190 protein-coding genes, 1 tRNA gene and 1 riboswitch (1 of these 192 cut by a window edge) are annotated in these 226,419 nt (G+C 52.7%); of the genes, 37 read left to right on the plus strand and 154 right to left on the minus strand.

All coding sequences use genetic code 11. The annotated features are described in order from the left end of the window. The 6 genes from RSX24_RS19785 to RSX24_RS19810 all read right to left on the minus strand — a co-directional run. Positions 1–86: the 5' end (the start) of a class I SAM-dependent methyltransferase gene (locus RSX24_RS19785; protein ID WP_339274307.1), read on the minus strand. The gene continues 691 nt to the left of window position 1, outside the view; the window shows 86 of its 777 coding nt (coding positions 1–86); the start codon lies at positions 84–86; the stop codon falls past the left edge of the window. A 159-nt stretch (positions 87–245) separates the two neighbouring features. Further along, positions 246–755 carry a DUF402 domain-containing protein gene (locus tag RSX24_RS19790; RefSeq protein WP_236414852.1) on the minus strand — a complete coding sequence of 170 codons (510 nt, stop codon included), beginning with the start codon at positions 753–755 and terminating at the stop codon, positions 246–248. A 459-nt stretch (positions 756–1,214) separates the two neighbouring features. Continuing rightward, positions 1,215–1,288, minus strand: a tRNA-Arg gene (locus tag RSX24_RS19795). 196 nt (positions 1,289–1,484) lie between these two features. Next, the gene (locus RSX24_RS19800; RefSeq protein ID WP_290371429.1) at positions 1,485–1,613 is read right to left on the minus strand and encodes a hypothetical protein; all 129 of its coding nucleotides are present in this window, start codon (positions 1,611–1,613) and stop codon (positions 1,485–1,487) included. Positions 1,614–1,712: 99 nt separating this feature from the next. Then, entirely contained in the window at positions 1,713–2,069 is a 357-nt protein-coding gene (locus RSX24_RS19805) for a hypothetical protein (RefSeq protein WP_343261598.1), read from the minus strand. 23 nt (positions 2,070–2,092) lie between these two features. Then, positions 2,093–2,392 carry a hypothetical protein gene (locus tag RSX24_RS19810; RefSeq protein ID WP_343261599.1) on the minus strand — a complete coding sequence of 100 codons (300 nt, stop codon included), beginning with the start codon at positions 2,390–2,392 and terminating at the stop codon, positions 2,093–2,095. 199 nt (positions 2,393–2,591) lie between these two features. Between RSX24_RS19810 and asnB the strand changes: the two genes are divergently transcribed. Further along, positions 2,592–4,436, plus strand: a complete 1,845-nt coding sequence (gene asnB, locus RSX24_RS19815) for an asparagine synthase (glutamine-hydrolyzing) (protein WP_343261600.1) — start codon at positions 2,592–2,594, stop codon at positions 4,434–4,436. 65 nt (positions 4,437–4,501) lie between these two features. On the opposite strand, the gene RSX24_RS19820 is transcribed toward asnB, so the two are convergent. From RSX24_RS19820 to RSX24_RS19855, 8 genes are all read right to left on the minus strand, one after another. Further along, positions 4,502–5,368: an STM4011 family radical SAM protein gene (locus tag RSX24_RS19820; RefSeq protein WP_236414442.1), complete on the minus strand. Its 867-nt coding sequence runs from the start codon at positions 5,366–5,368 to the stop codon at positions 4,502–4,504. Next, entirely contained in the window at positions 5,365–6,774 is a 1,410-nt protein-coding gene (locus RSX24_RS19825; protein WP_343261601.1) for an STM4012 family radical SAM protein, read from the minus strand. The genes RSX24_RS19820 and RSX24_RS19825 overlap by 4 nt, the downstream gene beginning before the upstream one ends. Positions 6,775–6,787: 13 nt before the next feature. Further along, on the minus strand, positions 6,788–7,573 hold the full coding sequence (locus RSX24_RS19830) for an STM4013/SEN3800 family hydrolase (protein WP_343261602.1): 786 nt from the start codon (positions 7,571–7,573) through the stop codon (positions 6,788–6,790). Continuing rightward, entirely contained in the window at positions 7,561–8,784 is a 1,224-nt protein-coding gene (locus RSX24_RS19835) for an STM4014 family protein (RefSeq protein ID WP_343261603.1), read from the minus strand. The genes RSX24_RS19830 and RSX24_RS19835 overlap by 13 nt, the downstream gene beginning before the upstream one ends. A 77-nt stretch (positions 8,785–8,861) precedes the next feature. Then, complete coding sequence (locus RSX24_RS19840) at positions 8,862–9,704, minus strand: STM4015 family protein (RefSeq protein ID WP_236414449.1); 843 nt, start codon at positions 9,702–9,704, stop codon at positions 8,862–8,864. A 395-nt stretch (positions 9,705–10,099) separates the two neighbouring features. After that, the gene (locus tag RSX24_RS19845; protein WP_236414451.1) at positions 10,100–10,723 is read right to left on the minus strand and encodes an XTP/dITP diphosphatase; all 624 of its coding nucleotides are present in this window, start codon (positions 10,721–10,723) and stop codon (positions 10,100–10,102) included. A gap of 1 nt (position 10,724) precedes the next feature. After that, positions 10,725–11,483: a ribonuclease PH gene (gene rph / locus RSX24_RS19850; protein ID WP_290371430.1), complete on the minus strand. Its 759-nt coding sequence runs from the start codon at positions 11,481–11,483 to the stop codon at positions 10,725–10,727. Between the two features lie 113 nt (positions 11,484–11,596). Continuing rightward, positions 11,597–12,652, minus strand: a complete 1,056-nt coding sequence (locus RSX24_RS19855) for a GerMN domain-containing protein (protein WP_343261604.1) — start codon at positions 12,650–12,652, stop codon at positions 11,597–11,599. 216 nt (positions 12,653–12,868) lie between these two features. On the opposite strand from RSX24_RS19855, the gene RSX24_RS19860 reads away from it, so the two are divergent. Beyond that, on the plus strand, positions 12,869–13,435 hold the full coding sequence (locus RSX24_RS19860) for a phosphatidylglycerophosphatase A family protein (RefSeq protein ID WP_236414455.1): 567 nt from the start codon (positions 12,869–12,871) through the stop codon (positions 13,433–13,435). Between the two features lie 124 nt (positions 13,436–13,559). Here RSX24_RS19860 and RSX24_RS19865 read toward each other — a convergent pair whose 3' ends face one another. The 5 genes from RSX24_RS19865 to RSX24_RS19885 form a co-directional block, all read right to left on the minus strand. Beyond that, positions 13,560–14,192 (minus strand): ferric reductase-like transmembrane domain-containing protein, encoded by a 633-nt coding sequence (locus RSX24_RS19865; RefSeq protein WP_339274320.1) that lies wholly within the window; start codon positions 14,190–14,192, stop codon positions 13,560–13,562. A gap of 30 nt (positions 14,193–14,222) precedes the next feature. Next, entirely contained in the window at positions 14,223–15,281 is a 1,059-nt protein-coding gene (locus tag RSX24_RS19870) for an FAD:protein FMN transferase (RefSeq protein WP_343261605.1), read from the minus strand. After that, positions 15,278–15,652: a hypothetical protein gene (locus RSX24_RS19875; protein WP_343261606.1), complete on the minus strand. Its 375-nt coding sequence runs from the start codon at positions 15,650–15,652 to the stop codon at positions 15,278–15,280. The genes RSX24_RS19870 and RSX24_RS19875 overlap by 4 nt, the downstream gene beginning before the upstream one ends. A 212-nt stretch (positions 15,653–15,864) precedes the next feature. Then, positions 15,865–16,860 carry an MBL fold metallo-hydrolase gene (locus RSX24_RS19880; protein WP_343261607.1) on the minus strand — a complete coding sequence of 332 codons (996 nt, stop codon included), beginning with the start codon at positions 16,858–16,860 and terminating at the stop codon, positions 15,865–15,867. A gap of 17 nt (positions 16,861–16,877) precedes the next feature. After that, the gene (locus RSX24_RS19885; RefSeq protein WP_343261608.1) at positions 16,878–17,621 is read right to left on the minus strand and encodes a class I SAM-dependent methyltransferase; all 744 of its coding nucleotides are present in this window, start codon (positions 17,619–17,621) and stop codon (positions 16,878–16,880) included. A 257-nt stretch (positions 17,622–17,878) separates the two neighbouring features. On the opposite strand from RSX24_RS19885, the gene RSX24_RS19890 reads away from it, so the two are divergent. Next, the gene (locus tag RSX24_RS19890) at positions 17,879–18,754 is read left to right on the plus strand and encodes a DUF72 domain-containing protein (protein WP_236414461.1); all 876 of its coding nucleotides are present in this window, start codon (positions 17,879–17,881) and stop codon (positions 18,752–18,754) included. Positions 18,755–19,140: 386 nt separating this feature from the next. On the opposite strand, the gene RSX24_RS19895 is transcribed toward RSX24_RS19890, so the two are convergent. The 7 genes from RSX24_RS19895 to RSX24_RS19925 form a co-directional block, all read right to left on the minus strand. Continuing rightward, positions 19,141–21,201, minus strand: a complete 2,061-nt coding sequence (locus RSX24_RS19895) for a glycoside hydrolase family 88/105 protein (RefSeq protein WP_343261609.1) — start codon at positions 21,199–21,201, stop codon at positions 19,141–19,143. 155 nt (positions 21,202–21,356) lie between these two features. After that, a complete protein-coding gene (locus RSX24_RS19900; protein WP_343261610.1) occupies positions 21,357–22,190 on the minus strand; it encodes a polysaccharide deacetylase family protein in 834 nt (277 codons plus the stop codon). A gap of 99 nt (positions 22,191–22,289) precedes the next feature. Next, positions 22,290–25,646: a glycosyl hydrolase gene (locus RSX24_RS19905; RefSeq protein ID WP_343261611.1), complete on the minus strand. Its 3,357-nt coding sequence runs from the start codon at positions 25,644–25,646 to the stop codon at positions 22,290–22,292. Between the two features lie 231 nt (positions 25,647–25,877). Beyond that, positions 25,878–27,386: an extracellular solute-binding protein gene (locus RSX24_RS19910; RefSeq protein WP_236414466.1), complete on the minus strand. Its 1,509-nt coding sequence runs from the start codon at positions 27,384–27,386 to the stop codon at positions 25,878–25,880. A gap of 18 nt (positions 27,387–27,404) precedes the next feature. Next, the gene (locus RSX24_RS19915; RefSeq protein ID WP_236414467.1) at positions 27,405–28,292 is read right to left on the minus strand and encodes a carbohydrate ABC transporter permease; all 888 of its coding nucleotides are present in this window, start codon (positions 28,290–28,292) and stop codon (positions 27,405–27,407) included. A gap of 95 nt (positions 28,293–28,387) precedes the next feature. Then, positions 28,388–29,362, minus strand: coding sequence for an ABC transporter permease (locus RSX24_RS19920; RefSeq protein ID WP_236414468.1), 975 nt, complete (start codon positions 29,360–29,362; stop codon positions 28,388–28,390). A gap of 267 nt (positions 29,363–29,629) precedes the next feature. Further along, positions 29,630–32,044 (minus strand): helix-turn-helix domain-containing protein, encoded by a 2,415-nt coding sequence (locus RSX24_RS19925; RefSeq protein ID WP_343261612.1) that lies wholly within the window; start codon positions 32,042–32,044, stop codon positions 29,630–29,632. Positions 32,045–32,386: 342 nt separating this feature from the next. On the opposite strand from RSX24_RS19925, the gene RSX24_RS19930 reads away from it, so the two are divergent. Further along, positions 32,387–33,742, plus strand: coding sequence for a dipeptidase (locus RSX24_RS19930; RefSeq protein WP_339274338.1), 1,356 nt, complete (start codon positions 32,387–32,389; stop codon positions 33,740–33,742). A gap of 774 nt (positions 33,743–34,516) precedes the next feature. Here RSX24_RS19930 and RSX24_RS19935 read toward each other — a convergent pair. Then, complete coding sequence (locus RSX24_RS19935; RefSeq protein WP_339274340.1) at positions 34,517–35,032, minus strand: PadR family transcriptional regulator; 516 nt, start codon at positions 35,030–35,032, stop codon at positions 34,517–34,519. A 232-nt stretch (positions 35,033–35,264) separates the two neighbouring features. Here RSX24_RS19935 and RSX24_RS19940 point away from each other — a divergent pair, with 232 nt between their 5' ends. Next, positions 35,265–36,494 carry a cytochrome P450 gene (locus RSX24_RS19940; protein ID WP_343261613.1) on the plus strand — a complete coding sequence of 410 codons (1,230 nt, stop codon included), beginning with the start codon at positions 35,265–35,267 and terminating at the stop codon, positions 36,492–36,494. Positions 36,495–36,707: 213 nt separating this feature from the next. Here RSX24_RS19940 and RSX24_RS19945 read toward each other — a convergent pair whose 3' ends face one another. Together RSX24_RS19945 and RSX24_RS19950 are read right to left on the minus strand one after the other, a co-directional pair. Then, entirely contained in the window at positions 36,708–37,079 is a 372-nt protein-coding gene (locus RSX24_RS19945; protein WP_343261614.1) for a hypothetical protein, read from the minus strand. A 107-nt stretch (positions 37,080–37,186) separates the two neighbouring features. Continuing rightward, positions 37,187–37,729, minus strand: a complete 543-nt coding sequence (locus RSX24_RS19950; protein ID WP_343261615.1) for a hypothetical protein — start codon at positions 37,727–37,729, stop codon at positions 37,187–37,189. 324 nt (positions 37,730–38,053) lie between these two features. Between RSX24_RS19950 and RSX24_RS19955 the strand changes: the two genes are divergently transcribed. Beyond that, positions 38,054–38,866 carry a stalk domain-containing protein gene (locus RSX24_RS19955; protein ID WP_343261616.1) on the plus strand — a complete coding sequence of 271 codons (813 nt, stop codon included), beginning with the start codon at positions 38,054–38,056 and terminating at the stop codon, positions 38,864–38,866. 107 nt (positions 38,867–38,973) lie between these two features. Here the strand turns inward: RSX24_RS19955 and nagA are convergent, their stop codons facing one another. The 3 genes from nagA to RSX24_RS19970 are packed head-to-tail and all read right to left on the minus strand — an operon-like array spanning position 38,974 to position 41,802. Continuing rightward, complete coding sequence (nagA, locus tag RSX24_RS19960) at positions 38,974–40,209, minus strand: N-acetylglucosamine-6-phosphate deacetylase (protein WP_438286865.1); 1,236 nt, start codon at positions 40,207–40,209, stop codon at positions 38,974–38,976. Beyond that, entirely contained in the window at positions 40,206–40,934 is a 729-nt protein-coding gene (gene nagB, locus RSX24_RS19965; protein WP_339274348.1) for a glucosamine-6-phosphate deaminase, read from the minus strand. The genes nagA and nagB overlap by 4 nt, the downstream gene beginning before the upstream one ends. Before the next feature lie 4 nt (positions 40,935–40,938). Continuing rightward, entirely contained in the window at positions 40,939–41,802 is an 864-nt protein-coding gene (locus tag RSX24_RS19970) for a MurR/RpiR family transcriptional regulator (protein WP_343261617.1), read from the minus strand. 242 nt (positions 41,803–42,044) lie between these two features. Here RSX24_RS19970 and RSX24_RS19975 point away from each other — a divergent pair, with 242 nt between their 5' ends. Beyond that, the gene (locus RSX24_RS19975) at positions 42,045–42,395 is read left to right on the plus strand and encodes a hypothetical protein (RefSeq protein WP_343261618.1); all 351 of its coding nucleotides are present in this window, start codon (positions 42,045–42,047) and stop codon (positions 42,393–42,395) included. Between the two features lie 951 nt (positions 42,396–43,346). Here the strand turns inward: RSX24_RS19975 and RSX24_RS19980 are convergent. Then, the gene (locus tag RSX24_RS19980) at positions 43,347–44,015 is read right to left on the minus strand and encodes a hypothetical protein (protein ID WP_343261619.1); all 669 of its coding nucleotides are present in this window, start codon (positions 44,013–44,015) and stop codon (positions 43,347–43,349) included. 277 nt (positions 44,016–44,292) lie between these two features. Continuing rightward, positions 44,293–44,742, minus strand: a complete 450-nt coding sequence (locus RSX24_RS19985) for a VOC family protein (RefSeq protein WP_343261620.1) — start codon at positions 44,740–44,742, stop codon at positions 44,293–44,295. A gap of 190 nt (positions 44,743–44,932) precedes the next feature. On the opposite strand from RSX24_RS19985, the gene RSX24_RS19990 reads away from it, so the two are divergent. Continuing rightward, on the plus strand, positions 44,933–45,880 hold the full coding sequence (locus RSX24_RS19990) for a helix-turn-helix transcriptional regulator (RefSeq protein ID WP_343261621.1): 948 nt from the start codon (positions 44,933–44,935) through the stop codon (positions 45,878–45,880). A 244-nt stretch (positions 45,881–46,124) separates the two neighbouring features. Continuing rightward, positions 46,125–46,349 (plus strand): helix-turn-helix domain-containing protein, encoded by a 225-nt coding sequence (locus RSX24_RS19995; RefSeq protein ID WP_017692532.1) that lies wholly within the window; start codon positions 46,125–46,127, stop codon positions 46,347–46,349. 183 nt (positions 46,350–46,532) lie between these two features. On the opposite strand, the gene RSX24_RS20000 is transcribed toward RSX24_RS19995, so the two are convergent. The 6 genes from RSX24_RS20000 to RSX24_RS20025 all read right to left on the minus strand — a co-directional run bounded on the left by RSX24_RS20000 (position 46,533) and on the right by RSX24_RS20025 (position 53,786). After that, positions 46,533–47,495 (minus strand): YhcN/YlaJ family sporulation lipoprotein, encoded by a 963-nt coding sequence (locus tag RSX24_RS20000; RefSeq protein WP_339274355.1) that lies wholly within the window; start codon positions 47,493–47,495, stop codon positions 46,533–46,535. 144 nt (positions 47,496–47,639) lie between these two features. After that, the gene (locus RSX24_RS20005; RefSeq protein ID WP_343261622.1) at positions 47,640–48,683 is read right to left on the minus strand and encodes a DUF4340 domain-containing protein; all 1,044 of its coding nucleotides are present in this window, start codon (positions 48,681–48,683) and stop codon (positions 47,640–47,642) included. Next, entirely contained in the window at positions 48,680–50,074 is a 1,395-nt protein-coding gene (locus RSX24_RS20010) for a GldG family protein (RefSeq protein ID WP_343261623.1), read from the minus strand. Before RSX24_RS20010 ends, RSX24_RS20005 begins: the two co-directional genes overlap by 4 nt. Positions 50,075–50,078: 4 nt before the next feature. Next, positions 50,079–50,795 (minus strand): ABC transporter permease subunit, encoded by a 717-nt coding sequence (locus RSX24_RS20015; protein ID WP_343261624.1) that lies wholly within the window; start codon positions 50,793–50,795, stop codon positions 50,079–50,081. Beyond that, positions 50,792–51,922, minus strand: a complete 1,131-nt coding sequence (locus tag RSX24_RS20020) for an ABC transporter ATP-binding protein (RefSeq protein WP_236414496.1) — start codon at positions 51,920–51,922, stop codon at positions 50,792–50,794. Before RSX24_RS20020 ends, RSX24_RS20015 begins: the two co-directional genes overlap by 4 nt. 379 nt (positions 51,923–52,301) lie before the next feature. After that, complete coding sequence (locus tag RSX24_RS20025; protein WP_343261625.1) at positions 52,302–53,786, minus strand: DHA2 family efflux MFS transporter permease subunit; 1,485 nt, start codon at positions 53,784–53,786, stop codon at positions 52,302–52,304. A 324-nt stretch (positions 53,787–54,110) separates the two neighbouring features. Between RSX24_RS20025 and RSX24_RS20030 the strand changes: the two genes are divergently transcribed. After that, positions 54,111–54,674, plus strand: a complete 564-nt coding sequence (locus RSX24_RS20030; protein WP_343261626.1) for a GNAT family N-acetyltransferase — start codon at positions 54,111–54,113, stop codon at positions 54,672–54,674. A 237-nt stretch (positions 54,675–54,911) separates the two neighbouring features. Here RSX24_RS20030 and RSX24_RS20035 read toward each other — a convergent pair whose 3' ends face one another. From RSX24_RS20035 to modA, 19 genes are all read right to left on the minus strand, one after another. Then, complete coding sequence (locus RSX24_RS20035; RefSeq protein WP_343261627.1) at positions 54,912–55,628, minus strand: glycosyltransferase family 2 protein; 717 nt, start codon at positions 55,626–55,628, stop codon at positions 54,912–54,914. Beyond that, positions 55,625–56,566 (minus strand): NAD-dependent epimerase/dehydratase family protein, encoded by a 942-nt coding sequence (locus tag RSX24_RS20040; RefSeq protein ID WP_343261628.1) that lies wholly within the window; start codon positions 56,564–56,566, stop codon positions 55,625–55,627. Before RSX24_RS20040 ends, RSX24_RS20035 begins: the two co-directional genes overlap by 4 nt. Further along, positions 56,548–57,375, minus strand: a complete 828-nt coding sequence (locus RSX24_RS20045) for a dTDP-4-dehydrorhamnose reductase family protein (protein WP_343261629.1) — start codon at positions 57,373–57,375, stop codon at positions 56,548–56,550. The genes RSX24_RS20040 and RSX24_RS20045 overlap by 19 nt, the downstream gene beginning before the upstream one ends. Then, positions 57,372–58,358, minus strand: coding sequence for a polysaccharide biosynthesis protein (locus RSX24_RS20050; RefSeq protein WP_236414503.1), 987 nt, complete (start codon positions 58,356–58,358; stop codon positions 57,372–57,374). The genes RSX24_RS20045 and RSX24_RS20050 overlap by 4 nt, the downstream gene beginning before the upstream one ends. Further along, a complete protein-coding gene (gene wecB / locus RSX24_RS20055) occupies positions 58,351–59,442 on the minus strand; it encodes a non-hydrolyzing UDP-N-acetylglucosamine 2-epimerase (protein ID WP_236414505.1) in 1,092 nt (363 codons plus the stop codon). The genes RSX24_RS20050 and wecB overlap by 8 nt, the downstream gene beginning before the upstream one ends. Positions 59,443–59,480: 38 nt before the next feature. Continuing rightward, on the minus strand, positions 59,481–61,049 hold the full coding sequence (locus tag RSX24_RS20060; protein ID WP_343261630.1) for a glycosyltransferase family 4 protein: 1,569 nt from the start codon (positions 61,047–61,049) through the stop codon (positions 59,481–59,483). Between the two features lie 62 nt (positions 61,050–61,111). Beyond that, the gene (locus RSX24_RS20065; RefSeq protein ID WP_236414509.1) at positions 61,112–62,251 is read right to left on the minus strand and encodes a CgeB family protein; all 1,140 of its coding nucleotides are present in this window, start codon (positions 62,249–62,251) and stop codon (positions 61,112–61,114) included. Positions 62,252–62,298: 47 nt separating this feature from the next. Continuing rightward, complete coding sequence (locus tag RSX24_RS20070; protein ID WP_236414511.1) at positions 62,299–63,393, minus strand: CgeB family protein; 1,095 nt, start codon at positions 63,391–63,393, stop codon at positions 62,299–62,301. A gap of 261 nt (positions 63,394–63,654) precedes the next feature. After that, entirely contained in the window at positions 63,655–63,987 is a 333-nt protein-coding gene (locus RSX24_RS20075) for a hypothetical protein (RefSeq protein ID WP_236414513.1), read from the minus strand. A gap of 1 nt (position 63,988) precedes the next feature. Then, the gene (locus tag RSX24_RS20080) at positions 63,989–64,288 is read right to left on the minus strand and encodes a hypothetical protein (RefSeq protein WP_236414515.1); all 300 of its coding nucleotides are present in this window, start codon (positions 64,286–64,288) and stop codon (positions 63,989–63,991) included. Next, positions 64,285–64,626: an alpha-helical endospore appendage domain-containing protein gene (locus RSX24_RS20085; protein ID WP_236414517.1), complete on the minus strand. Its 342-nt coding sequence runs from the start codon at positions 64,624–64,626 to the stop codon at positions 64,285–64,287. Before RSX24_RS20085 ends, RSX24_RS20080 begins: the two co-directional genes overlap by 4 nt. A gap of 24 nt (positions 64,627–64,650) precedes the next feature. Then, positions 64,651–64,941 carry a nucleoside-diphosphate sugar epimerase gene (locus RSX24_RS20090; protein ID WP_236414519.1) on the minus strand — a complete coding sequence of 97 codons (291 nt, stop codon included), beginning with the start codon at positions 64,939–64,941 and terminating at the stop codon, positions 64,651–64,653. 124 nt (positions 64,942–65,065) lie between these two features. Continuing rightward, positions 65,066–65,818, minus strand: coding sequence for an amino acid ABC transporter ATP-binding protein (locus tag RSX24_RS20095; RefSeq protein ID WP_236414521.1), 753 nt, complete (start codon positions 65,816–65,818; stop codon positions 65,066–65,068). Further along, positions 65,815–66,525, minus strand: a complete 711-nt coding sequence (locus RSX24_RS20100) for an amino acid ABC transporter permease (protein ID WP_236414523.1) — start codon at positions 66,523–66,525, stop codon at positions 65,815–65,817. The genes RSX24_RS20095 and RSX24_RS20100 overlap by 4 nt, the downstream gene beginning before the upstream one ends. A gap of 4 nt (positions 66,526–66,529) precedes the next feature. Continuing rightward, positions 66,530–67,273 carry an amino acid ABC transporter permease gene (locus tag RSX24_RS20105; protein WP_343261631.1) on the minus strand — a complete coding sequence of 248 codons (744 nt, stop codon included), beginning with the start codon at positions 67,271–67,273 and terminating at the stop codon, positions 66,530–66,532. A 23-nt stretch (positions 67,274–67,296) separates the two neighbouring features. Further along, positions 67,297–68,136 carry a transporter substrate-binding domain-containing protein gene (locus tag RSX24_RS20110; protein ID WP_343261632.1) on the minus strand — a complete coding sequence of 280 codons (840 nt, stop codon included), beginning with the start codon at positions 68,134–68,136 and terminating at the stop codon, positions 67,297–67,299. A gap of 270 nt (positions 68,137–68,406) precedes the next feature. Next, positions 68,407–68,739 carry a hypothetical protein gene (locus RSX24_RS20115; RefSeq protein ID WP_236414530.1) on the minus strand — a complete coding sequence of 111 codons (333 nt, stop codon included), beginning with the start codon at positions 68,737–68,739 and terminating at the stop codon, positions 68,407–68,409. A gap of 261 nt (positions 68,740–69,000) precedes the next feature. Continuing rightward, positions 69,001–69,684 (minus strand): molybdate ABC transporter permease subunit, encoded by a 684-nt coding sequence (gene modB / locus RSX24_RS20120; protein WP_343261633.1) that lies wholly within the window; start codon positions 69,682–69,684, stop codon positions 69,001–69,003. Then, the gene (gene modA, locus RSX24_RS20125; protein ID WP_343261634.1) at positions 69,681–70,553 is read right to left on the minus strand and encodes a molybdate ABC transporter substrate-binding protein; all 873 of its coding nucleotides are present in this window, start codon (positions 70,551–70,553) and stop codon (positions 69,681–69,683) included. Before modA ends, modB begins: the two co-directional genes overlap by 4 nt. 276 nt (positions 70,554–70,829) lie before the next feature. On the opposite strand from modA, the gene RSX24_RS20130 reads away from it, so the two are divergent. Next, the gene (locus RSX24_RS20130; RefSeq protein WP_343261635.1) at positions 70,830–71,891 is read left to right on the plus strand and encodes a helix-turn-helix transcriptional regulator; all 1,062 of its coding nucleotides are present in this window, start codon (positions 70,830–70,832) and stop codon (positions 71,889–71,891) included. A 34-nt stretch (positions 71,892–71,925) separates the two neighbouring features. Here RSX24_RS20130 and RSX24_RS20135 read toward each other — a convergent pair whose 3' ends face one another. The 28 genes from RSX24_RS20135 to RSX24_RS20270 all read right to left on the minus strand — a co-directional run bounded on the left by RSX24_RS20135 (position 71,926) and on the right by RSX24_RS20270 (position 110,422). After that, a complete protein-coding gene (locus RSX24_RS20135) occupies positions 71,926–72,186 on the minus strand; it encodes a hypothetical protein (RefSeq protein WP_343261689.1) in 261 nt (86 codons plus the stop codon). After that, positions 72,143–72,541: a DUF3024 domain-containing protein gene (locus RSX24_RS20140; RefSeq protein WP_343261636.1), complete on the minus strand. Its 399-nt coding sequence runs from the start codon at positions 72,539–72,541 to the stop codon at positions 72,143–72,145. The genes RSX24_RS20135 and RSX24_RS20140 overlap by 44 nt, the downstream gene beginning before the upstream one ends. A 69-nt stretch (positions 72,542–72,610) precedes the next feature. Further along, on the minus strand, positions 72,611–72,880 hold the full coding sequence (rpsN, locus tag RSX24_RS20145) for a 30S ribosomal protein S14 (protein WP_236414536.1): 270 nt from the start codon (positions 72,878–72,880) through the stop codon (positions 72,611–72,613). Positions 72,881–73,137: 257 nt separating this feature from the next. Continuing rightward, entirely contained in the window at positions 73,138–74,349 is a 1,212-nt protein-coding gene (locus tag RSX24_RS20150; RefSeq protein ID WP_236414537.1) for a GTP-binding protein, read from the minus strand. Between the two features lie 223 nt (positions 74,350–74,572). Beyond that, positions 74,573–77,476: a DUF5704 domain-containing protein gene (locus RSX24_RS20155; protein WP_343261637.1), complete on the minus strand. Its 2,904-nt coding sequence runs from the start codon at positions 77,474–77,476 to the stop codon at positions 74,573–74,575. A 473-nt stretch (positions 77,477–77,949) separates the two neighbouring features. Beyond that, positions 77,950–79,224, minus strand: a complete 1,275-nt coding sequence (locus RSX24_RS20160; protein ID WP_343261638.1) for an S-layer homology domain-containing protein — start codon at positions 79,222–79,224, stop codon at positions 77,950–77,952. 488 nt (positions 79,225–79,712) lie between these two features. Next, on the minus strand, positions 79,713–80,924 hold the full coding sequence (gene cntE / locus RSX24_RS20165; RefSeq protein WP_343261639.1) for a staphylopine family metallophore export MFS transporter CntE: 1,212 nt from the start codon (positions 80,922–80,924) through the stop codon (positions 79,713–79,715). 89 nt (positions 80,925–81,013) lie between these two features. After that, positions 81,014–81,844: an ABC transporter ATP-binding protein gene (locus RSX24_RS20170; RefSeq protein ID WP_343261640.1), complete on the minus strand. Its 831-nt coding sequence runs from the start codon at positions 81,842–81,844 to the stop codon at positions 81,014–81,016. Then, positions 81,837–82,730 carry an ATP-binding cassette domain-containing protein gene (locus tag RSX24_RS20175; RefSeq protein WP_343261641.1) on the minus strand — a complete coding sequence of 298 codons (894 nt, stop codon included), beginning with the start codon at positions 82,728–82,730 and terminating at the stop codon, positions 81,837–81,839. The genes RSX24_RS20170 and RSX24_RS20175 overlap by 8 nt, the downstream gene beginning before the upstream one ends. A 36-nt stretch (positions 82,731–82,766) precedes the next feature. Beyond that, entirely contained in the window at positions 82,767–83,639 is an 873-nt protein-coding gene (gene nikC, locus RSX24_RS20180; protein WP_343261683.1) for a nickel transporter permease, read from the minus strand. A 2-nt stretch (positions 83,640–83,641) separates the two neighbouring features. Continuing rightward, a complete protein-coding gene (nikB, locus tag RSX24_RS20185; protein ID WP_339274393.1) occupies positions 83,642–84,589 on the minus strand; it encodes a nickel ABC transporter permease in 948 nt (315 codons plus the stop codon). A gap of 1 nt (position 84,590) precedes the next feature. After that, the gene (gene nikA, locus RSX24_RS20190) at positions 84,591–86,186 is read right to left on the minus strand and encodes a nickel ABC transporter substrate-binding protein (protein ID WP_343261642.1); all 1,596 of its coding nucleotides are present in this window, start codon (positions 86,184–86,186) and stop codon (positions 84,591–84,593) included. A 182-nt stretch (positions 86,187–86,368) separates the two neighbouring features. Next, positions 86,369–87,544: an amidohydrolase gene (locus tag RSX24_RS20195; RefSeq protein ID WP_343261684.1), complete on the minus strand. Its 1,176-nt coding sequence runs from the start codon at positions 87,542–87,544 to the stop codon at positions 86,369–86,371. 202 nt (positions 87,545–87,746) lie between these two features. Further along, entirely contained in the window at positions 87,747–88,808 is a 1,062-nt protein-coding gene (locus RSX24_RS20200; RefSeq protein WP_343261643.1) for an LLM class flavin-dependent oxidoreductase, read from the minus strand. 39 nt (positions 88,809–88,847) lie between these two features. Next, on the minus strand, positions 88,848–89,720 hold the full coding sequence (locus RSX24_RS20205; protein ID WP_236414550.1) for a LysR family transcriptional regulator: 873 nt from the start codon (positions 89,718–89,720) through the stop codon (positions 88,848–88,850). Positions 89,721–89,789: 69 nt separating this feature from the next. Continuing rightward, positions 89,790–90,338 carry an NADPH-dependent FMN reductase gene (ssuE, locus tag RSX24_RS20210; protein ID WP_343261644.1) on the minus strand — a complete coding sequence of 183 codons (549 nt, stop codon included), beginning with the start codon at positions 90,336–90,338 and terminating at the stop codon, positions 89,790–89,792. Positions 90,339–90,371: 33 nt separating this feature from the next. After that, entirely contained in the window at positions 90,372–91,289 is a 918-nt protein-coding gene (locus RSX24_RS20215; protein ID WP_343261645.1) for an ABC transporter permease, read from the minus strand. A 58-nt stretch (positions 91,290–91,347) separates the two neighbouring features. Continuing rightward, positions 91,348–92,280 (minus strand): ABC transporter permease, encoded by a 933-nt coding sequence (locus tag RSX24_RS20220; RefSeq protein WP_236414556.1) that lies wholly within the window; start codon positions 92,278–92,280, stop codon positions 91,348–91,350. Positions 92,281–92,339: 59 nt separating this feature from the next. Continuing rightward, positions 92,340–93,977: an ABC transporter substrate-binding protein gene (locus RSX24_RS20225; protein ID WP_343261646.1), complete on the minus strand. Its 1,638-nt coding sequence runs from the start codon at positions 93,975–93,977 to the stop codon at positions 92,340–92,342. Between the two features lie 112 nt (positions 93,978–94,089). Beyond that, a complete protein-coding gene (locus RSX24_RS20230; RefSeq protein WP_343261647.1) occupies positions 94,090–95,424 on the minus strand; it encodes an LLM class flavin-dependent oxidoreductase in 1,335 nt (444 codons plus the stop codon). Positions 95,425–95,750: 326 nt separating this feature from the next. Beyond that, the gene (locus tag RSX24_RS20235; RefSeq protein WP_236414561.1) at positions 95,751–96,029 is read right to left on the minus strand and encodes a glutaredoxin family protein; all 279 of its coding nucleotides are present in this window, start codon (positions 96,027–96,029) and stop codon (positions 95,751–95,753) included. A 275-nt stretch (positions 96,030–96,304) separates the two neighbouring features. Then, entirely contained in the window at positions 96,305–97,987 is a 1,683-nt protein-coding gene (locus tag RSX24_RS20240) for a glycosyltransferase family 2 protein (protein WP_343261648.1), read from the minus strand. Positions 97,988–98,049: 62 nt separating this feature from the next. Further along, positions 98,050–99,570 (minus strand): GT-D fold domain-containing protein, encoded by a 1,521-nt coding sequence (locus RSX24_RS20245; RefSeq protein WP_343261649.1) that lies wholly within the window; start codon positions 99,568–99,570, stop codon positions 98,050–98,052. Positions 99,571–99,691: 121 nt separating this feature from the next. After that, positions 99,692–100,423 (minus strand): sugar phosphate nucleotidyltransferase, encoded by a 732-nt coding sequence (locus tag RSX24_RS20250; RefSeq protein ID WP_236414565.1) that lies wholly within the window; start codon positions 100,421–100,423, stop codon positions 99,692–99,694. A gap of 3 nt (positions 100,424–100,426) precedes the next feature. Further along, positions 100,427–101,191: a glycosyltransferase family 2 protein gene (locus tag RSX24_RS20255; RefSeq protein WP_236414567.1), complete on the minus strand. Its 765-nt coding sequence runs from the start codon at positions 101,189–101,191 to the stop codon at positions 100,427–100,429. Further along, positions 101,188–102,183: a glycosyltransferase gene (locus tag RSX24_RS20260; protein ID WP_343261650.1), complete on the minus strand. Its 996-nt coding sequence runs from the start codon at positions 102,181–102,183 to the stop codon at positions 101,188–101,190. The genes RSX24_RS20255 and RSX24_RS20260 overlap by 4 nt, the downstream gene beginning before the upstream one ends. 106 nt (positions 102,184–102,289) lie before the next feature. Beyond that, positions 102,290–103,186 carry a glycosyltransferase family 2 protein gene (locus tag RSX24_RS20265; RefSeq protein WP_438286866.1) on the minus strand — a complete coding sequence of 299 codons (897 nt, stop codon included), beginning with the start codon at positions 103,184–103,186 and terminating at the stop codon, positions 102,290–102,292. 477 nt (positions 103,187–103,663) lie between these two features. Then, the gene (locus RSX24_RS20270) at positions 103,664–110,422 is read right to left on the minus strand and encodes a WIAG-tail domain (protein WP_343261652.1); all 6,759 of its coding nucleotides are present in this window, start codon (positions 110,420–110,422) and stop codon (positions 103,664–103,666) included. A 355-nt stretch (positions 110,423–110,777) separates the two neighbouring features. On the opposite strand from RSX24_RS20270, the gene RSX24_RS20275 reads away from it, so the two are divergent. After that, positions 110,778–111,908 carry a YheC/YheD family endospore coat-associated protein gene (locus RSX24_RS20275; protein ID WP_343261653.1) on the plus strand — a complete coding sequence of 377 codons (1,131 nt, stop codon included), beginning with the start codon at positions 110,778–110,780 and terminating at the stop codon, positions 111,906–111,908. A gap of 85 nt (positions 111,909–111,993) precedes the next feature. Further along, the gene (gene asd, locus RSX24_RS20280) at positions 111,994–112,788 is read left to right on the plus strand and encodes an archaetidylserine decarboxylase (protein WP_343261654.1); all 795 of its coding nucleotides are present in this window, start codon (positions 111,994–111,996) and stop codon (positions 112,786–112,788) included. A gap of 127 nt (positions 112,789–112,915) precedes the next feature. On the opposite strand, the gene RSX24_RS20285 is transcribed toward asd, so the two are convergent. Together RSX24_RS20285 and pdxR are read right to left on the minus strand one after the other, a co-directional pair. Continuing rightward, positions 112,916–113,701 carry a helix-turn-helix domain-containing protein gene (locus RSX24_RS20285; RefSeq protein ID WP_236414579.1) on the minus strand — a complete coding sequence of 262 codons (786 nt, stop codon included), beginning with the start codon at positions 113,699–113,701 and terminating at the stop codon, positions 112,916–112,918. 148 nt (positions 113,702–113,849) lie between these two features. Then, positions 113,850–115,301: a MocR-like pyridoxine biosynthesis transcription factor PdxR gene (gene pdxR, locus RSX24_RS20290; protein ID WP_343261655.1), complete on the minus strand. Its 1,452-nt coding sequence runs from the start codon at positions 115,299–115,301 to the stop codon at positions 113,850–113,852. Positions 115,302–115,447: 146 nt separating this feature from the next. Here pdxR and RSX24_RS20295 point away from each other — a divergent pair, with 146 nt between their 5' ends. The 3 genes from RSX24_RS20295 to RSX24_RS20305 all read left to right on the plus strand — a co-directional run bounded on the left by RSX24_RS20295 (position 115,448) and on the right by RSX24_RS20305 (position 117,919). After that, positions 115,448–116,065: a pyridoxamine 5'-phosphate oxidase family protein gene (locus tag RSX24_RS20295; protein WP_343261656.1), complete on the plus strand. Its 618-nt coding sequence runs from the start codon at positions 115,448–115,450 to the stop codon at positions 116,063–116,065. Positions 116,066–116,242: 177 nt separating this feature from the next. Then, entirely contained in the window at positions 116,243–117,541 is a 1,299-nt protein-coding gene (locus RSX24_RS20300) for an aminotransferase class I/II-fold pyridoxal phosphate-dependent enzyme (RefSeq protein ID WP_236414582.1), read from the plus strand. 252 nt (positions 117,542–117,793) lie between these two features. Then, entirely contained in the window at positions 117,794–117,919 is a 126-nt protein-coding gene (locus RSX24_RS20305) for a YjcZ family sporulation protein (RefSeq protein WP_236414583.1), read from the plus strand. Between the two features lie 138 nt (positions 117,920–118,057). Here the strand turns inward: RSX24_RS20305 and RSX24_RS20310 are convergent, their stop codons facing one another. The 5 genes from RSX24_RS20310 to RSX24_RS20330 form a co-directional block, all read right to left on the minus strand. Further along, positions 118,058–119,275 carry an ABC transporter permease gene (locus RSX24_RS20310; RefSeq protein WP_343261657.1) on the minus strand — a complete coding sequence of 406 codons (1,218 nt, stop codon included), beginning with the start codon at positions 119,273–119,275 and terminating at the stop codon, positions 118,058–118,060. Positions 119,276–119,277: 2 nt separating this feature from the next. Next, positions 119,278–120,027, minus strand: coding sequence for an ABC transporter ATP-binding protein (locus RSX24_RS20315; protein WP_236414585.1), 750 nt, complete (start codon positions 120,025–120,027; stop codon positions 119,278–119,280). A 27-nt stretch (positions 120,028–120,054) separates the two neighbouring features. Beyond that, positions 120,055–121,422 carry a DEAD/DEAH box helicase gene (locus RSX24_RS20320; RefSeq protein ID WP_343261658.1) on the minus strand — a complete coding sequence of 456 codons (1,368 nt, stop codon included), beginning with the start codon at positions 121,420–121,422 and terminating at the stop codon, positions 120,055–120,057. 181 nt (positions 121,423–121,603) lie between these two features. Further along, the gene (locus tag RSX24_RS20325) at positions 121,604–122,377 is read right to left on the minus strand and encodes an SDR family NAD(P)-dependent oxidoreductase (protein ID WP_236414587.1); all 774 of its coding nucleotides are present in this window, start codon (positions 122,375–122,377) and stop codon (positions 121,604–121,606) included. Positions 122,378–122,432: 55 nt separating this feature from the next. Then, positions 122,433–122,891, minus strand: a complete 459-nt coding sequence (locus RSX24_RS20330; RefSeq protein ID WP_236414588.1) for a chemotaxis protein CheX — start codon at positions 122,889–122,891, stop codon at positions 122,433–122,435. A 651-nt stretch (positions 122,892–123,542) separates the two neighbouring features. Between RSX24_RS20330 and RSX24_RS20335 the strand changes: the two genes are divergently transcribed. Both RSX24_RS20335 and RSX24_RS20340 read left to right on the plus strand, forming a co-directional pair. Next, positions 123,543–124,445, plus strand: coding sequence for a LysR family transcriptional regulator (locus RSX24_RS20335; protein ID WP_236414590.1), 903 nt, complete (start codon positions 123,543–123,545; stop codon positions 124,443–124,445). A gap of 29 nt (positions 124,446–124,474) precedes the next feature. Next, on the plus strand, positions 124,475–125,284 hold the full coding sequence (locus RSX24_RS20340; protein WP_236414592.1) for a histidinol-phosphatase: 810 nt from the start codon (positions 124,475–124,477) through the stop codon (positions 125,282–125,284). A gap of 232 nt (positions 125,285–125,516) precedes the next feature. On the opposite strand, the gene RSX24_RS20345 is transcribed toward RSX24_RS20340, so the two are convergent. The 6 genes from RSX24_RS20345 to RSX24_RS20370 all read right to left on the minus strand — a co-directional run bounded on the left by RSX24_RS20345 (position 125,517) and on the right by RSX24_RS20370 (position 131,950). Then, entirely contained in the window at positions 125,517–126,173 is a 657-nt protein-coding gene (locus tag RSX24_RS20345) for a GNAT family N-acetyltransferase (protein ID WP_343261659.1), read from the minus strand. A 140-nt stretch (positions 126,174–126,313) separates the two neighbouring features. Beyond that, positions 126,314–127,048 (minus strand): metallophosphoesterase family protein, encoded by a 735-nt coding sequence (locus RSX24_RS20350; RefSeq protein ID WP_339274430.1) that lies wholly within the window; start codon positions 127,046–127,048, stop codon positions 126,314–126,316. Between the two features lie 30 nt (positions 127,049–127,078). After that, a complete protein-coding gene (locus tag RSX24_RS20355; RefSeq protein WP_339274431.1) occupies positions 127,079–127,855 on the minus strand; it encodes a metallophosphoesterase in 777 nt (258 codons plus the stop codon). A gap of 412 nt (positions 127,856–128,267) precedes the next feature. After that, entirely contained in the window at positions 128,268–129,032 is a 765-nt protein-coding gene (sdhB, locus tag RSX24_RS20360) for a succinate dehydrogenase iron-sulfur subunit (RefSeq protein ID WP_236414600.1), read from the minus strand. 467 nt (positions 129,033–129,499) lie between these two features. Beyond that, positions 129,500–131,242 (minus strand): succinate dehydrogenase flavoprotein subunit, encoded by a 1,743-nt coding sequence (gene sdhA, locus RSX24_RS20365; protein WP_236414602.1) that lies wholly within the window; start codon positions 131,240–131,242, stop codon positions 129,500–129,502. Between the two features lie 39 nt (positions 131,243–131,281). After that, positions 131,282–131,950 carry a succinate dehydrogenase cytochrome b558 subunit gene (locus tag RSX24_RS20370; protein WP_236414604.1) on the minus strand — a complete coding sequence of 223 codons (669 nt, stop codon included), beginning with the start codon at positions 131,948–131,950 and terminating at the stop codon, positions 131,282–131,284. A 296-nt stretch (positions 131,951–132,246) separates the two neighbouring features. Here RSX24_RS20370 and RSX24_RS20375 point away from each other — a divergent pair, with 296 nt between their 5' ends. Next, positions 132,247–133,173: a LysR family transcriptional regulator gene (locus RSX24_RS20375; protein WP_236414606.1), complete on the plus strand. Its 927-nt coding sequence runs from the start codon at positions 132,247–132,249 to the stop codon at positions 133,171–133,173. A gap of 37 nt (positions 133,174–133,210) precedes the next feature. Here the strand turns inward: RSX24_RS20375 and RSX24_RS20380 are convergent, their stop codons facing one another. Both RSX24_RS20380 and RSX24_RS20385 read right to left on the minus strand, forming a co-directional pair. Then, a complete protein-coding gene (locus RSX24_RS20380; protein ID WP_236414608.1) occupies positions 133,211–133,882 on the minus strand; it encodes a potassium channel family protein in 672 nt (223 codons plus the stop codon). A gap of 17 nt (positions 133,883–133,899) precedes the next feature. Then, a complete protein-coding gene (locus tag RSX24_RS20385; RefSeq protein WP_339278476.1) occupies positions 133,900–135,231 on the minus strand; it encodes a TrkH family potassium uptake protein in 1,332 nt (443 codons plus the stop codon). Positions 135,232–135,704: 473 nt separating this feature from the next. Here RSX24_RS20385 and RSX24_RS20390 point away from each other — a divergent pair, with 473 nt between their 5' ends. Further along, a complete protein-coding gene (locus tag RSX24_RS20390) occupies positions 135,705–137,402 on the plus strand; it encodes a CPBP family glutamic-type intramembrane protease (protein ID WP_343261660.1) in 1,698 nt (565 codons plus the stop codon). Here the strand turns inward: RSX24_RS20390 and uvrC are convergent. Further along, positions 137,371–139,461 (minus strand): excinuclease ABC subunit UvrC, encoded by a 2,091-nt coding sequence (uvrC, locus tag RSX24_RS20395; protein WP_339274435.1) that lies wholly within the window; start codon positions 139,459–139,461, stop codon positions 137,371–137,373. The two genes, RSX24_RS20390 and uvrC, sit on opposite strands and share 32 nt — an antisense overlap. Positions 139,462–139,546: 85 nt before the next feature. Next, on the minus strand, positions 139,547–139,864 hold the full coding sequence (gene trxA / locus RSX24_RS20400; protein WP_236414614.1) for a thioredoxin: 318 nt from the start codon (positions 139,862–139,864) through the stop codon (positions 139,547–139,549). A gap of 260 nt (positions 139,865–140,124) precedes the next feature. On the opposite strand from trxA, the gene RSX24_RS20405 reads away from it, so the two are divergent. Further along, positions 140,125–140,280 (plus strand): YqzM family protein, encoded by a 156-nt coding sequence (locus tag RSX24_RS20405; protein ID WP_236414616.1) that lies wholly within the window; start codon positions 140,125–140,127, stop codon positions 140,278–140,280. Between the two features lie 133 nt (positions 140,281–140,413). Here RSX24_RS20405 and dnaI read toward each other — a convergent pair whose 3' ends face one another. Then, entirely contained in the window at positions 140,414–141,367 is a 954-nt protein-coding gene (gene dnaI / locus RSX24_RS20410) for a primosomal protein DnaI (protein WP_236414618.1), read from the minus strand. Between the two features lie 444 nt (positions 141,368–141,811). Here dnaI and RSX24_RS20415 point away from each other — a divergent pair, with 444 nt between their 5' ends. Then, on the plus strand, positions 141,812–142,417 hold the full coding sequence (locus tag RSX24_RS20415) for a TetR/AcrR family transcriptional regulator (protein WP_236414620.1): 606 nt from the start codon (positions 141,812–141,814) through the stop codon (positions 142,415–142,417). 87 nt (positions 142,418–142,504) lie between these two features. Continuing rightward, positions 142,505–142,960 carry a DoxX family protein gene (locus tag RSX24_RS20420; RefSeq protein ID WP_236414622.1) on the plus strand — a complete coding sequence of 152 codons (456 nt, stop codon included), beginning with the start codon at positions 142,505–142,507 and terminating at the stop codon, positions 142,958–142,960. A gap of 130 nt (positions 142,961–143,090) precedes the next feature. Here RSX24_RS20420 and RSX24_RS20425 read toward each other — a convergent pair whose 3' ends face one another. The 12 genes from RSX24_RS20425 to RSX24_RS20480 form a co-directional block, all read right to left on the minus strand. Continuing rightward, positions 143,091–145,907, minus strand: a complete 2,817-nt coding sequence (locus RSX24_RS20425; RefSeq protein ID WP_343261661.1) for an alpha-mannosidase — start codon at positions 145,905–145,907, stop codon at positions 143,091–143,093. Beyond that, on the minus strand, positions 145,904–149,131 hold the full coding sequence (locus RSX24_RS20430; protein ID WP_343261662.1) for a beta-galactosidase: 3,228 nt from the start codon (positions 149,129–149,131) through the stop codon (positions 145,904–145,906). The genes RSX24_RS20425 and RSX24_RS20430 overlap by 4 nt, the downstream gene beginning before the upstream one ends. Continuing rightward, positions 149,128–150,447 (minus strand): glycoside hydrolase family 125 protein, encoded by a 1,320-nt coding sequence (locus RSX24_RS20435; RefSeq protein ID WP_343261663.1) that lies wholly within the window; start codon positions 150,445–150,447, stop codon positions 149,128–149,130. Before RSX24_RS20435 ends, RSX24_RS20430 begins: the two co-directional genes overlap by 4 nt. A gap of 246 nt (positions 150,448–150,693) precedes the next feature. Continuing rightward, complete coding sequence (locus tag RSX24_RS20440; protein ID WP_343261664.1) at positions 150,694–154,002, minus strand: alpha-mannosidase; 3,309 nt, start codon at positions 154,000–154,002, stop codon at positions 150,694–150,696. Positions 154,003–154,006: 4 nt separating this feature from the next. Next, positions 154,007–156,343: a glycoside hydrolase family 3 N-terminal domain-containing protein gene (locus RSX24_RS20445; RefSeq protein ID WP_343261665.1), complete on the minus strand. Its 2,337-nt coding sequence runs from the start codon at positions 156,341–156,343 to the stop codon at positions 154,007–154,009. 60 nt (positions 156,344–156,403) lie between these two features. Next, on the minus strand, positions 156,404–157,318 hold the full coding sequence (locus RSX24_RS20450) for a carbohydrate ABC transporter permease (RefSeq protein WP_236414632.1): 915 nt from the start codon (positions 157,316–157,318) through the stop codon (positions 156,404–156,406). A gap of 24 nt (positions 157,319–157,342) precedes the next feature. After that, positions 157,343–158,272 carry an ABC transporter permease gene (locus RSX24_RS20455; protein WP_236414633.1) on the minus strand — a complete coding sequence of 310 codons (930 nt, stop codon included), beginning with the start codon at positions 158,270–158,272 and terminating at the stop codon, positions 157,343–157,345. A gap of 79 nt (positions 158,273–158,351) precedes the next feature. Continuing rightward, positions 158,352–159,833 (minus strand): ABC transporter substrate-binding protein, encoded by a 1,482-nt coding sequence (locus tag RSX24_RS20460; RefSeq protein WP_339274446.1) that lies wholly within the window; start codon positions 159,831–159,833, stop codon positions 158,352–158,354. A 280-nt stretch (positions 159,834–160,113) separates the two neighbouring features. After that, a complete protein-coding gene (locus tag RSX24_RS20465) occupies positions 160,114–161,643 on the minus strand; it encodes a response regulator (protein WP_343261666.1) in 1,530 nt (509 codons plus the stop codon). A gap of 1 nt (position 161,644) precedes the next feature. Continuing rightward, on the minus strand, positions 161,645–163,474 hold the full coding sequence (locus RSX24_RS20470) for a sensor histidine kinase (protein ID WP_438286867.1): 1,830 nt from the start codon (positions 163,472–163,474) through the stop codon (positions 161,645–161,647). Between the two features lie 948 nt (positions 163,475–164,422). Next, positions 164,423–165,958, minus strand: coding sequence for a replication initiation and membrane attachment family protein (locus RSX24_RS20475; protein WP_236414636.1), 1,536 nt, complete (start codon positions 165,956–165,958; stop codon positions 164,423–164,425). 381 nt (positions 165,959–166,339) lie between these two features. Beyond that, positions 166,340–166,633, minus strand: coding sequence for a YuiB family protein (locus tag RSX24_RS20480; protein WP_236414637.1), 294 nt, complete (start codon positions 166,631–166,633; stop codon positions 166,340–166,342). Positions 166,634–166,862: 229 nt separating this feature from the next. Here RSX24_RS20480 and hemQ point away from each other — a divergent pair, with 229 nt between their 5' ends. Further along, on the plus strand, positions 166,863–167,609 hold the full coding sequence (gene hemQ, locus RSX24_RS20485) for a hydrogen peroxide-dependent heme synthase (protein WP_236414638.1): 747 nt from the start codon (positions 166,863–166,865) through the stop codon (positions 167,607–167,609). A 91-nt stretch (positions 167,610–167,700) separates the two neighbouring features. Here hemQ and RSX24_RS20490 read toward each other — a convergent pair whose 3' ends face one another. Together RSX24_RS20490 and RSX24_RS20495 are read right to left on the minus strand one after the other, a co-directional pair. Continuing rightward, positions 167,701–167,952, minus strand: coding sequence for a hypothetical protein (locus RSX24_RS20490; protein WP_236414639.1), 252 nt, complete (start codon positions 167,950–167,952; stop codon positions 167,701–167,703). Beyond that, positions 167,949–169,142: an NAD(P)/FAD-dependent oxidoreductase gene (locus RSX24_RS20495; protein ID WP_236414640.1), complete on the minus strand. Its 1,194-nt coding sequence runs from the start codon at positions 169,140–169,142 to the stop codon at positions 167,949–167,951. The genes RSX24_RS20490 and RSX24_RS20495 overlap by 4 nt, the downstream gene beginning before the upstream one ends. 642 nt (positions 169,143–169,784) lie before the next feature. On the opposite strand from RSX24_RS20495, the gene RSX24_RS20500 reads away from it, so the two are divergent. Both RSX24_RS20500 and RSX24_RS20505 read left to right on the plus strand, forming a co-directional pair. Continuing rightward, positions 169,785–170,786: an NAD(P)/FAD-dependent oxidoreductase gene (locus RSX24_RS20500; protein ID WP_339274453.1), complete on the plus strand. Its 1,002-nt coding sequence runs from the start codon at positions 169,785–169,787 to the stop codon at positions 170,784–170,786. A gap of 84 nt (positions 170,787–170,870) precedes the next feature. After that, the gene (locus tag RSX24_RS20505; protein ID WP_236414642.1) at positions 170,871–171,125 is read left to right on the plus strand and encodes a hypothetical protein; all 255 of its coding nucleotides are present in this window, start codon (positions 170,871–170,873) and stop codon (positions 171,123–171,125) included. A 23-nt stretch (positions 171,126–171,148) separates the two neighbouring features. On the opposite strand, the gene RSX24_RS20510 is transcribed toward RSX24_RS20505, so the two are convergent. Further along, complete coding sequence (locus RSX24_RS20510; protein WP_236414644.1) at positions 171,149–171,292, minus strand: sporulation histidine kinase inhibitor Sda; 144 nt, start codon at positions 171,290–171,292, stop codon at positions 171,149–171,151. Between the two features lie 351 nt (positions 171,293–171,643). Further along, positions 171,644–172,306, minus strand: coding sequence for a YheC/YheD family protein (locus RSX24_RS20515; protein ID WP_343261686.1), 663 nt, complete (start codon positions 172,304–172,306; stop codon positions 171,644–171,646). Between the two features lie 250 nt (positions 172,307–172,556). Between RSX24_RS20515 and RSX24_RS20520 the strand changes: the two genes are divergently transcribed. Beyond that, positions 172,557–172,808, plus strand: coding sequence for a hypothetical protein (locus RSX24_RS20520; protein WP_236414646.1), 252 nt, complete (start codon positions 172,557–172,559; stop codon positions 172,806–172,808). A 26-nt stretch (positions 172,809–172,834) separates the two neighbouring features. Continuing rightward, positions 172,835–174,361: a Ppx/GppA phosphatase family protein gene (locus tag RSX24_RS20525; RefSeq protein ID WP_343261667.1), complete on the plus strand. Its 1,527-nt coding sequence runs from the start codon at positions 172,835–172,837 to the stop codon at positions 174,359–174,361. On the opposite strand, the gene ppk1 is transcribed toward RSX24_RS20525, so the two are convergent. Beyond that, entirely contained in the window at positions 174,321–176,402 is a 2,082-nt protein-coding gene (gene ppk1 / locus RSX24_RS20530) for a polyphosphate kinase 1 (RefSeq protein ID WP_236414651.1), read from the minus strand. The genes RSX24_RS20525 and ppk1 overlap by 41 nt on opposite strands. A 266-nt stretch (positions 176,403–176,668) precedes the next feature. Here ppk1 and RSX24_RS20535 point away from each other — a divergent pair, with 266 nt between their 5' ends. Next, entirely contained in the window at positions 176,669–176,896 is a 228-nt protein-coding gene (locus tag RSX24_RS20535) for a hypothetical protein (RefSeq protein ID WP_236414653.1), read from the plus strand. Between the two features lie 370 nt (positions 176,897–177,266). Then, positions 177,267–178,316 (plus strand): glycoside hydrolase family 53 protein, encoded by a 1,050-nt coding sequence (locus tag RSX24_RS20540; protein WP_343261668.1) that lies wholly within the window; start codon positions 177,267–177,269, stop codon positions 178,314–178,316. 117 nt (positions 178,317–178,433) lie between these two features. Here the strand turns inward: RSX24_RS20540 and RSX24_RS20545 are convergent, their stop codons facing one another. The 8 genes from RSX24_RS20545 to RSX24_RS20580 all read right to left on the minus strand — a co-directional run bounded on the left by RSX24_RS20545 (position 178,434) and on the right by RSX24_RS20580 (position 192,805). After that, positions 178,434–179,075 carry an NAD(P)-dependent oxidoreductase gene (locus RSX24_RS20545; protein ID WP_343261687.1) on the minus strand — a complete coding sequence of 214 codons (642 nt, stop codon included), beginning with the start codon at positions 179,073–179,075 and terminating at the stop codon, positions 178,434–178,436. A 435-nt stretch (positions 179,076–179,510) separates the two neighbouring features. Further along, on the minus strand, positions 179,511–183,413 hold the full coding sequence (locus tag RSX24_RS20550; RefSeq protein WP_343261669.1) for a carbohydrate binding domain-containing protein: 3,903 nt from the start codon (positions 183,411–183,413) through the stop codon (positions 179,511–179,513). 507 nt (positions 183,414–183,920) lie between these two features. After that, complete coding sequence (locus RSX24_RS20555; protein WP_236414660.1) at positions 183,921–185,162, minus strand: VWA domain-containing protein; 1,242 nt, start codon at positions 185,160–185,162, stop codon at positions 183,921–183,923. 1 nt (position 185,163) lies between these two features. Next, the gene (locus RSX24_RS20560) at positions 185,164–187,560 is read right to left on the minus strand and encodes a DUF5682 family protein (RefSeq protein WP_343261688.1); all 2,397 of its coding nucleotides are present in this window, start codon (positions 187,558–187,560) and stop codon (positions 185,164–185,166) included. Between the two features lie 5 nt (positions 187,561–187,565). Then, positions 187,566–188,669, minus strand: a complete 1,104-nt coding sequence (locus RSX24_RS20565) for an AAA family ATPase (RefSeq protein ID WP_236414662.1) — start codon at positions 188,667–188,669, stop codon at positions 187,566–187,568. 131 nt (positions 188,670–188,800) lie between these two features. Then, complete coding sequence (locus tag RSX24_RS20570) at positions 188,801–190,636, minus strand: HEAT repeat domain-containing protein (RefSeq protein WP_343261670.1); 1,836 nt, start codon at positions 190,634–190,636, stop codon at positions 188,801–188,803. Between the two features lie 50 nt (positions 190,637–190,686). After that, a complete protein-coding gene (locus tag RSX24_RS20575) occupies positions 190,687–192,123 on the minus strand; it encodes an SWIM zinc finger family protein (protein ID WP_339274468.1) in 1,437 nt (478 codons plus the stop codon). Between the two features lie 325 nt (positions 192,124–192,448). Beyond that, entirely contained in the window at positions 192,449–192,805 is a 357-nt protein-coding gene (locus tag RSX24_RS20580) for a HesB/IscA family protein (protein WP_236414666.1), read from the minus strand. A gap of 442 nt (positions 192,806–193,247) precedes the next feature. Here RSX24_RS20580 and mqnE point away from each other — a divergent pair, with 442 nt between their 5' ends. Then, positions 193,248–194,354: an aminofutalosine synthase MqnE gene (mqnE, locus tag RSX24_RS20585; protein WP_236414667.1), complete on the plus strand. Its 1,107-nt coding sequence runs from the start codon at positions 193,248–193,250 to the stop codon at positions 194,352–194,354. Positions 194,355–194,584: 230 nt separating this feature from the next. Continuing rightward, positions 194,585–195,646, plus strand: a complete 1,062-nt coding sequence (locus RSX24_RS20590; RefSeq protein ID WP_236414668.1) for an NAD(P)/FAD-dependent oxidoreductase — start codon at positions 194,585–194,587, stop codon at positions 195,644–195,646. Here the strand turns inward: RSX24_RS20590 and RSX24_RS20595 are convergent. After that, positions 195,643–195,897, minus strand: coding sequence for a YuzB family protein (locus tag RSX24_RS20595; protein WP_236414669.1), 255 nt, complete (start codon positions 195,895–195,897; stop codon positions 195,643–195,645). The genes RSX24_RS20590 and RSX24_RS20595 overlap by 4 nt on opposite strands. Before the next feature lie 80 nt (positions 195,898–195,977). Here RSX24_RS20595 and RSX24_RS20600 point away from each other — a divergent pair, with 80 nt between their 5' ends. Further along, positions 195,978–196,223: a NifU family protein gene (locus tag RSX24_RS20600; protein WP_062324083.1), complete on the plus strand. Its 246-nt coding sequence runs from the start codon at positions 195,978–195,980 to the stop codon at positions 196,221–196,223. Between the two features lie 133 nt (positions 196,224–196,356). Here RSX24_RS20600 and RSX24_RS20605 read toward each other — a convergent pair whose 3' ends face one another. Further along, positions 196,357–197,163, minus strand: coding sequence for an SDR family oxidoreductase (locus tag RSX24_RS20605; protein WP_236414670.1), 807 nt, complete (start codon positions 197,161–197,163; stop codon positions 196,357–196,359). 343 nt (positions 197,164–197,506) lie between these two features. Here RSX24_RS20605 and RSX24_RS20610 point away from each other — a divergent pair, with 343 nt between their 5' ends. Further along, positions 197,507–198,517, plus strand: coding sequence for a DUF2167 domain-containing protein (locus RSX24_RS20610; protein WP_343261671.1), 1,011 nt, complete (start codon positions 197,507–197,509; stop codon positions 198,515–198,517). A 90-nt stretch (positions 198,518–198,607) separates the two neighbouring features. On the opposite strand, the gene RSX24_RS20615 is transcribed toward RSX24_RS20610, so the two are convergent. The 6 genes from RSX24_RS20615 to RSX24_RS20640 form a co-directional block, all read right to left on the minus strand. Further along, on the minus strand, positions 198,608–199,444 hold the full coding sequence (locus tag RSX24_RS20615) for a MetQ/NlpA family ABC transporter substrate-binding protein (RefSeq protein ID WP_236414672.1): 837 nt from the start codon (positions 199,442–199,444) through the stop codon (positions 198,608–198,610). Between the two features lie 37 nt (positions 199,445–199,481). Further along, positions 199,482–200,141: a methionine ABC transporter permease gene (locus RSX24_RS20620; RefSeq protein ID WP_236414673.1), complete on the minus strand. Its 660-nt coding sequence runs from the start codon at positions 200,139–200,141 to the stop codon at positions 199,482–199,484. Then, positions 200,141–201,169, minus strand: coding sequence for a methionine ABC transporter ATP-binding protein (locus RSX24_RS20625; RefSeq protein ID WP_343261672.1), 1,029 nt, complete (start codon positions 201,167–201,169; stop codon positions 200,141–200,143). Before RSX24_RS20625 ends, RSX24_RS20620 begins: the two co-directional genes overlap by 1 nt. 228 nt (positions 201,170–201,397) lie before the next feature. Beyond that, positions 201,398–201,537: riboswitch (SAM riboswitch) on the minus strand. A gap of 81 nt (positions 201,538–201,618) precedes the next feature. Then, on the minus strand, positions 201,619–202,353 hold the full coding sequence (locus RSX24_RS20630; RefSeq protein ID WP_236414675.1) for a Cthe_2314 family HEPN domain-containing protein: 735 nt from the start codon (positions 202,351–202,353) through the stop codon (positions 201,619–201,621). A 182-nt stretch (positions 202,354–202,535) separates the two neighbouring features. Then, positions 202,536–203,474: a COX15/CtaA family protein gene (locus RSX24_RS20635; RefSeq protein WP_343261673.1), complete on the minus strand. Its 939-nt coding sequence runs from the start codon at positions 203,472–203,474 to the stop codon at positions 202,536–202,538. 262 nt (positions 203,475–203,736) lie between these two features. Next, complete coding sequence (locus RSX24_RS20640) at positions 203,737–204,081, minus strand: thioredoxin family protein (RefSeq protein ID WP_236414676.1); 345 nt, start codon at positions 204,079–204,081, stop codon at positions 203,737–203,739. A gap of 124 nt (positions 204,082–204,205) precedes the next feature. On the opposite strand from RSX24_RS20640, the gene RSX24_RS20645 reads away from it, so the two are divergent. Next, entirely contained in the window at positions 204,206–205,492 is a 1,287-nt protein-coding gene (locus tag RSX24_RS20645; protein ID WP_343261674.1) for a DUF2515 family protein, read from the plus strand. Between the two features lie 262 nt (positions 205,493–205,754). Here the strand turns inward: RSX24_RS20645 and RSX24_RS20650 are convergent, their stop codons facing one another. The 16 genes from RSX24_RS20650 to RSX24_RS20725 all read right to left on the minus strand — a co-directional run bounded on the left by RSX24_RS20650 (position 205,755) and on the right by RSX24_RS20725 (position 224,150). After that, a complete protein-coding gene (locus tag RSX24_RS20650) occupies positions 205,755–207,383 on the minus strand; it encodes a putative polysaccharide biosynthesis protein (RefSeq protein ID WP_343261675.1) in 1,629 nt (542 codons plus the stop codon). 59 nt (positions 207,384–207,442) lie between these two features. Next, positions 207,443–207,934 (minus strand): DUF456 domain-containing protein, encoded by a 492-nt coding sequence (locus RSX24_RS20655; protein WP_497198218.1) that lies wholly within the window; start codon positions 207,932–207,934, stop codon positions 207,443–207,445. A 3-nt stretch (positions 207,935–207,937) separates the two neighbouring features. Beyond that, the gene (locus RSX24_RS20660; RefSeq protein WP_236414679.1) at positions 207,938–208,687 is read right to left on the minus strand and encodes a Cof-type HAD-IIB family hydrolase; all 750 of its coding nucleotides are present in this window, start codon (positions 208,685–208,687) and stop codon (positions 207,938–207,940) included. A gap of 210 nt (positions 208,688–208,897) precedes the next feature. After that, a complete protein-coding gene (locus RSX24_RS20665; protein ID WP_236414680.1) occupies positions 208,898–209,770 on the minus strand; it encodes a metal ABC transporter permease in 873 nt (290 codons plus the stop codon). Then, positions 209,770–210,729 carry a metal ABC transporter permease gene (locus RSX24_RS20670; protein WP_236414872.1) on the minus strand — a complete coding sequence of 320 codons (960 nt, stop codon included), beginning with the start codon at positions 210,727–210,729 and terminating at the stop codon, positions 209,770–209,772. Before RSX24_RS20670 ends, RSX24_RS20665 begins: the two co-directional genes overlap by 1 nt. Positions 210,730–210,732: 3 nt before the next feature. Beyond that, positions 210,733–211,554, minus strand: coding sequence for a metal ABC transporter ATP-binding protein (locus tag RSX24_RS20675; RefSeq protein ID WP_236414681.1), 822 nt, complete (start codon positions 211,552–211,554; stop codon positions 210,733–210,735). A 42-nt stretch (positions 211,555–211,596) separates the two neighbouring features. After that, complete coding sequence (locus tag RSX24_RS20680) at positions 211,597–212,502, minus strand: metal ABC transporter solute-binding protein, Zn/Mn family (protein WP_343261676.1); 906 nt, start codon at positions 212,500–212,502, stop codon at positions 211,597–211,599. Positions 212,503–212,776: 274 nt separating this feature from the next. Beyond that, positions 212,777–213,577 carry a nickel import ATP-binding protein NikE gene (gene nikE / locus RSX24_RS20685; RefSeq protein WP_236414876.1) on the minus strand — a complete coding sequence of 267 codons (801 nt, stop codon included), beginning with the start codon at positions 213,575–213,577 and terminating at the stop codon, positions 212,777–212,779. A 1-nt stretch (position 213,578) separates the two neighbouring features. After that, positions 213,579–214,382 (minus strand): nickel import ATP-binding protein NikD, encoded by an 804-nt coding sequence (nikD, locus tag RSX24_RS20690; RefSeq protein ID WP_343261677.1) that lies wholly within the window; start codon positions 214,380–214,382, stop codon positions 213,579–213,581. Positions 214,383–214,418: 36 nt separating this feature from the next. Next, positions 214,419–215,246 carry a nickel ABC transporter permease subunit NikC gene (gene nikC / locus RSX24_RS20695; protein ID WP_236414685.1) on the minus strand — a complete coding sequence of 276 codons (828 nt, stop codon included), beginning with the start codon at positions 215,244–215,246 and terminating at the stop codon, positions 214,419–214,421. After that, positions 215,246–216,190: a nickel ABC transporter permease subunit NikB gene (nikB, locus tag RSX24_RS20700; protein WP_236414687.1), complete on the minus strand. Its 945-nt coding sequence runs from the start codon at positions 216,188–216,190 to the stop codon at positions 215,246–215,248. The genes nikC (RSX24_RS20695) and nikB (RSX24_RS20700) overlap by 1 nt, the downstream gene beginning before the upstream one ends. Before the next feature lie 49 nt (positions 216,191–216,239). Beyond that, positions 216,240–217,877 (minus strand): nickel ABC transporter substrate-binding protein, encoded by a 1,638-nt coding sequence (gene nikA / locus RSX24_RS20705; protein ID WP_343261678.1) that lies wholly within the window; start codon positions 217,875–217,877, stop codon positions 216,240–216,242. A gap of 201 nt (positions 217,878–218,078) precedes the next feature. Then, a complete protein-coding gene (locus tag RSX24_RS20710) occupies positions 218,079–220,052 on the minus strand; it encodes a peptidoglycan D,D-transpeptidase FtsI family protein (protein WP_438286868.1) in 1,974 nt (657 codons plus the stop codon). A 332-nt stretch (positions 220,053–220,384) separates the two neighbouring features. Then, positions 220,385–222,412, minus strand: coding sequence for a peptidoglycan D,D-transpeptidase FtsI family protein (locus RSX24_RS20715; protein WP_343261679.1), 2,028 nt, complete (start codon positions 222,410–222,412; stop codon positions 220,385–220,387). A gap of 112 nt (positions 222,413–222,524) precedes the next feature. Next, positions 222,525–223,682, minus strand: a complete 1,158-nt coding sequence (locus RSX24_RS20720; protein WP_438286869.1) for a transglutaminase domain-containing protein — start codon at positions 223,680–223,682, stop codon at positions 222,525–222,527. A 12-nt stretch (positions 223,683–223,694) separates the two neighbouring features. Further along, complete coding sequence (locus tag RSX24_RS20725) at positions 223,695–224,150, minus strand: ATPase (RefSeq protein WP_236414701.1); 456 nt, start codon at positions 224,148–224,150, stop codon at positions 223,695–223,697. A 216-nt stretch (positions 224,151–224,366) separates the two neighbouring features. Here RSX24_RS20725 and RSX24_RS20730 point away from each other — a divergent pair, with 216 nt between their 5' ends. Continuing rightward, the gene (locus RSX24_RS20730; RefSeq protein WP_236414703.1) at positions 224,367–225,572 is read left to right on the plus strand and encodes an MFS transporter; all 1,206 of its coding nucleotides are present in this window, start codon (positions 224,367–224,369) and stop codon (positions 225,570–225,572) included. 184 nt (positions 225,573–225,756) lie between these two features. After that, positions 225,757–226,104, plus strand: coding sequence for a toprim domain-containing protein (locus RSX24_RS20735; RefSeq protein WP_236414705.1), 348 nt, complete (start codon positions 225,757–225,759; stop codon positions 226,102–226,104). Positions 226,105–226,419 lie beyond the last annotated feature (315 nt).

Genomic DNA, 226,419 nt, shown 5'->3' on the forward strand with positions numbered 1-226,419 from the left:
CATGAGATTAGCGTCTTCCCATATTCCGATACAAAGGCCAGCTTGTCATCATAATCCGCTGCCTTCCATTGGTTGATGGATTGCATAAACACCACCTGCGCTTTCGATAAGATATCTATATTGTGGCACAAATTTATTTATAGATGAAATATATAAAACTAATTTTGTTGATAGGAATTACCTATACAAAAGGCGAATGGCCTCCCTTTGAACAGGAGCACCAAAAGCTTTCTTTCAAAGGCCATTTACTCATACAATGAATCATGAAAAGCGTATTTGCGGATGAAATCGAGGTTAAACGGAAACGTTTTGTGCATGGCTTTGTTTTTCAAGCGTTCAAGCGCATCAATGGCTTCAGACTTTAACTCCACTGGGTATCGGTACATCATGCTGTTAGACTCGAACTCGTCCTCATCCACGACGACCCATTCCTTATCCTTTTCCCGGATCAAATCCAGATCCAAATCCGTAAATTGAAGCCCCTTATCAGTCCAAACAGAAGGCATGGCCACATTGCAATACGTGAACGAAACCTCCCCATCGACAACAGCCATGGCAGCCGTAAACCATTCCTTCAGGGAAAAATATTCGATGGACGCATGTTCCATGGTAAACACCTTGTTTTTGGTATGATGGATCAGCTGCCTGCCTGGTTTGCAAAAGACGATCACATGATCGGGTGTACTTTCAATCAGCTGCCCCTCCCATTCATAGTGCGGAATATCCGGATATTTCAAAGCTCTGATTTGGATCATTTTGTTCAAGATCTGTTCTCCCCCTTATCAACGGATGCCACCAAAGCTTATCTCAGGAAGCTCCTTTTGACAAACGCCCGCAGAAAGTGCTGCTCCCACGAACCTTTGGGGTTCTCATCCCCTAATGGAAGCCTTAACAATAAATCACACTAGGCCACTACGAGTGCAGTACCATCTTCCGATCGCTGTTATCCCCAGATTTTTTCCGATTCCTTTTCCCAAAGGAAAAATCCGGTGATAAACGCGCCCGCTTCGCTTCTTCAGATTGGTTCTGCCTCTCCGTTAACGTGTGAATATTTTTTCGGGTTTATATTAAGAGAGCTTATTTTACGTCCCAGGAGGGATACTCTCCTTCTAGTCGAGACTGCGATGTATTCCTCCCGAAGCTTCGCTCCGACGAACCTTTGGGGTTCTCATCCCCGGACGCAAAAAAAGCTCTTCTCAGAGCTTTTCTTTTTACGTCCCAGGAGGGATTCGAACCCCCGACCGACGGCTTAGAAGGCCGTTGCTCTATCCAGCTGAGCTACTGGGACAAGTATGTATTATTTTTTTCGGAACGTTCTCTATTATACTCCAATTTCTATAATTTTCAATACTTTTTTTAAAAAATTAATAATCCTTCTCCATCATCTTCATGCTTCAGACCGATATGGAGAAATAGGCCAAGACCGTTAAAACATAAAGCAGTAAAACCCGTCGTTACAAAGAACGACGGGCCTTGCATTCCGGTTACTTGTTTCCCTGACGCCACGGATTTTTCTGGGCGGCATGCTTGCTGTTTTTCGCCAGCACTTCCTCGGCAAACTCGGTATGATGCGCGTATTGGTTCCCTTTGTTTTTCTTGTACTTGGAAGCCATTGCAATCACCTCCCCGGAACTGTCTATAGTATGCTCCGGGGGAACAAGCTTACTCTCGAAGCTGGCAGGTAGTTGATGGAGCCATCAACTCGCCCAATCTCAGCGTTGACCAAGCAAATACCGTTGCAAAGTCGGACCAAGCAAACCAAAGCCGAAAAGCTCCTGTTCGAAACGTGCTTTGTCCTCTCCTGAGGTAATGCCCTCACTGTTCTGAAACGCCGTTTCGGTCGCTTCCTCAAAAGCGGTGTGCAGGTTATTGTTGTACCAGTCGAGGGTGGAATCCGAATGATTGCGCACGATCCGAGTGATTTGCAGCGTATTTTGCGGCTGGCTTGCTGCCACATAGACCAGCAACGACGGATCTCCGACATTGGCAGGCTGGACCTCAACTTCGGCGCAAGACAAACCATCCACTTCGGTTAATCTGCGAATTTTGGCATCCTGAATAGCATACATGTTATATCGCGCTCCTTCTCCATTCATGTCGTTTGCTCGATTTCACGTCTCGTTTCGGAAGTCCCCAAACGGTAGATCTCTCCGTATACGTTTTGCAGCGCTATTTCGTAGGCACGATTTACGGATTCCTCCGGTGTATCTGGCCAGGGCAATACCATTCCCGGAAAAGCCTCCTCTTCCTTCTCCTGCATTACATTAAGCAGTCTCTGCAGCTGCAGGGCTTCATCCGGTGTGGCTTGGATGGTCCATTCGTACGATGCAGCATGTTGGTCCGGTAACACGGAACGGCCAGCCACCGAAACGTAGTAAATGGGCTTTCCCATATTTAGAAATTCTCCTTTGCGTGGCATGCTTCGAACCTGGTCCTCAGATATAGTTTCCGAAGCGGACAGACATTTTATGCCTACTTTCGGCATATATTTGTTACACTTCCGACGAAAAAACCGTATTTGCTGGCCGTGATTACAAGATAAGAAAACATCTATACAGATCAACACTCGACTAAGAAAGGATGAACAAACCATGTGCGGTATAACCGGCTTCATACAATGGAATCGGGATTTGACCCAGGAATCGGAGCTGCTTGTCCGAATGACGGACAGTTTGTCGAACCGGGGGCCCGACGCTTCAGGTACATGGATTTCCAACCCATGCGCTTTTGGTCATCGCCGGCTCAGTGTCATGGATCCGGAGAACGGAGCCCAACCGATGCATGCGTTTCAGGGAGATACCTCTTATACCATCGTGTATAACGGAGAATTATACAATGCGCCCGAGTTGAAGAAGGAACTTCTTCAGCGAGGATATCATTTCCGCACGCAATGCGACACCGAAGTGCTGTTGACTGCTTATATCGAGTGGGGACCAGCCTGCGTGGAACGCTTTAACGGCATTTATGCTTTTGCGATATGGGATGGGGCACGGGAGCAGGTATTCATGGCGCGTGACCGCCTCGGTGTCAAACCCCTGTTCTACAGCCACGTAAAGGACACGCTCGTTTTTGGTTCGGAGCCCAAAGCACTTCTTCTGCATCCGGACGTGGATGCAGCCGTAGGCCCTGAAGGATTGGCAGAAGTTTTCATCATCGGTCCGGCACGAACGCCCGGCCATGGCGTATACTCCTCCATGCATGAGCTCAAGCCTGCACATGCGCTCGTTTATAACAGGGATGGTGTTCAGATCTATCCGTATTGGAAGCTTGAAAGTGCGGAGCATGAGCACAATCTGGACGAAACAGCCGCCCAGATTCGTCTGCTTCTGCAAGATACGCTGGAGCGGCAGCTCGCTTCCGACGTTCCCGTATGCTCGCTGTTGTCCGGCGGACTGGACTCCAGCGCCTTATCCGCACTCGCCGTGGACTACTATAACCGGACGGGACAGGGGCAGGTGAGTACCTATTCCGTAGATTACGTGGACAATGCCAAGCATTTTCAGGCCCATTCCTTTCAGCCGGGTGCGGACGGACCATGGATTCAACGCATGGTCGACGAATTGAAGACGGACCATCACTGGATCGAAATCGAGAATGGCGACCTGGTCAAGGCCCTGACACAAGCGATGCTGGTACGCGATCTTCCAGGCATGGCGGATGTAGATTCTTCCTTATACTTGTTTTGCAAGGAAATTAAAAAAGGAGCTACCGTCGCCATTTCGGGCGAAGCAGCCGATGAAGTGTTCGGCGGATACCCATGGTTTCATCGGGAAGAAATGCTGAATTCGGGAACGTTCCCCTGGTCCGTTGCGCCTGACATGCGAGCCAGCTTGTTATCCCCTGACGTCCGGGAATGGATTCGTCCACTGGACTATCTCGCAGACCGATATGCAGACGCTGTAGCTGAAGTACCCGTCCTTCCGGGCGAAAAGGGAAAAACGGCACAAATGAGGGTCATGTCCTACCTGAACATTACACGTTTCATGCCTACTCTGCTGGATCGCAAAGACAGGATGAGCATGGGTGCCGGTTTGGAAGTACGCGTGCCTTATTGCGATCATCGATTGATTCAGTATGTATTCAATATTCCTTGGGAAATGAAAATAACGGGAGGACGGGAAAAAGGCATTCTCCGTAAAGCACTGGAAGGTGTATTGCCGGATGATGTACTGTACCGCAAAAAAACCCCGTATCCCAAAACGCATAACCCACAATACTTGGCCGAGGTCAAAAAACAGGTGCTGGATATACTGGACGACTCGTCCTCTCCAATACTGCCCCTAATCGATAAAGAAAAAATTCGCGATCTGGCCTCCTCACCGGATGCTTCTTCCAATCTTCCGTGGTTTGGCCAGTTAATGTCGGGTCCGCAATTGTTCGCCTATTTATCGCAAATCAATTCGTGGTTGAGCACATATAAAGTGAGCATTCGTTAAGCTCAAAAAAGCACCCTTCTTCAGTAGCGTTTAACTGAAAAGGGTGCTTCCATATGGGCAAATCTTTATCGCTGCATGGCCGTGATCGCATTACGTTCAAGCAAACCTTCGCCGAAAAGCTCTGCAAACGGAGAATCGGCCATATGAATATAACCAATGTAACAACCACATTTGCTCATGCCGCATGGCCGGTCAGCCGCCAGCGATTCCAATCCGTCACGGTACAGATGACCGATGATGCGCCGATCCTTGTAGCAGCGTCTCACATGACCGGAGCCTTGGACATAAAACACCGTCGAACCAGCGGCACAGGCTTTGCCCAAACTCGGATAGTCGCGCAAATTCCCCTCGAACAACGGATCGATCGATTGCAGAAAACGGATCTCTTCAACAGAATAATAATTGGGCTTATCCTTAAATGCATTTACCCACAAATATACGTCCTCCGGCAATGCCTGACGCATCGATTCGATCGCAGGAAAGGCGCTTCGCAGCCCCACAGTTCCCACACTGAAATCAAGTCCCAACTCACGCAAAGTCAGACACTGCCTAACAAAGTTTTCCTCTTTGGTTTCCCGCGGATGATACGTCGCCCAGAAGGCTGCCGTTTCCCGATTCAATTCCCCGGCCCAGTCCAACTTGACAGACAGATTGGTCTGCACGGCCACTTTCTCCACATGCTCCATATGCGAAAGCTCCACCATTGCCTCACGGTACCAGCTTCTTATGAGCGCTTCTCCATACGGATTAAAGAAAAGGGACAACCGGTGACCCGCGGCGGACTGTTCTCTCACCCAATCCACAAACTGGCGCAGCTGTTGTTTATCGAGTTCCAGCGTTTCCTTCGAGTCCACCGTTTTGCTGAAAGGACAATACGGGCAATCGTAATTGCAAGACGACAACTTGCCGCGATAATACAGGGTAGCCTTCATGAGAACACGAATCCTTCCATCCGGGAACGGATCTGTGCCGAGATCAGCCAGTCTCCGATCGCATCCGAATAACCGAGCCCGTCCTCGTTCAGCCTTAAAATCGTTTGGCCGTTCTCCTGCTCCAAACTCGCCATGCCTTCCGTCATGAGCTCGGATAACCATGAATAATCGCTCATAACGTCTGTCCCAAACCTGTTCTTGTAATCGATCAAGGCGAGTCCTTCACGATGCAGGAGAGCCTTCAGCATAAAGCGCCGTTGCTGTTCATCCCGGGTCAGCACGATCCCGTAATCCGCTTCATCATATCGTTCGGCGGCCACATAATCGGCGATGATGCTTTGGGTTTCTTTGTAGCTCACGCCATACTTGGAAGCATAATGCACCTCGCGTGTATAGGAGCGGGCACCGCAACCAAGCCCGACCATGCCTTCCTCCTGACAGCTGTAAGGCAGAAGCCGCTTGTCTGAAACAGATGGCTCTTTGGCAAACCGACGCATGGAATGCTGCACGTACCCCCGGCTTTTCAATACTTCCCGAGCAGCCTTGTATAACTCCATCCGAATGTCAGGCCCCTGCCGCTCAATGTCATCGGGCTTTACGATCGTATTCTCGCGCGTATACAGCGGATAAATGAAAATCTCTCCAGGTTCATAGGAGAGTGCACGCTCCAGGGAGTATAACCATGATTCAACGGTTTGCCCCGGCAGGCCGTAGATCAGATCCAGATTGAGCAGCGGAAACGAATAACGGGCAAGCTTCTCCAACGCGCGCTCAACCTCCATCGGTTTTTGCGGGCGATAGATCGCTGCCGCTTCTGCCTCGATAAAACTCTGGATGCCCATGCTGACACGATCCACCCTGCGCTCCTTCAGTATGGATAACTTTCCGTCGGTCACGGTATCCGGGGATGTCTCGACCGAAATGGAAGCCTGATGCGCATCAAGTCCCATTATGTTTTCCGCGATATCGAACAGTCGGTTCAACTGCCCTTCATTCAAGAGCGTGGGGGTGCCTCCGCCAATCGCAAAACGCGAATACGGCCTGCGCGACGTAAGCGGCGCCCACTGCCTGGCCTGGCGTTCCAGAGCATCCACATAGCGCTCATGGGTATCGTCACGCCGGTCAGGCAGCGTGAACAAATTGCAAAATCCGCAGCGCGCAGCGCAAAACGGAATATGCATGTACAAAAAATACGTCTCCGTCTCTTCCCGCCCCCAGAGCGGCCCAAGCGGAATCGGCGGGTCCAGTTCGCGATATGCCGTCTTGTGAGGATACGAGTACAAATACGAGCGGTAGGGTATAGAAAGGGCTTCCCTAAGTCCGATATGAGGTCCGAACCCGAGTCCGAAACCGGAGTCGGGCTGTACGGAATTGCCCGGCGTCACCTTTTGAATCAAGTCGTCCATCCTGTGCTCCCCTTTACAAAAAAAATTCCCGGTAAGGCACGTTCCAGACTGCTTCATGCGCTAACCGGTGCCCCTGATAACCATCCTCGCCATAACAGGTGCCGTGATCGGAAAAAGCCAGACAGAACGTCGGCCGCGAACGCTTCCTCATCGCATCAAACAACGGTCCGAGCGCCTTGTCCACGTACCTTAGCGCAGCCCGCTGCGTTTCGACGGAATCCTCCCGGGCCCCCTCCACGAAATACCGATTCGGGCCATGTATGGCAGATACGTTCAGAAACAGAAACAACTTTTCGTCCGGCGCTGCCTGTTCAAGTAATTTCAAGGCATGCCGGACCTGATGTTCCGTGGAACGCGGGTTCGTGACGCCAAAGTTCATGCGCCAGTAACTTTGCTGGAAATAGCCGGGCAGCACTTTGGCCAGCGGGTTCTTTTTGGTAAAGAAAATGACGCCGCCGATGCAGATCGTCCGGTACCCTTCCGCCGCAAGGCCGGATACGATGTCGGGGGTGTCAAAAAGCCAAGTATGGGGGTGCGTCTTTAGCCCGGTATTCCGGGAATGGAACAGGCGCACATGAGATGCTTTGTCCGTATTGGCGGGCGTCGGCATGAACCCGCCGAAAAAAGCATGGTGGGCCGCATAAGTAAAGCTGCCAGGCGTATGACGTTTCTCCCACCCGCCAGTGCCGCACAGGTTGGGACAATTCTCTTCCTCCAGCTTGGCTGCGTCGTAACGAAGCGTATCCAGCGTAATCATCAACAAATCATGGGAGCCCACGATGGTGTTCATATCAGGCATTGGTGCAAAGGCTCCTTTCGCAATAGTTCCATTTCCCATTCGTAAGTTCCGAGTCCGTTCCATTCTACCCTGTACAGCAAATCGCCAAAAGGGTTCACGTCAAGCACGTAAGCGCGCGGTTCCGATCCGCTCAGCATGACGTCGATGCCTGCAGACCAGGAATTCGGAAAGGCGGACATCGTCGCCATCGCGGCCGTCCGCACGCGTTCCATCCGCGCTTCGGACAAGCCCGCCGCCTTCGGCAGCATGCGCTCGTTTCGCAGGTGCAAATTTGTGATCGGGGTACGGCTCAGCCGTACGATCGCGTGTCCGGCAAGACCACCGGCCACCAGCTGCCGTACGTCATAGCTGCGACCCTCCAGGGTAGCCTTGGGCATCCAGCGCTCGATCCGCGCCTCCTCCGCACACAGCCAGTCCAACAGCGTTTCGATGTCTTCCCCGGACGTATACCGGCGGAGTCGTCCCTCATTATAGAAAAACGTTTCGCCTGCGCTGCGCTCCATGCCTACAGTCGTCACCGCGATTTCCGCGCCCGTACGCGGGTTCAGCTGATAAGCGACCACGCCCGAAGCACCCGACCCGCTGGCCAATTTCACAAAGACGCGATGCATGCCCGAGTCCAGCATCGCCGCCCGCAAGCCGGCGTAACTCCTTACATGTTCCGATTGCGGCAGCACTGGAGGTACGGATATGCCATGATCGCCCAAATGCCGCTGGCATTTTCTTTTGTCAAACATGATGGCGATATCCTTCGGTTCATTCAGGAAACGAGCACTCGGCCACAACTCCCGCACCTCTTCATCAAGCCGATGCAAACATGCCTTCCAGCCACGAAACCACTGGCGTGGAGCGTAAATGCGTCCCCACACGTACTCCATACTCAGCGCATCTTCGGCAGCAATAAACATCGACCCGGCAGAATCACGATTGGAGTCCTTCTCTTGACCAAGTCCCTCTGCCGCACCAAGCGCGATCAACTCACGTTCCACCATCCAGTCCTCGCCCGGCGCATCAAGCCGGACCAACACGGGGCCGCCCCCCCTCGGCTCCCGCCATTCCTGTCCGGCAGCATCAGCTATCGAACCGCCCAATCGCCAAGTCTGAAGCAAGCGGGCGTAGGGCAGCACGATCGCAGGTTTTAAACCGCATCGGCGCCTGGCCTGCTGCATGTCCTCCGTGCGGCGGTTATCCGGGTTGCCGATGACCATCATGGGCACGTCTCCCCACGTCTTACACCGATGATCCGGCAAGCTTCTGCCGAAACCCGCATTGGCATGATCAAGCATCATTATTCCGTTAAGGCCGGATAACGCCAATCATCCTCATCGCCGTCCTGTTGATCGCTGACGTTTACAGGTAACCCCGAGCGCTTCCAGCGAATCAGCATTTCATCCGTCATGTAGTGGTAATGAAGATCAAGATGCTTCAGCCCCTTGATTTTATCGCTGGCCAGCAGCGCTTCCGCGCCTTCATCGGATAACGTGCCTTCGGAAAGGTCCAGCACCTCAAGCTGATCCATGATCGGTGCCTGCACCACCGCTTTGGCGATTTCGTCCTGAATTTCGCTATCCTTCAATCCGAGGTATACCAGTTTCGGAAAACGTTCTTTATCCATCAAAGGCAGCACATCCTCCAGCGAACCGTCAAATCCGTAATCCTCCACGCCAAGATACACTTCCAGCTTGCGCAGTTCAGGCAATTCCGCTTTGGCGATGGAAGCCAGCACCCCTTTCGGGAGACCTCCGCAGACAATGACGAGTTCCTCCAGTTTGGCATGCCGCAGCGGTTCCAGGCTAAGCTCATTGCTCCCCTGTACCGTGAACGATGTAAGCTCCGGAAATGCTCCGAGCAAAGGCGTCAAATCCGTCTGGACGATCCACGACACCTCGCATTCCTCACTGTCCATTTCTCCTATGTACAATTTCCTCAGTGCCGGAAAATTCGGAGCCAGTCCGACCAGCGTGTCGATGAATTCCTCCGGCGAATTTTCGTAAGCCTGCCCCCAGTCGCCGATGATGAGGCTTTCCAACGTTTTGCTTTCCGGCTTGCCCGCGAGTTCCTTCAACAAACCCTCCATGCGAATGCCTTCCTCATAATCGTCGTAAGAGACCGTAAGCTTAACTTCCTGCATGCGCTATTCCCCTCCATTTGAGTTCATAAAATGGTCCGTCACCCTGAAATGGTACCCCATATCGCCCAAGGCTTGCAACTTCTTCCAACCGCTGCCCTAGACGAATGCAGAAACATGAAACTGCTAATTCAACCCCTGAAAAAACAGGAACATATGTTTCCATTCTAAAATATGGATTACGCTCTTGCCAATAGGTATTTGGGTGGAATTACAATTACGGAAGGCTAATGCCAAAACGAAAAAAAGCGTTAATAACAGGTGGTCCTCCCCGTAAAAACGTAGAAAATGACCATCCTGCAATAAACGCTTTAGTTCCTTCAAGCCGTATTCACACGGGAGCAGCAGCAACTCATCTCTTATAATCCGTCCGTTTTATCGCTTTCGGTCCCCGAATGCTAGGCCTTGATTCTGTCTACGAGCGCTCGAAGCGCATGACCCCGATGGCTGATGGCCTGCTTTTGCTCCAACGAAAGTTCAGCCATCGTTTTTTCGTATTCGGGCACGTAAAACAGCGGATCGTAGCCGAAGCCGCCTTCGCCGGCGGCATCGCTCGTAATCCAGCCTTCCACGGTTCCTTCTGTCTCGTATTTGTCTCCGGTAGCGGGATCGTACAACACCAATGCGCAGACAAACCGTGCCGTGCTGAGCAGCGGCTGCTGCGTGTCCTCGCCGGATTTGAGCGATTCCAGCGCGGCCAGAAGCTTCGTATTGTTACGTTCGTCGGTGGCGCCTTCTCCAGCGTAACGGGCTGAATACACCCCCGGCTCGCCGTCCAGCAGATCGACGCAGAGACCGGAATCGTCCGCGAGCACAGGCATGCCAAGCGCATCCCCTACCGCTTTCGCTTTCTTCCAGGCGTTCTCGGCAAAAGTAGTGCCATCCTCAACGACGTCCGGCAGTTCCGGATAATCGAACATGCTTTTGACCTCTTTGCCAAGCGGCGCGAAGGCATGGGCAAACTCCCTGACCTTTCCCTGATTGCGAGTAGCAACGATGATCGTTGGGCTGTCCAGTCTCATCTCAAGCCTCTCCCAAACCTTTGGCGCCGATCTTGAGCGCAATCGGTCCGAGCACTTCTTTCTGGCGTTCGATCATCTCCAGAATGCCGCGCTCGCCAAGCTCCAGCATCGTGTTCAACTCGCGACGGTCGAATGGGGCTTCTTCGCCCGTGCCTTGGAGCTCAACGTATTTACCGCTGCCGGTCATGACCAGGTTCATGTCCACTTTGGCCTTGGAATCTTCGTCGTAATTCAAATCGAGCACAGGCTGCTCGCCTACAACGCCAACGCTGACCGCTGCGATGAAATCCGTAATCGGGAACACCTGCAATTTGTGCTGCTGGGCAATTTTGTTTACGGCCAGCGCCAGCGCGACGAAGGAACCGGTAATGGACGTGGTGCGTGTCCCGCCATCCGCTTGGATGACGTCGCAATCGAGCGTAATCGTCCGTTCGCCAAGGGCCTGCAAGTTGACGACCGAGCGAAGGGCACGGCCGATCAAACGCTGGATTTCCATCGTGCGCCCGGTCAGCTTGCCTCGGCTCGCTTCCCGCTGGTTGCGCGTATGGGTTGCGCGCGGCAGCATCGAATATTCCGCCGTAACCCAACCCTTGCCTTGTCCTTTCATGAAAGGAGGAACCCTTTCTTCTACCGTTGCGGTACATATGACTTTCGTATCTCCGACTTCAATCAATACAGAGCCCTCGGCGTATTTGTTCGTATTAATTGTCAAATTCATCGGCCGCAGCTGTTCGCTGTTTCGTCCGTTAGATCTCATCATTTCTGCCTCCTACGACTTAAGCATCCTGTAATGTCGAGCATGTATTGCACATTAAGCATCCCTTATATTTTACCAAAGAGTTCTTCCAAAAGCACCCTAAACGGAGTCCTATATTAAATCGGAATTTCGTTGATGTGCTCGGGTTTGGAAACCGGAGCGCTGTAATCCTGATTATCATCGGCCATGACCGCTTTCTCCCCGTTCCATTCAATCTGCACTTTGGCGTCCTTGCCGGATGCGTTTTCCGTCGTCGTCAGCACGACCGATTGCAGCAGTTCGCTCGGCACCGGATCCTCTCCGGTGAACATGTCGTCCTTGAGCGCCACCGTCACGGTGCCGTCTTCCTCCGTTTTGACCGATTGCAATTGCGTGCCGCCCGTCATGACCTCTTGAAGCTCGGTATTCTTCGCAGGTCCTTTAATCAGCTCATTCAGCGCGGCTTGTACCTTGTCCCCGCCCGGAGCGACAAATCTCGTGACGGGAACATAATATTGTATTCCTGACGGAGAGGCTGCGGAAAAGTAGACGGTTACCGGACTGCTGTTTGTTGCAAAACTGTCGCCAAGATCAAGGTTGATGCCCACGGTGCGGTTCAGCCGTTCGGACAAAGGCGTGCCGTTGACCGGCATCTGGGACAGCTTTTTGCCGTCCACCCAAATCTGTACGTTTTCCACGTCCGGCAAACCCGTCAATGTCCAGGTAATGGCCTCCAGGATCTGCCGCTCGTTTTTGGCTTCGTATTTGGCAAAGTTGCCCGAAAACTCCACCACGGCCAGCTTGTCATCCGGATGAACCGTTACGTTCTGCACCACGGTCCCCTGCGGGAGCACGCCCTGAAATCCTTCAGGCAGCATGCCGGCATAAGCCCCGCCCAATACCATCGCATCCAGCGCCGTTTTGGGATTGCTTGCATCCACGCTTGCCGGCAGATTGAAGGATACCGGAGCAAGCAGCCCCTGTTGATCCTGCAGGTAGACGGTCGTGAGCGGAAGAGTCGCCATCTTGCCGTTGCTCTCGGCAGCCTGGATCATGGCCGCCTCCTGGATCGGCGGCGGCGGATCGATGGCCTCGGATGACTGTGCCCCCAACATGCCGCAACCGGACAGAACAATGGGAATTCCCAGCAGCGCTGCTGCCGATGCGGCACGCAAATGACGGATCTTTCTCATGATCACGTTCCCCCTCATCATTTTTACAGTTTGTACTACCATGTATACGAGCCTCTGTTCAAAAAATAACTACTTTTTCAAACAAGCCCTGCTCTGAACAAACTCTACATGGTAATGACGGTACTTGGGCGAAACAGACAAGGAAACCAAATCCGCCGGATGACGTATTAGGAGACTAGGGTAAGGACATTGCTAATCTCAGAGGAGGCATCGCCCATGACACATCCCGAACACGAAAAAATCCCCTACAGCCTGAACAGCCGCAAAGTGGCTGAGGCTACGAGGGAATGGCTTCATAAGCGCGGCGTCACGATCCCCGAGATCGCCGAACTTGTCATGCTTTTGCAAAAGAGATATTATCCGGGTCTAACCATGGAGGAATGCATCGAAAACGTGGAAATGGTGCTTCGCAAACGCGAGGTCCAGAACGCGGTGCTGACCGGCATTCAGTTGGACTTGCTCGCAGAGGAAGGCAAACTGATCAGTCCGCTGCAGGAAATGATCGAGAACGACGAAAGTTTGTACGGCGTGGACGAGATTCTTGCGTTTTCCATCGTGAACGTATACGGCAGCATCGGCTTCACTAACTATGGTTATGTGGACAAGCTGAAACCCGGCATACTTGATCGTCTTAACGATAAAAGCCTCGGACCTGTCAACACCTTCCTCGATGACATCGTTGGTGCCGTTGCGGCAGCGGCCAGCAGCCGGATCGCCCATCGCAAACAGTCTGAACGCGAAGAAGCGATGGGGCAGCAACCCGTCAGGGATGACGGCATCTGATCCATCTCCCTTCAACTATGTCATTTCCACACGATGGGGTAAACTGAAAAAAGCGGCCTTGGGCCGCTTTTTTCGCTTCCGTTTTTTGCGTTTCCGCCGGGTTAAACTTCCCCTGCATGCTCCTTCAGCCGTTCCGTCCCGTCAACTCTCGCAAAGGCATGCCGTCGGCCGATGGCCTTGGCGGTGTATGGTTTGATCCGATGGTGATCTGAGGGCCTTTGCGTTCCCGCATCATTGCGCGCAGCACCGTCATGCCGATGACGCAGAGCCCGGTGAACACATACATCAAGCGAACGATCACGTGATCCGAATCCGTGCCGGTCATTAATCCATGGAACAACAAGCCGATGAACACGGGGTATGATAACAAATGGATCATGAACCACCACTTGCGGCCCAGCTTGTTCCGCAGATCGCTGGATAAAAGTACGACGATCAGGCCGTAAAAAGCCAGCGTGCCCAGTCCGCTGCCAACCGGATGCACCGAAGCCGTGAACGGGATCAGCAATTCCCCCCAGCTGAACGGGCTGTAATAATCGATATACAGCGTTAATGCATGAACCAGGCCGATTCCGAAGGCCAGCCAGGTTGTTTTGGTATGCCATTTGTACATTAGCGCTTTCGGCTTTCCTTTGGCTGCCGGCATTCCCTGGGCAATTCCCAGAAACACGCTTGCAAAGAGCATCAGATAAGCGGCGATGCCCGTTATTCGAATAATGCCCCACGTCGGCAGGTAATTCACGATCCATTGTGCCATATCGGCTCCCCCATATCTAATCATCTTTTCTTACAGCAAATGAAAACGGTGATCGGGATCGATGCCGGGCCAGCGTTTCTCCAGCAGCTCCGTATCTCCCCTGAATATTATGTTTCCTTCCTTGGTAATCCACAGAACATCATGGGGATCATGATGCCGGTTCAGCCAGCGCAAAGCGTCCTCGCTTCCCAAGATGCAGACGGTCTTGGCGATGATTTCGCACTGCGAAGCATGTTTGCCAAGAACGGTGCATTGAAGCACATCCGTCTCTGCCGATGCCATCGTGCGCGGATCAATGAGGTGATGGCTGATGCTTCCGTTCGTCAGCATCCAGCGCCTGCGCCAAATACCGGAGGTCGCCACAGCGCCGCACCGCAATTGGATGCTTCCGGTCAAATTCCGCTTCTCTAGGAAGGGATCGGTCACATAAATCGTCCACGACGGATGATCTGACGTCCCCCATGTCTGCATATCGCCCCCTGCATTGATCATGCCTGCCGGTATGCGCAGCGTCCGCCGCAGCCACTCGGCAATGCGTTCTACGGTCCAGCCCTTGACGATGCCGCCCAGGTCCAGCTGAGTTCCATGGTCAATGTGCACCATGCGGCTGCCCTCGCGCTGTATCCAGCGGGGACGGCTGTAATCGTACGGCTCTGTCGTCGAATGCACGGACCGCTCATGGGTTCGCATTATCTCAGTAATCCGAATCTTATCCGTCATCGACGGCTGCGGTGCAAATCCATTCATTTCTTGCCCAAAGCTTGCCTCATACCCTTGCTCGCGCAAGGCTGGCAGAATGCCGGGTTGAAAAATGCCTTCCGTCTGGCCCATGTATCCGTAAGCCAAGCTCAGCACTTCATCCATGGCAGCGGATACCGGCATCCAGCCTGTTGAGCGATTCAGGCGGCTCAATTCGCTATCGGGCAAAAACCGGCTAAAGCGCCGTTCCTGCGTCTCGAACCAGTCTCTGATCAGCGCTTCGGCCTGCATCGCTTCTTCCAATCCGGTTGCCAGCTGCACCTCCACATCCGTATTCATCGCACGGAAACGGAAACGGACAGGACGTACGCCGTGCTCCGTACGGCTCATGAGGCACCTGTGCGTGACTGGTAGCTGCCACTGTCATAACCGGAGCCCGAACCCGTACCCTGACTGCCTTGCGAGGAAGAGCGATCCGCATCGGAACCGTCCGTATACGAACGTTCGGGAACCGCATTGCGCCCGTCTTGCATCCCGCTTCGTTGCCCCGCTCTAAAATCGTCGTGCCATTCGTCCATCACATCGTCCCGATTCTGGCCAGCGCTGGAAGAAACATCCGTGGCATCCGAGCCATTCGCTGCCGCATAGGCGGCATCAAAGGCATCGGACGATCTTACATATTGAAAGAGCCCAGCGACAGCCAATGTGGCAATCGCCGATATTTTCCATTTTCTCCATGGATCTTGCCTGGTTTTGGTCATCGTGTTCCCCTGCCTTATTCATCAAAGTTTATGGTCCCATGTTATGCCCATTGGCTTAAAACAACATGAATGAACCGTTAAGGCAGGCTAAAGCTTGCGCAAAAGACGGCCATGAACCCAAAAAAGCCCGCAAGCGGGCATAATTCCGCTTGCGGGCCTTTGAACCCGGACAACCGCTTCAACCTTTGCTGAAACGTTTAGTGCAGGCTGCTTCAGGCGGTTCCATTGGCGACAAAAACGAATTCCCCCTCGGAACGCTGCTCCTGCTTGACGATTCCCCGACTTACAAGCTCCTGCAGGTGGGCCAGCGTTTCCCCCATGGCAAATCGAAGCTGCTGCGTACCAAGACGATCGCTAAACATCCAAATGCAAAGGTCATATGCGTGCGTATCCGCCTCACGAATCCGTTCCGCCATCTTATTCAGCCGTTCTTCATGATGCGTCAGCAAATAGGAGACTCGTTCGGCAAAAGCGGCAAACGGATTTCGATGGCCAGGATAGGCAACGGCCACATCCAAGGTGCCGAGACGGTGCAGGCCGGCGATATACGTGGCGAGCGGTTCGGGATCACTCCCTGGCTGCAGGCTGACGTTCGGCGAAATTTGCGGAAGAACGGCATCCCCGCACAACAGCTCTTTGGTTTCCGGCGCGTAAAATGAAAGATGCCCCGGGGCATGTCCCCCCGTCTCAACAGCCGTCCAGCGTTTATTCCCCATGTCCAGCCATTCCCCATCGGCAACATACGTTACTTCAGGCAGCGGGGCAACCTGGGTGTGAAAACTTTTCATATGCAATCCAAGCTGCTCCACTTTGTCCGCAGGCATGCCATGACTTCCGAAATAGGCAGGGAGCACCTCATCTATCGCTGCATCCTCCCCCCACATCGTTTGCGCCTCCTGATAAGATCGCTTGGACATGCGTACAGGCGCACCCGACTTTGCCTGCATCCATCCGGATAGACCCAAGTGATCAGGATGATGATGCGTCAGCACAACCTGACGAATGTCCACAAAGGAAATGCCCAGCCCTTCCAATGCTTCAGCCCACTCTTGCTCCGTTTCGGACGTGCGCGGTCCCGGATCGATAATGGTCGCTCCTCCATCCGCCTCGAGCAGAACATAGCTGTTCACCCAGCGTAACGGATAAGACATGCTGATCTGTATTCGATGCATGCCTTCCGGCAAAGGTATCGTTTCTGATCGTTTCATTGGTTTCTCCTCCCGGCTTACTCCTCTGGCCGATGGCCCACAAAAATCATGCGCGGCGACGACGTGGCATCATAGATTTCTTCATCGTAACCGCCATGGACCTGGTCCACCTCAAGCCCCGCTTGGGCGAGGAGATCTAGCATTTCATCGCGTGTATACAGTTTGACTCGTTCTTCATAGTTTCGGGGATCTCCCCCTGTTTCAACATCGGTAATCCGAATGTGTTTATGTACGTACCCGTCCCGAATAATGCGCTCTTCTTGAATCCGTTGTCCTTCATCCTCGCGTTCGGATCGGGCAACAAGATGCCGCTTTACATAGGCCGGGTTCAGAAAATCGATGATATAACGGCCCCCCGGCTTCAGCACCCGCCGGATTTCGCGCAATACCTTGAGCTGTTCCGCATCTTCACGGAAATAGCCGAATGAAGTAAACAGATTAACCACTGCATCATAATCGTTTTCCTGCGGCAGATTGCGCATGTCCGCCTGAGCCCACCGTACACGCTGCCCGGGATCCATCCTGCGCGCTTCACGAAGCAGCACTTCCGACAGGTCGATTCCCGTGACACGGAATCCGGCCTCAGCAAGCGCAAGCGAATGCCGCCCCATCCCGCAGCAAAGATCAAGCACTTTAGATCCCGGTTTGAGCCGCAGCCACTTAATCATGTCATGCACTTCATGCTCCGCACCTTGCACATCCCGGTGTTTATAGACAAGCAGGTAATCCTCTCCAAAGCTCTCTTCATACCATTCCGTCATTGCAGTTCGCCCTCCAACATGGTCAATAGCTTGTGTCTGTTTGAGTGTGCTTACATTGCATGTGCTGTATGTGGTACAGGCCAGGAGCGTTTCTCCAATGCTCTAGTCATTGTATCTCCTTCACCACCCAAACTCAAAGCATTCCGTATCTTCGTGTTGAACACCTATATAGGCAACAATATAATGGTAAACATGATCGCATGCCTTCAAACGGGTAAAAGATAACATACATATCATGCCGCAGGAGGTGGAAACTCATGATTCGAATCGGACTAACGGGCTGGGGAGATCAAGATGACCTCTATCCGCTTCGTACCAAAGCCAAGGACAAGCTTTCCCTGTACGGGCATTACTTTTCCACCGTCGAAGTGGATAGCACCTTTTATGCCGTTCAGCCCAGGGACCGCATGGCGCGCTGGGCGTCGGAAACGCCGGACGGATTTTCTTTTATCGTCAAAGCCTATCAGGGCATGACCGGCCATTTGCGCGGCAAGCCCTATTTCAACAGCACCGGGGAAATGTACAAAGCATTTCGCGATTCGCTCGAACCCGTCATGGAAGCAGGAAAAATGCAGGCAGCGCTGTTCCAATATCCGCCATGGTTCGACTGCAATAAAGACAGCGTCCGAGAACTGCGCGAGGTCAAGCTGCGCATGGAAGGCATTCCGTGCGCCATCGAATTCCGGCATCGCAGCTGGTACGAGGGAGACATGCGTGAGCGGACGCTCGCTTTCCTGCAAGAGCAAGGCTGGATCCATAGCGTGTGCGACGAGCCGCAAGCCGGGCAAGGCTCCATCCCCATCGTTGCAAGGGCAACTGATCCGGAGATGACGCTGGTGCGCATGCACGGGCGCAACGTTTCCGGCTGGCATCAGAACGGCGCACCGAATTGGCGCGAAACGCGGTATTTGTACCGCTACAGCAAGGAAGAGCTCAGCGAGTGGAAAGTTTATCTGGAGGAGCTTCAGCAGCAGAGCAAGGACGTGTTCGTCATTTTCAACAACAACTCCGGCGGCGATGCCGCAGCCAATGCCCAAATGATGATGGAGCTGCTGGATCAGCCGGTTAAGCCGTTCCCCGACCGGACAGAGCCAGAGGAAGAAGAAGGCCCCGAGCAGCTGGAGCTGTTTTGAGTCAAATCATTCTAACGAACCCAGGAAGTCTTATTCGGCACTTTATCGCAGGTTTGGGTGGCTAACGAACCACAGACACGCTATTGTACGTAAAATCAGCCTTTTTCACCAAATTGGCCTTTCATAAGACCGCTGATGTTCGTAAGCATCCATCTTGCGTTCATACTCCGAAAATAAGGTTCAAGATTCGTTAGTCCTGGCACCGCTGGTTTAAACTTAAGAAAAAAAGGAGCAAATCCCAACCGGATATTCTATTCCGCTGGGTTTTGCTCCTTTACTTTTTGCGTTGGGTTGGCTCTTTCTATGCGTAGTAGCATCGCTTTCGGTTTGCCTATGAATCTTAACGGTCTAGTTCATGGGTTGCATGGGTTGCCGGACGTTCATCCCTATCGTTGCAGCGCGGCATCCGAGTCTGCGGACGATACATGGCCTGCAAGCTCTTGGTTCATTTTATAGGCCTCTACCCCGGCCAGCAGCACGATGCCGATGCCGTGGGTATCGTTCAGGATCCATCCCAGATCATCCCGGTAGTATAAAGCGGTAAACGAATAGCCCGAGCCGCGGCATACACCGTAAACGTTGCCTTTTGTGTCGATGGACAGACGAGTCATGCCTTCCCATCCTTTACGTACGGCCTCCAAGTATGGCTGCGGCTGCTCCAGCCAGCCCTCGCGAATGCCGCGGGCGAAGGCATAAATGAACATGGACGTGCAAGAGGTTTCCTCATAGGAATCCGGACGGTTCAGCACCTGATGCCAAAGCCCGCTGCTGCCTTGAAGCGCAAGATAACCTTCGCATAGATCGCAATAGAAATCGAGCAAGTCCGCACGTTTAGGGTGCTCTTCTGGCAGAATGGACAACAGTTCCGTCAACGAGAACAATACCCAGCCATTCCCGCGTCCCCAAGGAATGCCCGTGGCGCTGCCGCGCACGAAATCGTAGACGTGGGACATGATCTTCAGCTCCGGGATGTACAGGTACTTGCGGAACATGAAAAATTGGTTGACCGCATCGTCCCAATACGACGAATCATCCACCCACCGGCCGTAACGCATCAGAAACGGCGTGCTCATGTACAGATCGTCGCACCACATCGTTTCCTGGCGCATCTCTCCGCTGCCGCGGACCCGGTAAAAGGCCCCGTCTTCCAGACGTTCCTGGTCGTCCTTCATATAACGCGCAATCCGGTGAGCCGTATCGAGCCCTCCCCGTATTTCGCCCAGCTCCATCGCCGCAAGCAGCGTAGAACCGAACGAGCCGCAATCGTCAAGGCTGTCGATCGCGGACAGCTGATTGTTGATCCCGGCTGCCCCGTAATTGGCCCTGTCCCAGAGTGCATAGCGATCAAACGAGGTGCTGAGCCCGATATGGTCGCGCACGTACTGCACGTAATCGCTCCGACCGAGCTCCTGCCCGGTGCGCAGCAGCCCAAGCAGCGTTACGCCGAGCGGGTAGTTCCATTTGCCGTAATGCGTGTTCTCCAAGTACGGCCGCACGCTGGTATCTGGCAGGTCCACTTGCCAGTATACGCCTTTGTCGCCATCGTCGAACACGGTGTCCGTAACCGTGATTTCATCCGGTCCCGGCTCGCTTCCTGCAGCAAAAGTTCCCGTGTACAGCCATGGGTCGGAACATCCGCAGACCGGATGAGGCGGCCTTAACCTCCAACCGCCACCCTGCGGCTCTTCCAAAGTAAATCCCCAGTCGTTCTCGCCCTGCTTCCATTCGCCCCTGGCGACGAGATCTGCCGGGCCGTAACGGCGATCCAGCTCCACCCGATATGTGCCGCTCTCCGATGAGACGTATGCCTGCCTGCCATCAACATACAACGTCAATGCACCGATATGCTGACCTTCCAGCACCACGGGCGACGTTCCAGGCTCTGTGACGTCCAGCTTCGTCCAGGCATAAGCCACTCCCGGCTGGTCCATCCCGAAAATCCGGGCAAATGAACCCGAATTCAGCTCCTCTGCACTCCATTCACGGCGAGGATACCATGTCAAACCGGTATCTTCCTCGCTCATGCCGTCGCGGGGAAGCGAGGAGAGAGGTTCATCCAGCGGCTCGGAGTAAAGCCAGCCCTCTTGTCCGGCACGATCAAGCCCTGGCGTGAGGAAGTGCAGCGGAAAGTTTTTGAACGAACCCGTTCCGTAAATGCCGCCGAAACCGACCTTCGTTTTCACAAAACAAAGCAATACGTCGTTCCATCCAGCATTGACCCCGATCGGAATGGACGTCCTTCTCTCGGGAAACAGCTCCTGCAGCAGCTCTGATCTGAAAATTTCCTCGCCATTCACGTACACCGTGACCGGGCTGTAGCAGTTAAGCCCCGTATTCAGCGTTGTTTCCTGCTGGCTCCACAGCTTGCCCCATACGTACACGTACTGCCCAACCTTCGCATCTGCCCACTTGTCGGCCAAATTCAGATCGTAACGGTAATCGCCCAAACGGCGGAATCCTCCACGATGATAGGCCCTGAATAAAAAGGAATGCTTGGGATGATCGCCAATGTAACGCTGGGCCACCGTCGTCAAAATGTCCGGAATCGAATCATGTACCTTGCCTGCTATCGCTTCAGTTTCATGAAAATAACGAATGATCGTCAGCTCCCTTCCCCGACCAGGATTTGTTCCGCGAACTTGCGCGTCTCCCCTGCCTTCACTTCGACCACTTGCTGGTCCAGCGTAAACCAAACGGACATGGCTGACGGATTATGCACGATCGTGCGGTCTGCCGAGCATTCGAGACGTTTGACGGCTTTCCAGTAAGCAAGCACCTCCCGATTGGTGGCATACCACATGTCGTCCCGTCCGCCGATGGTTTCCGCAAAGGTTTCGATGATTTCCCAATTGTCGTTGTCATTGAATTCGTAACTATGTCCCCACACATACAGCAGCAGCGGCGTGCCTGTCTTCGTATGCCGGATGAAACGATCCGTCTGTGCGGCCAGATCGTGGCTGTGGTGGCAAGTCGGATGCCATTCCAGCGGTCTCTCAGGCAAGGTGAATTGCCCATGGGAGCGAACCGTACGGGCATAATCGATGCCGAGCCACTCCAATTTCGTGCTAAGCACCCGATCATATCCTCCGTTGGGGTACGCCATGCCTCTGACCGGATAACCGACGAGCTGTTCAAGCGCCTTGCGATCCTCCGTAATTTCTTCGACCAACACTTCATCGGGAACATACGTCAGCGTAGGATGCGTCACCGTATGCACGGCAACCTCGTGTCCGGCATATAGCTCTGCCACTTCTTCCTTGGCGACTTTCCCTTCTTTGCCGAGCAAGCCCGAGTTCAGGTTAAACGTGCCCCGCAGCCCATGCCGGTTCAAGATGTCAACCAGCCTGCGGTCGTGAATCACGCCATCGTCATAGCTAAGCGTCACGGCTTTCATCACGCCGCCCGGAAAGCGATCGAACTGAATGCGATGTACCATTGAATAGCCCTCCCCAGAATTGAATTCCACCAAAACTTTTGCAGCAGCCATCTTTCCATTTGCAGCGTACATCTCCCATGCCGATGAAACATCTTTGTGTTACTCGCCCGCTCGTGGAGACCTCGCCGTCTCACGCAAGCTGTGGCTGACGAGATCAAAATATGTGCCTTCAAGCAGGCCGATCAGCGTATTCGTAACGCAAACTTCAATTACGTTCTCCCCTGGTCGAAGCCATTCGGCTGCGCCCGTCCATTGATAAGGGGACCAGCATCTCACGCCAAGACTGTGCCCGTTCACTTTCACTTCGGCGGCATCCTGTACGTTCCAATCGCTAAATTCCAGTTCGAATGAGGATTCTTTCAAGTCGCCGAGGTCCAGTTCGACGCTTTTTCTATAACTCATTTCCCCGGCATAGTGAGGATATAATGCTTGCGGCTCTGGCGTTATGCGATCTGCCGTATCCGGTTCCCGCACCAAAGATGGAATGGGCCTGACCCCATACTCCACCCCGAAACGCCCTTGCAAATAAATCGGATCGACGATGCCATGCTCATCCTTAGTTACCTGTACGGTCACGGTCAATTCGTTCAGGCCATGCCGGATCAGCGTTGAAATATCGCAGGCTACATTATCGTGATCCGTAATTTCAACCTTGCGGAATTGGTCGGGACGTATCTCCTGTCCATTGAGTTCCATGACCCACTGGCCCGTCACTGCAGCCCGGTCCATAAACAACGTGCACTCGGACGATGATACGTCCCATTCGAATGAAGTTTGATAGCGGCACTCTACCGGATAGGACAGGCTTGCTTTTTTCGGGGTACCGAACACCTGCGAGAACCGAAGCGGCAAACGGTGGCGCTCGGACAATCCGGCGGCCTGATCGATAAACGGCTTGACCTCAACCTGCTCCCCGGTGATGAACTCGCCTTGCGCATCCGATGCTGTCAACCGGAAATGTCCAATCCGCAGCATGTTGGACTGCATGGCCTGCACGCTCCAAGGCCCTTCCGCAGACAGCGTGATCCGCGTCGGCTCTTTTCTCTGTTTCTCGTTACCTGCACCGGTTTTCACCAAGGATTCGGACGTATCCGCTTGCACCAACGACAATTTAATGGCATGGGCACCATAAGGGGCGAATTCAAGCGAAATGCACCATTCCGCGCCATGTCTGGAACAAAACAACGCTTCCAAGGCACCTGTCTCCAGATCAAGCCGTTCGGCAACCAGCAACGATTCAGGCACCGACTTTGCATCCTGCCAAAGCCTTTCGGGCACGATATGCAGCTGCCCTTTCAGCCGCTGTCCCTCCTGGTTGGTCAGAAACACCATATGCTCGCCTTCGGATAGCTCCCTCGTTTGCATCAGCATGGAGGAACTTTCTTCCTCCATGCTCCAGCTGACTGCCTCGGGCAGCACCTGGTCAAGCAGCAGGGAGATCAGCTCCAGGGAAGCATCGTCTCCGCTTCCGGTCCCTGCGGGAAGAAAGTAGGAACTCCCTTTGCTGCCGCCGCCCCCGTCACTTTTTCCATCGCCCTGTCCCTGATGCCACATGGCTTCCGTGTCGTAGGCATCTGCTTCGCCGTGCAAGCCCCAATACTCTTCCTGGGCCAGCTCCGTTGCGCCGAAGAAACGGCCTGCCTCATCACCTGCCGGGCTGCCGGGCTGAATCGGAACATGCGGCGGCAAGCCAACCGAAACGACGGTTCCGCCCTGCTCTACGAATCGCTTCAACTGTTCCCAGGCCGCTGCCTCCAGATTCAGCATCGGCGGCAGGATCAGCACCTCATAACGTGCGACCCCGATCCGGATTACGCCGTCAGCAACATCCGCTTCAGCGAGCAGTTCCGGATCCAGATGGTCATAATCCCGCCGATTCTCCAGCAGATGAACGCCGATGCGCATCCAATCGTTCGTAAGCCGTTCCAGCTTGGCGCGTTCGTGCTCGTCCTGACCGCCGTATTCGAAACCGTGCAGCGGATTGCCCATCAGGCTCCAAAACGTGGTTGTCGGATCAAGCAGGGCGATGCGGATATGGGCCGTGCCTGTGCTCATCAGATAACCGAGACGTCCCGCATAATCCGCCAACTGGCGAAAATGCCGCCAATACGGGTTCTGCAGGAACTGCGACGGCGGAGCGTCGTGCTTCGCCAAACCTCCGATCGTATAGAAAAAGGCGTGGAAGTTATAGAAATTCGTGCCCATCGCCGCCATGCGGTCGATCATCCATTTGGCGTCCTGCAGCGTCATTGACCAGCCGACGCTGTGAAAACATTCAATCAGGTTGCGATCCCGTCCGAGCTGTCTTGCGAGCGAGCTGACCATTTTCGGATTCTCGCGCAGCCTTCTGCCGTAACGCTCCAGAATCCAGGAAAGGGAACGCCCGATTTTCTCGTGTGCGGAATCGCCTCCTGGCATATGGCTGAACAATTGGGTCGTCATGCGTACGCCGGGCACTTCTGCCGCATATTGAATGCCTGCCTTTTCGCACCAATCGTGCACTTGCTCATGATATGAGGACCGCAGCAGCAAATGCAGCGTTTGGTAATAGTCGTAGCGAATGCGCTCGGCTCCCGGCACATCGGCGTATAACAGCGCTGGCAACGCCTCTGTAAGACTGTAACCGCAGCGTTCGGCAAAATGTCGGGGGAGCTGCGGCGACCATGGGATGGCACCGAGCGGCGCGATTTCGTCGGTAAACATGCCCTTGATTACGCTTTCAAAGTGCTCTCCCACCGCTTCACGGTAACGGTCATGCGTCAGTTCGATAAATCGGGACATCGCCTCCCGGTGACAGGGGTCGACAAACGTGCCGTAGTACTTGAAATCGTCGATCTCCCGTTCCTGAAAAACGATGACGTCCCACTCTCCCGGCGGAGCATCCCACAGCAGTCGAAAGGCCGTCTGATATGTAAAAAACCGTTTGCGGTTGTAGGACGTCAGGCCGGTCTCCTGGTACACTTGCTCGGTCTGAATGTTGCCGATGAATCCGCGCACGTCAAGGGCATCCTTCCATACCCTCTGCCCCTCGTCATTTTTGGGAATCGCCCGGGCATACAGTATCCGTCCCCATGGCAGTTCCTTGTCCACATGATCTCCGCCTTGGACGGCAATCTGATGGTGAACGAGTTGGCGCTGCTTCGCCTCGGGATAATCAAGCGTCACTTCCCCTCCGGCCATGCCGCTGGGATAAGGATACTCGTCATACAGCCACACCTGCATGCCGCACTCCGCTGCAGCCTCAACCGCGATGCGGACCTTGTCGAACCAGGCTGCCGACAGATAAGGAACCTGCAGGCCCTGACGCGGGCAGATAAAAAATCCGCCGACACCCTGCCTGTGCATTTCGGCGATCTGCCTGCGGATTTGCCCTTCCTCCATGTCCCCGTTCCAAAACCAGAAAGGGTGTATCCGGTACTGCGCCTCGGGATTCAGAAACGTCTCCGAGTTCCACATGTTCGCCTTCCTCCCCGCATGTTCATGAATGATCTCCGCTTGCCTTTTCAGTGCGTTTAAGTTTGAATGCGTTTGTTTTTCTTTGATTATACATCAATCCCCAACGATGGAAACGTGAAATCAGCGTTCATTGCCCTGTTTTTTCAACAATTCTGTCCGATTCGTCCTAGGGAAACGGCCCGGCTGCCCTCGTTAGGGAACGCAAGGCCGCCGGGCTCCGTCATGTCATTTCTACTTCAGTGCTGCATACAGCTCGTTGACTTCCTTCACGTACTCGTCTCCGCCGCTGCTTTTCCACAAGGCAACCGCATCCTGGAAGCCCTTCTCGTCGATTTGGCCGACGATGTATTTGATGCGTGCATCGTTAATGATATTGTCGAGCTGAGGTCCCTTCTGAGCGTACACATCGGAGATCAACGGTTCGCCCGGATTGGGAACGACGATCTCTTCGTTGGCTTTCTGTACTTCAATGACTTTCTCGCGCACTGGCGTCGGCTCGATGCGGAAAGCCCGGTCCTCCGGCACGAACATCAGAATTTGGTTCAAGCCCTGCAGATCGCGCAGCTTGAGCTTATCGGTCGTCGGAACGATATAATCTCCTTTTTTCTCGTACTGCTGGCCTTCCAAGCCGTTGGACAATAGCGCCTGCAGCTCCTGGTCGTTCAATTTATCCAGGAACGTGAGTACTTTTTTCAAATCTTCTTCGGTTTTGACGCTGCTCTTCGACACGGCAATGAGGCCGTTGTATCCCGACGTCGGCATATCGCGAAGCCCCTTCGGCCCCTCCATCGCCTGCAGCACGTCGACGCGTCCGGTCGCCGCCGGGTCCTTCTCCAATATTTTCTGATCCATGCGCTGGGCATTGTCGGCCACGTCGACCATCACTCCGGCTTGCCCGTTCACGAACGGATCGGACAGCTTGGTCGCATCCATGACGGCAAAGTCCTTGTTGACCAAACCTTCGCTGTATATTTTGCGGAAAAAGTTCAATGCGTCCATGTATTCCTGCGTTTCGTGAGCCGGAACGAGCTTGCCGCTCTCGTCCTCGCCCCATTTGTTCGGTGCGCCGAACCAGATCTGCATGTTGTCCCACGGACCGGTGAACTTGCTGGCAACCAGGCCGTACGTATCGTCCTTTCCGTTGCCGTCCGGGTCGTCATGCGTGAACGCTTTGAGCACATTGTAGAACTCGTCGATCGTCTTTGGTTCCTTCAGTCCGAGATTCTCCAGCCAATCCTTGCGGATAGTCACCCCGTTGCGGCCGAGCGGGCGAGCCCGGTAAATGCCGTACGTTTTGCCGTCAATGGAGGCGTTGTTCGTGATGATCTCGTTCATTTGGCTCAGGTTCGGATAATCCTTCAGGTAAGGGCCAAGCTCCCAGAATGCCCCTGTCCGTGCAGCATTGATGAAACTCGGTGTTTTGCCCAGCACGACCATAATGTCCGGCAGCTTGCCCGATGCAAGCGTAATGTTGAATTTGTCGTCATACGAACTGCTCGGCACCCACTGCAGATTGACATCCACGCCCGTCAGCTCCTCTAACTTTTGCACGACAGGGCTGTTCTCCGGCGGATTTTCCGCTTCGAAGTTCGGCAGCATAATGGTCAGCTGCTCCTTGCCCTCAGCGCTTCCCCCGCCTTCGGCCGGTTTATCGGTCGAGCACGCCGCCAGAATCGTTCCCAATAACATGGATGCGCAAATTACAAGCGCCACCTTTTTCAAACCCGTTTTTTGTCCCATACGTTCTCCCCCTTGGCTTTAACCTTTGATTGAACCTAACATGACACCTTTGGCAAAATGCTTCTGCAAAAACGGATACACCAGCAAAATCGGAATGGTGCCGACGACGATGACCGCCATTTTCACCGACTGCTCCGGCGGTTTGACGAAATTGGGATCCATGTTGGCCATATCGCCCACGCTGGCCTGCGATAGCAGCACAATCTGTCTCAGCATGACCTGCAAGGGCCATTTGCTGCTGTCCGAAATGTACAGCAATGCCGAGAAAAAGTTGTTCCAGTGTCCTACCGCGTAAAACAGCGCAAACGTGGCAATGACCGGTTTGGATAGAGGCAGGATGATCCGCCACAATACCCCAAGATCGGAACAGCCGTCGATCCGGGCCGCTTCCTCCAGCCCAGGCGGCATTTGCTGAAAAAAGTTTTTGACCACAATCAAGTTGAAAGCGCTGATCGCGCCAGGAAGCATCAGGGCCCAGTAGGAATCGAGCAGTCCAAGTCCACGAATGACAAGGTAGGTCGGAATCATGCCGCCCCCGAACAGCATGGAGAAAATGACCATGTTCATGATCAAATTGCGTCCCCAGAAATCGCTGCGCGACAGCGGATAAGCCATCGTCATCGTGAAAAACAGGTTCACCAACGTGCCCGCAACGGTAATGAAGATGGAGACGCCGATGCTGCGGAAGATGGTGGATGAAGAAAAAATGTATTCATACGCGCTAAGCGAGAACACCTTGGGGACTAGGAAAAAGCTTCGTTCGGTAATTTCAGCCTCGGTGGCAAACGAATTACCGATAATGTACAGGAACGGCAGGACGGTCAGGATGCCCAGTATGCCGAGCAGGATGTAGTTGAATACGTCGAACACCCTGCCCGCAGGGCTGTTGAACAAACGGCTGTTCATGGGCGGTGCCTCCTTTTGAAGAATGGGTTACATTGCGTGCAGACCAAGCCTGCATGACAAATACCGGGACCGGGACAATACCGTGATGGCTAGTGCTAGTAAATGCCCGGATGGCCGAATTTTTTGGCAAGCTTGTTGCTGCCGAGCACCAGAATGATGCCGACGACCGATTTGAACAGGCCTACCGCGGTACTGTAACTGAATGCTCCTTGCGTGATCCCGACGGTATACACGTAAGTATCGAAGACATCCGCCACATCGCGATTGAGCGAATTGGTCATCAGGTAGATTTGCTCGAACCCGGTGTCCAGAAAGTTGCCCAGCCTCAAGATGAGCAAAATGACGATGGTCGTGCGGATCGCCGGAAGCGTCACATGCCACATGCGCCGCAGCCTGCCTGCACCGTCCACAATAGAAGCTTCATATTGTTCAGTATCCACACCGGCCAGTGCCGCGAGGAAGATGATCGTGCCCCACCCCATCTCCTTCCACATCATCTGAATGATGATGAGCGGACGGAAGGCGTCCGGACTGGAAAGCACATCAATCGGTTTGCCTGTGATCCAGGCGATCAGTTCATACAGAATGCCGCCCTGAGGCGTCAGAAATACATATGTGATGCTGGCGATGATGACCATCGACACAAAGTGGGGCACGTAGACCAGCGTTTGAATTGTTCTTTTGAAAAAGGCCATTCGGATTTCATTCAACAATAAAGCGATGATGATCGGTGCCGGGAAAAAGAAGATCAAATCATAGATGGCAAGGATCAACGTATTGCGAAGCAGCCGGAAAAAATCCGGATTGGAGAAGAAGGTCGTGAAATTCTCGAAGCCTACCCACTCCGAATTGCGAATGCCCAGAAACGGCTGGTAATCCTGAAAAGCAATGACGATCCCCCACATGGGCAAATATTTAAAGATGACGAAGTACAAAAAACCGGGAAGCACAAGCACGTATAACCATTTGTTGCGTCTGATCTGCCTTTTCCAGTTCGCCTCCTGTTTCGTCTGCAGCCCGGAGCCTTCGGTCTGGATCGCGGCGGCGGCATTCCCATTCTTCCCGCTCATAGCTCTCTCCCCTCTCTCAATTGAAAGCGTTACCAACATGCCTGTTAACCACAGTATACATCCGGTATTTTTCCGGCAACCTTCATTTTTTGCAAAGGGACCGCAAGGCCGCACCAAGCCCGCTATAGCGCCATTTCCAAAACGGCTTGCACCTTTTTGGACTTAATGCATTGCACATTTTTGCAACTTGCTACATCTTTGCTTTGAGAGCAGTTCTAGGCTTTGCGGATAAACAAAACCGGAATCCGTGAAGCCGGATTCCGGTGATTATTTGCCACCCCATTGATCGCGATATTGACTCGGCGTGATGCCTTCCTGTTTTTTGAAGATGCGATTGAAATAACTATGCTGGTACCCCACCTCGCCTGCGATATCGTTAATCTTCATCGTGGTCTCGCGCAGCAGTTTCTTGGCGGCATCCATGCGGACACGGGTCAGGTAATCGATAAAATTCATGCCTGATACCTGTTTGAATGCTTTGCTTAACGCATAAGCGGTCATTTGCTCCGCATCCGCACAGCTTTCGAGCGAAAGTTCGCTGCGATAGTTCTCCTCGATATAACGCATCGTACGCTCAACGACCTGCTTCAGCGGTTCTTGGGCGCGCTGTTCGATTTCCACTGCATACGGCCGGATCACCTCGCGAATCATCCACTGCGCCATCTGTTCCGGTTCGCGAATCGCCGATAAACGCTCATACATATTGATGCCTTCGAACAGCCTGTAAGGCGTTACCCCGGTCTGCAGCATCGTATGCTGTATGCTTCCGAGAAGCTGCAGCATCATCTGCTGCAGGCGGAATTCGGTGCTTCCGCTGTGCATAATCTCGGCCATGAAGCGTTCAAGCCCTTGCTGCGCCTCGTCCTGCTTGCCCATGCGAATCGCCTGAATGATCTCCCGCTCCAGACCAAGAGGATATGTTGCCTCGTCCATGCGGCGCCGGAAACATTGCTCGTCCTCCAAATCGAGCACCTGGTTCCCTTCCTCCACGCTTCGGTAAGCGACGGCTTGCTCCATTTCCACATAAATGCCCGGCAGCTCCTTGAGCTCTGCTGCCGCCCGGCCGATCATCAGCGTCACGTTCATTTTAAGCGTGCGGTTCATGACGTCTATAAATTCCTGCGCCCAGGCCATGGCTTGCTGTTTGGCGTCCAGCACGTTTGGCGTGACCACCAGCATCGCTGCCGACAGATCATGGAAATTCATGACGCTGACCTGGGTAAAATGTTCCTTCGCGACCTCTTCGATAATATTGACTGCCGCAAAGGTAACGAGTCCGGTATCCTTCGTTTCGAACCGGCCCTCCAGCCGGGAGTACCCGGTGAAGTACATTTGCATCAGCAAATAGCGATGCGCTTCGACATCAAAGCCCAGATTACGCATCCGTTGTCTCAGATCCTGCTCGTTGTAGGCAAGCAAGTGACCCTGTACCAACTGCAGCACAAAGCTGTCGCGCAAATGCGGAAGCTGTTCCTGCAGTTGGCGGTGAGCAGACAAACTCTGCGAAGTCAGTTCATGCCACTGCTGTTCCAGCAGCTCGAATTCGTCCAGTCCCATGCCGGGAAGCGTTTCGTTTCTGTTCGGCGACAACAAATGAAGCATCCTGGCGACCGGAGAATAGATCCGATGGGAGGCGAACCACGACAGAAGCAGCCCCAGCAGCAAGCTGCCTGCGCTGGCGATCACGATGATTTTGGATACCAGCTTGACCGGAGACGTCACGGACGATAACGGCGCGGCCGATACGTACGTCCAATCCGAATCGATCCGGCTCAGTGATCCATAGGAAACCGAGTAGGTCTCATCCCCATATTTATACAGAAAGGACGGATTGTCTGCATGCTCGGCCAACGCTTCCTTAAGCCGAAGCTCAAAATCCTTCTCCTGTTCGCTTGCTCCCGGGTTTCCGGTGACCAACGTGTTTCCTTCCCCATCCATCAGGAACGTGAAACCTTCGTCATATGGAGTAAGCGTTTTCAGCAAACTGGCGATTTTATCATTATCCACCGTGATGATCAAGGCGCCAAAGGGATTGACGCTCTCCCCCGGTATTTTGTGCACCAGCACCAGCCCTTCCCCTTTCCCCATATTCAGCAGGCTGCTGCCGGAAGGCTTGGATTCGGATTCGGAGCCGAATTGGCCGGCCGTCCAGTCGGTCCAGTAAACATGGTTGCCCATCGAGAGGTAGCGGTCGTACGCCCGGATCTCTGCTTCATTTTTCAATTCGTTGTATTCGTGGTTAAACAAAATCGGCTGCGGTTCCCTCAAATACATCTGCACGGATTGGATCAGCGGATGGGAACCCTGAAGGACGTAAAGCGTCGTCACGATCTCCTGCGTTTCCTTGAAATAATAGACGAAATCCAACGTGCGCAGAGCACTCCCGAACCGAGGTTCGAACGCCCAATGGGACAGGTTCATTTCCAGATAAGCCAATTGGTCGTCCACGTTGCGGGCCCGGTTCTCGATCTGGCTCTGATGCATGCGGTTGAATTCACTCTCCATCTGTCCTACGACCATCCGATACATGACGCCGCCGGTAATCAGTCCCGGAATGCTGGCAATGAGCAAAATCAACATCAAGCTGTTCCGGTAAAAGCGGCCCCGCTGCCGCCCTGATCCCCAACGGTTCGTGCGCAGCCAGCGTCCGGCGGACATGCCTGCTCTTCTAATCGGTTCCATCGAGCCCCACCTGCCTGTCTGCATATGTACTCCATGTCATGGAAGTTCCTCATCTCCCTTGTAACATGATCTGCCCTCCGGCTTTCCGCCTTGCTTTTTTCGTTCATGGAACCGAGGGACGGAAGGGTATGATGCGATCCATGCGCAATCGTATTCCTGTATCTTCGTAGTTTCTTATTTTCCCATCAACCTTGATGGATTGTAAACCCTTTCCTGTATTATAAGCTCATTCCATAGCCGAAAGAAATGGTGCAAAAACAAACATTTTTTAACCGATGTTTTATTACGCGGGCAAAATGGATTACAATGGAGTTAAGCAGACATGAAGGAGGCTCTTGATCGATGAAAGAACAAGCTTATTTTCAGGAAAATAGAGAAAAACACCTGGCAGAGTTGAACGAATGGTTGTCCATTCCGAGCATTTCTGCCATTTCCACGTATAAAGAGGATGTACAACGCGCCGCGAAATGGGCAGCGGATGCGCTCACGCGCGCAGGCATGGAAAACGTGGAAATCATTCAGACCGCTGGACACCCGATCGTGTACGCCGACCATTTGCATGCCCCAGGCAAACCGACGGCCCTGATTTACGGTCACTATGACGTGCAGCCGGTCGATCCGCTGAATCTGTGGGAGACGCCTCCGTTCGAACCGACAGTGCGCGACGGCAAACTGTACGCTCGCGGGGCAACGGACGACAAAGGCCAAATTTTCTTACATATTAAAGCGGTTGAAGCCCTGCTCGCCGAAAACAAAGAGCTGCCCGTCAACGTGAAATTCTGCATCGAGGGCGAGGAGGAAATCTCCAGCCCGAATTTGCCGATTTATTTGAACGACAACACGGAGAAGCTGCGCGCAGACATGGTGCTGATCTCCGATACGTCGTTGCTGGAAAAAGGAAAACCGGCCATCTCCACGGGCCTGCGCGGCTTGTGCTCGCTCGAAGTCGATCTGTACACGGCCAACACGGACCTGCATTCCGGCAGCTTCGGCGGCGGCGTGCCAAATGCGCTGCATGCGCTCGTATCGCTGCTCGCTTCGCTGCATGACGAGCAAGGCCGCGTTAGCGTCGACGGATTCTACGATGGCGTGCTGCCATTGTCTGCCGAGATGAGAGAAGAATTCGTGAAGCAAGGCTTCAACGAAGAACAGCTTCGCCAGGACCTGGGACTGGAACAATTGTACGGTGAAGAAGGCTACTCCTTCGTGGAGCGGGTCGGAGCGCGTCCGACCTTGGAGCTGAACGGCGTTTGGGGCGGCTTCCAGGGAGAAGGCACCAAAACCGTCATTCCAAAGGAAGCCCATGCCAAAATCACGTGCCGCCTCGTGGCCGATCAGGACCCGCAGCATGTGCTGGACCGCATCGAAGCCCACCTGCACGCACATGTGCAGCCTGGCGCAACGATTCAAGTGAAGCAAATCGAACGCGCTTTTGCATTCAATACCGATCCTTCCAATCCGATCCTGCAAAAAGCGGCAGACGCCTACGAGCAAGTCTACGGTGTGCGCGCGTTGTTCACGAAGGACGGCGGCTCCATCCCGATCGTCGAGAAGCTGTCCCGCGTGCTGGGCGTTCCGGCCGTCATGATGGGCTTCGGCTTGCCAGACGAAAACCTGCATGCCCCGAACGAGCACTTCAACCTGGAGAACTTCGATAAAGGGCTGCTCACCATCGTGCAATTCCTGAAAAGCCTGTAAGCAAACGATTTGTCCTTGATATGGTTCGATTGTTATTAATTTGATGGGTTGGTTACTGTTTATGACCGATTCTATGCTTGCATGGCGAGCCTGCACCTCTGTATGAAGAATGGGATTTGACCCTGGGATACGGACGGTGACCCCCGACTTATAGGTTGAATTGAAATGGATAATTGACGAAACACCGCGTGCCTTTGTTGGCGCGCGGTGTTTTTACGGCGTATGGTGATTGGAGAAAAACATTGCGGGTTAAGGCCGAAGGTTTGGCGTGAAGGGATTTGGTGCGATGGCTGCGAGCATGGGCGTGCACGGCCACTCTCTCGCAAGCACACGGTACACCGCTTCACGACAATGGTGGTTAGCCACACAACTATGTTACGTGACTCGCTTGATCCCCAAGTTGCTGTACGTTGCCAAGGGCAGGGCGTGTTGCCCCGTATCGCTTAAACTCTTACGAACCTGACACATCTTATTGGCTCGACAAACGGTGTATTCCAAATGTAACGAACCTCAGACACGTTATTCGTACCAGATCGGCTCGTTCGGGGCCAATTTCGGCAAAATAACGACGCTGAAGTTCGTTAACATTTCTAGACAGCTATTTTCAGCCAAATAAGCGTTCTGATGTTCGTTAGAATTGAATTCCCCGTCTCCTTCCGCTTGCCTCCCTTCTTTTTGTACTCTCCACAGCTCCCCAAGATACGTTATCTTGTATCACTTTTATTGGGCAACCCAGCACGTACTACCACTGTAGCGCACCTGTTGTCCAGTCACCTATTCCCCTTTAACCTGTCCCATCAACTGGTCGATCCACGTTTTCTCGCCCGTGATCTGGGCCAGGGACAAGTTAAGCACTTCTTCGCGAAACGTGTCCGGCTCGCGCTGCTCTTGCCTTTGCAGCAGATCCGCTTCAAGCGTATCGAGCTGCTGCCGCCTCAGAGAAAGGATGCGCAGCCGATTCTCGGCGGTAATGTGGTGGAACAGGGATACCCGGATCAGGAATTCCACCTGGCTTTTGGCCTCCTTTTCGGAAAAGCGATTGACCAGTTCCGTAATCTTTTTTTCGCCCAATTTCGTCAATTCATAGATGGTTTGATTAGGCCTTCCGGCCTGCTCGTTCAATCGTTTGGTCACCAGCCCCTCTTCCGCAAAACGCCGCAGCGTCGGATACAGCATGTTGTGGTTGATGTCCGTCAGGTAACCGATGTCGTGCTGGATTTGTTTTTTGATTTCGTAGCCGTGCCGCGGACCTTTCTCGATCTGAATCAATATTAGCAGCTCTATGTACATAGTTTTCGTACCTCTCGTCGTGTGATTTGCCTTGGAGTACATGTTTAGTATCAGATTATCAATTAGCGCCGTTTCGTTCAATCGATTAATCCCCGGGAAAAGAATGACATTCCAGCAACATGGGTCGCAGGGACGTGTTATTCCATTTATTGATATGTTAAAATAACATATGTTAAACTAACACACAATTACTTATGCTTTTCATTATCCAAAGGATGGGGAGGACTCGTGCATGAATCATGAAATTATCTCCTTGGAAGCCATTACGCAATTTCGTTCGCCTGTGGAAGAATTCAGTCCTTATGAATGGTACAAGCAAAAGCTGGAGCATGAACCGGTCAGCTACCATGAAGTGACCCGAACCTGGAACGTATTTCGCTATGCAGACGTGAAACGGGTGCTGAGCGACTACGAGCACTTCTCCAGCGTCAGGGAACGCACCACGATCAGCGCTGGCGCCGACAACGATGAAGGCAAGCATGCGGGCCGAATCGATTTCATGACCGATCCGCCGGAGCACCGCAAGAGCCGTGCCCTGCTATCTGCCGCGTTTACGCCGCGCAGCCTGAAGCTGTGGGAGCCGCGCATTCGCCAAATCGTAGACGGGCTGCTGAAGGACATGCAGGATGCGCCGACCATCGATGTGGTCAAAGATTTCACCAGCGCGCTGCCAACGATCGTCATTGCCGATCTGCTCGGCGTGCCATCCACTGACCGCTTGCTCTTCCAGCAGTGGGTTTATGACCTGTTCCTGCCTTTGCCGCAAGATCACGCGGAAGACGTCAACGAACGCAAACGCAATGCGGCTACTGCCTATTACAGCTATCTTCTGCCCCATGTCATGCACAAAAGAACCCATCTGACCGACGATATCATTTCCGACCTGATTCAGGCCGAGGTGGACGGCGAACGTCTCACCGATGACGAAATCGTACGCATGACGATGTTCATCCTCGGAGCCGGGATTGAAACGACCAGCCACTTGCTCGCCAATACGTTCTACGCTTTCCTGTACGATAAGCCCGAGATCTATGGCGAGGTACGGGCCCAGCGGGGACTGCTGCCCAATACGGTCGAGGAAATGCTGCGTTACCGCTTCCACATCGCCAAAATGGACCGGACCGTAAAACAGGACAATGAACTGCTCGGCGTGCCCGTCAAAAAGGGCGACGTCGTCGTCACCTGGATGAGCGCAGCGAACATGGATGAAGCCGTATTTGCCAATCCGTTCACGCTGGATATCCACCGGGCCAACAACAAACAGCATCTGACCTTTGGCAACGGTCCTCACTTCTGTCTCGGAGCTCCGCTGGCAAGGCTGGAAGCCAACCTGGGCATCGGACTGTTCATGGACCATTACTCAAAAATCGAGCCTGTTGCAGGTTATAAATTCGAAGATCACCTAAGCCCGTCCGCGGCGGGACAGATGTTGACTTCATTGCCGATTCACGTCACTCGTTAATTTATTTTCGTCAGGGAACACGTCGATTGACGATTCTCCATCTCGAAGTGAGATTATCGCCCGCGGCATAATAAACGCTCCAGAAACTTCACACGTTCCTACACCACGAAAAAACTCCCTTACTGCGGACAGCACACGCATTCCATTCTAGATGGTTTAACTTGCGCTGTTTGTGGTAAGGGAGTTCCGTTTTTTTCTGTAACACATACCGACTTATGTTCGAAAAACCGTAAAATTCAACTGATGGGTCAGCTGTTTCAGATGGTCTATATCCCGCTGCACCTGTTCCGTGCTGTCCCCGTTCATCGCCTGATTGGCCCGCAGCGTCCGGCGGGTGTTCAGCATGCCGTCAATCAGCTTCAATACCGCATTCCGGCCGCGATGGTCCACGATCATGTACTTTTTGCGCGCATCCAGTTCAACCCATACGATATGGCTGAATTTGGAAAACAAATGCCTGCGGTAATGTTCCATGTCCGCTTCCCTGTAATGCTCGCCGTAAAAGGCATAATACCCGTGCACGTGCAGCTTCTCCGTAAGCTTCGCGATGAATGGGTCCGATCCGAGCATCGCGTTTCGTTCCATTGTCGTGCCTCCATATTTTCCGCGATCCAGTTGATCCCGTTTTTTTGCACTTATTGTAGCATAGCAGATGCAGCATGTGAAATATGTTGACCCATACGCTTAGCGCCTCATGTTTCGTCCGAAAGGGGCACTGCTCCGCCATAGACATACCAGACTTTTTTGCCCCAGCCCTCTTTTTTCGTTTTCAAGTGAATCATCATGTAGGTTCCGTCTTTTTTCTCCCAAAATTCGATCACTTCGGTTTGGTCTGGGTTGACCAAAAGGGCCGGCATCCAATCTCCGATTTGCATATGTTGTGCCCGTTCATCGTTGTAGTATGCATCAAGAAATGCAGATTGTTCCTTCATGGAAAACTGCTGAAACAGATCGTTATGCATGTCCATGATGGCCCAATCCTCAAGAGGCTGTTTTGAATTCAACTCAGAAAAGGATGGGATGTCCGAAGCGTGCGCGATAATCTTGTTCTTCCCTGCATTCCACGACTTCTCCAGTTTTTGTTTCAGGACTAATTCCATCTCCTTCTGGTCGGCTGTCATTTCGAGAGCAGACGCCTCGCCGGAAGTTGAATGGTTATAAACAAGCGTGCCTGCGATCACAGTCATCACCAAGATTTGAGCGAGGAAGGTTTTGGTCCGCAATGATATCGTCATCATTTCCTCCTTGTACAAGGAACATGAACCGTTAAAGTCCACTTATTCTTCCCTGATCATTCTACGAAATATTTATTTACCTACATTTAAAGAACACCTCAAACTTCAGATCGTTATGGAAAATCGTCGTTCTTCTTTATATTCACTGACTAATATCGACACCTTAATGATCAAGCTCATTCTCCACACTAAAAAAGCGTTATGCGGCGGATGATCCTTTGCACAACGCTTGTTCATTTCGTCGTTATTATATTTAGGAAGAAACATTTTCTCTATGCATGAAGTCTAATCTAACAAATACCCTGAATTTTAGGAGGCTCACAAATGTTCAAAAAAATATCTCTTACGATGTTGGCAGCATCTATGCTTGTACTACCTAACTTTAGCTCATCTAGCTATGCCGCTGAAGCACCAGTTACAATAGATCGTGGTATTTTAAAAAACAATCGGGTGCTCATACCTCTTAGAGCTGTTTCTGAAAACTTAGGAGCAGACGTTGATTGGAATCAACAACAAAAAACAATTACAATTACTAAAGATGCTACAGAAATGGTTCTTATCCTTAATTCTAACAAAGTTTTGCTCAATCAATCGGAAATTCTTCTCGATGTTCCAGCAGAACTCCATTACAACTCCACTTATGTGCCGGCCCGTTTTGTAAGTCAAACTTTAGGAGCAGATGTAAATTGGAACCAACAAACTGGTCAGGCAACAATCACGTTGGATGGAAAACAACTTCAGGTAACCATGCAAAAACCACAAGTTCAAGTTCCGAATGCAAAGAAAATAACAGATAAGCAAAGACAAGTGTTCGTAAACAAATTAAACGAAGCAACCGACTTATCTTCAATCAAGCAGATCAGAACTTACTTCAGCCCGTACTTTACGGATAAATTTATCAATGAAATCATACGCAGCAAAGGATTGAAATACAACTTTAAGTTTACAACGATTTATCCATCGGCCATCAGTTATACTGATACCAATAGTGCCAAATTGACTCAATCTTCAGGTCCTAACTCTAAATATGCACCTAATGAAACACTCTACAGAACGGCCAAACTGGTTTATACAAGTAAAGGCTGGAAAGTGGATTCGGTAGATTTCTCCTTGGTCAAAGAAGTATTGAATCCGTAATACTAATCCCCGTAGGATGACCCCTGTTCAGTACAGAGATCACCTTCTTCAAGCGGCACAGGTCTATGTCCTTTACATAGGGCAAAGTTTATTACGGAAGTCCCTTTTTAATCGGGAAGGGCTACCGCCTTTTTTCCCTTCACCCAGACGCCCTCGATTTCCAATGCCTCATTCAGCAGCACGATATCTGCCTGTTTGCCCGGCGCGAATGAACCTGTGCGATAATCGATGCCCAGCAGCCGTGCGGGCGTCAGGCTTGCCGCGCGTGAAGCGGCATTCAGGTCAAGGCCGACCTTCTGCACGAGATAGCGGAATCCGCGCACCATGGTCAGGGTGCTGCCGGCCAAGGCCCCGCCTTCTTTCAGGCGGGCCACGCCCTCCTTGACGATGACCGGCAGATCGCCGATTTTGTATTCGCCGTCGTCCAGCCCGGCGGCGGACATCGCATCGGTGATCAGCACGAGCTGATCGGCAGCCTGCTTCAGCTGCGCCAGGACGGAAATCGCCGCCGGGTGCACATGGATGCCGTCGGCGATCACCTCGGCGCTGATGCGCGGATCGCTCAGCACGGCTCCGGCCGCCCCGGGATTGCGGTGATGCAGCGGCGTCATCGCGTTGAAGGTGTGCACCGCATGATGCAGGCCTGCCTGCACGGCGCGCTGCACGTCTTCATACGTGGCGTCCGTGTGCCCCAGAGCCGCCGTAATGTGCCGGCTGCGCAGCCACGAAATGACTTCCAGAGCGCCATCGCGTTCCGGCGCCAAAGTCACCTGGCGAATCAGTCCTGGATATTGCGCTTCCCAGTCCTTCAGCCAGGATACGTTGGGCAGCACGATATGGTCCGGATTTTGCGCGCCCGGCCATTTCGGGCTGAAAAACGGTCCCTCCAGGTGCACGCCTTCCAGCTGTGCGTACGGCATTTCGCCAGAACGATAGCTGTGCACTTCGCTCAGCACCTGATCCAGGCGTTCTTTCGGCGCGGTCATCGTGGTCGCCAGCATCGCCGTCGTGCCTTGTGTCGCATGGAACGACGTGATTTTGTCCAGCACCTTCGGACTGGCGTCCATGAAGTCTTCGCCATTGCCGCCGTGCACGTGAATGTCAATGAACCCGGGCACGATTACGCCCTGCTCCGGCACGGGCAGGGTGACCGCATCGCGGCGGATCGACGCCGGAAGCCCTTCGGGCCGTCCGGCATAAAGGATTGTGCTATCGGTCCAGGCGAGGAGGCCGTCCTCCGCCAGACCGTCTGGCAGCACCATTCTGCCGCGCAGAAGGTAAATGGGGCTGCCGCTCTCTTTTCCGTATGCTGTTCCTTGGGCTTGTGCTCGTGTGTCACTCATTTAACCAACCTCCCCGCTGCGCGATCCAGCAGCACCACCACGTTCGGATGGCATTGCAGCAAAGAAGCCGGGCACGCCGTCGTGATCGGTCCCATGAACGCCTCGTGGATGATGTCCGCCTTTTCCTCGCCGCGCGCGATCAGCAAAATCTGCTTCGCCTTCAAAATGCTGCCCACACCCATCGTAATGGCCTGCCTCGGTACCTCATCGATATGATCGAAGAAGCGGGCGTTGGCTTGGCGCGTTTCTTCTTTCAAATCCACGACATGGGTGCGGCCTGTCAATGCGCTGCCCGGTTCGTTGAAGCCGATGTGCCCGTTATGCCCGATGCCCAGCAACTGCAGATCGACTGGACCGCGCTCTTCGAGCATTTGCTCATACGCCTGGCATTCCTCGTCCAGATCGGCGGCACTGCCGTTCGGCACATGCGTCCGCTCTGCATCGATGTCGATATGATGGAATAACTGCTCGTTCATGAAATGACGGTAACTCTCCGGATGATTTTTCGGGAGCCCGACATATTCGTCCAAATTGAAGGAGGACGCCTGGGCGAAGCTCACCAGCCCTTTCTCGTACAGAGCGATCAAATGTTTATAAATGCCGACCGGTGAGCTACCTGTAGCCAGTCCCAGCACGGCTCGCGGCTTCGTTTGCAGCAGGCTCGCGATCAGTCCGGCCCCGGTAGCGTTCAAATCTTCTTCATGCTCAAAAATGCGAATGTTCATGTCGTCAGGCACCTCCGTTGTGATGAACTCGATAAGACTGCACGTTGTGATACGATTGCTCCAGCTTGGGAATGAAACGGTCGAAATCCGCGCTGACCATGCCGGTGAACAAAATGTCGATGACATGCAGCAGCGCGATGCGGGAAGCCATGTCTCCGCGCCGCATGCCTTCTTCCAGCGATGAAGTGAACAGCGGAATGTCGGCCTCATTGGCCAGCTTGTTGCTCCCGTAGGACGTCAGCGAAATCGTCGCCGCACCCGCCTGCCGTGCGCAATGCAGAGCATCGATCGTCTCCGGCGTTTCGCCCGAATACGATACGGCCATCGCCACATCACCCTCGGTCAGCGAAGACGCGGACGTAATCTGCATATGGGAATCCGAGAAGGCCGTGCAGCTTTTGCCGATACGGACCAGCTTCTGATAAAAGTCCTGCGTCACGATCGACGAGGTGGCCACCCCGTACAGATCGATACGCCGGGCGTTGCAAAGCAGCCGAATGGCCTGCTCCACCCTGCCCAGGTCAAGCAGCCTAGTGGTGTCCGAGATGGAAGCCAAATGGTTCGCCTCGATGGCGGCCACGATTTTGGACAACGGGTTGCCTGCCACGATATCCTGATACGCCGACTCCTGCGCAGGCTGGGACATTTCGGCGGCCAGCTTCATTTTGAAGTCGGGGAAACCTTTGAAGTGAAAGGATTTGCAGAACCGGGTAACGGTCGCCGGACTCGTTCCGCTTTCCTGAGCCAATTGATTAATCGTCCAGCCCGGAACGTCGGAGGGAGAGGCGAGAATAACCTCGGCTATACGCCGCTCTTGCGACGGCAAGCTGTCCAGTTCCTGTCGTAATGCATGCAATATGGCTGCCATATGAATTCCTTCTTTTGAAAATTATTTTTATTATATATTTCGTATGTCGGAAAATCATTTTCATTCGTTAATTTCATTGTAAACATTCACACGAGGCAAATCAAGAAGCTTACGCCGTTTTAGGGATAAAATTTAGAGAGATATGGATTGACCCAAGTTCAGGCCAGCTTGATGGAAAAAGCTGCGTGTTTTATAGTGGAAAACAAAGAGACGGGTTCATTCCCGATATGGAGGAACTGCGTATGAACGGGCGACAACGCCAAAAAATGATTCCGTCCCTATGGATCATTGTGGAGGTACGATCCGGGGAACATCCTTTCTTTTCGCTGTACGCGGTGGATTGGAAACGTGGCGGCCGCTTGAGTTGGGAGGGCTGGGAGCGTCTGGAGGATTTGATCCAGTTCCATGTTCCGATTCGGCGCAAAGTTGGAAGCACACGAACGACGACGGAGCCTTCCGCCAAAATTGCCAAAAAAGCGCGGCATCTTCGGTTAAACGAAGCAAGCCACGCAGAATTGGAGCGGTTGTTTTATCGGAAGTTTTCACGTAAAGCTTGGAAAGCATTTGTGAGAAAGCATCAATTTTTTCATTAAAATCTAACGACGAACAGGATGATTATATTATGCTTTGTTGCTATAAGAACACCATCACGCTCGGCCTGTAGATGCATGTCCCCTTGGAACTTCTGCGGGCTGGGCCTTTCCCAAGGGAGCGTGATGGCAGTGAAGCAATACAGAACAAATTGGAATCAAGCTTACATCCGGCACCAAAGACAACGTGTGATCCAGCGCAAGATGAGGATCGCTCAATTACGAGGCTGGGCCTATAAGTATAAGGGCATGTTTGCCAAAGGCAAAGTCCACTGCTCATGCTGGTGGTGCACCCGCAAAACATCCCGGCTTGGTTACTCCAGGTCAGATCTGGCGAAGATTTGCCGCTGTGAAGAACAGGTACTTGTATGGGCTGATTAACAGACAAAGAAGAGGACATTATCCTTCAACCATGAGCTTCAAGAGTTGGTTAATTTCCATAATAGACAATGAAGGGCATGATCTTATTCTTGTTTTCGCACCTTCCCATGGAGCTCCGGGGGATTCAACCAGCTATATACAAAGGAAGGTGTAAATTTGAACAAAAAGATAATCTGGGGTCTGCTAGTCCTGGTTATTGCTATTGCAGCCTTTATTATTGCCCGTACACAAAGCGAGACATTCCAGACGGTCTATAATATCTCGGCGATCGTGGTTATTATTCTGATTTCCCTTCTATTTTTCAGAAAAAAAACGTAGGAGAGCTTGCGTGAACTACCCTCCACCTACGCTAAACGCTTAGAGGTCGGGGCTTCTAAGTTAAATGTTTCGAGTGCCTCATTGTGAGTTGTACAAACCAGATTATCCCAAATGATGCCTCGGTCATAAAGACCAGGGCATTTTGTATGCCTGCAGTGAAGGAACTATGCGAATGTACATATTCTTCTGTGCACTCTTCTTACCGTTATGGATTAATGAACGAATGGTTTAGTTAATCAAAGCTTTTCCAATGGGTTATGGCTTGTTCCCCGCACCAGCTACAACTGAATAAATCCCCTGTTTGTCATGCTTCAGTATAACGATAAAGGTGCCTGGATTAAATTCAGGATCATCTTGTTGCATATCATAAAAACTCTTTAAACGTTTTGCTAGCAACTTACTCTCGTACTGGATAACATCCCGATCCTCATCGGCCTTATATTCTTTGATTTTTACAGCATCACTTGGAAGTACCGAAGCGGCTTCAAGTAAAGCTTCCTTTTTTGAAAGCCTTGGACTATCCGTTGATTCAAACTGCAAAGTCACATTGAAAGCTGTTTTGTTCTTGGTTACTTCATCTTCCGAATATAAAACCAGAAGCTTATCATTTTGATAAGTGCTGATCGCTGCATCCTCTCCCCTTTCATCTGCTCCGCGAAGTTGTTCAATAGCCTTCTTCGTATCACCAAGCCCTCCATCTTTCGTAATTAAAGGCTCAATTGTTGGACTTTCGCTTACTAAGGTGTTGCTATTTTCTTTATTTATTCTATTTTGTTCCGCAGCCGGTTCAGTCACAGGGCTTGTAGCCTCTTTTACTACCTCATTGGTGTTTACATTTTCATAGACCGATTCACTACAACCTATTAATGCTACAGACAAAGAAATACATCCGGCCATTATAATTAGTCTCTCACTATTACGCACACTCAATCCTCCATGTATGTATATGGTTAATCCTAGCACAAGGGGTTAATTACCGCGATATGGAAAGACCGCCTTTAACTCAGCCGATCTCCTTCCTATGGTTACATCCCTGACTTTAGAAGAAATTGAGGAAATTTTAGCTGGATGGAAAGTAAAAAGCAAACAACTCCCTGAGAGTATCACTTTTGTCCAGAACGACTTATAATTCTTCCTGTTAGTAAATATATTAAAGGGTTTAAGTCGATAAGTCGACAAAAACCCTTATACATCAGTACTTTTATCCCTTCTTCAATCTCCTATCATACATCAACTGCATATACACCCCGAACGGATCGCGCACAATGCCGTATGCCTCGCTAAACACGATCGGACCAAGCGGCGTAATCACTTCGGTTCGCGGGTCCCCGACCAAAGAGTGATATATCCGTTCAATCTCCTGCTTGTCCGCCGATTGGATGCAAAGCGACGTGTTATTGCCCACGATGTAGTCCAGTTTCGGCACCATCGATTCTTCCGCCAGCATGATTTTGTGCACCCCGACTTCCAGGATGGAATGAGATATCCATTGCTCCCGTCCCGGTTCAATCACCATCGCCGGGTCCATTTTCTTCATATCTTCGTACGTGACCTTAAATACAACGTTGGCCTGCAAATGCTCGGTATAAAACGCAATGGCTTCCGCCCCTCTTCCATTCATCGACAAAAACGTAACCACTTCATAACTCATTCCATTCGCCTCCTGATTATTTTGCTGTGTTCCATTGAACAATGTATACTATACAATTCAAAGGTTTCAGAAATGGATACCATTGGCGGGCATCATAGAAATAACTTCAACCAATGCACGTTCCCGGCAAAAATCAAGCGCGACGCAGCCTTCACAATAAACCAACCGCTGCACTGGAGGACCCTTTACAATGATGAAAAAATACGAATCCCTCTATAAAATGATGAACTACGTATACAAAAAGGACCGCTTCACGCTTCAAGAGCTGCGGCAAGAGTTCGGCATTTCCAAAAGCACCGCGCTTCGTTACATCAAAGCGTTGGAAGACATCGGCGTGCCTTTATATTCCGAGATGGGCCGATATGGCGGCTATCGCATACTCGATACGTACAAAGTGCCTCCCGTGACCTTTACGCCTCAGGAAACCTATGCGCTGTTTTTTGCGTTAAAGGGAATTGAACTCTTGGGCTCCATGCCCTTTCGCGCCGAATACGGCACGATCCGCTCCAAATTTCTGGAGACTGTATCGCCGAAAATCCAAAACACGTTAGCGCTTATTCAAACCCGCGTTTCCTTTGGAACGGTCAAAATGACAGACAACGCCCCCTTGCTGGAAGACCTTCTTCAGGCGGTCATGGAGCCAGCCATTATTCGTATCGTTTACCAATCCCCGAACAAGCAAACGGAACGACGTGTTCAGCCGATCGGCATTTATGCCAATCACGGCCATTGGTACTGTCCGTCCTATGATCTGGATCAAGGGGAGTACAGAGTTTTTCGCTGCGACAGGATTGTAAACGTCACAGTACTGGACGACGAACAGCCCTTGGATCTGATCAAAGAAATGGATTTGGACAATCGCTTTCAACTGGTTAACCAAAGCAAACAAGCCATTGAGTATGCAATTGAAATTACCGCTGAGGGTCTAGCCATTTTCGAACGGCACCACTACCCCAACATGTCCCTTTCCGAAAAAGACGGACATTTTTGCATTACCGGTTGGATTGAACCGGCGGAGAGGCATTTCTTGCTGCAGTACTGTCACCGGTTCGGAACGACTTTGCTGGATATACAGCCTCCAACCTTAAAACAGGACTTCGTCAAACAACTGCAAGAATTAGCCTTCCGGCTACATTGAGCGGCATAATAGCAACGCTGTTTTCAAGCCCGAAACAGGCATGAGCACCCGTATGTAATCTGTTGATCCGCCTTCGTTGTACCCTAAAACATGACGTCAATCTTATTAAGAATCTTAGGCGCATATTATGCTGCCCATTTTTAAGTTAAAACTGAACCATCGCGCTTGACCTTACATAATATGAGTTGACTGTATCCCCTTAACCTTGTTACACCAACCAAACCCGAGCAAGGAGGGGTGAACATTGAAGGGTATCGATCATAAAAGCAAATTTCTGTTGACCCACCGTGAACGCGAAGTTTTCGAATTGTTGGTTCAGGACAAAACAACTCGCGACATTGCAGGGCAGTTATTCATCAGCGAAAAAACGGTGCGTAACCATATTTCGAATGTGATGCAGAAACTCAATGTTAAGGGTCGTTCGCAAGCCGTCGTTGAGCTGATCAAGCTTGGAGAACTAAAGATCTGACGCGAGCGTACACAGTTGTTAAAAAAGCATGAAAGTCTTTTCCTATTCTTCAACTACGAAAAGAATGGGGAGAGGCTTTTTTGCTTCTTGGACCTTTTCCATTGCTGCCGCTACAATAAAAATATGCCTTTGCGTCCGATGTATTCATCTGCGCAAAGGCATATTTTCCATACTTGCTGCTTCTTACCGAAGATTGTTCATGCGACCGTTGGAACGTTCTGTTACGCCATGATCAAGTACGCCATCACGATGATGATTCATCGCATTCGTCGGGAAGATACGTTCTACCATGCTTGAGAAGGTATCCAGCATGCCGCTGACAGGTTTGCCGTTGCGAAGATCCGTCGAATATTTCTCGGCATGTTCCACGAATTCCGGGTTAGACGACACATAGACATTCTCTACGTTAGGCGCAAACTGCTTGACTCTGGCTGCGATTTTGCCCTTGATTTCGGCAGGCGTATTGTCGTCCGAGCTGTTTACCCGGTTTTCGCGCTTTACGCCATAATCCCCCGTATTTTCGTTGATGGGAATTCTGTCGCTCCCGGTCAATCCGCGCATCATGCCGTACGAACCGGTGCCCATCGTACCGTAAAGTCCGCGATCATTGCTCAGATGGCTGCGATCCGTTGCGGTTCCCGTGTTTAATCCTGGGGTAACCCGGTCAACGCTGTATGGGGACCTCGCTCCCGCACCGTCATTTACGCGAAGTCCTCCCATGTCAGGGGACAAGGTACGGCTGCGCATCGTATCATCCGCGTAGCCGGAATAACTGCGAGCACGGTATGAATTCGTGTTCAACTTGCCCGCGTGACCATCGGTAAGTCGAACAGCAACATATGCATTGCGATCGGTCAACAAAACATTCGCCGATTTCACTTCTTTCATGTCGGCAATGTGTTTGGCCAGCTCGTCGCTCGTCTTCAGGCTGGTCACGTTATGGGCGCGGTAGTTCCGAGCACGGATCCCATCCAGGCCGTTGGTTTCGACGCCATAACGATTGATCCCTCTTGCTTCGTGACGCACGCTTTTCGTTTGCACATTGCCGGCATCCCGGCTGGTGCCGCAACCCGTTAACCCTGCCATAACAAAAATTGCGGTAGACAAAGATAAAGTAATGGCTTTTGCTTTTTTGGCTGCTGGCATTAGCTCATCCTCCAATGTGGGTATTTTGGTCACGAAAATAGGATGCGCCCTAGGCCTTTGCGATATGCTGAAAGGATATGGAACAGCAGGCTGAAAAATATAAAAGCGGCGCATGCACCGGAGTGCAGCACCGCTTTCTGAATTTTAGTTATTTGAAGTAGAAGTGGAAGAAGTGGAATCCGATTTTTGACTGTCCGCTGACGAATCATTTGCCTGTTTCAGCGTTTCAGGGAAGTTTTCCGCTTCTTTAAGTGCATCTGCTTGCAAAGCATACGCCCACTTGCCATCCGTTGTGATCACCCAGATCGTATCGGGCTGCGATTTCTCGACAAGGCCGCGATACACATCTGTAACCGTTGTTCCATTGACCGTTTGTTCAATGGACAATGTGAAACGCGGCACGGTATTTTTCAGTTCCGATGCCTTGCGCACGTCGTCCGCGGTCGCCAAATTTTTGATTTTGCCCAGCAAAGACACGGCATCATCAGCCTTGGCTTCCTTACCGTTCAAAGTCCACGTTCGGTCCGCTGCCCCTGCTTCCGAATTCGTCTTCAACAGCCATGTCGCTGCCTCGCCTTCCCAATCGGCAGACTGTACATTGGCTTCATCCAGGTTAAACGGCGTTGTATCCAACAATTCCCGGCGGGTAAGATCGATGCCGGTCACCGTATCGGTTTGGACGGCAACGACAGGACCGTCGTTAACACGTACATAACGAGCATTATCCGCCGGAAGCTGGCCACCGATGGTCACCGTCAATTGCTTACCGTCTTTCAAACCGATGCCGATCCGGCTTGCACTTTGTCCAAGTCCGTATTTCTCCAGGTCCTGCGGTTGTTCCTCTACGACCATCTCCTGTTCGGCAGCGCTAAGCGAATCCAGCCAGCTGCTTACCGCGTAGCCGTTCAGGGGATAAGATTCGGGTTCCGTCATGGTCCATACCCCTTCTTTAAGCTCAAGCTTGGAGGCTGGGGATGAACTGCTGCCAGACATAGACGCGGAGGCAGCATCCGCCGCCGTTTCCGTGTTTTCACGTTCAATGGACAGCGACTGAATGTCGCCTGCTGCAATGTCCAGCAGCTTTGCTTTCTGTGCTTCTTCTTCCCGAAAGTAATTCTGGTTCGCGGCATAGATCCAGCCAACGATCAGCACCAAAACGACCAATATCGTAGGCATCCATTTCTTCATACGCGTCTGCGCCTCCACCACAACAGCACACCGATCAATACAAAGAACAGCGGGAATCCGACAATAGCGGCAAAGAAAATGATTCTGGCCTGCTCACCGCTAAGGTAAGCGACTTCGTAACCCGGATTCACCCGGGCCCGGATCGTTACGCCATCCTGCTTTTCGCTCAGATAGTTGGCAATGTTTAAAATAAAATCACGGTTGCCGCCGTTGGCGATCTGCGAATCCTGCATAAAGATGGATGAACCCAGAATGACTGCCTTGGGTTTGCCGTCCGTTGTATCTGCTGCATACCCGATTTCGACCGGCCCTTGCACGTCCTGATCCTTGTCATTGGTCGTTTCGTTTTGCAGCAGGCCCTCGATGTTCGTTTCGCCATAACTTTCCACGCTGGAACGCAGCAGCGGCGACAACGTATATTTGTCCTGCCCCTTGCTTGTCAATGCGATGGACAACGACAGCATAGGGTACAGCTTGCTTTCCGAAAGTTTGTCCGTGATGGCATGACTTCCATACTCCGGCACAACCCACAGCGGACCCATGGTGCTCGCTTGTTGATGATCCACCATCACTGCATGTTTATCCACGACGCCATAATCGGCCATTAACGCATCGATGTTCTTCCATGAGGACTTCATATCTTCGCTGAATCCGAGCGATAGCAGCAGTTTGCCGCCATTCTCCAGATATGCCCGAATTTCCTTAAGCTCAGTATCGCTAATGTCTCGCTGCGGTCCAATGATCGCCAGCACATCCGCGTCATCGGGAACTTTTCCGGCCTGATTCAGCTGCAGTTCCTCCGTGGTCACATTGCTCTGCTCGAGCGAGGAACGCAATGTGGAAAGCTGATCCAGTCCAAGCTCTTCATGACCGGAAAGGAAGACCATCTTGTGTTTTTCCGTAGACGTCAGGTTAATTAGCGCTTGGGTAAATTTCTCTTCACCCGTAAACTGGTATGAACCATCCGCGCCGTCTCCAGCTGCCGTAAACAGGCTTCCAATATCGATAACCTTGTATTGATCGCCCCGCTCAAGCACGATGGAGCTGCCGGTGATGCCGTATTTCGAAGCCAGGGCTGGCTCTTGCGAGAGATTGTACTGTTTCACCTTCAGCTTGCTGTTTCGTTTCGCATATTCCTGTACCATGTCGGTGACTTCCCGGTTCAATACCGTATTGTTGGCATTTTCCACGATGAGCACCAATACGTTGACGTCTTCTTTTACGTTTTGGATCGCGCTAAGGGACTGATCGGATAAGGTATATTGTTTGTTTGAAGTCAGATCCAGCTGAAAGCCGCTGAGTGAATTCAAGAACAGGGTTACCAAAACGAATATGCCGATTACAGCGACAGACAGCACGGTGCTGTTGGTGTGACTCAACCATTTTTTCATGTTCTCACCTCCACCGCTTCCGTTCGACGATTTGAATGCTTAACAGCAGAAATACCCCTGTGAGCGTAACGTAATAGAGAACGTCCGGCCCGTTCAACACGCCTTTGGTAAAGCTCTCGAAGCGGCTGGTCAATGCAAACGGCGCGAGCCATTCCTGCAATGCCGAACCCGTGTTGCCCCCGAATGAATCAAGCATCCACAGAACGAGCAAAATAATGAAGCCGGCTACCGCAGACACCATCTGATGCTGGGACAAGGTCGAGGCAAACAGACCGATGGCCATCATGCTTCCCCCCATGAAAATTAATCCCAATGCAGACAGCCACACCGTCGTCAGGTTCAGCGTGCCGAAAAAGGACATGATGAATGGGTAAACCAGACTGCATAGGATCAGTACGAGCAAAATCGCGAGCGAGGCCAAATATTTCCCGAAAATAATCTCGGTTACCCGCGCCGGCGAGGTAAGCAGCAGTTCGTCCGTTCCCTGCCTGAACTCCTCGGCGACAAGCCGCATGGTTAACAGAGGCACCACGAACAGCAGCATCGATAACGTATCGCCAAGAACCAGGCGGTAGTCCACAATGCTCGGCTGGTAATACACAAAGCTGGAATAGAACAAAAGACTCGTTAACAAAACATAAATGGCAAAAGCAAAATACGATGTGGGCGACAAAAAGTACGCCTGCAGCTCTTTATTGCATACCGCCATCATTCTTCTCATCGGGAACCCTCCCCTGTACCGCCGTCGGATTTGGCACCCGGTGGTTGCTCGGTCTCATCGACCGCTGCCGAGGGGTCATCCTTGATATCAGGCCCAGGCCGTTCGGGGTTTTCATCATTTGCGTATGTAAACGCATTCGCTTCCGTTGTTTCAGACCCCTCCCCACCGCTTTCGGTTGTCGTGAGTTTAAGGAAGACCTGTTCCAGACTGAGATTTTCCTTCTTCATTTCCAGGATGGGCAGTCCCGCACCGGATAAAAGGTAGAACAGTTCTTCCCGGAAATCTTCCGGAGATTGCCCGGTCAGCAGCATTTTTACGGTTTCTCCTTCCGCATGGCCATGGCCGGCTGCCGCTCCTGGCTCCCGCACCGTTTCATGCTGTACCTTTTCCCAAGGCTGAAGCACGTTCTTCAGCTCTTCCTCGGTCGCCTTGACCTCAATGGACACCTTGAACCGGTCCTCCATCGATGAACTGAACTGCTGCGGCGATCCATCCATGACGAGTTGGCCCTGATTGATAATCAGCATCCGATTGCAGAGCGTGCTAACCTCAGGCAAAATGTGCGTGCTGAGAAGCACCGTGTGATTCTCGCCCAATTCCCGGATCAGGTCACGGATTTCGATAATTTGGTTCGGATCCAGCCCTGAGGTTGGCTCATCCAGAACGAGCAGGTCCGGTTTGTGAATGATGGCCCCGGCCAAGCCAAGACGCTGCTTGTACCCTTTGGAGAGTCCTCGTACCAATTGTTTTTCCCGATCCTGCAAACCGAGGCGGCTGACCATTTCGCTAACTCTCAGCTTGACCTCTCGTGCCGGCACATCCCTCAGCTTGGCAACAAATTTGAGATAGGTCTGAACCGTCATGTCTGGATACAGGGGCGGCGTTTCCGGCAAATAGCCGATTTTGGAACGAATGCTTCGTCCGTGATCGTGCACGGATATGCCATCGACCATGATGGAGCCTTCCGTGGGATGCAGATACCCGGTGATCATGCGCATCGTTGTCGTTTTTCCGGCACCGTTCGGGCCAAGAAAACCAACAATCTCTCCGCGCTCCATGGTGAAATTCAGTTGATGCACGCCACGGCGTCCATCATAAACTTTGCTGACCTGCTTCACTTCGAGCACATGCTTCATCCTTTCCCGTTAACCGTTAAAATACCCGTGCGCCATCGATTGCTGCAGACGGTGTGCACGGGAAGTCTCCTGTATCTTACGAATTGTATCCTAAACCCAGCTTAGTGCTACTTAAAAGATTGCTTAAAAAAATGTGTCTAAAACGTGAACAAACATCATTTGCTCACTGATGAACAACCAAAAGCTGCCGGAACGGGTTTGCAAGAATCGCATAAAACCGCATGTCCAAAACCTTCTCGTCAGACCGTTACGCCATATCCTTTCGAGAAATGATGGCGCGCTAAGCATCTTCTCCAGATTCGTTTGCACTTCCCCGCAAAAAAAGGCAGTCCGGAGAAAATACTCCGAACTGCCTTGCTCCGACGATGCCTCAATGGCCCATCATCATGGCTGGATCCACTTGTTCTTCTGTCTGTGTCTCTTCCTTGCGATCCTGTTTTGGCTTACGCAAAATCAGGCTCAGTAGACATCCAAACAGCGCGATGCATGCTGCCAGCAGAAACGTATCGTTGAAGCCGGCAATGATTCCCGACATCATGTCCGAGGGTGCGCTGCCGGTCGTATGAATCTCGGTGCGCGACGTCAGGAACCCCGTTAACCCTGCTACCGCAAACGAAACTACGACTTGCTGGGCTGCCGCCGTAAGCGGAGTCACCCTAGCCACCAAATGACGCGGAGCAGCATTCAGTACATGCGTGTTAAGCGGCATCATCGAGAAGCCCATGCCCAGGCCCATCATAGCCAACGCAACAATAATCAAGGCAAGGCCTGTATCTGCCGTAATCGTCGACAGAATGAAAAGCGCTACCGATATAATTCCGAGACCTGCAAAAGCGAGCGGCCTTGCCCCAACCTTGTCGAACAGTCTTCCGCCAAGCGGCATTCCCACACCGGAAGCCAAAGCTTGCGGCAAGAGGATAAGCCCGGTTTCAAGTGCTGTATACCCTTTGATCTGCTGCAAGTACAACGGAATCAGAAGCATGGACCCGAATAGCGCAACTTGCGCAACCCAAGCCAGAATAATACCGCGCGTGAAGTCCGAGGATCCGAATACCCTGAGCTCCAACAGCGGATTTTGGCGACGAAGCTCCACGATCACGAACAAGATCAAGGCAACGCCGCCAACGATGATGCCCGTTAAGCTGGAAGCGGACGTCCAGTCGGTACCTCCTTCGCTGACACCGTAAGCCAGCATGGAGAACGCGATCGGCGCGAGAATCATGCCGAGCAGGTCTAGACCCGGCGCGCGTCCGCGATCCGTGTCCGGCAAAAATCGAATGCACAGCAGGAAAGCGGCAATGCCGATAGGCAGGTTGATCAGGAAAATCCAGTGCCAGCTCCAGGATTGAATGAACCAACCCGACAATACCGGCCCAAGCGCAGGCGCAAGCAGCATCGGAATGCCGAGCATGCCCATGATTGAACCTCTTTTATCGGGCGGGGCCAGACGAAATACCATCGCCATACCGATCGGTGCAACCATGCCTCCGCCGAGGCCCTGAATCACGCGGAAAACGATCAGTTGTTCGGGCGACTGCGCAATGGAACACAACACCGAGCCCAAGGTAAACATGGCAATCGTGAATAAAAACACCCGCTTGGCTCCGAAACGGTCCGTTAACCACCCCGCCAGCGGAATAACGGCAGACAGGGCCAGCGTATACCCCGTGACGGTCCATTGGATCGTTTGGAGATCCGTTTTGAAGTATTCGACCAGGTTCGGAATGGCAACGTTAACGACTGTGCTATCCAGAATGACCATAATCATGCCGACAATGATGGAGAGAAGCGGCAGGAGGATCGATTTGATCGAAAATGCCTCCGGGTGCTGCCGTGCTTGATTTTGCTGTTCCAATAGTTCACACTCTTTCCGGCCTGCGGGTAAATCCCCCGTTCATTGGCCTATAATTTTAAAACATTTGTTTTAAACCTTCGTTTTAGCACTGGTTTAATTCTAATGAAAATACCTTTGCTGTCAAGGTATTTTTATGTAAAAATTTCAGCACTATTATCGCCGGAGAAATTGCAATTATTTTCCATATTACGGGCCAAGGAATCGGAAAAATGCGTTATAATTCATTTTGAGACCACACGTCTTTCAAGAGCCTGCTTTCTTGTCACGAACCGCGTGAAGTATTTTGCAACAAACGATTGATTGGATGGAAGGTGGAGGATCGATATGGAAGAGATTCAAGCACACCTGCGAACGCGGCTGGCATCGCCGGAGGAAGCGGAGACGGTATTATCCCTTTGGTTGGGCTCTGCCAGGTGGCTGAATGCCAAAGGCATAAATCAGTGGCGACCCGAGTATTTCAATCTGAAACAAGTGTTGGACTTCATGGATGACGGCTCTGATGTTTATCTGGCCGAACTTCAAGGCGAAATTGTGGGCACGTATGTGCTGACTTGGTCCGATCCCGTTATATGGCAAGAGCTCGATACCACGGATGCGGGGTACATTCATCGCTTCGCGGTAGAGAGGAATCACCGGGCCAGAGGAATCGGAAGCAGTCTTTTGCAGTCGGCCGAGGCGCAGATCTATCAAAAAGGAAAACGCTATGCCAGGCTGGATTGCATGGCGGACAATCCGAGACTGAACCAGTATTATAGGAGCCACGGGTTCCAATGGGTCAGAAGAATGGAATTGGACATGAACAACTGGTCCGCCAATTTGTATGAAAAGAGGCCTTCAATGAACTACGATTCCGCTTCTGAACCTGCGCGAAAAGAGGTGCCCTTCTGATCTACCGCCGCAAAACCTGCATCGTTGCGTCGGCTGACGTGGAGGAGTTTAATGCCTTTTAACGAAATCCTTCTTCCTGCTCAACTAAAATATGGGGCTAGACTGATCGGAAGGTGGCATGCGCACGTGACGAAGAAACCAGCGAGATTTTTGCCGTGTGGGAGTAAGCTCAGGAACCGTCGCAATGCGAGAAAACAAAAAAGGGAGGCTGCCTTAAGTCAGCCATCCCCAAGATGCTTAACCTCCCAATACCGCGATACGATGCAGCAGCGCTCCCCGATATCTGTTCCATACCATGGAAGCTTCTCTTCCGATCTTTTCCGCATGCCGCAGCGATCCCATTCCTTCATGCCATCGATAAGCGGTTAGCGGCACGTTCAGATACGAAAAACGATATCCGTTCAGGACGATTCGCAGCCATAAGTCCAGATCATGCGTATAGGGCAAATGCTCATCAAAGAGCCCCACGGCGGAAAATAAATCTTTACGGATCATGACCGTGCACCCATTCACTGGATTGCTTTCCACGAAGCGGCGCAGCAGCCCGATTTCGTCTACCGGTTCGATCCCGCAGTTCATGCGCGTTACCGCCGATTGCCCATTGATATAATGGAAGTTGGTATGTGATATCAACGTCCCCTGTTCGCGCATCAACCCCACCTGAAGGCGGATTTTGTCCGGATATAAGAAATCGTCCGAACTGAGCCAAGCGACGTATTCTCCCGAAGCATGGCGAATGCCGTGATTGAGAGCAGATGCCGTTCCTCCGTTGCTTTTCCCCAGCACATTGATATGCGGCAGATAGGGCTGGAGCCGTTCGGCATGCGCGGTGGAGCCGTCATTCACCACGATAATCTCCACATCGCTGTAGGTTTGGTTCAAAGCACTTTGAATCGCCTGAGGCACATAGGGGCAATTGTAAAAAGGGATGATAATCGAAACCCTGGGATTCACCTGCTCAACCTCCCCAGCCCTGACCGGGCATCCTCTAGAATATCCCGAAGCGACTGCGAAAAAGAAATCATCGGTTTCCAACCAAGGTTCCGGAGCAACGATGCACCTTCCTGGTCCCCCGCTCCATCCGGACCGGAAGAGGCATGATCCCAACGCACGGGAATTTCAGCGTCGGACATTCCTAACAGCGCATCTGCGATCTCTCCCAGGCTTCGTTCCTTGCCGGAAACAACGGGGTATACAACGCCGGACGTTCCTTTAATCAACAAGGTGGCGTAAGCACGTACGGCATCCCGCACATCCAGATAGTCACGGGTGCTTTCCCTGCCGGACAGTCCGAAAGCTTCCGTCTTGCCCGCGATTTCGCAAGCCGCTATATGGCGTGCCAGCAGAGAACATATACCCGTGGAAGGTCCTGCGCCAATGAGGTTTCCCGGTTCGGCAAGCATGATTTGTTGACCGAACAGGGACATCCAGGCCAGGGATACCGTCTCCTCCAGCGCTTTGCTTAGACTGTACGGGTGAGACGGCTGGGGAGGCAAACCCGGCATTGGAACATATTTCAGCCGGGAGCCCACGATCACGATCCTTGCCGCCTTGAAATTGCGAAGAGCATCGAGCAAATACAAGGCGGCCATGACATTGCTTTCTATAGCAAGGATCGGATTGGCCCAGGAGTCCGGAACGGAGTTTTTCCCCGCCAGATGCAATACGTCGTCCGGCTGCACTTTGGTGACAAGCCGGCATACCTGTTCTTTGTCGTTCAAATCGCATACATGCACGGCTACGCCTTCCCCGAACGAGTACGATCCTGCTTTCCTAACCACGGCGGCCACTCTGGCGCCCATGGATTGAAAATAGGCTACGGCGTGCCGACCGGTGAAACCGGTGGCACCCGTAATGAGCACTTTCCTGCCTTTCAGCTCCGTTCCATCCATAACGCTAGCTCCTTCAGCATCGTAGGATAGTCCGGGAAGTTCGTCTGCACGTCCGCACGCGTGCATACCAACGTACGGTCCTGCACCACCCGGTCATCCGGAACGATGTTGACGTCCCGTTTGTCCCAGGTCTTCTGAAACAGTACAAGCAGGTCATGCTTGTTGATCGGCTTGGGGTGTGCGAGATGGATGAGGCCGCTCACCGGCGAAGCCAGGTAATGATCCACCCACTTTGCCAGTTCGAGCGTTGTTACCCCGTTCCAGAAGACACGGGTATACCCCCCGACCTCCCCTTTGGTCGACATGAACCAGTGCATGAGGCCAATGCCGCTCTTTCGGATTTCAGGTCCGATGATGGACGTCCGGATCGTCAGATGTCCGGCATCGTGCACTTCTCCAAGCGCTTTGGTGATTGCGTAGGCGGACGTCCCGTCCGTGGCGTCATCCTCCCGGTAGGCTCCCCGGTCCCCGCTGAATACGCAATCCGTGCTGATGTGGATCAGGCGCGCGCCGATCGTATCCGCGACGCGGCGCAAGCGATGCGGCAGGAAACCGTTGATATGGTATGCCGCGATCTTATCTATATCCGCAAAGCTGTTCAGCACGCCCACCGCATTAATGATGACGTCCGGATGGACCGCTTCGACGATCCGGTCGACCATGAAGCTGTCGTTCACGTCGAGCAGCAAACCACCCGGGTCTGCTGCATCCCGTGTCGTGTAGAACAGATGGTGCCGCCCCTGACGGCGGAAATATTCGACCAGCATATGGCCGGCCATGCCGTTTCCTCCAAGGACAAGCAGCTTCATGATAAGAATCCTCCGCGCTTCAGAATATCGCGAATTTCGTCCTTCGTCATCAACTGATGCTCCGAACTGAAGCTGCTGAAGGATACCGGGCGGCAGTGGCTGTAATGCTCCCGAAGTCCCGGAATGCCGACCGTAGGCAAGATGACCAAGTACTGCTCGTCATAAACAACGGTGGTCATGCTCTCGAACTCGCTCATCAATATTTCGTGGATTTTCTCTCCTGGACGCGTGCCACTTTCCACGATCGATACGTCCGCCACGCCCGAATCCTCGATCAGCACTTCAGCCAGATCCACGATTTTGCATGTCGGCATCGTCATCACGAAAATTTCGCCGCCCACGCTCTCCACGGATGCTTTGAACAGCAGCGAGATGGCATCCTTCAAGGTAAGGAAGAAGCGGGTCATTTTCAAGTCGGTGATGGACACCTCGCCCTTTTGGCGAATCTGGTTTTTGAACAGGTGCACCACGCTGCCGTTGGTACCGAGCACATTGCCGCCGCGGACCGTAACGAATTTGGTATTGCTGTTCAGCAGATTGGCATACACGATCAGCTTCTCGCCGATCGCCTTGGTCATGCCGTAAAAGTTGGACGGATTGGCCGCTTTGTCTGTCGAAATATAGATCACTTTCTTAACATGGTTTTCAATGGCCGCCTCAATGACGTTTTGCGTACCGATCACGTTCGTTTTCAACGCCTCATATGGCTGGTCCTCGCAGACCGGCACGTGTTTGAGGGCTGCGAGGTGGAACACATAATCCACGTTCTGGCACGCCGCGCTGATCGCTTCCTTGTCGCGAATGTCCCCGATCCGGAAATGAAGACGGGAATCCTCGAATTCGCGGCTCATCGCAACCTGGCTTGATTCGTTGCGGGAGTATACGACGATTTGTTTCGGCCGCTGGGGAAGCAGCTGGGCGACCAGCTCATACCCCCACGATCCGGTCCCGCCAGTCACGAGTATACGCTTATTTTCAAACATTCAATTTCCCCCCAAGCAGAAATTTGACCACAATGCCGGATACATTCTTTGCTTTATAGCCGTCGGGACATTCCCAGTCGGCTGGAAGAGCGGTCATGACTTTGACGCAATCGGCAATGCGGTCTGCATCGAGTCCGGATACCACATTGCTGCCGCAATCCACGGTTTCGGGACGCTCCGTCGTGCGGCGCATGGTGACGGTTGGCACGCCCATAATGCAGCATTCTTCCTGCACCGTCCCGCTATCGGTCAGCGCGCACCGGGCGTGCCGTTCCAGCATGACAAAGTCGAAAAACCCGAAAGGCTCATGGAATTCCACCAAGGGATGCATCTCCAATTCCAAATGCTCGGCGATCCGGATGGCCGTGCGAGGGTGAATGCTGCAAATGATGCGCTGCCCTTGTTCTTTGGCTACGCGGTTCAACCCCTTCATGATCTCCAGCAAATGCGGAGGATGGTCCACGTTTTCGGCTCGATGGGCGGTAACCAGAAAGTATTGGCCGGGTTTGAGTTTTAACTTGTTTAGAATATTGCTCGCGCTCACCTGCCGATCATAATGTTGCATCACTTCATATATCGGATTGCCCGTCAGCACGATGCGGCGGCTCGGCACGCCTTCCCTGACGAGATGTTTCTTGCTCTGCTCCGTATAAGGCATGTTGATGGTCGATATGGCATCGATCACCCTGCGATTTTTTTCTTCGGGAACGTCGAGATCGAAGCAGCGGTTGCCTGCTTCCATATGAACGACGGGAATGCCCATGCGTTCTGCCAACACGGCGCAAAGCGCGCTGTTGGTATCGCCGAGGAGCAGCACCTTGTCTGGCTTCTCTTGGCGCAGGATATCCTCCATTTGGGTAAACATTGAGGATAACTGTCTCCCAAGCGAAGCTGCCTCATCCTGAAGCACGTAATCCGGCGCACGCAGACCCAACTCCTTGAAAAACAGGCCGCTCAGGCTTTCCGTGAAATTCTGTCCGGTATGGACCAAAACATGTTCGGCTGCATACTGGTCCAGCTTGGAGATGATGAGGCTGAGACGAATGATCTCCGGTCTTGTGCCCAGCACCGTCATGATTTTCATCGCTATCCCTGCCTTCGTCGTAAAATGGATGTCGGCTGTCAAGCCAGCCTTCGCTTACGGGTTTTAACTTTTACGGCTCGCGACGGCCGCTTCCTTTTGCTCGCCCGCCCTTTTCTGCCTCCGGTCCTTGCTTTGCGGCCCAGCATCCTCCGTTTGGCCAAACGGTTGCCGCTTTCCCTGCGCTTTCTTCTTTTCTTGCCTCGCTTGACGGCCGCGGGATACATGAGCGGGCCATCAACCACCCCGCTCCCTCCCTCAATGGCAAGCGGGGGAAGAGGGGATTTGGGCAGGGCCTCGATGACGGATAGCGGGAACCGCTTTGCATGCACTCCATTCCGGTCCGATGCCAATACGGTACGAAGCCCTCCTTCTCCCCATCCATATACAGGACCCGTGGGCGACTGAATATACGGAAACCATCCGGGAAAACGCAACAACCACTGGATCACCATCGCGTGCAGCGAGGTTCTGTATGCATCGTTTCCATACATCCGTTCGGCCTCCGCCCGGTTTCTCCACCCCGTATCGGAAGCTAATTCCTCATTGTCGATCAGACGGGCGGCCAGCTCCGCGAGCGCCGCGCTGTCCCCTGGCGGCGCAAGAAACTCGCCGCTGCCGACGCCCTCCATCAGTTCAGCCAGCCCGCCCTGCGTGAAAGCGATGACCGGTTTGGCAAAGTGCATGCCCTCCAGCGCGGTCATGCCGAAACCTTCCTTCACCATGCTTGGAATGACCAGAATATCCATGGCAGGATAGGCCATCGAAACGTTTTCCACGAATGGGGTCATCTCGAATCGACGCTGGTAACCCGATTTTTTGACCCGCGATATGCATGCATCGTAATACTTTTTGTCCGCCGGCGTGCCGATGATCCAGAAACGGGCCCGCGGATGCGTTTCGCAGATTCGCAGGCACATATCCACGAAAGGTTTCAGTCCCTTGGCATCATGGATGAAAGAGGATATATAACCTATGCAGACATGCGATGATTTGAAGCCGAGTTCCTTCCGCTTCCGTTCCCTGAAGTACAGCCATCGGTCCGGGGCAGGCAGAGAGGAATCCCACGTAGGAGGCAGAACCGTGAGTTTGTCTTCGATCCCGGCTTCTCGAAAAGGCAAGGCCGCTGCATTGGAGATCGTAATGATCCAATCGGAGTAGCTGGCGATCAAGCGAATGGCGTCCTGCAGATGATCCGTGGACTGCATAATCTCGGTGATCTTCCAGATGACGGGGATTTGCAATGATTTCGCCGCAATTGCAGGCAGGACGTTGACGCAGGTATTGGTCAGGACGAGATCAGGGCCGGTTTCCCTGATCAGGGAAACCACGGCCTGGAATTCAGGTTTATGGCGCAGTTGTTCAGCATCGTCCCCAATGCCCCTATATGGCGTATAAACGCCATATAACAGCGGGAACTCGCAGACCTTGACCCGGATCCCCGATCTTTGGGCAAGCCCGGCAAGCTTTCCTTCACGGGGAACGACCAGCACGCAGTCGAAAATGGTGCCCATCTCCCTCATGAAATGAAGCAGGAGCTTTTCCGCTCCCGTAATGCTGCGGGTATTGCATACATGGGAGAACAACATCAATTTCGGTCTAGTCTCCATGGCCGCACGGGCCCGTGCATGTCGGCATGCAGAGCCCTATGCACACCTCCTCTAACCTGAATTTAAGAGAAGACGACGGACAGCAATTCATTGATCCGTTTGCCGTACGTGTGATCTTTCAAGGTCCGTTCGAGCCCGCGCAGCGCGATCTCTCGGCGCTCCTTCTCGTGGGTCAGATAATATTCGACCTTTTCGATCAATTCCTGCGGAGAGGCATACGTTTCGATCTCCACTCCCGGCTGGTAAAATCTCGTTAAGTCATCGCGTGCATCCGTGAGTTGGAGCGTCGCACACGCCGCAATTTCGAACGTTCTTGGGTTCGGCGAGGCCGGAGGTATCCGCAAATGGTTGTTGTTGACCGAATCGTCTTCATGCGAACGGTGCAGGTTAATGACGAGTTTGGTGCCGTTGTATACGTCGTTGGTTTCCTGGGGATTCATCCAGCGGCCAAGCTCTATTTTTTCGCCGTAAGCCTCGTAGCCGGGCAGGCGATCCCACCAAATCCCGTTGAATACCGTGTTGTGGGACATTAATTGGGCCATGATCGGATTGAAGAAATACACCCGGTTCCAATAGGCCGAGCCAATGAAGCTTACGTCGCGTTTCAGCGGGGACGGGGTAGTAATCGGAAAGTAATGCGACGTATAAGCCGCAAATGGCAGGTAATGCACCGAAGCGCAACCGTTCTGACGGTAAAGCTCCACGCAATTTAGTTCTAATGTAAAGACATGATCGAAATGCTTCGATACTTCCAGCGTCATGTCGGTGTAATAAGGATCGTCGGTCAACCAGATGGCTGTCGGTATGCCTGCCTGACGGATGGCATCGATTTGGTCCAGCGGCAGGTCCATGCCGTCCAGGGCAAGCACAAGGTTCGGACGGGTCGCCAATGCAGTTTCGGCAATGGGTTGACGCGGATCGGATAAAGTGACTTTAGCCACCATACTCTGCAAGGTTGCGGCGATCGCTTCATCCAATGGGGAATACGGGAAGCCTTTGCCCGATGAAATATACATGATATGCACGGGGCGAAAAGGAAGCGGCTCCTTAGCACAATTGACAATATAGTTTGCGCGTCCGCGCAGATAGCCTTCCTCCTTGCCAGCTTCGTATCCGGCACGCTGCCCGTTTTTGCGTGCCTGGTCAGCCAAACCGAGCACCGGGACATGAGACTGTCTGTGTTTACGGTGTTTGATAGGCATATTGCCACTCCTTTGTATGGGGATCATTCCGATCCCTGAATAAGAACCTACAGATGTTCCAGAAGCTGAGACATGCGTCTCGCAAAAGTATGGCGACTCATCGTGGTGATCAGTCCGCGCATCGCTATAGCCAGGCGCTTATCCTCGTTCTCGAGGTAGTATTGGATCTTGTACCGAAGTTCGGACGCGGAAGCGAAAGTTTCGATATCGTATCCTGGCCGGTAATATAGCGGGAGATCGGCGCGCAGGTCCGTAATTTGCATCGTTCCACACGCGCTGATTTCATAGGTGCGCGGGTTGATGGACCGGCCTTCGATCTGGTGCACATTGCGATTGTCCTCCCCGGACTTATCCGTGCGATGAACATTGATAACGATTTTGGCTCCATTGTAATAATCCACCGTCGCGTTGGGATCGATCCAACCTTCATGCAGAAAACGTCCCAACAGATCCGAGCGCTTCAGGCGATTCCACAGACCTCCTGCGATGAATACCTTTTTTCCGGCAAGAAAAGGAGCCAACTCGTCGAACAGTGCGATTCGGTTCCAGAAGCCCGTTCCAATAAAACACACGTCATACTGGTGCTGAGGCTCGGCCCTCCGCGGCTGAAACATTTCCGGATTAACCGCAAGCGGAAGATAGATGACCCGACTGGCTCCGTGTTGATGATAAAAAGCGACCGTCGCTTCCTCATGGGTGAATACCACGTCGTAATGACGGCAAATTTCCAGCGTGTCCTCGGTAAAATAAGGATCATCCACAAACCACACCGCCGTTTTGATCCCCAACCCACGTATGCCGTTTACCTGCTCCAGGTGGTCCGCAGGAAATACATGCAACCCATTCATGACCAACACAACATCCGGCCTATGCTGAGCCGCTTCCTGCAGCATCGCTGCAGGGGAACCGACGATGCATTCGCGTACCGATTGCTTCAATGCTCCAATGACGCCAGCATCGATGGCATCGAACCCCTGAGGAATGTAAAGCACCTTTATATCGCGCAATGGCGGCTTGAACCCCTCCACTCTTGCCATCACGGCCTGACAACCACCGAATCTGCGGCCTTCCGCGTATCCGCAGCGATATGCCGCTTCCGATTCCGTCAATGGCCGGTGCCTTTTTTTTGTCACATCCTTCACCCTGACTTCCTGCAGGAGAACCCGAATTGGATTCTCCCCGAGATTTGATCTTCCCTCTAAAGGATATGCCCTAGGGTCAGATGCATCATGGACGGCTGTCCTGCTAAGCGCAAAATTGGCGCATGCCCGAGCCAATAGCCTGTACGGGCATGTCCGCTCCTGCGGGGACGCAAAAAAACCCGGGGGAAATATCCCGCCGGGCAACATCATGTCGCTGGTCCGGATGAATGAGACGGTCTGGAAAATGACTCCATTAGTCTGCTACTGCGCCTTGTACGCCAGTTGATGTCCGTCCTCGAATCCCTTCGCGAAACCCGCGTTGAATCCCTCGTTGTACGCTTCGTTGTATCCCTGGCCGTACGCATTGTCCGGATTGGGATCGGTGGGCGTAGCCGGCGCGACCGATTGTACGGGATCTTGGCGCCGTACGGCCGTACGTTTCTTTTTTCTAAGCCACGCTTTGCGTCCCCGAAGCGTGCGTTTGCGAAGCACGGGTTTGCTTTTGGCGGCTCGCGGCTTGCGAACTTTGCGCAGACGAGCACCGCGAGCTACGAGCGCTCTTTTTTTCAACCCTACTTTTTTCTTCTTCAACATCTCAACATTCCTCCTGTATGCCCGGAACGATGCGTACTGCATATCCGGGTTCTTTGAGCCACGGCACGCTTGGCTCTCCCTGCTGAATGCGGGCCAGCCTGATTCCCGTCACCATACAGGACATTTCTTCCTGATACCGGCTCAGCAAACGAATATTCTCGGCAATACTGCGAGCGGACAGCTCCGAAATGGCGGATACGCTGGCTACGCTGTCCAGAATACGGGCTAACGCCTCCTGGCTGTGCGCAATGGATTCAATGAGAGCCAGCTTGACTTCCTGTTCACGCCTCAACAGATTCATTTTCCCATGTCCCCCATGTCCATACCGCCAAACATGCCTCCGTCCATGCCGCCTTCTTGCTCATTCTCATCCTTGACCATCAGTGCTTTCAGGTTGTTGCACAGGCCGGTCTCCATCCGTGTTAAGCCTTCCAGCACTTCAATGAGCTGATCATGTACTTTGAGCGGCTCTGCCACCTGATCACCGTGGGTCAGAAACGTGTCGCCGTTCAGATGATTCAACATCCATGTCCTCACCTTTTCGGCCTCGATCGCCTTGGCCTCCAGAATAAGCGCAATATTCCACTGCATCTTCGCTGCCGCATCCAACATCTGAATCAAGCTCTTCTCTTTGCTCATGCCCCTTCACCCGCCTTCCGGGCCCTATTCTTCTTCTTCTTGATCCGCCATTTCACGCATAACCTGGGTCAATGTTTCGGCTACCGCCTCCTCCAGATCCGCCAAGCCTCCCAAGTAGGAGATGATGCTTTTGTTGATGTTTCCCGAGCTGCCCAACAGACCCTCAACGCCATCGAGCTCCGGCTCGATATCCGGCAAATGATTGATGATTTCAGCCATGCGCACAGCGACTTGGCGCTTGGCGTCCAGCACGCGTGCAAGCTGTTGGTGGGATTGTGCAATGTGCGAGAATATTTCATCGATCTTGCTCTGCATGGTTCTCCTCCTAACCGATGCGGCCTGTTCAATCCATACGAAAAACCCGGCCTATCAGCATTTGCCTGCTACAGCATATGCCGGGCCGGGATCGTCAGTTACTCCAGCTTGCGCCTATATATCGTCAAATCACATAACTCCAATCCGGCGAATACCGGCTGAGGAACTGGCGAGTTCGTTCCTGCTTGGGCCTCACAAAAATTTCCTCGGGCGCGCCTTCTTCGACAATGCTGCCTCCATCCATGAAAACGACGTGATTCGCCACCTCGCGGGCAAAACCCATCTCATGCGTAACCACAATCATTGTGATCCCTTCCTGGGCAATGGAGCGGATGACGGACAACACCTCGCCTACCAACTCCGGATCGAGGGCGGATGTCGGCTCGTCGAACAGGATGACTTCCGGATTGAGCGCCAGCGCCCGGGCAATACCCACCCGCTGCTGCTGTCCACCCGAAAGCATGCTGGGATAGGATGCGATTTTGTCCGATAAGCCCACCTGATCCAGGACGCGAAGGGCACGCTGGCGAGCCTCCTCTTTAGGGACCCTTTGGGCCACGATGAGTCCTTCCGTCACGTTCTCCAGCACCGTTTTGTGTTTGAACAGGTTATAATGCTGAAACACCATTGCCGTCTTGCGCCGAAGCTGCAATATATCCTGCTTTTTTGCATGTTTGCAATCGACGGTTAATCCGCTGATATCGACTTGCCCCTCATCTGCCCGTTCCAAAAAATTGACGCACCGCAGCAGCGTGGTTTTGCCTGAACCGCTCGGGCCGAGAATCGCCACGACGTCCCCTTGCTCCACGGTGAGGTCTATGCCTTTCAGTACCTCCTGTTTGGCAAACGATTTGCGTATGTTGGTCAACGTAATCATGAGACCCCTCCTTTGCTGTACCTTGCAACCCTGCGCTCAAGCAGCGCTGTGATCCGCTCGGCAATGATGGTCAATCCCCAGTAAATGAAAGCCGCGGCGATAAAGGCCTCCAGAAACTTCAGGCTGACCGAGGCCACGACGTCCGCCTTGCCCAAAATATCCATCTGGGATACGGTAAAGGCCAGCGTCGAGCCGTGCAAAAAACCGACAAACATGCTGCACAGATTCGGCAGCACTGCCCCGATAGCCTGCGGAATAATGATCCTCCGCAATGCCTGGAGCGTGGTCATTCCTACGGCGCGTGCCGCCTCCATCTGTCCCGGGTCCACCGCAAGAATGCCGGAGCGGATAATTTCGGACATGTAAGCTCCCGCCGTGAGAGAGAAGGCCAGCAGCACGAAAACTAGAATCGGAATCGATGCCGAATGAAACCCCCAGCCGTAACGCTCCGACAATTTGTCGATAATCATCGGGATGCCGTAATAAATGAGAAACAAATGCATCAGCATCGGCGTGCCGCGGAAGAACGATACATAGAACCCGGCCGCCCGATGAATCCATCGCACCCGGTAGATACGGATCAGCGCGGTGGCGAGCCCGATGCCCAAACCGGCGATGAGCGGAACAATCGTAATGACAAGCGTCAGCGGCAATGCCTTCAGGATCTGGAAAAAAGACGTGAATATAAAATGGAAATCAATCGACATAGGTTCACCCCGCAATCCGTTTCAGCCATTTGGCGCTGGCTGGCGGCAGGCCCGCTTCGTTTTTGCGCTCATGGCGCTGCAACCTGCGTTCCGTGCGCGCGAAGCCTTTTTCCAGCACAATGACGATGATGTAATAAATGATCGACAGGCTGATGTAAACCTCCAACGCGTGGGAGGTTGCCGAAATCAGCGTTTGGCCTCTGCCCACCATATCCATGACGCCGATGGAAAAAGCCAGCGATGTATCCTTGAGCGAACCGATCAGCGTATTGGCCATGTTGGGAAAAGCGACGACCAACGCCTGCGGTACTACGATCCGGCGAAAAGATTGAAATGCCGTCATGCCCGCAGCATAGGCTGCCTCGGTCTGTCCTTTGTCCACGCTGCGCACCGCGCCGCGGAAAATCTCCGCAAAGGATGCCGCTTCGCTCAGCGCATAAGTCACGATGACGAACAGCAGCGGATCTGCCCGCGAAAGGTCAATGCCTAGCGGCTTCAACAGTTCCGGCAAGCCATAGTACACCAGAAACAGCTTGATCAGAATCGGCGTGCCCCGCATAAAAGAGACATATAGGGTGGCCAGCTGGCTCAGCACCGGAACCCGATACAGCCTGGGGACAGCCAGCAGCAGTCCACCGATCAATCCTAGCACGATGGAGCCGCCGAGCACGATGAGCGTAATATGCAAATATCGCAGCAGTTCCGGCACAAAGTCCAGAACAAGCGACAGATCGAACGATTTTCCCATGTCTTCCCTACGCTCCTTTAGGTCTACTCCTCAACCGTATAATCCGCGCCAAGCCATTCGGTGCTTAGCTTGCTCAACGTGCCATCCTCTTTAATAGATTTGAGCGCTTCGTCGATTTTGCTCTTCAGTTCTACCTCATCCTTGTTCAGGATGAAATACACCTTGGAATTGGATAGGGTATCCCCCACCGTTTTCAATTGCGCATCCACGGCCTTGTTCTGATAATCGATGGCAAACGGCGTGCTGATCGTTGCGTCCACCCGGCCTGTTTTGATCTGGGTTATTGTGTCTTCACCGGCACCGGAGTAAACGATGTCGATGGCGTTGTCGTGCTCCGCATTCCACTTTTCAGCCAATACCGCCGCATTGCTTGTGGCGCCTACGATCAATTTTTTGCCTTTCAGGTCGTCGATGGATTTGACGTCCTGGTTTTTCTCGCTCACGACCACTTTATTAGGGAAAATGTTATATGCTTCGTCATTGAACAAGAACTTGGCCTGTCTTTCCTCATTCACTTCCATCTGATGGGCGATGACGTCTATTTTTTTCGTTTCGAGACTGAGCAGCAGGTTTTTGAACTCCATCGTGCTGAATTCGAATTCGTATTCCGGCAAACGTTTGTCGATTTCGCGAATCAATTCCACGTCATAACCCGTCAGCTTGCCGTTTTCGTCAATGAAGCAAACGTTGGGAAACTGCGTGCCGGTCCCGACGATAATTTTCTTTACCGTGCCCTGACTGGAATTTGTCCCAGAGCTGGCCTCATCCGCTCCCCCTCCGGCACTGCAGCCTGCAAGCACCGCCAGCATGGTGATGAACAGCATCGCTGTCCGCATCTTTTTGATCCCCTTTTGCTTACCCATTCCCGATCTCCTCCAATGGCTTTGGCGCCAAATATGATGTGTCCTCCCATTCCCCTCTTCCGATTTATATTAACAACCATTCTTACTTGTATAGTCGGAATTAGATTGAACCAAGAATATCATCGCGCCCATGTCCAGGCAATATGCCAGGCAATAGGAGATGTTGATATCGTTATAGAATTTCTCTATTCCTGGCGGTGGCCCCTCGCCAAAAAAGCCGCTCCCCTTGGACTCGTCCGGGAAACGGCTTCTTTCATTCATGATGCTATGCTATCTGCGACTGGCCCATTTGATTTTGCGGGCGATCTCTTCCCGCTGCACCTGCAGCAGTCCGATCCGTTCCTCCCATTTCTCCCGCTCATCATTCGATTGAGCCACTGGGAGCTGGCCCAGCAACCCAGTCAGTCGACTGTTGATTGTCGTAAATCTCGTCCATAATTCATCTTCAGGCGATTCCTGCCGCTCCACCCCGGGCTGAAAAATTTTGAGCTGATGGATAAGGGACTGCTGCCATTCCTGATCCTGAATTTGGATGGCAAAATGCAAAAGATCCAGATAGTCGTCGATTTGCAATGATACGCCGCAATCAGGTTTCGTTCTCATAGTCGTCTCTCCTTAGTTCAGTGCTTTGGTTGGAGTCAGTCTCTTCTATTTTACAGGATGAAGGTTCGTTTAGGCGATAGTTTGCAGAAGAAAAGTTGTAAATTTTTTGTTTAATCAGATGGTGATTTGCCACAATTGGATCGCGGGCTTGCCGGATGCATAGAAGCCTTCAATGAACATATAACCCGCCTCAAGGACATATCCTTGCGCGGGTTATTCTGGATTCGATGCAACGTACCCTTTCAGACCTGTCTGCACAGTTCAAGAGCCGTCTCGATGAGATTGCCTCGTACATAACAGCATCAAAAACGAAATGACGATGACGGCTCCCGTCCAGGCCCAGGCCATGGGCTGATTTCCCGAATCCACAGCTACATAGATCGCGGTAGGCACCGTTTGCGTTTTGCCCGGAATGTTTCCCGCAATCATTAACGTAGCTCCGAACTCCCCAAGCGCCCGGGCAAAGCCCAGGATAAAGGCCGTCATGAGCGCCCTCCCGGCGAGTGGCAACGAGATATATCGAAATACTTGCCACTCGTTCGCACCGATAGATCTCCCGGCATCCTCCAGATCGCGGTCGATGCCCGCAAAACCGGACTTCATCGTCTGATAGACCAAAGGAAAAGCCACCACAACCGAGGCGATGACCGCAGCCCACCAGGTAAAAATGACCGGAGCGGAGAAAATCGCTTCAATCCATCGTCCGAGCAAGCTTTTGCGTCCGAGCAGCACCAGCAGCAAAAATCCGACGACCGTTGGCGGCAGCACCAAAGGGAGCATAAATGCCGTCTCCAGCAACACTTTGCCCCGAAACGAACGGCGGGACATGAACCAGGCTACGGCAACGCCTACAACGGCTGCAACGATGCTGGATAATAACGCGACCTGCAACGATAAGCGAACGGGAGGCCAGAATGCCCCCCAATCGATGGTCGTTCCGCTCATTCCGCGATGGAGAAACCGTATTTGGTGAACACGTCCAGCACCTCGGGCGTTTGCAAATAGGCATAGAATTTTTCGGCTTCCGCACGATGCTTCGTAGCTGTGATAATACCTGCCGGGTAGTTGGCTGGCGTATAGCTGGCCTTGTCCACTTCAAAGGCAATCTTTACCTGGTCGGATGTCAAAGCATCCGTTTTGTACACGAAGCCTGCATCGGCATTGCCTGTCTCCACATATTGCAGCACCTGTCTAACATCCTTGCCCTGCACCAGCTTGCTTTCCAACTGGTCCCACAGTTTGGAGTAAATCAGGGCTTCCTTGGCATATGTACCCGCAGGCACGCTTTCCGGAATGCCGATGGCTACGGTACGGATCGCATCAGATGTCAGATCCTTTTCGCTCGCGATGTTGTTTTGGCTATCTGCGGGCACGATGGCAACGAGTGCGTTTTGCAGCAGGTTTTTCTGGTCTGCCGAAGCGATCAGCTGTTCATCGACCAGTGCGTTCATGTTTTTGGTCGCAGCGGACACGAACACATCGGCCGGCGCTCCTTGTTCAATTTGCTGCTGCAGCGCTCCGGATGCTCCGAAATTAAAGCTTAAATCGATGTTTGGATTTTCGCTCTCAAATCCTTTTTCAATCTCGCCCATGGCATCCGTAAGACTTGCCGCCGCCGAGATGGTCAATGTTACTTTTTCCTGAGGCTCCGTACTGCCTGCAGAAGCGTTATCGCCAGTCGTTGCCGTCGTCGAAGCCGCTTGGTCACCCGTGGTGGCCGATTCTGCAGCATTGCTGTTTGCTCCGCAGCCGCTCAGCACCAACGCCAGTCCCAATGTCATGCTTCCCAGTATGTAACCCAATTTCTTTTTCATTCGGTCTCCCCCAATGTTATGTTTCGTTATAACTAGTTATAATTAATTATAATTCATTATACATAAGATCGATCAAATGAAAAGGTGACATAAAACACACTTGCCCTATTTTTGGCTTTCTTTATGGCTCGCTGCGCCCCTTTTGGTTTATCGCGCCCGGCAGGAATGGTATAGTACAAGAGGCACGGTAAATTGAACACGCCCCAACCGGAAGCGGAATCGCAGCAACGAACCATAGATGACATACATGTACCTTTTTGAAGGAGGCGCTTCACCATGACAGAGGAGCAGTCCTATACCACGGAGGAAATCTCCAAGCTGTTGAAAATATCCAAATTGACCGTATACGATCTGATTAAAAAAGGGGAACTGGTCGCCTACCGCGTCGGCAAACAGATGCGTGTCGATGCCACGGACCTGGAAGCCTATAAACGTCGCGCCAAACAGCTGCAATCTCCGGGGCAACGGGGACAGGACACCGGAGCTGCAGCCCCGTCCGCTTCGAGGCTCATTCACGAACATGCCGAGATTGCTGCCCATCCTGCGGCGGCGGCATCCGGGGACTTAGCGTTTTCGGCGCCACTTGCCCCTTCCCGCCCGGAGCAGGGTCATTTGCCCGGGGCGGGAGCGGCAAGGCATCTTGTCATAACAGGACAGGACGTTAGCTTGGACATTCTCATGCGGCATATGGAGAAACACACCGGAAACCTTCGTCCCTTGCGCTCCTTTATGGGCAGTCTGGACGGTCTCGTCTCGATGTATCGGGGAGAATCCGATCTGGTCAGCACCCATTTGCTCGACGGAGATACGGGGGAGTACAACTTGCCTTATATCCGCAAAATTTTGACCGGCAGGTCTTACGTCGTGGTAAACCTGTTGTCACGGCCTGCCGGCTTGTACGTGCAGCGCGGCAATCCCCGAGGGCTCCGGAACTGGACAGACCTTGAACAGCAGGGGCTCAGGCTCGCTAACCGGGAAAAAGGCTCCGGGGCCAGGGTTCTGCTCGATGAGCAGCTTCGTTTGCACGGCATCCCCGCCTCCAACCTCTGGGGCTACGACCAGGAAGAAACCAGCCATATGGGCGTAGCGGCCAAAGTAAGCTCCGGCGAAGCCGATGTCGGAGTCGGCATCGAGAAGGCTGCGCGGATCGTAAGCGGGGTCGACTTCGTCCCATTGGTGCGGGAACGATACGATCTCGTCATGCTCAACACGAAAGGTAACGAAGCCTGGACGGAATCGGTGCTCCGCATCCTGCAGTCCCCGGAATTCAGGCAGGAACTTCAGGCCTTTGAAGGTTACGACGTCTCCCGGACCGGCGAAATTTTATTTGAAGCATAGGGCGGCGAGGCAAACGGAAGCCACGTGATCTTTCTTATGCTTCATCTCGAACCCATACTATGGCTCGGATGATTGGAGCAAGAACCGTCCGTCTGGAAGTTTGGTCCCCTGCTCGCCTCCAAACATGCAAAAAACGCCGCTGCAGCTTCTCGCTGCGCGGCGTTTTCTTCTTTGCGGGCATCATGATGTCGTAACATTTGTCGCCATCCAGCGTCTTCCCGCCGTCATTGCAAATTCGCAGGGCTCTATTGTTATCGCCAAAACAGGCCTGCTTCATCCCGCTCCACTTGTTCAAGCAAATCCTCGAAGCAGGCTTGGGGTCCAATTCCATCTACCGTATGCCATGTGCACCCGCCTTCCGCAGGCGCATACACCTTCCACTGCTCCGATTCCCAACAAAAGCGTGCAATATGCTGTTTCTCCCAAGGGGTCTGCCTGTCTACGGGACGTTCTTCCGTCAGAATCAATTCGTCATTGTTGAGCTCGTATGTCAGCTTGACCATCGTTCGAAGCGATGCGGGAATTTTGGCGTCAATGTACCCGTTCAATAGTGCCTGGATATTGTAGAGGGTGAAGTCATCCACGTTTGGTCTCATCTCCCGCAGCAGTCCAAATTTTAACGATTCATGATCGTTTTTAGGTTGCAACATATGCTTCATCTCATCGCACGTTCCTCGCTGCCCGTTTCATACATGAACAGGCTTTAACAAAACATGGCCTCACCAGCTCGATTTGGTTACCCCGGGAATTTGCCCTTTGTGGGCAAGCTCGCGAAACGCAATCCGGGATACTTTGAATTTGCGCAGATATCCTCTCGGTCTGCCGGTCAGCTCGCAGCGGTTTTTCAACCGGGTCGGAGAAGCGTTGCGGGGCAATTTTTGCAGTGCTTCATAATCTCCTTTTTCCTTCAGCTCCCGGCGGAGTTCAGCGTATTTGGCAACGGTTGCCTGTCGTTTTTGTTCACGGACGATTTTCGATTTTTTGGCCATGGTTGTACATTCCTTTCTGTTATATTTAAACCGCACTATCAATCACACAAGGCCAATGCAAGTGCAGTACCTTCTTCCGATCGCCTGTTATTCCCAGATTTTTTGTTTCCCCTTTTTAAAGGAGAAAGTCCGGTGATAAGCCTATGCTTCCGATGCAGCTTTCTTTCAGAAAGCTTTTGGCGAACGCTTCGCTTCTCCAGATTGGTTCTGCCTCTCCGTTGACGTGTGTATGTTTTTTGCAGTTTATATGCATGGTTTTATTGCAACAGGGGCTGCGCGGCTTCGATCGGCCATGGCAGCGGATTATCAAACCGTGCCCAGTCCGCCTGCATTTCTTCGTCGTTCAACAAACATTGGTCCAACTCTTCTTCGATCTGCGCACGTTCCATCTCGATGCCGATCATGACCAGTTCGGTTTGGCGGTCTCCCCACTCGGCATGCCACTGCTCCATGATCTCCGGTTCGGTCTGCAAAATGGCTTCCCTGTCCGCTTCGGGCAAAGCCGCCGTCCAGTACCCTGCCGGTCCGAATTGAATGGATGGCCCGGCTTGACTGAGGCTTGCGGCGAGATCTCCCTGTGCGGCGAGCCACACCAACCCTTTGGCTCGTACCACTTCTTCCGGCCAATGGCTCATGAATGCGGCCAAACGAGCCGGATGGAACGGTTTGCGGCGACGGTACACAAAAGAGCTGATGCCGTATTCTTCGGTTTCCGGCGTGTGGGATTCCCGTGCCAGCTCCTGGATCCAACCGGCCGACAGGCTTGCTTTTTCAAAATCGAACAAACCGGTATTCAAAATTTTGGACGGGTCGATCTGCCCCTTCACGGTACGGATCAATTTGGCATTGGGCTGCAATTTTCGGATAACATGTTCCAGCTTCAGCAATTCGGCCTCGTCCACCAGATCACATTTGTTTAGCAGAAGTACATCGCAAGTCTCGATCTGATCGATCAGCAGATCCACCACATCGCGGGTATCGCCTTCATCCGTTGCTTGATCCCGGTCCAGCAAGCTTTCGCCCGAGGCAAAGTCATGCCAGAAACGGTGGGCATCCACTACCGTCACCAGACAGTCCAGTCGCGCCAGCCCTGTCAGGTCGATGCCGGTTTCCTCATCCGCATAAGTGAACGTCTGCGCCACAGGTACCGGTTCGCTAATCCCGGTCGACTCAATCAGGATATAATCGAAATCACCCTCATTGACCAACTTTTCGATCTCCTGCATCAAATCGTTGCGCAGGGTGCAGCAGATGCAGCCGTTCGACAGCTCAACCAGCTTTTCTTCCGTACGGGACAAGGCTGCTTCTCCCTTTACCAGCGCCGCATCGATATTGACCTCGCTCATGTCGTTGACGATGACGGCTACTTTAAGCCCTTGCCGATTATGCAACACATGATTGAGGACCGTTGTTTTGCCTGATCCGAGGTAACCGCTAAGAACCGTTACCGGGACTTGTTTTTGTACCATGAAATTCTTCTCCTTTTGAAACGAGTAATGAATTGTTTTATCTTTTTTTATTTAATAGTAATTATTACGATTAACAACAATGACTATACTCTGCTTGCTTTAAGATGTCAAATCCCTTTTTCATGTAAACGTGCGGGCAACATTCCATAAAAATGTTGTGAGAAGAGCCATGAATCGGCCGATTCATGGCTCTTTGGCTCACTTTTCCTACCACGCTACATCTTTAATGCGGTACCTGTGACTGAAAATCGTCCCGGCTGGATCGACCCGCATCGTAAAAGACCACATCCCCATCCATCAAAGGCCATGTGTTTCCTTGGCCGTTCAAAGGGCGTGTATCAAAACCCTCCAACTTCCACTGATTCATCAGCGGAGCGTGGATATATTGCAAATAAGGCTCGTTCACATTGCCGTTACGCAATGTCTCGATATTAAAATTAACCACGATATACCCGTCTCGCAGAAACACGGGCGACTTTTCATCCAATGACTGCTGTCTCGCAACGGCCTCCAGATCGGTGCCTTTGGGAACGGCATATACATCGGCCGGCAGGCTGTACTCTCCATACCAACGCTGGACAGAGGCTAAGGCCCGGTCGGCATTTACGCTGGCTGGCAGATCTGTCTTGGGCCCGATCAACGTCCGGATGGAGTCAGGCAGTATCATCCAGTCGTAACGGCCGACCCACGTCTTTCGCCGCGATTCTTGTTCGGTTTGCTGGACCATATACTCGACCAACGTCCTCCGCCCTCGTTCCTCGGCCGTGAGTTCGTTGGCATATCGATAGCGGGCCGTATCCCCAAGCTCGCTTCCAGGGACATTGCGCAGCCGTTCGTTAAGCACGACGTACCGTTTCTCCAGGTCCTGTTCGGAACCGATCCGAATTAAACGCTCCTGCCCGCGATGGTAATACAAGTCCACCTCTTGCCTCGACTTGCCGTCCCGGCTCACAACGTAGAAGCTCGGCGTGATTCGGATGCCATCCTGCCCTCCAAACATGTTGCCTTTGGTTTTCAAGTCGAACCGGAAAAGGTAACCCGTTTTTACCGCTACGTTGCCAAAGCCCTGCACCGGATGACTCCCTGGACGGATTGGCAGCATATAAGGCGTCAGGTTCCCACGCGGATCGCCATCAATACCGAAGGGACCCACCCAATAGTTATTTCCCGTTGTTTCAGGACGTCCGATTTGTTTCCGAAATACATTTTCCCAATAATAATCGGCAATATCCGTTATTTTAAAATCATACACTCGACCAATCACTTGCACAGGCACTGTATTCACGGCGACATGGTTAACCAAACCCAAATTTGCCTTGTCCTCGTAAGTAAAGCCTGATTCGGGCGAGTTCTCTGCAAATGAGCGATAAGAAACCGAATAATCCCCCTCATCCACCCAGGTCGGCAAATAAAAGGTGGTCTCCGTCTGTGAAACCGGAATATCGATCCACGTACTTGCCGGATAAAACGTGACTTTATTCGCCGTATACACGTCAAACGGGAATAACACCTGTTTGCGCTTGATATACTTTGCATAATCTCTGTCCCCGTAGCCGGGAATATTGCGATGCTGTCCATTGGTGGGCAGCGATACGGTAAAAGGCCGGTCCAGAATAAAAGCTCTGCGTGCATAATCCGGCGTCGTTCTCTGATTGTGCTCCCGGTCATCGGAAGCATCGGAATACATAACGGTCGGTGTATGCACCGTTACCGTATTAATCCCCTGAATCGGATGCTCTTGATTGGCCCCTCCATTCACATTGCCTGGAAGCAATTCATAAGAAACGTTTCCGGAACTGCCCGTGTTTTCTCTGTTCAGCAGCGTGCTGCTGATCATGTTTCCAGGTTTGTATAGTACATCCCGCCCAACCTTTGTTGGATTCGGAATATTCGATGGGTTCGGTCCATCTTTCGTATATTCGGCCCCATCCATGATCGTCTGGTTGTTAAACTTGACCAGATCATTATTCACTTTGCTTTGCGGTGTATTGGTCTCGGCCATCCCCTTAAGCAGTTCGGTGTCATCACGAACATCAGGTGGAGCGTTGAGTCCCCCGGTTAATTTGGGCGGTGTATACGATATTGCTGCCGTTTGCCCAGGACGCACGTGGCGATCGACGGCTTCTTCATGTCTCGATTCCAGCGTTGGTGCGGTGTACCCCGCTGGCATCATCGTGACCGTGCCGCCAGGCAGCGCATAATTGCTCATCGTTGCTTTGGCGAGTTTGTACACTTCCAGATTGTTGATTTTCCAGTACGAGTAGTCGCGGGTCATTTGAAATTGGTACGATTTCGTAACGGTATCCCGCTCCGGTACAGGGTCTCCATCCGTACAGTTGCCCTCTTCATCACATACTTCCGGACCTGGAACCGTCCATTCTCTCTCATACGTAATGGAACCACTGCAATTGTAGGTCACTTTTCCGCTCATTTTTGCCCAGGCTTGCTTAAACAGGTAATTATCCGTCAACGCATTGGTATAGAGCGATTCCGAGGTCGGGATTCCCTTCGTCACATCGAATTTCTCCGCATCCCGCTGGTCCGCGCGAATGACTCCCGTCGCATTGGGATCGAGATCGCTCATGATCATCGTTGTGCCCGCAGAAGGCGGACCGATGGTGGGAGCACACACCACGTCGCCCCCGCCTGGATTGTCACCTCCGTCATCAGTACCTTGTCCGACCACAATATTTGTTGAGGTTGTCAAATGATAGCCATCTTTTACCCATAATACCGTAATCGTCGTCGTTCCTTCGGTTAAGGCATGAACAACCCCTGAACTGCTAACAGTAGCCACAGTTGGATTGGAGGAAGTCCATGTGATATCTCCATTTCCACTGTTTACATTCGTTTCTGGGCCAAAACTGCCATCGCCGGTTTTGGTCTTTACTGTTGCATTCAGTTGTTTTGTATCATTCTTGTTAAGAGACCCACCATTAGTAAGGTTTATTTCTTTGGTGACCTCAATTAACCCTTTCCAATACAAATCCGTATTAAAGATGTAGTCTGCTGACCATTTTGGAGGATTATATGGCCTAGCATCAGTGGGAAGGATTACTCCACCTATTTTCATGGTGAAAATTGCCCTCCTACCGTTAAATGAATCTACAGATACTAGCTTAGGCATGTTTAAATCAGGATCATAGTAATCGTTATCGTCCATGTAATGTGGTAATAGAGATATGTCGGTTAATTCTGACATGGGGTATGGGTTATTATTTTTATCAAAGTAAGTTGTTGGTTTATACTCTTCTCTATCTAGATCTAAATTGATACAAACTGTTGATGATACCGGAAAATCATTAGAGGCATCATTATTCAGTATCGTATTATTGCATTCACCGTCAACTCTCCATTTCAAATTATCAAGTTGATATATATATATTCCTATATTTGTCTTTTTCTCTCCTTCAACGGGTATGACTTTTTTCTGTAATTTTGCTGGAGTATCGGGGACCATGTATTGAGGTTTTATGTCAGGTTTAATGCCTGGCCCTCCACCAGCTTGTACTGAATACGGTTTAAATAATAAACTAAATATTAAAATCGGAAACAACAGTTTAACCGTGAGGGATTTGAACCTCAATTACAACTCCTCCCTTATCTTGTCTCAATAACACTAAATACGGTTCCTTCTTTGGTTTCTAATGTTACAGCTCTTATCATAGATTGATTGAAATGTAGTAACCCTTGCGCCCAATAAATAGGATTATCAATTGCAAAAACACCCCTATTTTCGGTGTAATCCCCTGTTTTTGGAGCACCATATGACAAGAATGCTTTTGAACTAGGTGAAGTCAAAGGATTGAATGTTGCCGAGCTCAGCAAACTCCCTGCCTGAAGCTGATTCATAGATGAAGATTTAATATTCAGATTAAACTCAACGAAAGAGAGGTATTTACCGTTTTGAAGCTTAACACCTTCATCTACAAAAACAGGATAATAAACACTTCGATTATTGCTAGCAACACTTGTATCAACAATGATCCAATTCAACACTTTAAGATCAGCATAGTTGGTGTCCGTCACAATTATCTTATTTCTTACCTTGGAAAAGTCATCAGTCACAGCAACTTCATACTTCAAATTACTTGGTAAAAGAACTTGGTTCTGAGGTGTTTTTTTAAAAACACTCGTAATAATACTCAAGTTCGTGCCCGTTAAACCTACCTGGCGCAACTCATTCAAACCTTTAAAATCGGACGGCTTCGCCTTTGCCACCGAAGAATAGCGTTCAATGAGGACGGCTACCTCTGCGCGTGTGGTTGTGCGATCAGTTCCGAACATTTTATCATTCGCAACGCTCATCAGCCCCGTGCCCATCGCTACTGCCACCGCATTTTTTTCGGAAGCCGCGAGTTTACCTGTAAAATATTCTTTAGCTGGTACAACGGTATTGGTAACGTCAGACAGCGCTTGCTTGTAATCGGCATCAACAGTTGCCAAACCTTGAGTAAGCCAAACTGCCATTTCCCCTCTTTTAAGGGAAGCACCGGCATCCAGTTTTCCTTTGTAATCGGATGGATCAATGAACCCTTTTTGAATAGCCGAGTCCACCCCGTCTTTCGCCCATGCGGGAATGTCTGTAAATGTATTGGTTTGATGGATTGCCGAGTTCGGCTGGTCCCTCAGCCTTCCCAAAATGCTTGCCATTTCTGCCTTCGTTACAGGCGAACCGGGTTTAAACGTTCCATCGGTGTATCCTTTTAAATATCCCTGTTCCACTGCAGCATTAATGGCTTCCGATGCCCAATGCGTTGCCGGCACATCTTTAAATTTTACCGAGGAAGCAGCCTCCGAAGAGGACCCACCCGTTCCCATAACGCCAGCTAACAAAGATAATGCCATCAATCCGGAAAACAACCTCTTTTTCATGACATGCACTCTCCTTCAATTGAATTTTTCGAATCGATACCCGAAGCGTCTTGACTCATTTTTGCTAACTCCATGCTTTACTTCCTCGTCTGCCCTCAGCCTGTTTCTATATTGCTGCATGTTCCTATGTACCTGAAAGCAGACATATTCCCTTGCTCCACTTACTCCACCAAGCTGTCCTCACCATTCGAAAAATCTAATTTTGTCAGAATCACCTATATTCTACCATGCAACATGGGAGATTGGGATTATTTTTCATTAATTCCATCCGACTAAAAACGCACCTCCTCCTCCTAAAGACCTACCTCACCTCCTGTCAAACAACAAAAAAAAGGCCACGAATCCGCAGATTCATAGCCTTATGCTTTAAGGTCGTCGTCGATCATATTTCATGCTTGCAATCAAGCATAACTGATTTCTCGGTCTTTGAACAGAGGGCAACAGGAAAATATTTCATCTAAATCGTCCCATATCAATGACTCAACCCATTAAAACGACGCTTTCGCCGCCTCCATCCGCTTCCTGCAAACGACAACCGGAATCACTGCCAACACCGACAGCAACGTACAAATCATAAACATCGCGGAATATGACGCAGCCTGCACAATCACTCCCATAACAAGCCCGCCTAATGAGAATCCAAGGTCGTACGAGGACATGAAAATGCCCATAAGCACGTATCTTGATTCTGCCGGAAGCACAAATGATAGAAACGTCGTGAGCGTCGGATAAAGCAGCGCCACCGCAAACCCGCTGCACACCGCAGACAAATAAACCAACGGGCCGATCATTTCCATCATCGATAGCAGCTGGGTGCCCAGCGCGGCAGACAGCAACAATCCGGCCATCAGCCACGTATTCCAACTGCCGTCCGAAGGGATTTTTTTACGCAGCACGAAGCGGCAGACAATCACCACCAGTCCCTGGAGGGTCAAGAACAACCCTGCACTAGCCCCACCGTTCGCTACCATGTACAAAGGCAAAAAGGTCGCAGTCGCGCCGAACACGCACGAAGCAAACAGCATGACCACCGTGCTCACCAGCAAAGGAGTGCTCCTCCAAACGCCGCCAAGGGAACGGAACATATCCGTTAGCGTATACGATTTGTTTTGCACCGTGCTCTCCGGCAAATCCAGACGAAATCCGAACAATAGCGGTAATCCGGCCAGAGCAGCAAGCATCAGCACAAACCAGAAGCCGCTTGCCTGTTCCCAGATTTGGATCGCCAGCACGGGAATGACCAGCGAAGGAACCATCGTAAACAATGTGTACATTGACAATCCTTGCGCCCGATCCTTGTCCTCCAGCCTCTCCACGATCCCCGCCTGCATCGTCATCGAAAAAAAGGCCGTAGCCACGCCCTGCAACGCCCGCAGCCACAGGTAACTCTCCACGCCGCCCACCATGAACAGCAGCAGCGTCGCTGCATGCAAAACAAGCAGCCCCTTCATGACGCGAAGCGGCCCGCAGCGTCCAAGAAGCTGGGCTGCGAAAGGACGCAGCAGCATGCAGGTGAACATGTACGCGCCCATCATCAGACCGATTTCGGACTGGCTCAAGCCAGCAGCTTCGCTGCGGAGCGGAAGAATGATCGTCAATGCCGAATTGGCGGCAAAAAACAAAAAAGCCAATATATAAAACCGGATAAACGATAAGGAACCCGGATTCAGTTTTTCAGATTGCTGTGCAGCTCTATTCAACAGTGCGCCCTACTTTCTCTCTTTCAAATCCCGACCCCATCTTGATGAAACCGAGAGCTTCTCATCCTCGGCTTCATCCAACGATACAATCATTTGACTTTGGAAACAAGTAGGCGGGTATAATCATGGCGTTCTGCATCATAAATCCGTTCAGTTTCAAACAGGTCAACACGTCGCCCTTTCTTCATCACCAAGATGCGATGGCTAATAGAGGCTACCGAAGCAATGTCATGCGATATAAACAAGTAACTGATGCCCAGTTCCCGGCCGAGCCCCTTCAGCATACGCAAAATTTCGGCCTGCACCGTCACGTCCAAGCTGGACGTCGGTTCATCGCAGATCAGCAGTCGGGGATTCAGCGCAATGCCGCGCGCAATCGCCACCCGCTGCTTCTGTCCGCCGCTCAATTCATGCGGGTAACGGTCCAGGTACTCTGTTGAAAGCCCGACCATATCGAACAGTTGCCCGGCACATGCCCGGCGTGAACCCCGAGCTTCGCTCAAAAACGGTGGAACGATCTCCGGAAAGTTGTCCAGCGGCTCAATGACCGAACGCCATACGGGAAGCCGCGGGCTTAACGACGATGAGGGATCTTGAAACACGACTTGCATATTTTTCCGCATTTGTCGAAGCGCTTTTCCTTTCAAACCAACCAAAGATGTGCCACCAAAGACGACCTCGCCTTCATCCGGACGTTCCAGACAGAGCAGGATGCGCCCAATCGTGCTTTTGCCGCTGCCGCTCTCGCCAACAACCCCCAAACACTCGCCCTGCCTAATCTGCAAAGAAACATCCTGCAGTGCTGTCACCAAGTTTCCGGCATGGCGGTAGCTTTTGCACACGCCCCGAAGCTCGGCCAGTACAGGCCGCGAAAAATCCTGAACCGCTAAGCGCTCACCTAAACGAACAGAGCTAACCATGCTTCACCAACTCCCGATCCGAACGTTCTACAGTATCTCCACGCTCCTGCTCCTCAGCATCACCATCGGACTTATCCTCCTCCACATCATCCTTTACCGGCATTTTTGGGCAGCTGTCCAACAGTTTCAACGTATATGGATGCTTCGCTTTCATGCGAATATCCGATGCCGTGTTCTGTTCAACGATCTGCCCCTCCTTCATTACGGTAACATGGTTGGCACGTTTAAGGACCATCTGCAAATCATGGGAAATGAGCAAAATGGCGCATCCTGTCTGCCCTTGAATGTCCTGCATCAGATCAAGCACGGTCTCTCCGCTAATGACATCCAATGCCGTCGTTGGTTCATCCGCGATCAGCAGCTCCGGCTCCAGCATCAACACCGCCGAAAGCGCTGCACGCTGCAATTGCCCCCCACTCAGCTGAAAGGAATAACTGGAAAAGATTCGTTCTGCCGGCAAACCTACCTTGTCCAGATGCTCCAACACCATTTTTTTGCATGCTTTGCGCGTGAATGCTCGGTGAGCACGAATCGCATCCATCAGCTGGCTGCCGATCGTTCTGAACGGAGCGAAGCTGCCCCGATAATCCTGGAATACGTAACCGATGGATCGGCCCGCCAGTTTCCTGCGCTGTTTGGCATGCTGCTGCAACAGGTCCTGCCCTTGAAAAATCAGTTGTCCCTGAACGACCTTTATTCCCGGCGGCATCAGACTAATAATGGCATTGGCCGTCATGCTCTTTCCGCTTCCGCTCTCGCCAACCAGCGCCAATATTTCTCTGGAACGAATGTCAAAAGAAACGTCCTTCAAGATCATCCGCCCCCCGTCAGCCGAACGAACGGATAAATTCCGTACGCTTAAAATGGGCACCGTGCCTGAATCCATGAGTATCACCTCAACTTAACCAATTCATGATCAAAGTCATCCTTGTTTGCCACGAACGTCTAACCCCTCCCTCAGACCTTCCCCGATCAAATTAAAAGCAATGACCACCAGCATAATGGCCAGTCCGGGATAAATCATAAGTTCCGGTTGGGTTTGGAAAAACGGCCGGCCATCGTTCAGCATCGCTCCCCATTCAGGGGAGGGCGGCTGTGCCCCCAGTCCAAGATAGGACAGGGACGAGATGACCAAAATCGTTTTGCCGATATCGAGTGCGGCATAGACGAGCACCGGAGGGAGAACTGCGGGCAATAAGTGTCGCCACAGGACGGTCCATGTGTTTCCACCGGCGACCTCAGCCGCCGTAATGTAGTCTTTTTCCCGCTCGGACAGCACGATCCCACGTACAATGCGCGCATATCCAAGCCAGTTGATCAATACGATGGACACCACCATGTTTTCCATGCTTGGCCCCAAAAAGCCGGAGATGGCAATGACCAACAGAAAATCAGGCAGCACGCTAAGCCCATCCACAATGCGCATAAGGAACGTATCCACCTTGCCGCCAATGTATCCCGAAAGCAAACCCAGCGGAATGCCGATCAACATGACCATAACGATGACCATCGACGAAATGCCAAGAGTCGAACCCGCACCCTCTACTAAACGGGAGAACAAGCATCTGCCCAGCTGATCCGTACCGAAGGGATATGCCAGGCTGGGCCCCTGCAGTCTGATCGACATATTGACCAGATCGGGGTCATTCCGAACAAACAACGGTCCGAACACAATCAGCAATATCATCAACACAAGTATGGACGAACCAGCCACGATGCCTGGTCTGCGCAGCAGCCTTTTGAAAGAAGGAGATTTGCCAGAACTCAGAGAGCTCTTCCCACGAGCTGTAGCCATTCTCACGAGGAGACTCCCCCTTTGCGCAAACGAATTCTCGGGTCGATCCAGCCATAGAGCAGGTCTACGAGCAGATTCACCAAAATGGTAAACGCACCTGTCATCATGAGATATCCTTGTATGAGCGGATAATCTCGCTGGAAAATAGCCTCCACCGCCATGCTGCCCAATCCGGGCCAGGAGAACAGCGTTTCAACAACGACCGAGCCGGCAATCAAACTGCCAAAGGTCATGCCAAACACCGTCAGCACCGGGATACACGCCGCACGCAGCGCATATTGCAGGACGATTTTGAATTCGCCGATGCCTCGCGCTCTTGCAGAACGGACGTATTCCGTGGACAAACTTTCAAGCATGCCGGTTTTGAGCAGCTGTGTGTGGACCGCCGCCAGACCGAAACCAAGCGTAATGGATGGCAGCACCAGATGTTTAAATTCGCCCTTGCCCATCGTGGGCAGCCAGTGCATTTTGGTTGAAAACAGGTAGATCAGAATCAGACCGATCCAGAACGTCGGCATGGATGCCCCCAGCAAAGCAAACATTTTGCCAAAATGATCAGGCAATCTTCCCGGAAAACGCGCAGCCAGCAAACCCAGCGGGACGGAAATCAGCACCATCACGGTTATGCCGCCTATCGCAAGCTGTAACGTGGCTGGCAAACGATCAAGCAATTCGTCAAGGACCGGTTTGTTCTTCAACAGCGAATCGCCCAAGTCAAGCGTCATCACATTCGTCATCCAGCTCCAGTATTGAACGGCCAAAGGCCGGTTGAAACCAAGCTCCTCGCGCAGCGCCTCTGCCTGTGCCCGGGTTGCCTGCATTTCATCCGCTCGCAGCAAACTCATCACCGGATCGCCGGGAGCAAGCTTCATCAGCACAAAAACGACAATCGATAAAACAAACAACACGATGACCAGTTGAGTCAGCCGTCGCCCTATCCATTTCAACACGTCAGTTCACGTCCATCTTATTCGTCATAAAGTAGTAGTCCTCGGCGCCCGGTTTCCAGCCTGTGACACGGTCGCTCATACCCACGATGATATTCGGATAAACGATATAAGCATGCGGCATGTACTGCTTGGAAATTTCCACCGCTTCCTGCGTCAGACGGATTCGCTCGTTCATATTGCTTGCGGCATTCAACGTGTTAACCGCGCCCGACAGCTCATCGATCTCGATATCGGCAGCGTTCAGTGCCCCGCCGGGCATCAATGCCGAATTAAGGAAATATCCACCATCGCCGCGAGGCGCGGACAGATTGCTGTACGTCACGATATCCCAGTTGTTATTGTCACGGATGGCCGTGTCTACATTCTCCACCGTTCGGATGTTGATCGTTACACCGGCTTTCTGCGCTTCAGATTGCAACACCTGGGCAATAAGCGGCAGCTCCGGACGTGCCTTGTACGTCAACAATTCCAGCGTCAACGGTTGTCCGTCTTTCACCATTTTCCCGTTCTCGAGCACATAACCGGCCTCCTGCAACAGCGCTTTGGCCTGCTCGACGTTTTCCGGTTGAACGGGATCTGTGCTGCCGAACGGAAGGTTCGCATTAAACGGACCGTTGGCTGGAGCGGCATACCCCAACATGACGTCATTCGCAATGCTTTGGCGATCCAGCAGCAAATTCAGAGCTTGTCTTACTTTCAATTCCTTCGTTGCCTCTCCGGCCGGATTAAACAACAGGAAGTGCACGCGCAATCCCGGAAGTGATTCCACATGCAAATCGGAAGACTGCTCGATCGGTTCCACGGATTCAGCAGGCAACTGCGTGGCAATGTCGACCTCGCCCGATTGCAGCGCCAATGATCGCACGTTACCATCCTCGTTGAATTTGAAATCGACCTGCTGCAGCGGGGAAGCGCCATCCCAATACCCGTCATAACGTTCCAATTGAATTTGGATACCTGGCGAAAAGCTCGTTACCTTAAAGGGGCCCGTACCCACGGGCGCCAGATTGAAATTTTTCATACCCATTGCTTTTTCCGCTTCAACGTTAATGATCGAAGCATAAGGGTTGATCAGCTCCGATACGAGGGCAGGATTCGGTTTGTTGGTCACAATGGTCAACTGCTGCCCTTGAGCCTGCATGCTTTTGATATTGAGTGCATTTTTCAATGCCCCATTCACGCTAACGGCACGCTCCAGCGAAGCTTGGACCGCCGCCGCATTGAGCGGGGCGCCGTCCTGGAAGGTCACGCCGTCCCTGATCTCAAAGATCCATGTATCATCTCCTTGTACATCCCATCGGGTGGCAAGCCAAGGCTGAACGGCCAGATTCTCGTCTAACCTGACAAGGGTTTCCGTAATTCCTGCCCGTACCGCCACAAGGTCATTGGAAGGGTCAAGCATACTGCTCTTGAAATGGAACAACAACGTCATCTTTTTAACCGCAGATTCACTTTGGGATGCTGAGCCCGCGGAGGTTCCTTCACCAGACCCGCCACCTGCCTTTGCGCTGCATGAAGACAATATCATTGCCGAGGCAAGCACCGTTAGCGTCAATAACAACCATTTTTTACACAACACTCGCTTTTTGTTTTTCAATGAATGGTCAATCCTTCCTTCTGCTTCTCTTAAAACCGCAATCAAAGCTATTAAGACAGTAATTTTCACACTATCGGAGAATCCCTTTATTTCCCTGTCATATTTTCTATCATTATATGTAATTCAATCTATGTTGTACACACAAAAAAAGACTGACACCAATGTGCCAGCCCTTGCTTCATTTATTTTTCATTTCCGAAGTGTGCTTTCCGTGCTTGTCTCAGTGCGTTCTCCGCGAGAGATGCAAGCAGTTCAGCCCCCAGCGGCAGCGCCCGTTCATCCAAATCAAAAGCAGGATGATGCCATTCGTGCGACCCGGAAGTACCTAAGAAAAGAAACAGGCCCGGAACCTCCCTTTGATAAAAAGAAAAATCCTCGCCTGCCGGTGACGGCAGCGGCCTGACGCCATTCAATCCTACAGCTGCGGCGGTCTGTTCCGCCAAGGCTGCAAGCGAAGGGTCATTGACCACGGCAGGAGGTCCCTGAATCCAACGGACCGTGGCGGTGGTGCCGTATGCCGCGGCTACGCCAGCCACCACCTGGTTGAAGCGCTCCCTGATGCGTGCCCGCACCTTCTCTTCAAACGTACGAACCGTGCCGTCGAGCACCGCTTCCTCCGGAATGACGTTCCAGGCCGTGCCGCTATGGATTTTGGTCACGCTGATCACGGCGCTTTCCTGTGCTCCGACATTTCGGCTCACGATGGACTGCAAGGCCGTGACGATATGGGATGCCACCACGATCGGATCAATGCCTGCCTCAGGTACGGCCGCGTGGCTTCCTTTGCCCTGCACCTTAACAACAAAGCCGTCCGCGGCGGCCATGAGTGCACCTTCGCGGATGCCAACGCTGCCTACCTGCAAGTCAGGTTTGTTATGCAGACCGAAGATGGCTTGAACATCCTGCAGCGCACCGGTTTGAATCACTTGTTTGGCCCCCGTCGCTTTTTCTTCCGAAGGCTGGAACAGAAGGCGAACCCTGCCCGGCAGCCGCGATTCGCGCTGTTTTAACAATTCGGCAGCGCCGATCAGTATGGCCGTATGAGCGTCATGTCCGCAGGCATGCATCTTTCCGGAAACCTGTGACGCATACTCCAGTTTCGTTTCTTCCTGGATCGGCAGTGCATCAATGTCGGCCCTTAACGCAACAACCGGACCTTCGCCTTCCCCGATTTCGGCAACCAGTCCGGTGCGAAGCGAGTATTCCTCGGCAATGCGAATACCTTGTTCCTCCAGCCAGCCCCGGATGGATTCCGTCGTTTCCCATTCCTCGCCCGACAATTCCGGATGACGATGCAAATGACGACGGATAGCCGTCAATCGTTCCGCGAAAGAAAGATCCTGGCCGCGATCCGCCATATCCGATAAGGATGTTGGTTCTTTAGGCGCATCCTGCGAATCCTGCGCCTCTCGCTGCTCCAATTCGCTTTTCATGAAATGGCCCCCTTGGTTCAATTTCCGATCCATCAAATCGTTATGAAACACGTCATTTCGCCATCAAAGCTGCAACTTCTCTGGTCGTGGCCCGATTCGCGGTAATTTAATTTTGGCACAACAGAGGTTAGCCGACAACGGTCTGGATAGCTTCATGCTCTGCCTCAAATGCATCCAGCCCTTGCTCTACCAACGCCTCGCGCAGCAGCTCGAAGGAACGCAGTCTTTTGCCGAAATCGCGGGTTGCCGTTGTTACGATCAGTTCATCAAAGGCAAAATCCCGCTGCAGCTTGGCCACAACCCGGCCTACGCTCTCCTTGTTGCCCTTGATCGTGCTTGGTTCAAGCACCTCGATCCGGTATTTTTCATTCGATTGCTCGCCAAACTGTTCCGCTTGTTCAATCGAACCGACCGTCAGCGTTTTGCCGCCTTCCAGGTGAATTTTAACGAGTTTGTGCTCGCTGGTCAGTTCCTTGGCCTCTTCCTCCGTCTCCGCCACGATGAGCGCCGCTGCCAATGCCACGTAAGGCTCGGAACCGCCGGAACGGTCGAATTGTTCGCGATACACGCGGAAGGCCTCCTGCGCCACCTCCGTGTTGCCGTTAATGAACAGAGAAAATACATAAGGCAGTCCTAACTCGGCGGCCATCGCCGCGCTATCCACGCTGGCTCCAAGTACGTAGAGCTCGGCAGGCGCATCGACGACCGGTGCGGCACGCAAGCCTGCCAGAGGATGCGTCTCGTCCGCAAGCGGTTCATTGTGAATATACCGCTTGACTTGCAGTATCTTTTCTTTCAGTGGAGCCGCATCGCTCACTCCCTCCTGCAGGGCTTGGGTGGAGCGCGGCAAACCTCCCGGCGCGCGACCGATGCCCAGATCCACCCGTCCCTGACCAAGGGCGGCAAGCACGTTGAAGTTCTCGGCCACCTTATACGGGCTGTAATGCTGCAGCATCACTCCGCCGGAACCCAAACGAATCCGCTCCGTATGGGCAAGCAGGTGCGAAATCAATACCTCGGGCGACGAGCCGGCGACATGCTCCGAATCGTGATGTTCCGATACCCACAACCGATGGAATCCAAGCCGCTCCGCCGCCTTGGCAAGCTCGATCGTATGCCGGAAAGCCTGTATCGGCGTTTCTCCTTCATAGATCGGGGTCTGATCCAAAATACCAATACGAATACTCATCCTTTTTCCTCCTTCGCATGCCAACCTGCCTTGCCTCATCTATAACTTCCGCAACAGCTCCCCGAAAGGCTCCGCAAACGGCGAATGTTGTTCTTTCAATGTCACGACGCTGATCTGTAACGACACACCCGCGACTTCATGCACCTGGATCGGAAACAATTCCTGTTCCCCAACTTCCTTCTGCACCGTCAATCCGGGCAAAAATGCGATGCCCGCCTTCTGAAGCACAAGCTTCTTCGCGGTTTCCGACTGATCCACATGGTAGGCGATATCCGGCGGTTGCTCCAGCGAGTCGAATGCCCGGTGAATCCGCAGCCAGTCGAGCGATCCACATTCGAAGAACACAAGCAGCTCATCCCGCAGCGCTTCCATGCTGACATGTCCTTTTTCAATGAACGGATGTCCTTTGTACACGTAAAGTTGAATGGGATCTTCGTAAAAAGCGACCGTGCGAATGGCCGGATGCATGACCTTGCGCACAAACGCCAGATCAATTTCCTGGTTCAACAGCTTGGCAACCAGTTGGTCCGTCGTCGCCGTCGTCAATTTGACCGTTACATCCGGATAGGCTTCCCTGACCTTCGGCAGGAAATCGGGGAGGACATAGGTGGACACCGAGATGGTACTGCCGAGTCGCAGCGCATTCGGCGTCGTGCGCCGCTGCTGCAGCTTCTGTTTTCCCTTCTGGATCACCTGCAGCACCTGCTGGGCGTACGGCAGGAATTTCCTGCCTTCCTCCGTGAGCACGATCTGTTTGCCAAGCCGGTCGAACAGCTTGCAGCCGAGCTCGCGTTCCAGCGACTGAATGCGTGCCGTTACGGAAGGCTGGGACAAAAAAAGCACTTCGGCAGCTTTATTGAAGCTTCCGTAATGATTGATATATACAAATGCTTCAATGTTCTCAATGTTCATAAGCGCCTCCGTATCCTTATCCATTGACGATAACGTCAATATTGATTTAACCCATTAATTTACTTGGTTTTAGGAGATCGTAATGCTCTCCCTGCTTAATGTCAATACCAATTCTTCCAAAGCGCGATCCAAACGTGCGGCGATCTCCGCCGAGAGGGCATAGGTCCCGTCTTCCAGACGTTCAATGCCCTGATCCACGGCATATACGCCGCCAAGGATATGTCTTCCGCCGAGGGCGGCCAACACAGGTTTCAACGCGTAATCGATCGCCAGCAAATGCGCAATGGAACCGCCGATGACGAGCGGAAGCGCAAGCTTTCCTTTCAATCCCTCCTGCGGGATCAGATCCAGAAACAACTTCAGTACGCCGGAATAGGCAGCTTTGTATACCGGGGTGGACACAATCACCGCATCTGCTGTCTGCACAAGCGCAAGCGCATCCTGAATGGCAGGACTGTCGAATTTGGCCTGAACCACATCTTCTGCCGGCAGATCGGCGACATGAATAATATTTACCGTAGTGCCTGCTTCACCCAATTTTCCTGCACTGTAATCGATCAGTCCTGTCAGGCGGGAACGCTTGGATGGCGATCCCGCGATAATTACGACGTTTGACATTAACAATCCCTCCTCAAGCGATCTTGGTATGTGTTAAGCCGTTCCTTTGGTTTGCGGGTCCAATCGGTCGCGCAGCACGTCGCCGATCAGATTGACCGCGAGCACAAACAGCGTAATGACGAGTCCCGGGAATGTGCAAATCCACCATGCCACGGTCAGGTAGCCCCTGCCCTGTGAGAGCAGCATGCCCCAATCCGGAACTTCCTTGAGCACGCCGAGCCCGAGAAAGCTGAGCCCCGATCCCGTCAGGATGGAGGTACCTACGCCAAGCGTAGCCATAACGAGCAGCGGAGACAACGAATGCGGCAGGACATGCCTCCAAAAAATCCGCGCGTTCGAACCGCCCAAGGAACGGGTAGCCGTAATGAACGGCAGCCCCTTTACCGACATGACCTGCCCGCGAAGCACGCGCGCATATCCCGGAATGGCTGCGACGGCCACGGCGAGCGCGATGTTCATCAGTCCGGGGCCAAGCGCGGCCGCAACAGACAGTGCCAGCAGAATCCCGGGAACGGCCATCAGAATATCGACGGAACGCATAATGACGGTATCCACCATTCCGCCCGCGTACCCCGAAATGATGCCAAGCGCGCTCCCCACCAGTCCCCCCACCAGAACGGAGACGAGACCGATGAGCAGGGAATCCCGGCTGCCATGCACAACGACGCTAAAAATGTCGCGTCCGAAATAATCGGTGCCGAACCAGTGCGCTGCTGAAGGAGCCTGCAAAATCGCGTCCGTCATCATTTCCGTCGGCGAATACGGAGCGATCCATCCCGGCACGATGGCACAGGCCACGATAAAAGCAACCGCGACCAGTGCGGAATAATAAAACCACCGCGATATCGCAAACGATGCTTTGATGCGTTTGCGAATGCCGCCCCGCCAACGAATGCGCCCAGCGGTTCGGTTCCATGCTTTCTTTTCCTGAGCCAGCGGCTTCATGCTCATCTGCTTCTCCTCCCTGCTTCGTGCAAATGCCCTTCGATATTCCGCACATCTGCCATCGTCATGCCTTCACCGCACGCCTGATCCTTGGATCGATGTACGCGTAGGAGATGTCGACCAGCAAATTCAGGACCACGTAAATGATGGCCGTAAAAAAGACGACGCCCTGCACGACAGGCAAATCCTTGGCCATCAGCGCATCCGCGATGATTCGCCCGATGCCTTGTCTGGAGAACACCGTTTCTACCACCACGGTTCCTGCCAGCAAGTCGGCAATCATCATGCCGATGACGGTGACGGCGGGGATCAGCGCATTGCGTAAAGCATGCCCGTACATGATCGTTCGCTGCGTCAGCCCTTTGGCTCGCAGCGCAACGACAAACGGTTCGTTGATCACTTCCAGCATACTGTTGCGCACCATGCGCACGATAAATCCTGCACCTACCAGCCCAAGGGTTGCCGCCGGAAGCACCAGGGAACTGAAGCCCTCCGACCCCATGGCCGGGAACCAGCCCAACTGTACCGAAAATAACAGGATCAACAAGATTCCGGTCCAAAACGTCGGCATCGAGATGCCGAACAACCCGACCAGTCTGGCGACAATGTCAATGACGCCATTGCGATGAATGGCGGACAGTACGCCGAGCGTAATGCCAACGACGATCGCGATAATGGCGCTGAGCGCCGTCAAGGCAAGCGTAGCCGGGAAATGCTCCAGTATTTTCGGCAGCACCGGGTCGGAATTCAGCATGGACTTGCCGAAATCGCCGCGCAGCATATCGCCGAAATAGTTGGCAAACTGGATATAGAAAGGCTGATCCAGCCCAAGCTGTGCCCGCAGGTTTGCGATCATTTCCGGCGTGGCCGAGGAAGGGTCCAGCATGAGCAGGACCGGATCCCCCGGCAGAAGGTACATGATGCAGTACACCAGCACCGAAGCTCCAAAAATGACGAACAATGAGGTCGCGATCCGGGTCAGTATCGTTTGTGCCATGCCGGGACATCTCCTTCCTGAATGTAAATTCATGCATCGTCAAAATGCATCAAGCGGCGTCACTGCTGGATCCGCGCATCATTGAACAGCGGATAACCGAGCGAATCGAATTTGATGCCCTGCACGGTTTTCGATGCCGCCACCGTGTAAGGGAACACGTAAATGGGCAGGATCACGGCCTGATCGATCAAATACTGCTGAATTTGTTTGTAGATTTCCACCCGTTTCTCCGTATCGCTCTCTACCGCACCCTGCTCAAGAAGCTTGTCGATCTCCGGGTCCGACAGGCCCGACAACGTTGGGCGTTCGCCTTCGGCAGGCGTGTGGTAAAAGGCATACAGCGCATGGGGATCGGAATTAACCTGGCTGTTCCCGTACAAATCATAGTCCCAATTCTGGTAAATGACCGTGGCAACGTCCTTCGTAATCTCCACCTGCACCTCGATCCCCACTTGTTTCAACTGCTGCTGAATCATCGCCGCGATATCGTTGCGCTTCTCCCGGTTAGGCGAACCGTCTACGTACCGCAAGGTCAGCCGTTTGCCGTCCTTCTCCCGGATTCCGTCCGCTCCCTTAGTCCATCCTTGCTCATCCAGCAATTGGTTGGCTTTGGCAATATCCGGCTTGATGCTGCCTTCCAGCGAGCTGTCGTAGCCGAGGATGCCCGGGGACAAGGCGGACCATGCTCTGTCGTAAGTGCCCAGATACAACGTTTTAACGATGGCATCCACGTCCACTGCGGCTTGCACGGCCTGACGGAGCTTTGCGTCATTCCACGGTGCCCTGCGTTCGTTGAAAAAGAGCGTATATGGCAGCCCTACCGTGTTGGCTTGCAGCAATTGCTGGTTCGGATCGCTTTGGAGCGCAGCGACGTTTTGCGGAGGAACCGTCTCGGCCGCAAGCACCTGGCCGCTCTGCACGCTTCCGATCCGCGTGGCTTCTTCGGGAACGATTTTGAACGTAATCTGATCCAAATGAGGCGCACCGTCATTGTCGACCGTCTCCGGTGCCCAATGATAGTCCTTGTTTTTGGCAACGACGATGTCGGCATTTTCGGACCAGCTGACAAAGGTATACGGCCCGGTACCTACCGGATTTTTGCCCAGCTGATCGCCGTACTTTTTCGCCGCCGTAGGGGACACGATGCCGAGCAGTGCCTGACTCAGGTTACCGAGGAATGCTTCAGATGGTTGGGACAGGTTAACCTTGATCGTGTACTCATCAATGACCTCGGAGGAGCTGTAGGGTCTGATCAGGGCAAGGGCGTTGGCGGCTTTGGTCGCCGGATCGATGACCCGGTCCAGGTTGTATTTGACCGCTTCGGCGTTGAACGGCGTGCCGTCATGGAACTTCACGTCCTCACGCAGCTTGAACGTATAACTTTTGCCGTCGTCCGACACCGTCCACTCCTTGGCCAGCCACGGCTTGATGGAACCGTCCGGCAGCTGCACGACCAAATTGTCGTACAAGGTTCGGATGGCCCGCACGGCCACGGCCAGGCCGCTGCGATGAGGATCAAGCGTATCGGGAGAAGTGGCGAGGGCATAGGTCAAATTGCCGCCTTCTGCCTTCGCTTGTTCCCCGCCCGACGCCTGAGCCGGGCTGCTCGCCCGATGGCCTGCACCGCAACCGGACAATACCAGCATTAAGGCCGACGCAAGCGCCACATATTTAAACCACGAAATGGACCTGATCATATCGCTTCCCCCTCTGTATACAGCAGTCATCAATGTTTAAATATATATTTCCTATGAGTTAACTTGGTTTTAGATTGCAACATGCGCAGCCCTAGGAAGTTTCGATACCTTGTCAGATACCAACTTCTTGACGGGCAGCCGTGTATCGGTTAACGGGAATGTTCAATCCAAGATTGCCGCGCAGCGTATCATGCTCGTAATCGGTTCGATAGATGCCGCGCTCCTGCAGAATCGGCACGACCAATTCGACGAAATCGCTCAGCCCGCTCGGAAGCTCGGAATGAATGATGAAGCCGTCGGCGCCTTCTGCTTCGAACCACGCCTGGATTTGATCCGCGACCTGCTCGGGCGTACCCAGGAACTTGCTTCGCGGTGTTGCAGCTCGAAGGGCAACCTCGCGCAAGGTCAAACCTTGCTCTTTCGCATCCTTCTTGATTTTGTCCGTGGTGCTGCGGAAGCTGTTGCTGCCGATGCCGTTCAACTCGGGGAACGGCTCATCCAGCGGATATTGGGTGAAATCGTGATGTTCGAAAAACCGGCCAAGGTAATCCAACGCTTTCTCGATCGTCACCAGACCCGCAATCTCGTTGTATTTCCGCTCAGCCTCTTCTTCCGTGCGTCCGATGATCGGATTGATGCCCGGCATGATGACGATATCGTCCGCGGAACGGCCGTAGGCCACGGCACGCTCTTTGACGTCTTTGTAGAAAGCCTGCGCATCCTCCAGTTTGTCATGCCCTGTAAAGACTGCATCGGCTTCTTTGGCAGCCAGCGTTTTACCGTCGTCCGACGATCCTGCTTGGAAGATGACCGGCTGCCCCTGTTTCGAGCGATCGATGTTGAGCGGTCCTTGAACGGAGAAAAACTCCCCTTCATGATTCAGGGTGTGCAGTTTGGAAGGATCGAAGAACACTCCGCTCTCCTTGTCTCTGACAAAGGCGTCGTCTTCCCACGAATCCCATAGCCCCTTTGTGACCTGCAAATATTCGCTGGCGATCCGGTAACGCTCCGGATGAGACGGATGATCCTTTTTGCTGAAATTTTTGGCCGAACCTTCCAGAGGGGAAGTCACGACGTTCCAGCCCGCGCGTCCGTTGCTGATTTTGTCCAGCGACGCGAATTGCCTTGCCACGGTGAACGGTTCGCTGTAGGAAGTCGACAGCGTGCCGACCAGCCCGATGCGCGACGTTACGGCAGCCAGAGCGGAAAGGATGGTGATTGGCTCGAAGCGGTTCAAAAAGTGAGGAATCGATTTCTCGGTAATGTAGAGTCCGTCCGCAATAAACACGAGGTCGAACTTGCCCTCCTCGGCTTTCAACGTCTGGCGTTTGTAAAATTCGAAATTAACGCTGGCGTCCGGTAAAACCTCCGGATGCCTCCAGGTTGTCATGCTGCCTCCCACGCCATGGACGATGGCACCCAGCTTTAATTTTCGTTGCGTTGTCATATGCATTCCGCCTTCCTCGAATGGGATTGAACTGAAGTCAAAAACTTCGAAATCAACGATGAAACGAACCAACCTTGGGCAGCAAGCTGATGAAACGGAACGACAGCGATAAGATATTGACCTTAACACCAAATAATAACTATTCCTATGTGTTTGGTATGTTTTTAATTTCCACAAATCTTATCACCGCCCTCGAAACGGGTCAACCATGCTGCGATAGAACTTTTCTATAAGAACGAATCCCGGCCATCTCCAACGGAGACAGACTCGCAGCCAATGACCGGGAGACGTTGGCTTCGCTTATGCAAACGGCTTCCGGCCCACTATCAGACGGCTGCCGTTTCTCCCGGCTGTGCCAGCAGGGCTGCCAGCTTTTCCAGGTCCGGCTCCAGCAGCGCTTCGAATGTTCCGTCCACGCCGACCTCGACGACAGGCACATGCCGAATGCCGTACTTGGCTTCGAGGACGTCCCTCAACACGTCATGCCCTTGTACCTCAATGTTTTCGAAAGGCTGGTTGCGCTCATTCAGGAATGCTTTGACTTCTCCGCAAAAATGACAACCCGTTTTGCTCCATAACACGACTTTTTTGCTTGCAGCAGACATCGACATACCTCCTGTTTGTCTTCATAATAAAGGTCCGAAAGAACTGTCATTCTTAGACCATTAATTCCTACCTGTTAAATAAGAATTATGGCTTTAAATGTACTCCTCGGGCCAGGAAGCGTCAATGGAATTGCTAATAGAATAAACCTATAAGCACATAGAAAGAATGTATTCGATCTCTCGCAGCATATGTAATTGGCGAATGCGGAATGAAACCCAAGGCGGGTCTCCCTGCGATTCATTCCGCACCACGGCCGACCTCCATGCAAGCCCTCCTACAGCTGGCAGCCCAGCAATTTCGGCGGCGCTATGATCGGCCATCCTTCTTCTAGAGCATGCAGCTTTTCATAAGGAACCCGCATGACTGCATAAGGGTAAACTCCCCAGCATTCGGCGGCGTATGCCGAAGCATATTTTCTCCGCTTTCCGCCGCTAATCTGGTACCATATCTGCGGTGCTTCATTGGCCGCAACAACGCTGCCTTCCGGCCATTCCGCCGAACTTCCTTGCAGCAGATGGGCCGATGATTGGCCGGAATCCGAAGCTTTTCCCTCGATCTGCATGGAAGAATCGATGGCATTGCCGACCGGAATGCCCAGCAGATCGGGCTTTGCCAACCGAACGGGAGAGATGCCCCGCGGAACTGGAATGTGCAATTTACGCCGACAACCTCCAGACAAGTGATATACGTCCCCATTCACATCCGTCAAGAAGCTCCCCTCCGGATAGAAATCGCTGCTGCGCCTGAAAGGCTGGCGTCCGTCAGCGCTTCCTTCCGAGCGCTCGCCGACGTCGAACGAAGCAGAAGCCTCCTTTGCCATGCGGGCAACTTCGGCGATCAAGGTGTGGGGGTCTCCCCATTTTCGCTCATAAAATTGCTCATTGTCCTTGTTCAGAGCCGCGAATCGCTGCTCTTCCACCGCCTTCATGCTGACGCTCCCGAAATGATGGATAAAGGCATCCCCTGCCACAGCGAGCTTGTATCCCGCAAGTTTCGCACGCACGATCCAATCGTCGTCTTCGAAATTGCCTATGGCATAACCTTCGTCCAGATAACCTACCCGTTCGAACAATTCCCTTGAAAACAACCAGCAAAATCCGACGAGACGATCCGTCAGGCGGTGTTTGGACGCATCAGGCCTGTTGTAGTTTGCGGCAAATGCCCACATCCCCGATATGTCATCATATGGCACTTCAATCTGCTGTTCGCCGCCGATATAATTCGTCACCGGACCAACGACCCCGATGTCCGCTTGACTTTGAAGGCATGCCATCATGTTGTCCAGCCAACCCGGCGTGACCAGCGTGTCGTTGTTCAGCACGACGATATGCCGTCCTTTGGCCATCATGAGGCCATGGTTCACTCCGCCGGCAAATCCGCGATTGCCATCCAGCGCAGCTACCCGAACCATGCCCCCGATCCGTCTTAGCGCGTTGGCGGTGCCGTCCTGAGATCCATTGTCCACCACGATGATTTCGTAGGGAGCAGGGGTGTGCTTTTCAATGCTGGATACGCATTTCAGTACATAATCCTTCTGATTGTAAGTCGGGATGACGATGCTTACCCCGTCAAACACGGCGCCGAACGAATTTTTCCCTTGGCGCACGCCGTCCTCATACCCTCTTTTGTAGCCCTGATTGTATATCTTCATCCTTCGGACAGCCTGTTGTCCCTTCCGGCTTGCTTTGGATTTGCTTCCCTTGCCGCGGGCTGCCGCATGCAAAAAAACAGATGGGGCCGACGCCCGATTCCTGTTCCGTCGTTTTCCGGGTTTACCGGAAGAGCGCAGTCGGATGGCCTGCTTGCCTGACGCCTTCCCCAAAATCCGCGCTCGCTCCTTCGCACGGCATTCGGCCCGGCGGGAAACACCCCCGGCGAAAGCAACTTCACCGTCGTACGTTTCATCTGTTTGCCTATAAAGCTGCCCTCCGTTTGTCTCATGATCCGGTCTGCCCATACCGCTCCCTCCTTTTTAGTTCCAAAGCGCTGATGTTTTTACATAATCAAACTGGAAGCGCGTCAATATTGAAGTTCTCCCGTAACCAACTTGTTTGCCAGATGACCGAAATCGATGGCCACCTTGCCGAGTTCATCCGCAATATGACGGCACAGTACGATTGCGGGAATGCCCGCCGCCACCAGCGCCAGATCGAAATCATGCTTCCGAATTCGCTGCATGACTCGCGGAATGTCGGCATATCCGGCAACCGGTGCGATCATGCCGGCGACATACACCCCGTGGCTCTGCAGCAGCGCCCCCAGTTCGGATGCCAAATCGCCGATCACAAGCACGCGCCGGTTCTGCAGAAGGGACGGCAGCAGCCTGGAATGATGTAGGCTGTAATTGATTGTGGAGTCGGTCAACTTCAGGCTCGACCAATCGATCGCGAAATGACGAAGCACCGGAAACAGCAGGCCTTGGAACGTAGGTGCCCGCGAGATGGGCACCCCGACCCAATCGGCTCGGCGAATCGCTTCCGCCAAGGAGGCACGCACATCCGGCGTGGAGCGCGGCACTCCCGCATAAGGCAGAAAAGGGGCCAGCTCTTGCACTTCTTTGCTGGACAGCACGGTGTCCGCTGCCAGCGCAAGCAATTCGCCGTCGCCTAGGCGAATGACCGACAGCGGGCGCCTGGCGTCCAGCGCCGCGTGAATTTGGGCAGCCACCTCATGCGGGCCGGCCAACCGGGCAAGGCGGGAGGCATATTGGTTGACCCCCGCCGCGATCAATTCTGCCGCGGCAACGTCCGGCAGAATATGGTCGGGCGGAATACGCTGCTCCACCAGCGCCTCCCCGCCCGCGTACACGCCGTCGCGGAAACCGGCGGCGTAGCTGCTATCCCGTGCCGCCCGCTTCGCAGCCTGCGGCGGCACGCCCTTCGCGCTGCCCCGAGCACCGGCAGCGCCTTCACCCCCCGCAGCGGCGCGGGGCCGCACCTGGCCCGCTTGCGGCGGTGCTGCGCCGACAGCGCCCGCCGGCAGTGCCTGCGGTGCCGGCGAGTGCGTGCGGCGCACAGCCTTGCCCCGCTTGCCCCGGCGGCGGCCGGGCGCCGCGCTCTGGCCGCGGGCAGTGCCCGCGCGCGCTCCGGCATTAAGCTTAGCGCGCCTGTGCTTTACGCCCGCCCTTTTGCCTGCCCGGCTGCCTGGTTTCCTGCGCCCAAAGCCGGAGTGCCGGGACATTTTTCCTTTTCCGGCACCATACCTCCCCCGGCGTGCAGAAATGGACACTCGCTGCTTGCAAGGCGCTATCTCGCCACTTCTGCCATTTATATCCATGGGTTCGTCGCTTTCGTTGACGATGATCTGCTCATCACTGCCCTGGTTCATTCCGACATTAAGCTGCCCGTCTTCGTTTGCATCAACAAGACGTCCCATGCGTTTAACGAATGGGTTTTGCACCGCTCTTCGGCGGGCTGCTTTATTCTTAAGCTTGGCTGCCTCTACTTCTGGACGTTGAACCTGACTTGCCATCGTTGATGGGTCCCTTTCGGGAAGCTTGCCCTCTCTTCTGCTTGCTCCGGTGTTTTTCGCTGCTGTCACCCCATTCCCCCCTTGCCGGCCACAGAAAGTGCCACTGCACAAAACGCCGGAGCATTGGGGCTCCAGCGCGGTTCATCCACCCGATCGAGGTGCCGCATGGCGGCAACTGTGGCTCATCGACTTATGGCAGCTGTCCTTTCATGCGGACGGCCGCTTCCTGCAACGATTCAAAGGTGCCTGCATCAGTCCAGTAATTTTGCAATATATCGTACTCCAAGCTTCCGGCGGCAGCATAATGGTTATTCACGTCGGTGATTTCCAATTCTCCGCGCGCCGACGGCGAGATGCCGGCAATGAAATTGAAAACATGATCATCATACATATAAATCCCGGTGACACAATACGAAGTTTTCGGCTGACTGGGTTTCTCTTCGATATGGGCAATCCGCTCCGGGTTTGCCGGGTCGAACACAGGCACCCCATAACGCCGGGCATCGTCCACCTCTTTCAAAAGGACCCGTGCTGTCCCTGCCGGTTGTGCCATATAGCGCTCCACATAAGGCTTGAGGTCATCGCTGAACAGGTTATCACCAAGCAGTACAACGAACTTTTCGCCGGGTGCGACGAAACCTTTGGCCAGGTTCAAGGCCTCCGCAATCCCCCCGGCCTTCTCCTGAATGCGATAGGTGAGCTTGACGCCGTACTCTTTGCCGCTTCCCAGAAATTCCGTGTACAAACCCGCAGAATGAGTGCCCATCACGATCATGATATCTTCGATTCCCGCCTGGCGGAGTCTGTCGAGTCCGTATGCGATCATCGGATGTTTGCCGACCGGAAGCAGGTGTTTGTTGATCAGGCGAGTCAAGGGATATAGTCTTGTTCCCGTTCCGCCTGCAAGAATGACACCTTTCATTCCTTATCCCTCCTTCGTCTGATGGTCAACATAGTCAAGCGGATCCACTTTCCACTTATGGATAAAAAGCTTTCTGTTCCGTTCAATCAACCGGTTCCACTGATCCCGGTCCGTTTTCTTGAAACTTGCGCTGCCCTGATGGTGGACCAGCACATCGCCGCACGCGAGCAGCCGGTAGCCTGCCAGACGGGCTCTATAGCAATAATCGTCATCTTCGTAGTGCCCCGGGGAATACGCTTCATCCAAAAGACCCACGTTCTCCATCATGTCTCGCCGAAACATCATGCATAATCCCACGATCCTTTGGACTTCTCTCCATCTGCCCGGATCGGGTTGGTTATTCACGGCGGCCAGTTCCTGAAAATGCTCCATATCCCGGAAATCCACGTTGACCTGCTGAATGCCGCTTGCATAATTGGTCATCGGACCAACGATACCGATGCCGGCATCGCTATGCAAGGCAGCATGAAGATTGCGAAGCCAGCGGGGCGTTACGGTTACGTCGTTGTTCAGCAGCAGCAGGTCATCTCCGCATGCAGCACGCATGCCCGCATTGCAAGCTGCCGGAAATCCGCGGTTGGCCGGCAAACGAACGAAACGAATCCGTTCGCTCGCGCAAAAGGAGGCCGTTCCGTCAGTCGAGCCGTTATCCGCCACGACAATTTCATACGGCGTGGCGTCGTCGGTATGCCGGCGAATGGCCGCGATGCAAGACTTCAACAGCTCCAGGCCGTTATAGGTAGGAATAATGATACTGGTCAATGTCATCTGCCGTTCCTCCTGTAGGCCACTTCGATACGCGAAATGCCCGGCGAAATCCTCCCGCTTTCTTCCGACAATTTCAGCCAAACCGCCAACGCTTCAAGATGGTCGCCGATGATCAGCTTCGCAACCTCGTTGCCGCTGCCGATATTCGACTTGCGCAAACGATTGGTCCGGATAACGTCAACCCGTGCGGGAGCAGCTATTGCCAGACCATGATGGATGGCAAGGGTTTGCGCTTTGGGCGGCACAACGAGCGATTCCGGTTTGACGGTATCGATCATGCGGCGGGATACTGCATGGGGGACGGCGGTCATGGAGTTGGAGCCAAGATCCGGCCTTCCCAATGTACGGTTGAGATAGGCCTTGATGCGGCTAACTTCATCCTGCCTTGCAAAAGGAGGAATCAGCGAGGAGATATCGTTCAGCGCAACATCGCTTCCACGGTCGATTTCGTACAGGAAAGGTGCAAGCTGTTCGGCAGGAAGCACCATGTCCCCATCCACGAACAGCACGGAATCCGCCATCGTCATTTTGGCTCCCAATGCCCGGCCCACGTCATGTCCGGCCCGTTCCGGTTCATAAACAATTGTGATGCCTTTCTCGGAAATCACCCGTTCCAAACTGTTATCCTTCGTTCCATTCAGCACAACGATAATATCCTCCAAAGGCAAACGTTTCAGCTGTCTCAGCACTTGCGGAAGCGTCTGCTCTTCATTGCAGGCACAGACTACGGCCGCAGCCGGGCGGCGCAGCAGCAAAGGGACCAGATCGAGATTGCGGCCGGCGGCATGAGCGTATCCTTCCATGAACGCCTTGCCTGCCAAAATCGCACTATCGTACGTGGGAAACGTTCCCTCGACCGCCTTGCCGTGTTCATGCCATGACTGGAATGCATGCCTGATGAATGCCTCCCTTTCTTCGGGGGCAGCCTGGCCTGCTTGTTGTCCCGCCCTTCGAAAGACATCCAAATTTACTGCGTATGGATGGATAGCCATCCCCGGACGTTTCCTTTTATGGATTCTGCGGTTCCGACGCACTCTTCTATTTATTGCGGGCCTACGTCGCCCCGTTTGCTGCTTCATGGTTTCACCTCCGACCTGCTCATCTTGCCAAAGCGCGGACACGGTTCAAATCGGGAAATCCTCCTCGTGGACCGCGATGACCCGTAATCCATCGGATCGCGGCCAGATGATCGTTCAGCACGATTTTTTCCAACGGGTCTGGCCCTGATCGCTTCAAGGCGCGCAGCCGGTTCATTTTGCCGACAGGAACATGATGCACCGCCCGTACCCGAAGTCCCGCATCCACGGCCTTTGCCAAGGCCAGCGGCGGAGTTTCCAGCGCTTCCACGCCGATGATTTCCAGTGCCTTGCGGCTCATCGCGTGAGGTATGGCAGTAAGGGAAGCTCCTTTAAGGTCCGGTCTTTCCAATATGATGTTCAATGCATGCTTAGCCTCTATGACCGGATGCACGGGATTGCGCTTTATTGGCCCGGTGTAGTCATTAAGAGCCACATCCGTTCCGTCAACAATCGCTTGCACGAAAGGCGCCATTTGTTCGGCGGGAATAACGATATCCGCATCGGTAAAGAGCAGGATATCGCCGCATGCCTCCGTTGCGCCTACGCGCCGTCCTCCGTCATGGCCGAGGGCATCGTCATGGACAAGTACTCGTGCGCCCGCGCCTGCGGCTAATGCCGCCGTACGGTCCGTAGAACCGTTGACGACAACGATCACTTCGGTGCTCGGGCTGATTCTCTTCGCTTCGCGTACCGCCCTGCGGACGGTTTTCTCCTCATTCATGGCTGGAATAATGACCGAAAGCAACGGGTTTCCTGAATTAGGCAGACCTATACGGGGCAGAACATACCTTCGGCGTTTGGATTTGTTGGAAATCCCCGTCTTTCGGACGTCTCTTCTCCGGCGATTCTTTTTTCGTCCTGCACTTGCCTTTACGACAGCACCAACCTTCCGTCTCCGATTCTGCAATATGGTCACCTCCCGTATTCTTTCATCATCCATCGCCAAAGGAGCACACAGTATTCTATGTATCTGTGGAGAAGTGGAAACGGCATTCGCCCTTGAGCAGTTTTCTTCACTTATGACTTGCTCCGTCCGTTTCGACATGGATCGTTTATGGAAACAGCCGACAAAGCCGTTCCACTTGCTTTACCATTCGGTGATCCCCCCTTTGAAGCCACGTCCAAATATCCGGCTGCCAAAACTGATATCATTCAGCCTGCACTCGACTTGTATGGACCCAACTCATTCGCTGTGACAACCATTGCAAAAAGTGTTCCGGGCCGTCGGCCTCCGGGCATGGAATACGGGCATGACATACGGGACTGCCCCTTTATACTGACCTGGCCTTCCCTGGTGATTCTGACAGGACAATCTTTATACAGATAGTAAAAAAGGCGGCATTCCGGATTTTCCCGGATACCGCCTTTGCAGCATTAACGGCTGTTATCCCCGTTATAACGACGGACCGGCCGCGATCCATGACAACAGTCCGTACGTGTGCTTGCATCCTGCTGTACGTGTAACTTCCAACACTGCTTCGTCTTCGCTCTGGGACAAGAGCGATACCTGAAATCCCCGGTCATTGCACATCGCCACAATGACGTAGTGCTCCGATGCAAAAGCTTCTTCAAATATTACCGTCAGTTCGACCGAGGAATCTTCTTCAGGCAGGATGAAGGCTTCCATGCCGAACTGTTGAACGATCGGCTGGCGGCTGGAACTTCGCACCGGATGGAAAGATAAATGTTTTGGGGTTACGGCCCCTGCCTTCAGCTCCCGGCTACCCACCGCATCCTCGCACAGGTGATCCCCCCGAACGGAATTTTCACTGATCCGTTCTGCAGCTTCGAGGCTTTCCCTTACGTCGGCAGCCGGCTCCGGATTCGGTTGTACGTCCACCTGGTTCGAATCCTGAATCGGTTCGTCTTTTAGAGTAAATGCTGCTGCCTTTTCCGACTCTTGTTCTTCCTGCTGCTTGGCGGCAACCAATTGTTCCAACGTATCTCCGCTGAGTTGGCGAATCGCCTCCCAGACTTCCGCACTCAAATGCTCCGTCCCCACGATCCCCCCATTTAAGTGAAGGGAACTTATGCTTTGTTTGCCAAGTTTGCTGCCATCCACGCTGCCATTTGCCAGTTTTGGACCGGTAACCGATCCGTCTTGCAAGTTTAGCGTGCCGACCGCTTCTTCTTCCAAGTGCAAGCTGCCGATGCTGCCATCCAAAATGTGGTGCGATTGCACGGAACCGTCCGCCAGTTTGCTGCCGTCGATCGAACCTAGCTCGATATGCTCCGCGCGTACTGAGCCAGCGGCAAGCTTGTTGCCTTGTACCGCTCCGTCTGCCAAATGCTCTGTGTTGATGCTCGCTTTTGCAGGTTCCCTGTTTTCGATGATATCTGCTGCCAGATGTGCCAAACCAACCGATCCTGCCGCCAGTTTGCTGCCGTCTACGCTGCCTGGGGCCAGCTTGGAAAGCGTGACCGCGCCATCTTGCAAGTTCAACGTTCCGACAGCTTCCTCTTCCAAATGAACACGACCAATGCTGCCATCGGAAATGTGATAGGAGAATACGGCGCCTTCGGCCAGTTTGTTTTCATCAATGGAGCCATCTGCCAGTTGCTCCGAGCCGATGCTTCCCTTAACAAGTTTACTGCCATCAATGGATTCTGCCACGAGATGCTCCCAACCGACGGATCCAGCTGCGAGCTTGCTGCCTTGCACCGCACCGTTCGTCAAATGCACCGTATCGATGCTGCCTTCGGCCAGTTTGCTGCCATCCACGCTGCTTGGAGCCAGCTTGGAAAGCGTGACCGCGCCATCTTGCAAGTTCAACGTTCCGACAGCTTCCTCTTCCAAATGAACACGACCAATGCTGCCATCGGAAATGTGATAGGAGAATACGGCGCCTTCGGCCAGTTTGTTCTCATCAATGGAGCCATCTGCCAGTTGCTCCGATCCGATGCTTCCTGCGGCCAGGTTGCCGCTTCCCAGCACTTCTGCCGACAAATGCTCCAGGCCGATCGTTCCTGCTGCCAGCTTGCTGCCATCGATCGCACCTGACTTGAGATGCTCCGGACCCACAGATCCCGCTGCGAGCTTACTGCCTTGTACCGCACCATCCGCCAAATGCACCGTTTCGATGCTGCCTTCAGACAGTTTGCTGCTTTCCAGCACTTCTGTCGACAAATGCTCCAGGCCGATCGTTCCTGCTGCCAGTTTGCTGCCATCCACGCTGCCGTTGGCGAGTTTGGAGGCCGTCACTGCTCCGTCTTGCAAGTTCGCCGTACTGATCGCTTCTGTTTGCAAGTGCGCGCTGCTGATGCTGCCTTCAGCCAATTTGCTGCCTTGTACCGCACCGTCCGCCAAATGCACCGTGTCGATGCTGCCTTCAGACAGTTTGTTGGTCTCCAGTACTTCTGCCGACAAATGCTCCAAGCCGATCGTTCCTGCTGCCAGCTTGCTGCCATCCACGCTGCCATTGGCGAGTTTGGAGGCTGTCACTGCTCCGTCTTGCAGGTTCGCCGAACTGATCGCTTCTGTTTGCAAGTGCGCGCTGCTGATGCTGTCCTCGGCCAGTTTGCTGCCATCCACGCTGCCGTTGGCGAGTTTGGAGGCTGTCACTGCTCCATCTTGCAGGTTCGCCGAACTAATCGCTTCTGTTTGCAAGTGCGCGCTGCTGATGCTGTCCTCGGCCAGTTTGCTGCCATCCACGCTGCCATTTGCCAGTTTGGAGGCTGTTACTGCTCCATCTTGCAAGTTCGCCGAGCTGATCGCTTCTACTTGCAAGTGCACGCTGCTGATGCTGCCTTCGGCCAGCTTGCTGCTCTCCAGCACTTCTGCCGACAAATGCTCCAGGCCGATCGTTCCTGCCGCCAGTTTGCTGCCTTGTACCGCCCCGTCCGCCAAATGCGCCGTTTCGATGCTGCCCTCGGCCAGTTTGCTGCCATCCACGCTGCCATTGGCGAGTTTGGAGGCTGTCACTGCTCCATCTTGCAAATTCGCCGTACTGATCGCTTCCGCTTGCAAGTGCGCGCTGCTGATGCTGTCTTCGGCCAGTTTGCTGCTTTCCAGCACTTCTGCCGACAGATGCTCCAAGCCGATCGTTCCCACCGCCAGCTTGCTGCCATCCACGCTGCCGTTGGCGAGCTTGGAGGCCGTCACTGCTCCATCTTGCAGATTCGCCGAACTAATCGCTTCTGTTTGCAAGTGCGCGCTGCTGATGCTGTCCTCGGCCAGTTTGCTGCCATCCACGCTGCCATTGGCAAGTTTGGAGGCTGTCACTGCTCCATCTTGCAAATTCGCCGTACTGATCGCTTCCGCTTGCAAGTGCGCGCTGCCGATACTGCCTTCGGCCAGTTTGCTGCCATGCACCGCCCCGTCCGCCAAATGCGCTGTGTTTATGCTGCCTTCAGCCAGTTTGCTGCTTTCCAGCACTTCTGCCGACAGATGCTCCAGACCGATCGTTCCCACCGCCAGCTTGCTGCCATCCACGCTGCCGTTGGCGAGCTTGGAGGCTGTTACTGCTCCATCTTGCAAGTTCGCCGTACTGATGGCTTCTGCTTGCAAGTGCGCGCTGCCGATGCTGCCTTCGGCCAGTTTGTTTTTCTCCAGCACTTCTGCCGACAAATGCTTCAGACTTATCGTTCCCGCCGCCAGTTTGCTGCCGTCGATCGCACCTGCCGCAAGATGCTCCGGACCCACGGATCCTGCTGCGAGCTTGCTGCCGTACACACTGCCCTTGGCGAGCTTGGAGGCCGTCACTGCTCCATCTTGCAAGTTCACCGAACTGATCGCTTCTGCTTGCAAGTGCACGCTGCGGATGCTTCCTTCAGCCAGTTTGTTGCTTTCCAGCACTTCTAACGACAGATGCTTCAGGCCTACCGTTCCCGCCGCCAGTTTGCTGCCATCCACGCTGCTGTCGGCAAGTTTGGAGGCCGTCACTGCTCCGTCTTGCAAGTTCACCGAACTGATCGCCTCTGCTTGCAAGTGTTCGCTGCCTATGCTTCCTTTGGCCAGTTTGCTGCCGTCGATCGCACCTGCCGCGAGATGATCCGAACCTACAGATCCTGCTGCGAGCTTGCTGCCATCAACCGCTCCGTCCACCAAATGCGCTGTTTCGATGCTGCCTTCGGCCGGTTTACTACCCTCCAACACTTCCGCCGACAAATGCTCCAGGCCGATCGTTCCCGCGGCCAGCTTGCTGCCGTCCACGCTGCCCTTGGCAAGCTTGGAAGCCGTCACTGCTTCATCTTGCAAATTTGCCGAACTGATCGCTTCTGCTTGCAAGTGCACGCTGCCTATGCTTCCTTCAACAAGTTTGCTGCCGTCGATCGCACCTGCTGCGAGATGATCCAACCCCACGGATCCTGCTGCGAGCTTGCTGCCTTGCACCGCTCCGTCCGCCAAATGCACCGTGTCGATGCTGCCGTCGATCAGTTTGTGCCCATCCACGCTGCCATCGGCGAGTTTGGAGGCCGTCACTGCTCCATCTTGCAAAGTCGTTGTGCTGACCGATTCTTCTTCCAGATGGGCATTGCCGATGCTGCGCTCCAAAATGTGATGCGAGAGCACGGCGCCTTCCTCAATATGACGGGATTTCACTGCCCCTTGCTGCAGATGTACAGGACCTGTCGATTCCGCCTGCAAATGCAGGCTGCTGATTAGCCCAGGCTGCAAATGGACTCCCGATATCAACAGGGGTGCCAAGTGTTCTTCTTTGATCGATGAAGGCGCCAAATGCCGCGCCTTGATCTCATGGCTGGCAATGTGCTCGCCATTGATGCTTTCTACCTGCAAATGCTGTGGGCCAACAATCCGTTCGGCCAGATGGTCCGAATTCACGCTGCCCGCGGCAAGATGGGCGGATTCCACTACCGAGGCCTGCAGATGTTCCTTCCCGACGGCGCCAGGCTGCAGCGCGGTGCCGGATACGGAACCTGAAGCCAAATATTCCTCCCGAATCAGACCCGGTTGCAATTTATTGCTGGTGATGCTGCCATCGGCGAACAAATCAGGGGAACGAACCTCATCTGCCAAATGCTCCAAGGAAACCACATGCTGTTTCAAATGGTATCCGTGAATCGTACCTGTCGGAATATGTTTGGGCGCAATGCTCTCGGCCATTATTTTGGCAGAGTTCACACTGCCGTCCGCCAGTTTGGCCGACGTCACCGCCTGATCGGCAATTTTATCAGTGGACACACTTTCCGGAGACAGCTTTGGCGAAGTGACGGCATGGTCCGTCAAATGCGGAGGGAAAATCGAGCCATTTGCCACTTGTGCAGAAGCTACGCTGCCTGGTGCAAGCTTTTCTCCCGTCACGGCTCCTTTAGCCAGCGCCGACGTCTGCACGCTCCCCGGCTGCAGATGAGGGGCTCCTACAGCACGCTCGGTCAGATGCTCCGATTTTACCGTATACGGCCGTAACGCCTCTGAACTTACACTGCCTGGAGACAGGTGACTGCTCGTCACTCCGCCATTGGCAAGGTGTACTGTCGAAACGCTGCCTGGTGCCAGAACTTTGCCATTGACCGATGCCGGTCCCAGTTTGTCTGATGTCACGCTTCCTTCAGCGAGTTTTTTACCCGTGATCGCTCCGTCTTGGATCTGATCCGTTCCGACGGATGCTTCGGACAGATGTTCGGTAGACACCGCATTCTCTGCCAATGCTGCACCCGAAACGCTGCCGTCTGCCAAATGCACAGCTTCCACGCTTCCTGAAGCGATATGAATGGAATGGATCGCGGCATTGTCGATGTGGACTGGAGTAATTCCCCGGTTGGCGATATGTTCGGCACGAATGGAAGCCTGGGCCAGATGTTTTCCCTGAATGACCTCGTCGGCGATTTTGGAGGAAACAATGCTTTGATCCGCGATTTTGGAGGCCGTCACCGCTTGTTCCAGAAGCTTCGCCGTTCCGATTGACTGATCCGCGATCTTTGAGCCGATGACGGCTCCTTCCGCCAAATGCTCGCTTTGCACTTCCCCTGGTCCAATTTGGTCCCGCCCCACCGCATAAGCACCAATCTGAATTTGGCTGATGGAACCGCTGGCCAAGTGTCTGCCGTTTAGCGCACCCGGTGCAATATGCCTCATTTCGATCGCGCCTTCTTCAATCTGCTTGCTGCCAACGCTTTCGTCCGCCAGTTGAGGTCTTCCCACCAAACCTTCGGCAAGATGACTTTGTTGAATAGCCCCTGTCTGAATGTGTGCCGACGTAATGGATTGTTCTTCGATCTTGCTGCCCGTTATCGCGCCTTCACGGATTTTGGACGTTGTAACCGCATCGTCGGCAAGCTTCGAGGTATGCACGGCCCCTCCGGCCAAATGACGGGTATCAATGCTGCTGACAGCAATCTTTTCTCCGGTGATGGCCTGATTTTTAATCAGATCCTCGGTAATGACCATGTGATTAAAATGCCTTGCACTGATTGATCCGTCTGCGATTTTGGAGGCATCGATGACCTGATTGCCGAGCTTCTGCGACGTGATGCTACCATCCCTGATTTTATCCCCCGAAATCGAGGCGTTTCGGATTTTGTGGCCCGATACGGAACCATCAATCAAATGCTCCTCCGACACGGAATTTTCGGCAAGCTTGGCGGACAGGATCGCTCCGTCAGCGATATGAATGCTCGTTACGGCATAGTCCTGAAGAGCCTCGCTTCCAACGGCACCCGGCTTCAGTTTGCTTGCATCCACGGACAGCGGGGCCAACCGGCTCTCCGTAACCGCATGCTCGCTTAAGTCATCGGTGTAAATATAATGTCCGACTTGGCCGGGCATCTGGTTTTGCCTCAACTGTTTGAGCCTTTCTCCGGCAGTGAGTCCTTCCTGCTTGTTGTCTTCTACTTCCGCGGACCATTGGGCTACGCTGCTGACTTTCATCTGATCCTTCTCGAGAGCAGTTGCCTGCGCAGCTTCCGTAACCGCAGTTTCCGGCGGCGGTTGAACGACTTCAACATGAATTTCGGGCTGCTGCGCATTTCCAGATGGTTCATCGGTTTCCGGCAATGCGGGATCGGATGGCTGTAGAGGTCCGTCTGGCTCCTTCGATGACGGAACATGGGCATTCAAACGATCATCCTTCTCGAGAGCAAAGCTTGAACGAACCGGACTAGTGCGGCGTTCCGTCAGCTCCAGCTCCCTAAATGTGGGGCTCAGATGACGAAGTTTCGGCGTCTGGGCCTTTTTTCTCCCTTTTTTACTCATGCAGCTTGCTCCTTCCTCTAACCTTCGTCTCCGCCATCATATGCGCTGATTTGGGCATATGCCACTATCTTTGGAGACATTGGCGCAGAAAGGAGCAGCCTCTGCACGAGAAAGAGCAAACAACCTGTCCCGTATGAAATAGGCTGTCCCCCTCCATGCCGGTCAGGCGGGTGTCCAAGCATCGGTCCGGCGGCGTCATACGATATCTATATACACCGTTGGCACACACCCAAGAAACATGACTGCTGCATGTAAGCATTGCCAAAAATAAACGTGATTCAATCTGCATTCGTTCGCCAACATATCGGCTTCGTAAGTAATACTTCTCGCATTTACTCGAAAGGGGGAATAATCAATGCCGCAAGAACTGATCGGCATTTTGCTCGATACACGGATGTACCGCGGCATACCGAATGGCAAAACCGGCCAAGAATCACTCGTCAATTATGAGATGGCAGCGGCACTCTACAATTTGGTGCCCTGTTTCCTGCGGCTGGAGGATATCCATCCCGAAAGCAAAACCTGCTTGGCCTATATCCGCATAGGGGAAACTTATGTCCGGCGGAGGATACCCCTTCCTGCGGTCATTCATAATCGCGCTTTCCAGCTGCGCCGGATGGAACAGCACAAAATTGCCCAGTTGCTGCTGCAAGGCATCCAGATTTACAACGTCCGCAACCGTTATCGCAAAGACTACATCCATGACATGTTGTTTCAAAATCCGGTTTTGCGTGAACATCTGCCTTATGCGCAAAGGGCCACGCAGCAATCTTTGGCTCATATGATGGACCAATTCGACGATCTCATTATCAAACCGTGCAGCGGAAGCATCGGCCATGGAATCATGCGTTTGTTCAAAAAAGAAGGGCAATGGCATTTAACCTGTCAATCCAAGGCTTCACGAAAGGGATGGGCTACCTTCCGCCTGCACAAGGGCCAGCTGCCATCGACTGCGCTTCGGCGAATATTCCGCCATGCCTATTTGATTGAGGAACGAATTCCACTGCTGCGTTACAAGGGAAGGCCCGTCGACCTGCGTATATCCGTGCAGCGCGGAAAAGACGGTTTGTGGCAAGTGACCGGCATGTTTGCCAAAGCCGCTCCTGCGCATACCTTTGTCACCAACATCGCGCAAGGCGGAAAAGTCATGAAGCTCGGAGACGTGCTGGACAGCGATTCAACCACTCTGGCCCGCGCCGAGCTCGAAGACTCGATTTGTTCCATTGCGCTCCAGGTGGCCTACACCCTTTCGGCGAACCTGCCGCATTTGGCCGACCTTGGATTGGACATGGGCGTGACTGAACAGGGAAGGATCTATTTTATCGAATGCAACGGAAGAGACCAACGTTACGGCTTTCGCAAAGCCGGGATGAATGAACACTGGATGGCCAGTTATCGGGAACCGATGGCCTACGGCCGTCTGCTGCTTGAACAAAACGCCCGCATTTCCCGCCAAACCCAAACGTATCATAGGGGCCTGTATTGATTTCGCTTGCATTCTGTGTCAATATTATGCAGAATGGTTGGCCATTGCCGATCCTGATGTTTTGCATTAATTAAGGGGGATATTCATGGCAAAAACGCTGTTACGGTTAATGACCGAGCTTTCTTCTCGCAAATGGATCTCTCAAACCGTAGGGGGATTTTCCAAGAGCAGGATAAGCAAGGCCTTTATCCCTTATTTTGTTCGAACATACGACATCCCTTTGCATGAAGCCGAAATGGACTGGAAGGACTATCGTTCACTGAATGATTTCTTCACGCGGAAATTAAAGCCTGGCATGCGCCCGCTTGATCTTTCGGAGCATGCTCTGATCAGTCCGGTCGATGCCAAAATCACGGCCTCCGGACCCATCTCTTCGGGCACGCTCCTTAACGTGAAGGGACAAAATTATACACTTGCCGAGCTGTTGAACCATTCTCCCCACCAGGAGAAGTACAAACATGGTTATGCCTTTGTCCTTTACCTCAGCCCTCGCGACTATCACCGCATTCATGCACCCGTAAGCGGCCACAAAATCGAGACGGAGCATGTTAAAGGCAAGGTTTACCCCGTGAACGATTTCGGACTCACCCATATGCGAGCGGTGTTAAGCCGGAATGAACGGCTGATTACCTACATTGCTCACGATTTTGGCGAAGTGGCCGTCGTCAAGGTCGGCGCCATGAACGTAAGCAGCATCCAATACGCCGATGAAACAAAAAGTGCCTGGGCACAAGGCGATGATTTGGCTTATTTCGAGTTCGGTTCAACCGTCGTCCTGTTAACGCAAAGCGGGACATTTGAACCTCGAACGGACTTGCAGCCTGGAGATACCGTCAAAATGGGAACACTTCTTGGACGGTTTAAACGGGTCAATCCATAACGACTGAACGCAGGCAAAAAAGGCACAGCCCCTGAACCAGGTACTGTGCCTTTTTTGGTTTGATCGGAAAACCCGTCCGCCGCATTTCTCCCATTACGTGGTGTTGAGATTGTAAACCGTCATTAACCTAACGGATCTCGGATGGGCTTTTGCCGGTGTATTGCTTGAATTGACGACTGAAGAAAAAAATGTCGCGATACCCGAGCGCATCGGCCACCTCGGTAACGTTCATGCCTGTATGCACGAGCAGATGCTCGGCACGCTCAATGCGCATGCGGATAATGTACGATTGCACGGAGGAACCGACAAGTTCCTTGAATTTGATGGAAAAATATCGCGGGGATAATCCCGCACGAGCTGCCAGATCCTCCACGCGATGGGTTATTCCGGGATGCTGCCGGACATAATTGGCGACTTCCTGGATCACATCGGAGAGCTGGTTGCTTACTTTCCGTTCGGCAGGCGGTTCCGTATCGGCCCGCAGCAGATGAATCATAAGCTGTTTCAGAATCAGCTTGCTCTCCTCTTCCCGTCCGTACACATCGGACAAAAACAGCCTCACATACCGGGCAAGCAGATGCTCAAACTCCACCGTCTCCTGTACCGTACGGTAGGGCTGCGGAGTTTCCGTAACATGCCCCTCCACATCAAAATGAATGTACGTGAGCACAAGCGGCTTTTGCCGATTATGAGTCGCACTGGTATGGTCTCCCGGCCGAAACAGGAAACAACTGCCCTTGCCCACCTCATACGGCTGATCATTAAGGACAACCGTACCTTCACCGCTCCATACATAAAACAAATCGTAATTCTGCATCGGTTTTTCCCGCTTCTGCCACTTCCAGCCCGGCTCGCAGACAATTTTGGCGACTGCGGGCAAAATAACAAAAGATGACGGCGATGCCTGCAGCATGTCGCCACTCCCCCTTGAATGTTGATCTCTCTTCATGCGTGCCATACTGTTCGTCCAACATAAAACGACGCACGGCACGCTCATCTATGGATGTCAGCTCCCTCCAGAGCATAAAACCATACAACCTTATCCTATTATACAGCGGAATTCACCGAAACGAAAATATGCACTTCTCCCACGCACGCCGCATGATGGCGATGCCTTCGGCCAATGCCTTCTCGTCGAGATGGGCAAATCCAAAGCAAACGGCAGAAGAGAACGGCTTCAAGTGATACCGGGCCGCATCACGAAATCGAACGCCTTCCTGCGCAGCCAACCGTTTGAACCGTTCAAAGGATTCGGAACTGCCGTTCCATGTCGCATAAACGTGCAAGCCTGCATCTCCCGGCTGCACCGTAAAAGCTTCCGGCAGCTGCCGCTCCAGCTCGTTCACGAAAAAATCATGCCGCTCCCCGTACAGGCGCGTCAACCTTCTCACATGCCGCAAATAACAGCCCCGGGCCATGAATCGGGCCAATGCACGCTGCTCCAGCAATGCGGGGGAAACAGGTTCATACAACGTTTTTGCCGCCAAAACCGGACCTACGAGGCTTTGCGGCAAAACGGCATACCCCAGCCGAACCGCCGCCGGCATCGTCTGCGAGAACGAGCCGATATAGATCACTCGCTGTTCGCGATCAAGTACTTTGAGCGGTTCGATCGGCCTGCCTCCCCACCGGAATTCGCTGTCATAGTCATCCTCAATAATGACGGCATTCCGCTCCGAAGCCCAGGTCAGCAGTTTTTTCCGACGCTCCAGGCCCAGCACCGCCCCTGTAGGATATTGTCTGGTCGGCGTAACGAACAACACGCCTGCTTCCCACGCTTGCGGAATGATTCCGCCCGCATCCACGGGAGCCGGCAGGAGACGGCCGCCTCCCGCCTTTACAGCTTGGGCAATGCCCGGATAACCTGGATTTTCCAGCACAACGAAGTCTCCTTCGGAGACGAGCAGCTGGGTCAGCAGCGTTATTCCCTGCATCGACCCGCTGAACAGCACAATCTGCGAAGGCTCGGCGTGTATTCCTCTCGTCCATCTCACATGCGAGGCGATGGCCTCACGCAGTTCCAGATCCCCTGCCACGCTGCTCTGCCTCCTCCAATCACTGCGCTGGGCAGCGGCAAGCGCACTTCTCCACTCGGCTTGCGGAAAATGCTCGGCAGGCATGCGCTGCATGTTGAAATCGATGACGGGCTGGCGGACGGCGTCGATGGGCACGTCCCCGTTCACCATATGAAGGTTGGCTACCCTCTTCCCCCAAGGGGACAAGCTGATCTTGGCCTCGCGCCCAGTATACTCCTTTTCCGTCAGCGTGTCTGAAACATATGTCCCTTTCCCACGGTAGGCGCGCACGTATCCGTCTGCAAGCAGCATGTCGTACACCTGGGCAACGGATCCGCGCGAAAGATTGTATTGGCGGGCCAGATCTCGCGTCGACGGCAGCCTCGTTCCGCTTGCGAGCGTTCCCGCATGGATGGCATCGCGGAGCGCGTGATACAATGCGGCATATTTGAAACGGTGCTGGCGTTCATAGCTTTCCATGGGGAGCCAAAACTCCATAACAACCATCACCTCCACGTTACCCGATTCAAATTGGCCTATAAAAATGAATGTAAATTGGATCTATTTTATTGTCAATATAGCTTATATCTTAGAAGTACGCTCTACGACGATTCAGGCCATACCAACCAAGGGGGATCTTGCAGATGAGAAGAAAAGAATTCAGCGTAAGTGAAGAACAGGAAATCGAAGCATTTTTGAACGAGGCTTCATTTGGTTTTCTGGGAACGATTGGCACGGACGGCTCGCCTCGGGTAACGCCGCTGAACTTTGTTTATATGGAGGGATGCTTCTATTTCCATGGCAGTCTGGCCGGAGAGAAGATGAAACAGATCAAACAGGATTCCTCCGTCAGCTTTACGGTCGCCGAGGAGTTTTCCTTGATTCCTTCCTACTTCAGCGATCCCGAGCTCGCTTGCCCGGCAACCTCGTTTTTTAAAAGCGTCATGGCTTTCGGACAAGCCGAAGTCGTCTCCGACCTGCATACCAAAGGGAAGGCGCTGCAACGATTCATGGAAAAGCTTCAACCGCAGGGCGGTTACGTTCCCATCGATGCGAATGATTCCCGTTATGCAGGCCGCCTCAAAGCGGTCGCGGTGGTCCGCATCGTTCCCGAACGCCTCAGCGCCAAATTCAAATTCGGGCAAAACCTGGCGGCAGACCGGTTCGAGCACATTAACGGCGAACTGCAGCGCCGAGACGAAGGCCGGGATGCCGAAACCGCCGAAATGATGCGAAAATACTGTCCTTTTCACCAGATGTGACCGTTCATTGTATGTGAAAACAGGGAGCGCTTTTTCGTCTTTCCAAGCCAATTCTCCTCCTGCAACAACGCGGTGAAGTGTAATAACTGTCATTATGCGTAATTTCCGTGACGGGTTGCATGCAAGGTGATATAATGTTAGGCAGTTGAATCCCAAAGACTTGGAAGGATGAAAATAATGAATCCACTGGCTGAACAGTTGAACGAAAGTATTCAGGCAGGCAGCAGTCACGTCTACTCCATGCTGTCGCAGCTCGGAAAGGAAATCTATTTCCCGAAAGAAGGCATTCTGAGTCAGTCTGCCGAAGCGGCAAGCCTGGCCAAAACCTATAACGCAACGATTGGTATTGCCCTTGAAGGCGGCGTACCGATGCATCTTCCTGTCATTCAGGAGAAGCTCTCCGCATATGAACCCAAGGATCTGTATCCTTACGCTCCGCCTGCGGGCAAGCCTGAGCTGCGGAAAGTTTGGAGAGAGAAGTTGCTGAAGGAAACGCCTTCCCTGGAAGGCAAAAGCTTCGGCAATCCGATTGTAACCAATGCATTGACGCACGGACTCAGCATCGTAGCCGACCTGTTTGCCGATGAAGGGGACGCTGTGATTTATCCGGATAAAAACTGGGAAAATTATGAGCTGACCTTCGGAATTCGCCGTCACAGCCAGTTGGTTCATTATCCCCTGTTTAACGAAGACTTGACGTTCAACAGCGAAGGTCTGCTGAATGCACTTCTTGCACAGAAAGACAAGGGCAAAGCCATCGTGCTGCTTAACTTCCCGAACAATCCGACAGGTTACACGCCGGGTGCCGAAGAAGCAGACCTGATCGTGGATACGATTCGCCAGGCTGCGGAAGCAGGCGTCGATGTGGTTGCTGTTACGGATGATGCCTACTATGGCTTGTTCTTCGAAGATTCCATTCACGAGTCGTTGTTCGGTAAGCTGGCCGGCATTCACCCGCGCGTCCTTGCTGTCAAGATCGATGGCGCGACCAAGGAAGAATTTGTATGGGGCTTCCGCGTCGGTTTCATCACGTATGCCCACGAGGACGCCGGCGTTCTGAATGCGCTGGAGCAGAAGACGCTGGGCATTATCCGTGCCACGATTTCCAGCGGTCCGCATCCGTCTCAAACCTTTGTGCTGGATGCACTCAAGGCAGAAGGGTTCGAAGCCCAAAAACGGGAGAAGTTCGAAATTATGAAAGGCCGTGCCAACAAAGTAAAGGAACTGCTTGACAGCGGCAAATACGGCGATGCACTGCAATATTATCCGTTCAACTCCGGTTATTTCATGTGCCTGAAGCTTAAAGATGTCAGTGCGGAAGCACTCCGCAACCATCTGCTGCAGCAATACGGCGTAGGTACCATCGCATTGGGAGAAACGGATTTGCGCGTAGCCTTCTCCTGCATCGAGGAGTCCTCGCTTGAGGATCTGTTTGATACCATTCATCGCAGCGTTCTGGAACTGCAAGCCAATTAAATATAGGATAAAACGCCTATTCCATAAAAACGGAGACGGGGCTGCATTGCTCTCCTCATTCCGAACACCTCTCTTGAAACATGCCCGCATGCGACAAGGGAGGTGTTCTTGCGTTTACGGAAGTGCAATCCGGCGCCCAAACCTCCTTTTTCCTTTGGAAACGGGGCACTTGCCCAATCAACTTATACCCACGGCTCATAATATACGGTGTACGCAAAGGCGTGCCAACAACGAACCGAAAGGGGAATGACCATGTCTGGCGTTGAAGAAACAAGAGGCGGTTACGGATACTGTGGCGGTGGATTCACAAGTACAGGTGCTATTCTTGTACTGTTCATCCTGCTTGTGATCATTACGAAATCGTTCCTCTGTTGTTAGTACCATAACTCCGGCGCGGTATAAACGCTTCGGCCCGAACTAACGCAAAAACGGTTGACCCGGAACTTCCCCTGGATCAACCGTTTCTTCAACTCTAAGAACTGTCGCAAATGCCGTTAACCAAATAGCGAATGAGCTCTATATGTCCTCTTCTTCCTTCAACCATTTGTTTCTCTGGGATCTTCTCATCAGGTACGCAACCGCAACGCCAAGGACCAATGCTGCCCCGATGATCCCCAAACCGTCCATTCCCGCGGTGAGCATCGGCAGCCATAGCAGGAGCGCGAAACCCGCATGGAGGTGAAAAATAAAACCAAGCACCTGGGAACGACGGCTTTCTTCGGTAATCGGATAAATCATGATCCAGAACGATTCGGCATGGGCACGGCGCAACGACCCCAGCTGGACCCCGGCGATCAGCAGGAAGAACAAATACACGCCGAGGCCAAAGTAAGTGCCTGCCGTCCACCACGTCAATAACATGCCCAGCAAAATCAGACGCACCACGATCGGAAATACTTCGGTCCGAATAAACGTTTTGGTGATCAAATACCGGTAAGCCTTCTCGGGTTTCCAAGGCAAGCCGCTTCCCCACTTGCTCAACCAGCGGCGTGCGCTGACCTTCTGCCCTGAAGATGGGACATCCACAAACCATCCCAGCGTTTGCATGACTCTCGCGCTTTGGGATTGCTCCACTCGAATCAGGCGTTCCCAGGCTACCCGATGTTTATGCGGAATTCGCAATGCCACGAGGTAAAGCACGGCAAGCAGCAATTCGAACCAGATGCTTCGCTGCGGCGGATGCCACAACCAGGCGGCCACCGCCAGAATGACTACAGCCCAGCGCAGCAGCCGGTACCCTCGGGCTGCGCCGTATTGGACCATGCGGAGCTCCTGCCAAGCTCCATAGCTGGACAATCCTTTCCATGCGAGCAGCAGCAGCAAAAACCACCCGAACGGACGCGCATCCGCGTCGGCGCGCACATAGAGCGGCCATAACGTCACGTAAACGATCAGTAGTCCGATACACTTATAGATCACGCCGCGCGAGAAACTGTTTTTCAAATACTCTTGCATCCGATGCTCCTGCGGCCTGAGAAAAACGATGTCTGCCGGCTGTAAATACGTACGATATCCCGCAAAAATGGCCAGCGGGGCAAGCAAAAGCAACGCGACCCAGCGAATTGGAAAACCTGCAGGAATATGTTGTACGAAAGAGGTATACCAGGCGGAAAATGCAATGACCACAAACAGAAAGACCATGGCAACGCCGCTCTGGATCACGTAACCTATGTACGGAACGATGTTGTTCCAGAACCCTGTGCGTCTTTGCTTCCAAAGCTGTTTCAGATCCATGCCTAATCCCTGCCTTGCACGAGCGAATAGAACATTTGCTCCAGCGTGGCATCCGGCTGCCCGGACTGGTTCCGAAGCTCGCCCAGCGTGCCTTGGGCAATGACATGCCCGCGATGCAGCACCACGAAACGATCGCAGTAATTCTCGATGGTCGACAAAATGTGGGAACTCAGCAAAATGGATGATCCGGCCGCTTTCATCTCAAGCATAAAATCCAGCAGGGAACGTATCCCTAGCGGATCAAGCCCGAGGAAGGGTTCGTCAATGATATAGAGCGGCGGCCCGGCCACGAACGCACACATGATCATCACCTTCTGCCGCATGCCTTTGGACAGATGCGTGGACAAGCTGGCGCTCTTTTCGCGCATGCGGAACAAGTCCAGCAGCTTCTCCGTACGCTGCTTGAAATCGGCTTCCGATACGCCATAAGCCCGTGCCGTGAATTCCAAATGCTCCATGACGGTCATCTCATCATATAACTCCGGCGACTCGGGGACAAAAGCCATCGCAGACTGATAGATTTGCGCATCCTCTTCCCGCGTCTTGCCCATCACCCGCACATCGCCCTGCTGCGGGCTCATCAAACCCAAAATATGCTTCATGGTTGTGCTCTTGCCCGCGCCGTTCAGGCCAATCAGTCCAACCATCTCTCCGCGTCCGACCTGAAGGTCGATGCCATGCAATACAGGGCGCTTGGCACTGTAACCTCCGCTCAGGCCGCTGATTTGCAACACAGGTTCAGTGTTATTCATGCATCCATGCACCTCTTTCGTCAGCGATTATTGTTCGGAACGAGGCTTGTTCTCCTTGCTCCATTTCGGCGCTCCTTTGTTTTTTCGATCCTGTTCGCGCTCGGATCTGCCGCCGGCGGCTTTGCTGCCTCCGCGCTGGTTGGATATCGCTGCCCGCGCTCCGCTGCCACGGCTCGCCTGACCAGGTTTGCGCCCCTTGGAAAGGCCGGCAGCCCCTGCTGCTCCACGTTCGCCGCCTGAGCGTGCATCGGTATGCCTGTCGGATTCGATGACCTTGCCGCCGTATAGTGCACGTTCCTTGATGTCGATACCCAGTTCACGCGCAAATTTGCGCATGATAAACACCTGTTTCTCGTCCACGATCGACAGCACGATCCCGCTGCGTCCCATTCGCCCCGTTCGGCCCGCACGGTGGACATAATGTTCCGAATCGAAGGCCGGGTCATAGTTGATGACCATAGGCAAGCCTTCGATGTCCAGCCCTCTGGCCGCCACTTCGCTGGCGATCAGCAATTTGATTTTTCCGTTGCGGAAGCTGGACAGCACGTTGCTGCGCGTCACTTTGTCGGCATCCCCGTACAATGCGGCGGCGGACAAGCCGAGATGGTTCATTTTCGCCTCAACCTCGCCAATGTCCTCGGTTGCGTTGACAAAAACGATGGCCCGATCCGGATTATATTGTCTTACCAGACGACGCAGCAGGTCGATTTTATCCCGTTCCTCCCCGACGAAGTAATAATGCTCCAATCCTGAAGCCGTAGCTTGGTCCGGCGCAATCCCGATATGCACCGGTTCCTTCATTTCGCGTTTGGCCAGCGCCGACGTATGTTCGTCCATCGTGGCCGACAGGAAGACGAGTTGACGATCCCGCAGCGCGCTTCGCAGAATGAAATCCACGTCGCTGGCTCCGCCAAGCTGGAACACCTGATCCGCTTCATCGATCACGATCGTCGATACGTTGTGCATTTTCAGCTTTTTCATCGTAATCAATTCCTTGAGCCGTCCTGGCGTACCTACGACCAATTCCGGGTGTTCACGCAATTTCTCTACCTGACGTTTAACCGCTGCGCCTCCGATGAGTCCCAGCACGCCAATGCCGCGACCTTCTCCATACCGTTGTCCCTCCCGCACGATTTGCATGGCGAGCTCTTGAGTCGGGGCGATGACCAGCTTCTGCGTTCCTTTCACGTCGCTTTTGACGGTTTGCAGCAGCGGCAGCAAATATGCCAGCGTTTTGCCTGTTCCCGTTTGGGATTTGGCGACTACGTCGCGCCCTTCCAGCATGACCGGGATCGTCTGAGCCTGCACGGGGGAAGGCTGTGTAATGTCATGGCTGGCCAGTACCGCTTCCAGGTCCTGATCCACGCCAATTGAAGCAAATGTTTCATTCGTCATGATTGTCCATCCTTATTTAAAGTAATAGTTGCGCCAGTCTATCTTCACATTACCTTTCATTATATGCGAAAAAAGTCCACACACCAAATATCGGTTTGCAAAAAGTAGCATGTTCAAAAAAAATAAAGCCCCTCGCGGAGCTTTTTCGGATGTTCCATATGATAAAACGATGGGTGCGACCTTATTTCTGATTCATCATGCCGTGGGTCAGACGGTCGGCAAGACGTGGGAACAGCTGGTACAGGCGTATGCCCGCCGACGCCAGTCGGGGCAGATTCACTTCTTCCTTGCGTTTCTTCATCGCCCGGATCATGTGCGCGGCAACATCCTCCGGCTTCAGCATCATCCAGCGCACATTGTTGACATAGTTACCGGACGGGTCGGCACGGTCGAAAAACGGCGTATCGATCGGTCCTGGATTAATCGTGGTCACCACCACGCCCGTTTTGCGCAACTCCTGGCGCAGCGCATTGCTAAAACCAAGAACGGCATGTTTCGTCGCCGTGTAGGAAGCCGACTTGGCTGTACCGATCTTTCCGGCCATAGAGGCCACATTGACGATCTGGCCCTTGCCACGTTTCAGCATTTGGGGCAGCACGGCTTTTGTACAGCGCACAATCCCCATGTAGTTGACATTCATCATCTCTTCGAACTCCTGCACCGTCATGTCTGCGATTGCCGCAAACCTGCCGTAGCCTGCATTGTTCACCAAAATGTCCACTTGGCCGTACTTCTTCATCACGCTGTCCACGGCTGCCTGAACCTGTGTATCATCGGTGACATCCAGCTCAAGCAATTCATGTCGTCCTGTTAACGAAGCTCCGATTCCTTCGAGCCTGTCCCGCGAACGGGCAGCCAAAACGGGAATGGCACCTTCTTCAATCAGCATTCGGGCACAGAGCTCGCCGATGCCGCTCGATGCGCCCGTAATGAAAACGATCTGGTCCTTCAACATATCCGAAATCCTCCCGTAATGAACGCTAATGCCCTTTCAGGCGTTTGGTTCCATTTTACGAGATCATGACTTGAATATCCATCTCACCGATACCGTCCATCATAAGCGGTATGCATAGTGCTTTCGAGGCATTGAACTCCGTCAGATGTTCCGACTTCATGACTTGTGGAGGCGTAATGTCTACAACTACGCCCTGGCTGGATAATATGGTGCTTGCATTCCCGCTGATCATGTTGCCAAGCTCCGAAATGGCGCTTTTGCTCATATCATCCATCTCCGTAATCACAAAACCGCCCATCATGGCAGAAACGATTTTGAGCGCAACCTGCTCCTGAATGCCAAATACGATGTTTCCGCTCAGCTGCCCTGTCATGCCGATCACGATCCAAACATGGTCAGCAATGTACTCCACGTTCTTCACGCCCAGATTCCCGGTGGAAGGTGAAACCTGAATGAGTTGCTCAAATACGTTTCGCGCGGATTCCAGGAAAGGATTAATCACTTCCGCTTTCACTGTTTAATGTCCCCCTTACACTGGGTTATGGGTCACACACCAAAAGTCCCATTTTCAATAATTTCATTATACTTTATCACGTCCAAGAATTCATCATGAATTCGGCAAGGCATGTGCTCTATAATTTATCGTCATTGATAGATCAAATGTTTATAGCTGTTATTGGCGAATTCTCACAGCTTTTCTGCCCTGCCGGGCAAGAATTGGCGATTCCAGGGGGTAGAACTTTGGTTTTAGGACTATTTTACCTATATTTCGATGAGCTTCGGCGGGGAAAGAGAAGAATCATGTCCAGTGATATATGTACCAACCCGTTGTACAGATTGTGCAAAAGTTGCTTCCATCTGCTTCATTGCCGTGCTGCCCCGTTTCCCATATAATTTAAAGTAACAGAACGATGACATGTTTGCGGGATTTTTTTACTCCCCCCTATATAAGTTGAACTATATATTTACACAACAACGGAGAGGACAGAACAAATCTGGAGAAGCGAAGCATTCGCCTTTATCCCCGGATTTCCCTCTTTGAGAAAAATTCAAAAAAATCTGGGGATAACAGCGATCGGAAGATGGTTCTGACCGCGCAGTGGTCCTGTGTAAAATCTTTTATTCAACTTATATAGTTGACAAGTTGATCGCAAGGAGGCCAACCATGAATATCAGCCAACTGGAAACGCTGATTACGATTTCCAAAACGATGAGCTTCCGCAAGGCAGGCGAGCTTTTGAATCTGACTCAACCTGCCGTTTCCGCCCAGATCAAAAGTCTGGAGGACGAATTCAACACCGTGCTCGTGGATCGCAATCAGCCCGTTACCCTCACGGACCGGGGGAAAGTATTTTTGGAGCATGCAGAGCGCATGCTGGATATCGTGGATGAGCTGAAGCAGAAACTATCCGACCTGGATGAGACCCCTCAAGGACATATCGTATTAGGGACAACCACTTCCATTGCCATTCAGATTTTGCCGCGCGTGCTGTCCTATTTTCAGGATCAATTTCCCTTGATCAAGACGAGCATTCAATCCATGCCCTCCTCGCAAATTTATACGCTGGTGGAGAGCGGGTTAATCGACATCGGCATCGGGTATCTGACGGAGCGCAATCCAAACCTGAATACGTCCGTGTTGTATTATGATACGTTTGAACTCATTGTTTCTCCTGCCCATCCTTTGGCCAAACTAAAACATGCTTCAGTGGACGTGCTGCGCGATATCCCGCTGATCCTGCTGTCGCCGGACACGGTTGGCCGCAAGTTTACGGAAGGCATTCTCAAAAAACACGGCATCGAACCGAATGTGGTCATGGAGCTGTCCAGCAGCGAGGAAATCAAAAGGATGGTTGAAATCAACCTCGGAGCCTCGATCATTTCCAAGCAGTCGGTCGCGCATGAACTCCGGCAAGGGACGCTGAAAATGATCCCGCTCGGCGAGCTTGAAGTCAGCCATCCCGTGGGCGTCATTTACAAAGCAAGCCGTTATCTCAACTCGGCCATGCAGCAGTTTTTGAGCGACCTCAAAGGCATGCCTGAAACGCAGTTCATCAGTTCGGAATAAGAAATTTGCCCGAGAAAGGAAGAACAGTCATGAAATTCGATCTTCATACCCACCATTTTCGCTGCGGTCATGCAGACGGAAACATTCGCGATTACATCGAAGCAGGCATCCGTGCCGGACTGCAAGCGATCGGCATCTCCGATCATACGCCGTATTTCGGCAGCGAAGAAGAGCATGCATTCCCCCGAATTGCCATGGCTAAGTCGGAATTGCGTCATTACGTGGAAGAAGTGCTTGCATTGAAAGCCGAATATGCAGGCAAAATCGACGTTCTGCTTGGCATCGAGTCCGACTTTTTCCCAGCCCATGCCGAGTTATACCGAAGCACGCTTGGTCAATATCCTTTTGATTATGTGATTGGTTCCGTCCACCATACCGAAGATGTCAGCATCTTCAACAAAACACGTTGGAAAGGACTAAGCGATGCAAGAAAGATCGAAGTCAAAGAAAAGTATTACGATTTGATCAGCCAATCTGCACGCAGCGGCATGTTCCAGATTCTCGGCCATATCGACGCCATGAAGGGCAACTATCCTCCTTTTTCGGAAATCAAGACGGATCAAGCGATCGATCATACGCTTAAAGTCATTGCCGAATGCAACGTGGCCATCGAAATCAACACTTCAGGCAAAACCAAACTGAGCGGCGGCTGGTATCCTTCGGATGCCATTTTGGAAAGAGCCCGTTTTTACGGGGTCAAAGTCACGTTCGGATCGGATGCCCACAAGCCTGCACGCGTAGGAGACGAACTGGAAGCGGTCCGCGACAGGCTGAAGCAGATCGGTTTTACCGACTGGGTATATTTCAAACAGAAGCAGATGCAGGTGGTGCCACTGTAACCATAACCCGTTGCCAAGAGCAGTGCTCTCTTCAGGCAATGGGTTTCTTTTTGTTCATGGAACCCTGATTCTGGAGGCAAAAAAAATGAACCCGTTCGCACGGGTCCCAACAGCATAATCTATTTATCAAAAAGGGGGTCATGAGATAAGTTTACCCCTTGTCTGTTAGAGTTCAATTGCAGCTATATTTCAATTGTGTAACAAATGATCGATGTTTGTTACATCCTGATGGCTAATATAAATTATTCGCTTCAGGTTTGCCGAATGCCACCGGTTGCAACGTATGCAGAAAATCTTGTTTTTGAGCGAATTCATGCTGTTCCTTGCAAATGCCGTAAATGTGCACGTCCAGCTCATGGCCTGGCATGGCTGCATCCGCCCGAGCCGGCCCGTATGACGCAATTGTCCGTTCCCGGCTCATCCCGAGTTTGCGCAGTACCTGAAGGGACATTTGGTTTGCTTCATAACAGCGTGCCTCCACTTTGGAGAGCTGCAATTCGCCAAAACCAAATTGCAGCAAACGGCGTACAGCTTCCGTCGCGACGCCTTTGCCCCACATCGACTTGTCCACAATGTACCCCACTTGCGCGGTTCGCCCATGTTCGTTCCAATTCTGAAAGGAAGCAAGGCCAATTACGCTTCCCGTCTCCCTCCAGCAAATGCCGTAATGAATCGAATCGAGATTGGCGCTGCTGCTGCGGATTTGATTCAGCAGTCTTCTCGCACGAATGGGCGCAGGCTGACTCCCCCTGTTCACGTACTGGATAACCTGCGGATCGGAAAGCAAATCGGCGATCATGCCGAAATCGCTCTGGCGCAATGTCCGCAAAACCAGACGCTCCGTCTGCAGCATGGGCAATCCTTCCATCAGCATCTCTCGCGTCAACATGATCATCGCTCCTTTTGCCTGTCGAATAAGGTTCCGATAAGACAAGCTTGCTCCCAAGAAATTCCGGCAGCAACCGTATGCATCGACGATCCAAATCAAAGTGTAGCTTTCCTTCAAACGCCCTTTTCTATACTGCGGCTCTATTGATCCTGCAAACCGCGATAAACGCCTGTTCGCAACTCACGGATATAAAAATCCAGAAACGGCACATTGGCCTGCTCCGCCGCGCGCACCTCTTGTTCGATATCATAAGGGACACGCACGAATTGCAGATTAAAGGCACTTTTAACATCATTGCTGTTTTCGCCTTCGATAATGCAATAGGACGCTTGAGTCATATCCAGAGGATTGCCCACGCTTCCAACATTAAAAAGCATCTTGCCGTTCAGATGCTGCAAAAACGCATTGTGCACATCACCATAACCGACGATATCGGCTGTTCCGAATCCCGTCGCCTCTTCCGGAGCATCGAACATCGCCATTCTCTGCTCCAGCTCATCCCATGGCTGCACGCGATGATATACGCTCTTCGGCGAAGCATGCACCAGACGGATGGCACGCCCGCTAAGCCGAAGCTCATAGCTGAACGGAAGATTGGCCAAATAGGCCAGGCGGTTTGCTCCCAACCGTTCTGCCTGCCAGGTGAAATTTTCATTGTCCTTGTTCACGGCCACCAACTCGTCCCAATTGCCGCGGATCACCTGCTCGCAGGTTGTTCTCACGGAATCCACAGCCTCGGCAGGTGCCGGGCCTTTGCCCACGAGGTCGCCGAGACAAAATATGCGCGTGATTCCGCGATGACGAATATTATCCAGCACTGCATTCCACGCCGTCATGTTACCATGAATGTCCGAAACGATCGCTATTCTTTCCATCCGGCTGCCCTCCTTTGCCAAAGATCATATTTATATGTTCTCCAATGAAGCGGACGATCCTGCCGTTCTTTCAGGCATCCCTTTAAGTTGAAATACCGTTAACTCCGGCCTGCACAAAAACCGGATCGGCAGCTGTGTCATGCCAAACCCTCGGTTAACGTAGACCGGCATCCGCTGCTGCCCAACGTGATACAAGCCTTTAATATACTTGCGGGAACCCCGTGGTGTCGTCATCGCCCCAAGCAAAGGAAAACGCACCTGCCCTCCATGGCTGTGTCCGGATAGCTGCATTCCAAAGCCGAGGGGAGCGGCGAAATCTGCATAATCCGGCTCATGCATCAGCAGCAGCTTCCATATTCCGTCGTCCAAGCCTTGAACTGCCTTTTGTGGATCCGGATTGCCCGTGAGCCCATCATCCAGACCGACCAACGCAATCCGGGAATTACCGTTTTGCAGCACGGCATGACTATTGCATAACAAAATAAATCCGGCCTCCTGAAGCATGGCGGCTACTTGATTCTGCTCTTTGCCCCGATAATCATGGTTCCCCAACACTGCGAATTTACCATACTTCGCTTGCATGGAGCCCAGCACGGAAATATAGTCACGCATCGGAGCGGCTTCCCGTTCGACCATATCTCCGGTAAAACAAATCACATCCGGCTGCAGCTCCCCAATTGCGGAAGCGAGCTTCTGTACCTGCTTCAGATGGGTATGGAATCCGAGGTGCACGTCACTGAACTGGACGATGCGCAGCCCGTTCCATTCCTTGGGGAATCCCGGCAAACTCAGATCGACTTTCACCACATCGAGTAAGCGAGGCTCCCATAAGGCATACCCTCCAGAGAAAATAGCGGCTATGGCCAACATCAGCCTTTTTTTGAGCCGATCACCCCATCGGGAGGCGTCATGATTTTTCTCCTCTCCGGGGAATAACGGAGGGGCTGTGTGAAGATTCGGGATTCGAGACGACGGTTGGCTGTTTCTGTTTCCGTAGTTTCCCATTCCTGTCTCACCATCCGCTCATATTAATTCCATCAGTATATCATATTCTTTACCCATTCACGCTCCCCTTTTCTGTGTTACGGGTCGGGGGATGTATTTGTTATATTTATGCCGAATGCGTTCAAGCGAAACATGTTCAGTCGAGGAAAAAAAAGAAGCCGAATCCTCGGCTCCTTTGTTCGTGTTCGTGGTTTGTTCCTTTGGCAAAACGGAACTACATGCCCAACCAACGCTTGAACATGTGTTTCGTTGTTTGTTTGTTCATTTCTGCAATGGATGTCGTAAGCGGTATGCCTTTTGGACAGGAACGAACGCAGTTTTGCGAGTTTCCGCAACCTTCGATGCCCCCGGACTCCATGATGGCGTCCAGGCGCTCCTCCGCGTTCATTTCACCTGTCGGATGAGCATTGAACAACCGTACCTGCGATAGTGGCGCTGGTCCCATGAAGTTGGTCTTCTCATTGACGTTCGGGCAAGCTTCCAGACATACGCCGCAGGTCATGCATTTGGACAATTCGTACGCCCACTGGCGTTTTTTCTCGGGCATCCGTGGTCCTGGCCCAAGATCGTATGTGCCGTCGATCGGAATCCAGGCTTTGACCTTTTTGAGCGAGTTAAACATGCGGCTCCGGTCAATGACGAGGTCCCGTACGACCGGGAACGTTTTCATCGGCTCGATCCGGATCGGCTGTTCCAATTTGTCGATCAAAGCGGCACAAGCCTGACGCGGCTTACCGTTAATCACCATCGAACAGGCGCCGCAAACCTCTTCGAGACAGTTCGATTCCCAACATACAGGGGCAATCGACTCTCCCTTGTTATTGACAGGATTGCGCTGAATTTCCATCAGGGCGCTAATCACGTTCATGTTCGGGCGATAGGGAAGCTCGAATTCTTCATTGTACGGAGATGACTCCGGACTGTCTTGACGGGTAATGATAAACTTGACGGTTTTGCTGGCTGTTGCTGTTTCCGCCATATCGCTGTCCCCTCCTTGTGGTGACGATGATTGATCGTTGCTCGTTATTAGGATCGATAGTGTCAGCACACAGTCACTCCGCTGCAAAAGTTACTTCCGATCGCTGTTATCCCCGGATTTTCTGATTTCCTTTTTCCAAGGAAAAAATCCGGGGATAAAGGCGAACGCTTCGCTTCTTCAGTAATCTTTTGACGCTTCGTTTGATGTGCAATCCATTTCATCCTGCTAGACATCAACGTAAATAATCTTTGGGACGTATTCAGAGGAAGCGCCGCTTCTACAGGATATTGCCGCTACCTCCGCTACACCGTGCAGCACTGCAACGTTTTACTGAAATATTGCAATATTCATGCTGGAATATAGCATTTAAAAGCTTACTGTACGCTTCGCTTCTTCAGTAATCTTTTGACGCTTCGTTTGATGTGCAATCCATTTCATCCTGCTAAACATCAACGTAAATAATCTACTTAATCTTTAGAATAGTCGCGTACCCGCGGCGGGATCAAGGAAACGTCCACAGGCTCGTACGAGATTTGCGGGCCGTCGGCTGTCCATGTCGCGATCGTTGTTTTGAGGAACTCCTCGTCGTTGCGTTTCGCAAATTCAGGCTTGTAGTGTGCGCCGCGGCTCTCGTTTCTGAGCAGCGCGCCCAGCGTCATCGCTTCGGCCAATTCGAGCATGTTCCACAGCTGACGGGTAAATGCCGCTCCCGGGTTGTTCCAGCCGGATGTGTCGTACATGTTGATTTTCCGGTAACGCTCTTTCAGTTCCTTGATTTTGCCGATCGTTGCTTCGAGCTTGTCGTTGTAACGAACCACCGTCATGTTGGCGGTCATCCACTCGCCCAGCTCTTTATGGATCACGTAGGCATTTTCGTTGCCTTGCATTTTCAGGATGCCTTCGTATTTGTCGGTTTGGCGCTTCGTGTATCCGTCAAACACGCTGGAACTGATGTCTGCCGACGACTTTTTGAGTCCTTTGATGTATTCAACCGCTTTGGGGCCTGCAACCATGCCGCCGTAGATGGCGGACACGAGCGAGTTCGCGCCCAGACGGTTTGCGCCGTGGTATTGATATTCGCATTCTCCCGCAGCGAACAATCCCGGAATGTTGGTCATCTGATTGTAATCGACCCACATGCCGCCCATCGAGTAGTGGACCGCCGGGAAAATTTTCATCGGGATTTTGCGCGGATCGTCGCCCATGAATTTTTCGTAAATCTCGATGATGCCGCCCAGCTTGACGTCGAGTTCTTTCGGGTCTTTGTGGGACAGGTCCAGATAAACCATGTTTTCCCCGTTAACGCCCAGCCCCATGTCCACGCACACGCTGAAGATTTCGCGGGTTGCAATGTCGCGCGGGACCAGGTTACCGTAGGACGGATATTTTTCTTCAAGGAAGTACCATGGTTTTCCGTCTTTGTACGTCCAGATCCGTCCGCCTTCGCCGCGTGCCGATTCGGACATCAGGCGCAGCTTGTCATCCCCCGGGATGGCTGTCGGGTGAATCTGGATGAACTCACCGTTGGCATAGTTCACGCCTTGTTGATACACCGCGCTTGCAGCCGTGCCCGTGTTGATGACCGAGTTCGTCGTTTTGCCGAAAATGATGCCCGGCCCGCCGCTGGCGAGAATAACCGCTTCCGCAGGGAACGTCTGCACCTTCATCGTTTTCAGGTCCTGCGCTACGATGCCGCGGCAAATGCCTTCGTCGTCAATAACGGCCTGCAGGAACTCCCAGTTCTCGTATTTTGTGACGAGTCCGGCAGCTTCCCAGCGGCGCACCTGCTCATCGAGCGCATACAGCAGCTGTTGGCCTGTCGTTGCACCCGCAAATGCGGTGCGGTGATGCTTCGTTCCGCCGAAACGGCGGAAATCGAGCAATCCTTCCGGCGTGCGGTTAAACATAACGCCCATCCGGTCCATCAGGTGAATAATGCCCGGTGCTGCTTCACACATCGCTTTGACCGGAGGCTGATTGGCAAGAAAGTCGCCGCCGTACACCGTATCGTCAAAGTGTACCCACGGGGAATCGCCTTCCCCCTTGGTGTTTACCGCGCCGTTGATGCCGCCCTGGGCGCATACGGAGTGGGATCTTTTTACGGGTACCAGCGAAAATAAATGAACATGGACTCCGGCTTCAGCCGATTTGATCGTCGCCATCAAACCTGCGAGACCTCCGCCCACGATGATTACGTTAGATGATGCCATTTCTTTCACTCCCTTATATGTCGGCATTGAGCCCAATGCTTAGATGAAAACCGATTTGACTGCTTCGATCATTGAAGTGGTCGTTTGGAAATCCACGTTACGGAACGCGATCAGCGATGCGATGAACATGATCGACACGATGCCGAACAAGCTCATGCAAATGTAGGAGGATACGCGTTGAGCACGCGGCCCGACGGTAATGCCCCAGCTGACGAGGAACGACCACAGACCGTTCGCGAAGTGGTAGGAAGCCGCGATGACGCTGATCAGGTATAAAATGAACGTCACGGGATTCGTTACGACATCATGGATGATGCCTCCAAGTTCCTCATGCGTGACCTTACCGAGCGCAACCTGTACCCGCGTCTCCCAAACGTGCCAGATGACGAATACAAAGGTAATGACGCCGCTGACCCGCTGAAGCGTATAACGCCAGTTGCGCTCATTGCCAAAGCGGCCAACGTTGGGCTTCGCCTGATAGGCTATATACAGTCCATACACGCCGTGATAGAATAGCGGCAACCAGATCAAGAGCGTTTCAAGTACGATCACGAGCGGCAGGCTGTTCAGAAAAGCAACAGCGCCGTTGAAGCCTTCTTTGCCGCCCTCTACCGCAGAGAAGTTTGTCACCAGATGCTCAATGAAAAACAAACTGAGCGGGATGACGCCAAGCAGGGAGTGCAGCTTTCTGGAGTAAAACCCTTTCATAAAATGTCGTTCCCCTTTCGAAATAACAACGTTTTCATAAATTCGTTCACACATCCGATGAGTTGATCTCCCCAATGGGGGGGATTCAAACAAATTGTTCTGTTTTATTCAGGTGTGAACAACTTGTGTCACAATTCATGTTACTCTTTTTTTTCTTATAAGGGAATTGCAATATAATTATTAAAAGATATACCCTATATGCATAAGGGATAAACGCTGATGCATCTTTTCTTACCTTAAAGGAACGCCACCATCTATGACAATCATCACTCTCACTGGAAATGGGGTCTGCCGACATGTTCGAGGAATTAAACGCATTTGCCGCAGTTGTGGAGCAATCCAGCTTGAACCGCGCCTCCAAACTGTTGAATCTGTCTCAACCTGCTCTCTCGCGCAAAATTGCCAAACTGGAAGACGAGCTCGGGGTCACTCTCTTCCATCGCCGCGGCAAACGTCTGGAGCTGACCAGCGTGGGGCAGCTCGCTTACACCTTTGCCGTGGAGCAGCAGCAGCAGCAGCACAAATTTTTGACCATGCTGGCACAATATAAAGAAGAAGAACAGAGCTCAATCACGCTGGGAGCCAGTCTCACGACGCTCCAAACAACGCTTCCTCCGCTCGTAAACGCCTTCATGGAGAAACACCCCAATGCGGAAATCAAGCTGCTGACAGGCAAAACCCATGAGATCGTCTCCTTTGTCCGGGAAAGGAAGGCCGATGTCGGCATCGTTGCATCTTCCATCAATGAAGCGGGTCTGAACTGCATTCCGCTGTTCGATGACCATCTTGAGCTGGTTGTTCCGCGAACGCATTCGCTCGCCGGACAGGAGGCAGGCATGGAGCACCTTCAGGATCTGCCGATGATCATTTTTTCCAAAGGCACATGGTACCGCAAACTCACCGACGACCTGTTTCAGCGCTGCGGGGTCATGCCTGACATACGCATGGAGATCGACTCGTTCGAAGCCATCATTCGGCTCCTTCCTACGGGAAAAGCGGCGGCACTGCTGCCCAAATCGTATCTTCGCCCCCAACTGCTGGCCGACAATGACCTGGTATCCGTTTATTTGCCCCAGCTTCAGCAAACCCGCCGCACCACAAGCATGATCTACGGCGGAAAGGAATTCCTGAGCGAAACGGCAAGGCAATGGGTCAAGGAGACGGCCGCTTTATTTACGACGAAAGCGCCGTTATCCTCCAGGAGGACAACGACGCCTACGTAAAATACACGGCGATGTAGATCGCCTAAGAAGCAATACATCAGCCTTCCTGACTGACGACCTGTTCTTCGAACCGTTCAATGTCGTCATTATTGCCGATGATGACCATAATGTCTCCCAATTGCAGCGTGTCCAGCGCAGTCGGAGCAATGATGACCCCGGCTTCCTTCTGCAGCGCCACGATGCTGATATTGAAGCGGACGCGCGCATTCAGGGTGGACAAGGTCGTATTGTGCATGCAGGCTGGAACCTTCATCTCCACGATGCTGTAATTATTGGAAAGTTCAATGTAATCCATCAGGTTCGGAGTCACGAGCTGGTGTGCCACACGAATGCCCATGTCACGCTCGGGATAGACCACGCGATCGATGCCCAGTTTGTCCAGGGCGCGTCCGTGCAGCACGGAAATGGCCTTGGCCACAACGGTTTTCACGCCCAGTTCCTTCAACAGAATCGCCGTGAGAATGCTCGTTTGAATATCGTCACCGATCGCCACGATGCCGCAGTCGAAATTGCGGATGCCGAGGGAACGAAGCACTTCCTCGTCCGTGGCATCCGCAACGACGGCATGCGTGACCAATTCGCTCATATCCTCCACAACCTCTTCGTTCTTATCGATGCCCAGCACCTCATAACCAAGCTCCATTAATTCCTGCGCCAGGCTTGAGCCGAAACGCCCGAGCCCGATGACCGCAAACTGCTGTGTTCTCATCGTTTTTCACGAACCCCTTATCCAATAATCATTTTGCCCTCAGGATACCTGTACAGTTCCTTACCCTTTTTCTGCGTAAGCGCATATGCCAGCGTGACCGGACCCAATCTTCCCACAAACATTGTCAGACAGATCATCACTTTGCCAAAGGTCGTCAGCTTCAACGTAAGCCCCATGGACAGACCTACCGTGCTGAATGCGGAAGTGGTTTCGAACAGGATCACCAGGAAGCTGCTGTCCTCCGTCGTACTGAGCACCATCGTCACGCCGATGATAAGCAGCAAGGCCAGCAGCGTGATCGTCAGCGCTTTGAAAATCCGTTCCTGCACCAGCCGGTAGCGAAAAAACACGATATCTTCCCGCCCGCGCATCATCGCGATGACGGCCCCGGCCATGATGAGAAACGTGGTTGTTTTAATGCCCCCACCCGTCGAGCCGGGGGAAGCCCCGATAAACATCAATATAATGATAAAAAATTGCGTGGCCTGCCTGAGGCCGGCAATATCCACCGTGTTGGCCCCTGCCGTACGCGGGGTAACCGATTGAAAGAACGATCCCAATATTTTGCCGCCCCAGTTCAGTCCGCCAAGCGTGCGTGGATTGTTGAATTCAAATATAAAAATGACAAGCGCGCCGAACACGATCAGCAGCCCGGTCATCATGAGCACCACTTTGGTATGAAGCGAAAGCTTGCGCGTTTTGCGATATTCCGCCAGATCGGACAACACGACGAACCCGATGCCGCCGGACACGATCAGGAACATCGCCGTAAAATTCACCATTGGATCATACACATACCCCGTCAGGCTGCGGAAATCCCCGAATAAGTCGAACCCTGCATTGTTGAACATCGAAATTGCATGCCAGTAGCCGTAATATGCCGCTTTTCCCAGCGGCATGTCGAACGCCCAACGTATGGCGAAAAGGGTCCCGCAAGCCGCTTCGAGAATAAGGGAGTATGCCACGACTTTGCGAATTAACCGCACGATGCCTTCCATCGTGCTCTGGTTCATCGCCTCCTGCAGGATCAACCGCTCGCGCAGCGAGATTCGCCGTTTGAAGGCAATGGCCACAAGCGTTGACATCGTCATGAATCCCAGCCCGCCGATCTGGATCAGCACGGCAATGATTACCTGGCCGAACACCGAGAAATGCGTGCCTGTATCCACGACGACCAGTCCTGTGACACATACTGCGGAGGTTGCCGTGAACAGCGCATCGATAAACGGCAGGCTCTCCCCGTTTCTGCCGGATAGCGGAAGCATCAGAATGAACGTGCCGAGCAAGATAATGCCCGCAAAGCCCAAAACGAGAATACGCGGCGGAGATTGCAGCAGCGATCGAAACATCGGTTTCACTTGGTTATCAACCCCCTTTGCCGAAATGAAAATGACTCCAAGATGGAGTCGTGTCCGAAGTCACGCAAGGCATACCCATGGTGGATGTGCTAACAGGCGTCTATTCGACTCATGATGAATATATCGTGTTTCTGTATCATTTCCCGTAACGCCGCATATAGTGCTTGGCGGGTTATTTTTATTCGTTCCCTTGTTTGGCCGAAGGCATGCGATTTATACGCATTGGCATCAAAAATTATAAGCGTTCCGCTTCTTGCAAACAAAACGGCTTTTCCCGGAAATAGCATCGAATTTCGCCGAATTGGGAAAAACTCTGATATGTGGATGAATGAAACCAACTGTTTCGATCGTTTTCATTCATTTTCAGGGATTTGCACCCGTTCTTGTTCCGGGATTGGCGCTCCATATCCACCCTATGATATCTTTACTGTTATAACACATGGTTAAAGGAGGAAACATATTCAATGAATCCCTTAGGGCAGCCTCTGCGGGTTAAGGCCAATTTCAAGCGCTTGGGGTTGCTTGCGGCGATCGGTCTGATTTTATTTGCGGTGCTGCAGATTTTCCCTTCCACCTCAACACAAACGACGGATATCCAGTCTGCACCTATTATTACCAAGGCACAGGCGGTGCAATCTGCCCGATCCTTCGCGGCGTCCCTGCCGGACTATTCTCTTCCTGTCGACGAGGACGATGTGCTGGTCACGTACCAGACTCATTCCGATGTGTACGGGTATATGGCCAAAACCAAGCAGCTGAACGATTACAACCGGAAATGGGAAGAACAATACCCTTATGACGTGTTTCGGGTCCGGCTGCCCGATGAAGTCAAAGGCGGTTATCTGCATGTTGACGTACATATGAGAACAGGTAAAGTTGTAGCTTTCAAACACGAGCTTCCTTCTTCATTATACGCATCCATCGAAGCGGAACCGGACAAGAGCAAAACCAACTCCGCCTTGCGGCTGGCTGAAGACAATATGACGTTGGAGCAAAAAGTGCAAAGCGCTGCAGGCATTGTAAAAGAGTTCGGATACGATGCTTCGCAATTGGAACTGGAAACCGGAGAAAACGACGGGGGGCTTGTATACTCCGATCCCACGAAACAAATTGGCGATTCCCGGCTTGAACTCCGCTTTACCTTCCAAAATGAAGAAGTCCGTTCGTTTGACGCCGTCTTCTCCGTACCTGACGCGCACAATGCATATGTAAACCAACAGACTCGTCAGGCCAACTGGATGACGTACGCCGGCTATGGATTTCTAACATTTGTCCTTGGCGTGCTCGCCATCATTTACAGCATCCTGACCCGGTCCCATACGTCGTTCAAACGGGGCTTTGTGCTGGCACTGGTGCACTTCGCCGCTTCCGTCATCGGCACGCTGAATATGATGCCGCTTTTCGAAGCCCAAGGATTGTCCAGCTTTATGCTTGTGTTTCTAATGGTCATTCAACTGGGCGTCAATCTGGTCATGAGCGCAACGATCTACTTGTCACTCGTGGCCGGCGACGGCATGTGGCGAAAAATCGGTTATAATCCTTGGCCTCGTGCCAAAGAACCCGGTTACGGAAAATACGTGCTGGACAGCATGGTTGTCGGTTATTTGTGGGCCTTCATTCTGCTCGGCGTGCAGTCCATTTTGTTTCTCGTTCTGGAAAACAGCATCGGGACCTGGTCAACCACCTCGGCAGACCAATCCACGTATAATATGACATACGCATGGGTTTTCCCGATCATGGCATGGATGGCAGGGATCGGCGAAGAAGCGGTATATCGCCTGTTCGGCATACGCATGATGCAAAAAATCGTGCGCAATACGTTTATCGCCTGCTTGATCCCTACGCTGATATGGGCGCTCGGACACACCCTGTATCCGATTTATCCCGTCATTACGCGTCCGATCGAACTGACGGTCATCGGTTTGTTGTTCAGTCTGATTATGCTGCGGCACGGTTTTATCGCGGTCGTATTCAGCCACGTCATTTTCGACAGCTTGTTGATGGGTCTTAGCCTGATATTCATGGGAGACGCACTGAACGTTTCTGCCGGGATATTCTGGATCGTGCTTCCAGCCATCGTGGGTTACGTGATCTATCGTTTCAATCCACGCAAAAAAGAGAAGCCGTATGTTACGACTCCTCATCACGAAGCGCTGCAATAATTTGTTTGGCGAGCTTGTCGCCGATCGAGAGAGGCCGGAAGTCTTCGACGCTGGCCTCTTTGATTTTGCGCAAAGACCCGAAATGCTTCAGCAGCAGCTTGCGCCGCTTCTCTCCAATACCCGGAATCGAATCGAGCTTGGAGGTAACCATCGATTTGCCGCGCTGCTCGCGGTGAAACGAAATGGCGAAGCGGTGAACCTCCTCCTGGATGCGCTGCAACAAATAAAATTCCTGGCTGTCGCGCGGCAAAGCCACGACTTCCGGCGGATTGCCGATCATGAGCTGCGACGTTTTGTGCTTGGCATCCTTGACCAGGCCGCATACGGGAATGTACAGCCCGAGTTCATTTTCCAGCACGTCCACGGCTGCCGAAATTTGCCCTTTGCCGCCATCCACCACGATCAGGTCCGGCATGGTCAGGTTTTCCTTCAGAACGCGTTCATAACGCCGCCGGATAACCTCTCTCATCGTTTCGTAATCATCCGGTCCTTCGACCGAACGTATTTTGTACTTGCGGTATTCCTTTTTGTCCGGTTTGCCGTCGGTAAACACGATCATGGCCGAAACCGGGTTCGTGCCCTGAATGTTGGAGTTGTCGAACGCCTCGATCCGGCGCAGCTGGTCCAGACCGATCCAACGTCCCAAACCTTCCGACGCTTTGGATGTCCGTTCCTCGTTGCGTTCGATCAGCCTGAATTTTTCTTCAAGCGCAACCTTGGCATTGTCGACGGCCATTTTGATCATTTGCCGTTTCAGTCCGCGCTGCGGCACATAAACCTTGATGTCCAGCCATTCCTGCAATGCCGCGGCAGCCTGTGCCGGCTCTTCCAATCCGGACAACGGCTGGTCGGCCGGCTCCATTACCGATGCGGCAGACTCATCCTGCGGATGCATCGAAGGTTCGCCCGTTTCCCCGAGATCGCCGGACGGCGCATAATCTTCTCTGGATTCGGCCACCAGCAGCTCTTGCCCGGCATCCGATTCACGGAAAGACGTTTCCGTTTCGACCGTTTCGGCCGTTACCGCAGCCGCCGTGTCGCTATCCGTTTCCCCGGCCTCTACATCGTTCAGTTCGAGCAATTCCTGCGGCATCTCCGGCAAAAGGATTTCTTGAGGCAATGCGGGGTTGTCGCTGTAGTACTGCGTCACGTAAGTCATGAAGTCGCTGTACGCATCGCCATAAAACGGGAACGTCGACACATGGCGTTCGATCATTTTGCCTTGGCGGACGTACAAAATTTGAACGCACATCCAGCCTTTGTCGATCGCGAAACCGAATACGTCCCGGTCCCTGGCATCCGCCATCGTGATTTTTTGCTTTTCCATAATGGCGTCGATGGCAATGATCTGGTCGCGCAGTTCCTTGGCCCGTTCGAAGTAAAGGTCTTCTGCAGCCTCCTGCATTTTGCGCTGCAGGTCTTTTTTGATTTCCTCATGTCCGCCGCCCAGAAAGGACGCCATTTCCTGGGAGATCTGCTCATACTGCTCCTTCGGCACTTCCTGCACGCAAGGCGCCAGACATTGGCCCATATGATAATACAGGCAGACTTCCTTCGGCATCACGCCGCATTTGCGCAAAGGATACATCCGGTCCAGCAGTTTCTTCGTTTGATGGGCTGCATATGAGTTAGGGTATGGGCCAAAATACTTTGCTTTATCTTTAAGCACCCGCCGGGTGACTTCCAAACGCGGATGCTGTTCATTCGTAATTTTGAGGTAAGGAAACGTCTTGTCGTCCTTGAGCAATACGTTGAAACGCGGCATATGTTTTTTGATCAGGTTGCACTCCAAAATGAGCGCCTCCATGTTGCTGCCGGTCACAATATATTCGAAATCGCGGATTTCGGAAACGAGCCGCTGTGTTTTCCCGTTGTGGCTGCCGATAAAATAGGAGCGGACACGGTTTTTCAACACTTTTGCCTTACCGACGTAGATGATGGTTCCTTCGCCATTTTTCATTAAATAACAGCCTGGCAGATCCGGCAGCAAAGCCAGCTTGTGGCGAATCCGTTCCAGTGCTTCTTCTTGTGCTTGTACCGTATTGATAAATTGTTCCATGCTTCAGCGGGTCCTCCCTCCCGATGAATTGTGACGCAAAACGCCCCCGGCGCATAACCGGAGGCGTATGTGTGTAACCCATGAATTATTGATGTTTTTCAATGATCCCTTTGAGAGCTTCTTTGGAGTTCAGACCAACCACTTTATCCACAGGTTGACCGTCTTTGAAGAAGATCAAGGTAGGAATGCTCATTACGCCAAAGCGGGAAGCAGATTCCGGGTTTTCATCCACATTGACTTTCGCGATTTTGACGGAATCGCCAACTTCGGAAGCCAGATCCTCCAGGATTGGAGCGAGCATTTTGCAAGGACCGCACCAAGGCGCCCAAAAATCAACAAGAACCGTTCCTTCGCCTTCGACTTCGGCGTTAAAGGATTGATCGGATACGTTAACAATAGCCATGATATTTGTCCTCCTTATATATGCTTTACGGTTAATATAACCTGTAACGTCGTGAACGACACTGCCATTATAACACAGGAGCGTTAATGTTGTGAAACCAACTTGGAAATGTTCATCTCGCGAACATCAAATCTTCATTTTCCACCTTTAATGGACCAAATGCTAAATCTTTACAAACGCTTTCTTTTCCAAGTATACTAAAAGCACTTCGGGCTCAGCCACCATCGCGGCAGGCTGCTCATCCCAAAGGAGGCAATAACATGGACACCAATGTGAGAATCAGCGACCCGCGCGAACATGTCAATGAGGAGCCCCGCAACGACCTGTTTGATCTGGTTGCGGGCGTAACAGGCATGTTTGGCCTGATGACCGTCATCTTTTTCGGTATGGTGATCTTTAAGTTTTTGACCGAATAAGAGCCGTCTGCACGCAGGGACCCAAAAAGCCCGGTTTTCGCAGCTTGCGAAGACCAGGCTTTTTGGGCTTATCGCTGTATCCGGGGTCCTGTGTCCCCAATAAGCACATCGGCACCGATTCCCACCTTAAAGGTTAGTCTTGCTTGCCTCGTTGGTTTTCACCGCGAACGGCCACGACATCCACAAACGGGCGAATACGGTCCATCAATCGCTGCCCCTTGTTCGTATCCTCGCCTTCCCTGCTCGTAAAACTCAGATGCTTTTCCAGACCATCCAAGTTGTAATTGGACGTATAAAAGGTAGGCTTGCGGTTCATGCGGTAGTTCAAGATGGATCCCATTACGTGATCCCGTACCCAAGGATTCAGGTTTTCCGCACCGATATCGTCAAAGATGAGCACATCGCAATTTTTGAGGATTTCCGTCGTTTCCTTCAACTTCTGGCCCTCAGTGATCATGGATTTGAGGTCTTCCACGAAATCCGGCATATAAATGATGACCCCGGTATAACCCGCAATGGCCAGTTCATGCAGCAAGTAACACATCAAGAACGTTTTCCCCGTTCCGAAGGAACCCTCCAGGTATAAACCTCGCGTTGAAAGCCCGTTAACCTTTGCCTCATTGACATAACGCAGTACCTGGTTGACCGCAGGCGCACGCATCCGATCCCTGCCCATGATTTCCACGTCGTTGTATCCTGCATTCAACGCACGCTCGTCCACATAGAAACTGCGGATCCGTTTGCGGATACTCTGTTCGTTTTGCCAGGCCAGATGTTTGGCGCAAGGCGCCTTTTTATCTATGATTTCGGGTTTGCCGTTAAAATTCTCTACTTCCAGCTTGCAAAAGTGCCCCTGAAAATCGTTCGGACAGTTGTCCAATCCCGGGCAATTCGCGCAGTTTTTCGAATCCCTCGCAAATTGGTACAGTTTGCTCAGGTCGGTGATCAGGTGCGCGTCCTGCAATTCGGGATGCTTTGCGCGGAATTCCCGCACGTACGGGTCCTGAATCAACTGCTCCGCGATCCGCCGGGACTGCTCGCGAAAGGAAGGGTTCAGCTGCTGAAGCAGTCCTCCCAAGGATTCCATGGCTTCAAGCCCCCTTGTATATGCATTGTTGGAATTCACGATTAATGTTGCCTGCCCTTGAGACCATCCGCATTAAAACCTCGACGAGCGCATGGATCGGCACATCGGAAGGCAGCATTCGATTGAATGAAATCCTAACCTTCATTCTATAATAAGTTCGGGGAACAACTCAACCGCTTCGTTCGTCAATTTTTTGCCAGTTATTCATTCGATTCGACGTGTAGAATAGCGAAAATGCCTTCTCATGTAGAGCTTCTCGGTTGTTGATCTGGTCAAACCATCCCGAAAGAAAAAGTGTTTACTCTATTTACAAACCAACGGTCTGTTTGTAAAATAAACATATTCATTAAATTATAAAAAGCTTTGCAACTATAAAACAAACCGCTTGTCGGTTTATTATATACTTTTGAACGACCCGCACAGAAACCTTAGGAGGAGAAACTCTTGAAAAATGAAGACCGCAGAAAACAGACCATCGCCCAGCTTCTGGGATCGACAAAGGAATTGCTGCAGGATAAGGGATGCCATGCCATCACTTTAAAAGAAATTATGCAAAAATCGGGACTTTCCAAAGGCGCCATCTTCCACTATGTGAAAAGCAAGGACGAAATCTTCGTCTGGATTCTGAACGAACATTTGGAAAAGATACACGCTTCCTTCCTCGCCACCGTCCATCACGCCAAAGTAAAAACGTTCCAGGAACCGATGGATATCATCCGTTTGAATCTAACAGGACTCGAAGAAAAGGAAAATATCACCAACAAAATTTTATTGTATTTATTCGGGAAAGAAGAGGATGCCCCTCTGGTTTCTGAAGCACTACAGCAATTTCACGAGAAATCGGTCAGTTATTCAAGGCAATGGATCGAGCTTGGGCAAGAGCATGGTGTCATCTCTAAATCGGTTCATGCGGAACAGATGGCAGAATTGTTCGTGCTGCTCTCCTTGGGAATGCGAATAAAAAGCTCGTATGGTTCGAAAGACACATCAAGCTTGGGCTCTAACGAAGTATCCCAATTTATAGCCCGCATGCTGACGCAGCAGGATTAATCGGAAAGCCGATCGTTTTTTTCGGCTGATATTATTCAAACCATGCGCGTCATTATTGAAGATAAACATTGATAAGGAGGAAATTACATGGCACCCTTATTGACCCTCTGTACCACTTTTTTGCTGCTTCGCGGACTTGGTTGGATCGGAGTACCTATGCTGGATCATTGGCATCCTGCCCTCCAAGGGGGCGTTGCCTGCATGTTTCTGCTGACCGCTTCTGCGCATTGGGGGAAACGAAGACCCGACTTGGTACTTATGGTGCCTCCGGGTTTGCCATATAAGGAAGGCATCGTGACTTGGACGGGAGTCCTTGAGATTGCGGGCGCCATCGGCATTCTTATTCCCGGCACCGCCTGGCTGGCTTCCAGCGGTTTGCTCTTAATGCTCCTGTTGATGTTCCCGGCAAATGCATATGCGGCTCGAAAAAAAATGTCCATACACGGAAAGCCAGTATGGCCGTTCTGGCCCCGTTTAATGCTCCAATTGATCTTCATCGCGGCTGTTATATTAGCTTCCCCCCTGTTCCTGGAAGGCGCTTAACAGCGCAGTACGCTCTTTAGAAGCATTCTTGCAGGTGAAGAGGAAGAGGCGAGCCGCCAGGATTCGGCGGCCCGCCATGATGTTTAATGCGCATGGTTTCGGGAAACCATAACCATGCTTCCTTCGTTTTTTATCGCCGGATCCCGATCGTTATGATTTCGCAAGGCCCCGCTGACACCAGCCAGCTTTCTCTTAACATGGACGTGCCTTCCTTCTTCTCCGGTGCGTGCGCTCCGATTGGAGCCGCTGACTCGCCCGGGATCTCCAATATGTTGCTTTTGTACAGTGCTGCTCGGGGTTGGGCATCCGCCTTAGGGAGCGTCACCTTCAATGCCGTGCCTTCACCCGTCATGTTGTACCATCGCAGCATCAGGTCACCCGTCTCTTCGTTCACTTTCAATGAAGAAAAAGCAACCCCTTCTCCATGCCAATCAAACGGAGCGTGGCAAGATGCAAGCGTGCCCGGATGAACCCCGGTTTGTGCCGCCGTCCACGGAATCTGGAATTGGTATGCTGTTCTATACGCACCGTTTGTCGCTCCATTCCCGTCATGAGGGATCAAGCATAAATGAAATTCATGCTCTCCTTGGCACTGCGCCTCCGGTGTCGGAAAGTATCCCCAGTCGCCGAGCTCGCCTACGGCACGCAGCAACGTCACGGCAATCGTATTGCGTTCATCCCGCAGCACTTCATACTCGTTCAACCCAAGGTTCGCAACGGTAAGTCCGGCCTGTTCTCCACCAACATCGACAAAACATTGCTGATGCTGGGCATTGCTCGGGTTTTGCCATTCGGAAGCCGGTATGTTGTCACGCGTTGCGATTTCGAAAATCGAATCGACGCGGTGCACGTCAGCCTCAAGATCGGTCGGGAAAAGCACGCGAACCCGATGATCGCGAGCATGATTGTCCAACTTGACCGTCATTTCAACGCCTTCGCCATTCCGTTCAAGCGATACGCGGGTACGGATCGTAAGAACTGTGGTCTTGTTGGAGCGATTGGCTTTCCGATTAGGGTAATAGGCCAATTCTCGCTGTTCCTCATCCAATTTGGCATCGGCAGATTCCGGTATGCTCCATTGATGAACGATCTCATAAGCGGCCCGATAAGGGGTGTCTTCCACGACATGAATATCTGCACGCAGATCCCGAGTCGTCAGCGGAGCTTCTCCATCCGGCTGGCGGAACATATACTCGTTGCCGATATCCCCGGTATTTTCGAAAATGCCCTGATCGTTATAGACTTGGCCGGTGCGTTTATCCTGAATCGAAAATGAACCGTTGTCCGCAATGCGCACGATGAATTTGTCGTTTTCCATCCCACGGTCATGGCGCAGCAAGCTGGATTCACCGTTCAGGCTTCGGTCTGCCGTCGCCCTGCCACGCTCATCTCGTTCTGCACGGTCGGCTTTCACCAAAGCATACGTTTTCCATCCCAAGGCGGGAACCTGCCCGGCTTCGAACGTCAATTTGACGCGCCGGCTGCTGTACGGCTGGCGGAACCGGTCATCGGGCAGGTCATACCCGAATTGCAGCCCCATATCCTCCAGCGTGCAGTCTACTTGGCCTCCCTGATCATCTACCAATAGATATCGGGATAGATCAATGGATTTCATGCGGAACGCATTTTCTTCCAGACCAAGCCCATCCCTAAAATAAAGCCGGGCTGCGTCCATTTCCATCTGCACGACGCCGCTGCGCACCCACCCCGACGTGTTGAACACGACCAGTGGACGAGCATCGTTTCCGTATTCACCCAACCGGCGGGTGTCTACGGCTTCCGCAATAGCCCTTGAGCTGTCTTCAATCAGCGCTTCCGCCGCATGGCGACTCTTGTCAAAACGCGTGACCATCTCGCGATGCACTTCGTCCACGCTGCAGCCGCAAATGCTGTCGTGCGGATGGTTCTGCATCAGCGTTTTCCAGGCATAGTCCAACTGATCATGCGGGTAAGCATGGCCCAACGTGCAGGCAATAGATGCCAAGGGCTCCGCTACCTTTTCCAATAATGCCTGCCCCTTTTGGTTCATTTGCTTCAAATACACGCGTGCGGAAGCGGTGTTTACGAGCGTTCCCCAGCCGTCGGTGCGCTGGCTGCGCAGCTCGCCTTTGACGACGGACAGCTCACGGCTGGAGGATGCCTTCAGCGCATCCAAATAATCCTCCAGGCTGGAATGCACGAATTCAACGTCAGGGTGCAGCTTGCGGGCTACACGCAGCGCTTCGGGCAAATCCAGCTGGATCGGTTGATGGTCACAGCCGTTCATGTATAACAGCTCGTCGGTGGACGCATACTTCACCGCATCGGTAAGCTTGGTATGCCAATACGAGCGGGCCGATGCTTCGTCTGCCGGAATCTCGTTGCCGTTGGAATACCAGTTGGCAAACAGGATGCCGAGCACCTGCGAGCCGTCCGGACCCTCCCACGTCAACTCCGAATAGCTGGACTCATACCCTTCGTCGGACACGGTATTGTTGAAGCCCGTCGGTTTGACGCCTCGCCCGAAAAAAACGTTGTCGATGCCGGATTGCCGCATCAGCTGCGGCGTCTGGCCGACCAGTCCGAACGTGTCGGGGAAATACCCGATTTTGGCCGGCATCCCGTAACGTCTCGCATCACGGTGCCCGGTCTGCATATTGCGCACATGGGCTTCGCCGCTCGTCAAAAAGGCATCCTGCAAAATATACCATGGTCCGATGATGATCCGGCCGCTGCGGATATGGTGCTCCAGCCGCTCTCTCTGCCCTGGGCGTACCTGCAAATAATCCTCGATGATGATCGTCTGCCCGTCCAAATAAAAGCTGCGGAACTCCGGCTCTTCGTCCAGCCGATCCAACAGGGAATCCATCAGGCGCACGAGGCGCATGTGATGTTTTTCGTAAGGCAAATACCATTCGCGGTCCCAGTGCGTGTGGGAAATGATGTGGGCTCTTTTGGATGTAGTCATGTGGTCTGTCTCACCTCGGCATCAAGTTGTGTAATTTCGACTTCTTCAGGACGGTAAACCGCCTGTAACTGACCGGATGCATCCGCGGCAAACAGGACGCTGCGATTGCTCTCCAGCACGAAGGAATACGTGGCTCCCGTGCGGGCATCCCGCACGCAAACTTCGGCATCCCGGCCATACTCGGAAACAAACACATACAGGCTTCCTTCCGCAAATGTCAGCTTACGGCCATACACCCCGGCAAGTTCGCCTCCGGTCAGCCATTCCATATCGGAAACGATCCCCGCCGAATGCATGGCATACCGATACATGGCCGCGAGCGCTTCTTCCCGTTCGTTCAGCTCCAGCGGCAGCGGGCACCAGATCAGCTTTCCTTGACCCAACGTCACCTTTGTAATGGAGTCTAGCTTTGCTTTGCTTCCATCCGTTTGATTATGACCGTTCCCGTTCACGAGGACCTCTTTGCACACTTCGGCAATACGGCGGCGACCATAGGCAAGCGCATAAGAGGTTCCGTCGATATCCAGCATTTCTTCGCGCTGCACGTTACGCTGCTCACGTTCGCCGACGAGGAGGTCTGCACGATCCGTCTTCTTCCAGTAGGCATCCAAGCCGAGCGGCCCGGTAAACAGCAGCGTGGCCCCTGCCTTCTCCGTGAACGATAGCAATCGTTCCAAAGCACCGCTGTCCATATTGTGCGGACTCGGCACGATGATCAGCTTCGGCGGATGTTCTTCCAAATGCGCCAGATGGTACTCGGACATGGCCCTGAACGGTTGTTTCAGTTGATAGGCCAACACTCTCGTAAGCTTGGTCGTGGCATCATAGGCAAGCGCGCGATTGGAAAAATCGTTGGAATACGGGAATACCACCGCGATATCCTCCAGCTCACGTTCCCGGAAAAGATCGCGAATGCCGCCCATGAAACGGCCGAAATCATAGGATACGTCCGCCTCCGGCTTCTCTGTGCCATCCGCCCTGAGCGCACCGATATGGGATTCGTTGGCATTGTCCATGTAAAAATTCGTGTTCCAGATCCATTGCACGGCCCCCGCGCCGCCTGTGGAAAAAGCATACGCGTATTTCCGTTCCAGGATGCTGCGCAGTTCCTCCTCCGTGCGTTTGGCCCGGCCGTCCGGCGTTTCGACGTACATTATGCCCGTTTCCTGGATCAGGTTCGGTTTATGCGGCGTTTTCGCAAAAATGCCATCCCATACGAGATCGTCGTTGAGCCACCACGAATGCACGGTCGTGTAGTCCACTTCGCTTTCATAGAAAAACGGAGAGGGCCGCTGTGCGCCCAGCGCTTCATCTTGTCCCACCGTCACGAGGTGATCGGGCACCAGATCCTTGATCGTTTGCACGAGTTCCCGCGCCCAACGGTTGTGCATCTCCATCGAGAATAGGCAATAATCCAGCCAGCGGGTTCCCTTTTTGGCCTGATGCATGTCCTGCACGTCGAAATTGATCTCTTCGGCTTCGGGGATGCGAGCGGCTTCAAAGTTCGGCAGCTGCGCCGGAGACATGTTCCACGCTTCCTGCAACACCTCGATCGTGTCATGACGTTCACGCAGCCATTGCACAAACGCCTGCTGTTCGTGCAGATCCCTAGATGAGCGTGGCCCGCTGGAGAAAATGCGCGCCGGATCGAACATCGAAGGTTCGTTGATCAGGTCCCAATCTACATGCGTCGCATGGGTATAACGACTGACGATGCTGCGAATGAAGCGTTTCTGGGCTTCAACGCTTTGCGGGTCCAGATACGGATTCGTCCCTTCCCATGTCTCTGGCGTAAATGAAAAGAAGGTAAACGTCACGCGCAACCGGTGGCGCTTCGCCGTGAGCAGGAAGGCGTCGATCGATCGCAGCACCTCTTCCGACATGTGGCCGTCCACCTGCATCATGTTGCGGTAAGCGGTCCAAATGCCGGTGCGAATCCAGTTGATGCCCGCTTTGGCCATCTGGGCCATGTCCCGGTCCCATACCTCGGCGTTGGGCAGGAACAGGAACTTTCGGGCCACGTCGGATGCCATGTACGTCATGCCCACTACGGGAAGCGGGCGACCGCCCTGCAGGAAGTAATCCCGGCCGCGAGTCAGCAGCTCCCCTGCTGCGAGCAATTCAGCATCCTGTCCCCAGAAGCCTTGGCGAAGCATGCGTGTTTCGCCATCCGGTCCCGAAGCCTGGCACACGATCCGATAAAGCCCGTTTTGAATCTCAAACGGGAGAGGAATTCGCGCAAAACGCTGTTCCCCCGTCAATGCCAGCTCCAACTGGTGATGCCATACTTGTTCAGCCTGACCATTTTCAGGGTCTGCCCGCTCTACTGCAAGTTTAAATATCCATGTTTCCGCCGTATCCATGCCAACGCTGCCGCGGGCTCTATGCTGCAAAATTTGTCCTTGCAGCGTCAGGATCGCCCGTTCTCCGGGTTCATACGAAGCATAGTTCGGCTTCAGCGAAAGCTCGGTCACACCTTTGGCGCAAAACTTCGCCCACCTTGCGATCTCTTCCACTCCATCCTGCTGCCAGAATAAATCGGTTAAGGGTGCATGAACGAATAGCCAGCGCGAGCCGGCAAACGTACCGCGGGAATTTTCCCACAAGACGACAGGGGCGGACACGCTGCGGCCATCCGTGCTGATTCCTTTGAGCAGGGGATAAATCTGGGTGCTCATCGGACCGGCGGAACCCATCTGGTGGGGCAAATCGCTTGATTTTGTCGTATGCGGAACCAGATTCCACGTCGGCGCAACAGGAAACAAGCCTTGTCGTCCCTCCAGCAATGGTATGCTCGTGGACGGCTGCAAGCTAGCCACATTGTCCCCCGATACGCGCAGCGTTTCATGGATATAAAGCTCCTGATGATATGCCGTCTGTTCCGACTCCGCCACCCATGCATCATGCTCGCGCCGAACCGGCCGCTTGAATGGTGCGCCGCCGACGCTGACCAGGCTTCCTCCTTGATGAAGGAAATCGCAGATCGCCTTCCAGGCTGACTTCGGAAAATAAGGCGCATGCAGATTCACCAAACAACCTTGCCCATTCATCGATTCCAAGGCAGCTGCTAATTCATCCGCACGGACGACCAAAATGCCCTCCGTTTCCGGCCAGTTCTTTTGCTCTTCCGGCGCAGGCAGAGCGATCTCGGCCGGAAAGCCGGGATCGCACAACATGACGATCGGCGAGGCGGATTTACGTTTTTGCGCATCGTTCAGGCTCATAACAACCCATCCTTCATCGCTTTATAGACCAGCTGGGAGAACAAGCTGTTGGACCAGGCAAACCATTTCCGCGTAAACACCGTCGGATCATCGGCATGGAAGCCTTCATGCATATATCCCGTATCCGCATCCGTCGCTTCCAGCAATCGAATCATCTCCAGCTTCTCTTCGGCCGAGGTGGCCGTCAGTCCTTGCATGGACAATCCCATATGCCAAATATAATCCGGCGGCGTATGCGGGCTGCCGAGGCCCTTCGCCACTTTGCCTTCATAATAGAACGGATTTTCTTTACTGAGGGCAAAGCGCCGCGTATTCTGGTACACCGGATCATCCGCAGTTACGTAGCCGAGGTACGGAATGGACAGCAGGCCAGGCGTGCCGGCGTCGTCCATCAGGCAATAATTGCCGAACCCGTCGGTTTCGTAGGCATAGATCGGGCCGAATTCGGGATGGCGGTAAATGCCGTACAGCTCGATGCCATGGCGCACTTCCTGCTCCAGCTGTTTCAGCTCTTTCAGCAAAGCCATGTCACGGAACACCCACTCGGCGAATTCCTGCATCTGGCGCAGCGCTACGACGGCGAACATGTTGCCTGGAATGTTGTAGTGGAAATCGCAAGCGTCATCGCTGGAACGGAAACCGGACCAGATCATGCCCGTGTAATTGACCGGCATGCCTTGCCCGTTGTTGCGGATAGAGTCCGTCGGAATGCCATTATCCCTCGTGAAGCGATATGGAGACTGCTCCATATGCCGCTGCTCCGTTTTGAACAGGTCCACGATTACACGCACGGCTGCTTTGAAGCTGGCATCGAAAATGTCGGTCAGCTCCGTTTCTTTCCAATACAAATAGGCGAGCCGAATCACGAAGCATAACGAGTCGATCTCGAACTTGCGCTCCCACACCCAGGGGGACATTTCCGTTTCATCCGTCGTGTTCCAATGCCAGTCATTGGCCGATTCGTTGAACGCGTTGGCATACGGGTCGATCTGCACGTACCGGATGTGGCGTTTGATCAGACCGCCGATGATTCGCTGCAGCTCCGGATCTTCCTTTGCAAACGGCACGTAATGGACCACCTGTTCCACCGAATCGCGCAGCCAGCAGGCAGGAATATCACCCGTGATGACAAAGGTCGTGCCATCGTTCATCAGTTTAGTCGTCGTTTCCAGCGTATTCGGGAAGCAGTTTTTGAACAGCTGGAGCAGCTTCGGTCTGTGAGCCAGCTTATCGTCCGCCTCGGCGAGTACCGCTTGAACCGATGGCGGCAGGGCAACCGGAGGCATCGGTATTTTGGGTAATCTGAATTGTTCCATGGTCGCTTCTCCTTTAATCTTTTTCCGTTATTTAAGCCGGACTAATGAATCGCACCAGGACACTTCGAGTGCAGTACCATCTTCCGATCACTGTTATCCCCGAATTTTTTGAACCCCCTTGTCAAGGGGAAAATCCGGTGATAAGACTACGCTTCCGATGGAGCTTTCTTTCAGAAAGCTTTTAGGACCGCTCCGCTTCTCCAGATTGGTTCTGCCTCTCCGTTGATGTGCTTATCTCAGTTCCTCTTATATATCGCGCAAAAGTACGGTTTTGATTTCGTACGGTGCGAAATGCAGTTCAATCTGCCGGTCGTTGGCTTCAAGCGGCTCTCCAACCTCTTCCAACGCATTGGAGAGATAAGCCTGCCCGAAGGCATGAGGCCATCTCAGGACGATCCGCTCGCGCGAGCCCGCCGATTCATAAAACCGGAGCACCGTGCCGTTGCCATCCTCAGCCGTTTTGACTGTATCCAGAATGACGTGTTTGCTGTCCAGCCGAATCCAAGCATCCCTGTCAGATGATGGACTTAACGCTGTATTTACCGCGCCATCCTTGTCTTCTCCTTCGATCCGCATTACGGCTGCTTCACTGTTTAGTTCGGATGCCCGGCGCACCGTATGCGCGCTTCGCCAATCCCCTTCATGTGGATACAACGCATACGTAAAGTGATGCTCGCCCAGGTCTGCAGTTCGGTCGGGCCATCTTGGCGCGCGCAGCAATGAAAGCCGGATGGTGCTTCCCTGCACGTCGTATCCGTATTTGCAATCATTCAGCAAACTGACGCCGTACCCATGCTCGGACACGTCCACAAAGCGATGCCCGCATACTTCATACTGGGCTTGCTCCCAGCTCGTATTGCGATGCGTCGGCCGCTCCAGCGCGCCGAACGGGATTTCGTACGTCGCCTTGGACGTCACCACGTCGATGGGAAAGCCCACTTTGAGCAGCTTGTGCTCTTCCTTCCAGTTCACCTGTGTTTTGAAATCGATGCGGCGGTCATGATGGTAGAACACGATGTCCTGCGTAATGAACGAATCATGCAGCCGCCAGCGGAAACGCAGCACGTCCTTCGTCCGGCCAGCGAGTACCCACTTTTGCTCCAGCAGCTCGGCTTCGCCAGCAACTTGATGTTCATAACGGCTGTCGATATCCCAAGCATCCCAGAGCGTCGGACGGTCATGGAAAAAATAAAACCGGTTGCCTCCCTCCCCGGGCTTGAGGACGTTGCGCTTCGCCGTTTTGTCCCATAAGCGGATGATTTCGCCATTGGCATTGAAGCGTACCTGATAGAACGGGGTTTCCCAGGTATCCACGAATTCGCTGCATCCTGGGCTCGGGTCAATCACTTGCTGTGAATTGTCTTCTCTCGGTTCAGCATGTGTTTCCATCGACGCGGCCAACTCCGCCATAGGTTGTTGCCGGGAATCACTTTCCGCCAACGCATCTTGATTCATGCCGTTAACCGTTCCAGCATCCCGCTGACCATCTGTGCCGTAATGGGCTTGCACATCGCAGGCCGTTAGCCAGATGACGCGATATCCGAAGGCCGGAATATCCTCGACGCGTACAGAAATGCCATCTTCTCCAACATCCATAGGCAATTCCTGTCCGGCACCGTCTGTGACGACATAGACTTTTGTTTTTGCCTGTACATCTATATCGTGGCTGTCCGTTCCCGGCAGCTTCACCACCGGGCTGCGTTTCCAGCCGAAGCCGTTGAACACCGCGTATGGCACGCCGTCCCCCGGCCTGTTCACATCCATGCCTGCGGCCAGGCAATGCAGTCCTTGTGCAAGCCCCTGTTCTCCCAGCTCCATAACGCGCACATACTCCTGCTCGGAAGTCACGTAAGACTCGGTAATGGCCGAACCTGGGATGATGTCGTGGAATTGGTTAAGCAGGATCAACTTCCAGCCATCATGCAAACTCGAACGGAGCGAGGTATCGCTTTGCTCATCCAGTTCCGGCCGAGCCAATACATGCCACAGCTCCGCTTCCCGGTACAGATTCTCAGCCCGGCGATTATGCTGCTTGTTGCGGGCGTGCGTGGTGTATGTGCCCCTGTGCAGCTCCAGATACAGGTCGCCATGCCACGCCGGAAGCTCCGGCCCCCGCTGTTCGATCCCTGCGAAAAAAGCAGCTGCCGTGCTGTAACGCTGGCTCGGCTGGCCGACCATCAGCTCGGTGCGCTGCACGTACTCCAGCATTTCCCGGGTTACGCCGCCCCCGCCGTCTCCATGCCCGTACAGCAGCATCTGCTCGGGATGTTCGGCTTTTTGGCGGTACGACTGCCAATGGTCGTGAATGTCCTTGGGCAGCGTGTGCTCATTGACGCCATGATTGAGGTAGGACAAAATAGCCGTGCCGTCAATCCCTACCCAATGGAACAGATCATGCGGAAACACATTGGTATCGTTCCAGCCCAGCTTGGTCGTCATGAAGTAATCCACGCCGCCATGCTTCAGGATTTGAGGCAATGAAGCGCAATACCCGAACGTATCCGGCAGCCATTCGATCCGCGACGTCTTGCCGAATTCCTCCTGATAGAAACGCTGGCCGTACAGCATTTGGCGCATCAGCGATTCGCCGCTCGGAATGTTCAGGTCAGGCTCCACCCACATGCCGCCAACGAGCTCCCAGCGCCCTTCGGCAATCCGGGCTTTGACCCGTTCGTACAATTCGGGATCGTTCTCCTTCAGGAAGGCATACAGCAAAGGCTGGCTTTGCGTATACATATAATCGGGATATTCGTTCATCAGAGCATCGACGGTGGAAAAGGTGCGGCTGGTCTTGCGCACCGTTTCCCGCACGGGCCATAACCAGGCAATGTCGATATGGGATTGGCCGATCATATGCTCCAGCCCCTCCGCATTGCCGCCGATGCCGCGCACGTTCGTACGCAATTGCTGCTCAATCGCTCGGATGCCTTCACCCTGCTCGATCTCCTGTTTCGTCATGCCCACGAAAGCATCCATGCCCTGGTGCAATGCTTCCAGCAAACGCACCCGGCGCAGCTCAGCTTCCGGCATTAGCGCCGCCGAATCACGCACGATGGTGACCGTGTACATCAGACTGCGCACCGCCTCGTTCGGTCGGACCAGCAAACTTGTCACGGACGTAATCGGCGGTTGGATCACCGCTTGATGGTTGAGCGGATCGACGGGCTCCGGCACAGGATCGAACAGTTCGATTTCCAGCTCGGGGCGATCCCCGATCCGGGAAGCATCCAGCGTCACGTAGGTATGATTGCGATCCAATCCTTGATAAGAGCACCCATTAACCCTTAACAGCCCTTCTCCTCCAGACTCGAATACAAGGCCGAAGGGAGCATCCCTCCATGATTCCGGAATTTCCAGTCGTGTCCGAAAAAAATACGTCGTGCCCTGCACGCTGGGGAAAACATCCAAGCCTTCGCCCTCGGTATACGCCGTCTCTTCCTCGTATTGTCCCGGCAAAACATAATTGGCGCGGCGGATCTCCCAGCTGCGCAATTCCCGCTGTTCCAGCCATTGATGCCGGGACAGCTCGGCGATCCATCGTTTGATACGTTCCATGTTCCTATCCCTCCCTTACGTGCAGTTCCGCATATTGCGTATCGTTCACGTTTCTGCCGATATGGACGCGAAACAGCCCTGGCTCGACAACAGGCTGCAGATGCCGGCCAATGTATTGCAGCTGCTCCGCCCCGACGCAAAAGCTAACCGTCTTCGTTTCGCCGGGCTCCAGCATGACCTTTGCGAATCCCTTCAGCTCCTTCGTCGGACGGGTCATCTCGCTGGTGACGTCGGTGACGTACATCTGCACCACCTCGGCACCGCTTCGCGGCCCCACGTTGGTTACCTCTATCAATACCGTAACCGTTTCGTGCAACGTAATGGATGCGGCATCGAGCTTTGGCACGCCATACTCGAAGGTGGTATAGCTAAGCCCGTATCCGAACGGATACCGCGGCTCCAGGTCTTCCTCCAGATACCGTTTGCCGCGCGAACGTTTGCCGTTGTAATAGACCGGCAGCTGGCCGACATGCTTCGGAATGGAGATCGTCAGCCTGCCGGACGGATTCACGTCGCCGAACAGCACGTCGGCGACGGCATGGCCGCCTTCCTGACCGGGATACCAGGCCTCCACGATGGCATCGGCGTGTTCATCCACCCATGGCTCCGCGATGGGACGGCCGTTGATATACACCACGATCAGGTTTTTGCCCAGCTTGCCGATTTCCTGCATGAGTTGCAGCTGCACGCCGGCCAATCCCAACGTCATGCGGTCGATGCCTTCCCCGCAGTCCATGTCGTTCCACGAATGGCCTGATACGACAGAAGCTCCTGTTCGGAGGTCGATCGTGCCCTCGCCGAAATCGCGCGCGCTGGAGCCGCCCATCACCATGATGACCGTATCTGCGGCTTCCGCCGTGGCGATTGCATGCTCGAAGCCTTCCGCAGCATCCCCTTTGATGCGGCAGCCTGGCGCATACAGGACCCCGTCGTCCTGTTTCGCCCGCTCATCTTTCAGCGCCTCGTGCGAGACGGCCACTTTGGCGCGAATGCCGTCCAGTACGGTGACGACCCGCGATCTTGGCTGGGGCGATGTATAGTCCCCAAGCTGGTTGTAAGGCTGATCGGCGTTTGGCCCGATCACTGCGATGCGTCCTGCCGAAGCCGTGGACAACGGCAGCGTCTTATGCTCGTTTTTGAGCAAAACGATGCCCTCTGCTGCCAGCTGGCGAGCCAGCCGCACATGTTCTTCGCTGCCGATCACGTCAGCGGCCCGGTCCGCATCCGCATAAGGATGTTCGAACAGGCCCAGCCTGAATTTCAGCGTCAGCACCCGGCTTACGGCCTGGTCCAGCTCATGAGGCTCGAGCTTGCCTTCCTGGACGGCCTGCACCAGATATTGCCCGAACATCGTGCCGGACATCTCCATGTCGATCCCGGCCCGCAAAGCCTGCACCGCTGCATCCTTGCCGTCCACCGCCACGTCATGACCGCTGGCAAGCATGTCGATGGCGCCGCAGTCCGTAATGACCAGACCGTCGAACCCCCATTGCTCGCGAAGAACGCCATCCAACAGTTCCCGGTTTACCGTGCAAGGCGTACCATCAATTTCGTTGTAAGCCGGCATCACCGATTGCGCGCCAGCCTGCACCGCTTTCCGGAACGGGTACAAATCAACCTCCAGCAGCTCGCGCCACCCCATATGCACCGGTCCGGCATTGCGCCCGCCTTCCGAGCTGCCATAACCCACGAAATGCTTAAGCGTAGCTGCGAGTGCATCTTCCGCGTCGAGCCGTTCGCCTTGCAGCCCCTCCACGGAAGCGACCGCCATTTCCCCGATCAGGAACGGATCTTCGCCAAAACATTCCTCCGTGCGTCCCCAGCGCGGGTCGCGAACCACGTCCAGCACCGGGGAATACGTCACGGCTCCCCCCTGTGCCCGGGTCTCCCTCGCAACGGCACGGCACATCTCCCGGTAAAGATCGACGTTCCATGTGCTGCCGAGCAGCAGCGGGACCGGAAATACGGTACCGCCAATCGCCATGTGGCCGTGAGAGCATTCTTCCCCGATGAGCAGCGGAATGCCGAGCCGGGAATGCTTCACGGCGTATTTCTGGATCAGGTTGATCGCTTCGGCTCCTTCCCGTGCGGACAATCCGGTGTCTAACGCCACTCCTGTCCACGGATCGGCGCGCAGGGTGCCGTACAGCGAGCCGATGCCTCCGCTTGCGATCTGATCCTTGAATGCTTCGGTCAGCGTGATCCGCCCTGCCTCATGGCTGTACACTTGCCAGCCGAAAGGCTGGACAAGCTGGCCTACCTTTTCTTCCGTCGTCATCAGGCTCAGCAGGTGGTTCACCCGCTCTTCAACCGGTTTGCTGGGATCCTTGTAGATCATCATTGTGTGAACCGCTCCTTCCATCGAATATCCCGATCAGCTCTTATGCTTTCTCTCTCGACCCTATTCTTTGACGGCTCCGACCGTAAGTCCCTGCACGAAATAACGCTGGAAGAACGGATACGCGAAAATGATCGGCAGCGTCGCCAGCACAACCATGGCCATCCGCGACGTGTCTTGCGGAATCGACTGCATTGCCGCCAAGCTCATCGAGCTGTTGGCCGAATTTTGCTGGATGAACTGAATGCTGGATTCGATTCGCATCAGCATCGACTGCAGCGGCACCAGGTTGGGGTTATCGATATACAGCAGCGCGTTGAACCAGTCGTTCCAATAACCGAGCGTGCTGAACAGCCCGATCGTGGCCAGTCCCGGCAGGGACAACGGAAGCACGATTTTCAGGAACACGTAAAATTCGCCCGCACCGTCGATTTTCCCGGATTCGATCAACGCGTCGGGAACGCTGGTGGAATAAAACGTACGCAAAATCATGATATAAAAGGCATTCATCGCCAGCGGCAAAATCAGCGCCCATATCGTATCCTTCAATCCGAGCAATTGGGACACGACCATGTACGTCGGGATCATGCCTCCGTTGAACAGCATGGTCAAAATGGCGAGCACGGAGAAAAACCGGCGGTAACGAAAGCTTTTGCGGGAAACGGCGTAGGCGTACAGCGACATCAAAATCAAGCTGATGATCGTGCCCAGCACCGTCACCAGAATGGTGACGCCGTACGCGCGCAGCAGCGTATCCCCGCTCTGCCAGATAAATCGGTATGCGGCAAAGCTCCATTCGGACGGAATGACCCGGTACCCTTCGCTCGCCAGCACCTTCTCGTCGGTAAGCGAGATGATGACCACGAACACGAACGGAAACACGCAGATCAAAGCGAACAAGCCGGCCACGATATTCAAAATGACGTTCCAGCCGCGGGATACGTGGTGGAAGTCGCGTTTTTTAACGAGTTGTGCCAAGGTGAATCTCCCCTTTCCTTTGCGTCAGAACAGGCTGCTGTCCTTGTCGATTCTGCGGACGACGTAGTTGGAAATGATGACAAGCACGAAACCGACGACGGATTGATACAAGCCTGCGGCAGTGCTCATGCCGATCTCTCCGCTGACCTTCAGACCACGGTACACGTATGTGTCGATCACGTTGGTCACGGCGTATAACGTTCCCGAGTCGCGCGGCACCTGGTAGAACAGCCCGAAGTCCGCATAAAAAATGCGCCCGACCGCAAGCAGGGTCATGATGATAATGATGGGAGACAGCATCGGGATCGTAATGTTCCGAATCTGCTGCCATTTGCTCGCGCCGTCGATCATCGCGGCTTCATAGAGAGAACGGTCGATACCCAGAATCGAGGCCAGGTAGACGATGCTGTTGTAACCCACCGTTTTCCATAGAGCGACGAGAATCAGGATGTATGGCCAATACTTCGTTTCCGAATACCACTGAACCGGTTCAGCTCCAAACCAGCCCAAAATCTGGTTCAGCATGCCGCGGTCCATGCTCAGAAAGCTGAACACGAAATAACCGACGATGACCCAGGACAGGAAGTATGGCAGGAACATGGCCGTTTGGTACGTTTTCGCCAGCCGTTTGTTCACAAGCTCGGATAACAGAACGGCAAGCCCGACCGCAAATACGAGGCCCAGAAAAATGATGGCAACGTTGTACAGCAGCGTGTTGCGCGTGATCAGCCAGGCATCGTTGGTGCTGAACAAAAATTTGAAATTGTCCCAGCCTACCCATTCGCTCTTGATCAGGCTTGCCCAAAAACCTTCGCGGCTGAATCGGTACTCCTTGAACGCGGCGATGGTGCCTACGAGCGGCAAATACGAGAAAAATAGAAACCAGATGGCGCCTGGCAGCACCATGAACAGCAAAACCCGGTTTTTGAACAGGTTTTTCAAAAATGCAGTCATCAAAATCCTCCCCCTTCAGGCATGAATGGAAAAGGACCGGACGCAAGCATGCAGCCGCCCGATCCTTTCTCCGTCAATCTTATTGATTTGCCGCTCTCCACGCGTCCAGCTGCGTTTGCGCTTCGGCCATCACCTTCTCCAGCCCGGCCTGATTGAACTTCTCGATCACTTGGTCCAGGTTGGTTTCCGGGTCGAGCGTGCCGGTCATCAGTGCCGCCCAGTATTGTTCTTTCACGTTTTGCACGGCCGTCAGTTCGGCGGATACGTTGCTTGCATCGAAGTTGAAGCTCAGAATCGGGGAGTTGACCCCTTCTTCGTTGAATTTTTTGAATTGATCCCACTTGTCGTCCGGATCGTTGCTGTTCAGGTTAAGCAGCATGTTGTTGCCGAGCGAGTAGGAAGGCATGTCGTAATTTTTGGACTCAGGCAGATTTTCCATATGCAGGTCATCCACCATTTTGTAATGTACGCCTTCGATGCCGGAATCCACCATGTTGCGCAGAACAGGGTCCGTATTCAGCAGGTTGAGGAATTCCATCGCTTTCTCCGGATATTCGGAATTCGCGGAAATGGCCATGATCGAACCTTGAACGGATGTGTTCGTAATGATCGCGTCACTTGCCGGCGTCGAAACAACCGGGTAACCGTAGCTTGCGGACCACAGGTTGTCGGCAAGCGGCTGCGTCTGCGCCCGATCCAGGAACCATTTGCCCGACGTTGTCAGGTCATTGGTTGAACCGGTGGTTGCCGCTTCCGGCGATACGTAACCAGCCTTGTAGTATTTGCGCATCGTCGTGAGCGCTTCCTTCATTTCCGGCGTCTCCAGAATATTCACGATTTTGTAATCCGTCGTATCCAATTTGACGGCCATCGGCAGGTTTTGAATGACGTAGTCATACGGAACATATGGCACGTAGTTTTTGTCCATGGCAAACGGTGTGATGCTCGGTTCCTTTTCCTTGATGACTTTCAGCAGCGGCTCCAAACTCTCCAGGCTGCGAACGCCGGAAATGTCCAGGTTATATTTGTCCAGCAGCGTTTGGTTGAATCTCCACACTTCCTGCTGCGGAAGCTCTTTGTTCGCCGGAATGCCGTAGTTGTGCCCGTCCACCTTCGACCCTTCCAGGAAAGCAGGGTTGATCGTTGCCGTCAGGTCCTTGCCGTACTCGGTAAGCAGATCGTCCAGCTCCAAGAAGGCGCCTTTTCTGGCGTTTTGCACGTAATCGAATCCGCCCGAAGCGGTAAACAGAATGTCCATCGGTTCACCCGAGGCGACGTTAACCTGCATTTTTTGCGGGTAATCGCCCCAGTCCACCATTTTCATCTTTACCGTGGCATTGATTTTTTCTTTGGTATATTTGCTGACTTCCTCCATGACCTTGTCGACGTCTTTTTGCGGCGTGCCGATGGTGTACCAGATCAGCTCTACCGGCTTGTCATCCGCATTGTCCGAATCTCCCGGTTCTGCGGCGTTGTTGCTCCCCCCGCACGCTGTCAGAACAAGCGTAAAGGCCATGAATAATGCAAGGATGTGAGAAAAACGTCTTCTTTGTTTACTCATTTCTAATCCTCCCTTTTTGAGTCGTTGTGTGATGCCCGCAATTGGTGCTGCGTTGTTCGACCTGCTTTAACCTTAACGAATGAAAGCACTTTCAAATAGAAGATAAACTTAATATTTCGAGGTACAAATTAAATGGATGTATCCGATTGCCCCTAATCCTGCATGCCTTTTAGCCCAAAATCCTTACAGCAAAAAGACATGCAGCGTCACATGAAGCTTCCTTTCTGGAAGACCTTTGTTCATCTGCATGCCTGTGCCGACGTCACCTGCCCATCTGTAGCTACCCCATCACTTTGAAATCGGTTGGCGATATGCCCACGTATTTGCGGAACTGTTTATAAAAATATCCTGTCTCCCAATACCCTACGTTTCTGGCGATTTCATGCACTTTCCGGTTGGAGCTTCTCAGCTGCTCCTTGGCGCGTTCGATCCGGTATTTGTTGATGTATTCGGCAAACGTTTCGCCCGTCTCTTTCTGAAACAGCTGTCCCAAATATACCGGATGAAGATGATATTTGGCACCCAGAAGCTTCAACGACAGCTCCTCTGCATAATGTTCGTCGATATGCTGCAGCACTTGCGCAACGATCGGGTTTTTCATGTCCTGCTGCAGGCAGCGGATCGCCTCCGTTCCGACCTGCTGCAAGGCACTTACCAAGTCGTCGAACGTCTCACTCTCCGTAATGCGGCGGAGGGCCTGTTCGAAGAGGGGCAGTTCTTCCGCATGCCGGATGCTCTCCAGTTCCATTTTGAAACGAATGACCAGCTCCAAAGCGGTGCTGCGCAGAACGGCAGGCGTCGCCCTCTCCCTGTAATGTTCGAAATCGGCGCGAATCGTATCTGCCAGCTGCATCGTATTCCGGGCCAGCATCAGTTTGGCGTATTCCTTCCAATCGAGCGAAAAAGAAGAGCGTCCGCCTTCGACGGACACGTCTGCGGCTGCCAATTGCGCATGGTCAATCACCCGCAGTTCGGGATAGATCATGACATATTGGAGCGCCCTTTTCGCCTCCTGATAGCTGGTAGATGCCTGATCCAACCCGGCAACAAGACTTCCCACTCCGATCAACAGCGAGGGATGTGTGCGAATCAGGCGTTCCGACAGCTCCGACATACGATTCACAAAAGCCTGCTGCGCAGCCTGCGTCTCGTTCAGGTTTGCAATGACAACGACATCCCCATCCTGATCGCGAAACGTGTGAAGATGCTCTTCATTCGCCAGCTGCTCGACCGTTCGAGCGAACAAGCCGGATTCTTCTCCCTTCGCACGAAGAATGGCCACGGCAAAATGCGATGCCGGCAAAGAGAGATTCATCGTTCGGGTCCGTTCCTCGAACTCCCGCATGGCGATCTGCCCGTTCAGCCAGCGATGAAAAATGTTGTCCTTCAAAATTTGCATGCCGTACGCATCGTAAGGCGTATCCGCCGCCGAAACGTGATGAAGCTTGGAGACGGCATTCCGCAGCGTCGATTCGAGTTCTTCCACATTGATCGGCTTGAGCAAGTAATTTTCGATGCCAAGCTTCATGCCTTCTTTTAAATATTCGAATTCGTTGAATCCGCTAAGGATGATGACCTTTAACTCCGGCTGCGCCCGTCTTGCCTCCCGGATCAGCTCAAGCCCGCCCATGACCGGCATCGAAATGTCCGTGACCAGAATATCCACCCGCTGCTCCGCAAGCACGTCCAGCGCGGCCTTTCCATGACTTGCATGCCCCACGATTTGAAGACCGAATGCGGGCCAATCCACCAGATCGTATAACCCCTCAATGATAAACGGCTCGTCATCCACAATGCACACGTTGTACATATCATGCACCTTTCCCTTCTGTATAAGGATATCGCACCTGAATGAATGTCCCTTCCCCAACGATGCTCTGCACCCGAATCCCGAATCTCGGACCGTACAGGAATCGCAGTCGGCTGTGCACGCTGCGCAGTCCGAACATCTGGCCCGACTCCTCCGGCCGCTCCAATTCCTCCGCAATTTCCGTCAACCGCTCGGGCGTGATGCCTTTGCCATTGTCCCTAATGTCCACCTGAATGACGTCATTGTCCCGTTTGACCACGATCGACAGCTTGTTGTCCGAGCATTCGGTCCGCATGCCGTGCACCACATAATTTTCGACGATGGGCTGCAGGGAAAGCTTGACCGCAGGAAGTGCGTACAGTTCGGGGTCCAATTGGATCGTATAGATGAAATTGTCTTTGTACCGGATGCGAAACAGCTCCAGATACAATCGGCAGGCTTCCATCTCGTCCCTGAGCGTATAGTTTTTTTTCTGCTGCACCAGGCTTTTGAACAGTACGGACAGGCTGTAAATCATTTCGCCGACGTCCCTCGCCCCCTGCGACACAGCTCTCATGCGGATGACCTCCAGCGTGTTATACAGGAAATGCGGATTGATTCGCGCCTGCAATGCCACCAGCTCCGTTTCCTTCTGCCTGATCTCGGCTTTATAAACGCGTTCAATATACAAGTTCAGCTCATCCAGCATGTCGTTGAAGCTGTGCGAGATTTGACCCAGTTCGTCGTCGCGCGGATCGTCGATTCTCGCCTTCAGGTTGCCGTATTTCACCATTTGCGTGAACCGGATGATTTTGCGCGCACGCTTCGCGAAGTTGATGATGAAAAAAGCCGGAACCAGCACCGCGAACAAGATACAGACCGTGCTGATCATCAGGATGGTGTTGCGAATGCCTTGGTAAGCCTCGGCCATCTCCGCCGCAGGAATGCTGCCAACGACGACATATCCCTGGTCGGCGGAAACGAACTTGTTGATATACCTGTTGCGTTCTTTCTTCATCGAGTCCAGATCGGTCTGCTCGAAGAGGGATTCAACGACATTCAGGTAGGGGTAGGATTTTCCGTAAAATTCGCTCTTCGAGTCAAACAATACGTTGCCCTTGGCCGACAACACGACGATTTCGCCCTTAAGGTTGTCTTCGTAGCTTGCCAGTGAGCTGGCAATGTCCGCCGAGTCGAGAAACACGAGAAATTGTCCCATATTTCTTAACGTTTGCGGGTCGTTCAGCGGTACGCGGATCGAATACAGCGCAGGATCAAGCTCGTTTACCGCTTTGCGGATCCACGGATTCGGCGCTCCGATGCTGGGCGACTCCATTGCCATCACGTCGGGAATGTACGAATGTGCCGAATTGGCGTCCAGCTTGCGGAACGGCCTGCCGTTGCCAAAGGTGGACATGTCCTGACGCTCCGCGCTGTAAAGGATCACCTGCTTCATATCCGGATTGCGGTCCATCGTGTTCTGAAAATGCTTCAGCACGTCAGCCGAATAATCATCCTGGTTCGCGTAATACCCGTTCGTCAGATGCTGCACGTAATCGGCATAATCATGGTTCATCAAGTAAACGACATTGGACAGCAGCGCTTCATTCTGATGGATGTCCCTGACCATGTTTTGCACCGATTCGGCCTTGAGGCGAAGATAACGGTCCACGCTTTCCATCGCCGCTTTCTGGATATCCAATTCCCGGCGGATGATGGAATCCGATACGGAAAGGTAGATGATGTAGGACAACGTGATCACCGTGACAATGGAGATGACCGAAAAAATCAGCAGCATTTTCATGAACATGTTGTTGTGGAAGAATTTTTTGTAAACGCTAACAATTTTCAAGTCGCAGACTTCCTCTCCTTGCCGTTTTGCTGTCTCGATTATAGCATTAGCACTTTGACATGAACGTGCCGCACCAACATTTTCTTTAGTTTGTACCTGCCAATCTTTAATTTGGCCCTATTTGAAAACGATTTCATATATTATGTTAGCCATACCTGTTATCCCCAGATTTTTTTGGATTCCCCTTATTAAGGGGAAAATTTGGTGATAAGCCTATGCTTCCGATGCAGCTTTCTTTCAGAATGCTTTCCGGCGAACGCTTCGCTTCTCCAGATTGGTTCTGCCTCTTCGTTAACGTGTGTATGTTTTTTGCGGTTTATATATTTTCGATTTTACGATGTAATTGCGTGTTCATAGCATGACAAAGGCGAGCCCCTTCACTAGGGAAGCTCGCCTTTGATTTATACAGGATGGTTGCATTCGCATAACATCACTTTGTGCAAGACGCCATCGGTGCGACGAACGGTACTCGGCGGAACATTCATATACTGTGCTCGGCACGTTGCCTTTGGCAGCCCTCGTTCCCCTTGCGGCGCTAACGAACCTCACACACCTTATTCCGGGTTATGGTACCGTCTTGGGATTCTAACGAACCTCAGGCACGCTATTCGGGCAACCGACGCTACTTTGAGGCCAAATAATGCCAAATAGCGGCGCTCATGTTCGTTAGAAATTTCAGCGCACCTACAACCTGCAAATAAGACGTCTCATGTTCGTTAAACGTTATGCGGTTAAACGTTAGCGTTGTGCGCTAAGCGTTTAGCGTTAAGTGTTGACGTTCTGCGTCTGCGTTAGCTGTTAGCGTTAAGCGTTTTTGCGTTAGCCCTCCGCGTAAGCTTTCTGCGTTAAGCTTCAGCGCTTAGCATTCGCATCCAGGCACTGCCCTTTGCGTAATCTTAGCCCGCTATGTCCCTCTTGCATAACGCCCTCGCCTAACCATTTCCCAATCTATGATGTCCCTTGCTGTTTGCTGGCCTGCATCTGCTGCGCGAACCGCATCATTTCCTCGAACTCTTCCTCGGATATGGCGTCGCTGTCCGCCACGGCATCCTGTACGATCGGAATTTCCGGTTTAGGTTTGGTGCCCTTGCCGTATGTACGCGTGCGTGTTCCGGCTGCACCGGCAGCCTGCTTGCCTTTGACCTTGGATTGGTCACGTATATACTGAACGGCCTTCTCGTACGTGTTGACTTGTTTGAGCAGCATGTTGGACGCGATCGCTTCGACGAAATTGCGGTTGATCCGCTGCTCGCTGCCGGAAACCATCAATGCCATCAAATAATGAATGAGCACGTTAATGACTTCGCCCGGCAATTTGTAGCTGAGATCGATTTTCTCGAAGATGTCGATCAGGTTGTCCGGCACAGCCCCGGGGAAAAAGGTCTGCAGCAGCCGGGTATACGGCTCGTTGCGCAGCATCATGTTGTACTGATGAATGTCGCATTTGCTCGCAAACTGCGGAGGCACCTCGACGTAATACTCCATCTGCACCACATGCTCCACGGGCGGTTCCGCATCCGCCTGCTGCGCCGATTCATCCATAGTCTGCCTTAGCGCAACCACTTTCGCCGCCTGCACGGTCTGTTGGTCCCGGCGCCGTTTCGTTTGCCGCGACAACAGACTTGCATTGCGCTGCAGCTCGTCCAGCAGCAGTTCGCCCTGCGGCGTAAAGATATCGTCTTCGTCCAGCAAACGGCATACGTCCTGCACGCTGAGATTGAATTTGTTCACCACGTAGTTGACGCTGCCCAGCTGCTCATGGTCAAAACGAAGCTTTTCCACATGGCGGCGATTCGCCGACTCGCGCGGAAAACGCAAAATGATGTCGGCATAATTCAATGTCGGTTCTTCCATGCCAATCTTCGCGACCCCACGCTGAGCCGACGTCGACACCTCGGACAGCGCCTGCTCCAGCTCATAATCGATCACATGGGTGTTCAGCTCGAAAATCTCGTAAAACGGAACCGAAATGTTTTCCTTGTTCGCCGCTGCCGGATATGGCGCCTCGCCGCTCTCCAGGGCAGAAAAACCGGCACGAAGGGACAGAACGGCGAATTTGCCGATTTTGTCGCGAAGCAGCAGCGTCAGATGCTGGGTCCTGAAAAATTCAGCCGGAGACAGCGGTGCCTGCAGCTCGTATTCGTAGATGTAATCGTCGTTTTCCGGAATATACAAACGCGAAGTCTGAAGGAGCCCTACTGCTTCCAGTTTGGACGCTTGCTCCGCCAAATATTTACGCCCTTTTTCGCTAGGCTCAAGCCCCAACGTCATAAACAGCCTGCGCTGCTGCTCCAGAGGTGAATATCCGACCTGTTCTCCGGGGAGATGCTGGAATAGCAGCCGATAAAGACCAATCGCAAATGCACCTACCATAGGCTGGTAAGCCCCTGTCAGCATACGGTCGTCCAGGGCGCTAAGCCCAAACTCCCTGTATACGCAATAGCGGTGATGTTCGGTAAAATGCAGCAAATTGTTCATGCGCATGGCCAGTATCTCCTTCTCCCCAAAAGTTTGTTTATCTATTCTATCACAAATGCCCGATCCTCAAATGCCCAAAAACAGGCGAAAAAAAGGTCCGTTCTCGCTCCGTTTCGTCCTAGGTCGACAGCATTCACGTTTTCGCAAAGTTGCTAGAATACTATAAAAGCTGCGGCACCGAAATACAAGTGAAACTATTGAGAAATAGAGGATCTTTATGGAAAATACGCTTGTTTCCCTATGCTATGCAGCCTAATTGCAGCAACATTCCTTTTTTGGACATAAAAAAAGAAACCCTGTTCTCGCCCCATTCCGCAAAAAGCGGAAAAGAAGGCACAAGGCTCCCCTTATTTAACGGCTGTTGCATCAAACCAACTGCTGTCTGTTTCAAAACATTTTGTAACCGCCAAGCCTGAGTTTCCGAATAGCCCAGCCGCTGATGACGGCTCCGGCCAGGCCGGCCACACCCGTGAGATAGTCAACGATCTGGAATGAAGCCAGATGAGACATGAGGGTGCTCGCATGATCCCATAGCGAATAAACCACGACAGGCAAAATCACGATCACGAATAGATAGGAAGGAAACCATGTCGTTTTCATTAACATATTCAAAATGAAACCGATACCAAACATCATTACAAAAAACAAAACCATCAGCACCAGCACAGGGATAAACTGCATCGGGCGACGTTCACCTCTTCCTTCCGCTCTTGGGCATCTCTTCCGGTTCGTAGTTAGTTTACCGTAAAAAATGTGGCGAAGCAACGAACTTTCTGGATAAAATCCCCTTTTGTTTGCCGCGAATCATTTGCCCTTCCGCTTCCGATTGGGATACAATGAAAACGGTATTGTCACTAACCCGTCCCGTTCGCGGGATTCGGAAAATATAAACCTCAGGAGGAACAAGTCAATGAACGAAGCAGCATCAACGCTGGAGGGCTGGTATGCCCTGCACGATTTTCGGTCGATTAACTGGGCAGCCTGGAAAGCAGCCGACGATGAGGAACGCGCCGTAGCGCTGGACGAGCTGCAGGAATTTTGGAAAGAGTGGAAGGACGTTGAGGAATCCTCCAAAGGAAGCACTGCGGTATACACCATCGTCGGGCAAAAAGCCGATTTCGTCATGATGCATCTGCGCGAGACGCTGGAAGATCTGAAAGCCGTCGAGAACGCGTTCAACAAAACGATGTTTGCCCAATATACAACCAAAGCCTACTCCTATGTAAGCGTGGTCGAGCTCAGCAACTACCTGGGCAAAGACGGTGGAGACCCGATGCAAAATCCGGAAATCGTCGCTCGCCTCAAACCGGTATTGCCTCAAAAACAATACATTTGCTTCTATCCAATGAACAAAAAACGGGACCTGGCCGACAACTGGTACATGCTGTCCATGGACGAGCGCCGTTCATTGATGCGCAGCCACGGCCTGATCGGCCGCAGTTATGCCGGCAAAGTAAAACAGATCATCACGGGTTCCGTCGGTTTCGACGACTGGGAATGGGGCGTTACGCTCTTCGCGGACGATGCGCTCCAATTCAAGAAGCTCGTGTACGAAATGCGTTTCGACGAAGTCAGCGCCCGCTACGGCGAGTTTGGTTCCTTTTATGTGGGAAGCTTGCTGAACGAAAGCTCGATGGAAGACATGCTGAAGCTGTAGCAGCGCTCGTCCGGTCCAAGGCGCAAAGCAAGACCAAAAAGCACCGAGCAACATCCATCCCCGGATGCCTGATCGGTGCTTTCTTTCTATGCTATTCATCTTCGGCGTCTACCGCTTTCAACGATTCCAAAAATTCGGCTGTAGCACGGTCCCTGTCCCGGCTCTTCTCCTTCAATCGCTCGATGGCAGGCAAAATAAGAATGTCGACCTCTTTTTGCACGATGTAGGCGAGGTCGTACTGATTTTGGTCCTCCAGATAGCCGCCGACCTTCATCAGATCGTTGTACCGGTCAAGCTCATCACGCGTCAGCAATCCCCGAACCTGAACACTGCAATGTCTCATCCAAAAAACCGTCCTTTCTTCAGCACGAGAGGAATGCCTCCAATAATGAACAGATAACGAAGATCCACCAGCTTTTTCAACTGAGCCGCCTTCCAGCCCTTGTATTTCTTGCCGTTGACCACGGCGATGGCTTCTCCTTTTCCAAGCGAAGCTACCGTACCTTTGCTGGCAAATGCAAAAGACTGCGGCGCTTTGCCGCGAATGTCGGCCACGATGTTTTTGGCACAGTTGACGCCTTGCTGCATTGCGATCTGGGCCGTAGGCGGATACGGTCTGCCTTCAGGGTTAAATACGATCGAATTGTCGCCGATGACATAAACGTGCTCATGTCCGGGCGCACGCAAAAATTCGTCCACCTTCACGCGGCCCCGCATCACTTCCAGTCCGGCCTGCTCCAACAATCCATTGCCACGAATGCCGCCGGTCCATACCACGGTTGCAGCTTCGATTTTTTCCCCTTCGCCCACAATGACGCCATCCGGCAAACATTGTTTGATCGGAACGCCGATTTTGAAAGTGACGCCTTTTTTCTTCAGCACGCCCATGGCATGTTCAACCAGTTCGGGATCAAAGCCCGGCAGCGCCGACGGGGCAGCCTCCACATTGTAGATGCGCACTTTTTTGGGATTCACGTCGAACTCCTTGCATAATTTCGGAATGCGATCGGCAAGCTCTGCTACAAATTCGATGCCGCTGAATCCTGCCCCGCCGACGACAAATTGGATCCGGCTAGCTTTATTGTCGCTTTTATATAATGCAAACTGATATTCGATATGCTCCCGAATCAATCTGACCGAATTGATGCTGCGAATGGTCATCGCATGTTCCTGCATGCCCGGAATGCCAAACGTCTCGGGTTCCCCGCCAAGCGCGATAATCAAATAATCATAGGAAAGTGTGCCGTCTTCCAGAATGACCTTGCGATCTTGAAGTCTGATTTCCTTGACGGAAGATTTGACCAAGTCGATTTTGAACTCGTCAATCAGCTTCGAAATCGACACCCGCGAATTTTCGATCGTATCCGTGCCTGCTGCCGGCATATGTAGGTGAGTCGTAATATAATGATAATCATGCCGATTCACCAAAGTGACGTCGGCTTCATTATAGTTCAGTTCTTTCTGCAGCCTCTGGGCCGTCAATACTCCGCCATACCCTGCCCCGAGGATGACGATCTTGGGAATGCTGCTCATGTCTTTACCCCTTCCGGTTTCGCTTGCATCCACCATATGTCTGAATGGCTGCAACTTGCATTTACTTACAACTATTGAACAGGTCTTATCCATTATGACAACAAATGTAAAGTCGAAAAAGTTTGATGGTTTTTAGGAAATCGTTTTACGTTTTACGTTCTACATTCATCCAAACTCCGCTTGCGGAATGCATCCGTGTTAAACGTTCGGTGGAATCGCATGCATAATATGAAAGAATCGTTTCGAATCTATATTTGTCCCGTTGGAGGGCCGCACGCTCATTGCAACGCAATTCAACTGTGAAATTGGACACATGTATGCCTAAAGTATGGATGCTGTCCTCCTCCGCCAAAAAGGAAAGGATTCTGACAAAAAAACACATAGTACAGGACAAGAATAGCTGTAATCCTAGTAAATATCAAGGCTTTTTTGCCACTTTTCATAACCTTTCATTTCCAATTTCATCCTTTTCTCACCGGATCTTCATCAATTATTCCCATATTCAGCGAATACGCAACTTTGCAACCCCGTTTTCAACGTTTATAATTGAGAAGGATATTCAGTTACGCGTACGGATACGGTTCGATCCGTCCATTTTTTTTCGGTAACTACCTATATAAACTAGAAAGGTGTTGTTGATTGTTGACTGCACAAACGAACGGTCATGAGATGACCGATTTGCTTATTATCGGCGGTGGACCTGCGGGATTGTTCGCTGCGTTCTATGGCGGAATGCGCCAAGCGTCCGTTACGCTGGTAGAGAGCATGCCGCAATTGGGCGGACAGCTGGCCGCACTCTATCCGGAGAAATACATCTATGATGTTGCCGGATTCCCGAAAGTGACTGCACAGGAACTGGTAAATAATCTGATCGAGCAGATGAGCCACTTCAACCCGAATATTCGTCTGGAGGAAAAAGTCGTTTCGGTCGAGAAAAAGGACGAGCGCCACTTCATCGTCAAAACCGATGCAAACGAATACCATGCCCAAGCCGTCATTATTACTGCGGGCGTCGGCGCATTCGAACCTCGCCGCCTGGAACTCGAAGGCGCGGACAAGTTCGAAAAAACGAACCTTCATTATTTCATTAGCGATCTGAACGCGTTTGCCGGCAAAAAAGTGCTGATCAGCGGCGGCGGCGACTCTGCGGTAGACTGGGCGCTGATGCTTGAGCCGATTGCCGAGCAAGTGACGCTCGTTCATCGGCGGGATAAATTCCGTGCGCATGAGCATAGTGTCGAAAACCTGATGAATTCGAAAGTCAATGTCGTGACGCCGACCGAAATTTCGGAAATTCACGGTGACGACCGCATTACCAAAGTCACGCTGTCCCATGTCAAAACCAAAGAAACACAAGAGATTGAAGTCGATGACGTTATTGTCAACTTTGGATTCGTTTCCTCGCTTGGACCGATCTCCGAATGGGGAATCGCCATCGAAAACAATTCCATCGTCGTGGATTCCCGGATGGAAACGTCTATTCCTGGCATTTTCGCTGCCGGCGACATTACGACCTACCCGGGCAAGCTGAAGCTGATCGCCGTAGGTTTCGGAGAAGCGCCTACCGCCGTCAACAATGCCAAAGTATACTTTGATCCGGATGCGAAATTGTCTCCGGGACACAGCAGCAACATGAAGCGTTAATCGGCTGCCAAGCCCCTTCATAAAAGACACAAAAAAGGGTATCTTACTCCTGAACAACGATCTTATCCTTCAGGAGGGATACCCTTGTCTTATATATGCCCGCTTTGTAATGGCCTTATTGTTCCGGCGCAGGCTTGTCCCCACTGCCTTCAGGGGCTGTCGGAATGCGGCAAATTGGACGATTACACCGGTCCTTACAGCCCCTATACTTCCGGCATCACTTCTACCGGCGATGCGGAGGAGGCAGGAAGCGGTTGCATACATGTGCTGTACTGCGACCATTGCCAGACCCGTACGTTATGGTCCGAACCTCTATGGGACATATCCGGAAACCTGTAGCCTTGCCTGCAGTGAGGAGTTCTTTAGTGAAGAATGGCAGAAGCATTGGTATCCAGTTTGCGCTTATGGATTTCAGCCAAGAGCAGGGCGATGAAATCTCTCTCGAGATTGAGCTCAATCGCTTGATGGTAAGAATCCAATAACATCTCATCGGATAACATAGCCATTTCCACCCACAACCTTTCCTTTTTTTTCCTCGAAACTATCATATCAGAGATCCATAAAGAGAACAAGCGTTCTGTTATCCACAACAATTTGTGGAAATCCTGTGCATAGTTTGTTGATAAATGGCAAGAATGTTGACTATCCAACGTGGATAATGTGGACAGAATTTATGCACAGGATTTGTGGATATAACGGTAGGCGATATATTAAAAAATATTTTTTGCATGATTCATAGTTTTACAGGCCGATACGTCTTATTACCCTATGCACCGCGGATTAAACCTGACCTGATCCTGACCTGCTTTCTTTTATTATCGGCTGGCATTCGGATTTGTTTAAGCTTTTCATGCGTTTTATTGGGGTCTGGTGTTCACTTCCAAAATCCATATTTTCCCTGAATAATCCAGGCCGTAGTCAAATCCAAGCTCTCCTATTCCTGGAAAGCGGCTCTCCATGATTTGGGTACAAGTCAGTGTAAGCGAGCGCATTTCCCGCCGTTTTCGTGCAGTGGACACATGCGGCAAGGAGTGCTTCAAAGCCGTTCTTCCATTTAGCATAGTTCCACCCCTGCTCAGATTGGTCACGCACAGGCCGCGCCGGGCCCATCGGCCCACCATGGAACGAAACGTCCATCCACGCTCGGTTTTGACGACCTTCACCCTGTAGTCCACGGCTCTTCCATGAATGGTAGCGAGGTGAATACCCTGTTGAATCAAATATTTTCGTTTAGCCTTTACCCGCAAAAGCGAACGGTACATCCTTTTGTAGCTTGAATAAGAACGTGTCGTTCTCTTATATTTATAACGGTATACGCCCCCGTGTGCGGACACCCGAATGACGCCGTAGCCCCCTGCCCCCACGATCGGTTTCACGTATACCATTCCATACGTTCGGAGCATCTGTCGCAAATTCGGGGCATTGAACGCTACGGTTCGGGGGATGTGCGCAGCAGCAGCCGGATACTTCAACAGCGTTTCTGTTTTCAACCATTTGCTTGCAAGTTGTCTCGACATGATTGATCTCCTTTCGTGAACAATGGTCCTTCCTTATACATACTCAGCAGAAACCTCCCATTCTTGGATGTTTGTCCAAGGCCAGGACCCATTTCCTTGGGGGCCGTTCCCTTATGGGCTTGTTTGTCCGAAGGTCAAGTGCAGTTTGTTCGCCGCCTGCGTCACGTTGCTTTTCAAACGCTTTAATCTGTAATATGCTACTTAAGAATATATGGGTAATAGGATCAATAAGAGGACCGAAGGAGCGTTCATTATGGAATCGTTTTTCAAGTCATTGTACGGCATCGCCTATGTCGCCATGTTTATTGTGCTCTTGGCTGTCACCGTGCTGCTTTTTGTTACGGGAGTACGGCTGTTCATCCAAAAGCGGAACCGCGGATTCGCCGTAAGCTGTATTTTGTTCGCTTGTTTTATCACGTTCATCGTTGTTGTCATGCTGACAACACCCTTCTCCCCGCTTCCGGATTCGTCCGGAGCGATGGCCGCACTGTTGCAGTTTGGATAGATCACCCTGCGTAGAAGGAGATAAGTATGAATCAAAAAGGAACTCTCGGCATTATCGACATCGGCTCCAACTCCATTCGCCTCGTCATCTATGAGATGGATGCAGAAGGCGCTTATCGAATCATTCATGAGGATAAATATGCGGCAAGATTAAGCAGCGTGGTTGAAAAAGATGGACGGATTTTGCGTTCTTCATTGGACACCGCCATGACTGTACTGCAGCAATTCAAGGCAACGTGTGACGCATTTCGCACGAGCAGAATTCACGCAGCCGCTACGGCAGCCATTCGGAATGCAGCTAACGCCGATCAGATCATCGGGTGGCTGGAGGAGGGAACCGGGCTTGAAATCGAATGCGTATCCGGAGACCGTGAAGCTTATTACGGTTTTCTCGGAGTGATCCAGTCGATTGGCCTGAACGACGGGTACGTCGTCGATATCGGGGGAGGCAGCACGGAAATTACCGTTTTCCGCAATCGGGAACGGCTGCATAGCATCTCTTTGCCCATCGGTGCCGTGAACTCGCATGCCCGCTATGGGAATGAAGACCGCTGGACGGAAAGCCATATCGAAAGCCTGCGCAGCGAAATCGTCCAGGCCCTCAGCGGGCAGGAATGGATAAGCCAATACGCCGGACTTCCCCTGATCGGCTTGGGAGGTACCATGCGTACACTTGCCAAAATGGAGCAGAAGCGGACGCAATATTCGTTGCCGGTCACGCATCATTACGAGATTAGCGCTGCGGCGATGGATGCCATGTATGAGTCCATGCCGCAGCTGACCTCGGCCCAGCGTAAAAAGATCCCGGGATTGGCCAAAGACCGGGCCGATATCATCGTGCCTGGCATCATCATTTTGCGCACGGTATTCGAACTGATTCAAGGAGACCGTTACGTCGTCAGCGGAGCGGGCTTGCGCGACGGAATTTTACGCGATTTGCTGGCTCCATTCTATCCCTTGGCGCCGACGGCACTGGAAGATAGTGTCCGCAATTTCCTTCATTTCGGTCCAGCTATGCCAACCGATCGGCTGAAACGCGTATACGAGGACTCTCTTACCCTGTACCGTGCTTTATACGGCAAGGAGCCGTCGCCCGAAGATGACCGCATTTTGTACGTGGCCTCGATGCTGCATGGCGCCGGCAAACAGATCAATTACTTCCGATACAGCCAGCACTCTGCATATTGGATCATGAATGCCGGCATTTACGGACTTTCACACCGGGAAACCGTGTTATCCGCATTGGTCGCCGACTATCATCCGAAGAAAAGAACGAATCAACTGCTGCAAAAACACAAGGACATCTTGCTTGCATCGGACGATCACCATGCACACCATCTTGGCTCCATCGTGCAAGCAGCCCAAGTCATTCATCGTGCCGGGCGTATATCGTCCATGACGGCAACGCAAAAAAACGGCTCGCTGCAGATGAATTTCACCTGTACAGCCGAGCCGTTACTCGAATTGAAAGGTTTGGAAGATGCCATGAAGGATCTGGAAGACGCATGGAAAATCACGTCAGCATATTCGATTCTTCCGGCTTCCAAGGAATGATGCCCATCGCCTCCGTCTGACTTCTCAGCGGGGGTTCTTCGTTTTGCACAAACACGTAATTGCCGCTAGGCAAGAGCTTTCTCGCCTTCACGTTGTCTCTGAGCGACAAATTCAAAATTTCCACAAGCATCCGCTTCAAATCCGGATCGAATACGGGACACATCAGCTCGATCCGGCGCTGCAGGTTGCGCGTCATCCAGTCGGCGCTGGATATATACACATCCGGATTCCGGTTATTTTCAAAGTAGAACAATCTGGAGTGTTCCAGGAACCGATCCACAATGCTGATGACGCGAATGTTTTCGCTCAATCCCTCGACGCCGGGACGCAGACAGCATACGCCTCGGACGATCAGATCAATCTGCACGCCGGCCTGGGAGGCCAAATAGAGCTCGTCGATCATATCCTGGTGCGACAGCGAGTTGATCTTGGCGATGATCCGTGCCGGACGCCCTTTTAGAGCATGCTCCTTCTCCCTGCGGATCAAAGCAAACAATTCATCTTTCATGCCGTCAGGTGCCACGCGGAAAGCTTTCATCGATTTGGGCCCGGAATATCCGGTAATCTCGTTGAACAACTCGGAGGCATCTTCCCCGATGACCGGGTTGGAGGTGAACAGCCCTACGTCCGTATATACTTTCGCCGTACTCTCGTTGTAATTCCCCGTCCCCACGTGCACGTAACGACGCAAGCCGTTTTGCTCCCTGCGCACGACCAGAATGATCTTGGCATGGGTTTTCAAACCGACAAGCCCGTACACGACGTGGCAGCCTGCCTTCTCCAACTTGCGGGCCCAGGCAATGTTCCGCTCCTCATCGAAGCGTGCCTTCAGTTCAACCACGACCGTCACCTGTTTGCCGCTCTCTGCAGCATGGGCCAAGGCCGGAATCAGGCGAGAATCGCCGTTTACCCGGTACAGCGTCATCTTGATCGCCATCACTCTTGGATCTTCCGATGCTTCAACGACGAAGTCGGTGACCGGTTCAAACGACTCGTACGGGTGATAGACCAGCACATCCCGCTTGCGCAGCAACTCGAAATGGCTCTCCCGCGGCAAAAATTCCGGCGGATAGATCGGCTGCACGGGACTATACTTCAGATGGCTAAAGCCCTCAATGCTGTCCACGAACCCCGAGAGGAAGCTGAGATCGAGCGGTCCATCGATTTCGAATACCGGGTCCTCGATCTCAAACTCCTCCTGCAGCTCGGCCAATGCGTCCGGCCGGAAATCCGTGCAGATTTCGAGTCGGACGGGTGCCCCCCGGCGTCTGCGCCGCAATTCTTTCTCAATCGCTTCGAGCAGATCCTCAGCTTCTTCTTCATTAATGGAAAGATCCGCGTTGCGGGTGACCCGGAACTCCTGCACTGCCAGCGGAATGAACCCGCTGAACAGCGTCGTCATATGATGCTTGATCAGATCTTCGATCAGAATGAACGTTTTCTTTTTGCTGTTTGCACGCAGCGGCACTTGAATGACCCTCGGCAGATTGGAAGGAACCTGAATAATCGCGAATAAGGGCTCGCCCTCACTCTCCTCTTCCTTCTGAAGAAGCACCGACAAATACACCGATTTATGATGCACCAGCGGGAATGGACGGCTTTGGTCCACTGCCATTGGGGTTAACACTGGAAAAATGATGTCATGATAATATTGATCCATGGCGCGCTGCTGCGTCACATTCAAGTCATCATATTCCTGAAGAACGACGCCTTTTTTGGCAAGCAGACGAATCAATTCACGATAGGTTTTGTATTGTTCGGATACCATTCCACCAATGCGCTTGATCAATCGCCGATACAGACCGGAAGGCGTATACCCCGTAAAATCCTTTTGCGTAAACCCGGCCTTGATCTTTTCCTTCGTTTCCGCTACCCTGACACTCATGAACTCGTCCAGGTTGCTGGCGACGATTCCCAAAAACCTCAATCGTTCCAGTAAAGGCGTTTCAGGATCCTGTGCCTCCTGCAGCACGCGCCGATTAAACTCGACCCAGCTTAAATCGCGGTTTACATAATTGCCTGTTTTGATATCTCTTTGCATGTCTGGCCTCCGAATGTGTTGCATATCCATCAATGTTACATGTACTTGTTATAATTGTACTATTCGTGATTGGCAGCAAGCGTCATCGCAGTGTAAAATCAGTGTAAAATTTACGTAAATCATACCGCATCTCGGTGACTTTTTCCATCCCTTTACAAAGGGAGGCAGACAAGGTAAAGTGATGTACAGAATCGCTTGAGCCGGCATTTTTTTATTCGGAAATCCTCCGAATTCATATCGCATCTATATATAAGAAGGAGTTTAACATGAAATCCAACAAACCCAGAACATTGCATAAAAATATAGAATTTTTTGCGGCTGCGCTTTCCCAGTGTACGGTAACGGCATGGCAGGAAGATCCCGCAGGCGTATATTGCGAGGTGGGCCGCGGCATCGTGGAACGCATCAGCGACGAAAGCGTACGAATTCGCAACGACAACGGCACGAAGAGTCATTTTGCACGAGACATGACGATGTTCCAGACCGAGAAATAAAATTTTGCGCGATTGTAAAAAAAAAGCAAAAAAGTGCTGGCATTTTAAGCGCCCGTGATGTATACTCGTCTCACAAGGAAAGGAGGTGCGTCAACATTAGTTATTCCATGTTGAACGTGTCCCTTACCCGATTCAGCCGTTCAAATTAAGTTGAATGGTTGAAGGCGCGGGATACGGATCAAGGCTTCACATAGCGCCACGGGTAGAAAGACCGTCTTCGGACGGTCTTTTTTCATGTCCGAGAACGCGTGCCAGCGCAAGCTTGTTGCAAAAACAACCAAAATATTGGAAATGGACCCTGTAGGCAGATGCCCCTAGGCAACTATAATGAGGGTGCAACTCATCCTAATATTCAGGGAGGAATATTTGAATGCCGAGATTTGTAAGGGGTTACAAAATATCCATCGTATTGGTCTTTGCTTTGCTGTTCACCTCGATCGGGCTGCCTGCCAGCCAGCATGCCGATGCAGCGCCAAGCTTTGCCAAAGGGGCCGACATCAGTTGGGTTCCGGGGATGGAAGCACAAGGGTATAAGTGGAAAGATAAAAACGGCGTGCAGCGCGACATTATCGATATCCTCAAAAACGACTATCAAATCAACTCGGTTCGTATCCGCGTTTTCGTGAATCCTTCGAATGATTACGGAAACGGGTACCTGAACAAAGATCGCGCCGCAGCGCTGGCCCAACGTGCCAAAAACGCAGGCATGAGCGTGATGCTCACCCTGCACTATAGCGATTCATGGGCCGATCCGGGCCAGCAAACCAAACCTGCCGCGTGGAAAAACTACACGTTCCAGCAATTGATGGATGCCGTATGGAATTATACGCGCGAGGTCATGACGGCCATGCAGAGCAAAGGCGTGACACCCGACTGGGTGCAGATCGGAAACGAAACGAGCAATGGCATGCTGTGGGAAGACGGCAAAGCGTCGGTGAACATGAAAAACTACGCCTGGCTTGTCAATACCGGCCATAATGCCGTCAAATCCATGAGCGCCAACACCAAAACGATCGTTCACCTCGCCGGCGGGGATGACAATGCCTTGTACGTCTGGAACATCGGCGGGCTGGTCAGCAATGGCGCCAACTTCGATATGATCGCCATGTCCCTGTACCCATCCGCTTCCGGCTGGAATACTGCAGTAACCAATGCCGTGAACAACGCCAAAGACCTGATCAACCGTTACGGCAAAGAAATCATCGTATCCGAAATCGGCATGGACAACAATCAGCCTGCCGCAGGCAAAAGCTTCGTTGCCGCCATGAAAAACCAATTCCGCAACCTTCCTAACGGCAAAGGCAAAGGGGTGTTTTATTGGGAGCCGCAAGCCACTCCGGGCTACAATGGCGGATACGGCAAGGGAGCATGGCAATCCAACATGATGCCGACCATCATGCTGGAAGGCTTCATTGACTAAAAAGCAGATGCACCATATGTTTGATCTTTCGATGAATCAAACAGCCTTGGCTCGAATACCCGAACCAAGGCTGTTTGATTATATAAAGCTGGATGTACTTTACTACTTTACTTTACTTTACTTTACTTCGCCGACTACGGTGAAGCGCTCGTTAACATGTTTCGCATTCTCGATCTCATCCACCAGAGCGATTGCATAGTCAGCATAGCTGATATAGCTGTTGCCTTCGCTATTAACCATGATAACGTCATGGCCTGCCTGGTATTTGCCAGTGCGAGCGCCTTTCGGATTAAAGAAGCCTGCCGGGCTCAGAAACGTCCATTGGATGCCTGTGGAAGCTTGCAGATCCTGGAGGTTTTGCGTTTGGTTCGACGCGGTCGCTTTATATGCTTCCGGGAATCCCGGGGAATCGACAAGACGCTGCGTCTTGGACTCGTCCGTGAACAGGCTGCCCGCACCGCCGACAACGATCAACCGGGTGTTTGGCGCGCTTTTCAAAATTTGAATCAAGGCTTGTCCCACTTCTACATGCATATGCTCTTTGCCAGCAGGCGCACCAAACGCGTTGACGATCACGTCAAAACGTTGGGCATCTTCGGAAGTCAGGCTGAACACATCCTTCTCCAATGCGTTCACGCTTTTGTCCTGCAGCTTGGATGCATCACGCACGATTGCGGTGACTTCATGCCCTCTTGCTTTGGCTTCCTCCAAAATGAAGTTGCCGGCTTTGCCCGTTGCTCCGATAATTCCGATGTTCATCATGATCTCTCCTTTAACGTTTGGGATGGAATATACTATATAAACCGCACTAATCATTTTCACTAGGGCACTGCGAGTGCAGTACCATCTTCCGATCGCTGTTATCCCCAGATTTTTGGGATTCCCCTTTTCTAAGGGAAAATCCGGTGATAAGCCTATGCTTCCGATGCAGCTTTCTTTCAGAAAGCTTTTAGAACGCTTTGCTTCTCCAGATTGGTTCTGCCTCTCCGTTAACATGTGTTTGTTTTTTGCGGTTTATATAATCATATTATGTTCAAACTTTATAATGTAACTATATCGGTTACAACATTATTTGTCAACCGACAGGCACAAAGAACCTCTGCTCACCCTGACGATGAGCAAAGGTTCTTACTTGATATAGCGTCTTGAAGTCAAAAACGGCTCGTTTATCAAAACGCTGCTTCTTTACCGCCTCTACGCACTCTTCCGGCTGTGCAAACGCCATACCTCTGTTTGATCTGCCAAAGCCAAGGGATTCTCGAACGGGATCGTCCCGTAAGCCGTCTGTGCTCCGGACGGCACACCCGGAGTAATGTTCCCCGAATGGTAGGTACTATTGCCAAGCGGGAACATATAGTTTTTCCCACCATTGTTGTCCCATGTGCCGCTGCCGTTGTTGAACACGGCCTCCAATCCCGATGCGGCTCCTACGTCAATCGTGATTTTATAGTAACCGGGAACCTCCGCCGCCGTCATGGCTACGCCGGGAGGTGTCGTCCACGTCCCTCCTGCAGGGCGATAATGAATATTTGGATTCGCGTATCCTTGCTTATAATAGATGGTTACGCTATTGCCCTGCGGAGCTTCATCCGTCGTAACGCCCTGTTCTTCGCTGGCTTCCGAACGATTGGAGGCAGCATCATAGGCAATCAACTTATATCGGTACGTCGTTGAAGGTTGCAGCCCTTGATCGGTGTAACTGGTCGCTTCGCTGCTCCCTACCTTCGTTCCGTCACGAAAAATCTCATAACCGACCACGCCGACATTGTCCGTCGACGCATTCCATGACAGCGTCACGGAATGGGGCGTGGTAGAGGAAGCTGCGAGCCCTGTCGGCACGCTTGGCGCTGTCGCGTCCACCTGAGGGGCACCGGGCGTTATTTTGCCATTGCTGTATGTGCTTGTGCCTAAGGGGAACATGTAGTTTTTCCCGCCATTGTTGTCCCATGTGCCGCTGCCATTGTTAAATACGGCCTCCAGTCCGTCCGCCGAGCCTACATCGATGGTCATTTTGTTATAGCCGGTGATTTCGGCCGCAGGCATTTGCACACCGGGAGGAGACGTCCATGTTCCGCCAGCAGGGCGATAATGAATGTATGGAGTGGCATATCCCTGCTTGTAATAAACCGTAACCACGTTTCCATCCTCCGTCTGGGCCGTTACCGGTAAACTGACGGGAGACTTGTTGCCGGCAGCATCGACGGCCTGAATCGTATAGGTGTAACTGGTTGCCGGCGAAAGCGCAGCATCCATAAACGAAGTGCTTGCGCTATCTCCCACTTTAATTCCATCACGGTAAATGTCGTAACGGGCCACGCCGTAATTGTCGCTGCTGGCGTCCCATTCCAGCGCTACGGACGATGCGGTAACAGCCTTCACCGTCACGTTGGCAGGAGCGGTTGGCGGCTGCGTGTCGGCTTCCAACGTTCTCACTTTTAACGGTTTGCTGAATTCCGAGCTGTTATTGGCCTTGTCTATGGCCTTCACGGTGTACTCATAATCCGTTTCGGACGTGAGACCGGTGTCGGTAAAGCTCGCAGTTCCGGAACTGCCGGCCTTGATCCCGTCACGGAAAATATCGTATGACTCCACGCCGACGTCATCTTCGGGCACTTCCCACTCCAGAGTAATGCTGCGATCCGTAACCCGGGACGCGTGAATCCCTGTTGGTGCAGCCGGCGGCGTCGTGTCCACAACAAGGAAAGGATGTGTGCCCTCGATATTTCCTGCGGCATCCTCCACGATTTTCCCGGCAGCGTTCTTGCTGTACTTGCCTGCGCCGACGTAAACGGTCTGAATCTCGCTGCGCGTCACGTTTCCGTTCTCATCCACGGCTTCGACGTAATAGTCCACCAGTTGATCCCGGAACTCGTTAAAATACGTGTAGTACAGGTCGCCGATTTCTTGTGCAGGCACTCGCTTGAACATATCGGTGCTGCTCGGCTGCCAGGCAACGCCGTTGATATCCGGTTGTAGATCCCGCTTGTTCATCGGGTATTCCGTCCACCCGCTGACTTTGTCCGGATCGATGTTCGGCACGCCTTCGGCTTGAAGTCCCGCCGGATCGTATACGCGGAACGTATTATCCCGGGCATCCGCCTCTTTGTCCCGATGCGTGCGTACCTTTACCTTGATATCCTGGATTCCGCTGACATCATAAGCGTACGTATAGATGCCGAACGTATTGTCAAAATAGTGCAGCGTCCATCCTTCGGCTTTGCTGACGTTTGCGCTGCCCGGGTTATACGGATAACGCTGCGGCCACCAGACCGAAGGGCCGGTTCGATCCTCCGCCAGCTGGCTGTTCACATAGGGCTTGGAAAAAAACAGCGACTGGTTGAAGGAGAGCGTCGGTTTCACGCCGTCATCGACATTTTCGTCGTAATATCCGAAACCGGAATCCAGCCCGGGCAGCAGAAAATACCAGCTCAGTTCGGCAGGATTGGCACCGCCGCTGTAATCGTTGGCCGGGTCTCCTTTGACCGGATATGCCATCATCCATGGATTCAACTGATTGCCCTCATACGTAATTTCGTGATCAAGCGCCGTCGTTGGCTGCCAATGGTTGGGGTGGCTGTCAAGCCATATCTGTTCCGCGGTTTTGGCGTAATTGAGGGCAGCCTGCTCCAGAGCGAAGTTACGCTCCAGATAGTGGTATCCATATTCGAACGACACCGTCATGCCTTCTTCCACGCCGTCCAGATTCTCTTTAGGCTTCAGATCAAGGCCTGTGGCTTGATTAAAAGCATCAAACTGACCCTTCCAAATACCAAACGGTAGACGCCAGTGATACCAGGTCGGATCGGAAGACGAGTCTCGCGTATCAATCCATGAGCCGTCCTGAACATGGACTACGTCTTCCTCGTCAGGCGTATTTGTGCGCAAATACTCGTTAATGCTCTCTCCCTTCACACCAGACTGCGCATAGGTCACGTTAGCCGCGTTTCTCCATGTTTCCTCGGAGCCTGCGCGTCCCGAAGAGTTGTCTCCGTCATGGGCGATGACAAAGAACTGCTTCTGGTCGACCAAACCTTCGAACGGTTTAAGCGCATCCGCCTTGGCCGATCCTTGATATCCTTCTTCCCACGACTCGGCCTGGGCAACGGGAATGCCTACGACTCGGCTCTCCTCACCCGTCTCCGGATTGACATGCCGAACCCAATGCGGCGTGGAAGCAAACGGATATTTGTTGTAGACCACCTGCTTTTCGTTAAACATAGGCGAGGATACCCAAGACCCAACGTCGCTGGTGTTCTGCAGGCCGGCCCGGTTCGGTGGCGAGATCATCGTATCTTTGCCGGGATCGTTCAACAGCGGGTAATCCTTCAATGTACGGGAGAAATGGTTGTTGCCGATGACCGACCACTCGATGCCGAGTTTGTCGAGCACCGGGATGATCCGTTCCGAGAAGCCAAGCTCGGTCGGGAAAAATCCTTTCGAGGATTTAAACGAATCCCCCAGAAAGAAAGGCTGTGCCATCACTGCATTCTGGTAAATCAAATCCTTGAGCAAATATTCGTTGCCCGCCAGCGGTCCCATCGAATGGTGCCCGGAGAAATGAACGAGGTCCATCGTTCGCTCCCCGTTGGTTGTTTTGAGATTGTTGTATGCATTTTTCCAGGGAGCGCCCCAATTCACATTATTGTAACCGTTTACATTATTGGTGTACATAAAACTGTTCACGTTATTGAGCAGCGACCCTGACATGGTAACCTGCATGCCCGCGGCAGGATGAAGGTTTTTCAAGTCGCTTGCCACCTGCCAGGGCCAGGACAAGTAAGCTCCCGTTTTGGCATGGTGCGTGTAATAAGCTACCAGATCATCATGCGGCATGGGTGCTCCACTGGGCAAATGATACGGATAATTGGCTGGAGGATTGTTTTTCAAGTCGACGACCTGCCCGTCATACGTATAACGGATGGGAGAACCCACCGGGGCCGAATGGTATGTGGACGTGTCATAGTAAGCCCAGAAATTCGGCATATGATTGTGATATACGTGGGTTGCGGATATTTCAGCGAAAACAGCCGATGTCTGTATTGTAAATACAAGCGGTAATGTCATAAGAATGGCACCAAGCTTGCGTACAAACTTCATGTTTTACCTCCCTTGATCTGATCCTTTGCAAAATTCACCCTAAACAGTCCTACAGTCGGCATATGCATGATATGCCTTTGCGGTCAGGTCATTATTCCCTTGCTCCATAACCGTTCTGTTCCATCTTCCCTCCTTTCTGTCGATCCCCGCAATCCGTGCCAATGGAGCTAGGTCGCCTTTTGCAATCACGGTTCATCCTTCATAAGAAATGCGATGATCTTTTTCCTTTTTTGTTATTGCGCAAACGTTTGTTCAAATTTCAATGAATTTTCGTGCGATCAACCTGCTTAAACCAAGGAATTCTAAAGTAATCGCACATTTCAAACCCCTTATTATTGCAAACGTTTGCACAAATAATATACCTTTGAATGGAACGAAATGTCAATCATTCATTTTCTGCGTCGTCCTCTATTTGATGATGCAGTTAGGGGATGAGACAAGCCAAAACAAACGTTAGCAAAAAGGACCAGCCAGTCACCCTGGCTGATCCCATATGCACCATCCCGCTTAACCTTTTTCAGAGCTCAATTTCTTCGCCAATTCGCTCATATCGCGGCCCTGTAACGCTCCTGCCACCAGTTCAGGAAGCATGCCGGGCGTACAAGCAAAACACGGTGTGCCGTCACGGGAGAGCTGCTTCGCCAACCGTTCGTCATAGAATGGCCGTCCGCGATCCGACAGTGCCAGCAGGCACAACGTCCGCACGCCGGATTCCCGCATTTCACGCATGCGGCGCACCAAAGCGGATTGGTTGCCGCCCTCATACAAGTCGGTGACCAGAATGAACAGCGTTTTTTTCGGGTCCTCAATAAAGGGCTCGCAATACGCGACAGATTTGTTAATATCGGTTCCTCCGCCGAGCTGAATACCGAACAACATATCTACAGGATCATTGGCGCACTGTTCCGTCAGATCGACCACTTCCGTATCAAATACAACGACCCGGGTATCCAGCGCGGGCATGCTTGCAAAAACCGCTCCCGTCACCGAGGCCCAGATGACCGATTCGGCCATCGAACCGCTCTGGTCAATGTCGAGGATGACGGTCCATTCCTTATTTCGTCGTGCCCGGTCGAAATAATAAAATTTTTCGGGAACGAGAATGCTGCGTTCACGGTCATAATGCTTCAGGTTGCGCTGGATCGTCCGTTTCCAGTCCAGTCCGCTGAGCGAAGGGAGAGGGGTATGCTGGCGCTTGTTCAGTGCGCCTGTCACGGCCCGCCGCATGTCTTCCTTCATGCGTGCCATCAGGTCTTCGACTACGGCCTGTACGAGCAGACGTGCCGTTTCCTTCGTCTTTTCCGGTATTTTTCCCTTAAGCGCCATCAATGTGCCAACCATCTGAATGTCCGGTTTGACCGTTGCAAGCAGTTCGGGCTCAAACAACAGCTGCTTCCAGCCGCGGCGCTCAATCGCGTCATTCTGGATGATCGAGACAACGTCTTCCGAGAAGAGGCTGCGCACGTCGCCTAGCCAACGGGACAGATTAACCGCCCCCCTGCCGCCGCCTGCCCCGCGGCCCGAAGCTCCGCTTCCCCCGGCACCTCGGCCCGAGCTGTTGCCAGGTGAACTGCCGTCGGTATCATCGTAAATGGCGGCCAGGGCGGCATCCATGATCGCTTCTTCTTCGGTCAGCTGCAACGCTTCTTCCCCGGTCAACCCCTCCAGCTTTTCCTGAGCCGCCTCGCCCAGAATCAACCGCCAGCGGGAAACGGAGTGTTCTTGTCTTTTTTCCGCCTGATCCGTCATGTCAAAAGTCCCCAAAATCAAATTCGTTCAATTCGTCCAGCATCTTGTCCTCTTCCTCCTTCATATCCCCGGTTAAAACCTCTGCCGCTTGTTCCGCGTTCACGCCCCACAACTCGCCCAGTGTTTCGGCAATCATCGTTTTTTCGTGCGGCGAAAAGGAGCTGAATGCCCGGCGCAAAAAGACTAGCGCCCGTTTGAACTCATCGTTGTTTAACGAGTTGATGTAATCGTTCAGCTGCTCCCATAGGCTCATGCGTGACAGCAGCGCATACCGGTTCCGCATGGACAAGCCCTCGAACCAGCCTGCGCCAAGATCGGACGGAATGCCCGGAGAAAGCCGCCGCGAAACTTCGGCCGCGCACTGCTCCGCATCCATCTCGCCTCTTTCGAGCAGCAGGGCGCAGGCGAAGCCCGATAACTTGGGATTGCGGTCATCCCGTTCGGAGAGCTCGTTCAATTCGGCCGACCACATAGGCACGTCAACGACTTCGTCGTGTTCTTGGGCAATCCGGTTCAAATCACTCATAGCGGCGACCATGGCGTATGCTGCTTCGTCGTTGCAGTTTGCCGCATCCGACAAATACAGGCAGCCGCGGTAGAACAACTGTTCAAGCAGCGGCACAAGCGGTGCCGTTTCCGTACGCCGGATATCGCCATACGCGATGATACGCGACAGCTCTGCCGCAGCGGACGCGATCTGAGCCACGTCACGGCTGTCCGCAGCCAGCGCCTGCAGGACGCGGCGTCCGTCTTCCATTTGCGCGGTCATGCCGCAGCGGACAGATACGCCAATCAGCCGGGATGCTTCGGCAATAGACGTACAGGCCTCCAGCTTTTCGCGCAGCCGATGCGCACATGCAATCTCGACGGTTTCGCCGAGCAGCGTGGATTCCACGACCCTGATTTCGGCCTCAGGCGTCCATTGGATGACCCAGTCCTCGGCCCATACCGCGCGATCGCCACCATTGGTATTGTTTCTTGCGAATGGAATCTCCAACAGTTCCAAGCGGTGGAACAGAACGGAGCGATTCAGATCAAGAAACGCCGATTCGTGCGAGGAAACCCGGCGATTCTCGCGAAGGTCAAGCGATAAATCCGCGGCCACCGCGCTCTTGTATTTGGTGAGCTTAAGCCGCTTGAGCTCACGGTTCAAGTCATCCTGAAGCGGCGTTTGGCTAACGCCTTCGGCCAAGCTGCCGATATCCGTGCCGATGTCGAGGCGGGCCAGCGCCTCGGCTACCACCGACAGCTCGCCTCGACCGAGAAGCGTCTGTGCCGCATCGCGCAGCTCAAGGAGCGTGGGCATGCTGCCGCCGTGAAGCGAAGCCAGTCCTTCGGCCAACCGCACAGCCTCAATCACTTCGGCGGTGGACCTGTGCGTGCCTGATGACCGAAGCAAACGGGCAGCCGTCGACAGGTACAACCTCGGCAACTCTTCCGGCGATCCCGCCTCCATGGCATCCCACATCATTTGAAAATAATGCGGAGCATGATTTCCCGCGCCATACCCCGACAGACTGGAAAGCCGATAATATGAATAAGGCATCAGGGTCAGTTTGGAGCTGCGCGAAGGCATTGCCGCCAGCTCTTCATCACTCATCGCGCCTCCGGCAGGATGCTCCAAAACCGATGCATGGTACGCTCCGCAGACCACTACGATCTTCTCGGGATCATGTCCTGCTTCGATCGTTTTTAGAATTTGCCTCCGCATGTATGCTTCGCGCACATGATTATACGCGTGCTTTTCCGCCTGCTCGGCCCGCTCCCGCTCTTCGCCAAGACTGCGCATTTCAGCCGAAAAAGCGAGGATCGAATCCCGATATGCTTCCGGGTTGGCATTATGTTCGTAATGGCGTTCCCAGTACGTTTCGTAATCATGCTCGCCTGCCAGATCGGCAATCCGGTCGTATATGGATCCAGCCTGTTTGTCATTCCGAGTACCGCCGTCTATTATTTCTCCCTCGCCGTTATCGGTCGCTTCGTTTGCCTTCGTTTCGTTTGCTGCCGTTTCATCCTGCTCTGTCGTGCCATTCCTGCCACGGGACAAGAGCGATTTCTGTTTCAGCTCTTCCAGCGCCAGTGCTGCGCCGGATGGCAGGTCGATCAACTCACAATGCACCTCATTTTTGGCAGCCCAACGCATCGCCTGCAGTTCCGGAGAGTATACGGCGAATGGCCATAACGCTGTTCGAACGGGCATTTCATCCGTAAACGCCAGCAGGGCTACCGGAGGCACGGTCGATGGATGCACCAGGTCGGCGATCCTGTCCGTCGCATCCGAAGGACCTTCAATCAATACCGCCGTCGGACGGACCCGATCCAGATATTCCAGCAGATGGCGAGCACCTCCGGGGGACAGGTGCCGGACGCCGAAGACGGAGACGCGTGCGTCTTCCATCGTCTTCACTCGTTCAACTCCCTGCACGCCTGGTACAGTCCGCGCCACTCCGATCCCCGCTTCTTCATGACGTTGTCGAGGTATTCCTTCCACACCAGCTTGTCCTTGTCATCGTCTTTGACGATGGCCCCCTGCAAACCCGCAGCCAGATCTTCGTCCGACAGCTCGCCATTGCCGAAACTGGCGGACAGCGCCATGCTGTTGGTAAGCAGCGAGATCGCTTCGGCAGTGGAAATAACGCCGCCCGGAGACTTTAATTTCTCCTTCCGGTCGAGCGTCATGCCGCTGCGAAGCTCGCGGAATATGGTTACGACTTTCAACAAGGCTTCGTCCGCCGGCGGAGCTGCGTGCAGTTGGTACGAAGCAGCGATTTCGCTTACCCGTTTTTTGACGATGGAAAGCTCGGTTTCAAGATCGGAAGGCGCAGGCAGCACGATGATGTTGAATCGGCGCTTGAGGGCCGCGGACATTTCGTTGACGCCGCGGTCGCGCGTATTCGCCGTTGCGATAATCGAAAACCCTTTACGCGCACTCGTCTCGCTGCCAAGCTCCGGCACCGAGACGGTCTTTTCGGACAGAATGGAGATCAAAGCGTCCTGTACTTCGGAAGCGCAGCGCGAGATTTCCTCGAAGCGGGCAATGCTGCCGTCTTCCATGGCCCGCATGATTGGGCTGCGTACCAGCGCCTCCGGTGTCGGCCCGTTGGCGAGCAGCATCGCGTAGTTCCACGAATAGCGCACTTGTTCCTCCGTCGTGCCCGCCGTCCCTTGAACGACGAGTCCCGAATTGCCGCAAACCGCGGCAGACAGGTTCTCCGACAGCCATGACTTGGCTGTTCCCGGCTCGCCGATCAACAGCAGCGCACGGTCGGTAACCAGCGTTGCGATAGCCATTTCGACCAGTCTTCGGTTCCCTATGTACTTGGGCGTAATATCCACTTTGCCGGCTTTGCCACCGGTAATGTAGGTCAGTACGGCACGCGGGGACATCTGCCACCCTGGCGGAACCGCTCCCTTGTCTTCCTTTTTAAGCGCCTCAATCTCTTCGCGATACAGCAGTTCAGCCGGAAGGCGCATGACATCCTGTGCTTGTTTTTTCGTTGCGGCCATTTCGATATTCCCCTCTCCATGATGGACCTATTTCTTTCACCAATCTTGTTCCAAAATCCAAATCACCCTTCGCCCGGTGCTGCCGGGCGGCCTGAAATCGAAAGGATATTCTCTGTTTATGGAAAACCGGTTTACACCGATGCTGCCCGGCGCCGAAGCGTATGAACGATCTCTTCGAGCCGCTCCTTAAGGCCTTCATAGCGCACTTCCGGGAGTAACGCCTCTACCCTGTCCGCCACTTCTGCAGCCAGATGATCGGGGACGCGAAGCAAACGTTCGCTCTCTTCGGAGTACATGCTATATGTGCGTTTCCAATCTTTTCGCTCCATCCATTGCACCAGAAGTTCGGCTTTTATATCCTCCGCAGCACCGCTGGCATCCAGGGCGGAGAAAATGTAATGCGAGTCATGATTGTTGGCTTTTTCTATGGCTTTTTCGATATAAGGAAGCAACCTGTCATTTCCGGGGGCTGCCAGCGCGGACACCAGTTGCAGCTCATCGCGATCCATCAGCCAGTCGAGCCAGCGGGAATCCCATTCTGCTTCGATCCGTTCCTGGGGCAACCGGCTTCTGACATACCCATGATAAACGTACAATTCATCGCGAAGTGCATCCAGCAGCGCCTTCTGCGCCAGTTGAGACTTTCTGGAGACCACGGTTTTGAGGCGTCCCCACCCGGAACCAACATACCTGTCGTAAAGCTCGGCTGGCGCAAGCTGGCGTCTGGCAGCACGGAATGCATATGGCAGATACCCCGGGTCTTGATCTTCCAATTGTTGGAGCACGGCAAGTGCCTCTGGCGAATCCGTTTGCGCCAAATAACCCGCGACCTGTCTCATTATTTGCACATGATCGCCATAGTCGAGCCTGCCCAAGGAAGGGAAAGCAGATTCGTTTCCCGCCACGTCCAGATACAGGCGCTCCAGCTCGGGATGACGCACGTCTCTGAGCGCAATGGCCAACGGCTCAAGTTCTTTCCATAGCTTTCCCTTGCTTTTTTTGTCATCTTCGCCTACATGCTCCTTGCGAAGCCGTTCCTCGAAAAGAGGCAGCAGCATGTCGACCATTTCCTCGGCAGGTGCATAACTGATCGCTTCGGCCACGAGCAATGCGTCTTTTCCTTGGATTGCTTGATATAACCGTTCACGCGCTCCTTCCGAATTACGGACCGCCAATGCACCATAGGCCCCTTCGCGTACCGGTTTCTTTTTGTCCTGCGACCACTCAAGCAATCGGTCTTCGAACTTTGGATGAGGCCCGAGGCAGGCAATCGCCGCGGAGCGGATTTTGTCTCCCCCTTCTTCCGCGGCCTTGACCAAACGTTCCAGCGACCGTTCATCCTCCGGATCGACACCGAGCGACCTTACCACCTGCAGGCGCCGTTCCTCTTGACGTCCTCCATTGATGTCCATTCCCTCAAGCAAGTAAGGTACAATCGCCGGTCCATATGCCGGCAGGATGTTCCGCGCCGCAAAATCCGCAATTTCCGAATATGAATCGCCCAAGGCCCTCACCGCAAACGGGAATAACCTTAAGTCACGGAACAGTCCCTGTTCAAAGGCAGAAGTCACAATCTCGTACCGTCCGCCTCCCGAATCCGACAATGCATTCTGCACCTCGGCCAGCTGTCGGTACGAGTGGCTGGTCGTTAACCCTGACAATTCGACCTCCTTCCTATGCTCCGCGCATACGTCTCCTTCTGCAGCCACGATCCCCTGTGTCGACAACACCGAATTCAGCAGCAGCGCCACGTCCTGCAGCCGGGCCGCTCTTGCTTCCGCCTCTAAAGGACCTGTCAGTGCGGCGACTCCCTCGGCAAGTTTGCCGAATACCGGGGCCCGCTCCCCAAGCTGGGCCAACTTCGGCTCCAGGCGTTTCAGGCGGAAATCGTCTCCCGCCAAGTCGCTGCCTGCAATATATAAACGGCGAAGTTCGCCCTGTAATTCTTGCAATAAAGTGGTGCTCATTCGCTTCTCCTCCCGATTCCCCGTTTTGATTCCAGCTTCGATAACAGCGATCAGTACAGCAGCCGGGCAATCCGGTCTCCCTGAATCACCGTTAACGGCTGTGCAGCCAGCCGCCCTGTATCCATCTGATGCTCGAACATCGCCAATACGCAGCAGTCGCTGAGCAGCGAAGCATCGACGAGCGACAACAGCGGCGTCGATTGCCCGGGCAGGCGGTAAATATCGCTGAGCTCCAATGTATTTCCTGCCTCATCGACCAGGGCGAAACCTCCCATTTCCGTGCGTGCGATGCGGGAGGCCTTCAGTAACGCGACCGGGGCCCGATCGCCCAGCGGATCTTTCAGTTGGTTTTTAACCGCCTTGACCGCCTCCGGTATCGATGACCAAGCCGATTCGCAGGCAGCCTCAAGATCGACGGCTTTCGTCTCGCGCGGGATCATGCCTTCAAAACGCACCCTGGCGTTCATGCCGCCCGGATAAAGATACAATTCGGAAATCTGCGCCACATTGAAGAAACTGTCTTCTTCCTTCATGAATTTCAAAGCCTTAAACGGTCGATAATGTACGGTTCGATGAATGCGTTTGCTGCCAAGCTCCAGCCAATAACCGGTGTCTATGTATTCTCGGCGTGCGTCATCCTTGTGGCAATAGAAAGCAAGTTGAAGCAGCTCCACATTCTCGCTTACCCGTCCGGCTTCCTTAAGTTCGGACAGCTGCCAAGCATGACCAAGCCATTCTTCAATCGTTGATTCGCTATCCGGTTTGAGTTCCGGATCTTCCTGTTTGGCTTGTAAATATGTCCTGCCTCTTTTAATAAAAGCATGCAGCAAAGTCAGCTGCTCCATCGCATATGTATAGCCGCTCTCTCGGTCTTCCTCTTCCAACAGCAGTGCAAGCCGCCGTAATTCGTTCTCCGCTCCGGTAAGGTAACTGCTTCCGAGCCGCTTGGCATGCTCGTTCAGGCTTTTCACCGTCCGTGCATCCGCCGTGCCCAACCCACCGCGAACCAGTGAAAGCACAAGCTTCTCCAATTCGTCCAGCGCTTCAAGCTGCTTGGCGATTTTCTTCTTGAGCGCGCTTTTATTGACCTTTTTCGGCTTGTCAGGCAGCTCACCGCTTTCGCGCTTGGCTTTGTTCTCTTCGCGTTTCTCTGCCTTCTCCCGCTTGGACGCAATATCTTCAGGCACAGAAGCGTTCTCAAACGGCAATCCTTCCGCATAGGCATACATCAGTCCAAGCGCATGTTTGCATGGAAACTGCCGGCTCGGGCAGCTGCATCGCGAGACCGGATTGTCCGGCATGACAAAATCGACGGAACAAACATAATTGGATTTCCCGCTGCCGGCACATTCACCAAACAACAGGTTCCCTTCCTCCGATATGTTAAGTTTGACGAATTTGTTTTTCTGGACCAGTCCCCGTCCGTTCTTGGCCGCAGCCGCGTTCGGGGCCAGTGAATCAATATAGGTTGAAGCCAGTTGAAGCATTTCGCGCGCCTCCTCGCTGGAAAATTGAACTTGTGAAAATTATACTGTAATCTAACGCAAATCTCACTCGTGCGCATGGCATGGGCCGTTTGGCATTTATGATGCGGATTTGCGAAACAGGAACACCAGTTCCCTTTTTATTTGAATATATCATGGTCTTCCGTTATTTTCAAATCCGCCCATCCAAAACCTTGCATGCCGAAATCACACTCGATCGCTTTCCAATACAAAAAAAGCCCCCATATCGCAATTAGAGAAAAACTAATGCGCTACGGAGACCTTTATTGCACCGGTAATACATATACCAGGAACATCTATTTCCGAATCAGCAATCTTTATCCGGCACGCCTGCTTCTTCGCGTGTGCGGAAGGAAGATCCGCAACCACATGTCGCTACCGCGTTCGGGTTATGGATAGTGAAGCCGCCCGTCATGCCGGATTCTTCAAAATCAATTTCCAGGCCATTCAGGTATTTCAGGTTTTCCTTCTCCACAACAACCTTCATGTCGTGAATGTTCATATAAATATCGTCTTCGGATTCTTTATCGTCAAAGCCCATGGCGTACGAAAATCCGGTACAACCGCCCGGTGCTACGCCAAGACGCAGGAACATGTCCGGTGTCTCTTGCTGAGCCAGCATATCCTTCAGCCGCTCGGCAGCCGTTTCGCTGATGCTGATCATGCCAGGTCACTCTCCTTTAATTTGAACTCTTTCTAAATTATACTCCACCGCGTCAAGGGGCTCAAGTCATGTTTGCCCGTGTTTTCTTGCCTCCGCTCCTCCTTTTTCTTTCCAGCATATTGAACCCCCGGGACACGAGGTTTATAATGGATAGGTGATCGATTTGAAATGTCGATATTTTGTCATGACTTCTTCAAGCGATGGTCATATTTAGAGTTGTAATTTTTTTCACATTTCGAGACTGTGCTGCAGTCCCCAATGCATATAAAGCCGGAGGGCTCATTTCGCGAAAAAAAACAGCTACGCAATGCAGCATGCGCTGCAACCGGGTCAATACGAGTTGGTTATACGGAAGGCGGCAAACGACCGCATCTTTGTTATGTAGTTCTGCCAGCCAGTACTGCGCGCAACTCCAATCCGGTCAAGAACAGGAGGAAACAACATGTCTACATTGGTAACACCGTTCACGGACAAGAGAATGGCTGAAATCGTCGAGAAAGTACAGAACGGAGTAAGGCTTAGCGTAGAGGACGGCGTTTATCTGTACCAGACGGATGACCTGCTAACTCTGGGCCAGCTGGCCAATGAGGCCAACCTGAAGAAAAACGGCAAAAAAGTATATTTCATCGAAAACATGAGCCTGTATTTCACCAACGTGTGTGAAGCCCACTGCGCCTTTTGCAACTTCCGCAAGGATCAGGGTGAAGAAGGCTCTTATACCTTGTCGGGACAGGAAATGATCGATTACGTAGAACAGCATATTCATCCCGGCGTACGCGAGTTCCATATTGTAGGCGGACATAACAACCATGTTCCTTTTCAATATTATGTCGATTCCTTGCGTGCATTAAACGAAAAATATCCGAACGTTACGCTGAAGGCATACACGGCAGCAGAGATCGATTTCTTCACACGCATCAGCGGACTAAGCATTAAGGAAGTGCTTGAGGAGCTGCAAAAAGCCGGACTTAAATCGCTCACTGGGGGCGGAGCCGAAATTCTCTCCGATGAGTACCGCAAAAAAATGCGCGTGGACAAAGCGAACGTCGATCGTTATCTGGAAGTTCACCGCACGGCTCACCTGCTCGGCATGCGGACGCACACCACCATGCTGTATGGTTCGATCGAATCCTATGAGGACCGCGTGAACCATATGGCCCAAATCCGGGAACTTCAAGACGAAACAAACGGATTCATGGTATTCATTCCGCTGTCCATGCAGCCAAAGAGCAAAAATGCAAGCATCATGCGCCGCAACTCGGCGTACGAAGACCTCAAAACGATCGCGATCAGCCGCCTGATGCTGGACAACATCGACCACATCAAAGCCTACTTCATTAATATTGGTCCACAGCTGACCCAAGTCGCGCTCGGCTTCGGAGCATCGGATGCGCACGGTACGATCGTACGTGAACGAATCAGTCACGCCGCTGGTGCCCTGACACCCGAAGGGCTGACCCGCAAAGAGCTCATCTGGCTGATCAAAGGTGCCGGACGAATCCCGGTGGAACGCGATACCTTCTACAACGAAATCCAAGTATACGAGTAAACCCGAGCATCGGGCTCGAGATCCGCTTGACCGAAAAGGGAGCGGATCCCGAACCGATGCTTTCCATTGGAATAATGCCCCTAATTTGAAAGACCTGAATTTTCGATATACTAATTTAGATATACTAATTCAAACCTAAAACAACACATGAGGCAGATCGCCATTATGGCCCTGTGCCTCACGGGTACAGCCCCGCTTCCTGCGGGACTGGTGCAGAAAGGAAGCCAATCATGAAAAATTTCGTCATTCTTGGGGGCGGCTACGGCGGCCTCACGATTGCTAAAGAACTTCTGGAAGGCAAAATTCCGGCAGACACTCAAATCGTTTTGGTGGATCGAAATCCATTCCAAGGGCTGAAGACCGAATATTATGCGCTCGCAGCCGGAACGGTATCGGATTACGACCTCCGCATTCATTTTCCCGTGCATGAAAAGCTTACCCATCGGTATGGAGAAGTGACGTCGATCAACCTGGAAGCCCGTCAGATCGAATTCGAAGGACAGGATCCGCTTCCTTACGACAGACTTGTCATCGGGCTTGGTTGTACGGATCGGTTCCACAATACGCCCGGAGCCGAGGAATTCAGCTGTACCATTCAAAGCTTCGGCAAAACAAGGGAAACTTACCTGCGCTTGAATGAGGTTAAACCTTACGGCCACGTGCACATCGTCGGCGGCGGGCTTAGCGGCGTTGAAGTAGCGGCTGAGCTGCGCGAAAGCAGACCCGACCTGAATATTACGATCCTCGATCGGGGTGAGCGCGTGTTGTCCGCATTCCCGCAACGCTTGTCCGCTTACGTACATGAATGGTTCAAAGAACATCAAGTCGAATCGCAGCGCCATGTGGCCATCTCCAGACTGGAGCAAGGCGCCATTTACAATCGCGACGAAGAGATCATGACCGATGCCGTTGTCTGGACAGCAGGGATTCAGCCGGTCAAAGTCGTGCAGGATCTGAATGTCGCCAAAGACCCGCAGGGCCGTGTCGTCCTGAATGAGTATTATCAAATTCCGGAATATACGGATGTATATGTGGTGGGAGACTGTGCCAGCGTGCCATTTGCACCTAGCGGTCAGGCTGCCGAGGTTCAGGGTGAACAGATCGCTCATATTCAGCATGCTCTTTGGAAAGGCGAAGAGCCCAAACTTCACCCCCTCAAGCTTCGCGGCACACTCGGCGCACTCGGCAAGAAGGCTGGGTTTGGGCTGATGGGCAAAACGTCCATGATGGGACGCGTGCCGCGTATTTTGAAAAGCGGTGTGCTCTGGATGTCTAAACGGCATCTCGGTTAGTCAAGATCCAGCTCGTCCCAGGCGTCCGCTTCGGCAATTTTGGCCAATATGGCGTTATACAGATCTTCCACTTTGTCCGTGATGACAAGCTCGCCATTCACCAAAGCAAAAGGAGTCATGTAACATTGGCCGCAATTGCTGAGGCACCCGTACTCGATGACGTCAAAGTCAGGATTTTCTTCCAGCATGTCCATCACTTCATCGGTACCGAAATGCATATTATTGGCACAAAATTCAATAATCGGTCTCATTTGTTGTTCACCTGCTTGCTTTGACCATTTGAATTTATGGCCATTTGTAATATAATATATGAAGGAAAGGAGTTGAAAATATGAGCGAAAACGCACAAAGCACCATGTACGATGAGGTATCCGACGTGCTTGACAAACTTCGTCCGTTCCTGCAGCGCGATGGCGGTGACGTGGAACTGGTCGACGTGGAGGACGGCATCGTGAAGCTGAAACTGGTCGGTGCCTGCGGCAGCTGCCCAAGCTCCACCATTACATTGAAAGCCGGGATTGAACGCGCCCTTCTTGAAGAAGTTGACGGTGTGGAAGAAGTTGTCCAAGTATTCTAATCAATCCTTCACGAAATAAACCTCAAGAGCCTTTCGCTTCTTATGAAGCGGAGGCTCTTTTTTCGCCTTGCGTCACGGAACTGTACTCCTGACCAGCCAAGCGGAAACATTTATTACAACGCCTGCGCTCGCATCACTCGCTTTTCCCGGCCTCATGCTGCTCTGCATCTTCGCGCCAAATATTAGGGCGGATCGGATCCAGGCCGCCGGATACATCCATAATGTTTCCGGTAATGAAATCGGAGTGATCCTCGCACAGATACGTGATTACGCGTGCGATATCCTCCCCGCTTCCCGGGCGCCCTCTCGGTGTTTCTTCATCCTTGATTTCCCGGATTTCATCGATCGTCTTTTCTTTGTTCGCGCCGCGAATGTCGCCAGGGCATACCATATTCACCGTGATCCCATATGGCGCTTCTTCCACGGCAAGCGTCTTCGTAAACGAAACCAGGCCTACCTTGGCCGCTGCATAAACCGCGCGATGGGGCCATGATCTGGCCTCTCCTGCATGGCTAAAGCCGAAATGAATGATCCTTCCCCACTTCTTGCGCCGCATCTCCGGGAGCACGAGCTGGTCCAGCAGCATGGGCCCGAGCAAATTGCCTTGCACAAGCATCTGGATTTCGGCTGCGGAGTAATCGGCAAACCATCTGCGTTCCCGGACAAACGGTCCCGCATTGTTTATAAGTATATCAATATCGCCCAGCTGATTTTGCACACGTGCGATCAGCCTGGTAATGTCTGTCGGTTGTGAAATATCGGCCTGCACCGCGATACAGCGCACGCCTGTGGACATAATCTGGGATTGAAGGCTTTCGGCCTCGCTTTGGCTGTGCACATAATTCAGAGCAATGTGGCATCCCTGTTCCGCCAGGCGCAGTGCCGTCATTTTGCCAAGACCTTTGGCACTTCCCGTTATGAGGGCCACTTTACCTTTCACGTCCATCCCCCTCTTCCAAGAACACAGTCACTCATTCAGTATAAAAGATTTGACGTTCCCTCACAACTTCCCCATCTCCAAATGCTCTTGCATATATTTGCAAAAAATCATTGGAGCGGGGACGATCCTCATATGTTGTCCATTCACAAAATAAAACCGAGTAGGACTTTAGAAGGAAATATAACCCCAATTTTCCAATTATCCCTTGATTAATGTATGAGGTATATGTTAATTTCGATAAGTCATTATTTTCTATACAGAAAAAGACATAATACATACGCTCATGCTAGGCTGTAATCAGCACTTTCCTGCCCAGGCATGGGGCCCTCGAAAGGAATCCGAAATGAAAAACAACAAAAGATGGTTGACCTCCCTTGTCGCCCTTATGCTGGTGACCGCTTTGCAATTTCCGCTCGCTCTCACCGCGTCTGCCGAAAGTGCTGCCGACAGCACCGCAGATGACTATGAATGGATTGACGGTCCTGCCACCGTATCGCTGGATGACAAAGCCACCCTCCAAATCGCACCCGGCCTGACTTATTTGGACGCAACCAATACGAAGCGTTTTATGGAAGATACGGAATCATTTCCGAACGGCACTGAAATCGGAAGCCTATACGGCGAAGGCGAGCAGTCCAGCTGGTATGTCATTTTCGAATACAACGACACGGGACATATCGATGATAGCGACAAAGACAATCTGGATGCCGAAGAGCTTCTCGACAGCTACAAACGCGGTACCGAGGAGCAGAACGAAAAGTCTTCTCCGGAAAATCGGCTCTACATCACCGGTTGGGAAATCGAGCCTGCTTACGAGAGTGCGAAACATCAGTTGATTTACTCTCTTGGCGCGAAGGACGCGGCGCAACAACCGATTGTCAACTATAACGTAAACGTACTGACACGCGAAGGATATATCGGCGTGATTCTCATTACGGATACCGCCCATTTCGAACAAAATCGCAAGCAGTTCGAGGAAAGCGTGCTTGGGCAGCTTCATGTTAACGCTGGCGAGAAATACGAGGAATTCGACGAGTCGGTCGACAAATCTTCCGAGCTGGGGTTAACCGGCCTGATTCTAGGGGGCGCCGGGGTTGCCGTAGCCAAGAAATTAGGATTGCTGCTATTGCTGAAAAAAGGATGGTTCGTCATCGTGGCCGCCATCGTCGGTATATTCGGATGGCTTCGCCGCAAATTGACGGGAAGAAAAAATCCAACGGATGCACATGGACAACAGGATGAACTTACGCCGACTGAAGAAGCCTATCAACAAGTTGCGGCCGGACAACAGTCTACCAATCCGGATGATTCATCACCGAACGATCGTTCCAAACCGGATTTGGAAAAAAAATAAATTGCATCAATGCATCTCTATGACCATGCACAAAAACAAGCCGACGTCGCTTGAACAGCGATGAACGGCTTGTTTGATTTGCGCATCTATTTAGAATGCAGGTTCCACTGCGCCTTTGTAACGTTCTTTGATGAATGTTTTGACGGTTTCGGAGTTCAGTGCGGCTGCCAATTTTTTGATGGCATCTGCATCCTTGTTATCTTCACGCGCAACCAAAATGTTGGCATACGGATTGCCTTGCAAATCTTCGATCAACAGGGAATCCTTCTCCGGATTCAGGTTGGCTTCCAACGCATAGTTGGCATTAATGAAGACCAGATCGGCTTCATCCAGTTGACGAGGCATCATGGCTGCATCAAGCGTGATGAATTCCAGGTTTTTCGGATTAGCCGTAATATCCTGCACTGTAGACGAGATGTTGTTGTTGTCCTTCAACGTGATCAAGCCTTTTTTGGCCAGCAGCAGCAATGCACGTCCGCCGTTGGACGGATCATTCGGAATCGCTACTTTCGCGCCGTCCTGCAGCTCATCCAGCGATTTGATTTTTTTGGAGTATCCCGCAAACGGCTCAACGTGCACCGGAGTTACGGAAACAAGATTGAATCCGCGTGCTTTGTTCTCCTCATCCAGGTACGGCTGATGCTGGAAGAAGTTCGCATCCAGTTGTTTGTCGGCGAGCTGTTGGTTCGGCAGAACGTAATCGTTGAACGTTACGATTTGCAAACGGATGCCTTCGGCCTCCAATTCGGGTTTGATGGCTTCCAGAATTTCGGCATGCGGCGTAGGCGAAGCTCCGACTTTCAATTCGACGGTACGTGGAGCGCCTCCTGCGTTATCTGCGCCGCTGTCGGCATCCTTGTTGTTGCCGCATGCCGCAAGGACCGCGATCATCATCAGGCTCAGCAAAGCGATGGACCATTTTTTCATGTGTAAAACCCCTTCTCCTTAAAATTTGATCTATGTGTTATTTCCGGGTGAACTTTTTGACGAGACGATCGCCGCCCATTTGCAGCAATTGCACAAGAATAATCATCAAAATGACGGCCACGATCATGATTTCCGTTTGATATCGGTAGTATCCGTAGTTGATCGCCAGCGTACCCAACCCGCCGCCGCCAACCATGCCCGCCATTGCCGTGTACGATACCAGGGTCACGATCGTAATCGTAACGCCTGCCAGCAAACCTGGCAGTGCCTCGGGCAGCAATACCCGACGGACGATTTGGCCTGTAGAAGCACCCATGGACTGAGCGGCTTCAATGACGCCGCGATCCACTTCGCGCAGCGTCGTTTCCACCAATCGCGCAAAATACGGGGCAGCCGCAATAACCAACGGAGGAATGGTGCCCAGCACGCCGGTTGCCGTTCCAACCAAAGCTCGGGTGAACGGAATAAGAGCAACAATCAAAATAATGAACGGAACCGACCGAAGAATGTTAACGATAATAGAGAGAATGGTATATAAAATCTTGACTTGCGACGAAGCCGAGCGTGCTGTCATGAACAGCAAAACGCCAAGCGGCAAACCGATAATAACCGTGAATAGGCCGGACGCCCCTAGAATCTGCAACGTTTCAACGGTAGCCTGGCTGATCTCTTCCCATCGAATGCTTGAAAAATCCATTATTGTAGCACCTCCACATCAAGCCCCTGCTCAACCAGTTCGTTCATCGTCTGCCTGATGGAAGCAGGCTCGCCCTCAAACCTTACCGTCAATTGTCCGTAAGGAACTTGTTTGATGGTCGAAATCGTGCCTTGCAAAATGGCAAAATCCACGCCAGTTTTGCGGACCGTTCTGGACAGAATGGCTTCATATGTCTTTTCTCCCAGAAAAGAGATTCTCACCAGTTGGGAAGCTCCGTTAGCCATAGCGTCACCTTTGACCGGTGCGCTGACTGCCAACAGCTCCGCCGAGGCATCGTCCCGCTGGATGAAATCGCGGGTGACCTCATGCTGCGGCTTGAGAAATACTTCCGTTACAGGCCCTTGCTCCACGATGCCTCCCTGGTGAATGACCGCCACACGATCGCATATGCTCTGGATGACATGCATTTCATGCGTAATCAGTACGATCGTAAGATTGTACTTCTCGTTAATGTCCAGCAGCAGCTTCAAAATGGAGGCCGTCGTCTGCGGATCAAGCGCCGAGGTCGCTTCATCGCAAAGCAGGACCGCCGGATCGCTGGCCAGCGCGCGGGCAATGCCTACCCTTTGCTTCTGTCCGCCTGAGAGTTGGGCAGGATACTTGCCGCTGTGGTCTTCCAACCCGACCAGAGAAAGCATCTCTTTGACCTTGCGGTCGATCTCCGCCTTGGGTGCATTGGCCAACTTGAGCGGAAATGCCACATTGTCGTACACCGTCGCGGATGACAGGAGGTTGAAATGCTGAAAGATCATGCCGATTTTGCGGCGTTGCTTCTGAAGCCCCTGTTTCCCAAGCTCCGTTAAATTGACGCCGTCGACCCACACTTCGCCGCTCGTCGGCCGTTCCAGCAAATTCATGCAGCGAATCAACGTGCTTTTTCCCGCCCCGGAGTGGCCGATAATGCCGAAAATCTCGCCTTTTTGAATGGTCAGGTCGAGTTCGGCTAACGCTGTCGTTGCTTTGGCGCCTTTGCCGTATGTTTTGGTTAATGCCTTTAATTCAATCAAAATAGCTTCTCCTTCCCGCCATTACATGTATCTTTACCCGAAAGGCTGGAAAAACTCCTTCGGAGCCGAGAAAAACGACTTTAGTCATATCTCCCGAGCAAACCGATCATCGTTTGGCGAGTAATCATAAACCTGTATTGCAAGCAGATCCTTCCGATCTGCATTCTCCCCGAACCAAAAAAGAGCCCCTCTGCAGAAAAAAGGGCTCTTTGCGTGAAAGATTATGCCTTCTCATCTGCCAAAATCGTGCTCTGCACCATTTTGTAGGAATTAGCACCTAACATCTATAAAGAATGACATCGTGTCACACCCCATAAATCGGTTGCCGGGCTTCATCGGGCCTGTCCCTCCGCCGCTCTCGATAAGAATATATGATTTTTAATCAGTATTGAATATAGGAACTCAGTATAATCCAAGTATTCCGGTTTGTCAAAGGTAAATATTACACCCTAATGGGTGCTGTTTTTGCGATTCAAGCCGTGCTCACGCCACAAGGCATTAATGTAGCCATAAGCCGTCTTGATAGTTTCGCACACCATGTCCGTTCCTTGCCTGAGCTCATGAAGATGCTGGTCCAGATCCTCCAGCTGCACTTTGCCCTGCAGCGTTTGATGCAGCTGCCACAGGTCATCTTGCATCTCCCAGTTCATGTAATGAATCTCCATGTTGCGTCGCTTGCGCAATCGGCTCATCGGTTCGCGGTATTTTTCTTTGATCCGGATCAGCGCTTCGGCCAAATCGGCATGAACTTTAGCATAGCCGAACTGCCTGAGTACTGTAAAGTAGGAAAAGTGGGCTTTGACCTTTGAGGTATTCAGGTCGAAAATTTCGTTGATGACCGTTCCGGTTTTGTCCAAAATGGCGAAACAGCGAATGAAGCCGTCCTTATAGAAATATACGTAGCGCGCATATTCCGCCTTTTCGGCAGCGGTCATGTCTTCCGTAGAGCCTGCTTTCACCTTTTTCCGAAAATGGGAAGCCGCAAAACAGCTTTGCTCCAATTCATCCAGCGAGGATATCAAACCTTGGGTCCAAACATACAGTTTGCGGTAATCATGCGTCGGGTCCTGATTCAGGTCCAACTGTCGCTGCAGGAGCTCCAGCGTTTCCACCATCGCTTCGATCGCTTCTTCCAGAACGCCTTCATTCCGGCGCGGGGGTTCACCCAGTAGTGTTCGCAGCATGAGCATGCCTCCTCTTGTCCAATCTGTCTCAACCACCCAACTTAAGCATAACCCCAACCGGAGACCGAGTAAACGCACAGCGCTATTGCACCATAGCGTACCCGAATCCGGTGCGGATCAAACAAAATCCACCCGCATCCGTGACGATGCATCACGAGGGCAGGTGGACTTGGGAAAGCAGATCAGAACCGATTAACCGGTTTGTGCAGTTTGTATACCAGAAAACTCATGTACGTCAATATGCCGAACAGGATGGCAATATCAAGCATGTGCGACAAGGCAACAAACATGTACACTTCCGGACGATTCATCGTAAGCATCATCAGGAAACCGATAAACACTTGCAGCAACACCAGCACAACCGACACCACACCCAGCGTTCTAAGCTCCTTATTATCCGGATGTTTGCGGTATGCATAGTGCCCCAGAATCGCAATCACGACGACGAGCGACACCGCTGCTAAACGGTGGATGAAGGCTACGGCAACGCCGCCGGACAGTTCAGGAACGATTTGCCCGTTACATAGAGGGAATCCGGAACAGCCGCCAGCCGAATCCGTATGGCTTACAAAAGCCCCCGTGTACACAACCAGGTACGTGTAAATGGTGGAGAACCACACGAGATTCCGGAAATTTTTGCTCACTCGCGGATATTTGTTCAAACGTTCCAGTCCGCCATGCTTGGCCTCTTGGCGAATGCCCAAAGCCATCATGAGCGAGCTGGCAAAGGCGATCAGCGCAAACCCGAAATGCAGCGCCATGACCGCCGATGACTGGGAAAAGACGACGGCGAATGCGCCCATGATCCCCTGTATGATGACAAATAACAATGTCAGCAATGAGAACAATTGCAGATCTCGGCGGGGCTTGCCGAACCGTAAAAACGCAACGAACGAGGCAATGGACAACAGCCCTGCCAACGCACTGACGGCACGGTGGGAAAATTCGATCAAGGAGGCAACGGTATGGGCCGGAACCAGTTTGCCGTTGCATAGAGGCCATTCGGCGCCACAGCCGAGTCCGGACTCGGTCCGCGTAACGACGCCGCCACCAAACGTGGCCATGAACATGACAAGACAGGTTAATACGGTCAACCATTTAAACAAGGTTAAATGCTTCAATTTTTCTCACCTGCAGTTAAATTTTTAAATTGCGAAGGAATGACTCCCTTCATGAGGTTCGTTACTTTGACATTTATTTCACAACTAAATCCATTATAACGGATAAAAGAGTCATTGACGGCGCGGTTTGTGACAAAATGTTAACGTCTGGGTGAGATTCGGACAAGCGGATCACGTGCAAGCGGCCTTCTTTCAGCATTCCCTAAAAATGACAAAACAAAAGCGCCTCCCTCAGTTGGGAATGGCGCTTTCGACCAAAAGCTTATTTATGAATCGTGTTATACACTTCAACCGCACGTTGCAAAAACTGCTCGATCTCTTCTCTGGATTTGCGCAGTTTGTTCACGAAACGAACGAGTTCCCGGCCATCCGTGTAAGCGACGAAGCTCGGAATGCCCAAAATGTTCTGCTCTTCGCTTACCGTTCCGACCTGATCCACGTCTACCTCGACCAGAGTCAGTTCGTTTGCATATTTTTCCTCGACTTCCGGCATGAACGGGTCAATGAATTTGCAATCCCCGCACCAATCGGCCTTGAATACGGCAACGGTAAGCCGCGAAGACTGAATAGCTACGTCGAATTCCGGTTTGGACGTTATTTGTTGCATCACAGCATCTTCCTTTCTTTTTTAGCAGCATGTCTCTTCTTTATACACATAAGCATGTTGACGAGTGGAAGTCAACTCTTCGGCACATACTTAAGATAACCATCAGTAGAAAGGATAGTACGCCATGATGTTCCTTGGCACCGATTCTGCCCCGTTCGGAGCCATGCTTCAGTTCATGCGCTCCCTTCCGGAAGCGGCCCGCGAAGCATGGCGCGGCAAACAGGCCGCGTGGCATGCCTCCGCACGGCTCAGGCACCCTGCGCGTGACCTCGATTGGAACGAGGATACCGCGGCAGCGCTGCGTTCCGAGATTCGGCGTTTGCTGCCTGGCAAAACCGGCACAGACCATGCCGCAGCCCGCCTTGCCAGAAACGCTCCCCTATGCGAGGAGGATTGCATCATTCTCGAAGACGTCTCCCGTCAAACCCGGGAACACAACCGGAGCAATATTACGCGAACCGCCGCTTATCTCGCCTGCTACGAGGAATGCCCCGAATTGCACTGGGCGCTGCTTGCCCATATGGTGTCCCGAAATGGCGGCTATCACATGACCGACCTGCAAAGCGGGCTCATGCGCAATTTGCAAGACGAAACCTCCCGGCAGCAGACGTACCGTTTGCTGGAGCGGTGCAATGCTCTTATTTTCCAGGACGCTTATCCGCAACTGTTGTTATATCAGCATAGCCGCCGCCTTGGACGAAGCTGCTTTCATTTATTGTCCCATTTTCATGTATCGGCGTTCATGACGCCTTTCTGGGAGCGCTTCTGGCTGGAGAAGTGCAGCTCGCTGCTCAGCACGGCATTAATTATTAATGAGCAAAACTATATTGAAGGCCGGGTCGTGCAGCACCCGTATTTCCACAAAAACGTAATCTCCAGCCCTTCCTTCCGATTGCACAACCTGGCAGGGCTGAACCAGATCGTATTTCCTCTCGGAAAGGGCTTGGGTATCGTCGGGCGAGTACTGGAGCGGTTCGACAAGCTGGATGAACGCATTGCATTTGGCAAAAGCCTGTATGCCATGCTATTTGGCATGGATCAGGTGCTGGACGGGGTATTGAAATTTGCACGAGCCGTTCCCCATCAAGGCTCTCGCGCCGAATATTGGCCAGGACTGTTCACCGCAGTTCAGCATGAATCGGGGAATAACACCTCCCAACGAAGCAGCGCTGAGCTGATGGACGAAGAGTGGCTTCCGGAAGGACAGCGCTTGTACAGCCCGAGACTGCTTGACGTCTGGCATGAGACGCCTTATGAACCTCTTCCGAGATACGATTGGCTGCAGAACGCCGACTGCCTCTCTCACATCAGCACGCCCAAGCGTCCTTGGATCTTCGAGATCAGTCACGAGCATCGATTCGGCATCCTGAAAACCGCGCTGGCCCACGATGCCCGGACCATCCTGCACTAGGTTGGATGATCCTGGAGAATCCAGTGATCAACGCGAAGCGTATGCTTTCGATGGAGCTTTCTTACAGAAAGCTTTTAGCTCCGCTTCTCCAGATTCTTTCTGATCCATCCGTTTTTGAGCAAATTTCCAATTCGGCCTATATAGCCCAACGTTTCATCACAAATATTGAAAAAAGGTCCTGCCAGCTCTAGAGCGGACAGGACCTTCTTTTATTTTTATCTGAGAACGCCCATTCGCGTTCCAATCAACGATTCTCCCTTGCTTACCCACGTTGTGCCTGTCCGCGCTGGAACCGCATCAACGGACGCAATACTTTTTGCAAAATTCGCGGATAGCTGCCCAGTTCGTCCTTGCGTAGCACATTCATCACGACCAGCAGCAGCAGGTAAACCGCAACGACCAGAACGCCTACCACCATACACGTCAGCAGGAAGGAAATTCTCGCCGGCAGGAAAGCACCGAATACCTGATTGCCCGTCCAGTTCGCGCCGAATCCTACCGCCGCTGCGATCAAGACGGTAACGGCAAGGCCTGTCCAACGGTTGCCCATGATGGAGAAGGAAACGATTTTGCGCAGCACCCTGAGATTGAGGTACGTAATGACCAGGAAACAGAGAGCCGTGGCCATAATAATGCCGTAAATCCCCATCAGCGGGGCCAAAATCAAACTCGCCACAAACTTGACGATAATGCCTGCCGCCACGCTGATCATCGTAATGCGCGGCTTTCCTACGCCCAGCAGAATGGCATTCGTCGTCATCATCGTGATCTGGAAAATGGTCCCGATCGTCAATACCGCAATGATCGACGTGCCGCCCAGATCGCTGAACAGCAAACCGTTGATCGAATGCGCTGCTGCGCTCAGCGCAATGACGATCGGCAGGCCTGTCAGAATCGAAATGCGCAGGGCCAGCGTGATCTGGCTTTGCAGATGAACTTCATCCTTGCGGGCAAATGCCGCCGAAATGACCGGCACCAGCGACGTGCTGAGCGCAATGGCCAAAATCGGAGGAATTCCGGCAATGCTCTGGGCTTTCATACCAAGCACCGCCAGAACGGCCGTCGCTTCTTCCAGACCGATCCTTCCGCTCAGCAGCGGAACGACAAGAGAAGTGTCGATGAAGTTGATGGCTGGAACCGCCAAGGAAGAGAGCACGATCGGAATCGACAATTTGAATATGTCCCCATAGATTCCGCCCAGCGGCAGCTTTTCTGAACGCTCCTCGATGAGTGCTGCGGCGCTGTCCACGCGCCGCTGCTTCATGGTGAAGTACAGCATCACCGCAAACGCCCCGATGCTGCCGAATACGCCCCCGAACGATGCCCCGGCGGCCACCGTCTGGTCATCGTAATTCCATTGCAGCAGCACAAATGCCACCAGTATCGCGGTACCCACGCGGGCGAACTGCTCCACAATTTGGGATATGCCTCCGGCCGTCATGTTGCCACGGCCCTGGAAGTAACCACGCATCATCGCGATGGCCGGGAAGAGCAGCAATGCAGGGGCCAGCGCGCGGATGGCGCTGACCGATCCCGGCACCTTGGAGATGTGCGTCGCGTAGAATGGCGCCGCTAACCACAGCAGGGTCGACATGATGACCCCGGCTGCGGCCGCAAAGATCAGCGCCGCCCGGTAAATCTGCCGGGCCTCTCCGCCGCGGCCCAAGGCGTAACGTTCAGATACCATTTTGCTCAGTGTACTCGGTATGCCCGCCGTCGCCACCGTTAACAGCATTAAATAAACCGTATTGGAAATCGTGAACGATGCATTCCCGATATCGCCGAGAATGTGATCCAGCGGCACGCGCTGAGCCAATCCAAGCACCCTTGCAACGAGCGCCGCGGCCGCCAGGATGAGCGTTCCTTTGATAAAGCTTTCTTTCTTAGACAACCTGTTTCCCTTCTTTCCCCACATGGGCCGCACCCGCCTGGATCACCAAGCCCGAACGTCTATGCGAATCTCGCCACCCAAATAATGAACAGAACAATCATAACGATCTGCAAAATGATTTTCATCACCGTACTGGTGAACAGGCCAACGACCGAGCCGAAGCCGACCTTGGTCGCCTTGGAAGGCGAAGATCCGCCGATCAGCTCACCCAGAAACGCTCCGATAAACGGACCGAGCACCAGACCAAATGCCGGAATCACAAACGGGCCGATAATGACGCCGATTGTGCTGAGCGTGGTGGATAGCTTGGAGCCCCCGAACTTTTTGACCCCCCAGGCACTGACCACGTAATCCGCGACGAACAGCACCACGACGATCAGAATCTGGAAGATCCAGAACCATACCCCGAACGGATCAAAGCTGAAGAACCAGCCATAGACCAGAAACGCGAACAAAATGGCGATAGCTCCCGGAAGAACGGGGTAGACCGTTCCTGCCATTCCCACCGCGAACAGAAGCACGATCAAAATCCAGCCAACGGTTGCGAGCAAGGTTTATTCCCCCTTCAAAATATGATCGCGAATGACCTCAACGATGCCATCCTCATTGTTGCTCGCGACGATCAGATCCGCCGCTTCCTTCACCTGATCCTGGGCGTTGCCCATCGCTACGCCCAGCCCTGCCGCTTCGATCACGGCCAGATCGTTCAAGCTGTCGCCCACCGCTACGGCCTGGGACATGTCGAGTCCAAGCAGTTTGCATACTTCGGCCACGCCGCTTGCCTTTGTAATGCCGGCCGGGTTGACTTCAATATTGACGGGCGAGGAGTTGGTCATCTGCAAACCGCCCAGCTGCTGCAGTTCCATCATAATTTGATGGCGAATCTCGTCGACCTCGGTGTTAAACCCGAATTTCAGCCACTGGGTTCCTTCGATATCCTGGGTCCAGCGGTCGCGGTTGAAAAGCTCTTCCACGGAGTATGCCCAATACCAAGTATTGTACTTCTCTCCGATCTCCCACATCTTGCGAATCAGCACAGGGTCCATCAGATGGCGAATATGCAGGTCATGCGGCGCTTTCCATACTTCGCTGCCGTTTACCGTGATCATCGGGGTTTCCAATCCGAGCTGCACGGCATAAGGCATAGCGTGAAAGACGGCTCTTCCCGTGGACAGGCAGACGTGTACGCCGCGGCGGATGGCAATCTGGATCCATTTGGCTGTTTCTTGTGAAATTTCATGGTTGTCGTTCAGCAGCGTTCCGTCCATGTCGAGCGCAAGCAATTTGTATTTCGGTTCTCCCATGTTGTACTCCTCCTTGGTTCTCTCTCTGATGTTTTTATGATGCGAAATCGGATCTCACAAAAAGACCGTCCGGCTGCCGCAAATGCGCGGGCGCTTCGGACGTCATGGCTAACGACATTTTACCACAGATGATCAACCTGCAACAAAGGAAGCTGCAACCTTTATTGCTCATGAAAAAAGACCGCCTGCAATGCAGGCGGCCTTATGCGCTTATTGTGCTGCGGACTTGCGGCGAGCGTAGCGAAAAACGATGCCGTGCCTCGGCGACAGCAGGAAAGCCAGCACAAACAATATGCCTGCGGCAGCCACCATGCATCCGGCAATGGAAGCATCCCATACGAACGCCATCACATATCCTCCGATGGAGGCAGCGGCCCCGATGACGACGCTGTACGCGATCATTCGACCCAGTCGGTCTGTCAGCAGATAAGCCGTGGCTGCAGGCACGATGAGCATACCGACGACGAGAATGGAACCGACGCTGTCAAAGGAGGCCACCGACGCCATGGACACAAGTCCCATGAGTACGTAATGGAACAGGGCTACCGGAATGCCGCAGGCGGCGGCAAGGGCCGGATCGAACGCGCATAGCTTGAACTGTTTGTAGAACAGGCCCAGCAAGACCAAAATAACCAGCAGCGTAATGCCGAGCATCCACACCGCCCGTGGTCCGACATTCATGCCCCAGAGCGTCAGTGTATCCCACTGAACATAAGCAATCTCCCCGAATAGTACATGATCGAGATCAAAATCGATGTTTTGCGCATTTTGACTGATTAGAATCACACCTACCGCGAACAGGGCCGTGAACACAATCCCTATGGATGCGTCCGAGGAGAGTCCTCCGGATTGCAGCGTCTGGATGAGAAACACCGTAATCAAGCCAAATGCCGTCGCCCCCAGCAGCATCCAGAGCGAATCCCGGGAGCCGCTCCACAGATAGGCAACCGCGATGCCGGGCAATACCGCATGGCTGATGGCATCGCCTACCATCGTCATCTTCCGCAGAATCAGAAAACATCCGAGAATGGCACAAGCGGAGGAGACGAGCATGGCCGTTAAAATAATCCAAAACGTGGACATTACAATTCACCTCGTTCCTGCTGCGCGCGCTGCACGGGCAGCCCGGATAAGGCCATGCGTTCCTCCCGCAAATAGGCCGATCTCGCCTGCGCGCTCCGCAGTCGTCTGGCCAGCAGCCCGCGCCGCGGAGCCAGTAATGCAGATCCGGCAAAAATGACCGTTGCCGCGAGCACCGTCACAGGCCCTGTCGGCAGATTCGGCACCATCGTGCTGAACAACGTTCCCGCCGCGCCGCTAAGAGCGCCGAACAGACCCGCCAGCAGCACCATCAGTGCCAGTGAATCGGTCCAGCAGCGTGCAGCCGCAGCCGGCGTGACCAGCAAAGCCGCAACCAGCACCACGCCGACGGCCTGAATCCCTGCTACGACAGCAATAACGGTAAGCAGCAGAATCAGGTGCTCCAGCATGCCTACGGGCAAACCCATCCCCCGTGCAAATCCCGGATCAAAGCTCACCAGCTTGAATTCCTTGAACCAAGCCACACTGGCAAGGAGCAGGATCAGGCATACGCCGCCCATGACGTATACATCGGTCTGCACCATGGATGCCGCCTGCCCGAACAAATATTTGTCGAGTCCGCTCTGGCTGCCGCTTGCTCCATGCTGGATTCGCGTCAACATGACGATGCCGATGCCGAAAAAGACCGACAGCACGATGCCCATCGCCGTTTCCTGCTTAATGCGTGAATAGCGCGTAATGCACGTGATGCCAAAGGTAGCCATAATGCCCGCAACGAGGGCACCGACGAGAAACAGGCCAACCGACTTCGTTTCCGCAAGCATGAACGCTATGCATATGCCGGGCAGTGCCGCATGGGCCAGCGTATCGCCCATCAAACTTTGACGACGCAAAAACGTAAACGAACCGATAATGCCGCTGCTGAATCCAAGCAGCATACACCCGAGCAGGATCCATCTCGTGTTGGGATCGGTCAGAATCGTCATGATCCAGTTTCCCATCATTTACACCTGACCCTTCCCCGAGCGGCTGCCAATCATGGCAATCCGGCCGCCGTAGGTTTCCTGCAGCATATCCGGCACAAATACCTCGCTGGTAGGGCCTCCTGCCACCAACCGGCCATTCAGCAGCAGCACATGATCGAAATATTCCTCCACCGTGGCCAGGTCATGATGAACGACAAGCACCGTTTTCCCTTGCCGCTTCAGCTGCTCCAGCAATGAAATAATCGCTTTCTCGGTCGTGGCGTCCACGCCGGCAAACGGCTCATCCATGAAGTACAGGTCAGCGTCCTGCACCAGGGCGCGAGCCAGAAATACTCTCTGCTGCTGCCCCCCGGACAACTGGCTGATCTGACGGTGCATGAAATCGCCCATGCCTACCTGCTCCAGACAATGTGCGGCGAGATCGCGCTCTTTTTTACCGGGACGGCGGAACCAGCCCAGATGGCCGTATCTTCCCATCATAACCACATCCAGCGCATGGGTCGGAAAATCCCAATCCACGGATTCGCGCTGGGGCACGTATCCGATGCGACGGCGCTGCTCCCGGTATGACTGGCCGAATATTCGCACCTCTCCGTTCATTTTCGGGATCAGCCCAAGCACGGCTTTGATCAAGGTCGACTTGCCCGCTCCGTTCGGACCGAGAATGCCGATGAGTTGACCTTCCGGAATATCGAAGGATACGCCGCTGAGCACAGGCTTTTTATGGTAAGCCACCGCCAAATCGCGAACGCTCAGGGGTGACGCCGCTTCCAAACTGCCAAGACCTTGGCCCGGATGATCTTCATTGCCTGCATAGGTTAATGACGTTGAATCTCTCATGCTGCCCACTCCTCTCATTGTTTTCCTTCATGTGGTTAACGGCTATTTCAACGCCTCGGAAATCGTATCGGCATTATGGCGAATCATTCCGATGTATGTTCCTTCCTCCGTGCCCTCGGCGCCCATGGCGTCAGAGAACAGTTCTCCGCCGATGTTTACCGTATGTCCTTTTTCTGCCGCTCCCGCAATGATGGCTTCCATCGCTTTCGCCGGAACACTCGACTCCACAAAGACGGCTTTGATGTTATTTTCCACCAGGTAGTCCCTCAATTCGCTGACGTCCTTGGCCCCGTACTCGGCCGCCGTGCTGATGCCCTGCAATCCCATCACCTTCATGCCATAGGCTTGGCCGAAGTATCCGAAAGCATCATGTGCCGTAACAAGCACGCGGCTTGGCTCAGGTATTTCCGCGATTTTCTCCCTCACCTCGTTATCAAGCTTCTCCAACTCCGCCAAATATGCCGCCGTCTGTTCCTTGTACTGTTCTGCATGATCCGGATCTGCTTCGGTCAGCGTATCCCGCACGGCTTCCACCACCACCATCCAGTGTTTGACGTTGAACCAGACATGCGGATCATACTCCGTATTCATCTCTTCGCCCGAACGCAGCTCCTTCGGAGGAATGCTCTCCGCGACGGCGGCGACTTTTTTGCCGGCAGACATTTTTTCAAGAATTTCGGACATTTTGCCTTCCAGATGAAGCCCGTTGTATAGAATAACGTCAGCCTCTTCCAGCTTGCGGATATCTCCCTGCGAAGCTTTGTATAAATGGGGGTCGACTCCCGGTCCCATCAGTCCGGTGACTTCCACATACGATCCGCCGACTTCACGGGCGATATCCGCGATCATGCCGGTCGTTGCCGTCACTTTCATTTTCCCCTCGCCGCCTGCCTCCGTGCCATTCGAACATGCCGTCAATACGACAACCATCAGCAATACTGCCGTCATAACCCCTCTGTGAATACTCCTCATCTTGACCATTAACAATGTGAACTCTCCTTTCCCTCTCCTAAAATAATTGTGACAAGTTAATTTTGTTGTACAAGGTATTAAAATTTAAACATAACTAAAAAAGTTTCCCTTGCGCAAATTTTAAGCGATGCCAAACAAAAAGGCAAGGGATATTTTCCCTTGCCTTTCCTATACAAACTTATGTTTGCCCGAGCATTCCCGGCGCTTTCTTTTGTATTATCGATATATCTGTGTCCGTGTCTGAAACCGTTCATGCAAAAGGAATCCGAAGCGATGGGTGATCCGGCAAAATGGCTGAAATCAACGCTTTCACCGCCGGATGATCGCTAAGAAACACGGATTCCGGTTCGTCGCTGTAATGCACGATCCTGCCTTGCTCCATAACGGCAATCCGGTCACAGATCGACATGGCCGCCTGGATATCGTGCGTTATGAACAAATACGATAATCCATGCTTCGCCTTTAACTCGGCCAGCAAATCCAAAATGTGCACCTGATGCACCCGATCCAAGCTGCTAACGCATTCATCAAGCACTATCAGTTTGGGCTTAAGGGCAATCGCCCGCGCAATATTGACGCGCTGCAGCTGCCCGCCGCTGAATTGTTCCGGCCGCTTGGCTCCATCTTCCGCGCGAAGACCCACTTGTTCGAGCAATTCCCCGATGCGGTGCTCCATCTCCGCCGGAGATAGACGCTCATAATTCCGAAGCGGCTCGCCGATGATCTGCGCCGCCGTCATCATCGGGTTTACAGCCGAGTAACAATCCTGGAACACAACCTGCAGATCGCGCCTTACGCTTTTGGGCATGCCCCCGTTTGCCTCATAAAGATGGCATCCTTCAAACCGTACCTGTCCTTTGCTGGGCCTTTGCAGTCCAAGGATGATTTTTCCAAGCGTACTCTTTCCTGCCCCGCTCCCCCCCAGCAATCCCAGACAACAACCCTTCTCAAGCTCGATCGAGATGTCTTCAAGAACGGGAAGGCGCGTATCTGTACGATTCCACCAGCTTTTTTTCCCATAACTATGGCTTACGCCGAGCACCTGAAGCACATTAAGCATCCTTTCTTGCACGGAGACGAGCTTGAAGCAGCATCCGAGTATACTCGTGCTGCGGCCGATCGAACAATTCATGCACGCCGGCCTGCTCTACGACCTCTCCCTTTTTCATGACGGCGACCTCATCCGCGAGTTGGCAGATCACGCCCAAATCGTGAGAAATCAACAAAATGGACGTCCCCTTCTCCCTGCGAAGCCGTTCCAATTCCCGAAGCACTTGAAGCTGATTGACGACATCGAGCGCCGTGGTCGGCTCGTCCGCAATGAGCAAGGAAGGCTGCAAACACATGGAAATGGCGATCATGACCCGCTGCAGCATGCCTCCGCTCAATTGATGAGGATAACATTTCATGATTCTGCCCGGGTCAGGAAGGTTCATGTCTGCAAGGGCAGCCACTGCCTGTTCTTTGGCTTGAGATTTCGATATCTTAGAGTGGGTGCGCAGCGTTTCAATAAATTGGGACCCGATCGTATATACGGGCGTAAAAGCATTCATCGGATTTTGCATGATAAACCCGATGTCCTTGCCTCGAACACGCCGCATATCTTCGGCTCGCAATGCAGACAACTCACGACCGTTTAACCGTACGCTTCCCTCTACCCGCATATTTTGCGGGTTCAACAACCGGAGGATGGCGTGGCACGTCATCGATTTTCCGCTGCCGCTCTCTCCGACGAGTCCCAACACTTGCCCTTTCCCAAGCGTCAAATCCAGCGGCTTTAACAGCGGAACGGTTTCTTTTCCAATATGCAGTTCGACTTGCAGCCCCCGGACCTCAAGCACGTTGGGATGATGCACTGTATCGTTCCCCCTGTCCAAATCTGTGTAGAACAACTAACGTTTCGCAATGCCGTAACGCTCCGACAGAGCCTCCCCCAGCACGTTAAACGTAATGACCACCACCAGAATCAGCACACCCGGGTAAATCATCAGCTCCGGATGGCTGCGGATGTAACTGGTTCCTTCATGAATCATGGCTCCCCATTCCGCATTCGGCGGCTGAATGCCCAAGCCCAGAAACGAAAGCGCGGAGATGTCCATGATCGCCCAGCCCATTTCCAGGGTGCCCATAACGACGATGGGACGCTGCACGTTGGGAATGATATGTCTGCGAATAATGCTCCATGAGGACGAGCCGCTGATGCGTGCCGCCGCAATAAAATTTCGCTCTTTCAGCGTAACGACCATGTTCCTGCAGATTCGTGCATAATATACCCACTGCACCATCATGAGCGCCAGCAGCACCTGCATCAAACCTGGCCCGAAAATGCCCACAATGCCAAGCACAAGCACCAGATTCGGGAAGGCCATGATGCCTTCGCAGAAGCGCATGAGCACACTGTCCAGCCAACCGCCGACATAACCGGAGATGGAACCGATGATCACGCCCAGAAACAACGACGACAAAAAGATGAGGATGGCAAATCCAAGCGATACTCTGGCTCCATAGATCAGACGGGACAGATTGTCGCGCCCCAAATGGTCGGTTCCCAGCCAATGCTCTGCCGACGGCCCTTTCAGTTTGTCCAGCAGATCCACCTTTACAGGATCATGCGGGGCAATCCAAGGAGCCAGCAGCGTAACGATAAAGAAAATCATAAGCACCAGAGAACATATCATGATTGTTCTTCGGCCTTTTAACGCCGCACGCCATTTATTCATCAATGCTCTGCCCGTCCTTTCGCCGAAATCCGCGGGTCCATATACATCTGTATCAGATCGACGAGCAGATTGCATACGATGAACAAACAAGCCGCCAAAAATACATAACATTGGATCACAGGGATATCGCGGTTAAAAATGGCCTCCACGAAGTAGCGCCCGAACCCGGGCCATGAAAAGACCTGCTCCACAATGATCGTGCCTGTAAGCAATTTCCCCAGGTTCATGCCCATCCCTGTTATCAATGGCGCTATCGCGATTTTAAGCACATGCTTCATCATGATGGCACTTTCCCGAATTCCCCTTGTTCGCGCATATCGCACATAGGTTTCCTGCAATTGTTCCAGTACGCTGGAACGAAGCAACCGCGTATACACGGCGATCAGGACCAGCGACAGCGTTATCGTCGGGAGCACCAGGTTCTCCCAGGTCCCCCGACCTTCCACAGGAAGCAAATCAAGCTTTACCGAAAAAAAGAAGATTAACAGATATCCCAGCCAAAACTGGGGAATGGATGCCCCGAAATAGGAGATGGCTCTGCTCAACATGTCAACCCAGCTGTTTTTGTATACTGCGGCGAAAACCCCGAGCGGAATGCTGACCAGCGCGGAAAACAACATGCTCCAACATGCAAGCTCCGCAGTCGCCGGAAGCCTCGTTTTAACCTCATTCCATACGGGTTGATTCGTGAGGTAGGAGGTACCGAAGTCCAGCCGGGCCATTCGCTTTAACGTATTCAGATATTGGTTGAACAGCGGTTGGTCCAAGCCAAATTCATGCCGCTTCTGTTCCAGCAGCTCGGGCGTCGGATAGATGTGTGCCGCGGTCAAATAGGCCTCTGCCGGATCAACCGGCGAAATATGGATCAATGCAAAGGTTACGAGCGTTGCCATGAATACGATCGGAATGATCGCAAGCATTCGTTTACCGACATAGCCGATCACTCTTTTTTCCTCCTTGGATCAAACTGCCTCATGCCTTAGTTCGGCTGAATTATGGAGTGACGGTTTCCATCCCGGCAAACGGGTTTTCGTCACGATTCGCCGGAAATACGAAACGGGTAATTTTTTTCTGGTAAACGGCGGTCTTCTTGATATACGAAATTGGTACGATCGCGGACTGCTCCTGCAATGTTTGCAGAATGGAGCCGTACAGCTCCTGGCGCTTCGTCTCGTCGGTCGAAGACAATACCTCCCGGATCATGCCTTCCAATTCTTTTTTCATCGGGATTGCGCTTAACGTTTCCGAAATGCCGAAGCCGGGATTCGCGACAACGTTAACGAACGAATGCGGGTCATATGGAGCGCCGTAGTTGTACCAGAAATACAGATCGAAATCGTTCGCTTTCAGGCGCTTGATTTGTACCGTCAGCTCCAGGCCTGTGAGGTTGACCTTTACGCCAAGCTGGCTCCATTCGGCCTGAATCGTTTCGGCCATCGCCTTCTGGATCGGGTCCGTCTTGTCAAAGATCATCTCGAATTCGAGCGGCTGACCGTCCTTCTCCCGCACTGTGCCGCCTGACGGCAATGTCCAGCCCGCTTCGTCCAGCAATGCCATCGATTTCTGCACATTGTATTGAATCGGCTCCAGATCGACGTTGGTATACGGATAGTTTTTGGACAACACCGAGTCGGCCGGTTCTTCCAGCCCCGACGTAATGCCTTCTACCATCGCCTGTTTGTTAAAACCCTGTTGTAACGCCATGCGTACCCGAACGTCGGCCAGCTTTGGATTGGAGGAATTCAGGAGCAAACTCCGCGTTCCCACCGGATCGGATAATTGAGTCGTGTACGCTTCGTTCTCGCGAAGCTGTTTGAACGCATCGAGACTGATGACGCCTTCACCGTAAATCAGGTCCAAATCTCCCTTTTCAAAGGCAGCCACGCGCGTTTCTGCATCGGGGATGATTTTCACGGTAACTTCATCGATGGCCGGCGCGGTTCCCCAATAATTCGGGTTGCGTTTGAACACGGCATACTCGTCCTGTTTATATTCAGCCAGCATCCATGGACCTGTTCCGACAGGCTCCTTTATGCCCTCCGACGTGTCTCCGTTATCGGGAAAGCCTGCCTCGCCAAGGAAGCGAAACGGACGGACGACAGACAAATCCTGAAGTACCGGATAATACGGCTCGGTGAGCGTCAGGCGAAACGTGTGGTCATCCACCGCTTCCGTCTTGGCGATGACATTAACCACGCCCAGCCAGCTGTGGGTGTCTTTATGTTTCATCACCGCATCAAAATTCTTTTTGACGATCTCGGCGTTAAAATCCGTTCCGTCCGAGAACTTTACGCCTTGGCGAAGCTTGAACGTGTATGTTTTCCCATCATCCGAGATGGTCCATGATTCGGCCAAAGCCGGCTCCAGCTTTCCGTTCTCTTGGTAACTCACCAGCGGCTCGTACAGCATGGATTGGGCAAACAATTGCGAAGGGTTATACGTGTGAGGATTCATCGTGCCGATATCGCGAGGCCAGGACATCGTGATCGATTTGGCCTGGGATGATCCGTTTGAGGATGTGTTCGAAGAATCCGCGCCGTTCTCTGTATTGCTGCAGCCAACGACAACAAAGAGAAGCAAGAGCGTGGTCGCCAGCAGCAGGGCCGCGGTTTTACGATGATGTGTGAACATGGATGCAGTACCCCTTTTCAGTATTATGCAAAATATGATAATGATTATCATAATCATGGATTAAGAATAGGGACGAGCGCCGATTTTGTCAATATAAATTAAATGAAATGCACCTCCGGAACATATAGACAAAAAAAATATGCCCGTACAGAGCCGCTTGCACTCAGCAAGCTCTCTTACAGGCATATCCATTAACTCATGCTATTGGTCGCTGTTATTCTCCTTTTTTTTGTTCTTCGGCGTACCGTCGAGGCCATAGACCTCGTCATAAGCTTCAAAAATTTTACGGGCAATCGGAGATGCGCTAACCGATCCGAACCCGCCTTCAGGAACGACTACAGCTACGGCCAGTTTCGGGTTTTGCCTTGGTGCAAAAGCAATAAATACGCCGTTTTCTTTCTTGTTTGGCCCGCTGCCCTGCTGTGATGTGCCTGTCTTACGCGCAAAATCGTAAGGAAATCCGTCAAACGTGCTGAGCTTGGTCGCCATGCCGCGATGAATCTCGTCCCAATAGGCATCGGGGAACTCGACTTCGTTGAGCACCTTCGGTTTGATCTTGCGAACCACGTTGCCGTCGGCATCGCGAATTTCCTTCACCAGATGCGGCTCCATCCGTTTGCCCTTGGTCGCAATGGTAGTCACGTATTGGGCTAATTGCAGCGTCGTATATTTCGCCTGTTGGCCGAAGGAAGCAAACGCCAATTTGGTCAAGCCGGATTCAGAGGACTCATTGTATTCCAGTCGGCCCAAAAACTCACCAGGCAGATCCACTCCCGTAGATACGCCCAGCCCGAATTGCTTCATATATTCGTCCCATTTGTCGACGCCTTTGTCACCTCCATACTTCGCATACAAGCGTTTACCCACCATATCGATCATGAAGGCGTTGGAAGATTTCTGAATGGCCTGTCTGGCGTTGATGTGGCCGTTGTAAGCGGCGCCTGCGTTCTGGATGCGTCTTCCATCCTTGCCCAAGGTGGTATACCCCAGATCGGGATACGTCTCTCCCGCTGTAAAAAGCCCTTCCTTCAGACCAATCAGCACGCTGAGCGGCTTGATGACCGACCCCAACAACACAACAGATTCGGCTCGCTTGCGCGAATCGTCGGGCGGGAAGGAAGCAATCGTCCCGTTCCGGTACACGTATTTGATTTTGTCGTAATCCCATTCGGCATTTGGATCGTAATCCGGCATGCTGGCCATCGCCACCACGTTGCCAGTATCGATTTCCATGGCCACCGCATAACCGGTTACGGCATTAGGCAGCTTGCGCAGTTCATCCGTAATAGCCTGCTGCGCCGCCATTTGAATGTCTTTGTGGATGGTGGAAATAAGGCTGTATCCCTTTTCGGGAGGCGTCTGCACGATGTTCCCCTCCGGCAAGTTGCGCGAATTGATGTCGATGGACTGGTATCCGCTGCGCCCGCGCAGTTCTTCCTGATATTGATATTCCAGCCCGTCCGCACCGACCATTTCTTCCTGAGCGTAACGAAGGCCCGGATCACGCTGGTCGACTCCGCTGCTGGCGATCTCCTGATACTTTTTCAAGGTTCCCAGCCCCTTGTACTCCCGCGTATACCCGATAACTTGAACGGCCACTCCGTCCGGGTCGTATCGGCGCACATTTTCCTCAAGCACCATCACGCCGGGATGCTGGGCCTTGTTTTCCATGAAATATGCGATTTCTTTGGTGTTCAGATCGGATTTGACCAAACGCGGCGTGTATCCGTGCGTCTTCTGGTAATCCAGATCAAGGCGTTTGATGATTTCTTCCGCGTCCGGCTGTTCTTTGTCCCCGGGATTAAACTGCTTGAATATGCCGGCGAGATCTTCTGCGAGCTTCTGTGCCTCTTCCTGTCTAGCCCCATTGCTGTAATCTTCGTAAAGCAACACGTATAGCGACTGCACGGGCTCGGAATAAGCAAGCGCGATCTTGCCCGTAGCGTCATAAATCGGGCCGCGCACAGGCGCCAGCGGAATGTCTTTCGTATTCCGACTGGTTTCCATGTACGTCAGCTCCGGCCCTTCGACAAATTGAATATAAGCCAGTCTGAATATAAGAACGCTGAAGATGACAAAGGCCACGAAAAAAAACGTATTCATCCTTAAGCTTGAAGGCGTGTTGATCTGCCCATCCTCTTGAGTTTTCTTTTTCTTTCCCCAAAGCTTGAACATGCTGTGTACCTCACCCATTCCCTGTCCAAAATAGTCTATACTTCATAAAACTCCCCCAGTGAAAGCACAACTCTGGATATTAACAGTCTACCAAAGCCACACTCCCATGTCGCCCAAATTTTGGTTACACTTTCGTCATCTGGAGGTTGGCATGGTATACATAAATAACGTGAAAAGGCCATTGCACGTTACCGGCATTTTTCCTCAAATACTAAAAAGGCCTTCTTCTTCGGATCTCTTCCCAATCCATACTCCGTACGACCTAAAAAAGACGACCTCCCTCCAGATCCATCCGAAGGGAAATCGCCTTGGTACTTATTCATTCAATTGACTCATTGTTGCGTGTCAGCATTTTCCGTTTTGTCTTTTTTGGGAACGCCATCCAAACCATACTCTTCGTCATACGCGTCGAAAATCGCGCGCGCAATCGGCGCGGCACTCGTCGAACCGAATCCCCCTTCCGGGATGACTACGGCTACGGCCAGCTTCGGGTTGTTGCGCGGAGCGTAGGCGATAAATACCCCGTTATCGACATTTTTTCCGCCGACCAACTGGGTAGACGTTCCTGTTTTCCGGGCAAAGTCGTACGGGAATCCACTAAATGAAGAAACTTCGGTGGCCATCCCGCGCTGCACTTCGTCCCAGTATGAGGAGTTGAAATCAACCTTGTCCAACACCTTTGGTTTGATCTTTTCTACAACGTTCCCCTCGGAATCGCGAATTTCACTGACCAGATGCGGCTCCATCCGTTTTCCGCGGTTTGCCAGCATCGTTACGTATTGCGCAAGCTGCATCGTCGTATATTTCCCCTGTTGTCCAAAGGAACCATACACCAGTCTCGTCAACGAGCTCTCTGTCTTGTTCGTATATTCGCGGCGGCCTAGATATTCATTCGGAAGATCAACGCCGGTAGATACGCCCAGACCAAACTGTTTCATATATTCATCCCAAACATCGATTCCTTTTGCTCCGTAACGGTCATACAGTTTTTTCCCGATTTCATCAATCATGAACGGATTTGAGGAATGGCGAATGGCGTCGCGTGGGCGGAGCGGTCCGTATACGTGTCCGCCTGCATTCTGCACCCTGCGATTGTCTCCGCCAAACGTGGTGTATCCTTTATCGCTATAAACGGTATTGGCCGTAAAAAATCCTTCTTTGAACCCGATCAGCACACTGAGCGGTTTGATGGTTGAACCGAGCAACACGACGGATTCGGCACGCTTGCCGCTGTCATCCGGCGGAAACCCTCGAATCGTGCCGTTCTGATAAATATACTTGATATCATCATACTGTTGATTGGTGATGCTTCCCGTTCTCCAGATGTTGGTATCGTAGTCCGGCATGCTCGCCATGGCAACCACTTTGCCCGTGTCGACTTCCATCGCAACGGCAAAGCCGGTTTTGGCATTTTGGTGATACTTGCCGGACACCAGATTGGTATGCAGCCATCTCAACTGATCCGTGATCGCCTGCTCTGTTTTGACCTGAATGTTTTTGTTGATGGTGGTGATCAGGTCATATCCTTTTTCGGGAGGGGTCGAACCAGCTACGCCTTCCGGAAGGTTGCGCAGGTCTACGTCCACCGAGTTATACCCGCTTTTGCCGCGCAGAATGTCCTGATACTGGAGCTCAAGTCCGTCAAAACCAACGAACTCGTTCTCGGTATACACGAGTCCAGGGTCGGTTTGCGTTTTATTTTTCGCATCGATCTCTTTGTACTTGTCCAGCGTTTTGGAACTTTTGAACTTCTTGAGATACCCGATCGTCTGTACGGCGACCGTGTCCGGATCGTAGTAACGAACGCTTTCCTCCACGATCTGGATACCTTTGAACTCATCCTTGTGCTGGAGGAAATACGCTACTTCCTCGTCCGAAAGATCGCTCTTGATCAAACGCGGCATGAACCCGTTTGCTTTGCGCGAATTCAGGTCCATCTCTTCGATGATTTCGTCGACGGACAATGAGGGCGATTCCTTTTTCTTATACTGCTCGAATACGTCATGCAGCCGCGTCGCCATGTCCTGAATTTCGGCGATATATGGACTCGGCTCGCCGTTCACGTCTCCATAATTTTTGTACAAGGTCAGGTAAAGTGATTGAATCGGCTTGGAGTATGCCAATTTCACTTCGCCCGTCGCATCGTAAATCGTGCCCCTGACCGGAGCTAGCGGAACATCCTTCGTAATGTTGCTCGCTTCCTCCTGGCTTAATTCGGGGCCTTCCACGAACTGCAAATAGGCCAATCGTACGATGATTACGCTAAAAATAATAAAGGAAGCAAAGAAAAACACGTTCATCCGGTAACTGAAACGCCGTTTGTCCGTAAGCTCTTCCTTCTCTTTGGAACGATTGTTCATCCGTTTTACCTCTTTCATGACTTGATGCTTTCCGCTCTGGCTTTGAGGTGATTATGAGTACAGGCAATGTCTTACAACATCCGTCCTGCGCCCATTTGATTTCATATCCTTTTTATGCTGTCTCATCCTTCAGATGGGTATCTGAGAAATTCGGCGGATTGAACCAGTCCCCGCTGACTGCCCATGTCGAATCAAGCGGAATCCAGCTCTTCGAATCGCTCAAATAGATTTCATTCCAAGCATGAGGCCCATAACCGCCCTGTCCGTTATATCCCAAGCCGGTTACCACCTTGACGTCCAGTCCTTGGGACCGTGCCATGACCGCATATAACCTCGCATAATCGATACACACGCCTTTCCGCGTGTCGAATGTGTCCTGCGGCGTCTGCTCATGCCAAATGCCTCGCTGTTCGTAATCTTCAACCTTGCCATAGTCATATTGAATGCGTGATCCAACCCAGTCATAAAGCGCCCTTGCTTTCGCTTCTTCGGTGGATTTGCCCTTCACGATCTCGGCTGCGGCCGCTTCGATATCCGTTGGGATGTTATGATCAATGACCTCATATTTGCGCTGCAGAATGCCGCTAAGCTCCTTCTGTACCGCTTGGGTAAACACCGGAAGCTGATCCTTGATCAGGTTGCCCGACAAAGGTTCAATGACCGACTTGGCGCCTTGCATGTAGATCGGCGACGCCTCAACGTACCTGCTGAACAGGCTTCCCGGATACAAACTCACGATCATGAACAGCACAGCAATAACGATCATGCCGCGTGCCGAACCGATGACCGTGCCGATCAGCGCGCCGGTAAATCGGCTGACGATCCCTTTCGGCCTGTTCCCGGGCTCGGCGTGATGATGCCTTACGTTAAAGAACATCATCGAGAACCATCCCAACAACATTCGAATGATCCCGTAACTCAATACGAACAGGACGGCAAACCTCATTAGCGGAAAATCCGCCACTGCCGTGACAAGGGTATAATACACCTGCTCCATGCGGCTTAATTCACGGCCCGGCATCGCCTGTGCATGATCGGACAGCCATTGCTGCACATAGGGTGCAAGCCATACCGTCAAACCTATGGATAACAAAATGCCTACCACGGTCATAATCCCGTCCAGCAGAAAGGAAAACAGCCTCCCTGCCGAACGAGAAGCTCCCCTGGACCACCCTTGCAGCAAAGACGCCGCAACAATCAACAACAACAGAATCGTGATGCCGTTGAATTCCTTCAGGCTGTCCAGCCAACTTTGAAACACGTTGTCCATTCCTCCTTTTGCCTAAGAAGCCGGGGCTCCCACGTTCCCTTCCGCCTGTTTGATGAACGTCCGGATCGTGTCATTGTCCAGCTTCCATTCGCCGAGCGAAATGCCGCGAAACGTGACGTCCACTTTGTCCGAGCCAGCGGTTCCCTGAATCTCCACATTAGGACTCTTGATCGTAAACGCCCCGCCTTCGCCACGGCTGTAGGTTGCCTTGGAAGCCTCCTTAAGCATGATGCTCGTCGCTTCCTTCTTCAACGTATCCATTGTGCTGCTCTGCACGTCAGATACCGTTTGCTTGATCTGATCGAGGGAGATGCCGCTGTATATCACCAGAGCCGCAACGATGATAATGGCAATCGCCCATTTCAAAACCGTTCGGAGCACATTCATAACAAAAACCAGAATGATCATCGCAATGACGATCACAAGCCAGTTCTGCATAACAAACTCTTTCCAAACTTCTATGTTCATGATTACACCTTCCGAATTAGAGTCGAGAAATGAATCTTCCCGAATATTATACATGATTTCCGGAGCCGCTGTCAGCTAAGCCCCATTCCCGTAAAAATAAGCGGTATAAGTTCGTCCCAATGCACGTACAAGTAGTACTACGGTTTTGCATGATCGGCATGGCCCGTCTGCAATCTTCCACATTTCAACGGCATCGCTTAACAAGGAGGGGCTTTTGTGAAAACGGCCATTTGGCTCTATCTGTTTTTGTTTCTCGCTGTCTTTGACCTGCACGCTCAATATCCCATACTGACGCCGTTCGCCATCTCGCTCGGTGCCGCCCCTACCTTCATTGGATGGATGATGGGCATTTACTCCCTGACGCATCTGCCTGGCAACCTGATTGCCGGTACGCAGATCGACAAACACGGCAGCCGCCGCTACATCGTATTCAGCCTGCTTGGCGCCGGGATCATTTTGCTGTTACAGGCATACGTCCAAACACCATGGCAGCTCTTGGCCCTGCGGGCCATCAGCGGCTTCGTGCTTGCCTTCTTGTCTCCGGCTTGCCTTGCTCTTCTGGCCCAGCTCTCCCGCGATCCCGTTACTCAAGGCAAATATATGTCCGGACACGGGGTTGTGCATACATTGGCTTCGGTCGTCTCTCCCGCGGCAGGCGCGCTGATTGTGGCAAGCATCGGATTCTCGGCCACCTTCTCCAGCCTGGGTTACCTGCTCATTCTGACAGGCGTCATCGCTTTTTTGTCCATGCCCAAGGGATTGGTAGATGCAGCCAACGAAACAGAAAAAATTAAAGAAACCGTCCCGCCGAGCCCGTCCTCCGTCACTAAAGGGAGCAGCTCCGAAAAAGCGGCATTCATGCCTGTCTCATGGCGTTATTTCGCCCTTCCGCTGTTCATTGCTTGTGCCCAAGGCATCTTATTTTTTGAATTGCCGCTGCGCAATGGCGGCACAACATCCATCATGTCCACAGGGCTTATGTTCTCCATCATCAGTCTGGGCGCGCTGCTTACGCTGAGCATGCTGTTTCTCAACCGGTATTCCCCGAAGCTCCGCCTGACGTTGGGCGTGCTGCTGATGTCCCTGTGCTTCTTTGCTATGGCTGCATTTCCGGCGTGGCCTCTGCCCGGCATTCTGTTCGTGCTCGGATTGGCCAAAGGAATTACTTTTCCAGCCATGGCAACGCTGTTCATTCGTTTAAGCGGGGGCAGCAAGCTGGGCCGCATCTTCTCGTTACAATCCATCTTCACCTCGATCGGTTCGTTTATCGGACCCATCGCGGCCGGACAGCTTCGGATCGGGGTCTCTCCTTATTTCATTGCATTTCTATTGTTGATGTTAGGCATACTGCTGCTTCCCTATTTCAGATCGCGACATGAAGCGTCATCATCCCGTTCAGACCCGCATAGCATATTAAGCTGATTTCCCCGGTTTTCTGCCAACGAATCGGCTTCTTTTTTCCTTTTGACAGCACCCGAGCCGGTTCCGAGGTTTTCTTTGCATTATTCACCCGTTTACAGCTACACTATAGGTATTCCCGGTCGATTTCCGCTGTAACATTTCCCGGGTAATGTCGATACAAGCACTCGTTCAAGGGGTGAATAGGATGCCAATTCATGTCATTGTGGAAGGAAAGAATGACCGCAGTAAACTGAAACGCCTCGTTTCTCCCGAAATCAACATCTTATGCACGTTCGGAACATTGAATACCGTCAAACTTGAGGCCCTTCGCAAACAGGTCGGATATGACGAAGTGTACCTGTTTGTGGATAACGACAGCTCCGGCAAAAAAATCCGGGGTGTGCTGCGGGACGCTTTTCCCGACGCCGTCCAAATCTATACCCGGCGCGGCTATGCGGGCGTCGAAGGCACTCCGGACGAATACATCATCGCCCAACTCGAAAAGGCAGGTTTGGAGGAATATATCCAATATCCCGAACTGCCTTCGCTTTAATGGTTCTATATTTACCTCACAATCAATCACACAAGGCCACTGCGAGTGCAGTACCATCTTCCGATCGCTGTTATCCCCAGATTTTTTTCATTCCCTTTTTCTAAGGGGTAAATCCGGTGATAAGCCTATGCTTCCGATGCAGCTTTCCTTCAGAAAGCTTTTAGAACGCTTCGCTTCTCCAGATTGGTTCTGCCTCTCCGTTTATGTGTGTATGTTTTTTTCGGTTTATATAGCCCCGAAAATCAGGACCACCCGTCCAACGGGTGGTTTGCTCTTGGGGTATAACCCCTTGTTGCCAAACTGCGCCTAAAGACG

The sequence above is a fragment of the Paenibacillus hubeiensis genome (genome assembly GCF_032334105.1).
GTDB lineage: Bacteria > Bacillota > Bacilli > Paenibacillales > Paenibacillaceae > Paenibacillus > Paenibacillus hubeiensis.

Coding starts and splice junctions, on each gene's coding strand:
- nikC (WP_343261683.1), bottom strand. CDS start 83,639: ATGGCTACAGCTCGTGGGAAGAGCTCTCTGAGTTCTGGCAAATCTCCT.
- nikA (WP_343261678.1), bottom strand. CDS start 217,877: ATGTTCACACATCATCGTAAAACCGCGGCCCTGCTGCTGGCGACCACG.
- RSX24_RS20595 (WP_236414669.1), bottom strand. CDS start 195,897: ATGAGACCGATTATTGAATTTTGTGCCAATAATATGCATTTCGGTACC.
- RSX24_RS20325 (WP_236414587.1), bottom strand. CDS start 122,377: ATGTTGAAGGACCAGATCGTTTTCATTACGGGCGCATCGAGCGGCATC.
- RSX24_RS19875 (WP_343261606.1), bottom strand. CDS start 15,652: ATGACCAAAACCAGGCAAGATCCATGGAGAAAATGGAAAATATCGGCG.
- RSX24_RS20255 (WP_236414567.1), bottom strand. CDS start 101,191: ATGACATTGACCAGTATCATTATTCCTACCTATAACGGCCTGGAGCTG.
- RSX24_RS20170 (WP_343261640.1), bottom strand. CDS start 81,844: ATGGTTAGCTCTGTTCGTTTAGGTGAGCGCTTAGCGGTTCAGGATTTT.
- RSX24_RS19805 (WP_343261598.1), bottom strand. CDS start 2,069: ATGTATGCTATTCAGGATGCCAAAATTCGCAGATTAACCGAAGTGGAT.
- RSX24_RS19790 (WP_236414852.1), bottom strand. CDS start 755: ATGATCCAAATCAGAGCTTTGAAATATCCGGATATTCCGCACTATGAA.
- RSX24_RS20675 (WP_236414681.1), bottom strand. CDS start 211,554: ATGAGAGATTCAACGTCATTAACCTATGCAGGCAATGAAGATCATCCG.
- RSX24_RS19840 (WP_236414449.1), bottom strand. CDS start 9,704: ATGCAGGAAGTTAAGCTTACGGTCTCTTACGACGATTATGAGGAAGGC.
- RSX24_RS19955 (WP_343261616.1), top strand. CDS start 38,054: ATGTTCAAAAAAATATCTCTTACGATGTTGGCAGCATCTATGCTTGTA.
- RSX24_RS20235 (WP_236414561.1), bottom strand. CDS start 96,029: ATGTCTGCTGCAAGCAAAAAAGTCGTGTTATGGAGCAAAACGGGTTGT.
- RSX24_RS20425 (WP_343261661.1), bottom strand. CDS start 145,907: ATGACTACATCCAAAAGAGCCCACATCATTTCCCACACGCACTGGGAC.
- RSX24_RS20480 (WP_236414637.1), bottom strand. CDS start 166,633: ATGCAGTTTATCCCTGTGCTGGTGCTGATGGTTTTGTTTTTTGTAATG.
- hemQ (WP_236414638.1), top strand. CDS start 166,863: ATGAACGAAGCAGCATCAACGCTGGAGGGCTGGTATGCCCTGCACGAT.
- RSX24_RS20140 (WP_343261636.1), bottom strand. CDS start 72,541: ATGTTGCAACCTAAAAACGATCATGAATCGTTAAAATTTGGACTGCTG.
- RSX24_RS20075 (WP_236414513.1), bottom strand. CDS start 63,987: ATGTTGAAGAAGAAAAAAGTAGGGTTGAAAAAAAGAGCGCTCGTAGCT.
- RSX24_RS20335 (WP_236414590.1), top strand. CDS start 123,543: ATGAATATCAGCCAACTGGAAACGCTGATTACGATTTCCAAAACGATG.
- RSX24_RS20270 (WP_343261652.1), bottom strand. CDS start 110,422: ATGAGTAAAAAAGGGAGAAAAAAGGCCCAGACGCCGAAACTTCGTCAT.
- nikC (WP_236414685.1), bottom strand. CDS start 215,246: ATGAATAAATGGCGTGCGGCGTTAAAAGGCCGAAGAACAATCATGATA.
- RSX24_RS20030 (WP_343261626.1), top strand. CDS start 54,111: ATGGAAGAGATTCAAGCACACCTGCGAACGCGGCTGGCATCGCCGGAG.
- RSX24_RS20010 (WP_343261623.1), bottom strand. CDS start 50,074: ATGAAAAAATGGTTGAGTCACACCAACAGCACCGTGCTGTCTGTCGCT.
- RSX24_RS20155 (WP_343261637.1), bottom strand. CDS start 77,476: ATGCCTAAGCTAGTATCTGTAGATTCATTTAACGGTAGGAGGGCAATT.
- uvrC (WP_339274435.1), bottom strand. CDS start 139,461: ATGGAACAATTTATCAATACGGTACAAGCACAAGAAGAAGCACTGGAA.
- RSX24_RS20670 (WP_236414872.1), bottom strand. CDS start 210,729: ATGGGAAACTGGATCATGACGATTCTGACCGATCCCAACACGAGATGG.
- RSX24_RS20380 (WP_236414608.1), bottom strand. CDS start 133,882: ATGAGAACACAGCAGTTTGCGGTCATCGGGCTCGGGCGTTTCGGCTCA.
- RSX24_RS19915 (WP_236414467.1), bottom strand. CDS start 28,292: ATGAACAGCCGTTTGTTCAACAGCCCTGCGGGCAGGGTGTTCGACGTA.
- RSX24_RS20045 (WP_343261629.1), bottom strand. CDS start 57,375: ATGAAGCTGCTTGTCCTTGGAGGAAACGGCATGGCCGGCCATATGCTG.
- RSX24_RS20250 (WP_236414565.1), bottom strand. CDS start 100,423: ATGAAAGGTGTCATTCTTGCAGGCGGAACGGGAACAAGACTATATCCC.
- RSX24_RS19890 (WP_236414461.1), top strand. CDS start 17,879: ATGATTCGAATCGGACTAACGGGCTGGGGAGATCAAGATGACCTCTAT.
- RSX24_RS19845 (WP_236414451.1), bottom strand. CDS start 10,723: ATGAGACTGGACAGCCCAACGATCATCGTTGCTACTCGCAATCAGGGA.
- RSX24_RS20590 (WP_236414668.1), top strand. CDS start 194,585: ATGAAAAATTTCGTCATTCTTGGGGGCGGCTACGGCGGCCTCACGATT.
- RSX24_RS20375 (WP_236414606.1), top strand. CDS start 132,247: ATGTTCGAGGAATTAAACGCATTTGCCGCAGTTGTGGAGCAATCCAGC.
- RSX24_RS20285 (WP_236414579.1), bottom strand. CDS start 113,701: ATGCTGCAGGCATCGCCGTCATCTTTTGTTATTTTGCCCGCAGTCGCC.
- RSX24_RS19900 (WP_343261610.1), bottom strand. CDS start 22,190: ATGGTACATCGCATTCAGTTCGATCGCTTTCCGGGCGGCGTGATGAAA.
- RSX24_RS20115 (WP_236414530.1), bottom strand. CDS start 68,739: ATGAGAACGAAACCTGATTGCGGCGTATCATTGCAAATCGACGACTAT.
- RSX24_RS19985 (WP_343261620.1), bottom strand. CDS start 44,742: ATGAGTTATGAAGTGGTTACGTTTTTGTCGATGAATGGAAGAGGGGCG.
- RSX24_RS19870 (WP_343261605.1), bottom strand. CDS start 15,281: ATGAGCCGTACGGAGCACGGCGTACGTCCTGTCCGTTTCCGTTTCCGT.
- asnB (WP_343261600.1), top strand. CDS start 2,592: ATGTGCGGTATAACCGGCTTCATACAATGGAATCGGGATTTGACCCAG.
- RSX24_RS20600 (WP_062324083.1), top strand. CDS start 195,978: ATGAGCGAAAACGCACAAAGCACCATGTACGATGAGGTATCCGACGTG.
- RSX24_RS19865 (WP_339274320.1), bottom strand. CDS start 14,192: ATGGCACAATGGATCGTGAATTACCTGCCGACGTGGGGCATTATTCGA.
- RSX24_RS20575 (WP_339274468.1), bottom strand. CDS start 192,123: ATGCTTCAACTGGCTTCAACCTATATTGATTCACTGGCCCCGAACGCG.
- RSX24_RS19855 (WP_343261604.1), bottom strand. CDS start 12,652: ATGAGAAAGATCCGTCATTTGCGTGCCGCATCGGCAGCAGCGCTGCTG.
- RSX24_RS20240 (WP_343261648.1), bottom strand. CDS start 97,987: ATGGGCAGACCGGATCATGAGACAAACGGAGGGCAGCTTTATAGGCAA.
- RSX24_RS20110 (WP_343261632.1), bottom strand. CDS start 68,136: ATGGGTAAGCAAAAGGGGATCAAAAAGATGCGGACAGCGATGCTGTTC.
- RSX24_RS20720 (WP_438286869.1), bottom strand. CDS start 223,682: ATGGACAACGTGTTTCAAAGTTGGCTGGACAGCCTGAAGGAATTCAAC.
- RSX24_RS19930 (WP_339274338.1), top strand. CDS start 32,387: ATGAAAGAACAAGCTTATTTTCAGGAAAATAGAGAAAAACACCTGGCA.
- RSX24_RS20475 (WP_236414636.1), bottom strand. CDS start 165,958: ATGCGCATGAACAATTTGCTGCATTTTACCGAACATCACCGCTATTGC.
- RSX24_RS20205 (WP_236414550.1), bottom strand. CDS start 89,720: ATGAACATTGAGAACATTGAAGCATTTGTATATATCAATCATTACGGA.
- RSX24_RS19990 (WP_343261621.1), top strand. CDS start 44,933: ATGATGAAAAAATACGAATCCCTCTATAAAATGATGAACTACGTATAC.
- RSX24_RS20295 (WP_343261656.1), top strand. CDS start 115,448: ATGAGAAGAAAAGAATTCAGCGTAAGTGAAGAACAGGAAATCGAAGCA.
- RSX24_RS20310 (WP_343261657.1), bottom strand. CDS start 119,275: ATGGATCTGAAACAGCTTTGGAAGCAAAGACGCACAGGGTTCTGGAAC.
- RSX24_RS19920 (WP_236414468.1), bottom strand. CDS start 29,362: ATGAGCGGGAAGAATGGGAATGCCGCCGCCGCGATCCAGACCGAAGGC.
- RSX24_RS20440 (WP_343261664.1), bottom strand. CDS start 154,002: ATGGAACGTATCAAACGATGGATCGCCGAGCTGTCCCGGCATCAATGG.
- RSX24_RS20230 (WP_343261647.1), bottom strand. CDS start 95,424: ATGACAACGCAACGAAAATTAAAGCTGGGTGCCATCGTCCATGGCGTG.
- RSX24_RS20150 (WP_236414537.1), bottom strand. CDS start 74,349: ATGGTACAAAAACAAGTCCCGGTAACGGTTCTTAGCGGTTACCTCGGA.
- RSX24_RS20645 (WP_343261674.1), top strand. CDS start 204,206: ATGATGTTCCTTGGCACCGATTCTGCCCCGTTCGGAGCCATGCTTCAG.
- RSX24_RS19910 (WP_236414466.1), bottom strand. CDS start 27,386: ATGGGACAAAAAACGGGTTTGAAAAAGGTGGCGCTTGTAATTTGCGCA.
- RSX24_RS20005 (WP_343261622.1), bottom strand. CDS start 48,683: ATGAAGAAATGGATGCCTACGATATTGGTCGTTTTGGTGCTGATCGTT.
- RSX24_RS20200 (WP_343261643.1), bottom strand. CDS start 88,808: ATGAGTATTCGTATTGGTATTTTGGATCAGACCCCGATCTATGAAGGA.
- RSX24_RS19880 (WP_343261607.1), bottom strand. CDS start 16,860: ATGAAACGATCAGAAACGATACCTTTGCCGGAAGGCATGCATCGAATA.
- RSX24_RS20015 (WP_343261624.1), bottom strand. CDS start 50,795: ATGAGAAGAATGATGGCGGTATGCAATAAAGAGCTGCAGGCGTACTTT.
- RSX24_RS20535 (WP_236414653.1), top strand. CDS start 176,669: ATGAAATCCAACAAACCCAGAACATTGCATAAAAATATAGAATTTTTT.
- RSX24_RS20345 (WP_343261659.1), bottom strand. CDS start 126,173: ATGTTGACGCGAGAGATGCTGATGGAAGGATTGCCCATGCTGCAGACG.
- RSX24_RS20680 (WP_343261676.1), bottom strand. CDS start 212,502: ATGACGGCAGTATTGCTGATGGTTGTCGTATTGACGGCATGTTCGAAT.
- RSX24_RS19975 (WP_343261618.1), top strand. CDS start 42,045: ATGAACGGGCGACAACGCCAAAAAATGATTCCGTCCCTATGGATCATT.
- RSX24_RS20510 (WP_236414644.1), bottom strand. CDS start 171,292: ATGGCTATGTTATCCGATGAGATGTTATTGGATTCTTACCATCAAGCG.
- RSX24_RS19835 (WP_343261603.1), bottom strand. CDS start 8,784: ATGATGGTCATCGGCAACCCGGATAACCGCCGCACGGAGGACATGCAG.
- RSX24_RS20090 (WP_236414519.1), bottom strand. CDS start 64,941: ATGCAGAGCAAGATCGATGAAATATTCTCGCACATTGCACAATCCCAC.
- RSX24_RS20660 (WP_236414679.1), bottom strand. CDS start 208,687: ATGGGAGAACCGAAATACAAATTGCTTGCGCTCGACATGGACGGAACG.
- RSX24_RS19885 (WP_343261608.1), bottom strand. CDS start 17,621: ATGACGGAATGGTATGAAGAGAGCTTTGGAGAGGATTACCTGCTTGTC.
- RSX24_RS20455 (WP_236414633.1), bottom strand. CDS start 158,272: ATGACTGCATTTTTGAAAAACCTGTTCAAAAACCGGGTTTTGCTGTTC.
- RSX24_RS20460 (WP_339274446.1), bottom strand. CDS start 159,833: ATGAGTAAACAAAGAAGACGTTTTTCTCACATCCTTGCATTATTCATG.
- RSX24_RS20405 (WP_236414616.1), top strand. CDS start 140,125: ATGGACACCAATGTGAGAATCAGCGACCCGCGCGAACATGTCAATGAG.
- RSX24_RS20385 (WP_339278476.1), bottom strand. CDS start 135,231: ATGTTTCGATCGCTGCTGCAATCTCCGCCGCGTATTCTCGTTTTGGGC.
- nagA (WP_438286865.1), bottom strand. CDS start 40,209: ATGAGTGACACACGAGCACAAGCCCAAGGAACAGCATACGGAAAAGAG.
- RSX24_RS20100 (WP_236414523.1), bottom strand. CDS start 66,525: ATGTCGATTGATTTCCATTTTATATTCACGTCTTTTTTCCAGATCCTG.
- RSX24_RS19820 (WP_236414442.1), bottom strand. CDS start 5,368: ATGAAGGCTACCCTGTATTATCGCGGCAAGTTGTCGTCTTGCAATTAC.
- RSX24_RS20610 (WP_343261671.1), top strand. CDS start 197,507: ATGAAAAACAACAAAAGATGGTTGACCTCCCTTGTCGCCCTTATGCTG.
- RSX24_RS20085 (WP_236414517.1), bottom strand. CDS start 64,626: ATGAGCAAAGAGAAGAGCTTGATTCAGATGTTGGATGCGGCAGCGAAG.
- RSX24_RS20545 (WP_343261687.1), bottom strand. CDS start 179,075: ATGAACATCGGAATTATCGGAGCAACGGGCAAAGCCGGCAACTTCATT.
- RSX24_RS20000 (WP_339274355.1), bottom strand. CDS start 47,495: ATGCCAGCAGCCAAAAAAGCAAAAGCCATTACTTTATCTTTGTCTACC.
- RSX24_RS20435 (WP_343261663.1), bottom strand. CDS start 150,447: ATGGAACAATTCAGATTACCCAAAATACCGATGCCTCCGGTTGCCCTG.
- RSX24_RS19970 (WP_343261617.1), bottom strand. CDS start 41,802: ATGGCAGCCATATTGCATGCATTACGACAGGAACTGGACAGCTTGCCG.
- rph (WP_290371430.1), bottom strand. CDS start 11,483: ATGATGAGATCTAACGGACGAAACAGCGAACAGCTGCGGCCGATGAAT.
- RSX24_RS20225 (WP_343261646.1), bottom strand. CDS start 93,977: ATGATCAGGTCCATTTCGTGGTTTAAATATGTGGCGCTTGCGTCGGCC.
- RSX24_RS19825 (WP_343261601.1), bottom strand. CDS start 6,774: ATGGACGACTTGATTCAAAAGGTGACGCCGGGCAATTCCGTACAGCCC.
- RSX24_RS20580 (WP_236414666.1), bottom strand. CDS start 192,805: ATGATCAGCATCAGCGAAACGGCTGCCGAGCGGCTGAAGGATATGCTG.
- RSX24_RS20525 (WP_343261667.1), top strand. CDS start 172,835: ATGAATCAAAAAGGAACTCTCGGCATTATCGACATCGGCTCCAACTCC.
- RSX24_RS20555 (WP_236414660.1), bottom strand. CDS start 185,162: ATGACGGATCAGGCGGAAAAAAGACAAGAACACTCCGTTTCCCGCTGG.
- RSX24_RS20550 (WP_343261669.1), bottom strand. CDS start 183,413: ATGAAGTTTGTACGCAAGCTTGGTGCCATTCTTATGACATTACCGCTT.
- RSX24_RS20315 (WP_236414585.1), bottom strand. CDS start 120,027: ATGAATAACACTGAACCTGTGTTGCAAATCAGCGGCCTGAGCGGAGGT.
- RSX24_RS20715 (WP_343261679.1), bottom strand. CDS start 222,412: ATGAACAATCGTTCCAAAGAGAAGGAAGAGCTTACGGACAAACGGCGT.
- RSX24_RS20665 (WP_236414680.1), bottom strand. CDS start 209,770: ATGTCCACGTTTTGGATTATTTTAACGGCCATGCTCGTCTCCTCCGCT.
- dnaI (WP_236414618.1), bottom strand. CDS start 141,367: ATGGAATCCTTGGGAGGACTGCTTCAGCAGCTGAACCCTTCCTTTCGC.
- RSX24_RS20710 (WP_438286868.1), bottom strand. CDS start 220,052: ATGTTCAAGCTTTGGGGAAAGAAAAAGAAAACTCAAGAGGATGGGCAG.
- modB (WP_343261633.1), bottom strand. CDS start 69,684: ATGAGCGGAACGACCATCGATTGGGGGGCATTCTGGCCTCCCGTTCGC.
- RSX24_RS20630 (WP_236414675.1), bottom strand. CDS start 202,353: ATGCTGCGAACACTACTGGGTGAACCCCCGCGCCGGAATGAAGGCGTT.
- asd (WP_343261654.1), top strand. CDS start 111,994: ATGGCAAAAACGCTGTTACGGTTAATGACCGAGCTTTCTTCTCGCAAA.
- RSX24_RS20350 (WP_339274430.1), bottom strand. CDS start 127,048: ATGGAAAGAATAGCGATCGTTTCGGACATTCATGGTAACATGACGGCG.
- RSX24_RS20570 (WP_343261670.1), bottom strand. CDS start 190,636: ATGAGCACCACTTTATTGCAAGAATTACAGGGCGAACTTCGCCGTTTA.
- RSX24_RS20725 (WP_236414701.1), bottom strand. CDS start 224,150: ATGAACATAGAAGTTTGGAAAGAGTTTGTTATGCAGAACTGGCTTGTG.
- RSX24_RS19810 (WP_343261599.1), bottom strand. CDS start 2,392: ATGGGAAAGCCCATTTACTACGTTTCGGTGGCTGGCCGTTCCGTGTTA.
- RSX24_RS20560 (WP_343261688.1), bottom strand. CDS start 187,560: ATGGAAGACGCACGCGTCTCCGTCTTCGGCGTCCGGCACCTGTCCCCC.
- pdxR (WP_343261655.1), bottom strand. CDS start 115,301: ATGGAGTTTTGGCTCCCCATGGAAAGCTATGAACGCCAGCACCGTTTC.
- wecB (WP_236414505.1), bottom strand. CDS start 59,442: ATGAAAATCATGACGGTGCTGGGCACAAGACCGGAGATCATTCGTCTC.
- RSX24_RS20220 (WP_236414556.1), bottom strand. CDS start 92,280: ATGGCACAAACGATACTGACCCGGATCGCGACCTCATTGTTCGTCATT.
- RSX24_RS20340 (WP_236414592.1), top strand. CDS start 124,475: ATGAAATTCGATCTTCATACCCACCATTTTCGCTGCGGTCATGCAGAC.
- RSX24_RS20445 (WP_343261665.1), bottom strand. CDS start 156,343: ATGATGATCTACAAGGATCCCAGCAAACCGGTTGAAGAGCGGGTGAAC.
- RSX24_RS19830 (WP_343261602.1), bottom strand. CDS start 7,573: ATGCCTGATATGAACACCATCGTGGGCTCCCATGATTTGTTGATGATT.
- RSX24_RS20080 (WP_236414515.1), bottom strand. CDS start 64,288: ATGAATCTGTTGAGGCGTGAACAGGAAGTCAAGCTGGCTCTCATTGAA.
- RSX24_RS20620 (WP_236414673.1), bottom strand. CDS start 200,141: ATGGATTTTTCAAGCATTCGATGGGAAGAGATCAGCCAGGCTACCGTT.
- RSX24_RS20565 (WP_236414662.1), bottom strand. CDS start 188,669: ATGGCCGCAACGAAAAAACAAGCACAGGATGTCATGCGCCTTCCGGCT.
- RSX24_RS19905 (WP_343261611.1), bottom strand. CDS start 25,646: ATGTGGAACTCGGAGACGTTTCTGAATCCCGAGGCGCAGTACCGGATA.
- RSX24_RS19935 (WP_339274340.1), bottom strand. CDS start 35,032: ATGTACATAGAGCTGCTAATATTGATTCAGATCGAGAAAGGTCCGCGG.
- RSX24_RS20300 (WP_236414582.1), top strand. CDS start 116,243: ATGAATCCACTGGCTGAACAGTTGAACGAAAGTATTCAGGCAGGCAGC.
- RSX24_RS19925 (WP_343261612.1), bottom strand. CDS start 32,044: ATGGAACCGATTAGAAGAGCAGGCATGTCCGCCGGACGCTGGCTGCGC.
- RSX24_RS19945 (WP_343261614.1), bottom strand. CDS start 37,079: ATGGAACGAAACGCGATGCTCGGATCGGACCCATTCATCGCGAAGCTT.
- RSX24_RS20050 (WP_236414503.1), bottom strand. CDS start 58,358: ATGTTTGAAAATAAGCGTATACTCGTGACTGGCGGGACCGGATCGTGG.
- RSX24_RS20490 (WP_236414639.1), bottom strand. CDS start 167,952: ATGAGACATTGCAGTGTTCAGGTTCGGGGATTGCTGACGCGTGATGAG.
- RSX24_RS19800 (WP_290371429.1), bottom strand. CDS start 1,613: ATGGCTTCCAAGTACAAGAAAAACAAAGGGAACCAATACGCGCATCAT.
- RSX24_RS20465 (WP_343261666.1), bottom strand. CDS start 161,643: ATGTACAACGTGTGCATTGTGGATGACGAGCCGTTTATCATTGAGGGG.
- RSX24_RS20160 (WP_343261638.1), bottom strand. CDS start 79,224: ATGAAAAAGAGGTTGTTTTCCGGATTGATGGCATTATCTTTGTTAGCT.
- RSX24_RS20260 (WP_343261650.1), bottom strand. CDS start 102,183: ATGGCTATCCATCCATACGCAGTAAATTTGGATGTCTTTCGAAGGGCG.
- RSX24_RS20095 (WP_236414521.1), bottom strand. CDS start 65,818: ATGATTACGTTGACCAACATACGCAAATCGTTTGCCAAACAGGAGGTA.
- RSX24_RS20060 (WP_343261630.1), bottom strand. CDS start 61,049: ATGGAGACTAGACCGAAATTGATGTTGTTCTCCCATGTATGCAATACC.
- RSX24_RS20105 (WP_343261631.1), bottom strand. CDS start 67,273: ATGGGAAAATCGTTCGATCTGTCGCTTGTTCTGGACTTTGTGCCGGAA.
- RSX24_RS20420 (WP_236414622.1), top strand. CDS start 142,505: ATGGCACCCTTATTGACCCTCTGTACCACTTTTTTGCTGCTTCGCGGA.
- modA (WP_343261634.1), bottom strand. CDS start 70,553: ATGAAAAAGAAATTGGGTTACATACTGGGAAGCATGACATTGGGACTG.
- ssuE (WP_343261644.1), bottom strand. CDS start 90,338: ATGTCAAACGTCGTAATTATCGCGGGATCGCCATCCAAGCGTTCCCGC.
- RSX24_RS20175 (WP_343261641.1), bottom strand. CDS start 82,730: ATGGATTCAGGCACGGTGCCCATTTTAAGCGTACGGAATTTATCCGTT.
- RSX24_RS19950 (WP_343261615.1), bottom strand. CDS start 37,729: ATGACGATATCATTGCGGACCAAAACCTTCCTCGCTCAAATCTTGGTG.
- rpsN (WP_236414536.1), bottom strand. CDS start 72,880: ATGGCCAAAAAATCGAAAATCGTCCGTGAACAAAAACGACAGGCAACC.
- RSX24_RS19860 (WP_236414455.1), top strand. CDS start 12,869: ATGACACATCCCGAACACGAAAAAATCCCCTACAGCCTGAACAGCCGC.
- RSX24_RS20390 (WP_343261660.1), top strand. CDS start 135,705: ATGAATCCCTTAGGGCAGCCTCTGCGGGTTAAGGCCAATTTCAAGCGC.
- ppk1 (WP_236414651.1), bottom strand. CDS start 176,402: ATGCAAAGAGATATCAAAACAGGCAATTATGTAAACCGCGATTTAAGC.
- RSX24_RS20640 (WP_236414676.1), bottom strand. CDS start 204,081: ATGCAACAAATAACGTCCAAACCGGAATTCGACGTAGCTATTCAGTCT.
- RSX24_RS19940 (WP_343261613.1), top strand. CDS start 35,265: ATGAATCATGAAATTATCTCCTTGGAAGCCATTACGCAATTTCGTTCG.
- mqnE (WP_236414667.1), top strand. CDS start 193,248: ATGTCTACATTGGTAACACCGTTCACGGACAAGAGAATGGCTGAAATC.
- RSX24_RS20065 (WP_236414509.1), bottom strand. CDS start 62,251: ATGCCTATCAAACACCGTAAACACAGACAGTCTCATGTCCCGGTGCTC.
- RSX24_RS20215 (WP_343261645.1), bottom strand. CDS start 91,289: ATGAGCATGAAGCCGCTGGCTCAGGAAAAGAAAGCATGGAACCGAACC.
- RSX24_RS20520 (WP_236414646.1), top strand. CDS start 172,557: ATGGAATCGTTTTTCAAGTCATTGTACGGCATCGCCTATGTCGCCATG.
- trxA (WP_236414614.1), bottom strand. CDS start 139,864: ATGGCTATTGTTAACGTATCCGATCAATCCTTTAACGCCGAAGTCGAA.
- RSX24_RS20495 (WP_236414640.1), bottom strand. CDS start 169,142: ATGAGCAGCATTCCCAAGATCGTCATCCTCGGGGCAGGGTATGGCGGA.
- RSX24_RS20540 (WP_343261668.1), top strand. CDS start 177,267: ATGCCGAGATTTGTAAGGGGTTACAAAATATCCATCGTATTGGTCTTT.
- RSX24_RS20320 (WP_343261658.1), bottom strand. CDS start 121,422: ATGACGAATGAAACATTTGCTTCAATTGGCGTGGATCAGGACCTGGAA.
- RSX24_RS20305 (WP_236414583.1), top strand. CDS start 117,794: ATGTCTGGCGTTGAAGAAACAAGAGGCGGTTACGGATACTGTGGCGGT.
- nagB (WP_339274348.1), bottom strand. CDS start 40,934: ATGAACATTCGCATTTTTGAGCATGAAGAAGATTTGAACGCTACCGGG.
- sdhB (WP_236414600.1), bottom strand. CDS start 129,032: ATGGCGGAAACAGCAACAGCCAGCAAAACCGTCAAGTTTATCATTACC.
- RSX24_RS20275 (WP_343261653.1), top strand. CDS start 110,778: ATGCCGCAAGAACTGATCGGCATTTTGCTCGATACACGGATGTACCGC.
- RSX24_RS20130 (WP_343261635.1), top strand. CDS start 70,830: ATGACAGAGGAGCAGTCCTATACCACGGAGGAAATCTCCAAGCTGTTG.
- RSX24_RS20430 (WP_343261662.1), bottom strand. CDS start 149,131: ATGAGCCTGAACGATGCGCAAAAACGTAAATCCGCCTCGCCGATCGTC.
- sdhA (WP_236414602.1), bottom strand. CDS start 131,242: ATGGCATCATCTAACGTAATCATCGTGGGCGGAGGTCTCGCAGGTTTG.
- RSX24_RS20040 (WP_343261628.1), bottom strand. CDS start 56,566: ATGGATGGAACGGAGCTGAAAGGCAGGAAAGTGCTCATTACGGGTGCC.
- RSX24_RS20195 (WP_343261684.1), bottom strand. CDS start 87,544: ATGGCGGATCGCGGCCAGGATCTTTCTTTCGCGGAACGATTGACGGCT.
- RSX24_RS20735 (WP_236414705.1), top strand. CDS start 225,757: ATGCCAATTCATGTCATTGTGGAAGGAAAGAATGACCGCAGTAAACTG.
- RSX24_RS20615 (WP_236414672.1), bottom strand. CDS start 199,444: ATGAAAAAATGGTCCATCGCTTTGCTGAGCCTGATGATGATCGCGGTC.
- RSX24_RS20370 (WP_236414604.1), bottom strand. CDS start 131,950: ATGAAAGGGTTTTACTCCAGAAAGCTGCACTCCCTGCTTGGCGTCATC.